Genomic DNA, 166329 nt, shown 5'->3' with positions numbered 1-166329 from the left:
CGGCTCTTCGCGCCCCTTCGACCGGCAGGTGCGAGGGGGGCCTGTCGCCTTACCGAACATCTCAAACGGCAGAATCGAGGTTGTTCGAGGTGCCCCTAAGTTGGTCGTGCGCTGATGCAACCGCAAAAGCGAGATGACTTAAGCGAGGTGCTTAACGCAACGGCTTTGTCGCCTGCACGCATATGTGCATGGCTACTTAGCGATAAGGGCAAACCCAATCCACTTGCGGCCCGTCTTCGACGGAAAGTTTTGGAAATCAGACCACGTCGGCCAGATCACACAAGGTCCACGGAACCACCGCTGCATCTAACCCGCCAACTGCCGTTCCTGCTCTTGCCATGCATACCGACCATCTCGACTGGTCCTTGCTCGCTCAGCGTCGCGGGACCTTACGCGGCATGGATGCCGCGTAAGAACCTACACGGATGTACTTGCGGCGTGTCCCGCGACGGTGGGCGGGCAAGGGCGCTGCACCGAAGCACCAGATCAGGTGCTTTGCCTTTGGCAGGTTGCTTCGACCTGTTGATGCGAGCGTAAAACGCCATCAGCGCAAGCCTGACGAGCACGACGGGGTGTCATGAGCCGCGCTAAGGCTGCGTGCCCAACCAGGCTTCCAGCGCCGCCGCCGGCAATGGCCGCGAAAACAGATAGCCCTGCAGCACTTCGCAGCCGAGGTCGGCGAGGAACAGGCGCTGTGCTTCGTTTTCCACGCCTTCGGCAACCACATGCTTGCGCAGATGCTCGCCGATACGCAGCACCGAGGTGGTGAGGGCGCGTGCGTCTTCGCTATGTTCGATGTCGCGGACGAAGCTCATGTCCAGCTTGAGTTCGTCGATCGGCAGACGATGCAGATGGCTCAGGCTGGAATAGCCGGTGCCGAAGTCGTCCAGCGACAACGAGATGCCGGCTTCGCGGATGGCGTGCAGATTTTCCAGTACGCCGGGCTGCCCGGAAAGCATCACGCTCTCGGTTATTTCCAGCGTGAGGTCGGAGGGCTGCGCGCCCACGTTGGCGATCAGGCGCAGCAGGTCGCTGAGCATGCGCGGGCTTTCGAAGCTGCTCGCCGACAGATTCACCGACACGCGCGCCACCGGCACGCCACGTTTGCGCCAATCGGCGATCTGCCGGCAGGCGCTGCGCAACACCCAATCGTTGAGCTGCGGCATCATGCCTTGCTCTTCGGCCACGGGCAGGAAACGCGCCGGCGAAATGGCGCCCAGTTGCGGATGATTCCAGCGCAATAGCGCTTCCACCCCGTACAGTGCGTGCGGCGCGGCGCTGTGCAGTTGCGGTTGATAATGCAGTTGCAGTTGATCGCGGCCGATGGCCTGACGCAGTTCCGCTTCCAGCGCAACGCGTTCCTGCGCCATGCGGTTCATGTCGGAACTGAAGAAGCGGAACCGTCCGCCGCCTTCCTGCTTGGCGCGATTCATGGCCAGATCGGCGTGCCGCAGCAGGATGTTGATGTCGCGCCCGTCCTCGGGAAACATCGCCACGCCGATGCTGGCAGACGGATGCACGGTCATGTTGCCGACCGGCAGCGGCCTGGCAATGGTGCCCAGCACACGTTCTGCGGCGGCACTGGCCTGCTCGGCGCTGCATTGCGGCAGGGCGAGTGCGAATTCGTCGCCGGCCAGGCGTGCCAGCATGGCGGTGGCGGTCAGTTGTTCGCCGATGCGCAAGGCGATGTCGCGCAGCAGACCGTCGCCGGCGGCATGGCCCTGGCTGTCGTTGATCAGTTTGAAGCGGTCGATGTTGATGAACATCAACGTGGCCGGTTCACCGGCATATTCGGCTTGCGTCAGCGCTTGCTCGGCGCGTGCACTGAACATGATGCGGTTGGGCAGGCCGGTCAGCGCATCGTAGAACGCGAGTTGATGCACGCGTTGGCGGATCTGTTCGCGTTCCAGTGCCAGCGTGCACAGTTGCTGGCACAACTCGGTCAGGCGTACGTGCCAGGCATCGGCACGCTGCGCCTTTCTGTAGTAGAGCGCGAAGGTACCGAGCACGCGTGCGCTGTTGGAGCGGATCGGTGTGCTCCAGCAAGCATGCAGGCCCATCGGCAGCAGCAGTTCGCGGAACTGTGCGAACAGTGGGTCGGTGGCAATGTCTTCCACCATCACCGCGCGGCCACGCCAGGCGGCAGTGCCGCAGGCGCCTGCGCCCGGCGCGATCTTCAGCCCGTTGACCGCATCGGCATACTCCGGCGGCAGGCTGGGCGCGGCCAGCGAATGCAGGCAGCCCTGATTGTCCGCGCTCATGACCGTGGCCAGCACGTCCGGTGCGATGCGTTCGACCTCGGTGCAGATCAGCGTCATCACCTCGATCAGCGGCCGCTCCTGCACCAAGGCCTCGAGCACGCGGTGCTGCAGCACTTCATGCATCTTGGTGTCGGTGATGTCGGTCAGCACCGCCACGTAATGCGACGGCAGATGCCTGGCGTCGTAGATCGGATTGAAGTTGAGCGAGATCCACAGCGGCGTGCCGTCCTTGCGATACACCAGCAGGTCGGCCTGGGTCTGCTGCAGCGCGTCGGCACGGTCGCGGACGCGCGCCACTTCGTCCTGGTCGCTTTGCGCGCGGGTGAGCACGTCCGAGGGGCGTTTGCCGACCAGTTCGGCCTCGGTATAGCCGAACATGCGCTGGAAGCCGTCGTTGGCGTAGAGCAGGCGCGATTGCAGATCGCAGATCAGGATTGCACTGCTGCTGCCGTCCAGCGCTTCGGCCAGCAGGCGTGAACGCGTGGCGTCGGGATGTTCGTCGGGCCTGCTCATGCCGGCAGTGATCGGGCCTGGCCTGATCGCCCCGGGCGGTGTCGCGTCATCTGATGGTGCATCCGCCGTCGCCAGCGAGGCGGTTCCCGTAATGCCGGGAGCCGCCGCCTGTTCGGTCGGATGCGGGGGACGGGCCATCATGCCGGATCAGCGTGCCTGTGCCGACAGCGCGATCAGGCGCTCGGCAACGCGGTTCAGCGGCACCACTTCCTGCGCGGCACCCAGTTTGTAGGCGGCGCCGGGCATGCCCCACACCACGCTGCTGGCTTCGTCCTGCACCAGCGTGGGCGCGCCGGCCTGCAACATTTCCAGCAGGCCGCGTGCACCGTCGTCACCCATGCCGGTGAGGATGGCGCCGACCGCATTCGGGCCGGCGTTGGCGGCGACGGAGCGGAACAGCACGTCCACCGCCGGCTTGTGGCGATTGACCGGCGGGCCGTCGTCGATGCGGCAGCGCCAGCGCGCACCGTCGCGGATGATGCGCAAATGCTGGCCGCCCGGCGGCAGGTAGGCGTGGCCTGGCAGAATCGCCTCGCCGTCGCTGGCCTCGCGCACCGACATTGCCGAGTGACGATTGAGGCGTTCGGCGAAGGCGGTGCTGAAGCTGGCCGGAAGATGCTGGGTCATCACCACCGCCGGTGCATCGGCGGGCATGTGCTCGAGCACCACGCGCAGGGCTTCGGTGCCGCCGGCCGAGGCGCCGATGGCGATCAGGCGGTCGGTAGTGCGGAAGCGCAGCGCACTGCCAGGCACCGGCGCGGACTGCATGTCCAGGGTGACCTTGGGTGCGCTGGGACGATTGAGCGCACTGACCCTGGCCTTGGAGGCCATCTTTACCTTGCTGACGATCTCCTCGGCATAGCCTTCCAGCCCGCGTGCGACGTCGATCTTGGGCTTGGAGATAAAATCCACTGCGCCCAACGACAAGGCCTGCAAGGTGGTGTCGGCGCCACGTTCGGTCAGCGATGAAATCATCACCACCGGGGTGGGGCGCAGGCGCATGAGGTTTTCCAGAAACACCAGGCCGTCCATGCGCGGCATTTCCACATCCAGCGTGATCACGTCCGGATTGAGGCGTTTGATCTTTTCGCGCGCCAGGATCGGGTCGGCGGCCGAGCCGATCACCTCGATACCGGCATCGCGGGAGAGGATTTCGGTCAGCATCTGGCGTACGACCGCCGAGTCGTCGACGATCAATACACGCACAGGAGTTTCCAGCGTCATTCGAACAACTCCACTCCACCGGTAACCGGTGCTTTGGAAAGACGGGCGCGCACGGCCGATTCGGCAGCGGCGACTTCGGCTTCGTGTGCATGCGGCAAACGCTGCACCACCACGCGTCCGGTCGTCGGGAAGAACCACACCTTGCGCGGATGGATGCCGCACATATCTTCGGCAATGATGGGAATGTGTTCGGCCTGCAGGTACTGGCGCACGAACTCGGCGTTGCGGGTGCCGACCGGATTGCTGGTGAAGCCCTTGAGCACGTTGGCGCCACCGAAAACCTTCGCTTCGATGCGTTTGCGATGCGCGCCGCGCTTGAGCATGTCGTTGATCAGCAACTCCATCGCATAACTGCCGTAACGCGCGGGTGCGCCATCGCCAACCTGGCCTTCCGGCAGCAGGAAGTGATTCATACCGCCGATCTTCAGGACCGGGTCGCGCAGACAGGCGGCAACGCACGATCCCAAGGTGGTCGTCAACGCGGTGTCGTCGTCCACGACCAGGTATTGGGTGGGCAGCAGCTTGGCGGTGATGGTCTGGAAACGCGAATCGCGGTAACGCATGACATCATCGACCTGTACGGCGGTACTCATGTAGACGCTCCCGCGCGCGGGCTGCGCCTGTACAGCGTGCGCCCACACGGCTGGATCAGATCGGCCGCGTGCAGGTAGTTCTCTGAGTGCCCGGTGTAAAGCAGGCCGTCGTCGCCCATATGGCTGACCAGCCGCGACAGGATGCCGCGCTGGGTGGGTTTGTCGAAATAGATCATCACGTTGCGGCAGAACAGCGCCGCGTACGGGCCGCCGACGTCGTAGCGCGGTGCCAGCAGATTCAGCTGGCGGTATTCGATGAGCTGACGCAACGCCGGGATGACCCGGCACTTGCCCTCGTTGGGGCCGCTGCCACGCTGGAAGTACTTGCGCTTGATCGATGCGTCGAGCGAGGCGACGCGGTCGATGGCATAGACGCCGCGCGAGGCGGTTTCCAGCACCTGGGTGTCGACGTCGGTGGCGACGATGCTGACCGGCGGGGTCAAGGTACCGAAGGCTTCGCAGGCGGTGATGGCGATGGAGTAGGGCTCCTCACCGGTGGAGGCCGCGCACGACCAGATCTTCAACGGTGCCTGCGAGGCGCGCTTTTGCAGCTCTTCGCGCAGTTTGTCGAAGTGGTGCGGCTCGCGGAAGAACGAGGTCAGGTTGGTGGTCAGCGCGTTGGTGAACGCCTGCCATTCTTCCTCGTCGTTGCCTGCTTCCAGCTGGTCCAGATAGTCGCGGAAGGAGCGCAGGCCGAGTACGCGAAGACGACGCGACAGCCGGCCATACACCATGTCGCGCTTGGCCGGAGCCAAGGCGATGCCGACACGCTGATAGATCAGGTCGCAGACGCGCTTGAAATCGCGGTCGCCAAAATCAAATTCGCGTGTGTCTGAAGCGGAAGTCGAGGTGGTCGTCATATCCATACGCGTCGTTAGCGATGACTAGATATCGGCCAGGTGGTCATGCAACTGAAGCACCAATCATGCATCGCAGACGGCTGGGGCCGCTGATTGTGCCCGGCGCTTGCAGAGCGGCGCGATCGGACCCGACGGCCGGGCAGTGCGCCGGCCGAGCGCAGACACACAAAGCCCCGGCAGTGCCGGGGCTTTGTGGGCACAGCGCCGGATCAGAACTCTTGCCAGTTTCCGTCCGCCAGCGCGGCCTGCGGCTTGGCCGGCCGCGACGGCGTGGCCGCTGCACGAGCACCCGGCTTGGCGGCGGACTTCACCGCGACTGGACGCGAGGCGACCGGGCGCGCGCGGGCGGCCGGGGCCGCCGGCTCGTCCAGCTTGAACACCGACACCGCTTCGGCCAGGTGGCCGGCCTGCTCTTCCATCGAGCGTGCGGCCGCAGTGGCTTCTTCCACCAGCGCGGCGTTCTGCTGGGTGGTTTCGTCCATCTGGGTGATGGTCTGGTTGACCTGCTCGATGCCGGCCGACTGTTCCTGCGAGGCGGCGGAGATCTCGCCCATGATGTCGGTGACGCGCTGCACGCTGGCCACGATCTCGGCCATGGTCGACCCGGCCTTGCGCACCAGTGCCGACCCCTCGGCAACTTTGTGCACGGAGTCGTCGATCAAGCCCTTGATCTCCTTGGCCGCACCGGCCGAGCGCTGTGCCAGCGTGCGCACTTCCGAGGCCACCACGGCGAAGCCGCGGCCCTGTTCGCCGGCACGGGCGGCTTCCACCGCTGCATTCAATGCCAGGATGTTGGTCTGGAACGCGATGCCGTCGATCACCGAGATGATGTCGGCGATCTTCTTGGACGAAGCTTCGATGCCCGACATGGTGGTGACCACCTGCGAAACCACGTCGCCGCCCTGCGAGGCCACGCCGGTAGCGCCGATGGCAAGCTGGTTGGCCTGACGGGCGCTTTCGGCGTTCTGCCTGACGGTGGAGGTGAGCTCCTCCATCGAGGCGGCGGTTTCTTCCAGATTGGCGGCCTGCTGCTCGGTACGATGAGACAGGTCGCTGTTGCCGGAGGCGATCTCGCCGGCCGCCGAGTTGATCGCGGTGGACGAGACCTTGATGCGCCCGACGATGTCGGCTAACTGTTCGGCGGTGGCATTGGCATCGTCACGCATCTGCGCGAACACGCCGCTGAACTCGCCATGCATGCGCACGGTCAGGTCGCCACGCGACAGGGCCGACAGCAACGCGGAGATCTGCTCCAGGCTGCCGGCGTTGGCGTCCAGCAGGCCGTTGAGCTGCTGGGCCAGCTGCAGGAAGAAGCCCTGCTTGCCGTCGGTTTGCACCCGGCCGCTCATGTCGCCGCTGGCAGCGGCACGCACGATGCGCGCGACTTCTTCTTCGACCTGGACTTCGATGGTGCGGTCGCGCCATTCGCAGACTTCGCCGGCGCTTTCACCGTGCTCGTTCTTGATCGCGGTGACGGTCTGCGTCACCACGAATTCGCCGTAGCGCTCTTCGAAGCTGGTGATGCCGTCGCGTTCCAACGCCGCGATCGCCTTGCGTACGGTTGGTTCGGGCAGACCGAGATAGCTGATGTGCTGGCCGATGATCTTGTTCGCCTCGAAGTCGGACGATGCCAGGCGGATGCTGTCTTCGTGATGCGTAACGATCTTCGTGAACGCCTCGTTGGCGTAGATGATGGTCTGACCGGCGTCGGTGATGAAGGTGCCGGTGGAGGACTCGTCCAACGCGGTACGGATACGCAGGTTCTCGTCGGCGATCTTCTGGTCGCGTTCGATACGTTCCTTCAGGTCGCGCTGCATACGGTGCATGGAACGCATCAGTTCGCCCACTTCGTCCTGGCCCTGCACATTGATCTGGCCATCGAGCTTGCCGCTGGCGATTTCCGTGGCAGTGGACACCGCGCCGCGCATGCTCTTGACGATGGAACGTGCGAACAGGAACGCCAGGCCCAGGCCACCGGCAATGCCGATCAACAGCACCATCACGGTCAGCGAGACCGAGGTGGCATGAACTTTTTCGGCCTTGCTCTTGGCAGCCTGCGCCAACCTATTGTCTTCGGTGATCAACGCGGCCAGCGAATCCTTGGCCTTGTTGTGCAGGGTGCGGGTCTCGCCGACGAAGGTGTCGACGGCATCGTCGGGCAGATTGAGCTCGAGCATTTCGTCGACGCTGGCGTAGGAGGCCGATGCCTTCTTCCAGTCCGCCACGAACACGTCGAACAATTTCTTCTGTTGCGGGCTCTCGATCAGCCGGGGATAGCCCTTGATCGTGGCTTCGATTTCGCCATGGAGCCGCTTGGCGCGGACCTTGGCTTCCTGCTTGACTGAGTCGCTGGCGCGCACCAGATTTTGATAGGACGCATTTCGATATTCGCCGAGCATGCCGCGCAGATCGCCTGCCTCGCGCACGCTGGACATGGTGTTGCCGGCCAGGTCGCGGGTGACGTTATTGAGCGATGCCAGACCCGCATAGGCGATGATGCCCTGCACCAGCATGATCAGCAGCACAATGCCAAACGCCAGCATCAGCTTGGGCATCAATTTCAGATTGTTGATCCATTGCATTGACACGATTCCCCGGTAGAAGTCAGTGCGCATAACCGCAAACAGCAGATCGCCACGTGCGAGGGCGTGGCGGTCTGCGAGGCGATTACTTGATGGTGGCAAGCTTCAGGCTGGCCGGCGAGCTGACTTCGATTTCGGCCCGCGAGCTGTCGCGCTGGATCTTGCCGAGCACACAGACGTCCTTGCCTTCCAGGGTCTCCGGGGCAAAGCTGAACTTGCCGCGGTTGGCGCCGTCGATGCGGGCCGAGAAGGTGTGACGCGGGAACATGCCGCCCATGTACAGGAAGGTGGGTTCACCTTCCGAGCTCTGGGCGTACTTGGCCTTTTCGACCTTGCCGCACACCATGCCGTCCTTGCCGACGAAACGGGTCGCCATTTCCGGCGGAATCATTTCCTGCGACTGAGCCGACAGCGTGGGAGCAACGATCACGAGAGCAGCAACGGGGAGGAGCGAGAGCAGGAACTTCATTGGGATTCTCCAGAATCAAAAAGTCGAACGGTGACCCGTTTGTGTACGCGGGCTTCTATTCAGCTATCGGCTAGCGGCCGTTCAACTTGAATCCGAAAAACGTGATTCTTATCTCACTTCAACTTCGCTGTGCGTCTCGTGTCGGGACGCTCCCGACACCGGATGGTCTGAATCAGGCCGCTTCTTCTGCCAGCTGCTGCTGACCGAGTTCGGCGCTGTCCAGCAGGGTCTCGATATCCAGCAGGATCAGCATGCGATCGTCCTGGGTGCCGATACCCGAAATGAAGCGGGTGTCGACCGAGGCGCCGAATTCGGGGGTCGGTCGGATCTGGTCGTCGTTGAGCGGAATCACGTCCGAGACGCTGTCCACCACGATGCCGACCACGCGGTCTTCGACGTTGAGCACGATCATCACGGTAAAGGCGTCGTAGCGCGCTTCCTTCAGGCGCAACTTCAGGCGCAGGTCGATCACCGGCACGATGGTGCCGCGCAGGTTGATCACGCCCTTGATGTAGTCCGGTGCGTCGGGCAGACGGGTGACCGAATCGTAGCCGCGAATTTCCTGCACTTTCAGGATGTCCACGCCGTAGTGTTCTTCGCCCAGGGCGAAGCTGAGGAATTCACCACCGGTGCCGGTGGCAGTGCTTTTGTCGTTCATGGAAACTCCGGGCGTTGCGGCTGAGTGTCGGATTGCAGCTATGGGAAAAGCATGCGGGTGAGGATTGCCCTAGCAACATCGGCGCAGCGCAGGGCAACTTTAGCTGCACGCCACCGCTGGTGCAGGTGGGTTCAGAACACGCCGCTCTTGCGCGCATTGCGCTGGCGGTCGACGCGGAAGATGTAGCGCTGGATGGTCTCGTCGGCACCGCGCGGAAGGTCGCTGAACTGCATGCCGACGCGGAAACCCTCGCTGCCGTTGGGCAAGGTCTGCTTGTACTGGCTGCAGACCGTCAGCGGCAGCGTGATCGGTGCGGTGTCGGGCAACTGCAGCGTGCAATTGCGATAGATGCGCTGCGGTTCGAGCAAGGGCATGCCATCGGTGAGCGAGACCGCCAGGCCGCCGCTGCTGATATCGATCACGCGCAGCTGCAGATTGAGATTGCCGCCCTGTGCTTCGTCCTGGCGGATGATGCAGATGGGCGAATCGGTAATCGGCGTTTCCAGCCGGTACGACTCGCGACGCTGCAGGTGATACATCGCCTCGGGCAGGTCGGCGCGGAAGGCGACGTGGACGTCGCGCTCGAGCCGGTCGGGCGTTTCCAGCCGGAACCGGATATTGACCCGTTCCAGTTGTGCGTAGCACAGCAGGTACTTGGCGTCCTGGATGGCGCGGTTGGAGGCTTCGTTGTGACTGCCGTCCAGAATGATGCAGTCGTCGTCTTCGTCCACTTCGAGGACGGCGGTGGGCACGGCCATGTCGCGCCCGGCCACATGCATGGTCACGGTGGCACGCTGGTCGAGCAACTGGCGCAGCAGGCCCCGGATCTGCCGTTTGTTGCGTAGCAGATAGCGCTCGTCACCCTCGGCAAGGTGATCGGCGTCGTGGTCCAGCTCTGAGGTATCGCCTTGGGACATGGGCACAAGCACAGTAGATGCGGGAAGACGCCGGAACGGTTGTCCCGGCGTCGCCTTGCTATCGGCGGCAAAGCGAAATCCTTAAGAGCGGCTGAAAGAACGATAGCGCGAAGGCTCGGTTGCTCGGGCGTCGTGTTACCAGGGACTGGACGGTGCGGACAGATCAGTCGCAGCCTTGGACTGGATGTCGTCGGCGAAGTGGCGCAAGTGATCAGGGCCAGCAGGCCGAGGCAGCGCCGATCATCAGAGTGAGCAGCGCGGGCAGCCGGGTCCCGACGGCTCTGCCGCAATGCTTGGCCCGACGCCCGTCGGCCCGGAACAAAAAAGGGCCGCCTCCCTCGCTGGGAAGCGACCCACAAGATTCGTTGACCGAATCAAACTCCGCTCGAATGATGTGTCTGGAGATTACGGTTGTTAGGTGTTACGTGCTGTAACGGGGCTCAGAATTCCTGCCAGTCGCTTGGGCCGGCCGTGGCTGCCGCTGTTGCCGTGCCGATGGTGCTGCGGCGTGGCGCTGCGTTGCTGCCGGCACGTGCGGCCGGGCGGGCGGCGAAGCGTGCGTTGACCGGCGCAGCGACGCTCGATGAGGGCTGAGGTGCGACTGGCCCCTGCTCGACGATCTTGAACACTGCGACCGCCTCGGTAAGCTGCTGGGCCTGTTCTTCCATCGCGCGTGCGGCGGCGGTGGCTTCTTCCACCAGCGCGGCGTTCTGCTGGGTGGCTTCGTCCATGTGCGTGACGGTCTGGTTGACCTGCTCGATGCCGGCCGACTGTTCCTGCGAGGCGGCGGAGATCTCGCCCATGATGTTGGTGACGCGCTGCACGCTGGCGACGATCTCGGCCATGGTCTTGCCGGCCTGATCCACCAGTTGCGACCCGTCGGCCACACGCTGCACGGAGTCGTCGATCAGGCTCTTGATCTCCTTGGCCGCTGCGGACGAACGCTGGGCCAGGGTGCGCACTTCGGAGGCGACCACCGCAAAGCCACGGCCCTGGTCGCCGGCACGCGCCGCTTCCACGGCGGCGTTCAAGGCCAGGATGTTGGTCTGGAACGAGATCCCGTCGATGACCGAGATGATGTCGGCGATCTTCTTGGACGAGGCTTCGATCCCGCTCATGGTCTCGACCACCTTGCTGGCGATCTCGCCGCCTTGCGAGGCCACCCCGGCGGCACCGATGGCGAGTTGATTGGCCTGGCGTGCGCTTTCGGCGTTCTGCCTGACGGTGGAGGTGAGTTCTTCCATGGAGGCAGCGGTTTCCTCCAGGTTGGCGGCCTGTTGCTCGGTGCGCTGCGACAGATCCTGATTGCCGGCGGCGATCTCGCTGGCAGCGGCACTGATCGAGGTGGCCGAATGCTGGATGTGTCCGACAATGCCGGCCAACTGGGTCGCCGTGGCGTTGGCATCGTCGCGCATCCGTGCGAACACCCCCTTGAAATCGCCGTCCATGCGCGCGGTCAGGTCGCCCGCCGCAATCGCCCGCAGGATGCCCGACAGCGACTGCAGGCTGCCATCGGCGGTGGCCATCAATTGATTGAGGCTCTCGACCATGATCCGGAAATCGAACTGGAACTGCGCCGCATCGCCGCGTGCGCCGAAGTCGCCGTCGGCGGCGGACTGGGCAAGCTGCCTGATCTGCTGATTCATCGAGGCCAGGTTGGTCTTCACCTGTGCCATGGTGTCGGTCAGCCTGGCCTTTTCGCCGGGCAGTGCGTCCATGTCCTCGCTGAGGTCGCCGATAGCGTAGCGGCCCATGATCTGCGCCAGACGCAGCGTGACCTGGACGTGGCTGTCGACCAGCGCATTGGTGTCGCCGGCCATGCGGCCGTAGTCGCCGGGGAACGCGCCGGCATCCATGCGGAAGCTGAGCTGGCCGCTGTCGTGGCGCTTGGCCATGTCCAGTTGCGCGGTGATCAGGTTGCGCACCTGCGACTGCATCTTGTCCATCGCCTGCAGCAAACGGCCGGTTTCGTCGCTGGCCTCGCTGTGCACGTCGTTATCGAGCTTGCCGTCGGCGATCGCCTCGGCGGCACGGGTGGCGCGGTTCAAGGGGCCGGTGAGGCTGCGGGTGATCATCCAGGCCAGCAGGGCGCTCAGCAGCACCACGGCAAGGCCGCCGCCGATCAGCATGCTGCGGCCACGCACCATCGAGGCACTGGCCTGGTCGTAGGCCAACTGGCTGCTCTTGCGCTGCGCTTGCGAGTAGGTGCGGATTGCGTCCTGCCAGCGCTGGGTGGCCGGCGCGGCGCGTTCGAGCAGGACCGGCATGGCCTGGTCGACCTTGCCGGCCATGCCCAGGTCGCGCACCTGCTGGTTGTGCGCCAGCGCCTGCTCGCGGGTCAGATCCAGCGCGTTGCGCAGTTGCTGGTCGTGGGCATCGGCGGGGAACGCGTAGAGCTTCTCGCGCAGCTCCTTGTAGCGGATGCGCTGGGCGTCGATCACTTCAGCGAATTGCCGATTCTGTTCGGCGGTGGTGGGCAGCACGATGTTGCGCAGATTCAATGAAATCGTGGCATTGGCATCCAGCATGTCGGTGGCGTACTGGATCATCGCCATGTTGCGGTTGACGATGGTATCCAGGCGTTCGCGTGCCTGACTGAGCGTGTACAGCCCGGCCGCCACCAGCGCACAGGACAGAAGGATCAAGACGCCGAAGGCCAGCGAGAGGCGCTTGCCGACGTTGAAGCGGTGCAGAAAGGAGTTCATGAAATGACCTGAGCGAATGTGCCGTTAGATGGACTGGCATGCGATGCGGTGCCGCGGCACTGCGTCGCACCCCATGCCTTGTGTGATGCGTCGGTCAGATAACGGCGTTAGAACTGCTGTATTGAGGCAAGCCGGGCTGGCCAGTAAAGCCGGGTCTCAGGCACGTGACTGCCATGTGTACAAGGGGTGGGGGATTGGCGGGGGTGTGTCGGGGATTTCCCTAGAAAACACGCGTCGAATGCGGTTTTGGAAGCAGCGCGGCAGGGGCCGGCGCGCACGATGTGAAGTGCCACTTCACGCTAACTGCGTTGCCCGCGGGCTTGCGGACAGTTGGCATGGCGCGCACAACGCAAAACGGCACCGCGGGTGCGGTGCCGTGGTCAACAGTGTGCAGCTGCGGACTGCAGGGCAGCGTGCTTGAGCGTGGCGTCGAACATGTATCCCGCTCGCTGTGCACGCCAGTTGCAAGAACTGGCATGCACTCCCCGTCGGTGGGCCAACAGCGATGACGGGCGGCCTAGAACTCCTGCCAGTCGCCCACCTCGCTTGCGGTTGCCGACGCAGCAGCGGCGCTGCGCCGCAACGGGGCGGCCGTGCTGGCGCGGGCGATCGGGCGCGGTGTGCTGCGGGCACGAGCGGGCGCATTGGCAATGGCCGACAACTGGCGGGCCACCGGTGCGTGTTCGGCAACCTTGAATACGGCGACCGCCTCGGTGAGCTGCTTGGCCTGCTCTTCCATCGTGCGCGCGGCGGCGGTGGCTTCTTCCACCAGCGCGGCGTTCTGCTGGGTGGTTTCGTCCATCTGGGTCACGGTCTGGTTGACCTGCTCGATGCCGGAGTACTGCTCCTGCGACGCGGAGGAAATCTCGCCCATGATGTTGGTGACGCGCTGCACACTGGCAACGATCTCGGCCATGGTGGTGCCGGCCTGGTCAACCAGGGTGGCGCCCTGGGTGACCTTGTCGACCGAATCGTCGATCAGGTGCTTGATCTCCTTCGCCGCACCGGCCGAACGCTGCGCCAGGGTACGCACCTCGGAGGCAACCACGGCAAACCCGCGCCCTTGTTCGCCGGCGCGCGCCGCTTCCACGGCGGCATTCAACGCCAGGATATTGGTCTGGAAGGCGATGCCGTCGATGACGGAGATGATTTCGGCGATCTTCTTCGACGAGCTCTGGATGTCGGACATGGTGGTGACCACCTGGGCCACCACATCGCCGCCTTGCGAGGCCACTGCCGCCGCGCCGATGGCGAGCTGGTTGGCCTGGCCGGCGTGTTCGGCATTCTGCTTGACGGTGGAGGTGAGTTCCTCCATCGAAGCGGCGGTTTCTTCCAGATTGGCGGCCTGCTGTTCGGTGCGCTGCGACAGGTCCTGGTTGCCGGAGGCGATCTCGCCCGATGCCAGGCCGATCGCGTCGGCAGCGGTCTGGATGCGGCCCACGATGCCGGCCAGCTGTTCGGCGGTGGCGTTGGCGTCGTCGCGCATCTGCGCAAATACGCCCTGGTACTGGCCGCTCATGCGTGCGGTGAGATCGCCGGCGGCGATCGACTGCAGCAGACCGGACAACGACTGCAGATTGCCGTCGGCGGTGGACATCAGGGTGTTGAGGCTTTCCACCATGATGCGGAAATCGAACTGGAACTGTTCGGCATTGCCGCGCGCGGTGAAGTCACCGTTGGCGGCGGCCTGGGCCAATTGCTTGATCTCCGTATTCATCGTCGACAGGTTCAACTTGACCTGGTTCATCGCAGTGGTGATGGCGGCTTTCTCGCCCGGCAGTTGCGGCATGTCCTCGGTGAGGTCGCCGATCGCATAGCGTTCCACCAGATGGATGGTCTGCGTCTCTAGCCTGATGTGCGCGGCGACCAGCTCGTTGGTGTCCTTGGCCATGCGACCGAAGTCGCCCGGGAATGCACCGGCATCCATGCGGAAGCTGATCTGGCCATCGTCATGGCGCTTGGCCATGTCCAATTGCGCACTGATCAGGTTGCGCACCTGGCTCTGCATGCGGTCCATTGCATGCAACAGGCGGCCAGTCTCGTCGTTGGCCTGCGTCCTTACATCGTTGTCGAGATTGCCGTCGGCGATCGCCTCGGCGGCGCGGGTAGCCTGGGCCAGCGGGCGCACCAGGCTGCGGGTGATCAAAAGCGCCAGCAAACCGCTGATCAACACGACCGCCAGGCCGCCGCCGATCAGCATGCTGCGCCCGTGGTCCATCGAGGTGTTGGCCGCAGCGTACGCTTCCAGACTGCGGCGTCGCTGCAATTTGGCGTAATCGGCGATGGCATCCTGCCAGCGCTGGGTGGCGGGACCCGAACTCTGCATCAACACCTCCAGCGCTGTGTCGCTCTTCCCGGCCCGCCCGAGATCGATGACCTGCTGGTTCGCGCTTCTTGACTTCTCACGGGCCTGGTCGATCCGGTTGCGAATCGCTGTGCCTTCAGCCGTTGCGGGAAAAGCGTAAAGCTTTTCGCGTTCCTGGTCATAGTGCAGGCGCTGCTGGCCGATGATGTTGGCAAAACGCAGATTATCTTCTTGCGACGTCGGTAACACGATGTTGCGCAACTGCACCGCGATGACCGAGCTGGCGTTGGTCATTTCCTGGGCATGTTGGATCATCGTGATATTGCGGTTGACGATGGTATTGAGAGACGTCCGCGCCTGCGCAAGGGTGTATACGCCGGCAACCACCAGTGCGCACGACAGCAGGATGAGTGTGCCGAAGGCGAAGGTTAGTCGCTTGCCGACGTTGTAGCGTTGAAGAAGGGCGATCATGTTGGGTCTCAAGGCAGCTGGCAAAAATGGGCGATGCGCGTCGGCTCGTCCGCGCGCTGGTCGATACGTGGAGCTAGCCAAGGCGGGCAACCGTCAGGCCGATCCATCGGTGCCTGTGATGCTTCGCCTATGGACTATCGATTGCACGACAGCCACGCGGGCTTGTGGTCTATAACGGTCAGAATCGTCATTGCTTGACTCGCCAATCCGGCTTCTGTATATCGCGGCGTCACCAAGGTGACGCTGGTGTGTACGAGCTATCGGAAAGCGCCGATACAGCGGCGTGCGCAAGGCGACGGCAGGCGACTGGATTCACCTCGTCCTCATGCGGTTGAAAGGCCGCGCCGATGCCTGGACGCGGATTGAGCGCGGCCAGGTGGACGGGTACTGTGCGGGAACGGTGCCGCGACGGGTAGGCTGACGCGCCGTCGGTTTGTTAGCGGCTCTTAGAACTCAGCCCAGTCCGACTCGTTGGATGGCGCCGCCGCCACTGCAGCGCGTGCGCCCGTCCTGGCGGCAGGCGAAGTGGGAACCTTGGCGCCAGCGGCGACAGGCCGCTTGGCAGCGATCTGGCGCACCACCGGTATTGCGCGCTTCACCGCTTCCAGTTCGGCCGACAGGCGGAACAGGGCCACCGCTTCGGTGAGCTGCTGCGCCTGTTCTTCCATCGAACGCGCGGCGGCGGTGGCTTCTTCCACCAGCGCGGCGTTCTGCTGGGTGGCTTCGTCCATGTGGGTGACGGTCTGGTTGACCTGCTCGATGCCGGCCGACTGTTCCTGCGAGGCGGCGGAGATCTCGCTCATGATGTCGGTGACGCGCTGCACCGAGGAGACGATCTCGCTCATGGTGGTGCCGGCCTGGTTCACCAGCGCCGAGCCTTCGGCCACCTTGCTGACCGAGTCGTCGATCAGGCTCTTGATTTCCTTCGCGGCGCCGGCCGAGCGCTGCGCCAGTGTGCGCACTTCGCTGGCGACCACTGCAAAGCCGCGGCCCTGTTCGCCGGCACGCGCCGCTTCCACTGCTGCGTTCAGGGCCAGGATGTTGGTCTGGAAGGCGATACCGTCGATCACCGAGATGATCTCGGCGATCTTCTTGGACGAGGTCTGGATACCGGACATGGTGGTGACCACCTGGCCGACCACGCTGCCGCCGTGCGAGGCGACATCGGCTGCGCCGATCGCCAGCTGGTTGGCCTGGCGTGCGTGCTCGGCGTTCTGCCTGACGGTGGAGGTGAGCTCTTCCATCGAGGCGGCGGTTTCTTCCAGGTTGGCGGCCTGCTGCTCGGTGCGCTGCGACAGGTCCTGGTTGCCGGCGGCGATTTCCCCTGCGGCGGTGTTGATGGCCAGGGTGGAGTGCTTGATGCGCCCGACGATGTCGGTCAGGCGCTGGGTGGTGGCATTGGCATCATCGCGCAGGCGCGCGAACACGCCGTGGAAGTCGCCGTCCAGACGTGCGGTCAGATCGCCTTCTGCCACCGCGCCGAGCAGCTGCGACAGCTTGCCCAGGTTGCGGTCGCTGACCTCCATCATCGAATTCAGATCCGCCACCATCACCGCGAAGTCGTACTTGAAGCGCGCCGCGTCGCCGCGTGCGCTGAAATCGCCTGCGGCTGCGGCCTGCGCCAGCAGCTTGATCTCGGTGTTGATCGACAACAGGCTGGCCTTGGCCGCATCCATCGCTTCATGCAGGATGGCGCGGCTGGCCGGCAGACGGCGTGCGTCCTGGGTCAGGTCGCCCTGTGCGTACTGGTTGAGGATACGGACCGCGTCGGTGATGGCATCCAGATGCTCGAAGATCATCGTGTTGATGCCGCCGGCCAGCGTGCCGTACACGCCGGGGAAATCCTCGGGCATGCGGTGGGTGATGTCTTCGGCCGCATGCAGGTGCGACATGCGCGCGGTTTCGTCGCTGAAGCGGCGCAGCATCTGCATCATGCTGCCGGTGGCGTCGAGTATCTGGCCGATTTCGTCGTTGCTGGTCTTGTTGACCTGCACGCTCAGATCGCCGCGCGAGACTGCCTTGATGGCGCCCAGCGCCTTGGACAGCGGATTGGTGATGCTGCGCGCGATCAGCCAGCCAAAGGTCACCGACAGCGCTGCCATCAGCAGCGTGCCGAGCAGCAACATCACGCTGGTCAGTTCGAACGACGCGGTGCTGGCCGCGACCATGTCGCTCAGGGCCTTGGACTGCTGCGCATAGAGCTTGTCGACCGAAGCGAACAGTTCCTTGCGGATCTCGCCGGACTGCTTGCTCGAAAATTCCATCGCCGCAGCGCGGTCCGGTTGTGCATAGAGCGTGCGCAGCTGCTGGTTGGCGGCGAAGTAGCGCGTACTGGCGTCGGTCAGCTTGGCGTATTCGGCCTTCAGCGGCGAGGCGGCACCGATCTTGGCGTCCAGCAGCTTTTGCGTTTCACGGTACTTGGCGTGGATCTCGTCCATGCGCTTGGAGAACACCGCATAGCGTTGCGGATCGTCCAGATTGACGAACTGGCCTACTTCATAGACGCGGAATTCGCCGGCAAACCCGCGCAGCTCGGACAGGCGGCTCAGCACCGGCACCACCTCCTGGTTGATCAGGGTGGTTTGTTGCTGCATCTGCCGCATGCGCGAAAGGCCGAGCCCGCCCAGCAGGGCGGTCAGCACGGCACTCAGGCAAAAGGCAAACATCAGTTTGCGGCGGATCGGCCAATCGTTGAACTTGTTCATCAGTTACTCCGGGGCATTGCGCAGGAGCGCTCTCCGACGCTAGCGGCTGCCGTATATGATTCTTTATCTTCGACGGATGAACGGTGCAGTGTCCGGCTTGCGTGTGCCGCGATCATGCCGCTGGCAACACAGCGGTGGCAGGCAGGTGGGCACGCGCCCATGTGCACCCATTGGGATGGTTCTGCAACTGGTCGTGCACGATCGCCGCCGCCGCATCGCGGCTTGCCCAGCCACCGCACGCTGCGCCAGCAGGGCGCTGGCGATCGACTCTGCGGCGGTGACTGCTTTCTTCAGCGCATTGCCGGTCTGCCCGGCCCGATGGCGCGCCACGCCCTTCCGAGGCGATGACGTGACGGAGGCGGTGCGGGGAGCGATCTTGCGGCCATCAGCTGGCGACGGGCAAGACCTCTGCGCGCGCAGCACTGCGACCGGTGCCACGCTGCACGGGCAAGGCCGCCGTCACCCGGAAGCTGGACACCGCCTCGTCGAGTTGCTGCGCCTGCTGCTGCATGGCGTTGGCGGCGGCGGTGGCCTCTTCCACCAGCGCTGCGTTCTGCTGGGTGCTCTCGTCCATCTGGGTGACAGTGAGATTGACCTGCTCGATGCCAGCCGACTGTTCCTGCGAGGCGGCGGAGATCTCGCTCATGATGTCGGTGACGCGCTGCACCGAAGACACGATGTCGGCCATGGTCTTGCCGGCCTGATCCACCAGTGCCGAGCCCTGCGCCACCTTGCCGACCGAGTCGTCGATCAGATGCTTGATCTCCTTGGCTGCGCCGGCCGAACGCTGTGCCAGGGTGCGTACCTCGGAGGCGACCACCGCAAAGCCGCGGCCCTGTTCGCCGGCACGTGCCGCTTCCACCGCTGCGTTCAAGGCCAGGATGTTGGTCTGGAAGGCGATGCCGTCGATGACGGAGATGATGTCGGCGATCTTCCTGGACGAGGTCTGGATGCCGGACATGGTGTCCACCACCTGGCTGACCACCTGACCGCCTTGCGAGGCCACCGAGGCGGCACCGATCGCCAGCTGGTTGGCCTGGCGTGCATGCTCGGCGTTCTGCTTGACGGTGGCGGTGAGCTCCTCCATCGAGGCGGCGGTTTCTTCCAGGTTGGCGGCCTGCTGCTCGGTACGCTGCGACAGGTCGTTGTTGCCAGCGGCGATCTCGCTGGCCGAACGGGTGATGGAGCCGGCGGCCTGCTGGATGCGCCCGACGATGCCGGCCAACTGCGTGGCAGTGGTATTGGCGTCATCGCGCATGCGTGCGAACACGCCGTGGAACTGACCATCCATGCGCGCGGTGAGGTCGCCCTCGGCCAGCGCCGCCAGCAGCTCGGACAGCTTGCCCAGGTTGCGGTCGCTGACTTCCATCATCGCGTTGAGGTCGTTGATCATGCGCGCCGAGTCGTGTTCGAAGCGCGTGGCATCGCCGCGCTGGCTGAAGTCGCCATTGGCTGCGGCCTGGGCCAGGCGCTTGATCTCGGTGTTGATGGCCAGCAGGCTGGCCTTGGCCGCATCCATCGCTTCGTGGAGCACCGCGCGGGTGCCGGGCAGCCGCGCGGCGTCGCGCGACAGATCGCCCTGCGCGTATTCGTTGAGGATGCCGATCGCATCGATGATGGCGTCCAGATGTTCGAAGATCATCGTATTGATGCCGCCGGCCAGTTCGCCGTAGACACCGGGGAAATCGGTAGGCATGCGGTGGCTGACGTCTTCGCCGGCGTGCATGTGCATCATCACCTTGGTCTGCGCGGAAAAGCGCTCCAGCGTGTGCACCATGTCGTCGGTGGCCTTGAGCATCTGGCCGATTTCATCGCTGCCATGCTGTGCGGTGCGCACGCTCAGATCGCCACGCGCCACGCCCTTGATGGCGGCGAGCGCGCGTGACACCGGCTCCAGGATCGAATTGCCGATCAGCCAGCCCACCAACAGGTTGAGCAGCACCAGTACGCCGCCGGCCAGGGTGACGATGCCGGTGAAGGCCAGCGCCTGCGACTGGGTATCGTCCAGATAGACGCCGGTGCCGATCACCCAGCCCCACGGCTTGTACAGCGATGCGTACGAGGTCTTCTGCACCGGCTCCTTTTCACCGGGCTTGGCCCAGGCGTAGTCGACGTAGCCGCCGCCGGACTGCGCCGCGCTGACGAAGGCCGGGAAAATGCGCTTGCCATCGGGGCTCAGCACATCGTTGAGCGGCTTGCCTTCGAGGTCCGGGCGGGTGGGGTGCATCAGCATCACCGGCGCCTGGTCGGTGACATAGATGTAATCCACGCCGCCACGTGCGCGCATGGTGGACAAGGTATGCAATGCGGCCTTCTTGGCGCTGTCCACATCCATCTCGCCCTTTTCGGCGCGCTCGGCGTAGCCATTGACCACCGCGATCGCCATCTCGATCTGGCTCTTGAGCCCATCGCGGCGCGTATCGGTGAGGTCCACGTATTGCATGCGTGCGGCGATCACCGCCAACGCGATGATGCCCAGCGCCACCAGCGCGGTCTGTGCCAGAAACTTGCGCTTCAGCGGAACGTTGGCCAGCGTGTTTGCAATCGTGGTCTTGAACGTCATGGCAGGTATCCAGCAAGGCAGGGTGACCGGGATAAGTCGAATAGCGACCTGATCCCCAAAATGTTGAGCACTACGCGGCCACCGATCGGATGGCGGTTTTCAGCGATTCTGGACGCGGTGGCGGCCGCATGCCGCGCGCGTCACACGGTTGCCATGAAGGCGCGGCGGCAGCGCACACGGGCGGGCAGGGTATGCGGCACCAGGATCAGCTGGGCCAGCCAGGGCATTTGAGGAACGCCACGGCAGGTCGCGTGGTTTGGCGCAGCGCAGGGCCGGTTGGGGAGGCAGCGACACCGCTGCGACCATCGGCGCCGTCACGCGGGCATGGCTCAATCGCGTTGCGTGTTGCGGACCCTTGCCACCGACTGCTGCAGGGTCTGCAGTTCGGTCCACAGCAGGTGCCGCGTATCGCCCGCATGGCCCAGCGACAGGGCTTGCGCAGACTGCAGGTCGCCGTCGTGCAGGGCGCGATCGGCCTGCCGATGCTGCGCCAGGTACCGACCCAACTGCTGCTGCACGAGTGCGAACTGGCGCGCCTGCTCGCCCTGCGGCGCGCTGGCCTGGAAGTAGCCTGCATGCCGTGCAATGCGTTGCCGCAGGTTGCCCAGACGTTCGTCGTAGGCTTCGATACGGGCGGGGTCGTGCGCTGCGGCAAGCTGCGCCCGCTGGTCGTCGCGCAACTGCACCAGGTCGGTGGCAAGCGACTGCAGCGCGCTCATCGGCACGTTGTCCAGCAGGACCGACACCGGCGCGGCCGGTGCTGCGAAGGACGGCGGCAACCAGACGCTGGCAGCCAGCAGCGCGACGGCGCATACCGAACCCAGCATGTGGCGGGCAGAGCGCGGTGAGTTGACGGTAGGCATGCGGACCTCCTTGGACGTAGCGGGGGCCAGGCAGCCCTCGTTGTTCCCTGTATCGGCCGCCGAAGCCTGCGCTTGATCACCTTTCGACAGACGGCGCGATTGCATGGGAATCGAGGAAATGGGCGCAGCGCCGGCGTTTGTTCGCAGTCTTTGAAAACGCCAGGCCCCGGCATCGCTGTCGGGGCCTGGCCGTGCCGGCCGCGCGGGCGGCGGCCTGGCAATCGGAGGTCGCGGTCAGAATTCGTGCCAGCTCGAATCGTTGCCGGCGGTTGCCGTTGCCGGCGTGCGCGCCGCCACCGCAGCGGTGTTGTTCGACCTGGCCGCAGGCGTCGCCGCTGCTGCGGCCGATCGCTTGGCGGCAGCTTGCCTGGTGCTTGCCTGGTGCTGCGTCGCGGTGCGGACCGGCGCTGCAGGCAACGCGGGCATCTGTTGAATCTTGAAGATCGCCACCGCATCGGACAATTGCCCGGCCTGATCTTCCATCGCGCGGGCGGCGGCGGTGGCTTCCTCCACCAGGGCGGCGTTCTGCTGGGTGGCCTCGTCCATCTGGGTCACGGTGTGGTTGACCTGCTCGATGCCGGCCGACTGCTCCTGCGAGGCCGCGGAGATCTCACCCATGATATCGGTCACGCGCTGCACGCTGGTGACGATCTCGCCCATGGTCTGCCCGGCGGTGTGCACCAGTGCCGAACCCTCGGCGACCTTGCCGACCGAATCGTCGATCAGGCCCTTGATTTCCTTGGCGGCGCCGGCCGAGCGCTGCGCCAGCGTGCGCACCTCGCTGGCCACCACCGCAAAGCCGCGGCCCTGTTCGCCGGCACGCGCCGCTTCCACCGCGGCGTTCAACGCCAGGATATTGGTCTGGAAGGCGATGCCGTCGATCACCGAGATGATCTCGGCGATCTTCTTCGAGGACGCCTCGATGCCGCTCATCGTGGTGACGACCTGGCCGACCACCTCGCCACCGCGCGAGGCGACGTCCGCGGCACCGATGGCGAACTGGTTGGCCTGGCGCGCATGCTCGGCGTTCTGCTTGACGGTGGAGGTCAGCTCCTCCATCGAGGCCGCGGTCTCCTGCAGGCTCGCGGCCTGCTGTTCTGTGCGGCGCGACAGGTCGTCGTTGCCGCTGGCGATCTCGCTGGCGGCGGTGTTGATCGAGCCGGAGGCATGCTGGATGCGGCCGACGATCTCGGTCAGGCGCTGCACGGTGGTGTTGGCGTCGTCGCGCATGGTGGCGAACACGCCATGGAACTCGCCGTCCATGCGCGCGGTGAGGTCGCCGTCGGCGATGGCCTGGAGCAGCTGCGAGAACGCGGCCAGGTTGGTGTCGGCGGTGGCCATCATGGTGTTGAGATTCTCGACCATGACCCGGAAGTCGTTGTCGAAGCGGCTGACGTCGCCGCGCAGCGAGAAGTCGCCGACGCTGGCGGCCTGCGCCAGCTGCTGGATCTGCGTGTTGATGGCGGTCAGGTTGCGCTTGGCCTCGCCCATGGTCTGGGTGAGCACCGCCTTCTCGCCGGGCAGCTCGTCCATGTCCACCGACAGGTCGCCCACGCCGTAGCGCTGGGTGATCCCCAGCAGCCGCATCTTGACCGCGATGTGGGCGGCGACCAGGTCGTTGGTGTTGCGGACCATTGCGCCGTACTCGCCGGGGAAGGCGTCCTGGTCGATGCGGTAGCTGATCCAGCCCAGCTCGTGCTGGCGTCCCATCTCGTTTTGCGCGTCGACGACCTCGCGGATGCGGGTGCGCATCGCCAGCATGTCGTCGATCAGCAGGCCCAGTTCGTCGCGGCCGCCACGCTCGACCTGGCTGTCGAGGTCGCCCTGGGCGACGGCGCGCGACAGTGCGGTCGCCGAGCGCAACTGGCGATTGATGCTGCGCGCCATCAGCCAGCCGGTGCCCAGCGCCACGCCGAGGGTGGCCAGCAGCATGCCCACGATCAACAGTTGGGTCCGTGCCAGCAGCGCGTGGGTGGCGGTCATCTCCTGGTCCAGCTGGCCGACGTTGCGCTCGTTGAGCGCGATCAGCTTCTCGAACAGGTCGCGGCGCAGCGGCCGCGACTCCTTGTCCGAGACGGTCTGCGCGGCCGCGGCGTCGTGCGCGCGCACGGCCTCGCCCATGCGCTGGCTGGCGGCCAGGTAGGCGGCCAGCGAGGTTGCGACGGCGTCGTACAGGCGGCGCTCGGCCGGCTCCTGGATGGTGGCCTCGAACCGGGCCTGCTGGCGGGCGACCTCGTCGCGGGCCTTCTGAATGCGCGCGAAGTAGTCGGCGACCGCGTCTGGCTCGTCGATGCGCGACAGCTGCGCGAGCTCGTAGGTGCGGATTTCGCCGAGCTGCGCGCGGATCTCCGCCAGCGACTGCGTGGCCGGGATCCACTTGCCCTCGACGCGCTGGAACTCGGCCATCGACTGCGAGGTGCGGTCGTAGACGAACAGGCCCAGCAGCAGCGTCAGCAGGCTGACCACGGCGAACACCAGGGCCAGTTTGTAGACGATCCTCAGATCCGAAAACCATTTCATCGAAGTGCTCCTGCAGTGCCGGCGGCGGCCGGCGTTGCGCCGTTGGGAAGAGGGCCGGGGCGTCAGCCGGCGTCGGGGCCGGCCCGCTGGTCGATCTGGGCGATCAGCGCGCTGAGTTCGGTGAACAGCTCGCGCCGCTGCTGCAGCGCCTGGCGCGTGGACAGCGCCTTGGCCTGCGCTTTGTCGCCGGCGTGCGCGGCCTCGGCGATGCGGGCGTGCAGGTCCAGGTAGCTGTCCAGCCGGCTCTTGAGCGAGTTGCGCAGCCGCGCCTCGTCGCCCTCCGGCGCGGTCGCGGCGTAGTGGCTCCAGGCGCGATCCAGGCGCTGGCGGGTGTCGGCCAGGCGCTGGTCGTAGTCGGCGACCTCGGCAGCATCGCCGACGTGCACGATCTGGCCGAGCTCCAACGCGCGGAACTCGGCCAGGCTGGCACGCAGCTCGTGCAGCGCCAGCGACGGGGCGATGCGGCGGTGCTCCAGGTAGTCGAGGCGGTCGCTGGTGCGGCCCAGCGGCCCCAGCACCAGCCAGCTCACCACCGCCAGCAGCGCGACCACGGTCAGCCCGGCCAGGGCCGTGGCCCGGTACGCACGAAAGGAGGTCGTCAGTTCCATTGCCTGCTCCTGCAGAGTCCGAAGAATCCGGGACGCGTCGGCGCCCGGTCGTCCAGTGGTATCGGCGTGGCGGCGCGCGGACTTGATGGCGGGGTGCGCGGCTTTTTTCTTAACCTGTTCTGCTTCGTCAGCGGGCGAGCCGGCGCCGGTTCCCGCGCATGGGCACGCAGCGCGGCGCGGGCCAGCGCCCGCGCCGCGCGGGACTCAGGCGGCCTGCGGCACGCGCAGCGAGCGCACCAGCCCGCCGATGTCCACGATCAGCGAGACCCGACCATCCCCCAGGATGGTGGCGCCGGACACGCCCGGGATACGGCGGTAGTTGTTTTCGATGTTCTTGACCACGACCTGTTGCTGGCCGAGCAGCTCGTCCACTTCCAGCGCGATCTTCTGGCCGTCGCCTTCGACCACCACCACCAGCGGTTCCTGCGAGGACTGCTGACCGCCGAAGCCGTAGTAGTCGGTGAGCGACAGGATCGGCAGATACTCGCCACGCACCCGCAGCACACGGCCGTCGCCGGCCATCGAACGGACGTCCTCCGGCGCCGGCTGCAGGGCTTCGAGCACGTAGGCCAGCGGCAGGATCAGGGTTTCGCCGGCCACCGAGACGGTCATGCCATCGAGGATGGCCAGGGTCAGCGGCAGACGGATCAGCACGCGGGTACCGCTGCCGGCGTTGCTTTCCAGCTGCACTTCGCCACCCAGGCCCTGGATGTTGCGGCGGACCACGTCCATGCCCACGCCACGGCCGGACAGGTCGGTCACTGCATCGGCGGTGGAGAAGCCCGGAGCGAAGATCAGATCCCACACCTGCGCATCGGTCGGGTTGTCCGGCACGGCAATGCCGCGTTCGGCCGCTTTTTCCAGGATCTTGGCGCGATTGAGGCCACGGCCGTCGTCGCTGACCTCGATCACGATATGACCGCCCTGATGCGATGCTGCCAGGGTGATGGTGCCGGTCTCGTCCTTGCCGGAGGCACGACGCGCATCGGGCATTTCCAGACCGTGGTCGATCGAGTTGCGCACCAGGTGCACCAACGGATCGGCAATCTTTTCGATCAGGCCCTTGTCCAGCTCGGTGCCTTCGCCGATGGTGCGCAGGCGCACCTGTTTGCCGAGCCGGCTGGAGAGGTCGCGGACCAGGCGCGGGAAGCGACGGAACACCGCATCCACCGGCAGCATACGCACGCCGATGACCGCTTCCTGCAGGTCGCGGGTGTTGCGTTCCAGCAGATCCAGGCCGGCGAACAGCTGTTCGGCATGCGCCGGATCCAGGCCGGTGGAGACCTGCTTGAGCATGGCCTGGGTGATGACCAGCTCGCCGACCAGATTGATCAGCGCATCGACCTTGTCGACGCTGACGCGGATCGAGGTCTCTGCTTCGGCAGCGGCGGCCTTGGCCGGCGTGGCGGCAGCAGCGGCGGCAGGTTCGGCAGCGGCGGCGGGTGCCGCCGCGACAGCGACAGGCGCCGCGACAGTGGCTTCGACGGCCAGGCTCGGCGGCGGGCCGGGCACCGCCATCGGGCGGATGTCCAGCTCGCAATCGTCCACTACCCAGGCAAAGGTGTCTTCGATCTTGCTGCGCGGAATCTTGCCGATCAGGCCCAGATCCCAGGCCAGGTAGGCTTCCAGCGGGTCCATGTTCTCGAAGCCCGGCATGCGCTCCAGGCGTGCGGCAATCTGCAGCGGGCCCAGGTGCTCGAGCTCGCGGATGATGCGCAGCGGGTCGTTGCCGCTCATGAACAGCGACGGCGCCGGGGTGAAACCGATATGCCAGGCTTCGGGTTCTTCTTCCTTCGGCTTGGCGACCACCGCGGCGGTCGGCGCTTCGCCGGCCAGCACGGCGTTCAAACGGGTATGCACGGCCTTGACCGCGGCCGGGTCGGCCGGGGTGCCGTGTTCGGCTTCGCGCAGCAGGGCGCGCAGCACGTCGACCGAGCCGAGCATGGCATCGACCGCATTGGGTTCGAGCTGGCGCTTGTTGGAACGCAATTCGTCGAGCAGCGTCTCCAGCACGTGGGTCAGGCCGGCGACGGCCTCGAAACCGAAGGTGGCAGCGCCGCCCTTGATCGAGTGTGCGGCGCGAAACACCGAGTTGATGATTTCCGGGTCGCGGTTGCCCTCTTCAAGGGACAACAGCCCGGACTCCATCGCATCCAGCCCTTCACGGCTTTCCTCGAAAAAGGTGGCGTGGAAACGTTGCAGGTCCATGCTCATGGGCGTGACATCCGATGGTGAGGCAAGTGGAATTAACCCAGGACTTTCTGGACGGTGGCGATCAGCTGTTCCGGATTGAACGGCTTGACCAGCCAGCCGGTGGCACCGGCCGCCTTGCCTTCGGACTTCTTGTCGGCCGCCGACTCGGTGGTGAGCATCAGCATCGGGGTGAACTTGTAGTCCGGCAGCTGGCGCAGCTCGCGGATCAGCGAGATGCCGTCCATGTTGGGCATGTTCACGTCGGTCACCACCGCATTGAAGCGTTGGCCCTTCGCGCGGCCCAGCGCAACGGCGCCGTCCTCGGCTTCTTCGACGGCAAAGCCGGCAGAGGTGAGGGCGAAAGAGACCATCTGGCGCATCGACGCCGAATCGTCCACCACCAAGATACGTGCGCTCATGCGGCGTTCTCCACAGATTTCAGGTTGTCATTGGATGCGGAAAGTCCGAGCGCGTCGGTGACGCCGAGCAGACGGACCGCATCTCTAAAAGTGTCGTTGCAGCCATCGAATTCGGTATGCAACCCCGCCTGGCGGCGGGTCTGCACAAAGGCGCAGAGCAACTGCACGCTGGCGGTATGGATACGCCGGACCTCGCCGGCATTGAGCACCAGGTCGCCGTCCTGGGCAAGGAACGCGGCAAGCTTCTGCTTGAGGTCGGCGCTGGTCTCGATGCCGAGATCCTCACCCAATGTCACTGTGCTCATTGTTGCTCCGAACGGATGGTTCTATGCGTACTAACGGCGGGGGGCGGGAAAGCTTTAACGGTGAATCGCTGCGCGTGCAGGTGCGCGTCAGCTGCGCGGTGGATCAGTGCAGCAAATGGCTGGCATCGAGCAGGATCATCGGTTGATGGCCCAGCCGCGCGACGCCGCGGAACAGGTTGTTGGAGATGCGGCACAGGCGTGCGTTGTCCGGTGGTTCGATCTGCTGATCGGTCAGGCTGGTGACGTCTTCCACCGCCGACACGCGCAGGCCCATGGTCTCGCCGTTTTCTTCCAGCACCACCACGCGCGTCTGCAGATCCATGTTGATCGGCGCCGAGCCCAGATGCATGCCCAGATCGATCACCGGCACCACCTGGCCACGCAGGTTCATGATGCCGAGCATCGCGCTGGCAGTGCCGCGCAGTGGCAGCAGCGGTACCGGCAGCACCACTTCCTGCACCTTGAGCAATTCGAGCGCATAGGTCTGCTCGCCGCAGCGCAGGCGCAGCCAGCGCGTGCTGCGCTCGCTGGCGCGCCGCTCGGCCTGGATGTGCTCGGCCTGGCCGGGAGCCAGCAGCGCCTGCAGGCCTTGCGGGTAGATCGGCGGCGGCGGTGCGCGGTGCGGTGCCGGTGCAGAGCGCGGCGGTGCCGGTGCGGGTGCCGGCGGGGCAGGTGCGGCATCGGCAAAGGCCGGGTCGGCGTCCATCTCCGAAAGCAGATCGGCCGCCAGCAGGTCGGCGCCGGAGGCAGCCGTGGCGAAGGCCGGGTCTGCGTCCATTTCGGCCATCAGATCGGCGGTGCTCATGAACGGGCTAGGGGCAGCGGTGGCAAACGCCGGGTCGGCATCCATCTCGGCGAGGAAATCGGCAGCGATGTCGGCGGCGCTGGGCGCGGCGATCACCGGCGGCCCGAAGGCCGGGTCGGCGTCCATCTCGGCGAGGAAATCGGCGGCGATGTCGGCGGCGCTGGGCGCGGCGGTCACCGGCGGCCCGAAGGCCGGGTCGGCATCCATTTCGGCGAGGAAATCGGCAGCGATGTCGGCGGCGCTGGGCGCGGCGGTCACCGGCGGCCCGAAGGCCGGGTCGGCATCCATTTCGGCGAGGAAATCGGCAGCGATCGCGTCGGCGCCCAGCACTGCGGCAATCGCATTGGAGGTCGCCGCTTCAGAGACAGCGGCGGTATCGGAAGCCGCATCGGTTTGCACCGGCGGCTCGGCCAGTGCGACATCCGCATCGGCGGCGTCCGCTGCGCCCGCGACGGCGGCAACGGCAGCCGGGGCCGGGATCTCGGCGCCGGCATCGTGCAACAGGCCTTCCAGATAATCGTCCAGTTCGCCGTTGGCGGTGTGGTTGCTCATGCGGCTTGCTCCATGCGCATCGCGTCATCGGCCAGCACCCATTCCAGCGCGCGGCGATAGGCGGACAGGCCGCGGCCCTGATAGTCGCCGCCGGTGGCGGGGACGGTCAGGGCGGCGGCATTGCAGATTCGGGTGTCCACCGGCACCGCGTCTTCCCAGACGATAGCGCCGTAGGTGTCCTGCATCTCCTTCAGCGTCTCGGTGCCGGCGCGGGTGCGACGGTCGAACAGGGTCGGCAGGATCGACACCGGCAGCGCGCGGCGACGCGAACGCTGCACCATGTCGGCGGTACGTACCATGCTGGCCAGGCCATGCAGCGCGAGCGGCTCGGCCTGGGTCGGCACCACCACCCGGTCGCAGGCAGCCAACGCGTTGATCATCAGCAGGCCGAGCGTGGGCGGGCAGTCCAGCAGGATGTAGTCGTGCTGGCCGGCATGCCGGGTCATCGCGTTCTGCAGGGCCAGGCCCAGGCCGGGCTGGTTGGCGCTGCGGCGTTCCAGCGTGGCCAGGGCGGCTTGCGCGCACACATAGGACAGGCCGGGGATGGCGCTTTCATGGGCCAGGCTGGCCAGGTCGCTCGGCGGGGTGCCGAACAGGTCCAGCACCCCGCGCGGCGGCGGGTCGATCGCCACACCGAACGCGCGGGTGAGTGAGGAGTGCGGATCGAGGTCGATTAGCAATACCCGGTGGCCGAGCGCGGCCAGGCCACGACCCAATGCCAGCGTCGTGGTGGTCTTGCCGACGCCACCCTTTTGGTTGGCGATTGCCCAGATACGCATCTCACTGCACTCCTTGAATTACGGCGGGGACGGAACTTGTGCCGCTTTCGGTGGTGACGGCCGTTTGGCCGCCGTCAGACTTGGGAAGCTTGGGCGCCCCGGCGGCGGTCGCATTCATCTGCGATGGCGGATCGGGTGCGAGTGAGCCAGCCGAGTCAGCGAGGATGATCAACACCACACGCCGGTTCGCATTCCGTCCCGCCTCAGTGCTGTTATCGGCACGTGCGCGGAATTCTCCATAGCCCACCATCGCCAATCGCTGCGGGGCGACGCCGTCGTCGGCAAACAGGTGCACCACGCTGGCGGCGCGCGCGGCCGACAGTTCCCAGTTGGAGGGGAACTGTGCGGTCGCAATCGGCTGGTTGTCGGTATAGCCCTCCACGCGCACGCCGTTGGGCGCATCGCGCAGCACCGCGGCCAGCGCCGACAAGGTGCCGCGGGCGTTGCCGGCCAGGGAGGCCGAGCCGGTGCCGAACAGGATGTCGCTGTTAATCTCCACCTCGATCCACAGATCGTTGCGGCGGATGGTGATGAGTTTCTGCTCGATCAACGGCGCCAGCGTCTTGCCCAGCTGCTGGGCCACCGCGTCCATCTGCCGCTGCGCGCGCGCCAGCTGCGCCTGGTTGCGTAGCGACACCGGCATGCGCATCTGCGCGGCCATCGACGGCAGCAGGGTGGGGTCGGTCGGTCCGCTGGACGCGGCCATCGGCGCGCCGGCCTTGATCACCGACGGGCGGTCGTAATCGGCGCCCAGGGCCTGGGTCTTGCCGATCTGCACCGGGCTGGCGGCAGTGGACGAGCCGCCGAAGGCGGTGGTCAGCGCCTGCGCCATGACCTTGTACTTGCCCTCGTTGAGCGAGGAAATGGCGTACATCACCACGAAGAACGCCAGCAGCAGCGTCATCAGATCGGCATACGGAATCGCCCACGCTTCGTGGTTGCCATGGTCTTCGTGATGTTTGCGACGGCGGGCCATGACGGGACTAATGCAAGTATCCGGCCAGTTTCGACTCGATGTTGCGCGGGTTCTCGCCCTGGGCGATCGCGATCAAGCCTTCGATCGCCATTTCGCGCTCGTTGGTGCTGCAATGGATGACGCTCTTGAGCTTGGCGGCGACCGGCAGGAACAGCAGATTGGCCGAGGCGATGCCGTAGATGGTGGCGGTGAACGCTGCGGCGATGCCGTGCCCGAGCATGGCCGGGTCGGCCAGGTTCTTCATCACTGCCATCAGTCCCAGCACCGCACCGATGATGCCCAGCGTGGGCGCATAGATGCCCATGCCTTCGAACACCTTGGCCGCGGCAAGATCCTGACGCTCCTGGTTGTCCATTTCGATCTCAAGCATATGCCGCATGGATTCGGGCTCCACGCCATCGACCAGCATCTGCAGGCCCTTGCGCAGGAACGCGTCGTCCTGGCGTGGGAGCTGGTCTTCCAGGCCCAGCAGGCCCTGGCGGCGGGCGATGTTGCTCCATTCCACGATCCGTGCCACCAGCTGCGGGCGATCGCTGGCCGGCGGCTGGATCACCCAGCGCAGGATCTTGAAGGCGCGCCGGAAAACCGCCGGCGAGGTATGCAGCAGGATCGCCGCCACGGTCCCGACGATCACGATCACGAAGGCCGCCGGCGACCACAGCGACGAAATGCCGGCACCTTTCAACACGCTGCCGCCCACGATCGCCACGAGCGCAAGCACCAGTCCGATAATGCTGAGTCTGTCCATGGAAGCGATATCGGCGCGAGCGCGGCGGACTTGATAGGCGCGCTTGGTTGAAGCGCCAAAAAGTTGTCGTTTTGCGGCATGGGCCGCTTCCACTCTGGCGTCGATGCATGGCTGGCAGGTCATCGGCGCATGCGCCTCCGACCAAGGCGTGTCATCAATGCCGTAGCAGGCCCCGCCGCCCTCGCGTGTACGCAGGCAACAAGCGCGCGCATGTTCGGTGTGGCGATCGCGTTGGCGATGGCCGCCAAGCGGCGTGTGGTAGGCGATGCCCTCACGTCGATCCAGTCTGTTGCTGAGCTCGGTTTCAAATAAGGTGTGTGCTGGCGCTTCGGTAAACCGCTTGCGTCCGGTTGCGGGCGAGGGTGTGTTGCTTGCAGCGATCACGCTGCTGCAGCCGGCGACGCGGTAGGCCGTGCCATGCCGCGTGCAGGCGTAGCGGTGCCGGCCGCCCATCGTGGATGCCTTGCAATGCCGCGGGTCTGTTGCGCGGCAGCATGCGCTGCCGCATGGGCTGTGCTACTTAGCTTTCCACGGTATTAGAACGATCTAATTGCATCTGCGTGGAAGCGGACGCAAGAGGAGGGGCAGGTTGCCGCAACGGCGCCGGATATTTTTGTGTCACTTCGCGCAGCGTTCTTGTCCGATCGTTGGATCGACAGGAATCGGCCGAAGCCACTCACTATTGGGAGAGCATGATCGAAATGAACTGCATGCCATTCGCACGCAACCGCAGCAGGCTGTCCGCCGGTATCGCCATCGTCTTGTTCGCGAGCGCCGCCTCTACCACCGCTGTCGCCCAGCAGGCCGACGCCACGCCGGCGCCCACGGGCCAGGCCGAGTTGCAGGCCACGGACCTGGATGCGGTGACGGTGACCGGCTACCGCTACGCGATCGAAAAAAGCCTGGAGCAGAAGCGCAACGCCAACGCCGTGGTCGATGTGATCACCGCCGAGGACGTGGGCAAGTTCCCCGACAAGAACGTGGCCGATGCGCTGCAGCGCGTGCCCGGCGTGGTCATCAGCCGCGACGGCGGCGAAGGCAAGAACGTCAGTGTGCGCGGCCTGTCCTCGGAGCTGGTGCTGACCGAATTGAACGGCAACTACATCGCCACCGCCGAGTCCAACGGCGACCCGACGCGCTCGTTCAACTACACGCTGCTGCCGTCGAACCTGCTGGGCAGTGCGGAGTTGTACAAGACCCCGGAAGCGCGCATCGACGAAGGCGGCATCGGCGGCACGGTGATCCTGCAGACGCGGCGCCCGCTGGAACTGGAGCCAAACTCCGGCTTCGTTTCCGCCGAGGGCACCTGGTCGGATACCAGCAAGAAGACCGACGGCCAGTTCTCCGGTTCGTACTCGTGGCACGACAAGGACAACCGTTTCGGTGTCTTCGTGGGCTACACGCAGCAGAAGCGCACCGCGCGCACGCTCAATGCCAGTACCGAGAGCTGGCAGTGGTACGGCCGCGACGAAGTCGGCCCGGCGGTCGACGTGAATGGAAATCCGTCGGACTTCAACGCCAACTGGTGGGGCGGTACCGGTTTCTGGGACCAGAACAGCAATTACTCCACCGGTTTCATGATGCCGACGGCGGTCAGCCTGGAGGCCAAACGCGAGGAGCGCGAGCGCAAGGGCGGGCAACTGACCTTGCAGTTCAAGCCGACCGACGACCTGACGCTGACCGCGAACTACTTCCGCTTCGACCTGTCGCAGGACTCGCAGACCAATACCATCAAGATTCCCGAGTGGAACATTGCCCGCTATAACGGCGACGGCAACTGGCGCGGCGGCCGTCTGCTCGACGGGCTGCAGTTCGATCCCAGCGGCACCATCGTTACTGGCGCCGCCTACAGCCTGCGTCCGGGCAAGACCTACTATTGCAGCGAGGCGCAGGCCGCCGCGGCCGGCCTGCCGCCGGGCGGCTGGGGCTCGGACGATTGCACCGTGCCGACCCCGCAGATCACCGGCAGCTACAACATCGAGAAATCGCAGTCGCAGACGGTGGACCTGGGCGGCGAATGGCGTGGAGAGCAGGTGGACGTAGCGTTCAAGGCTGGCCGCACCTGGGCCAAGGGCGGGCCGGAGCTGCAGTTCTCCCTGCCGATCAAGCCGCGCCTGCAGAACGCCGACGGCAGCTGGAGCAATGGCAACTTCGCCAGCGCCTGGGACCTGACTGGCACACCGAGCATGACGTTCTCGCCGCAGCTGATGCAGAACCTGCGCGACGGCATCCTGCAGGTCGACCTGGGCTCGACCGGCTCGTCCTGGACCCGCAACACCAATCAGCAGCAGTACGCGCAGATCGATACCACCTGGCATTTCGATGGCGAGGTCGTCGACTCGCTGCAGTTCGGCCTCAAGCGTCGCGACGGCGGCATCCACCGCAGTACCGGCAACAACTACTGGGTGTGCCCGGGCACCGACCCGGGCGACTACGACAACCGCTACTGGAACGGGCGCTGCAATGCCATCGCCACCCAGTTCTCGCCGGGCCTGCTGTTCGCGCAGGACAACCTGGCCGGTGGCGTCAACGCCAGCGCGTTCCCGGCGATCAACTTCCCGGGCTACATCGGCTACTTGAACCAGACCTACGGCGCGATGCAGACCCGCAGCGAAGACAACTTCGTCTACAACGTCGACGAGGAGATCTATTCCACCTACCTGCAACTCAACTTCCACACCGAGCGGCTGCGTGGCAACGTCGGCGTGCGGGTGGCGCGCACCGGCCAGCGTGCCGATTCCACCGACAAGGTGACCGCCTACAACGACTACTTCTTCGATGGCGCCGACGGCAATCCGCTGGCCTGCCAGCAGGGCGCCGCCATGCCCGGCGGTGCCCCGGCCGACACCTATTGCGGGACCGAAGGCTACTGGCGTTTGTCCGACAGCGTGCAACGCACCGAGTCGTTCGTGGTCAGCGGGCTGGACCGCAACTACACCGACGTGCTGCCGAGTTTCAACCTGGCCTACGACCTGACCGAGAACCTGCTGCTGCGCGCGGCAGCCGCGAAGGTGATCGCACGTCCCAGCTACAACGACATCGCCGCGCCTGGCAGCCTGGAGTTCTACAGTCCCGAGTACGTGGCCGACCGGCGCCTGACCGGCGGTGCCAGCGAGCAGGGCTGGTACGGCTCGGGCAGCAACAAGAACCTGGAGCCGTACAAGGCCAACCAGTTCGACCTGGGGCTGGAATGGTATTTCCACCCGGGTTCGGTGGCAGGTGTGGGACTGTTCCGCAAGAACGTGGAGAACTTTGCGGTCGACGTCATCAGCGACGTGAACATGATGGTCGACGGGCAACCGGTCACCGTGCAGAACTACAGCACCCAGGCCGGCGGCCAGGACGCGGTCTCGCAGGGTGTGGAGCTCTACGCGCAGCACACGTTGCCATTCGGTCTTGGTGTGCAGTTCAACTACACCTACAACGATGCCAGCAAGGCGGCGGTGCGGCTGGAGGATGGCACCGAGGTCGGCAAGACCTCCATGCCGGGCAGCGCCAGAAATCAGACCAACCTCACCGTGTTCTACGAGACCGACAGCCTGCTGCTGCGCGCCTCGTACAACCGTCGCGGTGAGCTGGTGCAAGGCCTGGTCAATGGGCTGAACGTCTTTGAAGAGCCGTATTACCAGATCGATGTGAATGCGGCCTACAACATCACCCCGGCACTCAGCCTCACCGCCTCGGTACTGAACCTGACCAAGCAGGAGTCGCGCTCGCACCTGGGCGAGGACACCCGCGCCCGCTTCTATACCGGCGGCTACGCAGGCCGGCTAGCGTACCTGGGGCTGACCTACAAGTTCTAGCTCCCAACGTGTCGCGCCCATGCCTGCCGCGTGGCGGACGGTATGGGCGCGATGGTTTGGAGGCAGCCGGGCTGCAGTGGAAGTGAACCTGGAATCGTTATTTGTTTTCCGCAAGTATGGTTAGTTGGTTCTGTCTTTTATTCGCAGCGCCAACTTAATATCGTCATCGCTATATACTGATTGGGTGGGTGTGCGCCTGATGAACAGCATCAATTATCCCTGGACGGAAGCTTCGTTTTCAGATGCAAGTGAGTTTGATTTTGATATTGGTGATTCTGGGCTGCTCGCCAGCGAAGCTTCTGCGCATCGTATAGGTGACCTACTTGTAGCGGAAGAGCAGCGTGCAGATGAGCAAGCCAATTCACAGCGAAGTAGGGTTCTTCGTATGGTGGCTTCAGCATTGCAGCTGCACCAAAGGCTTGATCTACCCAAGGCCCCGTACAGCGCAATGATGGAGTTCGGTGGCCATCGGACAGCTATTGGTTCGGATTGGAGTGGGTGTGGCGCAGTGTTGGAGGAGTTAGGGAGACGTTCGCCCAATCCTGTGATCTGCGCTCGGCTCTTGGATCTTGCCTGGCTGGTCGAGCGGAGTCGTGTTGATGCTGGTAGAGCGGCCGTGCTCGCCTACATTCGTGTAGCAGATGGGATGCTTACCCGCGAGCTTAGGCATCGGGATTATGATTCAGATTATCGTCCGATTAGCGAGGTCACGAGGTCGCTTCGCAGAGGGCTCCAGATCTGTGACCTGCTGCGCCTGCGCGAGGACGACTCCGATCTCATAGCGCTGAAGACTTTCTGCTTGGCGTCTGCCGATCAGTTTGAGACTGAAGGCGACAGCCAGGGACTGCTGGCCATGATGAATCTGGCCTTGGACTATGACTTGGATCTGCCGGAGCATTGTGCACCTCGTATGGAGGCAGCTGCACGCGGATTCACTCCTGGAACAGACCCTCATTTTGTTTGCGATGCGCTTGTTGGTGCGGGTCGCGCTTGGCGCCGTGCGAAGGACAGTGCCAACTACGAACGATGCATGATTGAAGCAAGCTGCCGTATGGCAGAGCACGGAAAGGCACTAGGCGGAAATTTAAGTGGGTCACATTTCGTACAGCAGGCCATTGACTTGCTGCGGGGGCTGTCTTCGCTTGATGCAAAAGCTTTCAAGCGCGAGCTGCGCATAGAGTTGATTCGGCTTCAGTCCGCTGCCGAGGATGAGTTCGGCACCTTCGAGTACTCGTATGATCTGAGTGAGTTGGTCAAAGCTGTGAAAGATCGGACTCAGGGTCTTTCGATTAAGGAGGCTCTGTTCTTGCTTGCTGCTATCCACCGACCCCGACCTACTTCGCTCATTGAGCAAGAGGCAATTGAAGGGATGCGCAAGCATCCGTTAGGTTCTTTGTTCGGTGTTCAGCAGCACGATTCCGATGGCCACGTTCGATTCCGTTCTCCGGGAACGGACACGCGGAACATTGATCCTGCTGCATTGGAGCATGCTATCGCTAGGCAAGAGGGGATCTACCGAGAGACTGTGGTGCGGGGCCGAATCGCTGTCGTTGTATATCAGTTGGCCAGCGAGCACTCAGTATCACTAGACGAGGTCTTCCCTCTCTGCCGAGAAAGCCCATTCGTTCCCCCTGATCTCACGGAGACCTTTTCTAAGGGAATTCTGGCATTTCTGCATGGTGATATGACGTCGGCCATTTTCATCCTAACTCCGCTGCTAGAGGCCTCGCTGATCTATGTCCTGAAAGGACATGACGTCGATGTTGTTCGTCACGATGAGGATTCTGGGACTCAGGAAGACATGAGCATTACGCAGTTGTACAAGAATCATCGCGGTGAGCTAGAGGCCATCTTCAGTGCGCCCGTGATTGACGACATCGAGCGAGTGTTCCTTACTAGGTCCGGTCCGGGGCTTCGCCACGCCATCGCGCACGGAACGACAAGCGATGGCCAATCCTACTCCGGCGATTCCATCTATGCTTGTTGGCTGATGTGGCATCTTTGTCTGGTCCCACTATTCAAGGACCACTTTGAAGCTCGCGGCAGCGGCTCTGAGCCGAAGGCTACAGATTGAGGCCTTCATGCCCAATGTCTCAGATCTAGAAGAGCTGACGCTGTGGAGACTTTTCCTGAAGAAATAACGGTTCGGAAATAACGGTTCCAGGTTCTTAAGTATCCCCACGTTTTTAAAGCACCAGCGTCATCTGCTCACGCACTGCGTCGGGCAGTGTGTGCAAGCATTCTAGCCAGCGTGAGACAGGTTCCATGGGTCAGCGCCTGACCAGCGCCTCGCGGCCGACGTGCAGTGTCGAGTAAAGCTTGCGTGTGCTGCTGCGTGGCGATAGCCACTGGACGATACCGGTGGCTTCGCAGCCCAGCCCCGCCAGCCAACTGGCGAAGGTGGCAAGCGTATTGAGCAACAACAGGATCTGCAGTCGCTCACCGCGACGGGTCAAGCTGTCTTCCATCGCCTGGCCGTAGCGACGCAGAAGTAACGGTTCCAGGTTCACTTCCACGCAGCATGGCCTTGACCGTGATGGGTCAGGTGCACTTGTCAGGCGACGGCGTTCGGCTTGTGTGGCCTTTATGGAACTGCGCCAGCGGCGCACGCAGCCGCGCGAGACCCGACAGCGTGTATTGACACGCCAGACCGTGTGCTTGCAATCTAGGCCCAAGGAGCGTCGAAACTCCTCTAGTAGCGGTACCCACCTCCGTCAAACCGGTGGGTTTTTTGTGCCTGCATCCCGCAGGTACAAGCCGACGCAATGCCTGTGTCGGGAGGGCGGCTAATACAACACCCGTAAGGGGAATACGCCCGCCGGCTACTAGCGGTTTCGAACCTCCCGACATCCCGTCGCCGTTGGCGGCGGTTCTTGGGTTGTTCCAGGAGGGCGTTGCCATGTCTACCGCACCATTCATGCCGGCTTCGGTGCCGGGTTATCTGTTGCCAGCTTCCGCCCACAGCTTGCTGAGCGAGGTAGGCGAAGTGCTGCGCCGGCTGGCCACACGCGCGGCCGTTGAGCAGGCCAGCGATGATCTTGCGCAGCAGTTGCTCAACCAGCCCGGCGTGTTGTCGCAGGCCTTGCATAGCCTTTCTGCAGGCATCGACGTGGCGTTGCAGCAGTGCGTCGCTGCAGCCAGCGCTACCCGCCGCCAATCGGAGGCGCCATGACCCGCCGCCGCCCACCCACGGCATCTGCCAGCGCACGGCCCACCCGCACGCGTACGCGCCCCGCGCCGCCCAAGCGGGTGCAGTGGGTTGTTGTGGAACCCGACCGCGGCAAGCTGCCACCGATGCTGCCGCCCGACCCTGACGCCTCCCCGCAAGGCCCCGGCACGCTACGCGCACCCCGCCGCGCCCGCCGCCCGCGCCAATGCACCGTCAGCTACACCCATTACCCCGGTGCCCACGACCACGCCGGCGACCAGCACGTACCCCACGTCCGCCTCAGCGGCCTATGGCTGGAACAACTGGGCTTTGCCATCGGCACCAAGCTGCGCATCACCGCCAGCGCAGGGCAGCTACTGATGGAGGTGTTGCCGCCAGTGGAGACGCCGGCCAGGGCGCGCAGCGTGCGGCGATGATGCTGCGGCTGCCAGACCCCTTGCGATTGACCTCGGTGCCGGATGCCACTAGCGTCCCGCCACACCAGCGCACAACGGACGCTTCATGATCGCGCGCCCCCTCTACGCCTTGCTCGCCACCTTCGCCCTGGGCGCATGCGCCCACGCGGCGGGCGGCGCAGCTCCGGCAACCGTCACGGAGACATCTGCCATGCGTTCCTCAGCCGAATCCGCAGTCACTCCCACTGGCAGCGAACCCAGCGGGCCGATACGAACGGCAGAGGATGCGCTCACCCGCATGCTTGCATTGATTCAAGCAATTCACGGACTGGACGATCTGACACCCGACTACCTGCAGTCCAAAATGGGGGTTCCGGTGACGCGTGCGGCAGCTGATTCCAAGCGTTATGGCGCCAGTGCTCCGCTTACCAGTGAGTGGGGTTACAGCTTTGGCATGGACCAGACGCCTACTGCGGGGCGTTGGTTCGAGTTCACTTTTATTCCAGCGCAAGCGGGTGCTTCTCCGCCCATGACGGAGATCTGCAGGATCGATTTCGATACGTTTACCAAGAAGCTGGAAAACATCGGGTTTGTACGTCAACGCAACATGGTGGAAGACGGCCGCTGGATGAGTGATCTTTACACGCGCCCAGGGATGCGTGTAGAGGTTTTCCCGAGAGGCGAAGCTGCGGAACCGCAAGAGTTGGTAGCGCACAAATGCGTCGAATGGGTCTACATCCGATAAGCTGAGGTAGCGGACATGTCACTCAGCCCTGGAGTTGTCAGGCCTCATAAAGCGATGAGTGCATAGGGCATTGGGGGTACTTGAGAGGCGTGCATGACACGATGACATTGAAAAACTGTCAAAATTCCTCCTGCAGCACCAACACTTATTGGAGAAAGGCCGTGCCCCTTGCAAACGATCCAATGCGCTTTGCACTCACGGCATTGATTACCTGCCTGATCGCTGGCTGCAGCCTGCAATCGCCGCCTGCAAACGTGCCTATCGCAAAGGAGCAGATAGAGATGAGAACGGTCGTCCCGTTGGTACGGAGTTTGACCCCACATGATCGTGGGCCTACAGAGCTGGAATTCGATGTGCCCGCACTGCCCGACGACGCGACTCCTCCCGTTTTCATCGGTGTGCGGATCACCGGTGTCGATCCAACTGCCGTCTCCCAAAGTGCTGACAGGCTGATTAGCGCTGGTGTTTCGGCCGAGCTCCACTTGGAGCGTATTGAACCATCCGGTCCGGTCTCCGTGGAATTCCAGCGTAGTCAGCGTGTGGGAGTAGGTCAGCAGGCGTCCATTCCCTTGTCAGCTGATGGTATGGCTCCTGGTCTGTTCGCTTTTGATGCGGACGGTACGACGCTGCAGGACGCCGGTTTGTCTACTGAACAGACCGCGTCCAGGGAGTTGGCGTTCGGCTATAGCAATGCTGTCCAGCCAGGCCGTTATCGGCTCAAACTGCGCTTTGATCAGAACGCCGAGGCGCTGGTTGCGGCTAATGCTCAACTTCTTGTCGCTTACACCTACAAAGGAAAGTGAGGGGAGTGAGCATGGATGATCATGAAAAGCGCTATGCAGTCACTGTCTACGTCGCTGCCGCAGGTACCCCGTTGATGGCCGGAGGCACATCCTTCGGTGGCCATATGTACTACTCGATTGACGACGGAACGACTGTCAAAAGTTATGGGTTCTCGCCCATCAAGCATGGCGAGGCTAGCGGGCCAGGAAAAGTTTCGTTCAATGACGTCGATACCTACCAAAAACCATATTACTCACGCACGATGGAGATCGATAAGGCGCAGTATGAAAAGCTGGAGGCCTTCGGCGCGGCCCCTGCCAAGCACGGGTTCAATATGGAATATCACGGCGCTAAAAACAGTTGTATCGACTTCACATGGGATGCGCTCAATCACGCTGGACTGCACCGGAAGACAAAAGATGGAGTTGATAAAGGCTTTGAGGGGGATATCAGACCCGTAGAAAACGTAGATGATATCAAGAGCATTCCTGCTCCTGTGCCTAAAAGTGAGTTGAATAAGGAGCACAACAATCCCAAGCCCAAGCAGGAACTTTGGCAGAAAGTGATTGGTGAGGCGCAGCCGCCCGGTGAGCAGGTATCTCCACTACAGGAAGTAACACAGCTCGCGAGAGTGCTGCCAACAGATCCGCTGCATCACCAAGCAGAAGAAGCCGTTCGCCGCCTTGAGCAAGGTCTCGGCCGCGAGTACGACGACAACAGCGCACGGCTGGCAGCAAGCAGCGCGTATTTAGCCAAAGAGAACGGGCTGTCGCGAATCGATCATGTCGTGCTGAGCGAGAACACCAAGTCCGTGCGGCAGGGCGAGAACGTCTTCGTTGTGGAAGGTGCGTTGAACGATCCCGCTCACAAGATGGCGCATATGACGACGAGTGATGCGATTGCGCAGCCCGTCGAGCCATCCTTGGCGCAATTACAGGCCTTGGGCGAAACTCAGCGCCAACAGCAATCCCAGCAGCAGGAGCAACAGCGAGAGCAGTCGATTGCGCCTCAACACCGGATGGTGAGGGCTAGTGAAGTAACGGTTCTGAAATAACGGTTCCAGGTTCACTTCCACGGCGGCCTGGCCGTCGCCAAACCATCGCGCCCATGCCTGCGCGCGTAGCGACATAGATCAACAGCGATGCTGGTAGTGACACGACAACGGCCGCAGTACGCGGCCGTTGTCGTTAGATCAGGCAACCAGGATCGTCTTGACGATTCCCGATTCCCGATTCCCGATTCCCGATTCCCGATTCTCCCAATCCCCAATCCCCAATCCCGAATCCCGAATCCCGAATCCCCAACCTCAATGATCGCTGGAGCGCAATCCATCCACATCCAGGATCAGCGCCATGCGGCCGTCGCCGATCAGGGTGGCGCCGGCGTAGCCGGGCAGGCCGCGCAGGGCGCGGGGCAGGGGCTTGATCACCACTTCCTCGCGGCCGCGAACCTGGTCCACCACCAGGCCGAAGCGGGTTTCGCCGGCCTGCAGCAGCACTACCGTCAATAGCGGCGGTTGTTCGGCAGGCACGCCCAGCCAGCGGCGCAGGTCGATCAGCGGCAGGGTGTGCGAGCGGCGGTCCAGCACGGCGCGGCCGTCGAACCAGCCCAGCGAGGTCTGCGGGGCGTGCAGCACTTCGACCACGCGCGCCAGCGGAAGGGCATACACCGCTTCGCCGGCCTGCACCAATAGCGTGGGCAGGATGGCCAGGGTCAGCGGCACGCGGATCATGAAGCGGCTGCCGCGGCCCAGTTCGGACTGGATCTGGATCTGCCCGCTGAGTTCGCGGATGCGCGATTGCACCACGTCCATGCCCACGCCGCGGCCGGAGATATCGGTGACCTCGGCCTTGGTCGAAAAGCCCGGCATGAAGATCAGATGCAGACACTCGTCGGTGCTCAGGCGGGCAGCGGCTTCGGCGTCGATCAGGCCCTTGTTGCGGGCGATCTCGCGCAGGCGTTCGGGGTCGATGCCGGCGCCGTCATCCTGGATCTCGATGCTGACGTAGTCGCCTTCCTGCTGCGCGGACAGGCGCACATGGCCGCTGCGCGGCTTGCCGGTGGCTTCGCGCAGGGCCGGCGATTCGATGCCGTGGTCGATCGCGTTGCGCACCAGGTGCACCAGCGGGTCGGCCAGGGCCTCGACCAGGTTGCGGTCCAGTTCCGTCTCGGCGCCGATCAGTTCCAGTTCCACTTCCTTCGACAAGGTGCGCGCAACGTCGCGGGCCACCTTGGGGAAGCGCGCGAACACCTTGCTGACCGGTTGCATGCGGGTACGCATCACCGCGGTCTGCAGGCGCGCGGTGGCGATGTCCAGCGTGCTGACCGCGCGGTCGAGTTCTTCGTCGCGCAGGCGGGTGCGCAGGGTCTTGAGACGGTTGCGCGACAGCACCAGTTCGCCGATCAGGTTGACGATGGCGTCCAGGCGCTTGGTGTCCACGCGCACGGTCTGCTCGGCGTCGGCGGCCTTGGCCGCCGCCTTGGGCGCGGCCTTGGCGCCCGGCGCAGCAGCGCCGTGTGCGTCATCGTGTGCGGGTGCTGCGACAGCGGCCTTGGGCGCGGCCTTGACCGCCGGCGGGCCGCTCTTGGCGTCGAACTGCGCAATCAGCGAGGCGGGTGCATGCGGCACGGTTTCGCCCGAGCCCATCGCATCCAGCATGGCCTGCAGATAATCCAGCGACTGCTGCGCGGCATCGAAGTGATGCGCCTGCAACACCGCCTGGCCGGAGCGCGCCATGCCCAGGGTTTCCTCGGCGGCGTGGCAGAGCTCCACCATCGGCTTGATCGCCAGGAAGCCGGCGCCGCCCTTGAGCGTGTGGAAGCCGCGGAACACCGCGTTGAGCTGGTCGGCTTCGTCCGGTGCCTGTTCCAGCGACACCAGCTGTTCGCCGAGGCGATCCAGGATCTCCTGGGCCTCGACAATGAAATCGGCAGCAATATCGTCTGGAACAGCACTCATGGTTACAGCCCCAATCCGGACAGCAGGTCGTCGGCGTCGTCCTGCGACACCGCGTGACGGTCCAGGCCCTTGACTGCAGGACCGGCAAGACCGCCGTCGTCTTTCTTCGGCTCGGGATTCTTCGGCGGCAGGCCGAGCGCACCGAAGCCTTCGTGCACGCGCCGCACGATCCCGGCCACGCGACGGATGATCTGGCCGCTCAGGTCCTGGTAGCTCTGCGCCAGCGACAGCTCGGTCAGGTTGTGGCGCATCTTGTCCATCAGCGCGCCCTGGTCCTGATTCAGGCCGCCGTCGCGCAGCTGGTTGGCCAGCTCGCGGCATTCCTCGACCAGATCCAGCGTGCGATGGCTGGCCTTCTCGGTCATTTCCACCACATGGTCCAGGCGCGAGCAGGCATCGTCCAGCTCGCCGGCTTCTTCGGGCACGGTGGGCAGCTCGCCCAGCGCCTGGCCGAGTTCGCGCGCGAGCCGGCTCAGGCTCTGCATCATCGGGCGCGTGCGCAGCGCGGCGAGCTGGTCCACCTCGCGCCGCCAGGCGGCCTGGTCACCGCTTTCCAGTGCATCGAGTGCGTGTTGCAGGCGCTCGATCAATGCGGCTCGTTCGGCATCGGCTTCCACGGTGGCGTTCATCAGGCGGTCGCCGCCAGACGTTCGAACACCTTGCCCAGCTTCTCTTCCAGGGTCTGTGCGGTGAACGGCTTGATGATGTAGCCGTTCACGCCGCACTGTGCCGCTTCGATGATCTGCTCGCGCTTGGCTTCGGCGGTCACCATCATCACCGGCAGGTGCTTGAGCTTGGCGTCGGCGCGGATGTTGCGCAGCAGGTCGATGCCGGTCATGCCGGGCATGTTCCAGTCGGTGACCACGAAGTCGAACGGGCCGGCCCGCAATGCAGCCAATGCGCTGTTGCCGTCCTCGGCCTCTGCGGTATTGGTGAAGCCAAGATCGCCCAACAGATTCTTGACGATGCGTCGCATCGTCGAGAAGTCGTCCACGATCAAAATCCGCATGTTCTTGTTCACATCAAGCTCCTAACACGAAAAATTATTCGTCAATTTCGACACCGGCATCGGCCAGTTCGAAGACCTTGAGGCGGCCGCGCAGACGTACCACCGCCTGGCCATGGATCTGGCAGACGCGCGATTCGCTGACACCGAGCACGGCGCCGATTTCTTTCAGGTTCAATTCCTGTTCGTAGTACAGCGACAGCACCAGCTGCTCGCGCTCGGGCAACTGGCCGATCGCCTTGCCCAGCTCGCGGCCGAATTCGCCACGCTCCATCATCTGCTGCGGATTGGGGCCACCCTTGGCGGTGGTGTCCAGCTCGCCATGATCCTCGATCCGCGACTCCAGGCTCAGCACCTGGCCGCGGGCGGCATCTTCCATCAGACGCAGGTAATCGGGCAGCGGTATTTCCATCGCGGCGGCCACTTCGGTGGCAGCAGCGGCGCGGCCGGTGTGCTGTTCGATCTTGCGGACGGCGGCGGCAGCGTCGCGTGCGCGACGGTGCACCGACCGCGGTACCCAGTCGCCCCGGCGGATCTCGTCGATCATCGAGCCACGGATGCGGATCGAGGCATAGGTCTCGAACGAGGCGCCCTGCTCTGAGTCGTAACTGCGCGAGGCTTCGATCAGGCCGATCATGCCGGCCTGGATCAGATCGTCCACTTCCACGCTCGCCGGCAGGCGCGCGGCCAGATGGTGGGCGATGCGGCGCACCAGGTCGGCGTGCTGGGTGACGATATCGTTGGCGTTGTTGCGCTGCACGGCGCGGTACTGCGCGCTGGCTGTTGCGGTGGCGGTGCTCATGCGGCCACTCCCCGTTGGATGATGCGTTCGACGAAGAACTCGACATTGCCGCGCGGCACCGTGGGGGCCTGCCAGCGCGAGGTACGGCGAGCGATTTCTGCGATGGCCTGCGCCGACGGACTGGCGGGGTAGGCCTTGATGACCGGTTGCTGGCGCTGCACCGACAGACGCAACCAATCGTCCTGCGGCACGTGGCCGAGGTAGTTCAGCGACACGTCGCCGAGGAACTTTTCGCACACCCGCGACAGCTTGTCGTACAGCAGGCGGCCTTCGTTGGGGTCGCGCACCATGTTGGCGATGATCTGCAGGCGGTCCACGCCACGCTCGCGCGAGAGCACCTTGATCAGCGCGTAGGCGTCGGTGATGGAGGCCGGTTCGTCGCAGACCACCACCACGGTGTCCTGCGCGGCCTGGCAGAAGGTCAGCACGCTGTCGGTGATGCCGGCGGCGGTGTCGATGACCATCACGTCCAGGTCGCGCTCCAGTTCGGAAAACACGTTGACCAGGCCGATGTGCTGGGCAGGGGCCAGTTCGGCCATATGGCGGCGACCGGAAGCGGCCGGGACCACCAGCACGCCGCCGGGGCCTTCGATGATCACTTCATCCAGCGTGCAGCGGCCGGCGATCAGGTCGGCCAGGGTGTACTTGGGCGACAGGCCCAGCACCACGTCCAGGTTGGCCAGGCCCAGGTCGGCATCCAGCAGCAGGGTGCGCTTGCCCATGTCGGCCAAGGCCACGGCCAGGTTGGCGGAGATGTTGGTTTTCCCCACGCCACCCTTGCCGCCGGTCACGGCGATGGTGCGCACCGGGCCCAGGGGCTCGGGACGGGTCGCCGACAGGGGGAAGGCGTTGGTCAGCTTGGCGTATTCACGCGACTGCATGGTTGTGCTCCGGAGTACAGGGCTTATCGGCAGCGCGCCGCAAATCTTCAAGGCGAAGAACGAGACTGGCGGCATTGGCGCGGTGCAGGTCGTCGGGGACCCGCTGTCCGTCAGTCACCCAGGTGATGGGCATTTGGTGATCGACGACGACCGACAGCGCACTACCGAAGCGGCCGGTCTCGTCAAGTTTGGTCAGCACCACGCCCTGGGGCTTGGCGTGGGCGAAGCGGCGCACGACCTCGTCGAGGTCGGAAAAATGCGCGTTGGCAGGCAGCACCAGCAGCGAGGTGACCTGGTGCGCGGCGCGCAGCCAGTTCAGCTGCGCGGCCAGGGCGCGGTCGCGCTGGCCCATGCCGGCAGTGTCGATCAGCACCAGCTTGTAGTCGCGCAGGCGCTCGAGCAGTTCCAGCAGGCTCTCGGCGCTGTCGGCCTCGTGCACGGCGATGCCGAGCTGACGGCCGTAGCTGTGCAGCTGCTCGCGGCCGCCGACGCGCTGGGTGTCGGTGGTGACCAGGGCCACGTCGCGGGGCGCGTGCTGGGCGGCGAAGCGCTGCGCCAGCTTGGCAATGGTGGTGGTCTTGCCGGCACCGGTCGGGCCGACCAGGGCGATCACGCCGCCGCGCTCCAGCGGGTCGACCGGGGCCACCGGCAGGCGCTTGGACAGCAGGCCCAGCATCAGCCCGCGGCCGCGGTGCAGTTCGGTATCGGCCGGAATCTGCAGCGCGACATCGCGGATCAGGCCGGCGTCGAAGCCATAGTCGTCCATCAGTTCCAGGGCCTGCGCACGCACCGGTGAGCCACGCAGGCGCTCGTCGGTGAGGCGGTTCATTTCGCGCTCGATCATCTGCCGCATCAGCGCCAGCTCGCCGCGCAACTGCTTGAGTTCTTCATCGTTCTGCGGCGCCGAGGCGGCGGCGACCGGCACCGCGGCCAGCGCCGGCGGTGCGACCACCAGCGGCGGCAACGCGGCCGGCGGCAGGATCTGCGGCAGCGCGTCCAGGTCGAAGTCGGCCTCGTCGGCAAGCGCGTCCTGGTCCTGGTCGTAGCCGGCCTGGGCGGGGGCAGCGGCGGCGGCCATGATCGGGGTCGGCGCCTGCACCGGGGCAGCCTGCATGGCGGCCCGCTGCACCGGGGCGGTGGTCAAAAAGTCGGCGAACAGCTGTTCCGGCACGGCCGACAGGGCGTGTTCCTGGCGCGGGGCGGCGGTCACTGCGACGGCATGGGCCAGGGCCTGGGCGGCGGGCGAGGGAACGGCGCCGCGCCGCACCGGGGTGGCGACCGGCGGCTGGCGCGGCACATTGACCGGCTGGCGCAGCGCCATCGCGGCGATCATGTCCTCGGCGGCACTGGCAACGCGCTGGCGCTGGCTCGTGCCGGCATCGGCGGCCGGCTGGAGCGGTGCATGGATGGGCGCGGCCGCAGTTTGCAGGGCGGGGGCCTGTTGGACAGGTGCCGACGGGATCGGCGCGGCGGCAACGGCCGGCGGCTCGGAGCGCGCGGTTTCCAGGGCGCGCTGCACGAGTTCTTCGTCGTAGTTGCTGGCAGCGACGATCTCGATGCCTTCGGCGGTGCGGCGATTGGACAGGATCACTGCGTCCGGGCCATGTTCTTCACGCACCATGCGGAATGCGGTGCGCATGTCCGGGGCAACGAAGCGTTTGATTTTCATGCGAGGTGCCTCCAGGAACGGGACCCGCCGGACGCCGGACGGGTGCGCGATGGATGTGGGTGTGTCGCCAGCGTCATGAGTTGCCTGTCCCGTTCGGTTGTTCCAAGTCCTGCTCTCGCCCTGCAGCGGTGGGGCTGGCTGCGGTCTCGCCAGAACTAATGCACGCGGCGTGCCAAAACGTGGCGCCGGGGTTCCGGCGCGAGCCACTGTGCGTCGGGACAGGGCGGGGGCTGTGCGTCGGGTCCGGCCGCAAGGTTTCAAGTCAATGGATTGATTGGCTTTTTTTCGGGGCGGCGATGCGGCGGCCTCCCTGTGCAGAAGGATGCGCTGGCGGGCCGCAGGTCCAGCCTGGGGCGCTAGGAACGCTTGGAAGCGGTCAGCGCCGTGCAATCGATTGGAGATCCGGACCAGTGGCGGCTTTCCGACGCCGGGTGTGCTGGTCGGTCGCCGGCCTGCAGCCATCGCTGGCCCGCATGACGGCCTGGCGAGGATAGGTGCGTAGGAGCGCACCCGGGCGCGACGGGTTGTGTCGGTAAAGCTTGTCGCGCCCGGGTGCGCTCCTACCGTGGTGTCGGCGTCTGCGGCGTGTCCTTGGATTGCGTGGCCTGTCGTAGGAGCGCACCCGGGCGCGACGGGTTGTGCCGGTAAAGCTTGTCGCGCCCAGGTGCGCTCCTACCGTGGTGTCGGCGTCCGCGGCGTGTTCTTGGATTGCCCGGCCTGTCGTAGGAGCGCACCCGGGCGCGACGGGTTGTGCCGGTGAAGCTTGTCGCGCCCTGGTGCGCTCCTACGAGGTGGGTTTGTTGGAGGGCCGGTCTCAGCTGATCGTGCCGACCAGTTTCAGGCGCTTGTCTTCGGGCACTTCGCTGTAGGCCAGCACCGACAGGGTCGGGACGCTGTGGCGGACCAGGCGGGCCAGCGCAGCGCGGACCTGGCCGGGCACCAGGACCACCGCCGGTTCGTTGCGGGCTTCCTGCTTGCCGACGCAGTCGGCCAGGCTCTGGTGCAGGCGCTCGGCCAGGCCCGGTTCCAGCGCCACGCCGTTGCCGTGGGTGGATTCCTGCAGCACGCGCTCCAGCTGCGGGGCCAGCGTGTAGACCGGCAGCTCGGCCGACATGCCGGCGATCTCCTGCACGATGAAGCGGCCCAGCGAGGTGCGTACCGCGGCGGTGAGGGTGGTCGGGTCCTGGCTGTGCGGGGCGTGTTCGACCAGCGCTTCGACGATCTTGCGCAGCTGGCGCACCGGGATGCGCTCGATCAACAGGTTCTGCAGCACGCGCACCACCACCGACAGCGGTAGCGCCTTCGGGGTGAGGTCTTCGACCATCTTCGGCGCGGTCTTGGCCAAGGTCGCCAGCAGCTGCTGCACCTCCTCGTGGCCGAGCAGTTCCGGGGCGTGTTCGCGGATGAGGTGCGACAGATGGGTGGCGACCACGGTGGCCGGGTCGACCACGGTGTAGCCCATCGACTCGGCATAGGCGCGTTGATGCGGCTGGATCCAGGTGGCATCCAGGCCGAACGCCGGGTCCTTGCCGGGGATACCGTCGAGCTGGCCGAGCGCACCGCCCGGGTCCAGCGCCAGCTCACGATCGGGATAGATTTCCGCGGTGGCCACCGGCACGCCGTGTACCAGTAGCCGGTAGGCGTTGGCCGACAGCTCCAGGTTGTCGCGGATATGCACCGGCGGCACCAGGAAGCCGATGTCCTGGGTGAGCTTGCGGCGCACGCCCTTGATGCGCGCCATCAGTTCGCCGCCCTGGTGCTTGTCCACCAGCGGAATCAGCCGGTAGCCCACCTCCAGGCCCAGCGGATCGATCGGGCGCAGCTCGTCCCAGCTGAGCTCGGAGCTGGCCTGGGCGGCGGTGGCCGCGGCGGCGGCTTTGGGATCGGTGGCCGGGTCGCCGGTCGGCGGAATGACCAGGCTGCGCTTGTACATTTTCCAGGCGATCACGCCCAGGATCAGGCCCAGCGTCAAAAACGCGACGTTGGGCATGCCCGGCACCAGGCCGACCAGTCCCAGGATGGCCGCGGCCACGGCGAGGGCGCGGTGCTGCCCGAACACCTGGCTGATCATGGCGCCGCGCATGTCCTGCGCGCGCGAGGCACGGGTCACCAGCAAGGCGACCGAGGACGACACCAGCAGGGCCGGCAGCTGCGCCACCAGACCGTCGCCGATCGACAGCAGGGTGTAGGTGGAGGCGGCATCCACAAAGCTCATGCCGTGCTGGAACATGCCCACCGCCATACCGCCGATGAGGTTGATGAACAGGATCAGGATGGCGGCGATGGCGTCGCCGCGGATGAACTTGTTGGCGCCGTCCATCGCGCCGTAGAAGTCGGCTTCCTCGCGGACTTCCTCGCGTCGGGCCTTGGCTTCCTCGCGCGTCAGCAAACCGGCGTTGAGGTCGGCGTCGATGGCCATCTGCTTGCCGGGCATGGCGTCCAGGATGAAACGCGCGGTCACTTCCGACACGCGCCCGGCACCCTTGGTGATGACCACGAAGTTGATGATGGTCAGGATCGCGAACACCACGATACCCACGGCGTAGTTGCCACCGATCACGAACTGGCCGAACGCCTCGATCACCTTGCCGGCGGCAGCATGGCCGTCCTGGCCGTTGATCAGGATCACGCGGCTGGAGGCGACGTTCAGCGCCAGGCGCAGCATCGTGGTCATCAACAGCACGATCGGGAAAATGGTGAATTCCAGCGGCCGCTGCACGTACACCACCGCCAGCAGCACCATCAGCGAGATGGCGATGTTGAAGGTGAACAGGGCATCCAGCACCGGCGCGGCCAGCGGCACCATCAGCATGGCCAGCATGGCCATCAGGGCCAGCGGCGCGCCCAGGCCATTGCGCAGCAACTCCATGACGCGCCGGGCATTCATCGGGGCGGGTTGGGCGCTCATGCGCTGGCTCCCTTGCCGAACTCATCCACGTCCAGCGACGGCAATTCCGGCATCGGGCCGCCGTTCCAGCCACGCAGCTGGTAGACGTAGGACAGCACCTGGGCCACGACCGAATAGAGTCTCACGGGAATTTCCTTGCCGATTTGCGCTTCTCTATACAAGGCGCGTGCCAAAGGCGGGGCGGTGACGATCGCCACGCGGTGCTGTTCGCAGGCTTCGCGGATGCGGAAGGCCATTTCGTCCACGCCCTTGGCCACCACGATCGGGGCGCGCATCTTGCCGCCCTCGTACTTGAGCGCCACCGCGTAGTGGGTCGGATTCATCAGCACCACGTCGGCCTTGGGCACCGCTTCCATCATCTGCCGCTGCGACATCTGCATCTGCATCTGGCGGATGCGGCCCTTGACCTCCGGGCTGCCCTCGCTTTCCTTCATCTCGCGCTTGATCTCTTCGCGGGTCATCTTCAGCTTCCGCAGCCAGTTCCACTTCTGGTACGGCGCATCGATGGCGGCCAGCAGCACCAGCGCGCCGGCGGTGTAGAACAGCAGGCTCTTGGTGAAGTCCAGGCCGTTGCCCACCGCCTGTTCCAGCGGCTGGTTCACCAGCGAGCGCAGGCCGTGCAGGCCCTTGGAGATGCACAGGCTGGCGGCCAGTCCGACGAACAGCAGCCGCAGCACCGACTTGACCAGCTCGGCCAGGCTGTTGCTGCCCCACATGCGCTTGATCCCGTTGGCCGGGTTGAGCTTGGTGAGGTCGGGCATGATCGCCTTGGCGGAAAAATGCAGTCCGCTCATCAACAGCGGGCCGGCCAGGCCGGCGGCCAGGCAGATGCCGATCAGCGGCACCATTACCCACAACAGTTGCAGCAACAGATCGCCGAAGTGGCCGAACAGCGCCATCGGGTTTTCGCGCATCTTCGGGTCCGGGCTGAGCGCGGTCTTCATCCAGACGCTGGCGCCGTCGCCGATGCCGCGGGCCAGGGCCATCAGCGCGAACACGCCGGCCCCGAACACCGCAGCGGTGGACAACTCGCGCGATTGCGGGATGTTGCCCTGCTCGCGGGCTTCGCGCAGGCGTTTTTCGGTGGGAAGCTCTGTGCGTTCGCCGCCGTCTTCGGACTCGGACATGGGGGTGCCGGTGACTGGTCAGCCCTGCATCATGCAAGCGGCGTTCCAGTTGGTGGGGCCGGGATTGGGGAGTCGTAATCGGGAGTCGCGAAGCGGGAGTGGGGAAAGCGGGAAGCCGCGGCAATGAGTGGAGCCGCTGGCGGGGTGTTGTGGTGGTGAGCGGGAGGGCAGCAGGGCGGGAGTGGCCAACCTGCTGCCCCTGATGTTCGGCCCGGTTGGCGGGTTACAGGTCGATCGCCGGTGCGGGGTCGGCGGTCGTTTTGCCGCCCTTTGCTCAACCGGTCGGGCGACGCGGGCCGTCGCGTTGGGCGACGACCCGTGCGATGAAGCGCTCGGCGTCCATCGGCCGGCCCAGCAGATAGCCCTGCAGCTGATCGCAGCCCAGGCGTTCGAGCGTGTTGCGCTGGGCCATGGTCTCCACGCCTTCGGCCACCACCTGCAGGCGCATGGTGTGGGCCAGCGCCACCACCGCGGCGACGATGGCGATGTCTTCCGGGCCGTTGTCCATGGCCTGCACGAAGCTGCGGTCGATCTTGAGTTCGTGCGCGGGCAGCCTGCGCAGGTACATCAGGTTGGAATAGCCGGTGCCGAAGTCGTCGATGGCGATGCGCACGCCCAGCGTATTGAGCTGGTCGAGCGTGCGCAGGCAGGCCTCGGCATCGCGCATGGCCATGCTTTCGGTGATTTCCAGGGTGAGCTGGGCCGGTGGGATCGCGCAGTCGGCCAGGATGGCGGTCACCTCGTCCAGCAGGCTGGGCGAGGCCAGTTGCATGGCCGACAGGTTGACCGCCACCCGCCAGTGCCCATGCCCGGCCTCGCGCCAGGCGCGCATCTGTCGGCAGGCCTGCTGCAGGACCCAGCTGCCGAGGGGGCCGATCATGCCGCTGCGTTCCGCCAGCGGGATGAAGCTGTCCGGCGGCACCAGGCCGTGCTCGGGGTGTTGCCAGCGGATCAGCGCCTCGGCGCCGATCGGGCGGCCATCGTCGGCGCAGTACTTTGGCTGGTAATGCAGGACGAATTGGCCCAGTTCCAGCGCACGCGGCAGGTCCTGCAGCAGCTGCAGGCGCTCGCGGGTGGTGCCGGTCATCGAGTGCTCGAAAAAGCTGTAACGGTTGCGCCCGGCCTGTTTGGCGTGACGCATCGCCGCGTCGGCATGGGTCATCAACTGATGCTCGCTGCCGGCACCCTCGGGATACAGCGCAATGCCGACGCTGCTGCTGAGGCGCAACTCCTGGTCGGCGACCAGGAACGGCACCGCCAGCGCCTGCAGCAGATGCGCGGCGATAGCGGCGGCATCCTCGGGGTCGGCGATGGCGGACACCAGCACGAATTCGTCGGCACCCAGCCGCGCCAGGCTGCCGTGGGCACGCTGATGCGCACGCATGCGCTCGGCCACCGCCACCAGCAACTGGTCGCCGAAATGGTGACCGTAGCCGTCGTTGATCGCCTTGAAGCCATCCAGGTTGATCAGTACCACCGCAAAGCGTTGCCCGTCGCGCTGGGCGCGGTCGATGCGTTGCAGCACATGCTCGTGCAGCAGCACCCGGTTGGGCAGGCGGGTGAGCGGGTCGTGCAGGGCCGCCAGCACCAGCTCGGCATTGGCCTGCGCCAACGATCGGGAGAGTACGTCGGTGCGCTGCTGGAACCGCCGCGACAGCACCGAGATCACCAACGCCAGCACCAACAGCGCCAGCGTGACCAGCACCACCGCTGCGGCCAGCCAGGGCAAGGGCAGTTGCGCACCGGCCGCCGCGCCGCAGCGGCTGCCGGGCGCGAACTGCGCCGCCGCCATGCCGGTGTAATGCATGCCCACGATCGCCAGGCCCATGATCACTGCGGCGATCAGGCGCAGGCCGTAACAGCGGCCATCGTGGCGTAGCCGGAAGGCGATCCACAACGCCGCTGCCGAGGCGCCGATGGCGATGGCCAGGGACAGCGCAAACAGCAGCGGGTCGTAGGTGATGGCCGGGGACATGCGCAGCGCGCTCATGCCCATGTAGTGCATCAGCGCAATGCCCAGGCCCATCAGCACTGCACCCAGGCCCAATCGCGGCCATGGCAGGTCCGCACGCGAGGTCAGCCATAGCGCGAAGGCCGACGCCAGAATCGCCGCCAGCATCGAATAGGTCGTCAACGCGGGGTCATAGCCCAGCGGGATGGGCAGGCGAAACGCCAGCATGCCGACGAAGTGCATCGACCAGATGCCGATTCCCATCGCCACCGCGCCGCCCATCAGCCAGGCCACGGCACCGCGGCCACGACTGGCAGTCACACGTGCGGCCAGATGCAGCGCGGTATAGGCAGCCAGCACGGCCACCACCAGCGACAGCATCACCATGCCAGGGTTATAGGTTTCGACCACCCATCCACTTCCAGCGCCGACGGACGCGTTTGCTCAAGCACGTAGCGACCCCGGGCGCCACTTCTTGAGCGCCTGCAGGCAACCGTTGGCGATCGGACGCGCGCATGCGCCGGTCGACCGGGCGCGGGCAACCGGCGATGTCGTGATGTCGTGGTCGGCCGTGGGGCTTTTCCGCACAGAGGGACGGTGCCGACGATGCTGCAGTGCTGTGATCGACGTGCTGGTGGCTGCCACTGCATGCGTCGATGCCGTGCATCGGAGCTAAGGTCGGTCTTTACGAGACGGCCTGCGCCGACCCATGCCGCTTGGGCTCATGCCATCGACGATTCGGGCTCTTCCGGTTCGATGCGATTGCGGCCATGCCGCTTGGCGCGGTAAAGCGCCTGGTCGGCACGCGCCAGCAGCGTGGCGGCGTTATCCCCGCTCCGGAACCAGGCCACGCCGACCGAACAGGTCACCTGCAGGGGCCGGGCGGTACCGACCTCGTACGGTGCCAGGCTGAGCTGCTCGTGGATGGCGCGCAGCCGGTGCTGGCTGTGCCGCGGCATGCCCGGCAGCAACAGCAGCAGTTCTTCGCCGCCGTAACGGCCCACCTTGTCCGAGTCGCGCAGGCAGGCGGTCAGGCGGGCGCCGACCTTGGCCAGCACCGCATCGCCGACCAGATGCCCATGCTCGTCGTTGACCAGCTTGAAATGGTCCAGATCGATCAGCACCACCGCCAGCGGATGCCCGCCGTGCGCGCAGGCCTGCAGTTCGTCGGCCATGGCTTCGAGCACGCCGGAGCGGTTGAGCAGGCCGGTCAAGGCGTCGTGGCTGGCCTTCAGGGCCAGCGCTGCGCGCGCGCTTTCCAGATCGCGTTTTTCGTGCTCCAGCTGACAGGTGCGCTCGGCCACCAGTTCGGCCAGCATGCGCTCGCGCGCGACCAGTTGGCCGTGCCGCCAGCGCCACAGGCCGGCCAGCAATGCACTGCCGATCAGCACATACGACGCGATCGCCGGCGGGCTGCGCCACCACAGCGGGGCCACCGCAAACGGCAGCTCGGCGATCGTCGAGGCGGTGCGGCGGTAGTGGTCCAGCACCTGCACCTGCAGACGGAAGTGCCCGGAGGGCAGCGGCGCCTGGTCGATCGACAGGTTGTTGCCCTGGATCCATTCGTTGTGCAGACCGAGCAGGCGGTAACGCACCGTCAGGCGACTCGGGTCGTCGTACACCTCCATCGTCGACAGCTCGATATGCAGCGGCTTGTCGCTCCAGCCCAGCAACTGGCCGCGTTGCACCGGCACGCCGCCACGGCTGACGCTGTCGATGCGTACGCTGGGCTGGCGCGCATCGAACAGCCGCGCCGGATCGAGCAGATGACTCACCCCGCGCGCGGTGCCGATCCATACCGAACCATCTGGATCCTCGGCGAAGGCGGCTTCGGAGATGTCGTCCCAGAGCAGGCCTTGCGACTGCGACAGATGCACCCACCTCCCACCGTCGTAGATCTCCACGCCACGCGCATGCCCCACCCAGACCCGGCCGAGGCTGTCGCCGCGCATCACGTAGACACCGACATCGCGCAGCGCTTGGTCGCTGGTCGCCTGCAGATCCAGCGTGTCGCCCAGCAGCATGCCGTGCCAGAGACCCGGCCGATAGAACGCCAGCCACACCTCGCCGCTATCGCTGATATGGAACTTGCTGATCCACGGGTCGGACGTGCCGCCATTGACCAGTACCTTGAGCTTGGACCAGCGCGCGCCCTGCAGGCGGAACAACCCGTTGGCGGTGGACACCCACAGCGTGCCGCTGGCGGTCTGCTGGATATCGGTATAGGCGATCGTGGGCATGTCGGTGACCGCTTCCACCGTGCCGCCCTCCAGCGGGCGCTGGATCACGAACAGCCCACCCACACTGAGCATCCACATCCGCCCCTGTCGATCGATCAGCAGGCGGCGCGCGGTGCGCGGCAGTTTGGCAATCTGGGTATTGCGGCCATCCGGCCAGGTGCGGCGCAGGAAACCGGCCGAATTGAGCGTCCACAGGCTGCCGTCGGCGCTGCGTTGCATGCCCACGATCTGGATCCCGGAGGCCTGCAGGGCCGGAACGAACCGGCCGCTCGGATCGACCTGGCGGCCGGTGCCGTGCTCGTTGCCGACCAGCAGCGCGCCCTGCGCGTCGCGCGCGATCGACCAGGTGGGTGCGGCCGGCATGCCTTGCGAGGCGTCCCAGTTTTCGATCCAGTCGTAGCCGGCCCAGCGCACCAGGCCTTCGCCATCGACGGTCATCCAGACATCGCCATCGCGGTCCACCACAATCGCATCGCTGCTGCCGGGCGGCAGCCCGTTGTCGGCACCGAAGCTGCGCCAGCGGCCGTTTTCCCAGCGCGCCAGCCCGTCGTTGCGACGCACCAGCACGCGCCCCTTGCGGTCCAGTACCAACGGCGCCTGTCGCCCGATGGTGCTGCCGTCGAGCAATGGCAGCGGCCGTACACGGAAGGTGCTTGCCCCTGGCGCGCGATAGAGCAGGTTGCCGGTGCCACGCACCCAGAGTGCGCCCTCGTGATCGCGCAACACGCTGTACCAGCGATCTTCCGGCACGCCTTGTTGCGGCCCGTAGACCTGCACCTTGCGCTGCGCATCGATGGCGCATAGCCGCTTGGCGCAGCCAGCCCACAAGGTGTCGCCTTCCACCGACAGGCTCAGCACCTTGGATAGTTCGGGCACGCGCACCCGGGTGGCGGTGTCCAGCAGCGGTTCGCTGTGCCAGTGACCATTGCCGCGCGCACTCAGCCGTTCTAGCGTGCCGCCGTTGGCCAGCACCGTGCCCCAGGAGGGACTGGCCAGCAGCATGCCTTCCTGCAGATGTTCGGCCTCATCGGGGGCCAGCTTGCGAAAGCCATGCTCGTCGCCGACAAACAGGGCCTGGAAGCCTGCCACCCACAGCCGACCGTCAGCGGCTTCGGTCATCGAGGTGATTGGTTCGTTGCGCATGCCATCCAGCACGACCTGCTGGAAGCTGCGCCCGTTGTAGCGATACAGGCCGCTTTCGGTACACACCCATAGCAGCGTGGCGCGGGTCTGCAGCAGACAGGTGCCGGCGAGCCCGAGCAAGCCCTGGTCGTGGGCGTAACGTCGGATGCTCGCGCTCTGCGCGCCCGCCAGATCGGCCAGCGACAGCAAGGCCAGCAGCACTGCAAGAAACGGTGCACGCCGGCCTGACGACCTGCATTGGCGGTACTGAAACCCCACGGGCGTTGCACTCTCCCACGCATCGGCAGGTGTGGTCCGCGATCATCGCGCGGGCATCTCACGCTTGCCATGGGCGGCCGACATACCAGGCCGCGGTACACCGACTAGCGGCTGTTCACGCGTGTTTCTTTAATGCTTAAGCCGACACGGCGGCGCGCTTGCGCAGCAGGCACGGCCATTGTCCGGCGCGTGATCGTTCCGGGCCGCGCAGTGTCGCTGTAAGCGGATCGCGCAGATTGCTTGATGCCGATTTCGAAACGGCTGCGTGCTGCTCGCGCACAAACACCTGCGTGGCCTCAGGCATGTGGTGTTGAGCGACGCGTCTGTCGGCGCTGTTTTTTGGCCCTGCGTCGAGACGCAGGTTCAGCCGCTGGCCGCGGCGGCATAGCTCACATGGTCGTACTCGATGCGGTTGCGTCCACTGCGTTTGGCGCGATAGAGCGCGGCGTCGGCGCGCGCCAGCAGCTGTTCCAGGGTTTCGCCCGCCTGGAACCATGCCACGCCGGCCGAGCAGGTCACCGGCAACACGCCGCCATCGATCAGGTAGTCGCCACAGATCCCACGGTGCAATGCCTGCAGTCGATGGGTGGCCTCGGCACTCAGGCCCGGCAGCAGCGCCAGCAATTCCTCGCCGCCGTAGCGACCGATGCGGTCGTCGCCGCGTACCAGCGCATCCAGGCGCCGGCCGACCTCGGCCAGTACCGCGTCCCCGGCCAGGTGGCCGTGCTGATCGTTGACCAGCTTGAAGTGGTCCAGGTCGATCAGCACCACCGCCAGCGGCCGCGTGCTGCTATCGGCACGCGCCAGCATGCCGCGCAGCGCGTGCAGGATGCCGGCGCGATTGAGCAGCCCGGTCAGTTCGTCGTGGGTGGCCTTGAGCGCGAGTTCGACGCGTGCCGCTTCCAGCTCGCGCTTGTCCTGTTCCAGCTCGGCAGTGCGCTCGGCCACCAGTTGCTCCAGCTCGCGTTTGCGCCGCAGCAGTTTGCGCGTACGCCAGCGCAGCAGCGCGATCACCGCCGCAATGCCCAGCAGCACGTAGCCGGCTACTGCCGGCGTGCCGCGCCACCACGGTGGGCGCAGTACGAAACGCAGCCGCGCAACCGGGCTGGCGCTGCGCTGGTAGGCATCCAGCGCCTGTACTTCCAGCGTGTAGGTGCCGGGGGGCAGCAGGGGATAGGTGAGGTGACTGAGCGAGGTCTGGGTCCAGCGCGCCTGGTGGCCCTCCACCCGGTAGCGGAAGCTGATGCGGTCCGGGCCGCCTTCGGCGCCGGGTGCGCTGATGTCCACATCCAGCGGCACCTGCGACCAATCGACCTGCGCCCCCGGCGTGATCGCCTGGTTGCCACGCCGCACGCGCAGGATGTCCACGCGCAATGGCGGTGCGGCAAACATGCGCAGCGGATCGATCAGATGGCTGGCACCGCGGCTGCTGCCGAGCCAGATGCTGCCATCCGCATCCTCGAAGAACGCGTTGGCCGACATGTCGTCCCACAACAGGCCCTCAGTGCGCGTGGCCCGCGACCAATGCCCGTTTTTCAGCAAGTCAAGCCCCTGGCTGCTGCCAAGCCACAGCCGTCCCCTGCGGTCGTGGTGCAGGATGAAGGGCATCACCCGCGCCACCAGCGGATCGTCCACCTCGCGCAGCGCCAGCACGCCATCGGCTTGCAGGCGGCCATGCCATAGCCCGGTATCGCGCAGCGAGACCCAGAACTCGCCATCTGGAGCAAAATCGATCAGGAAGAAGTCCTGGCTGGGCAGCGCGCCCCGGACCTGCACGCGTTGCCAGGCCCCGTCTGTCCGGCGGTTGTACAGCCCCTCGCGGGTGGTGGCCCAGAGCCGGCCCAGGGAATCGCGATCGACTTCGCCCACGAACGCTGCCGGCACGCCCGGGTCGCGGGTGGCCTGATACGGCGCATCGGGCGGCATGCGGTACAGGCCGCGCGGGGTAGCGATCCACAAGGTGCCGGCCGCGTCGAACAGCAGCTTGTTGATCGGCAGGCCCAGCTGCAACACATCGACGGTCTTGCCGCTGCGCGGATCGCGGCGCGCCAGTGCGCCGGACGAGCGCGCCAGCCAGGCCGCGCCATCTGCGGGCGAGAGCGCCATGGAGATCGACTGCAGCAGCGGCTGCCCGTCGTCCAGCGTCCATGGCTGCATGCGCCCGCTGCGCGGATCCAGCACGTTGGAGCCGGCATCGCTGCCGACCAGCAGTTCCCCGCTGGGCAGGCGCTGGATCAACCAGGTCGGCGCTTCCGCCAACCCCTGGCTCTCGTCCCAGTGCTCGATGTTGCCGTAGCCCAGCCAGCGCTGTACCCCCAGGCCACGGGTGCCGATCCACAGCTGACCGGTGCTCTGCATCATCAGCGGGCCGACCATCGGGCTGATCGGCAGCCCCTGGTCGCGGCCGAAGTAGCGCCAGTGATCGCCCTCCCAGCGCACCAGGCCACGATCGGAACGTGTCAGCAGGCGGCCCTGCGCATCTTCGGACAGCGTGGTGGCCGCCGAGAGCGTGTCGAAGCTGGTGCCCGCCGGCGCCGCATGGCGGCGGAACACACGTTCGCCAGGCGCGCGCGACAGCACCAGGCCATCGCCCCGCAGCCACAGGGTGTCCTGGTGATCGCGAAAGATCGCCCGCCACTGCCGCGCCGGCACACCGTCGGCGTCGCCCAACAGCTCGGCGCGTCCGCTCTCGTCGATCCGGCAGACCTGCTGTCCGCAGCTGGCCCACAGCGCTGTGCCATCGGCCAGTAACGCCTTGCCGGCCGGCAGGCGGGTGCCATCGGCCAGCCGCAACGGCAACGGGTGCACCGACCAGCCGCCCGCGCGGTCCGGGGACAGGCGCAGCAAGGCATTCTCGCTGACCAACACCATGCCGTCGGCGTAGGCGGCCAGCACATTGCCGCTGTCGGCGCGGATCGGTTTGCCGTCATGCAGGAGTTGCACGAACGCGCCGCCGTTGCGGACGAACACGCCATTGGCGCTGGCCACCCATAGCCGTCCTGCCGCATCCAGCGCCAGTGCGCGGATGTAGCGCGCATCCAGGCCGCTTTCCTGGCCAACCGGGGTGAAAGTCTCGCGCTCGAAGCGGTGCAGGGCCAGCTCGGTGCCCACCCAGACCACGCCCTGGCGATCTTCCAGCAGGCTGTTGACGGTCATGCCCTGCAGGCCCTCGGCCTGGGCATAGTCACGGACGCTGTAGGTCTGCGCCTGTACGTGGCCGCTCACGACCAGCCCGGCAATCCAAAGACAGGCCAAGGCCCACGCGTGGCCGCCTCGTGACGCAATCGCAGCGAACAGCGCAGACACGTTGGGCATCGATTCCCGCGGGCGTTGGCATGGGATGAGTGATGGCGATTTGCGGTATCAATCGTCCTGTGGCATTGACGGCCGGCGGGGGAAAAACTTGAGGCAATTCACGGTGATGGATGGGTCCGCTAGGCAGTCAATTCTCGGGCGGCGTCGAAGGCGGTATCGAACATGCGCTGTACGGGCGGTGCGAATTCGCTGGCGAAGCTGGACAGCAGAAACAGCCCCAGCAACACCGTCAACGGCAGGCCCAGCTGCATCGGATTCAAGGCCGGCGCCGCCTTGGCCAGCGCACCGAAGGCCAGGTTGACCGCCAGCATCGCCACCATCATCGGCAATGCCAGGGTCAGCCCGCCGCGCAGGATCTGCAGGAACAGGGTGGGCGCCACCTCGGCGAAGGCGGCGGCGTCGGGAAGCGCGGTGCCGATCGGCAAGGCCTTGTAGCTGTCCACCAGCAGCGCGATCACCGCCAGGTGTCCGTTGGCGGCGAAGAACAGCAAGCCAAACCCGAGATAGAACCACTGCGCGATCACCCCGGACGTCACCCCGCGCAGCGGGTCGGACATCTGCGCAAACGACAGGCCGGTGGACTGCGACACCAGCTCGCCGGCCATCGCGCCGGCTTCGAAGATCAGCTTGAGCATGAAGCCCATGCTGGCGCCTACCGCCAACTCGCGGGTGACGCTGAGCACGGCCTGTGCGGTGAAACCGTCCCAGTCCGGCACCGGCGGCAGCAGCGGCGCCAGCACCATCGACAAGGTCCCGGCCAGCATCACCCGCACCCGTCCCGGTACCGCGCGGGTGCCGATCAACGGCATCGCGGTCAGCAACGCACCGGTGCGCAGCATGGTCCACATGATCGCCCCGACCATCGCGAACGCGCGCTGGCCGTCGATCACCATCTGGGTAGCGGCATCCATCCGGTATGGTCCGCTAACCGATCAGATGCGGAATGCGCTGGAACAGCGCAATGGTGAACTCGACCAGATGCCCCAGCAGCATGCTGCCGGTGGCAAACAAGGTCGCCGTCAACGCGACCGCCTTGGCAACGAAGGCGATGGTCGGTTCGTTCAACTGGGTGGCGGCCTGCACCACACCGATCACGACACCGACGACCAACACCGCCAGCAACATCGGTCCGGCAATCCACAGGACGGTGACCAGGCCACCACGCAATTCGGTCAGGGCGATTTCAGGGCTCATGGGTGCGGTGATGCAAGTGGGGTGCCAAAGGATGGGATTGGGGATTGGGGATTGGGGAATCGGGAATCGGGAATCGGGAGTCGGGAGTCGGGAGTCGGGACTGGCCCCTCTCCAGCGGGAGAGGGGTTGGGGTGAGGGTACGAGGCGAAGCCTCTGCACCCGGACCGAAGCGGCAGGGCGTGTGGACACGCGGGCAGGCGGCGCGCATGCAAACCTTGCGGCTAGGACGCGTTGAAGCTCGCGGCCAATGTGCCCACCACCAGCACCCAGCCATCCACCAGGATGAACAGCAGGATCTTGAAGGGCGCCGAGATCAACATCGGCGACAGCATCATCATGCCCATCGACATCAGCACGCTGGCGACCACCAGATCGATGATCACGAACGGGATGAAGATCAGAAAGCCGATCTCGAATGCGGTCTTCAGCTCGCTGGTCACGAACGAGGCCACCAGCACCGGGAACGGCACCGCATCCGGGCCGGCGTACTTGCCGTCGCCGGCCATGCCGGCGAAGGTCATCAGGTCGGTCTCGCGGATCTGCGCCAGCATGAAGGCGCGCAGCGGTTGGGTGGTCAGCGTCCAGGCGGTCTGGAAATCGATCTGGTTGTTGAGGTACGGCGACAGCCCGGCGCCCCACATCTTCTGCCACACCGGCATCATCACCAGCGCAGTCAGGAACATCGACAGCCCCAGCAGCACCTGATTGGACGGGGTCTGGCCGGTGCCCAGCGCCTGGCGCAGCAGGCCCAGCACGATGGTGATGCGGGTGAAGGCGGTCAGCACCAGCAGCATCGACGGCAGCAGGGTGATCGCCGTCATCAGCAGCAAGGTCTGCAGCGGCAGGCTCACCGGCTGGTCGCCGATGCGGCCGACACTGACATTGGGCAAGGACGGCAGCTGATTGGCAGCGGCCGGAGCGGCCGCCGGCGCTGCGGCGGGTGCGGCGGCCTGGGCCATGGCCGGCAGTGCGGCAGGCGTGGCAGCGGCCAGCAGCGGGCAGCTCATCACCAGCAGGATCAGCACCAGGCGGAGGCTGCGCCCCCAGCGATTCCAACGACTCAACATGTCACGGGTCCTTGCGCAGCTTCTGTGCCAGCAGCTGGGCGAAATTGGGAAGTTGCTTGAAGTTGGGAAGGGTGGGCGCGGGCGCGGACGGCAGCGGTTCGGACAAGGTGTGCAAGGTGTTGATGCCGCCGGCGGTGACGCCGAGCAACAACTGCTGGCCGTTGACCTCCACCACCACCACGCGTTCCTTGGCACCCACCGCCAGGCTGGTCACCACCCGCAGGCCCTCGGTACTGCGGAAACCGCTGCCGGGCATGCGCTTGAGCAACCAGCCCAGGCCGACGATCAGCGCGAGCACCAGCAGCAATGCAAAGACCGCGCCAAACAGGCTGGGCGAGGACGGCGCCTGCGCGCCGACCTGGGTGGCCTTGGCCGCGACCGGCGCGGCAGCGGCCAGCAGGCCGATCACCGCAGCCTCCGGATCCGTTCGCTGGGGCTGACCACGTCGGTCAGGCGGATACCGAAGCGGTCGTTGATGACCACCACCTCGCCATGCGCGATCAAGGTGCCGTTGACGTAGACGTCCAGCGGTTCGCCGGCGCCGCGCTCCAGTTCCACCACCGAGCCCTGGTTGAGCTGCAGCAGGTTGCGGATCGGAATGCGCGCGCGGCCCACTTCCAGCGACAGCGTCACCGGCACGTCCAGGATGACGTCCAGGTTGAGGTCGGTGGCATTCTGGTCGTGCTCGGCCTGCAGGCTGTCGAAGGTGGCAGGCGCGGCGTCGAGGATGTCGGAGTTGATCATTTGCTGGAGTCCTGGGATGGAACGGCGCGTGGGGCTTGCACGCCGGGCGGGCGTACGGCGGTGATCTTGACGGCGTTGTTGCCATTGGAGACGCCGAATTCGCCGGTGAACAACGGGATCTCCTCCACGCACAGCGGCACCTGTGCGGGCAGGTCGATCGGCAGGATGTCGCCGATCTTCAGGCCGGTGAGCTGACGCAGGCTCATGCGCTTGCTGGCCAGCACGCTGGACAGGGTCACCTCGGCGGTATCCAGCTGCTCGCGCAGCATCACGTTCCAGGAGTCGTCGCGGTCGTTGCGGTCGCTCTGGATGCCGGCATCGAGCAGTTCGCGGATCGGCTCCAGCATCGAATACGGCAAGGTGATGTGGATCTCGCCGCCGCCGCCTTCCAGTTCGACATGGAAACGGCATACCACCACGTACTCGCGCGGGGTGACGATGTTGGCGAAGTGCGGGTTGATCTCCGAATTGATGTACTCGAAGTCCACTTCCATCACCGGCGCCCAGGCTTCCTTCAGATCGGCGAAGGTCTGCTTGAGCATCAGCTGCACCACGCGCATCTCGGTGGCGGTGAACTCGCGACCTTCGATACGGGTGTGGTAGCGGCCGTCGCCACCGAAGAAGTTGTCCACCACGGTGAATACCAGCGTGGGTTCGAACACGATCAGGCCGGTGCCGCGCAGCGGCTTGAAGCGGATCAGGTTGAGGTTGGTCGGCACATACAGCGAGTGCATGTATTCGTTGAACTTGACCAGGTCGATGCCGCGCACCGACAGGTCGGCCGAGCGCCGGATCAGGTTGAACAGGCCGATGCGCCACAGCCGCGCGAAGCGCTCGTTGACCATCTCCAGGGTCGGCATGCGGCCACGGATGATGCGGTCCTGGCTGGACAGGTCGTACTGGCGTGCCTCACCGGGCAGCGGCTCCGGCTCGGTGTTGACCGCACCCGAATCCACGCCATGCAGCAGGGCATCGATTTCGTCCTGGGAAAGCAGATCGCTGACGCTCATGGGGCAGGCCTTACTGGGTAACGAAACTGGTGAACAGCAGTTCTTCGACGCACTTCTTGCCGGTTTCGCCGGTCATGACCTTCTGCGCTTCGGCCAGTGCGGCCTTCTGCAGCTTCTGCTTGCCGACCAGGTCGGCCACATCGGTGGCCTTGACCTGCGACAGCAGCATCAGCAGATGGGCGCGGATGGCCGGGGCGTTTTCGGTGATCAGCTTGAGGTCTTCCGGGTCGCGGGTGACCAGCTGCACTTCGACCTGCAGGTACTGCGGGCCGTCGCCGGGGTCGGCCAGATTGACCACGATCGCCGGATCCATCGGAAAGTACTGCGCCGGCTTGGGCACCTCGGCCACCTTGGGCGCGGCGTGCTTGCCGTCCTTCTCCTCGCCCTTGTGGCCGAAGAAGAACCAGGCGCCGCCGCCGGCAGCGGCCAGCACCACGACCCCGACGGCGATCAGCAGAAGTTTCTTGCCGCCCTTCTTCTTGTCGCCCTTGTCGTCTTTGTCTTCGGTCTTCTTGGGTTTTTCCGCGGCTGCCACAGTCTGCTCCAGGGGGAATGCTCACCCAGTGGATGCAATTGGCGTGCCAATCCGGCGACGGTTTCCTGGCGCGCGTGCAGCTTCAACGACAAAACCCCCGCAGGCCTTGCGCTGCGAGGGTCGTGGGGCGGTGCCGGAGCGTGCCGGCACCCAAGGTTTCAGCCGCGCCGGGGCGTGCCCGGCACGCGCGCTCAGGCGTAGGCGTCCAGCAATCCACGCTGGCGTAACACCACCGACGGAATTCCGACGGGCGGGCTGTCGTCCAGGCTGAGGCCATTGCCGTCGTTGCCGCCACCGTTGCGGTTGCCGGACTGGCTCTGCTGTTGCTGGCCGACATCGGCCTGGCCGAGCTGGAAGCCGTTCTGTCCGAGCATTTCGCGCAGACGCGGCAGGCTCTGCTCCAGCGCCTGGCGCACGTCGGCATTGGCGGAGCTGAAGCTGGCATTGACCTTGTCGCCGTCCAGATGCAGCCGCACCTCGACCGGGCCCATCTCGTTCGGGGTCACCTTGATATGGGCATGGCCGATCTTCTGGTCGGCCAGCCAGCTCATGCGCGCGCCAATGGCGTCGTCGAAGCTGTCGCTGCCCATTTCCGGGGTCGGGGTGGGCGAGGCGCTGAACACCGGCGCCGGGTCCTGCAGGCGGCCGAGCGCGGCCGCCGTGGTGGTCGGCAGCACGAACGCCGGGGCGTCCGGCGCGGCCGGGCCGGCGCTGTCGTCTGTGCCCGGGTCCAGCGCCTTGGTCGCCATGCCCATCAATGCGGCCGCCTGGGCATCGCCGCTCAAGGCGGTGACGGAAGTAGGCTTGGCGCCTGCGGCGGCAGCCGGTGCCAGCGCGCCCAACGAGGGCAGGGCGGTGCCGGCGGTCGCGGTGACGGTGGGTGCGGCCGCATCGGTCGGCAGCGCGGCTGCGGTCGTCGTGGCGCCGGCAGCAGCGGTTACGCCGGCCGCCAGTGCCGCAGCCGCGGCCGCCAGCACATCGCCGCCGGGCAGCGCCTGCGCCAGCAGGCCCATGCCGAAGCCGCCCAGGCCCGGCGGTGGCCAGCCGGTGTCGGTTGCGGCCGCTGCATCGGCCGCTGCGTCTTCGCCATTGCTCGCGGTCTTGCTGCCCTTGCCGGTCTTGGCGGCGCCGGCAGCGCTGCTGGCGTCGGCGGCAGCCGGTTCCTTGGCGGCGCCGGACGTGGCGGCCTTGGCATCGCCGTCCTGCGCACGCGGGCGTGCGGTGGCGTCGCCCGGCGCATCGTCGCCGTGGTCGTCATCGCTGCGCTGCTTGTCGGGCTGGTTGGGCTTGGGCGCGGCCTGCTTGGCCGGCACGCGCTCGGGCGCCTGCGGCGGCGCCTGGTTCGGCGGGTTGGCCGGATTGAGCATGCGCGCAAACTGGTCCTGGCCGGCGTCCGGCTCGGACGAGGGGTCGTTGTAGCTGGATTTCTTGCCGGTGCCGGCGAGTGCGCCGAGGCCGGCGGCGAAAGCGGACAAGGGGTTCATGCGGATTCTCCGTGGGTGTCTTCGCTGCGGGCCAGGCGCGAACGACGCGCGCCGAGGTCGTCCATCTCACGCTGGTCGCGGCGTTCGATCACCTTGTTCTCCTGCGCGCGGTAGCTGGCGGCCAGTTGCTCCAGCACCTGTTTCTCGCGGCTGGCCAGCAGTAGCCGGGTGCGCTCGGCTTCCACCTTGTTGCGGTTGTTCTCCACGGTCTGCGCCTGCTGCAGCACCGCGCTGTCCAGGCGGTCCAGGAAGGCGCGGCGGTTGGTCAGTGCGGCGGCGCTGGTACCGGCCATGTGGCTGTTGGCGTATTCCTCGGCATAGCGGCGCAGCTCTTCCAGGCGCGACTGGTGGGTGTCCAGGGCGCGCTGACGCTCGGCCAGGTCGCGCGCGACCTTGTCTTCCTGTTCCTGGGCGCGGCGCAGCAGGGGGTCGATCCGTTTGGACTGCATCATGGATTAGTTCTCGGGTTCGACCAGCCGCTGCAACGCGGACAGGCTGTCGGGCAGGTCGGCGGCGCGGTGGACGTCCTGGCCGAGGAAGTCGACGATTTCCGGCCAGCGCGCCAATGCTTCGTCGGTGGCCGGGTCGCTGCCGCGCTGGTAAGCGCCGATGGCGATCAGGTCGCGGTTGGCGGTGTAGGCCGACAGCAGGCGCTTGAGCTTGCGGATGCGCAGGCGCCAGGTGTCGTCGGCGATGTCCTGCACCACACGGCTGACCGAGGATTCGACGTCGATGGCCGGGTACAGGCCGCTGTCGGCAACCCGGCGCGAGAGCAGGATGTGGCCGTCGAGAATGGCGCGCGCCGCGTCGGCGATCGGGTCCTGCGGGTCGTCGCCTTCGGTCAGCACGGTGTAGAAGGCGGTGATCGAGCCGCGCCCCTTGGCGCCATTGCCGGCGCGTTCGACCAGCGCCGGCAACTTGGCGAACACGCTCGGCGGATAGCCGCGGGTGGTCGGCGGCTCGCCGACCGACAGGCCGATCTCGCGCTGGGCCTGGGCAAACCGGGTCAGCGAATCCATCAGCAGCAGCACGTTCAGGCCCTGGTCGCGGAACCATTCGGCGATCGCGGTGGCGCGATAGGCGCCATGCAGACGCGCCAACGGCGGGCGGTCGGCCGGGGCGGCCACCACCACGGCGCGGCGCAGGCCTTCTTCACCCAGGGTGGTTTCGACGAAGTCGCGCACTTCGCGGCCACGTTCGCCGATCAACCCGACCACGATGACGTCGGCCGAGGTGAAGCGGGTCATCATGCCGAGCAGTGTCGATTTGCCGACGCCAGAGCCAGCGAACAGGCCGACGCGCTGGCCGCGGCCGATCGGCAGCAGCGCATTGATCGCGCGCACGCCGACGTCCAGCGAGGTGGTGATCGGTTCGCGCGCCAGCGGGTTGATCGACACGCCGGCCATGCTGACGCTGCCTTCGCCGCGGATCGGGCCCTTGCCGTCGAGCGGGGTGCCGTCGCTGTCGATGACGCGGCCGAGCAGGCCTTCGCCCACTTCGACGCCGCCACGGCGCCGCGAGGGCACCACGCGGGCGTTCGGCAGCAGCCCATGCAGCTCGGCGCTGGGCATCAGATAGGTGCGTTCGCCGGCAAAGCCGACCACTTCGGCATCCACCCAGCCGCCGTCGACTTCGACCTTGCAGGTGGCGCCCATCGGCGCTTCGCAGCCGGTGGCCTCCAGGGTCAGGCCGACCGCGCGACGCAGGATGCCTTCGCGGATCAGGGTGCGCCCGGCGGTCGGCTCCAGCCCGAGTCCGCTCAGCCGGGTGGCCAGGCGCAGGTTGCGCGCGTCCAGCCAGTCGGCAGGGGTGGCACCCAGCAGGGCGCTCACAGGCCTGCTCCGGATTTGCGCATGACTGTCTCCAGCGCAGCCCGCAGGCGCGCGTCCAAGGTTCCGTCCACGCGCACGCTTTCGGCGTGCACGCGCAGGTCGCCGCGGCTCAGGCTCAGGTCCGGCGCCACGCGGGTGGTGCTGCTGGGCGCCAGATGCGGCAGCAGCGCGGTGATGTCGTCCGGGTGCAGGCGCACTTCCACCTCGCGGCCGGCGCCGCCGACCGCATCGACGGCCTCCTGCACCAGCTCGGCCAGCAGCTGCGGGTCGGCCTGATAGGCACGCCCGACCAGCGAGCCGGCGATGCGCACGGCCAGTTCGCCGAGCGCGCCAACCACTTCGTTTTCCAGCCGCGCCAGCGGGCGGGTGAAGTTGTCCAGGATGCCGTCGATCTGCGCGGTCAGGCGGCGCACTTCGGACTGGCCCTGGGCAAAGCCTTCGGCATGGCCACGCGCGAAGCCTTCCTGCTGGGCGGCGTCCTCGATCGCCTGGATCTCTTCCAGGGTCGGCGGACGCAGCACCGGTTCGAGCATGGCCGGCTCGTCGTACTCCGGCGCCGGCGGGGCCGGCTCCAGGTGCAGGTCGGGGGCCAGCCAGCGGGTGACGATGTCGTTCATACCATCGCCTCCGCACCGGCGCCGCCCAGGCTGATGGCGCCTTCGTCAGCCAAGCGGCGGACGATGGTGAGGATTTCCTTCTGCGCCGCTTCCACGTCGGCCAGGCGCACCGGGCCGCGCGCTTCCATGTCCTCGAGCAGGATCTCGGCGGCGCGCTGGGACATGTTGCGGGTAATCTTCTCGCGTACCTTGACGTCGGCGCCGCGCAGGGCCAGGCCCAGGCGCTCGCCGGAGACTTCGCGCAGCAGCGTCTGCAGGCCGCGGTCGTCCAGGTCCACCAGGTTGTCGAACACGAACATCAGGTCCTGGATCTTGCCGGCCAGGTCGGCGTCGATCTTGCCGATCTCGCCCAGCACGCCCTGGTCGGCGCCAGTGTCAAGGAAGTTGAGGATGTTGGCGGCGACCTTGATGCCGCCCACGTTGGACGACTTCAGGTTCTGGTTGCCGGAAAACTGGCGCTCCATGATGTCGTTGAGCTCGCTCAGGGCGTTCGGCGGGATGCCGTCCAGGGTGGCGATGCGCAGCAGCACGTCGGCGCGGGTGCGCTCGGGCAGCAGCTTCAGGGCCTCTGCGGCCTGGTCGCTGTCCAGATGCGCCATGACGATGGCGATGATCTGCGGGTGCTCGTTGCGCACCAGGTCGGCGACCGCGCGCGGGTCCATCCACTTCAGGGTGTCCAGGCCGGTGGTATTGCGGCCGAGCAGGATGCGGTCGATCAGGCCGCCGGCCTTGTCGGCGCCCAGCGCCTGGATCAGCACGTTGCGGATGTAGTCGTCGGCGCCAACGCCCAGCGAAGTCTTGCCGGCCAGCTCGCCGTTGAACTCGTCCATCACCTTCTCGACCTGGTCGCGCGAGATACCGGTCATGGTGGCCATGGCGATGCCGATCTTCTGCACCTCCTTGGGGTCCATGTGCTTGAGCACCTCGGCAGCGTCGCTTTCCCCAAGCGACAGCAACAGTACGGCGGCGCGCTGTACGCCGGTCATCGGTGGTGTATCAGGCTTCACTGGCGACCCATCCCTTCACGACTTGTGCGACACGTTTTGAATCGGCTTTGACTGCTTCGCGTGCGACCCGCATGCGTTCTTCGTAGGCATCCGGCAGGGCGATCGGGGTCTTGCGGTCCTGACCGAGCTGGGCAGTGTCCTCTTCCAGACGGGGCACCAGGTCGTCATCGTCGACCATCCGCACGTCGGCGCTCTGCGGAGTGCCATCGTTGCCGCCCTTGGCCTGCTTTTCCTTGATCGCGGTCACGCCGGTGAGCTGGCGCAGGGTGGGGCGCACCACACCGAACAGCAGCGCCAGCACCACCACCGCACCGACCAGCAGGCGCAGACCGTTCTGCACGCGCGGGTCTTCCCACCACTTCGGACCTTCCTCGCCGGCAACCGCTTCGCGCACGAACGGGGCGTTCATCACCGACACCGTGTCGCCACGGGCCGCGTCGAAGCCCACTGCCTGCTTGACCAGGCCCTCGATGCGGGTGAGCTCGGCGGCCGTCAGCGGCTGCTCGACCAGCTTGCCCTTGGCACCGGGGCGCGGGACGTTGTCCAGCAGCACCGCCACCGACACCCGCTTGATGCGGCCGGCCGGCTGGCGGGTGTGCTGCAAGGTCCGGTCCAATTCGTAGTTGCGGGTGGCGCTCTTGGAACTTTCGGTCGGCGCGGCCGGTGCGGCGGCCTGGCCGTTGGCGGCGGCCGGGGTGCCCGGTGCACCGGCGGTGGCGTTTGCGGCCGGCGCCGGCGGCTGGCCGGGGCTGTTGCTGGTGGCGCCCGGGGGGCCCTGCGGGCCGGTGGCGCTGGTGCTGGTGTCGCTGACCTGTTCGCTGCGCAGCTTGGCCGGCTCGCCGTTGTAGAGCTCGCGGGCCTCCTCGACCACCGAGAAATCCATGTCCACGCTGACTTCCGGGTTGACCCGGCCCGGGCCGGTCATCGGCTCGAGCAGCTCGCGGATACGCTGGTTGTAGGAGCTTTCCTGGCGGCGCACCTGTTCGAACTGGGCGGCGTGCTGGGCGGCATCGCTGTTGGGATCGGCGATGGAGAGCAGGCGGCCGCTCTGGTCGACCACGGTGACGCGCTCGGGGGTCATGTCCGGGATGCTGGAGGCGACCAGGTTGACGATGGCATCGACCTGGTTGCGCTCCAGGCCCTGGCCGCCGCGCAGCTCCAGCACCACCGAGGCGCTGGCCACGTCACGCTGGCGGGTGAAGGCGCTGGGCTTGGGAATGGCCAGATGCACACGGGCCTCGCGTACCGGGCGCAGGGTGCCGATGGTGCGCGACAACTCGGTTTCCAGCGCGTGCTGGTAGCGGGCGTTTTCCACGAACTGGCTGACGCCGAAGCCGGGGTCCTTTTCCATCAGCTCGAAGCCGCCGCCGGTCTCCTTGCCGGTCAGGCCGGACCCGGCCAGCTTCAGGCGGGCGTCGTACAGACGGTCCTGCGGCACCGAGATGGCGCCGGTGTCCTGGTCGATCTTGAACGGGATCTGCGCGGTGCGCAGCAGGTCGGCGGCCTCGGCATTGCCCTTGTCGTCCAGGCCGGTGTACAGCGACTGGTAACCGGGCTTCTGCGACCAGAAGAACACTGCCAGACCGGCCGCCACCGCCACGGCGATCATCGCCATCATGGTCAGCTTGCGGGTGATCTGCAGGCTGCGGACACGGTCGAACCATTGCCCCGCCTTTTCGGCGTTCTGGTTCATGTTTTCTTTGGTGATCGCGAGAGCCATGTGTCGTCAACCCTTACAGCGGCATGTTCATGACGTCCTGATAAGCCTGGACGAGACGGTTGCGGACTTCCACGGTGGCGCGGAAGGCCACCTGGGACTGCTGGGAGGCGACCATGACCCGTGCCAGATCGGCACTGGGGTCGCCCATTTCGAAGGCCTTGGCCAATGCGCCTGACTTCTGCTGGGCCTCGTTGACGCCGCCGATGGCGCCGCGCAAGGTCTCGCTGAAGCTCGGTGCCTGGGTGGCCGGTGTTCCCTGCGTGCCGGCCAGCCCCTGGATCTGATTGCCGCGCGCCGCATCGCCCACCGCGCCCATCGAGCCTTGGCCCATCTGCGTCTGGTAGCTGCGGATCTGCGAGAGGATGGAGGTAACGGAGTCGCTCATGGGTACGGTCAGCCAGGGAGGCATCCACACCAATGCAAGCGGCGTGCCGAAACCGCGCCGGAATTCCGGCGCCGGGGGCGGGGAGGGGGCTTCAGGCAGCCGCGGATGGGTCCGGCGCTGGTGATGGCGCGGGGGGACTTCGGTGCAGGGCTTTGGGTCTGTGGCGTGGTTGCGGGAGCAGTGCCCGCTCTCCATCGCGCGATGTGCCGCCCCGTGCCATCAGGCTCTTATGCAGTATCCGTACCGCATGAAGTCCCGCGACGGTCTGGGGACAAGGAGTAGTCGAGATGATCGGTGTGCACGCTCATCAGAGCGGTGCGTGCTACACCTTGTCCGATACTGATGCGACGGCTTGACGTCCGACGTCCGACGTCCGACGCACGTCGCACGGCCAGCGGCTTTTCACATGACCATCGATCAACTTTCACGTTGGTTGCGAAGCAGCGGGTTTTGCGGCTTGGCTGCAGGGCCCTTGCCCGCCCACCATCGCAGGACACGCCGCAAGTACGTCCTTGTAGGCTCTTACGCGGCATCCATGCCGCGTAAGGTCCCGCGACGGTGGGCGGGCAAGGACCCAGCGAGATGGTCGGTGTGTGGTTGCAAGCAGGCCATGGCGTGCATCGTCCGGATCACCTTGTGTCCGACAATTTTCCCGTCACAAGCTGAGCAACGGGCGGGCGTCCAACAAGCAATCGATGGACCTCTCGGCATCTCAATACCTCGCAATAAGCGTGGTTTTTTTACCTGACCACCGACCAACCTCTTGGTGCGGTGTCCTCGCCGGTTGCGGGACCGTGTGGCGGCATGGATGCCGCCACCGAGCTCCACGGACGGATTCATGGCGTGTCCCGCGAGCGGTGAGGGCACCGCACCCTCGACCGACTCCGCGTTTGAAGGCGGGCAAACGACGCTACGACTCCACATCACTGTCGCTGCAAGCCGATTGAACCGGCCGGCTTTGCTTGGCCTGATGACACCATGCCCCGGAAGCGGCGCCCACACCGCGGCTTCGATCGACTAATCCGGCAACCACGCTTGGCGCCACTGATCAAGATTGCTTCCGGTCAGCATCCAGTCGCGGCGCACCACGTCGCGCAACGCCGCACCCTTTGCTGCCGAAGCGGCCGGGTCGACCAGATGCTCGCGGATCGCGCCGATCCAGTCGCGGTAGCGGTTCTTCACCAGAGTCACCGGCAGGTTGCCCTGGTAGCAACGCACATCGCTGGCGATCACCGGATAGCCGCAGGCGCCGTATTCCAGCAAGCGCAGATTGCTCTTGCACGCGTTGAACAGATTCTGTTCCACCGGCGCCAGGGCCAGATCCAGATCCAGCGCCGCCAGTGCGGCCGGGTAATGATCGATCGGCACGCCGGGCTGGAACTGATGGATGTGCTGGCGCAATGCGAACGGGTACATCCCCATGAACACCCATTCGACCTCGTCGGCCAGCTCGCGCACCACATCGGCGATCAGCTCCAGGTCGCCGGTGTGACTGGCGCCACCGGCCCAGCCGATGCGTGGCTTGCCGCCCTGGCGTTGCCTAGATCCGCTGCGCGCGGGCAGGTGTTCCCACCAATGCGGCGGCAGGCGGTTTTCGGCCACGCGGATGTCGCTATGCAGTCCGGCAAACGCCTCGGCCAGCGCCTGGGTGGACACCACGAAGCGGTCCACCATGCCCAGCCCGCGCCGCACTGTCTTGAGGATGTCCTTGGGCATGTGCTCGCGATGCGCGTTCTTCAGCGGCAGCTTGGGCAGGTAGTCGTCCAGCTCGTAAACCTTGAAGGCGCGCGACAGCGCCTGCATTCGCCGCATCGCTTCCAGTCGCGGTTCGCCGACCTGGCGTTGCAGGATCACCACGTCGGGATCCTGACGCGCCAGCTCGCTGATCTCCAGATAGCCGTTGAACAGTACACCTTCGACCACGCCGGCTTCGCGCAGGGCGCGCAGCGGCTGGATCACCCGGTAGTGCCCGCAGCCTTCGACATCGGCGGGCAGGGCGATCATCGTCGGCAACGGTCGCCACGACTGCAGCGGCCGCCAACTGGCGCGCGGGTCGGCCAGCTGGAAGCCGGCGCCGGGATCCAGCGAGAAGCCCGGGTTGTAGGCCGGGTCGTTGGCCATCACCGGCAGCCAACGCGCATACATCGCTTCTTCGTCGCGTGCAGTGGCGGGCGTCGCGTCGGGCGGGTCGATCAGCAGCTGCGCGCGCGCAGCGTAGACATTGAGATAGCCGGCCTGCTGCAGGCGCAGACACAGATCGACATCGCTCCATGGCGCCAATGCCGGTTCCTGCGCAAAGCCGCCGGCGTCCAGAAACAGCTGGCGCGGCAGCATCAGGCATTCGCCGCCGAGCGCGCTGTAGTCCTGATCCAGCTGCAGGCGCTGCAGATAGCCCGATTCGTCGAACGCCGCACCGTCGAAGGCGCGTGCTGCCGGTGCGCCCAGGCCCAGCAGCAGGCCGGCGTGATGCACGGTGCCGTCGCCGCGCAGCAGCTTGCCGGCCACCGCGCCGACCTCCGGGCGCAGCGCGTGGTTGAGCAGCTGCGCCAGCCAATCGGCCTTGATCGCTGCCGCGCCGGCCGCCAGCCACAGCAGCATGTCGCCGCGTGCTTGCTCGGCCGCCGCATTGCAGGCCGCCTCGCGCGTGGGCTCACCTTCGAAGCGCAGCACGCGGATCTGTTGCAGCCCGAGGTTGTCGATGCCTGTCAGCCAGTCGCGCAGCGCCGGCTCGGTGCTGTCGCTGCGATCCAGCAACAGCAATTCGTAGTGCGGGTAGCCGGTGTTGGCGAGCACGCTTTCCAGGCAGCGCTGTACCTGCGCCAGGCGGCCATCCACCAATACCAGAATGCTGACCATCGGTTGCTGCGCATGGCGGTAGTCCACCGCATGCCGGCCGGGACCACTGCTGCTCACCACTGCGTCCACGTAACCGCGCGCGGCAAGATGGCGGCTGATGGCGCGCTGTTCGTCTTCGTCGTCATGCCGCGTGGTGGCCGATGCCACCAGCAAGGGCTCGGCGATGTGCCGGATGCAGGCCAGGCCGTAGCGCTCGACCAACCCAAGCTGGTAATCCAGTTCGAAGGCGTCGCTCGTTCCGGTTGGAAAGCCGCCAGCGGCCCGCAACGTGCGGTGCCGGAACAGCCAATGCCGCGACATCGTCGACGGCGCACTCAACAGCATGTCCAGATACAGCGCCGGCCGCATCGCCAGCCCCAGCTGACCGTCGTCCAGCGCGACCACTTCATCGGCGTAGACGGCCTGACACTCCTCCGGCAGCACCAGCATCTCCAGCGCCAGCATCAGCAGGCCGCTGGCGGTGAACAGGCTGCCGGCTTGGACCAGCAGCACCCAGTCGATGGACTGTTGCGTGGCGATGGTCCGATTGAGTGTGGGCACCAACCCGTCCGGACCGATCAGCACACCGCGCTCGCCGTGCTCGTCGGCCTGCTGCGGCAAGCTGCTGATCACCCAGGTCTGCTGGTTCCGATAACACGCCACCGCCGCCAGACTGGCCTGGGTTGCGGCCACCGCTGCCGCATCGCCGTCGCTGTCGACCACCAGCACTGCGATCTGCGGGCCGCCCGCATGCATTTGCAGGCGCGCATCGATCAAGGCGCGCTGCACGTTGCTCGGATGACGCACCCCCAACCAGGTGGACGGCGACACGCGCTCGGCCATTCCTGCGCTCTGCATCAGCGCGTTGACCAGATCCACCGACTTGAACACGCGCGCCTTGTGCGGGCTAAGCGGGGCGACGCGCACCTGGCGGTTGTCGCCGCTTTCGCGTCGCCAGCCGAGTTGGCGGATGCCCTGGCGCAGGTCTTCGTGGCCTTGATCGCCGATGCCCGGCTGATCGCGGCCGGCCTGACTGAACTGCGCGCCGGACACGCGGAAATGCGTGAGCGGGCCGGACAGCAAGGCCAGGTTGCCGTGACGCAGTAGCTTGACGTAGATCGCCAGGTCACCGACCCAGTGGATGGCCTTGCCGTTCAACATCATCAGCTCGCCACCCAGCGCCACCAGGTCGGCGCGCCGTGCAAGCACGCAACTCGGCTCGCCGATGAAGTTGATGGCATGGTCGGCCAGGAACGACACCAGCTCCGGCCCGTCGATCAGCACGTCGTCGGCGAACGGGAAGCTGGTCGCCAGGATGTCCGGCAACGGCGCACCGTTCTCGTCCACACGCAGCCGGCGCGAGGATGCCAGCACGGTGCCGGGGTTGCGCTCCATTGCGCCCACCAGCTGGGCGACGCAGTCGGGCTGCAACACGTCGTCGTCGTGCAGGAACTTGATGTAAGTGCCCTGCGCAAGGCCGATCCCTTTGAGTTTGCTGCCGAGCTCGCCCAGGCGATCTGGATTGCGGAAATAGCGGATCGGGAAAGAGCATTCCAGTGCATACCTGGCGACACATTGCTCGATCAGCGCATCGACACTGTCGTCGCAGACGATCAGCTCTAGCCTGGGGTAGGACTGCAGAACTGCGCTCCTAAGCGCTTCATCGAGATAGCGCAGCTTGTAGGCGGGCATCACGATGCTGACAAGCGCACAGGTGGCGGAGCGATCTTCTGGGTGGGGCATCATGGGACAATGGGCAGGTGGTGAGTTTCCCCAGGCTTACTCTGCCCAGGGTGGCGGTGCGGCACCGGCGACGGGCGATGCATACAGAACGAGGTCGTAGTAGTGCCCGGGAGAGTGTTGGCGTAGGCGGAAGTGATAGCCATCGACCAATTTGTCCAGTTGTTCCACGATATCCAGTAGATCCTGGGCGTAGTGATACACGCAGATAGCCATGCGCGGGCGCTGGGTACGGATGAGGTTGGATGCGCCTTCTAGTGCCCTGGCTTCGAACCCTTCGATGTCCAACTTCAGCAGCGTCAGCTTTTCCAACTCGTCGTCCAGGCGCGTCGTAGCCACGGAGATTCCGCCATCCGGCGTTACATGGCTTGAAACGGTGCCGGTCTCCTCGAAGCGTAGCGTCGTATGTTCGTTGGAAATGGCTTTTTCGATGGCCTTGAAGTTATGCGGGGGTAGGGGGAGCGCGCTCGCGATACCCTCCAATTTCTGGAAGTTGATGCTGTCGGGTTCAAAGGCGGTGATGCTTTCGTAGTGATAGCGGGATGCTTCTAGAAACTTGTGCACGATGGGGCCCTGGAAGGCACCGCCATCGCAGAAATGTTCACGCTGGCCCAGCTGGAACGTGCTGCTATCGGCGTATGTTGAAAAGTACTCGTTGATCGGCGTAGCCCAGCAGTCCAACAGGAGGCTGGAATCGTAGGTCAGGCGGAACAACAGGTTGCTGTAGAGCGTAAAGACGCTGAAATCGTCGTCCAGCCGATCCGCAAAACGCAGAAAATCGTCCAGGCGCGCAAGCGTGCGCTGACGGTATACCCGGGCAGGCTCGTATACGGCGGGCAACCCACAGTGAGCAACGGCCAGGCAGGCATCTACCCGTTCAATGCCTGCTTGCTCGCACAGCTTGCGGGCCAGGCCCGATTCTCCCGGGCCGTAAGAAAAATCGATGGCCAATGCCTGGGAATGCTGGGCCGCTTGTTCGATGAACTGGCGCGAGCTCCAACGCGGTACCCCATGAATGGTATCGCTGTCACTTGGCTGGTCATCGACGGCGGCAATTACATGGCTGGAGCGCTGGACGATCTTTGGGCCATAAATGTCGCCAATGCCCGAGCGCGGTTGGAGCAGAAAGAGGGGGCGCTGCTCGAAATGCGGGATCAGCGGATCCAAGCAAGGCGCAACGCTCAGTTGCTCGATGCCCGCGCTGGTGCACAGGTCATTTGCAAACGCCCGTCCGCGCGGACTGCAAGAGAAATCGATAGCGATCGCATCGGCATACTGCCCCGCCTTGGCAAGAAACTCCTGACTGCTCCAGCGCGGCGCGCCATGAATGCGGTCCAGGTGGATGCTCTGGTCATCAATTGCGGCAACAACATGATGCAGGTCGGCAACCACCCTGGGACCGTGCACCATGCCGGCATAGGACTCGGGAGCGACGAGGAATACAGGGCGGTTGGCAATCGCGGGTAGGCGCGCAATGACATCCTCCAGTACAGGGCGCTCCTGCTCCGCAATACGGAGAATCCGTTGGCGAAGCTGCTCATTTCTTGAGTTCATGAACGTCATCTCTCGTAGGTATGAATAGGGGCGTCGTAGCGGGCGTCGAAATACGTCTTGGCAGGCACGTCCTCGCAGTAGACGCGCGGCCAGCCAAGTTCGCAGCTTCGTCCCACCTTGACGCCCCCACTCACGATGGCGCCGGTCCGCAGGATGCTATTGCTGCCGATCTCCACGCCCGCGCCAATTTGCACACCATTCTCTATCCAGCATGACGATTTGACGCGGCACGCCGGTCCGAGGTGCGCGCCGGCATGGATGACGGTGTTGTAGTCGATCCTGCACCCGTGCCCGACGACAGCATTGGCACCCACGAATGCGTTGAGCCCGACGATCGAGTCAGAGCCGATGGCTGCGCTGGGGTGGATGAAGGGCTCCAGCTTGAAGCCACGTTCCATCGCTGCCTGCATCAGTTCCATGCGCTTGAAGTTGCCGAGGCGTTCGTCGAAAGCCACGAACATGGCCCCGTCGGTCGGATTCAGTCCATCCAGCACGCCCAGATCGAATTCGTGTCCCGAATCTTGTGGCACGTCGATCCTGATGACCGTCTCGTCCTGACGCGCCTGTTTCCAGGCGTGAAAGGCCAGGTCGAGGTAGTCGCTGCGGCCGACGATCCACCTAGATTTCATGTTCGGTCTCCATCAGCATCGTGTACCAGCGTTCGACCAGGCGATTCATGGATTCATAGGCTCCCTGGGTGGGCAGCGGAGCGTCTGCGTGCAATGCCGCCTGCACCCGCTCCATGATGTCGACGTCTTCGCCGACCACCACCTTGCTGCCGTGCATCTGTGCCAGCAGCACTTGGCTGGAAGAACCGTAAGGCTGTTTCCTGCGTGCGCTGAACCAGTAGATCTCCAGGTCGGTCCGGTCCGGTGCGACGGGGATGTGGTGTTCCAGCGTGAAGGAATAGCCGCCGTTGGCACTGGCGATATGCAAGTTCGGGAAGGCCAGCCAGTTGAAGTAGGCGTCCTGCTCGCCCCAGCGTTCCACCTTGTCGTGCCAGCCGAAATGCTTAAGTTCGGGGATGGGCGCGTCAGCCCCACCGAAGCTGAAGCGACGCATTTCGCACCGCAACGCCGCGGGCGATGTGCCCTGCAAGGCTTCCATGGACTCCCTGGCTTGTTCCGCGTTTACCTGGGGAACGAAGCTGACGCTCTTGGCCAGGGTCTTGGGGTGGACGAAGCGCGGGTGGTTGGCGTCCCGCAGATTCTCGTAGGCCAGCTTCCAGTTGTACCGGCCATGCCATGTGGTCACCATGACCTCAGTGTCATAGGCGTTGGAACTACTCTCCAGCAAGGCGATGAAGTCAGGCGAAAACTGCTCCTCAAGCGGCATCGGGTCGGGATCGAGGTTGACGAACAGCAGGTTTCCCACCTCACGCAAGGCGAACTCCCGCAACTTCAGGCCGCGTCTTTGCTCCTCGTCGAAGCCGTAGACAGCCGCGCACTCGGGGATGTTCTCAACCCGGCCCTCGGCGTCGTATTTCCATGCATGGTAGGGGCAGACCAGCGGGCGCTTTCCCACCGCCGCGGTCTGCAGCATCGCGCTGCGGTGCAGGCAGACGTTCTCGAACGCGCGCAGCCGGCCCTGAAAGTTCTGGATCAGCACCGGAATGCCGGCAAGCCTGCGGGTGATGAAGCAGTTGTTATCGGGCAGCAGCGTTTTCAGGCCGGCGAACAGCCAGACCTTGCGGAAGATCTTGCGCTGTTCGCGGGCGAAGATGTCCGTCGACAGGTAGTAGTTGGGGTGCATTCGCGAACGCATTGGCGCGGCTTCCTCAGGAATCCTTGTGGTAGATGACCCGGGCCGGGTTGCCGAACACGCTGGCGCCGGCCGGCACGTCCTTGACGACGACCGCACCGGCACCGACCACTGCACCATCACCGATGTGGATGCCGGGCAGGATGGTGGCGTGCGGGTGCACGATGGCACGCACACCGATCCGCGCGCCGCCGCCGACGAAGGTCATCGCCCCTATCTGCGCGTAGTCACCGACATGGACGTCGTGCCCAAGCATGGTGTTGGCATGCACGTTGGCGAAGTCGCCCAGCCACACGTCGGGGCTGAGCTGTACGCGATTGCACAGGAAGCAGCCCTGGCCGATGTGCACGCGCGGGCTCAGGAACGCACCGGTGAGAATGGCGATGAACTGCGCGCCCCGCGCCAGCAATGGCTGCGCATAGCGCTGGCGCGAATGCGGATCGCCGATCGCGCAGACGAAGCGTTCTTCGTCCTGCGGCTGGTACGCGAGCGGGCTGCCGACGATGGTCAGGTCGCAGCCCAGACCGTCCAGTATCTGCGGGCGCGTGTCCAGAAAGCCCACCGGACGCCACTGCACTCCGCATGCCGGATCGCTCTGCATCTGCGCCAGGACCTCGCGACCCCATCCGCCTGCGCCGACGATCAATGCGGGATGGGTCATAGGATCGAGCCGCCGTCCATGACCAGACTGGTTCCGGTGACCCAGCGGCTGGCGTCGGCCAGCAGATAGATCGCGGCGTTGGCTACGTCCTGCGGCTCACCCAGGCCCAGCGGATGCCGCGCCTTCTGCGCATCGAGTTGCTCTGCGCCCCACATCGGTGTGGCCACGGCAGACGGAGAAATGCCGTTGACCCGGATCCTGCGCCTGGCCTGTTCGAGCGCAAGGCACTTGATGATGCCGATGAGGCCGGCCTTCATCGCCGAATACGGCCCTACGCCGCGCGTGCCGAGGTGCGCGGCAGTGGATAGCATGAACACGATCGAGCCCTGCGGGGCGATGGCATTTGCCTGCAGCAGGCGCTGCGTCAGCATCACCGGAGCGAGAAAGTTGACCGTGTACATCTCGGTCATCGCCGCCTCGCTCAGCTGGCGGATCGGGCAGTGCTTCTGCATGCCCGCGCAGTGCACCAAGCCATGTACCGTCGTGCCCGCCGCAGTCGCCAGTGCCTGGCGATCGGCGGCGCTGGTCAGGTCGCCGAGCACGCCAACGTGGCCCGTGCCCTGCAGCTGTGCCTGGGTTTGCGCGAGGCGGTCCCTGTCGCGGCCGGCGAGAACCAGGCGGGCACCTCGCTGCGCGCAGGCGATAGCGATCTGCCGGCCTAGCCCCGACGACGCTCCCGTCACCAGGATTGTCTTGCCGTCGAGCGAAAACGCCGTGCGTGCCGGCGTGTTCATGCGTAGATGTCCATCGGCACGGTGAGCCCGCCGTCCACGACAAAATAGTTACGGGTGATCCAGCGGCTGGCATCAGCCAGCAGGAACGTGGCGGCGTAGGCGACGTCCTCCGGCTCGCCCATGCCAAGTGGCGTCAGTTCAAACAGCCCTTCCATATTGCCGCCGCTGCCCTGCAGGCCATCTAGCAGCGGCGTGCGTACGTAACCGGGGGCGATACAGTTGGCGCGGATGCCGTTCTTGGCAACTTCCTGCGCCAGCGATCTCACCATGCCGAGCAGGGCGCTCTTGCTGGCCGCGTACGCGCTGCTCGCCATCGGCCCGATGTGCGAGGCAACCGAAGCGACGAACACCAGCGAGCCGTTCGCAGCGATGCGCTTCTTCGCCAGCAGGCCCCGGGTCAGCAGCATCGGGGCGAATGTGTTGCTGGAAAAGATGTCGTCCAAATGCGCCCGATTGACCAGGCGCAGCGGAACCAGCCGGGAGATCCCGGCCGCGTGCGCCATTCCGTCCAACACGCCGACGTCGGCGACCAGGCGATCGATGTCCTCCTGTCGGTCAAGGTCTGCCGCTATCGCCACGTGCCCATCGCCCGGCAACGCCTGCAAGGTCGAGGCCAGTCGCGCGCGGTCGCGTCCGCTGATCGCCAGCTGGGCACCAAGCTCGGCGCAGGAAATGGCGATCTGGCGGCCGATGCCCGAGGAGGCGCCGGTGACGAGGATGCGTTTGCCGGCAAGCGAGAAAGGGTCGGGGGCACTACTCACGATTCGATCAGATCCGGAAACACCGCACCCTCGATGTCCACCAGGCAGGTGCCCCACGACAGCCCGATGCCGAAGCCGCACAGCAGCACGCGCTTGCGGCCGGTTTCCAGTTCCTTGTTGATGCGTGCGGTCATGGTCACCGGCAGCGAGGCGCCGCTGGAGTTGCCGAAGTCGCGCAGCGTCGAGGGCACCTTTTCCACCGGCAGGCCGAGCTTCTTGCGGATGGTTTCGTTGATCATGCGGTTGGCCTGGTGGAACACGAAGTAATCGATGTCCTCCTTGCCCACGCCGGTGTAGTCGAGCAGTTTCTGCACTGCCGGCGGGATGCGCTGGGTGGAGAAGCTCAGCACCGCCACGCCATCCAGGATCAGGTCCACGCCACGCCGCCACGGGCCGTCGGGTTCTTCGCGGAACGGAATCAGGTGCTGCATGGCGACCGGTTCGCGGTGGCCACCCACCGGCAGCATGATTGCCCTGTAGCCGCTGCCATCGCTGTTGAGATCGAAATGCATCGGCGGCGCGTCGGCGCTGAATTCCAGTGCGGTGGCGGTGCCGGAGTCGGAGAAGATCGGGTCTTCCAGATTGGCGCTGCGGTCGCCGACCAGCAGCAGGCCTTTCTTGACGCCGCCGGCGGCGATCATCGAGCCGAGCAGGTTGATGCCGAACGGGTAGGCCGAGCAGCCCAGGTTGACGTCGAAGGCGACCGTGGCATGCGACAGCCCCAGCCGGTCCTGCAGGATGATCGCGGTGGCCGGGATCGGATAATCCGGCGATTGCGTCACCACGATCAATGCATCGATCTCCTCCCGCTTCCACTGCAGTTTTTCCAGCAGCACCTGCGTCGCATCGAAGGCCAGGTCGGAAAAGCACTGCCACTCCGAGGCCATGCGGCGTGTCTCGATGCCGATGTTGCGCACCAGCCGCTCGCGCTCGGAGCGGATCTGCGGCCGGCAATCGGTGAGATTGGACACCACCCGCTTCGGCACGCATGTCGCCATGCCGGCAAAGCGAACGTTGTGCAGCGTGGAGGTCGGCATGGTGCTTACGCCTCGGTCAGTCTGTAGAGGTCGCCCACGGTGACGGCGGCGGTCAGGTCCTCGCCGGTGATGGTCTTGCCGTACTCCATGTCGAACATCACGATCACGCCCAGCGCGGCCAGCGAATCCCATTCCGGGAGTTCGAGCAGCACGGTGTCGGCAGTGACCTCGACCGGCTCCTGGAAGTCGGTGGCGGCGATGAAGTTCTCGATAAACGTTGCCTGGGTCATGCGTTCTCGCCTGGTTGCCTGTTGAAGATGCGGAAGTCTGAAAAGAACATGGAGCCGGTTGCCGTCATGTCGCCCGTTGCCCGGCGATCAGATCGGCAATGGTATCGACCTGGTCGCGGGTCAGGCCAGGAAAGATCGGCAGGCACAATACCTGTGCCGCCACCGCACGCGCGACCGGCAGCCATGCCGGCGCCGAGGAGGGCAGGGCCCGATACATCGGGAAATCGCTGATCAACGGATAGAAGTACCGCCGCACCAGGATGCCGTGCTCGCGCATCGCTTGGTATAGCGCATCGCGCGACAGCGGGTAGTCGTCCTGTACCAGGATCGGGAAGTAGGCGTAGTTGGCACTGGCATGATCGGGCCGCGCCACGCAGCGCACGCCGCGAACATCGCTCAGGCGCTGCCGATACTGCGCGTCGATGGCGCTGCGCTGGGCGATGGCATGATCGATGTGCTTGAGCTGCAGCAGGCCGAAGGCCGCGCTGATCTCGTTCATCTTGCCGTTGATGCCTGGCGCCACCACCGTGGTCTCATCGACAAAGCCGAAATTCTTCAGGTGCCCGATGCGCTGATAGGTCCTTTCGTCGGGGCAGACGATGGCGCCACCTTCGAAGGTGTTGAACACCTTGGTGGCATGGAAGCTCAATACGCTCAGGTCGCCATGGCGCAGGATCGAGCCGCCATCGTCGCGCACGCCGAAGGCATGTGCCGCGTCGTAGATCACCTTGAGGTTGTAGATGTCGGCGATGCGCGTGATGGCAGCGGTATCGCAGGCGGTCCCGTAGCAATGCACCGGCATGATCGCGGTGGTCTGCGGGGTGATGGCCGCCTCGATCTTGGACGGATCCATGTTGAGCGTCACCGGATCGATATCCACGAACACCGGCGTGATGCCTTTCCACAGCAGCGAATGCGCAGTGGCCACGAACGAGTAGGGCGTGGTGATCACTTCCCCGGTGATGCGCAGCGCCTGCAGGGCGGTGATCAACGCGGTGGTGCCATTGGTGAGCAAGGCCAGGTGCGGCACGCCCAGGTACTCGCACAGCGCGCGTTCGAGCGCGCGATGCATGTCACCACCATTGCTGAGAATGCGGCTGGTCCAGATCTGCTCCAGGTAGGGCAGAAATTCTTCCAGCGGCGGCAGCAGCGGGCTGGTGACAGGGATGGGCATCAATGTCTCGGCAGGTGCTGGTGAATGTCGGGGTTCCATCGCAGCCGACGGCTGTGGAAGGGGTGATCGTGCTGAAGCAAGCGCTATGCCAGCAAGCGGGGGGCCAGGAGACCGGCCCGCTCAGTTCGCCAGCTCGGTCTGCTCGCGGTCGATACCGTACTTGCGCAGCTTTTCCACCAGCGTGGTGCGGCGCAGGCCGAGCAGCTGCGCCGCATGCGCCACTACGCCTTGAGTGCGTTCCAGCGCCTCGTTGATCAGCGCCAGTTCGATGTTGGCCATGTGCCCACGCAGGTCGATGCCGTCGTCAGGCAGACTGGAGCTGGTCACCGGTTCGGCATCGCCCGTGCTGGGTTGCAGGGTCACCACATTGCCCGGCAGCGCGATGTCCTCGACGGGGGCGGCAACCAGCGCCGGTTCGGGCGCAGGCTCGACCGGCACGGCCGCGGCAAAATCACCTCGGTAGCGCGCCGGCAGGTCCTGCACGCGCACCAGCCCGCCCGGATGCAGCACCGCCAGGCGCTCCACCAGGTTGGTCAGCTCGCGCACGTTGCCTGGCCAGTCGTAGCTGCGCAGCGCCTGCAGGGCTTCGTCGGCAAAGCGGACTTCGCCGCGTCCTGTGCGCGCCAGCTGCCCGGCGATGGTCTGCACCAGCATGGCCAGATCGTCGACGCGTTCGCGCAGCGCCGGCATCTCGATCGGGAACACGTTGAGGCGATAGAACAGATCCTCGCGGAACTGGCCGTCGCTGATGCGGGCTTCCAGGTTGCGGTGGGTCGCAGCGATCACGCGCACGTTGCAACGGATGGTCTGGCCACCGCCGACGCGCTCGAAGCTGCGCTCCTGCAGCACGCGCAGCAGCTTGACCTGCATCGGCAGGCTCATGTCGCCGATCTCGTCCAGCAGCAGGGTGCCGCCCTCGGCCATTTCGAAGCGGCCCTTGCGGGTGCTCAATGCGCCCGTGAAAGCGCCTTTTTCGTGGCCGAACAGCTCGCTTTCCAGCAGGTCCGGCGGGATCGCGCCGCAATTGATCGCCACGAACGGCCCGTCGCGCCGCGGCGAATGCTGGTGGATGGCGCGCGCGACAACCTCCTTGCCCGTCCCCGATTCGCCCAGCACCAGCACCGTGGTGTCGAATGCAGCCACCTGGTCGATCAGGCGGCGCAAGCGGGTCACGGCCTCGCTGTTGCCGGTCGGACCGGTGTCCTGCTGCGCACCGGCCTGATGTTCGGCATCCAGGCGTTTGAGGCTGGCACGGCGCAGCAAGGCCTCCAGCTGTGTGTGCCGCAGCGGCGTGTCCAGCGTCCAGACATTGGCTTCGTGCAGGCCGTGGGCCTGCGCAAACGCGCTCGGGCTGCCTTCCATCAACAAGACCGGTGGCGGCAGCTTGGCGTCGGCCAGCCAGTCGAAGAACTTGTCGGCCTGTGCAGCATCCTGCGCCGAGCCCACCATCACCGCCATCCATTCGTCGTGGCGATGGCGGCCAGGATTGATGTCGGCGCCGTCGGTGACCCAGCGTGGATTGAAGTCCATGAACTCGAGCAACGAGACCGTGCGCTCGGCGCGCACGGCATCGCTGTCGATCAGCAGAATGCGGGACTCACTCATTCCTGGCTCCTTCCGTCAGGCCCTCCAGGATTGGCATGACTTCCTGGATATAGGACAGCTTGCTAACAAAATTGTCAGCACCCGCGCGAAGAGCATGTTCACGATGCTCTGCATCGTCGAAGTGGCTCGCGATGACAATATACGGCGGATCGTCCTGCGTCTTGATCAGACGCGTCGCCTGCAGCCCGCCCATCTCCGGCATGGCCAGGTCCATCAGCACGACATCGGGGCGCAGCGACTCGGAGCGCTCGATCGCTTCCAGTCCATTGGCGGCACTGCCCACGATATCGAGCCATTCCACTTTGCGAAAATGACGCATCGCAGCGTTGATGAAGCCCTCGTGGTCGTCGACCAGCAGCACGGTGAGTTTGCTCATAGTAGTCCTTATCCTGCCCGGGCAAGCAGCGGTTTGTTGGTGCGGCGGCGCTCGCGTGCCGGGGCGATGTCGAGTTGTTCGCGGTACTTGGCCACAGTGCGACGGGCAATATTAACGCCCTGGCGCGACAACAGCCCGGCAATGGCTTCGTCGGCAAGCGGCCGACCGGCCGGCTCGCTTTCGATCAGTCGTCGCACCATCGCCTTGACCGCCTGGCCGGAGACGCTGGCGCCTTCCAGACGCACGGCAAAGAAGTGCTTGAGCTCGAAGGTACCGCGTGGGGTCTGGATGTATTTGCCGGTGGTAATGCGCGAAATCGTCGATTCGTGCATGCCGATCTCATCGGCAATTTCCTTCAGCGTCAGCGGTGCCATCGCTTCTTCGCCGCGCACCAGGAAGGTGGCCTGGCGTTCGACGATGGCGCGCGTGGCGCGCAGCAGGGTCTCGTAGCGCATCGACAGACCACGGGTCAGCCAGCGCGCTTCCTGCAGCATGTCGCGCAGCGGCTGGGCGGCTTCGCCGGCCTCGGCCAGTGCGCGCTCATGCATGGGGTTGATGCTCACCCGATGGGTGGTGGCCGGGTTCAACGCCACCCGCCAGCTGCCGTCGGCATGCCAGGCGAGCACGTCCGGAATCACACTCGCGTTGCTTTCCTGCAACAGGTCACCGCCGGGGCGCGGCTGCAGCGACAGGATCAGCCGGACCGCTTCGCGTGCATCGTCCACTTCGGCATCGTGTGCGCGTGCCAGCACCGGATAGTCGTGGCTGGCCAGCAGGTCCAGGTCGCCGGCAAGGATGCGCGCAGCCAGATGACGCGCCGGCACGCGGCCGGGCAGGGCGCTCAGCTGGGCCTGCAGGCACTCGCGCAGGTCGCAGGCGGCCAGGCCGGCCGGGTCGCCGTGCAGCAGGCGCTGACGGACCGCTTCCACTGCCTGCACGGTCATACCAAGACGGGTTGCGCCGAGCTGCTGCAGCGTCGCTAGGGCCTCGGTCAGATAGCCGGCGTCGTCGGTCTGCTCCAACCAGAACGCGGCGGCCCCCAGTGCGGCCTCGTCCAGGTCCAGTGCCAGATCGCGCAGGATGCGCACGTGCGGGTCGGTGGATTCGCCGGCTACCACGCGCTGCATGCGATCGTCGTCGCCGTCGTTCCAGCTGCTGCTCTGCACGTCCCACATCGTACTTTCCGGCAGTTCGTCGAAGGCGGCGACGTCGGAGGCGCCATCGTCGCTGGTCGCGGCGGCATCGCCATCGGCCAGCTCTTCCAGTTCCAGCAGCGGATTGGTTTCCAGCGCGCGACGGATTTCCAGTTCCAACTGCATGCCGTCCAACTGCAACAGACGGATCGACTGCAGCAGCTGCGGGGTCAGGTGCAGTTGCTGGCCAAGCTGGGCGGAAATGGTCGTCTTCATCGAAGCGCTTCCGGAAGGCGCCGCACGTGGCAGCGATGGAACGCATCTTGCAGGACAAGACGACGGGTTTCTAATCAGGGAATCGCGTGAGGCAATTCATGATTTTCCTGACAGTCCGTGGGGAATTCCCTGACGCCAAATACGAACTCAAGCGTGCCCGCCGGAATCTCGTCACTGTTTGGTCGCTAGCGGCCGCTTCCGGTCGCCGCACGGCGGTCTGCTCAGACCAGCTCGTTATGATGCTTGGCGGCCAGCAGTACCAGATCGTTGGCACGCCGGCAGCCGAGCGACTCCATCATGCGTGCGCGATGGGTCTCCACCGTCTTGACGCTGATGCCGAGGTCGGCGGCGATTTCCTTATTGCTCTGGCCCCGGCCGATCTCGCGCAGGATCTCGCGCTGGCGCGGCGACAAGGCGGCGATACCAACCGGTTTTTCGCGGCCCAGCATCGGCGCAATCATCTTGGACGAGATCTGCGGGCTCAGGAACACCTGGCCGGCTGCCGCTGCACGCAATGCCAACTCCAGCTCGAGCGGCGCGGCATCCTTGACCACAAAGCCCACCGCGCCACGATCGAGCGCGTCGCGCACGTGCACCGGGTCGTCGTGCATCGACATCATCACCACATGCGTGCGCGGCGCAGCGCGCAACACATCGGTCATGGCATCCAGGCCGCTGCGGCCGGGCAGCGACAGATCCATCAACACCAGGTCGGGCCGGTGCAGGGATGTCATGTCCAGGGCTTGTTGCGCATTGCTGGCCTCACCCACGACATCGATGCCGGCGAAGGTTTGCAGCAGCCTGGACAGGCCGGCACGCACAAGGGTGTGATCGTCGACGATGATGACTCGCACGGCGCAGAAGAGACCTTTTTCAGTAAACGGCACCTTAGCCGACCCGGCGCTCCGCGCCAACAGGTGGGATCAACGCTGGCGGCGGGCGTCGGCGATCTGGCGGCGATGCAGACGGAACAGATGACGTTCCAGTGCCTCCCGCAAGCCCGGCGAAAGCGGCGCAAACCGCAGCCATAGCCAGTGATCGTGGCCGTCGCTTGCGCTTGCCAGGACCTCGGCAGGAAGCTGTACCAGTTCAGGAAGCCAGTCGGAGGGTTGCAGGCAAACGCTACCCAGCGTGCCCGGCGGATGGCTGCTTGCGCAGCTCAGACGGATTCCGCGTACCGACCAGTACACGTTCGCCTGGATCAGTCCGGTGTCGCCCTGCTGCACCAGACGGCCGATCAGGGCCAGGATCAGGTCGAGCTTGGCGTCCATGCGTTGCACCAGCAGCGGCAGCTCGCCACGGTCTTCGCTGGTGTCTTCGCTGCGCAGGTCTTCCACCTGGCCCAGGCTGCGCAGCATGGTTTCCGCGGCGCTGTGCGAGCCGGCGTCGCTGCCGGCACGGAAGCCGGCCGGTAGACGCACTTCGCAGCTGAGCGTGTCGGCGAACAGCGCGGCATCGGCGGATGGCGCGAGTGTGCCGAGCGCGGGCATCAGATTCGTCCGACCCGTGCGTAGGCGCGGCTGGCCGACGAGGACGTGCGCTGCGCGCGGATCAGATCCAGCAGCTTGCGTCGACGTTCGAGCATCATCCGCATCAGATCCTGCTGCATGGCCTGCAGCGTCTGCAACGCTTCGCGGTCCTGACTCAGGTCCACCTGCTGCGCGTACTCGCGCAGGTGCAGATCGTGGGTGTCCAGCATGAACGGCATCACCTCGAATTCCTCCTGCGCCATGGCGAGGCGGATGTCGGCGATTTCGGCTTGAAGGCTCTGCGCGCTATGCATGGTATGACTCACGAAACGGCAGAAAGGCCGCGTTGATTGAGGGGGATGGAATTCCACGCCGAGTCGATTTCGCTGAGCAATTCCAGCGCCTCGGTCAACGCAGTTTCGTCGTTGTGCAGGTTGGCGGCAGTCAGCCGCTGCATCACGTAGTCGTAGAGCGCCGACAGGTTACCAGCGATCTCGCCACCGGCTTCATGATCGAGCGAGCCGTTCAAGTGACCGACGATCGCGCAGGCTTCGCCGATGGCCTTGCCCTTGCGCGCCTGGTCGCCCTGCGCCAGGCAGGCCTGGGCCAGACGGATGCGTTGGCAGGCGCCGGCGAACAGCAGCGATACCAGCTTGTGCGGGTCTGCTTCGGTCACGCTGGTGGACACGCCGACCTTGCGGTATTGCTCGGCATACTGACGATTGGAACCGTACATGGATGACTCCTCAATGGGCTGACCTTCGCGGATCCCGGAGCGCTGCGCTCGGGCGACGACGCTCCTGCCGGAAGGCAAGGCCGAAATCACGATAGGCCCTTCTTGTATCGGCAAGACCATTGCGGGACTTGAGGATCGTCTTCACGGAAATCAGCTCGTCAGCAGGCTGCTGAGCGAACTGGTGCTGCTCTGCAGCTTGCTGATCATGGTTTCCATCGCGGTGAACTGCGCGGTGTAGCGATCGCTGAGCTTGGTCATGCGTGCGTCGAGGTCGTCCAGGTCATCCTCGTAGCCCTTGATCTGCTTGTTCAGGCTGTCCGAGCGCATGGTCAGGGTGCCGTCGTTGACGTTGACGTTGCTGTCGAGCAGCTTGGTCATGCCGGAGCCGAACTTGCTGTCCTTGCCGAACACCTCGGCGGCGGCACCACCATCCTCGGCGATGGCGGTATCGAACTTGCCGCCATCGAAGCTCATCACGCCGTCCTTGTCGATGGTCAGGCCGAGCCCCTTGAGTTCGATGAGGTTGCCGCTGACCTGGCCGCGCAGCTGCTGCTGCAGGCCGCGCACCAGCGAGTCGCCGGTCAACGCTGCGGCCGTCTTGGTGGTGGCGTCGTAGGCGCTGCTCTTGGCCAGCAAGGTGTTGGCGGTGTTGTAGGCGGCGGCGTAAGCGGTCAGGTTGGCCTTGATGCCGCTGGTATCGGCAGCCACGCCAAGCGTGACCTTGGTGCCTTCGGCGGCCTTGGTGAGGTTGAGCACCACGCCCGGCACGATATCGCTGATGGTGTTGGAGCTGGAGGTGCGTTCGAAGCCGTCCACGCGCACCACCGCATCGGTCGCGGCCACGGACTGGGTCAGGCCGCCGGTGACGCCGGAGCCATAGGTGAGGCTGCTCAGGCTCGGGTCGCTGGCGCTGACGGTCAATGCGCCCTTGGTACCGGAGTCGACCGCGTTGAACACCAGGTGCTGGCCGTCGTTGGCCGTCACCACGCTGGCGGTGACGCCCTTGCCACCGGCCGCCTTGTTGATGGCGGCGGCGATGTCGGTGAGCTTGTCGGTGCCGCTGATGTCCACGGTGATGCTTTTTTCGCCATATCCGATCGTCAACGTGCCGCTGCCGACGGTGGCATCTGCGACGAACGCGCCTGAGGCGAGCTTTTGCGCACTGGCCAGCGAGACCACTTCCACCGAGTAGTTACCCGGCGCGGCCGAACTGGTTGTGGTGGCGGTGAAGCCGGCATCGGTCGGCACCGTCGCCTTGTAAGCATTGGTGTCGGCGCTGCTGACGACCTTGTCCAGCGCGGACTTGAGCGTGGTCATGCTGCTCTTGATCTGGCTGATCGCCGACAGTTGCGTCGTCGCGGCGGCTCCGGCCTTGTTGATACGCGCCTGCTCCGGGTCTTTCTGCCGGGAGACTAGGGTGGACACCACAGTTGGGATGTCCAGACCGGAGCCGGAAGTGCTGATCACCGATGCCATGTTGCGTTCCTCGTCTGGGCGTCCAAGCAAGGATGGACGCATGGGATTACGAGACGGGTATCGGCCGCATCCGCGAGGACTTTAGCGGCGGCGATCCGTAGCGCTCACGAGATTGGGTGATGCAATTTCCATGCCGGCAGGGTGCGTCAAAAAAACCCGCGCCAGGAAACAGTGCTGTGCGATCGCGCCAAAATCTGCGGGCAGAAAAATCTGCGGCCACAAAAAAGCCCCTCCGAAGAGGGGCTCTGGACTTGCTGCGACGCGCTGCCGATTACTGCAGCAGGCTCAGCACGTTCTGCGGAACCGACTTGGCCTGGGCCAGCATCGCGGTACCGGCCTGCTGCAGGATCTGCGTGCGGGTCAGCTCGGCGGTTTCCTTGGCGTAGTCGGTGTCGCGGATACGGCTACGCGAGGCCGACAGGTTTTCCGAGGTTGCGCTCAGGTTGGCGATGGTGGAGGTGAAGCGGTTCTGCACCGCACCCATGTCGGCGCGCGAGGAGTTGACCGCGGTCAGCGCCTTGTCGACGATTTCCAGGGCCTGCTGCGAGCCGGAGAACGTGGAGATGTCCAGGGTGCTCAGGGTCGAGGCGGCGGAGCCGGACGCGGCCGAGGCGGTGGTGATGCCGGCGCCGACGGTGATGCCGGTGGCACTGGAGGTACCCGCCGTCAGCGAGGTGAAGTCCTGGCCAGCCTTCAGCGATTCGATCTGCATGGTGCCGTCGGTCTTGATCGAGGCGTACATGCCGGTCTGGTCGAGCTTGTCGTTGATCGCCGCAGCCACCTTCTTGTTGACGTCGGCCGCAGTGTCGCCTGAAGCGACCTTGATGTCGGCGATGGTGATGCTCTTGGCTGCGCCGCTGGCGTCGTTGAACGACAGGCTCATGCCGCTGATCGAGCCGGACGCAGTGGCGGTGCCGGTCACGCCAGCGCCGGAGACGGCGGCAGCGAAGTTGGCCTTGCCCAGCGAATCGACATTGGCGTCGACGATGCTGTTGATGCCGATGGTCTGGCCAGCGTCGGCGCCGACCTGGAACAGCGCACCGGAGAAGTCGCCGTTCAACAGCTTGGTGCCGTTGAAGTTGGTCTGGTTGGCGACGCGGTCGATTTCAGCGGTGAGCTGCTTGACTTCGGAGTTCAGCGCGTCACGGTCGGTCGGCGAGTTGGTGGCGTTGGACGACTGCACCGACAGCTCGCGGATACGCTGCAGGTTGCTGCCGATTTCCACCATCGCGCCTTCGGCGGTCTGGGCCAGCGAGATGCCGTCGTTGGCGTTGCGCGAGGCAACGTCCAGGCCGCGGATCTGCGTGGTGAAGCGCTCGGAGATCGCCAGACCTGCGGCGTCGTCCTTGGCGCTGTTGATGCGCAGACCCGAGGACAGACGCTGGATGCTCGTCGACATGCTCGCGCTGCTGGTGTTGAGGTTACGCTGAGCGTTCAGCGACATTACGTTGGTGTTGATTACCTGTGCCATTTTGATTTCTCCTAAGCGATTTTTCCGGCAAGGGGGACTTGCCCGGAGCCTCCGCAGGGGGGCCATCAAGTTGGCCGTTGCCGCTGCTGAGATGAATAACGGCGTTGCGTCGGGAACCTTTAGCGAAATCCAGTATTTTTTTACTGTTTTCTGCTACAGGACGAAATACGGAAGCGTTGTGTATCAAGGGGTTTGGTTTATTCGGCAGCACCCCGCAGATCTTTAGCGTTGGTATAACTTTCGACGAATAAACTCCGTCGGCCTGCGCAAGTTTTGGCGCGCAGGAGTGCAGAAAACGCAGGTTTTCTGCTGCAAATCAGCGGATCAGGTTGAACAACGACGACGACTGCATCTGCTGAAAAATCGTTTGAGCGGCCTGCAACGAGGCCTTCTCCAGTTCGTACTGGCCCAGCGCCGAGGCGTAGTCCAGATCGCGGATCGACGACAGGGTGGTCTTGAGGGTGACCTCGTTGGACTCCAGCAACGCGTTGGCGTTGTCGATCGCCGACAGCTGCGCACCGCCGGAGGCGCGCGCGTCGATCATCTTCGACGAGGCCTGTGCGATGTCGCGCATCGACGACTGCAGCGTGTTGATCATCGCCGCCTTCTGCGGCGGGGTCAGCGTGTCGGAGTTGAGTGCGCCGACCAGGTCGTCGATGGTGGAGAACACGTCCTTGGTGGTGGAGGCGCCAATCTGGAAACTGTCGCCCACCGCCGGTGCGCCGCTGATGCGCATGCGCACGCCGGCCGCATTGATGTCCTCCCCATCCTTGTAGGTGCCGGTACCGACCACCGTATTGGTGCTGTCGCGCACCTCGTAGGTGTCGGCGGCGGTGAACTGCACGCTGTAGCTGCCGCCGTTCCAGCTGCCGGTGCTGGCATCGCGGCTGAAGTCCAGCAGCAATCCGGTGCCGGTATTTGCGCTGTCGGCGTGCGCATCCACCGTGCCGTCGCCGGTGCGGATACGCATGAAGATCTCGCTGCCGGGCAGGGTGTCGCTGACAAAGGTGTCCGGCGCCACTTCGACCTGTTTCTGGGTCTGATCGCCGTTGTAGGTGACGCTGCCATTGCTCTTGATGAACGGTGCGCTGCCATCGGCGCTACCGCCGAACAGGTAGCGTCCGGTGCCGTCGGTGCTGTTGGCCAGGCTGACCATGCTGTCGCGCAGCGCGGTCAGTTCCGAGGCAATCGCCTTGCGGTCGTCGGGGCTGAGCGAGGAGTTGTTGGCCTGCACCGCCAATTCGGTGACGCGCGCCATTTTGTCGCCGGCCTGCGAAAGGGCGTTTTCCTGCAGGCCGAGCCGGTTCTGCACGTTGTTGGCGTTTTCGCCAAAGCGTGTGATCGCGGCCAACGCGCGATCCAGTCCGACGGCGGTGCCGGCGGCGACCGGGTCGTCCTTGGCGGTGACCAGGCGCTGCCCGCTGGCGAGCTGGGCCTGGATCTGGTTCAGCCGGGACTGCTTGGCCGTCATCGACGACACCGACTGGCTGTACATCATGCTGGTGGAGATACGGTCGGTCATCAGCGTACGGCGCCCAGGATGGCTTGGAAAATGGTGTCGGCAGTGGAAATCATCTGTGCGGCGGCCTGGTAGGCCTGCTGCAGCTTCAGCATGTTGGCGGCTTCTTCATCCAGGTTGACGCCGGAAATCGAGTCGCGGCTGGCCTGTGCCTGGTCGTTGATGACCTTCTGCGCGTCAGAGGCGTAAGTGGCCGCACGCGCGGCCGAGCCGACCGAGGTGGTCAGGCCCGACAGCGCGCCGTTGAGCGTGACCGTACCGCTGTTGAGCGCCTTGGCATCGTCGAGATTGGCCAGCAACTTGGCGTTGCCGTTGTCGCTGGAGCCGGCGCCCGTGGGGCCGACGCCGAAGGTGTCGCCGGCCTTGGGCGCGCCGTCCAGCGCAAAGCTCCAGCCGTTGGCGCTGATGGTCTGGCCGGCGGTGTAGGCGAATGGGCCGGTGCCGTCGATGGTGTACTGGTTGGCATCGATGAACTCCACCGACGCCGGCGTCAGCAGCGCCGGATTCTGCGCATTGGTGACCTTGACGTCGCTGATCTTGCCGGTGCCCAGGTTGGCGACCGTGGCGGTGGCCTTGACCGGGGTGGCCGCGGCAATCCGTGAGGGGTCGGTGATGGCCACCGACAAGGTGCCGGCCAGCCCGGCAGTGGGCTGCAGCAAGAACTTGTCGCCGTTGGCCGGCGTGCCGCCGACCACCAGGCTGACGCCGTTGAGCACAAGCGGATTGGCGGGGGTGCCGGTGCCGCTGATCGGCACCGCCGACCCGGTGCTGGCATTGGTGGCCTTCCACGCAGTGCCGTCGAAGCTGAGCGTGACGTTCTGCCCATCCACCGCCGACATGTTGCTGAAGCTGGCGCTCAGCGACGCGCTGCCGGTGTTGGCGGGGTTGGCGGAGGTGGTGGGCGAGCCGATATTGAAGAAATTGCCACCCATCGCGCCGTACAGGTCCATGCCTTGCGCGTGACCGGCGTTGAAGGCGCTGGCCATGCCCACGGCCAGGCGGCCGAGTTCGGCCTGGGTCGGTTCCAGCACGCTGGTGCGAAATTCCAGCAGGCCGCCGATCTGTCCGCCCAGCGAGTTGGCGCTGAGGCTGACATTCTGGCCTTGGGTCTGCATCGCCACCTGCAGCTTGGCCGGCTGATACGGGTCGGCCACGGTGGTCAGCTTGGACGAGGTGGTCCCCACCACCAACGCCTGGCCGCCTGCGGTGAAAACATTCATGAAGCCGCCGTCCTGCATCACCGCGGTGCCGCCGGTGAAGCCGACCAGCTTGGATACCAGCGCATCGCGTTGGTCGAGCAAATCCGGCGAGGCATTGTCGATGCTGTTGCCGATGGTGCCGTTGATCTTGGCGATCTGCTGCGTCAGGCGATTGACCTCGTCCACCGAGGAGGTCAGACCGCTGTTGACCTCGTTGCTCAGGCTGTCCATCTGCCCGTTGAGCTGCTTGAAACGCGTCGCAAGCGAGTTGCCGCTGTCGAGCATGCTCTGCCGTTCGGCGGTGGACGAGGCATTGGACGATACCGCGCTGGTGGAGTCGAAGAAGTTCGACCACAGCCCGGCCACATTGGTGGCGGTGTTGGAGTACAGGCTGTCGACGCGGTTGGACAGCGAGGATAGCTGCTGCAGGCGCGAGAGCTCGCCGCCGCTGTCGAGCAGGCGCGAGGTGGCCAGCTGGTCGGCCACCCGGCTCACGTCGGTGATCTTGGCGCCATTGCCCACGAACGCGTAGCCCATGTCGGTGGGCGTGCGCGTTGCAAATTCCACACGTTGGCGGCTGTAGCCTTCGGTATTGATGTTGGCGACGTTATGGCTAACGGTCGACAACGCCCGTTGGAAGGCGATCAGCGCACTGGTCCCGGTGGACATGATGGACATGGGCGTTTACCTCAACGACGAATGGTGCCGAGCCCAGCAGGCTCGGCGGTGCTGGCGTAGCGGTTGGACAGGTCGGCCGCCGCGTTGCCGATCGCGGCTACCGCACGGTCGATGGTCGGACCGTTGGCGATCGCCGCGATCTTGGCTGCATAGCCCGGATCGGTGGCGTATCCGGCCTGTTGCAAGCCGCGTGCAAAACCCTTGATGTCGGTACCGGCCTGCAGGGCGGGCTGGTAACGGCTGTTGTTCTTCAGCAGCCGCACGTAGTCGGCAAAGCTCTCCTCGGCGGAACCGTAGGCGCGGAAATCGGCGGTTTCGGTGGTTTTGACGCCGTTGACGTATTCGTGGGTGCCGGTGGTGACCTTGTCGCCGCTCCAGCCGGTGGCCTTGATGCCGAACAGGTTGTTGGAGTCGCCGCCATTGCCGATACCGCGACGGCCCCAGCCGGTTTCCAGCGCCGCCTGTGCGACCAGCGCACGCGGATCCACGCCCAGTTCGCGCGCGGCCTTCTGCGCGTGCGTCCAGATCTTGGCGACGAAGCCTTCCGGGGTGCGCTCGCCCAGGCTGGCGGCAGCACTGCTCGCCGCGCTTGCAGTGACCGCGGCGCTGGCATCGGCGGCATCGCTGGCCGCCACGTCGCTCCAGCGATCGTTGGCCGAGGGCCAGCTCAGTGCGGCCGCATCGTCGCTGCCGGCATCGCTGCTGCCGGTGCGGCCGGCGATCAGATCCAGCACCTGGCTCATGCCGATGCCGCTCAGGCCGCCTGCGCCGATGCCTGCGGCGGTGCCGCTGGTTGCGCCGACGCTGCCTGTCGCGCCATCGCGGGTCGGCAGCGGCAACGAGGCGTCGCGCTTGCCGGCCACCAGCGCATAGGCCTTGGCGGCATCGGCCGTGCTGAGCGAGGTATTCAATGCCGGGCCGCCGGTGTCGCCGCTCAGCTGCTTGGAGATCATCGCCGATAGGCCCAGCCCCTTGCCGTCGGTCAGCGCCTTGGCCATCTGCTGGTCGTACATCTCGCGGAACATCTGGTTTTCGCCAGGAAACATCGGGTCGCCGGAGCTCGCATCGCGCATGCTCTTGACCAGCATCTGCGCGAACTGTCCTTCGAGCTGACGGGAGACCTTGTCGATCTTGGCGGGATCGGCCTTGGTGCTCGGGTTGAGATCAATGGGCGAGGCTGCGATACGCATGTCAGATCACCTCCAGCTCCGCCGTGAGCGCACCGGCCTGCTTGAGCGCTTCCAGGATGGCCACCAGGTCGCCGGGAGCGGCGCCCACCTCGTTGACCGCGCGCACGATCTGGTCGAGCGTGGTGCCGCCTTCGAACTTGAACATGCGGCTGCCTTCGGAGGTGGCCGTGATCGTCGACTGCGGGGTGACCGCGGTGCGTCCGCCACTGAAGGCGCCAGGCTGGCTGACGTTGGTGTTTTCGCTGATGGTCACGGTGAGCGAGCCATGCGCGATCGCCGCCGGCATCACCCGCACCAGCTGGCCGATCACCACCGTACCGGTGCGTGCGTTGACCACCACCTTGGCCGGCGCATCGCCCGGCGAGAGTTCGACATTCTCAAGCCGCGACAGCAGGCCGATACGCGCGCCAGGATCGGTGGGCGAGCGCACTGCCACGGTCACGCCATCCACCGCACGCGCGGTACCGGCGCCGAAGCTGCTGTCGATCGCCGCGACCATGCGCGAGACGGTGGTGAAGTCGTTCTGGTGCAGGTTGAGGGTGATCTCGCCGGTGCCTGCGAACACGTCCGGCAATGCGCGTTCGACGGTGGCACCGTTGGGAATGCGTCCGACACTGGGAATGTTGACCGACACCCGCGAGCCGTCCTTGCCCTGCGCGCCGAAGCCGCCGACCACCAAGTTGCCCTGCGCCATCGCATAGACCTGGCCATCGGCGCCTTTCAGCGGTGCCATCAGCAGCGAGCCGCCGCGCAGCGACACCGCGTTGGCGATCGAGGACACGGTGATGTCGATCGGCTGGCCAGGCTTGGCGAACGGCGGCAGTTCGGCATGGATGGCCACGGCCGCGACGTTTTTCAGCTGCGGATTGACGTTCGCCGGTACATTGACACCCAGCTCGCCGAGCAGGTTCTTCAGGCTCTGCACGGTGAAGGGCGCCTGGCTGGTGCGGTCGCCGCTGCCGTCCAGGCCGACCACCAGGCCGTAGCCGACCAGCGCGTTGCCGCGCACGCCGCCGACCTGGGCAAGATCCTTGATGCGCTCGGCCGAAGCCGGCGCGGCGATCGCGCAGACCGCCACAGCGGCGGCCAGCAGACGGAAAGGCAGGGAAAACAGATTCATGGTCGCAGGCTCAGTAGGGCGACAGACGGGAATTGAAGAAGCGGCTCAACCAGCCCATCGCGTTGGACTGCGCGATCGCGCCGCGGCCGCCGTAGGCGATGCGGGCGTCGGCCACCTTGCTCGAGGGCACGGTGTTGTCCGGGGCGATGTCGGCGGCGCGCACGATGCCTTGCACCTGCACCAGCTCGTCGCCCTGGGTCAGGCGCAGGTTCTTCTGCCCCTGGATCACCAGATTGCCGTTGGGCAGGCGCTGCATCACGGTGACCGTCACGCTGCCTTGCATGCGGTTGCTCTGCGCGGTGTTGCCCTTGCCGGCAAAGCTGCGGTCGCCGCTGGTGCTGTTCTCCAGCACGTTCAGGCCGCCGACGGTGAGCGGAGCGCCCAGCAGCGTCGGGGCGGCCATGGTGGTCGCGTCCTTCTTGCTGATGCTGGTGTTGGCGGTGGACGAGGCGGTGGTGCTTTCGACCAGGTTCACCGTCAGCAGATCGCCGACATCGCGGGCGCGGCGGTCGCCGTACAGATTCAGGCCCGGGCCGGCGGCGTAGATCGCCCCGGCGGTGGGCTGCGCCACCGGCGCCACCACCGGCACGATCGGCGCCAGTTCGGCGAACGGCCGCACATCGCCGGCCGCCACGCAGCCGCCCAGCAGCGCGCTGCAGGCGATGGCGAGGCACAGGGAGGAGAGAGAAGGCAGGCGGGACATGGCGTGGATTCCTGAGAGGGCAGCGACCGGCGGGCCGATCAGACGTTGTTGTTCAAGTAACCGAGCATCGAGTCGGTAGTGGAGATCGCCTTGGCATTCATTTCGTAGGCGCGCTGGGTCTCGATCATGCTCACCAGTTCTTCCACCGTGTTGACGTTGCTGCCTTCCAGCGCGCCCTGCACGGTATTGCCCAGGCCGTTGAGGCCGGGGGTGCCGTTCTGCGCGGGGCCGGAGGCGGTGGTTTCGACGAACAGGTTCTCGCCCTTGGACTGCAGGCCCGAGGGGTTGATGAAGTCGGTCAGCGTCAACGCACCGATTTCCTGCGCGGCGGCCTGGCCGGCCAGCGTCACGCTGATGGTGCCGTCGTTGCCGATGGTCAGCGACTGCGCGCCTTCGGGGATCTGGATGCCGGGCTGCAGCGGGTAGCCGCTGTTGGTGACCAGCTCGCCCTGCGCATTGATCTGGAAGGTGCCGTCGCGGGTATAGGCCGAGGTGCCGTCAGGCATCTGCACTTCGAAGAAGCCGCGGCCGTTGACCATCACATCGAGCGCGCGGCCGGTCTGCTGCTGGCTGCCCTGGTCGAAGCCCTTGAAGGTGGAGACCACCCGCACGCCGGTGCCCAGCTGCAGGCCGGTCGGCAGCTGCGTCTGCGCGGAGGTGGAGCCGCCCGGCGCACGCACCTGTTGGTACAACAGGTCTTCGAACGCCGCACGATCGCGCTTGAAGCCGGTGGTATTGGTATTGGCCAGGTTGTTGGAAATGACCGACATGCGCGTCTGCTGCGCATCCAGTCCGGTTTTGGCGACCCACAAAGCCTGATTCATGACCCGATTCCTCGTTAGACCCGGGGATGTGTTCCGGGTACGGGTGGGTATATGCACGTGCCGTGCCAAACCCGCGCCGGATTTTTGCCGGCTGTGCGCTGGATCACGCGAGGCGGGCGCGGCGGCCTTCGCGGGGCAGGGCTGGCGGCGGGTAGGCAGCGGCGAAGCGGAAGCGGTGGAAACCTGCGCGGCAGATAGGCGCGTTAGATCGGTCGCCGTTCCGCGGTGTGTTCGACGACGCGTGAACCCCTGGCGCTGCGTGCGCAAGGGTTCCGGCATTGCGACGCAGTCAACAGGCTGGTTGGTCGAGCGCGCGGCGGCCTTACCGCTTGCGGGACACGCTGCGAATACGTCCATGTAGGCTCGGTGGCGGCATCCATACCGCCACCCGGTCCCGTAATCGGCGAGGACACCGCACCTGGGAGTGAATCGGTGGTCGTGTGAAAAGCTGCTTGTTGCTCGGGTTGAATCGGGAAGCGGATCGGAAGCGATGCGATCCGAGCAACACACCGCATGCTCTGCTCGCAACCCTGCGTAACGATTATCTCGACGGGTCCTTGCCCGCCCACCGTCGCGGGACCTTACGCGGCATGGAGCCGTACTTGCGGCGTGTCCCGCGAGGGTGGGCGGGCAGGGGCCCTGCAGCCAGGTCACGCACCAGCCACTCTGTAGCGAAGGCCCAGCTCAACAGCGTTGCCAACCGCACACACCTTGCCGTCAAACCATCGCTAGTCGGCATCAACCGCGTACGAACCAGCTGCGGGACCGCAGGGTTGAACGACATGCCACTTCGCTCGCGAGCCACGTCCCCCGGGCGGCCGACACCCAGGTGCTGGGCAGAGCGGCAAGCCAAGCGGCGGTGGGCAGTGGGTGTCAATGGCGCTTAGCCGCTGACCCGCAGCAGCGAGTTGGCCGACTGCGCGTTGTCGTCGCCGTTCTTGATGATCTTGACCTGCATTTCGAACTGACGCTGCAGCTGGATCATCTCCACCAGCGCGCCGGCGGCATCCACGTTGCTGCCTTCCAGCATGCCGCTGTTGATGGTCTTGCCGGTGGCCACCGCAAACGCCTGCGCCGGGTCGGTGCTGGTGTTGCGCATCAGCCCGTCCGCGCGCCGCGTCAAACGGTCGGCGGGGGCATCGACCACCTTCATCTTGCCGACGATGGCCATGGTCTGCGGGCCTTCGCCCTGCGGAATGATCGAGATGCTGCCGTCGCTGCCGATCTCCATCGCCTGGTGCGGCGGGATCGTCATCGGGTTGCCGCCCTCATCCAGCACCGCATGGCCATTGGCGGTGACCAGCTGGCCATTGGCGGTGAGTGCCAGCTCGCCGTTGCGGGTGTAGGCCTCGCTGCCATCGGGCGACTGCACCGCCAGCCAGCGGTCCTGCTGCAGCGACACGTCCAGCGGATTGCCGGTAACCTTCTGGTGGCCCTGGCTGCGGTCGAAGCCCTGGTCCACATGCAGTGCATCGATCCGCGACGGATAGCCCTTGCCCTGGATCTTGAACGCCTCGGTATTGGCCAACGCAGCCTTGAACCCCACCGTATCGACGTTGGCGAGATTGTGCGACACGGTGCCCTGCGCCTGCAGGGAGGCACGGGCGCCAGTCATCGCAACGTAGAGAGCTTTGTCCATGAGGCACCGGGATTGGGGAGTCGGGAATGGAGAATCGGGAATCGGGAATCGGGAATCGCAAGAGCGGGATTGCTGGAGACTGGAAGAGGGGACAAGGCCGGCATCCGATGCACGCAATGCCAGCTCTTACGATTCCCGATTCCCCACTCCCGATTCCCAGCCGTTAACGAATATTGATGATCGTCTGGGTGACCTGATCCTGGGTCGAGATCATCTGCGAGTTGGCCTGGAAGTTGCGCTGGGCCACGATCATGTTCACCAGCTGCTCGGTCAGGTCCACCGTGGAGGATTCCAGCGAGCCGGATTCGATCTGGCCCAGGTCCGAGGTGTCCGGTGCGCCGGTGCGGGCGGAGCCGGAGGTGTAGCTTTCGGCCCACATGTTGTTGCCCTGCGACTGCAGGCCCTGCGGGTTGACGAAGCTGCTCAGCGCGACCTGGCCCAGCGGCTTGTCGGCGCCGTTGGAGTAGCGCGCGAACACCACGCCGCTGGTGTCGATGCTGATCTCGTTGAGCTTGCCGCTGGCATAGCCGTCCTGGCGCGTGTCACGCAGCGCGAAGGCTTCGCCGTACTGGGTCGAGCCGCTGACGTTGAGCTGCATGCTCAGCACGCCGGCGCCGGTGCTCGGGGTGAACGGGTCCATCGTGATGATGCCGTTGGCCGGGGTGGTCAGTGCGCCGGTATCGGAGAACTGCAGTGTGGTCGGCGCGCCGACCGCGGTGCCGTCCACGTAGTTGTGCACCTGCCATTCGTTCGGGTTGGCGGTCTTGACGAAGTAGGAGGTCTGCACATGGCTGACGCCCAGCGAATCGTAGACATTGATGCCGCCGGTGGAGTGGCTGTAGGTCTTGTCGTCTGCCGGGCTGAACGGGGTCACCGTCGGGGCGGTGGCATTGCCGGGCAGGGTGAAGGCCAGGTTGACCGTGGAGGTCGACTTGGGCGGGCTGTCGGTGGTCAGCAACTGCAGGTCCGACAGCCGGCCGACGTCGAAGCCGTTGCCGCTCGGGTTGGGAGCGAAGACCTGCAGGCGCGCGCCCTGCGGATTGACCACGTAGCCGTTGGCATCAGTCTGGAAGTTGCCGGCGCGGGTGTACATCTTGGCGCCGTTGGAGGTCACGGTGAAGAAGCCTTCGCCGGAGACCGCCAGGTCCAGGCTGCGCCCGGTCGGATCGATATTGCCCTGCGAGAACTGCTGCGCCACATTGCTGACGCGCACGCCCGAACCCACCGCATTGCGCGACAGGCCGTAGCTGGTGCTCTGGAACATGTCGGCAAACTCGGCACGCGATTCCTTGAACCCGGTCGTGTTGACGTTGGCGATGTTGTTGGAAGTCACGTTCAGATCGGCATTGGCTGCGTTGATGCCGGACAACGAGGTATTGAAAGCCATGGATGAGGTCCTTTGAGTGTCGGTTGCCGGCTCAGCTGACGCGGAGCACGTTGGCGAGCGGGGAAGTGCCTAGCCCGGTCAGGTTGAGATACAGGCCGTCCGAGCCGATCGTGACGCTGTCCACCGGTGCGTCGACATAGGTGGACAACTTGCTTTTGGAACCGGCGGTGTCGGTCTGGGTGGCGGTCACGCCGTACTTGCCGGCGGCCATGCGGTTGCCGTTGGCATCGGTACCGTCCCAGGCAAACGCCACTTCACCGGCGGCGCTGGCCGGCACGCTGAGCTGTTTGACGAAGGCGCCGTTGGCATCGGTGATTTCGAAATTGACGGTGCCGGCCGAGGTCGCTGCGACCACGCCCTTGGCCGAGTTGGTGGCATCGATGGCGAGCTGTGCGGAGGGCACCAGCACGTTGTGCCCGACCAGCGAGGCGCCCTTCAGCACCTGATCGCTGCTCTGTGCTGCAGAAAGGCTGCTGACCTTGGTGTTGAGGTCGCCGATGCCCTGCACGGTGGAGAACTGCGCCAACTGGCCCAGAAACGCACTGTTCTCCATCGGCTTGAGCGGGTCCTGGTGCTGCAGCTGCTCGGTCATCAACTTGAGGAAGTCGGCCTGGCCGAGCGATTCCTCCTTCTTCTTGGTCGTTGTGGCGCTGCTGGAGGTCAGCCCGAGGCTGGTGTAGAGGTCACTACCGATCGTGCTCATTTGAAAGGGTCCGTAAGGGAAGGGTCAGCTAGGAGGGTCAGCGACCCATGGTCAGGGTGGCGAGCGCCAGTTCCTTGGCGGTGTTGAGCATTTCCACGCCGGCCTGGTAATTGCGCGAGGCCGAGATCATGTTGACCATCTGCGAGACCGGGTCCACGTCCGGCGAGAACACATAGCCATCGGCATCGGCCAGCGGATGGCCGGGCTCGTAGCGACGGATCGGCGGCGCGTTGGTGGTGGTGATCTCCTTGACGTTCACCGAGGTCAGGCTGGGGTCCTGGCGACTTTGCTGGGCCTGGAAGATCGGCTCGATCGGCTTGTAGGTCGCCTCGGCCGAGCCAGCGACAGAGTCGGCATTGGCTAGGTTGGAGGCGATGGTGCTGAGGCGGACCGACTGCGCGTGCAGCGCCGAGCCGGCCACATCGAAGATGGGGAGATTGCTCATGATTTATTGGCCGGTGATCGCGGTGAGCATCGAGCGCACCTTGGATTCGAGGAAGCTCAGCGAGGCGCGGTATTCCAGCGCGGCGCGGCCGTAGGCAGCACGTTCGGCATCGGGATCGACGGTATTGCCGTCCAGGCTGGGCTGGTCGGACTCGCGGGTGATCTGGAACGGGTTGAGTCCGCCGCTGCTGCCGATCTCGTAATGCTTGGCGTCGGTGGTCTGCAGCAGGGTGCCGTCGCGCACGCCTTCGGCCGATTTGAGCGCGGCCTCGAAATTCAGATCCTTTGCCTTGTAGCCAGGGGTGTCCACGTTGCTCAGATTGCTGGCGATAAGCTTCATGCGCTGCTCGCGCAACGGCAGAGCATCGCCGTGGATGCCTAGAAAGGACGAGATGGAGTTGGACACGGTGCTCTCCCGCGAAGTGTTACCAGGGAGAAAGCAATGTTTGTGCCAATCGAGGTGGTACGGGTTACGGAACGCGGCGAATGATCGGCGCTGCCGACGAACGGCAGCTTGGCCGTCCCGGGAACGCGATGGACTTCGTATCCGTCGCGGCGTTGCTTCACTCAGGCGCGCCAGGCCGGAAGGTTCGGCATTAACCGAGGCGCGGTCCGGCGACGCCCGGCGTCAGCGGATGTCACTTTAAAAGCGGGTTGACGCACACCGAACCAACTTCGATGTTACTTGGCTCTTGGAAGCCCCGGCGCGGCGCCTTGATCGCTGCCATCGGCTCCGACCCGGTAGCCGCCCGGCCTGCTCAGGCCGCTTCGGCGACCACTTTCAGGCGCGCCAGCACGTAGTCGGCCAGCTCGTGGGCGCTGTACTTGGCCACGAAGGCATTGGCGCCGACCTGTTCGACCATGGCGTTGTTGAACACGCCCGACAGGGAGGTGTGCAACAGCACGTACAGGCCTTGCAGGCCCGGCGTGCGCCGGATTTCCGTCGTCAGCGTGTAGCCGTCCATGGCCGGCATTTCGATGTCGGAGATGACCATCGCATAGCGGTCGGCCGGATTCTCGCCTGATGCAGCCACCTGCAAGAGGTGGTCCAGCGCCTGGCGGCCGTCGGACAACAAGGTCGCCGAGACGCCGAGCTGGTCGAGCACGCTGCGGATCTGCTGACGCGCCACGCGTGAGTCGTCCACCACCAGCACCTGAAACTGCCGGTCGTAGGCGACCAGCTGCAGCGATGGATCCAGCTGTACATCCTTGCTGACCTTGGCGATGTCGGCGAGCACGCTTTCCACGTCGATGACCTGGATCAATTCGCCCTGGAAGCGCGTCACCGCCGTCAAATAAGTGGCTTCGGCGCCCAGTTCCGGCGGCGGATGGATATCTTCCACCGCAATATTGACGATGCGCTCCACGCCGCTGACCAGAAAGCCCTGGACCGAGCGGTTGAATTCGGCCACCACCAGATAGCCGGGGCCGTTTTCCGAGTGCGCATCGCGTTCCGGGTGGCCGATCGCCAGGCCCAGGTCCAGCACCGGCACCGAGCGCCCGCGCACGTCGGCCACGCCGGCGAACTCGGTCGGCAGGCCGGGCACCTGGAACAGCTCCGGGCGGCGCAGCACTTCCTGCACCTTGAAGACGTTGACGCCAAAAAGCTGGCGGCCGCCCAGCCGGAACAGCAGCAGGGCCAGTCGATTGTGGCCAGCCAGGCGCGTGCGCTGGTCGATGCGGTTGAGCAGATCGTGGGTCATGGGGCAGATATCGACAGCGCCCTCGGAAAACTTGAGCAGTTTTAGCCTGGCGTGGGGCGCTGCCGGGAATCGGGAGTCGGGAATGGGGAATCGCAAAGGCAGGTGGGTTTCCGCAGCGCGGCCGAGGCGAAGGGCAGGGTTCTGACCTGCATATTGCTTTCACTAAGCGAATCGCACAGCAACAACGGAGGCCGACCGCCGCTCAGCCCCCGACCGATTCCCGATTCCCGATTCAAAAACAGGCACGCCTCTTGCAGTGAACGTTCCGTCTTCCTCCGGATCTGGTCCCATGCGCCTGCTCCTGCTTGTCATCCTGTTGGCTGCCGCTCCGGCCTGGGCCCAGAGCTATCAGTCTGTCGATTCCATCCGCGCCGCGGCGCTGGCCACCGTGGGTCCGGATGCCGAGGCCGAGGCCACGCTCGATCCCGGCTTGCGCATGCCGGCCTGTCCGATCGCGCTGCAGGCGCAGCCGACCGGCACCAATACGGTGGAAGTGGCCTGCCCCCAGCCGGCTGGCTGGCGCCTGTTCGTGCCGCTGAAGGTACGTCGCAATCAGGACGTGCTGGTATTGCGCCGCGGCATCAGCGCTGGAGAAGTCATTTCGCTGGCCGATATCAGTATCGAGAAGCGTGACGCCGCGCGTATCGTCGGTGCGGTGCTGGCCGACCCGGTGGCGGCGGTGGGCAAGACCGCCCGGCGCATCCTGCCGGCCGGCTCGCTGCTGTCGTCCAACGATCTGGTCACGCAGCGGCTGGTCCGGCGCGGCGACACCGTGCCGCTGGTGTCGCGCAATGGCGGTCTGGAGGTGCGTATGAGCGGTCGCGCGCTGTCCGATGCCGGCGAGAACGAGCGGGTTTCGGTGGAAAACTCCTCCTCGCGCCGGGTGGTGCAAGGGGTCGTCGAAGCGAGCGGGACCGTTGTGGTATCCAGATAGAAATTCGCTATAAAGTTTTTTTGGCGCATGCCGTTATCCCCTACGACCTGTAGAGGAGTTCCTGACATGAGCCAGAAAATCGAAGGCAATCTACCGACCGCTGCAACCCTTCGCACTGCGGCCACGAGCAGCAAGATCGCTTCGGCCGGTGAAGATCGCGCGTCCCCGATCGCCGCATTGCCGCCGACCGACAGCGTCAAGCTGACCGGTGAGGCGACCAACCTGCAGAACCTGCAGCGCACGCTGTCGCAGTCCTCGGCGATCGACACCGGTCGCGTCCAGGCAGTGAAGGATGCGTTGCAGAACGGCAGCTACTCCATCAACCCGGATGCCATCGCCAGCCGCATGATGGATCTGAATCAGCAACTGGCGGGTTGATCCCCGACCCAAAGGATGAACGTGAACGAGTCCCTGCAACGTCTCAGCGATGCGCTGGCCGGCGAACGCCAGGCATTACTCGAGAACGACATCGATGGGCTGATGCGCCACACGCAGGACAAGCTGTCGGCACTGCGCGCGCTGGAAGCGGCAATGCCCCAGGGCGAAGAAGAGCGGCTGCGCGAACTGGCCGAAGCCAATCGCGCCAACGGCGCGCTGCTGGCACGCCGGCGTCGCGAAGTGAACTGGGCACTGCGTCATCTGGGCCGCACCGAAAGTGCGCCGTCCTACGACGCCAAGGGTCAATCCAGCGTGCTGCGCGGCGGTCGTTCGCTGGCAGTGGCCTGAAGCACCGCAGCGTGCCCGAGCGCACGCGCAGGCTGGACCAAGTGCTAAGCAGTGCAGCGTTGAGCTACCAGGCGTACAGGAACGTGGCCCCGCGCAATACGAAGCCTGGGCGGTTCGGCGTATATTGAAGCGTCCTCTACGCCGCCCTTGTCCCGTGACTGCCAAGTTTTTTCTCAATCAAACCTTACTACCGTCCTCGACCATGCTGCGCGCGTTCGGCGACCAGATGCTCGAGGGTGTGCTGCTGTTCCGCGCAGACGGGCAGCTGATCCTGGCCAACGCCGTCGCACGCCAGAGCCTGTGCAAGGAAGATCCTGCCGACGACCGCAATCTTGGCGAGCGCATCTCGCAGGTGCTGCCGTCGGATGCGCTGAACCAGGCGCGCAGCAAAGGCAGCTGGACCGGCAGCCTGCCGGTGGCCGATCGGGTGGTCATCGCGCATCTGTACTACAACGAGGAGCAGGGCGTCGGGCATTTCCTGGTGCTGTTCCACAACATCGAAGGCCAGCAGGATTACGAGCGCGAGCTGCAACAGCGCCATGCCGAACTGCGCCAGGCCTATCTGCGTTTGAACGGTGCGCAGGACAAACTGCTGCAATCGGAGAAGATGGCCTCCATCGGCCAGCTGGCCGCCGGCGTGGCGCACGAAATCAACAATCCGATCGGTTACGTGCACTCCAATCTCGGCAGCCTGCAGGAATACCTGCGCAGCCTGTTCACGCTGATCGAAGCCTACGAGCGCGCGCTGCAGGCGCCGGATCCGAAGGCGCTGATTCCGGAGATCGACGAGATCCGCAACCGCGCCGACATCGACTTCATCAGCCGCGACCTGCCGCAGTTGATGGCCGAGTCGCGCGAAGGCATCGAGCGGGTCACCCGCATCGTGCGCGACCTCAAGGATTTCTCGTATTCGGACCGTTCCGAGTCGTGGAAGATGGTCGACCTACATGCCGGTCTGGAATCCACGATCAACATCATCTGGAACGAGCTGAAGTACAAGGTCACGCTGGAGCGCAATTACGCCGAGCTGCCGCTGGTGGAATGCCTGCCGTCCGAGCTCAACCAGGTCTACATGAACATGCTGCTCAACGCCGGCCAGGCGATTGTCGAGCGCGGCACGATCACCGTCACCACCGGCCGCGACGAGGCCGACAACGTCTGGATCCAGTTCCAGGACAGCGGCGCCGGCATCGCCCCGGACCTGCTGCAACGCATCTTCGACCCGTTCTTCACCACCAAGCCGGTCGGCAGCGGCACCGGCCTGGGCCTGTCGATCTCCTACGGCATCATCAACAAGCACCACGGCCGCATCGATGTCGAAAGTATCCCGGGGCAGGGCGCCAGTTTCCGGATCGTGCTGCCGGTGCGGCAGCCGCGGTAGCGCTTCGTGCTGGGAATCGGGAGTGGGGAATCGGTAGAGCGGGTTTGCTTGTGATTTGCGCTTGACGCGTAAATTGGAGATCTTGGGAGCATGCAGCGCCAGTGCACTGCCTTACCGATTCCCCAATCCCGAATCCCTATTCCCTGCCGTTACGCAGCTCATCATGCGTGCGAAATGCCTGACGAATGTGCTCGCGCAGTTCGTCGTCGTTCCAGGGCTTGGTCAGGAAGCGGTAGATCGCGCCGCGGTTGATCGCTTCGGTGACCGTGGCAAGGTCGGTATAGCCGGACAGCACCAGGCGCACGGTGTCGGGGTAGAGCATCTTGACCCGGCCCAGGAACTCGGTGCCGCTCATGTCGCTCATACGCTGGTCCGACAGGATCACCTGCACGTCGTTGGTGGCGAGCAGGTCGAAGGCGTCGCGCACGTTGCCGGCAGCCAGGATGCGGTAGCCGTCGCGGCGGAACAGGCGCACCAGCGAGCGCAGCACGTTTTCCTCGTCGTCCAGCAGCAGCAGCGTGCGGTCGGGGCGGCTTTCGGCGAACGATTCCGGGCGCAGGTAGCGGCGGCGTAACGCCATGCCGGCCGACTCGGCCGACATCGGTTCGCCGAACAGATAGCCCTGGAAGATGTCGCAGTCGTTGCGCCGCAAAAAGCCCAGTTGCGCCTGCGATTCCACGCCGTTGGCGATCACCGTCATGCCGAGCTGGTGGCCCATGGCGATGATCGCGCGTGCAATCGCCGCCTCGCGGCTGCCGGCCGGCGCGCTCTTGATGAAGCTGCGGTCGATCTTCAGCCGGTCGACCGGATAGCGCACCAGCGCGCTTAGGCTGGAATCGCCGGTGCCGAAGTTGTCCAGGCTCAGGCTGATGCCTTCGTTGCGCAGGTTGGCCATCGTCTCGTGGACGAAGTTGACGTTGTTGGTCAACGCGCTTTCGTTGATCTCCAGCGTGACGAACTGCGCCGGCACGCCGGCGGTCTGCAGCATCGCCATCACTTCGTTGAAGAAGCCCGGGCGCAACAGCTGCAGCGTGGAGACGTTGACCGCAATGCTGAAATCGTCAAAGCCCTGGTCGCGCCATAGCCGCGCCTGACGCACCGCATTCTGCAGCACCCATTCGCCGATCTGCACGATCACGCCCAGGCGCTCGGCGGTGCGCATGAAGCGCTCCGGCACCAGCATGCCCAATGTGGGCGATTGCCAGCGCAGCAGCGCTTCCATACCGACGATACGGCCGTCGCGCGCGCTCACCAGCGGTTGGTAGCGCAGCCGCAGTTCGCCATGCGGGATCGCATCGACGATCTGTCGCGCAATGATGCTTTCGCTATGCGCATTGGTGGTCGAGTTGCGCGTATACAGGCGCACCGTATTGCCGCCTTCGCGTGCGGCCTGGTAGCTGGCTTCTTCGGCGTAGTCGAGCAGGATCGACAGCGAGCTCGAGTGTTCCGGACATAGGCTGATGCCGACCTTGCCGGTCATGAACAAGGTGTACGGCAGCACCGACAGCGGCAGTTCCAGCTGCTGACGGATCTCTTCGGCAAAATCCTCCGGCAGCGGGGTGTCCTCGCGACGCACCGCCACCACCACCATTTCATCGCTGCCGTGGCGCCACAACTTGCCGCGCGCGCCGAGAAAGTCCTGCAGCCGGCGCGCCACAAGCGTCAGCGCCTGATCGCCGACTTCGCCGCTCATGTTCTCGTTGATCGAGGCGAAGTGATCGATATCGATGTGGAACACCATCAACGGCGGGCCGCCGGATGCGGCAGCGTCCACCAGATGCAGCAGTTCGGGATTGCCCGCGCCCAGGCGGGTGGGTTTGACGATTTCCAGTCCGGGCGGGATTACGGGACTCCACATGACTTAACGTCCACCATCGTCGTGGACGGACTCGCCGACCGGGTGATAGGGCAGGCGCAACGTCACGCGCGTGCCTGCTCCGGGTGCTGATTCTATCGCGAGCGCACCGCCCACGGTTTGCGCACGCTCACGCATCACGATCAGTCCGAGTCCGCGCGGGCCCTCCGGTTCGAAACCATCGCCGTCATCGCTGACCTGCAGGCGAAAGCTCTCGCTGTCGATCGAGTGCAGACTCATGCGCACTTCGCCCGCGCAGGCGTGGCGCAGGGCATTGGTCAGGCTCTCCTGTGCAATTCGAAAACACGCTTGCTCGATCTCGTTGCCCGGACGCACGTCCAGTGCCTGGATATCCAGCTCCAGCCTCACCGGCGATGCGCGAAACAGCATCGCGGCCTGCCAGCGCAAGGCCGCTTCCAGACCCAGGGCATCCAGCTGCGGAGGACGCAGCAGCATCGATAGGTTGCGCAGCTTGGTCACGGTGCTGTCGGCCAGCGACACCACTTCCAGCAGGTCATCGCGGCGCGCGTCCGGATCCGGCTCGTCCAGTGCGGCATGCGCGGACAGCTTCATCGCCGTGATGGCCTGGCCGATGTCGTCGTGCAGATCGCGCGAGATCGCGCGGCGTTCGTCTTCCTGCAGCGAGAACAGGCGCTTGGCCATCGCCTGCAACTCGGCATTGCTTTCGGCCAGCGCATCGCGCATGCGCTCGGGTTCGCTCAGGTCGCGCACCACCAGCAGCTTGCAGCTGCGTCCGCCATAGCGGATATCGCCGGCCGACAGACCGGCATAAAAGGCGCTGCCGTCGCGACGACGCATCGCCCGTGCGCTGGACACCGGCTCGTTGCGATCGCTGCCTGCGCGCAGATACTCGCGCACCACCGGCAGATCGCTTTCGCTCACCAGGGTCTGCAGCGGTTCGCCCAGGATGGTTTCGCCCTGGAAGCCGAACTGCACCGACCCGGCTGCATTGGCATACATCACGTGCTCGTCGGCCAGGATCAGCACGCCATCCGGCAGCACCCTGACCAGCTCGCGAAACTGCTCCTCGCGCTCGCGCAGCAACCTGCGCGATTGTTCGCGCTCGCTCACGTCCTGCAGCGTGCCATGGATATGCCGGGCGCCGTTCTGGCTGGTTACGCTTTCGGCGCGCAGATGGACGGTACGCGGCTGCGAATCGCCGCCGGTCAGCGGCAGCAGCACGTCGATCTGCACCTCGCCACCGGTGCACATGTCCTCGATGATGCGTTCGATCCGCGTCTGGGTGGCGGTGTCCGAGGCGGTCAGCAGTTCTTCCAGCCGATGTTCGCGCCGATGCACCGGCACGCTCCGGCCGAGCAGGCGGTACACCGCCGGCGAGTAGCGCCCCAATCCGGTCGCGCGATCCAGCTGCCAGGAACCCAGTCGCGCGATCCCTTGCGCTTCTTCCAGCCGCTGCAGAGCCTCGTCGCGCAGATGCTGTGCCTGGCGTTCCTCGCTGCGGTCCACGATGACCACCAGGCGGGCGGGGCCGCTGACCAGATGCAGCTGGTTGCTGCGGATCTCGACATGGCGCAGGCCGCTGCGGGTCAGCAGATCCTCGTGCCGGGTGCAGGTGTCGGCGCCCTTGGCGCGAATCTGGGTGATGATTTCCTCCAGGCGCGCGCCGTCGGCGCTGGGCCAGATCGCCTGCAGCGTCTGCTGCAGAAATGCGTCGCGCTCCCAGCCGAAGAATTCCAGCGCTGCCGGGTTGGCATCCAGAATGCGCAGCGTGGCCAGATCGTAGATCAGGGCAGCGCTGGGCAGGGCCAGGAACTTGGCCTGCAGTACTGCCTCCGATTGTGCCAGTTGCGCGTGCTCTTCGACGATCAGCGCCACGAAACGGCGCAGCACCAGATGGATCACGACGCTCGATACCAGCAGAAAGCTCGCGTCCGACCAGCGCCCCGGCATGGGGGCGCCTGCCAGGTGCAGCAGCCGGTTGCCCAGCAGCAGCCAGATCACGCCGACCAACAGGTACAGCCCGGTCAGGGTCCACAGACCCTGTTGCAGGCGCTCGGCCAGGCGGAGACGGGACACGGGAGCGGACGAAAATGCGGGCGCGGCGACAGGATGAGGCATGGGTCCGCGGACGACCTTTGGTGCTGGCGATGCAACCATCTTAGCCGCAACTCGGCCCGGTTCGGTCGAGCCCGAAACACGCGCCTCAACTAATCGCGGAAACGGCCGTTATCCATTGCGACTCCGAAGGCCGGGGTCGATTCTTCGGAGTGTTCCAGAGTGGACTCAGGCGTCATCGCAAGCATGCTGCAACACCCGCTGACCTCGGCGGTGGTGTTGTTGGATGCCCATGGTCAGCCGCTGGCGGCCAACCGTGTTGCGCAATCGCTGGGATTGCCGGCCACCCTCGGTGCCTATGCCGAAGTCCTGGAAAGCAGTCGCGCCCAGGTGGCCAATAGCGGCGGCATGACCGCTTGCGTGCTGCCGGGCATCGGTGGCGGGCGTCTGGAAGGCTGGCTCCGCGCCGTCTGCGACGAACACGGCCAGGTCATGGCCTTCACCCTGAGCATTCCCGAGCCAATGGGCGCCGACGGCACCAGCCGCTGGGAAATGGGTCTGGATAGCGCCGATCACGGGTTGTGGGACTGGGATATTCCGGCCGATGTGGTCTATCGTTCCGAGCGCTGGACCCGCATGCTCGGTTACTCCGAGCAGCCGCTGCCGAATAATCTCACCGCGCTGTCCGGACTGATCCATCCCGACGACCACGCGCTGGTCAGTGCCGCCGTGCAGGCGCACCTTGAGGGGCGCACCGATACCTATACGGCCGAATTCCGTCTGCGTCAGCACGACGGCCAGTGGCGCTGGATCCTGGATCGCGGCCGCGTGGTGTCGCGGACCGCCGACGGCCGCCCATTGCGCATGGTCGGTACGCATACCGATGTGCATCACCACAAACTGCTCGAGCAGCAGCTGCGCGAGCAGCAGGCCCAGCTCGAAGAGGCCCAGCGCATCGCCAGCATGGGCAGCTGGAGCTGGGACACGCTCAAGGACGCGTTGTGGGTGTCACCGGATTTCCTGCAACAGCTCGGCATGACCCAGCTGCGCCTGCAGGGGATTCGCGACATCCTGCGCCTGCTGGGCCGGCCATCGGTTCCGCATCTGCGCAGTGCCTGGCGCAAGATCAAGCACGACGGCCTGCCGGTGCATTTCGAGCTGGAAATCAACGTGCACGCCGGCATCAATCCGCATCACTTGCGGATCTGGGCGCAGCCGGTTTTCGACGGCAATGGCAGCATGGTGCGTCTGCTCGGCCAGTTGCAGAACGTCACCGAGCAGCGCCAGACCGATGCGTTGATCCGCTGGCGCACCGAGCTGCTCAACCGCGTGTCTGCGCTGGGCAAGATCGGCGGCTGCGAGATCGAGGTCGACACCCGGCGCATGCAGTGGACCGAGGAGTGTTACCGCATCCACGGCCTGCGCAAGGAAAACATCACCCTGGAGCAGGCGCTGTCGCTGTACACGCAGGATTCGCGCGATGCCTTCGAGGCGGCGCTGCTGCGTATCTCCGATGGCGGCCTGCCCGAACAGCTGGAGCTGTGTTTCTACCGCAACTCGGGCCAGCGGATCTGGGTCCAGGTGCTGATCGAGCTGGACCGCCGCGAAGGCCTGCCGCCGCGTTTCGTCGCCTTGTTCCGCGACGTCACCCGCGAACGCGAGGCCAACGAGCGCATCGAACTGCTGGCCCACTACGATCGCCTGACCGGTTTGCCGAACCGCTTTCTGCTGCGCGAGCAGGCAGAGAACGCGATTCGCGAAGCGCACGAGCGGGGCCAGGTGCTGGCGATGCTGCTGATCGATCTGGATGGCTTCAAGAGCATCAACGATTCGTTCGGTCACGCCACCGGCGACAACCTGCTCAAACTTGCCTCGGCACGCCTGCATCAGCAGCTGCGCAACAGCGACCTGTTCGGCCGTTTCAGCGACGACGAATTCGTCGTCCTGCTGCGCGACCTGTCCGAGCCCGAAGACGCCGGCCATGTTGCCCGCAAGCTGATCAGCGCGCTTGGCGAGCCGCTGCGCAAGGACCACGTCACCCTCAAGCTCGGCGCCAGCATTGGTATCGCGCTGCAGGGCGAAGGCCTGTCGGATTTCGACAGCCTGTTGCGCGCCGCCGATGCGGCGATGTATGCCGCCAAGGAGGCGGGCCGCAACACCTTCCATTACTACAGCCAGGACGTGCTGATGCGTGCGCAGCGCCGCCTGGAACTGGAGCACGCGCTGCAAGGTGCGCTGGAACGCGAAGAGTTCACCCTGGTCTATCAGCCGCTGGTCAATACGGTAGGCGAATCGTCGCCTGCGATCGAAGCGCTGATGCGCTGGAATCGCCCCGGCCATGGCCAGTGCAGTCCGGTCGAATTCATTCCGATTGCCGAAGAGTGCGGCGAAATTGTGCGCCTGGGCGAATGGGTGATTGGCGAGGCCTGCCGCCAGGCCGTGGTCTGGGACCGCGCCGGGCTCAATTTCAGCCGCATTGCGGTCAATGTGTCTGCAGTGCAGCTGCGCGAGCGCGGCTTTGCCGAGCGCGTACTGGAAATCTGCCGCGACAACGGCTGGTCGCCATCGCGTCTGGAACTGGAATTGACCGAATCGGCACTGATCCGCGATTCCGATTCGCTACGCCGTTGCTTCGAGCTGTTCGAGCAGAACGGTGTGCTGCTGGCGGTGGACGACTTCGGCACCGGCTTCTCCAATCTGCATTACCTCAACCGCTTCCCGGTGCAGCGTCTGAAGATCGACCGCAGCTTCGTACAGGGCATGCTCGACGACGCCAACACCGCCGAAGTGACCCAGGCCATCGTGCATCTGGGCCACGCGCTCGGCATGCAGGTGGTTGCCGAAGGGGTAGAGACGGTGCAGGAAGACGCATTGCTGCGCCAGCAGGGCTGTGACGAAATCCAGGGTTATTTCTACTCGCGGCCGCTGTCGCCGCGCGACATGGCGCAGTGGCTGCGCGAAGCCGAAGCCGGCATGCGCCTCGGTGCGCGCCTGGTCATCGCCAGCTGACGCACTCTGTAGCAGCGCCTGGCGTCGTGCGGCCGGCTGTTGAAATGCGCAGCTCAAAAGTTCGGTGAGTCCAGGGCGCGATGCCCTCGCCACTTGCGGGACACGCCGCGGATCCGTCCCTTCAGGTTCCTTGGCGGCATCCATGCCGCCAAGGGTCCGGCAACCGGCAATGGCACCGCACCAGAGAGTTGGTCGGTGGCCAGATAAAAACATACGTGTTGCAAGGCCTTGAGACTTTGAGAAGTCCATCGCCTGCTTATTGAAAGCCTGCCTGTTACTCGGCGTGCGTGGGCAAGATGCTCGGACGCAAGGTGATCCGAACGATGCACCTCATGCTTTGCTTGCGACCACACACACCGACTATCTCGACTGGTCCTTGTCCGCCTACCGTCACGGGACCTTACGCGGCATGGATGCCGCGTGAGCCTACACGGACGTACTTGCGGCGTAGCCCGCGATGGTGGGCGGACAAGGCCCTGCAGCCAGGCCGCAGATCAGCCGATCGATGCATTGCGTGGTGTCATAGACGTCGTCGAGCAGGCGGGCAGGGCAGACCTCACCCTGGTGCTGCAGTCGCACGGTACTGCGTGTTCAGGGCCATGCCTGGCGGCACGGCCTGATGCACAAACGTCAGCGGTCGTGCAGTGGACACAACCGGCGGGGCGCCTGCCGAGGCGCGCCCCGTCGCCGCACAAAAGCGTCAGCGTCCAGACACGTCGACGGCGGCGCCATCCAGCCCCATATCCCAGGCCACGGTCGCAAACAGCAGTTCTTCTTCGCTGCAGCTGCGGCGGGGGTTCTGCATTGCCTGCACTTCCGCACGGGCGGCACGCTCCAGCCGTTCCAGCGCGGCCGGCATGCGCACGCTGCGCAGCGCGGGCCGGGCCGCGTCGCTCTGCGCGATGCGCCGGGCGTGTGCAGCCGCCAGCGCGGCTGATTCCAGCACGGCGGTGGAGGCATCGGTGGGCGGGGCAAGGAGCGTCATCAGCGGAACACCAGTGTTAGTGCGCAACGGTTATTGCGGAACGACAAATCCCCGGAAGGCCGGGGAATGTCGGAAATCAGACGGTGCGTGACATTGGTCTTAAAACAGTTCGACCGTACCCGCACCCATGCCTTGCTGCGCCACCGGCTTGTGCGGCGGGCGCTCCCATTCCACACGCATGTCGCGCAGGCGGGTGGACACCTTCTGCAGTGCGGCGACCAGATCGCTGTCGTACACGCCGCCATTGCGATGCAACAGTTCCTGCAGCGCTACGGCTTCACGGTTGATCGCGGTAAGGCGATCCAGGTGCGTGTGGATACCGCTCAGCGTCTGCGTGGCGATGTCCTCGAACTGCAGGGCACGCACCGCTTCGGCCACGCTACCGTCGATGGAACGCGCGCACTCGGAGATCTCCCGCATACCGTCGCCCAGCGAGGCGTTGATCTGCGCGACGTTCTCCAGCATCGCCGCCGATTCGTGGCGGGCTTCGCGGGAGCGATCCATGTGACGCGAGGCCAGCTGCGAGACCGTTTCACGGACCTTGGCGATCGATTCCTTGGAGCTGTGCGCCAGCTTGCGGATCTGTTCGTTGAAGGTGGTGGAACGCTCGGACAGATTGCGCACCTCGTCGGCGACCACTGCGAAGCCGCGACCGGCCTCACCGGCACGGGCTGCTTCGATGGCGGCGTTCAAGGCCAGCAGGTTGGTCTGGTCGGCAATCGACTTGACGTCTTCCAGCAGCGCGAAGATGCCATCCAGGTGCTGGGCCATCTCATCGATGTGGTGCACCGTGTTGGTACTCTGGCCGCTCACCTGTTCCAGCGCTTCCACCAACTGCTCCATGCGGGAGCTGGCGTGCTGGGCGAAGCGGGCGACGTCGACGCCGGCGCTGCCGTCGTCACCGGCACGGTCGACGATGCGGGCCAATGCCTGGCTTTGCTGGCGCGACTTGCGGTTCATCGCTTCGAAGCTGCCACCAAGACCGGACACGGCCTGGCGGATCAGTTCACGGGCACGCTCGACTTCCGAGCGCGAACCGTCGACTTCGTTGCTGACGAACGTACGCAGTTCGTTGAGCAGCTGGTCCTGCTCGCGCAGGATGCGGGTCTGGTCCGGATTACGCCGGAACTGGGAGTAGGTCACCCAGGCGGCGAAACCGAGCCAGCTGAGCGTCATGGTCGCCAGGATCGCCCAGCGCACCGAAGCGGGCCAGTCGAATCCGACAGCGAAGGGAAACAGCAAGGTCAGAGCCAAAGGGGCGGCCAGACGGATAAGTGGACGTGAATACATGGGCGTTCTCGGCAGAGTCACGGTTGCTGTATCGGCCGTACCCCCTTTGTCTTTAGCGACGATCGCCACATCCCCTTGCCCATTCAACCGACGTTGACACGCGCCAGCAACCGCGAGCGCGTATGGCAAACCGGGTTCGTCAGTGGTTTAGCGCAGCGCGCGGTCCACGGCCTCGATCATTGCGCGCTTGGCGAACAGGAAATCCCACAGGCTGCCACCCATCTGCCGCCACAACACGGCCGAGCGGACGGCAGCCAGCAGCAACGCGCGGATTTCCGCGACCACGCCAGCCTGGCCCAGATAATGCGGATTGCCCTGCACCATGACCTTGGGACGCAGGTGGCTGATGGACTGCGCATACAGCCCGCCCAGCGAACTCAATACGTCCGGGTGGCCGCTGTCGCCGAGGCTGCGTGCCTGATGCGCCGCCGCTTCGATGCCGTTGGAGACCGTGGCGACGGTGCCAGTGTCGCGCACGAAGCGGCGCTCCAGCTGTAGCACCGCCAGTGCCAGCCGCGGCAGGACCTCGTCCTGGGCTTGATTGTGGAAATAGTTGTGCAGCAACCGCAGACCCGGCGCCAGGTCCGCTGGCGAGCCGTATACCGCCTCCGGCGAGGACGCGTCCACCCGGAACACGCTGTCCATGGCGGTACGCACCGTCGCAGCCTCCGAGTGCCCGGTTTCGGCGATCCGCCGCACCTGTTGCAGGGCCTGGGCAACGCCGGCAAGCGCCAGCACGCGGTGATCCATGGAAGAACTCATCAAGCCACTACCTCGGGTGAAGAAGAAGATCCCGCCAATCGGCGTTCCAGCGGCGCATCGGTGGCGGCTATGACCGCGCCGCCCAGGCACTCCTCGCCGTCATACAACACCAGCGACTGCCCAGGCGTCACCGCCCGCTGCGGCCGTTCGAAACGCACCTGCACGCTGCCGTCGTCCTGCACCTGCACCGTGCACGGCTCGTCGGGCTGCCGGTAACGCGTCTGTGCGGTGCAGCCAAAGCTGCGCGCCGGCGGTGCCCCGGTGACCCAATGCGCCTGCTCGGACTGCAGCCAGCGCGATTGCAGCAGCGGGCTGTCGCGGTCCTGGTCCACATACAGCACGTTGCTCGCCACATCCTTGCCGACCACGTACCACGGCGCGGCGGCACGTCCACGCACGCCACCGATGTTCAGGCCTTCGCGCTGACCCAGGGTGAAATAGAACACCCCCGGATGCTCTGCGATGCGCTGCCCCTGCGGGTCGCGGATATCGCCGGTGCGTGCGGGGAGGTAACGGCCCAGAAACTCGCGGAAATCGCGCTCGCCGATGAAGCAGATGCCGGTGGAATCCTTCTTGGCGTGGGTCGGCAGACCGGCATCCTCGGCGATCCGACGCAGCGTGCTTTTTTCCAGGTCCCCGATCGGAAACAGCGTTGCGGCCAGCTGGGTCTGCCCCAGCTGATGCAGGAAGTAGCTCTGGTCCTTGCCGCGGTCGGCGCCCCGCAACAGGCGCCAGCGCCCGCCGCTGTGCGCCACCCGTGCATAGTGGCCGGTGGCGATGCGCTCGGCGCCCAGCGCCTGGGCCGCTTCAAGAAAATGCTTGAACTTGACCTCGCGGTTGCACAGCACATCCGGGTTTGGCGTGCGCCCGGACGCGTATTCGGCCAGGAAATGCTCGAACACGCCGCTCCAGTATTCGCCGGAAAAATCGCGGAAGTGGAACGGGATGCCCAGCACCCCGCACACTGCCACCGCATCGCGGCGGTCGTCGTCGGCGCGGCAGTCGCCGCTGCCGTCGTCGGCCCAGTTCTGCATGAACAGGCCGGCGATCGATTCGCCCTGCTTGGCCAGCCGCCAGGCCGCCACCGACGAATCCACACCGCCGGAGACGCCGACAACGATATGCGGCGTACTCATGCGACGTGCCGCACCAACGACAACGGATGGCGCTGGCCGGCCAGGTAGTCGGCAATCACTTCCCACACCAGTGGGCTACGCAGCCGCTCGGGCGAGCCGCGCACTTCTTCCGGCGTCATCCACAACGCGCGCACCACGCCGGTGTCCAGGCTGCGCTCGGGATGGTGGGTCACCGCCTCGGCGACAAACGCAAACCGCAGGAAGCACTGGCCGCTCTGGGCGACCCACTGGTAGGTGCCGATGAAGTGGGTCAGGCGCACGTCCCAGCCGGTCTCTTCCAAGGTCTCGCGTACCGCCGCGTCGAGCAGGCTTTCGTCCGGTTCCAGATGCCCGGCAGGCTGATTCAACAGCAGCCGGCCGCCGATGGTCTCTTCCACCTGCAGAAAGCGCCCGTCGTGCACCACCACCGTCGCCACGGTGACATCCGGGTGCCAGCGTGGTTCGGAAGCGCTCATCGCTGCAGGTCCTGGCTCATCGGGGCTGCGCTGGCACCACCGGCGAACCGCTCGGCTTGACGCCGGGTCAGGCGGCGCTGCAGCCCTGCAAGGTGCTCGCACCCGGGTGGGTCGGCGGTGAACGACGGCGTCAGTAACGGCGCGGTGAGGGAATCGGTCATCAAGGGGGGCAGCCGTGGAGTCGAAGACAAATTGTGCGGGGCGCGGCGTAAATCGTCCAATGCACGCGGCGATGAACCGTATAATGACCGGATGCCTCGTAAGACCTCACACGAACACGATCACGGCCTCGCGGTCGAAGCCAGCAAGCCTGAAGTGGCGCCACCGCCACGGTATCAGGTACTTCTGCTGAACGACGACTACACCCCGATGGACTTCGTGGTGACGGTGTTGCAGCAGTTTTTCAACCTCGATCTGGAGCGCGCCACGCAGGTCATGCTGCATGTCCATACCCGTGGACGCGGCGTATGCGGGGTCTACAGCCGCGAAGTCGCCGAGTCCAAGGTGGCTCAGGTCAACGAATTCTCGCGTATGCATCAACATCCGCTGTTGTGCACGATGGAACAGACCTGACCGGCCAATCTGATCATTCCAGCAACGCAACACTGTGGCTGCAATCACATGCTAACGCCGTCTGAACATGCCTATCCGATAGGGTTGTGGTAAATCCCAACAAAAGCCGCATATTGTTGGCAACAGCCGTTCGGAGTGACCAATGTTCAGCAAAGACCTAGAGCAAACCATCGGCCAGTGCTACAAGCGAGCACGCGAGGCTCGTCATGAGTTCATGACCGTCGAGCATCTGCTGCTCTCGCTGCTGGACAACCCGTCCGCCCAGGCAGTCCTCAAGGCCTGCGGCGCAGACCAGGTGCGTTTGCACAACGATCTGGAGCAGGCGATCGAGGCCTCGGTCTCGCGCCTGGCCGAAGACGATGGCCGCGACACCCAGCCCACCCTGGGCTTTCAGCGTGTGCTGCAGCGTGCGGTCTATCACGTGCAGTCCTCGGGCAAGAAGGAAGTCACCGGCGCCAATGTGCTGGTCGCGATCTTCGGCGAGAAGGATTCGCACGCGGTGTACTTCCTGAACCAGCAGGACATCACCCGCCTGGATATCGTCAATTACCTTTCGCACGGCATCGCCAAGCTGGGTGAGGACGGCGAGCAGCCATCCGCGTCCGATGGCGAACCCAAGAGCGAGGGCGGGGAGGGCGAGGCCAAGGGCGACGCGCTGGCCGAGTTCGCCACCAATCTCAACGAGCAGGCCCGCAACGGCAAGATCGACCCATTGGTCGGCCGCGGCGACGAAATAGAGCGCACCATCCAGGTGCTGTGCCGCCGCCGCAAGAACAACCCGCTGTACGTCGGCGAGGCCGGCGTGGGCAAGACCGCGATCGCCGAGGGTCTGGCCAAGCGCATCGTCGACAACGACGTGCCCGAAGTGCTGGCCGATGCGGTGATCTTTTCGCTGGATCTGGGAGCGCTGGTGGCCGGCACCAAATACCGTGGCGACTTCGAAAAGCGTCTCAAGGGCGTGCTGGCGGCGCTGAAGAAGGTGCCCAACGCGGTGCTGTTCATCGACGAGATCCACACCATCATCGGTGCGGGCTCTGCGTCGGGGGGCACCATGGATGCGTCCAATCTGATCAAGCCGGCGCTGTCGTCGGGCGAGCTGCGCTGCATCGGCTCGACCACGTTCCAGGAATACCGCGGCATCTTCGAAAAGGACCGTGCACTGGCACGTCGCTTCCAGAAGATCGACATCGTCGAGCCGACCGTGGGCGAGACCTTCGAAATTCTGCAGGGCCTCAAACCCAAGTACGAGGCGCACCATGGCGTGACCTATGCCGACGACGCGTTGCAGGCAGCGGTGGACCTGTCGGTCAAGCACATCGGCGACCGACTGCTGCCGGACAAGGCGATCGATGTGATCGACGAGGCCGGCGCGCGTCAGCGTCTGCTGCCGGAAGGCAAGCGCAAGGAGCTGATCGATATCGAGGAAATCGAAACCATCGTCGCCAAGATGGCGCGGATTCCGGCCAAGCAGGTCAGCGCCACCGATAAGGACGTGCTGCAGCATCTGGAGCGCAATCTGAAGATGGTGATCTTCGGCCAGAACCCGGCCATCGAGACCCTGGCCGGCTCGATCAAGCTGGCGCGCTCGGGCTTGGCCAATCCGGAAAAGCCGATCGGCAACTTCCTGTTCGCCGGCCCCACCGGTGTCGGCAAGACCGAGGTCACCAAGCAGCTTGCGCTGCAACTGGGGATCGAACTGGTGCGCTTCGACATGTCCGAGTATATGGAAGCGCATTCGATCAGCCGTCTGATCGGTGCACCTCCGGGCTATGTCGGGTTCGACCAGGGCGGCCTGCTGACCGAGAAGGTCGTCAAGACGCCGCACTGCGTGCTGCTGCTGGACGAGGTGGAGAAGGCGCATCCGGACATCTTCAACATCCTGTTGCAGGTCATGGACCGCGGCATCCTCACCGACACCAACGGGCGCGAGGCGAACTTCAAGAACGTGATTCTGGTGATGACGACCAATGCCGGTGCCACCCAGGCGTCGCGGCGCTCGATCGGTTTCACCAAGCAGGATCACTCCACCGATGCGATGGAATCGATCCGTCGCGGGTTTACGCCGGAGTTCCGCAACCGCCTGGATGCAATCGTGCAGTTCCAGCCGCTGGGCTTCGACCACATCCTGCGGGTGGTGGACAAGTTCATCATCGAGCTGGAGATGCTGTTGCAGGAAAAGCACGTCTCGCTGTCGGCCACCCCGACTGCGCGCGACTGGCTGGCCCAGCACGGCTTCGATCCGCTGATGGGCGCGCGCCCGATGTCGCGGGTGATCCAGGAGAAGATCAAGCGTCCGCTCGCCGACGAGCTGTTGTTCGGCAAGCTGGTGGAAGGCGGCCGGGTCAACATCGACGTCAAGGATGGCGAGCTGGTGGTGGAAGCGCACCCGGAACCGGAGCGTCTGCTGCCGGCCACGGTCGACTGATCGTCTTGCGGTCCTGAAAAAAAAACCGCTCGAAAGAGCGGTTTTTTTTGTCCTCGGAACACGTGGTCCGGGCGATCGTGGAGGCTGAGCGGCGGTTGTAGCTCGCGAGGAGCCACGACAGGGCGCTGCCGAACCTGAGCGATATAGAGACCGGGGCGCAAGCGCTAAAGGCAAGGGCACAAGCCAGAGCAGAAGCAAGCCGGCACCGCCCGATCATCGCTGCCGTCCAGATAGGCAAATCTCGGCCACGACAAAAAGCGGCCACCGGCCGCCTCGCGTCTTACACCAGAACCACTTACTTCATGCGGTAGGTAATACGACCCTTGGTCAGGTCGTAGGGAGTCATCTCGACTTTGACACGGTCGCCGGTCAGGATGCGGATGTAGTTCTTGCGCATGCGGCCGGAGATGTGGGCGATGATCTCATGCCCGTTTTCCAGCTTGACCCGGAACGTGGTGTTGGGGAGCGTCTCGCTGACGCTGCCTTCGAATTCAATGGAGTCGTCTTTCGACATGTAATCCTGTGCAATCACGGCTGGCCCGGGAGGGCCGTAAGGGACAGCATTTTACGCTCCATCTCCCCGCGGTGCAAATTTTATGTTAAGCGGACTTCAGCGAGCGCGCTGGCAGGCCGCTCGTCATAGCGCTCGGACCAGCTGCCAGGCAGCGCTGCCAGGCCGACCTGCAGCCGCATCCGCTGCAGGAACTCTGCGCGTGGCAAGCGTTGCGCGCCCAGGCGCATCAGGTGCGGATTCTCCACCTGCGCGTCGAGCAACGGCCAACCGCAGGAATGCAGATGGGCGGCAAGCGCCGCCAGCGCCACCTTGGAGCCGCCGCTGGCGGCACTGAACATGCTCTCGCCGAAAAACATCTGGCCGATCGCCACACCGTAGATGCCGCCGACCAGGCGCATGCCATCGAACACTTCCAGCGAATGTGCGTGGCCCAACCGATGTAGTTCGATATAGGCCTGCTGCATCGGCGTGGTGATCCAGGTGCCGTCCTGACCTGCACGCGGAATCGAGGCACAGGCATCGATCACCTGCGCAAAGGCGGTATCGGCGCGCACGATCCAGTGGCTGCTGCGCAGCTGGCGCCGGAAACGCGAGGACAGGCGCACGCCGTCGGTGCGAAACACCGTGCGCGGGTCTGGGCTCCACCACAGAATCGGCTGACCTTCCGAGAACCACGGGAACACGCCACCGGTATAGGCGGTGAGCAGGCGTTGCGGCGACAGGTCGCCGCCGATGGCGAGCAGGCCGTCCGGCTCGCGCAACGCGTACTCGGCAGGCGGAAACGGCGCGGCTGGGTCGGCCGCCAGCAGGTAGGGAAGGGCGCGGGACATGCGCGCAGTGTAGAGCGTGTCGTACATGGCGCACCCAGGGCGACGACCATTGCCGGCACGCGACGGTCTGCGGGTGTTGTCGGCGCGCTTTGCGGCATGCGTCCACAAGCATCCCGGTGCTGGGCGCGCAGTTCGTACTCGCCAGACGATTGCTCTTTGGGTGGATTCGGCCGCCTTGCTCCGACGTCCCCAATACGCCCGGCCGGCGATCAGCTGCGACTGCGCCCTACGGCGCCGCCGCGCAGGCTCAGTCGCGAAACGGGCTGTGCTCAGCCAGTTCGCGTGCGTGCCGGGCTACCGCCTGGCGCTCGTCGGCGCACCATTGCGCCAGTGGCTCGCGGAAGCCGGGGTCGGCGATCCAGTGACGGCTGCGGACCAGCGTCGGCAGAAAGCCGCGCGCGATCTTGTGCTCGCCCTGTGCGCCGGGCTCGAAGCGGGCCAGGCCCTCACGCAGGCAGTATTCGATGCCCTGGTAGTAGCAGGTTTCGAAATGCAGGCCTGGAAGGGCTTGGCCGCCCCAGTAACGCCCGTACAGCGTGTCGCGCCCGCGCAGGCAGAGCGCGCCGGCGATCGGCTGCCCGTCCAGCTCGGCCAGAAACATCACCAGCTGACGCGGCAGGTGTCGGGCCAGGTGATGCAGGAATTCCGGCGTCAGCGCAGGCGAGTTGCCGTATTCGTTGAAGGTCTTGAGATAGAAGCCATACATCGCGTCCAGGTCGGCGTCGCTGGCTTCATCGCCATGCACCACGCGCAACTGCACGCCGGCCCGCTGCACCTTGGCGCGCTCCTGGCGGATGTTCTTGCGCCGTTTGTGGTCCATCGCCGCCAAGTAGCCTTCAAAATCGCTCCAGCCACTGGCGTTATGCCAGTGGTATTGCAGATCGTTGCGCTCCAGCCAGTCGGCATCGAAGGCGGTGTCTTGGTCGGCCGGGTGGAAGTTGACGTGCGCCGACGACAGCCCACTGCGCTCCACCAGCGCGCGCATCGCCGCGAGCAAGTGCGGGCGCCAGCGCGGTGCCCCCAGCAGGCGCGGGCCGGTCACCGGCGAGTAAGGCACCCCGCACAGCCACTTGGGGAAGTATTCCTGCCCGTAGCGCGCGTAGGCATGCGCCCAGGCGTGGTCGAACACGAACTCGCCATGCGAGTTGTTCTTCAGGTATCCCGGTGCGGCGGCGACCAGCGTGTCGCCGTGCCACAGCGTCAGGTGCAGCGGGTTCCAGCCCCAGTCCGGGCGCAGGCAGCCCTCCCGCTCCAGGCCTTGCAGGAACGCATAAGAAATGAACGGGTGCGCGCCGTCGTGCAGCGCGTCCCAGGCACCGGCCGGAAGCTCGTCCAGCCGGTGGCACCAGCGGGCAGTGACGCTCATGCACACGGCCCGCTGGTATCGGCGCTGCCCGCGCGGCGCGGCCGGCGGTCAGCAGCCACCTCAGGCGCTCTTGTCGAGGTAGCGCTCGGCATCCAGCGCGGCCATGCAGCCGAAGCCGGCCGAGGTGATCGCCTGGCGGTAGTGCTGGTCGGCGACGTCGCCGGCGGCGAACACGCCGGCCACCGAGGTCTCGGTCGCCGCCCCGTTGAGGCCGGAGCGGATTTCCAGGTAGCCATTGTTCATTGCCAGCTGGCCGTCGAACAGTTGGGTGTTGGGGTGATGTCCGATGGCAACGAAGAAACCGTGCGCGACGATCTCGCGGGTGCTGCCGTCGAGGGTGGACTTGACCCGCACGCCGGTGACGCCGGCATCGTTGCCCAGCACTTCATCGATGGCGTGGTGCCAGACGGTTTCGATCTTGCCGGCGGCGACCTTGTCGAACAGCTTGTCCTGCATGATCTTTTCGGCGCGCAGCGTGTCGCGGCGATGTACCAGGTAGACCTTGCGGGCGATGTTGGACAGGTACAGCGCTTCTTCGACTGCGGTATTGCCGCCGCCGACCACCACCACGTCCTGGTCCTTGTAGAAGAACCCGTCGCAGGTGGCGCAGGCGGACACGCCGCGGCCCTTGAAGGCTTCCTCGCTGGGGATGCCCAGGTACTTGGCGGTGGCGCCGGTGGAGATGATCAGTGCGTCGCAGGTGTATTCGGCGCCGTCGCCGGTCAGCCGGAACGGGCGCTGCGACAGGTCGGCGGTGTGGATGTGGTCGAAGATCACCTCGGTCTCGAAGCGCTCGGCATGCGCCTGCATGCGGCTCATCAGGTCCGGGCCCATCAGGCCGTGGGGGTCGCCCGGCCAGTTGTCGACTTCGGTAGTGGTCATCAGCTGGCCGCCTTGCTGCAGACCGGTGATCACCACCGGCTTGAGGTTGGCGCGGGCGGCATAGACCGCGGCGGTCCAGCCGGAAGGGCCGGAGCCCAGGATCAACAGGCGGGAATGCTTGGCGGGACTGGCAGAAGAGGCGCTCATGTATACTCGCGATCTAGGAATTGGCAGGGCAGGCGAGTGAATTCGCACCCCTGTGGCGGCATAGAGTGGCGGTCCCCACCCGGTGAATCAAGGCGGCGCGATGGAACTGCTTGAACCGCAGATGGGTTGGTCCACCCAGTCCGCGTAATCGACGCCGCCCCGTGCGGCGTTTTTTGTTGGCCATCGCATGCCCACGCAAGCGATGCTCATGCAACAGCTGAAACCGTGGCTTCAGTCGTTTATTATCAACCACTAACAGCATTTTTCTAAGGTCTGGCTACAGGTGGCAAAGCAGGTTCCCGAACGCAGCAAGCCCGCTGAGGGCAAGACGTCCTCGCGCAAGACAGCGGTGGCGGACAATCCGCGTCGGCAAAAGCTCTGGCGCGATCTGGCATTGATCGCGGTGGCGCCGCTGCTGCTGTATCTGCTGGCCAGCCTATTTACCTATTCCAGCGCCGATCCGGGCTGGTCGCAGACCGGCAGTGTGGTCGCGCCGGTGCACAACATGGGCGGCCGCGTCGGTGCCTGGATGGCCGATGTGCTGCTGCAATTGTTCGGTTATGTGGCCTTCCTGCTGCCGGTGGTGCTGGGAGCGGTGGCCTGGATCGCCTTGTTCGGCATGGACAAGGAAGGGCAGGCCGAAGCCGATCTGGGCCCGGCATTGCGGCTGGTCGGCATGGTGGGCTTTCTGATCGCCTCGACCGGCTTCCTGCATCTGCGGCTGTTCACCGGCGACGTGGCCGGCGCTGGTGGGATCCTGGGGCGGTTGGTCAGCAATTCGCTGAGCGCCGGCTTCGGCGCCTTGGGCGCCAACCTGTTCGTGCTGGTGCTGCTGCTGGTGTCGATCACCCTGGCGACCGGCCTGTCGTGGTTTGCGGTGATGGAACGCATCGGCACCTGGGTGCTGGCGCTGGGGCCGCTGATGCAGCGCAAGACCCATCAAGCCACCGAGTGGCAGCAGACCCGCGTGATGCGCGAAGAGCGTGAGGAAGTGCGCAAGGTCGATGCGGTCAAGCAGGCCAAGCGCGAGCCGGTCAAGATCGAGCCGCCGCCGGCACCGGTGGTGGAGAAGAGTGAGCGCGCCAAGCGCGATACCCAGATCCCGATGTTCCAGGGCGTCAGCACCGACGGCTCCGACCTGCCGCCGCTGGCGCTGCTGGACGATCCCAAACCGCAAACCAAGGGGTATTCGGAAGAAACGCTGGAGACCTTGTCACGGCAGATCGAGTTCAAGCTCAAGGACTTCCGCATCGAGGCGCAGGTGGTCGGGGCCTATCCGGGTCCGGTGATCACCCGCTTCGAAATCGAGCCGGCGCCGGGCATCAAGGTCAGCCAGATCAGCTCGCTGGACAAGGACATCGCGCGCGGGCTGTCGGTCAAATCGGTGCGCGTGGTCGACGTGATTCCGGGCAAGTCGGTGATTGGCCTGGAGATCCCCAACGTCAGCCGCGAAATGATTTTCCTGTCCGAGCTGCTGCGCTCCAAGGAATACGACAAGTCGGCCAGCCCGTTGACGTTGGCCCTGGGCAAGGACATCGCCGGCCGCCCGACCGTGGCCGATCTGGCGCGCATGCCGCATTTGCTGGTGGCCGGTACCACCGGCTCGGGCAAGTCGGTGGCGGTCAATGCGATGGTGCTGAGCCTGCTGTTCAAGGCCTCGCACAAGGAACTGCGGATGCTGATGATCGACCCGAAGATGCTGGAGCTGAGCGTCTACCAGGGCATCCCGCATCTTTTGGCGCCGGTGGTCACCGACATGAAGGAGGCCGCCAACGGCCTGCGTTGGTGCGTGGCCGAGATGGAGCGCCGCTACAAGCTGATGAGCGCCGTGGGCGTGCGCAACCTGGCCGGCTTCAACAAGAAGATCAAGGACGCCATCGACGCCGGCCAGCCGATGATGGACCCGCTGTTCAAGCCCAATCCCGAACTGGGCGAGGCGCCGCGGCCGCTGGAAACGCTGCCGTTCATCGTGATCTTCATCGACGAATTCGCCGACATGATGATGATCGTCGGCAAGAAGGTCGAAGAGTTGATCGCGCGCCTGGCACAGAAGGCGCGCGCGGCCGGTATCCATCTGATCCTGGCCACGCAACGGCCATCGGTGGATGTGATCACCGGCCTGATCAAGGCCAACATCCCGACCCGCGTGGCGTTCCAGGTCAGCTCCAAGATTGACTCGCGCACCATCCTGGATCAGTCCGGCGCCGAGGCGCTGCTGGGCAATGGCGACATGCTGTATCTGCCACCGGGCACGGCGCTGCCGGATCGCGTGCATGGTGCCTTCGTCAGCGACGAGGAAGTGCATCGGGTGGTCGAGCATCTCAAGGCCAGTGGGCCGGTGTCCTACGTCGAAGGCGTGCTGGACGAAGTGCAGACCATGGGCGATGGCACCGTGGTCGGTGCGACCGGCTTGCCCGAGAGTAGCGGCGGTGGCGGCGACGAGTCCGACCCGTTGTATGACGAAGCCTTGCGCATCGTCACCGAAACCCGGCGTGCCTCGATCTCCGGCGTGCAGCGGCGCCTGAAGATCGGCTACAACCGCGCCGCACGCCTGATCGAAGCGATGGAGGCGGCCGGCGTGGTCAGCCCGCCCGAGCACAATGGCGACCGCACCGTGCTGGCGCCGCCGCCGCCCAAGTAATCGGCGGCCGGCAACGCGTCGCGTGTCGGCTTGGTCGTGGCGCCGCGTTCCGGGTTTGTCCGGTGCGTGTGCGCGTCTTTGCATGCGCACAGATGCGGCAATTGGGGCCGGTGCCTGACGCTGCGGCGCACACCGGCTACCCTGTCGCACAAGGGTCGCTCCGGCCCGCCGCGATCAAGACCCATGCTGCGTCGTTCCGTGCTGTCGTTCCTGCTGCTGATCTCATTGCCATTGCCATTGCTGGCCCAGGCCCAGCAACAGGCCGCACCTGCTGCCGCCGCGGCCCGTACGCAGGCCGACACCAACTACAGCTTCGTGCGCTATCGCGCCGATTACGAAGTGCGTGCCGACGCCAGCAGCGTGGAAACCGACGAGTACGAGATCCTGCTCAAGACCAAGTCGGCAGTGGAGCAGTTCAGCCAGGTGCGACTGAGCTACAGCGAGAAGATGGAAACCCTGGAGGTGCTGCAGGCCTACACCGTCACCGCCGAAGGACTGCGCCAGGACGTGGCGTCCGACAAGATCTACACCCAGGAAAGCTATTCCAGCGCGGCAGCGGCGATGTATGCCGACCGCAAGGTCAAGGTGGTGGTGTTCCCGAATCTGGCGCCGGGCGCGCGCATCGTCTATCGCGTGCGGCGTGCGCAGAATACCCCGTACTTCCCGGGTTACTTCAGCCTGTGGGAGACCTTCAGCGTGTTTGCGCAATACGACGATGCGGTGGTCACGCTGGTGGCGCCGAAGACATTGCCGATGCATCTGTCGGTGCGCGGGCTGCAGGGCGGGACCAAGCCTGTGGTACGCGGCGATCAGGCGCGTTGGGAATGGCGCTATCAGCGCATCACGCCGATGAAGAACCAGAACTGGAGCGCGGCGACCTGGGAGTTCAGCCCCACCTTGATGGCAAGCACCTTCGACAGCTGGTCGCAGATGGGTCTGGCCTATCACGTCAAGGGCGGCCGCGCTGCCACGGTGACGCCGGCGATCCAGTCGCTGGCCGACGAGGTGACCCGCGGCATCGACGCGCCGCGGGCACAGGCCGCTGCGTTGTACGCGTGGGTGGCACGCAATATCCGCTACGTGGCGGTGTACCTGGGCAATGGCGGGCTGGAGCCCAACAGCGCCGACAGCATCCTGGCCAACCACTATGGCGACTGCAAGGACCACACCGTGATCCTGGAGGCCTTGCTGGCGGCCAAGGGCATCGCCAGCACACCGGTGCTGATCGGTGCCGAGGGCGGGCCGACGCTGCCGCCGATCCCGGTGCTCGGCCGCTTCAATCACGCCATCACCTACATCCCGGCGTTCGATCTGTATGTGGATTCGACCAACCCGTACGCGCGCTTCGGCCAGTTGCCGGCCGGCGACCTCGGGGCGCCGGTGGTGCATACGCTGGACGGCAAGGTCACGCATACCCCGCCCAACGACCGCAAGGTCAATCGCTACGTGGCGCGTACCGAGTATCGCTTTACCCCCAAGGGTGGGCTGCAAGGTCTGACCACGCTCGATAGCGGGCAGACCGGCGAAGTGGGCTTGCGGGCGATGTTCGTGCAGCTCAATGCGCAGAACCGCAATCGCATCGAGGAGTCGATCATTGCGCAATCCGGCTTCGATGGCACCGGCGATCTATCGATCCAGGGCGACCCGCTGGATCTGGACGCCCCATTCAACTATCGCTACACCTTCCAGGCCGACGATGCGGTGGACTTTTCGGTGGTCGGCGGCATGACCCTGCCCGATATGCCCGGTGCCGAATCCACCCGTGGCATCTATACGACCACCTCGGCCGAAGACAATCTGACCCCGTTCTACTGCAACGACAGCGTGCGCGAAGAGACCTATGTGGTGAGTTTCCCGGCGACGGTGCCGATCATCGCGATCCCGCGCAGCCGCCGCTTCCGCAATGCCGCTGGCGAGTACGCGGTCGAGTGGACGCGCCAGGGGCAGACGGTGACGGCGGTGCATCGCTTGCAACGCGCGGCGGTGCGTGGGCCGCAGGCGCTGTGTCAGCCGCAGGATTACCGCGCGTTCCGCGAGCTCTACCAGCAGGTGCGGCGCGGCTTTCGCGGACAGATCGTCTACGGCAATCTGTCCGAGGTGCAGACGGCGCAGTGACATGGACCTGGCGGCGGCTGCGATCTGAATGCGCCGTTCAATAGCGCTCGCCCATTCATCTATGAAGTATCAGAATTCCCGCATTCCCTTTCTGGAACACCGCGATGCATCGCCAGCTCCGTTATGCCGTCCTCGCCACCGCCCTGTTCGCCGGCACCGCGTTTGCCGGTGCGCGTCAGGAGCTGGACACGTTCACGCGTGGCCTGAAAGGCCTGGACGGGCAATTCAGCCAGCAGGTCTCCGATGCCAACGGCCGGGTCAAGGAGCGCGCGAGCGGACGGGTGGCATTGTCGGCGCCGCGCCAGTTCCGTTGGGAATACGCCAAGCCCTACAAGCAGCTGATCGTGGCCGACGGCAAGAAGGTGTGGGTGTTCGATCCGGACCTGGAGCAGGTGACCGTGCGTGCGCAGGGCAGCGAAGAACAGAACAGTCCATTGGTTGCATTGATCGACCCGGCGCGCCTGGACAAGCAATACGACGTCAGCGAAGAAGCGGCGCCGCGTGACGGCCTGCAGTGGCTGTCGCTGACGCCCAAGGTCGACACCGAAGCCAGTTTCCAGATGGCCTCGCTGGGGTTCGGCAAGGATGGCCTGGCCAAGATGGAAGTGGTGGATGCGGTCGGCCAACGCACCGCGATCAGCTTTAGCGGCTGGAAGCGCAATCCGGCCTTCGCTGCCGACACCTTCCGCTACGCGCCGGGCAAAGGCGTGGATGTGGTCGGCGATGCGCAGTAAGCAGTTGCCGGCAGCATCCGCGCAACCAACCGCCTTGTTCGCAGAAGGTCGTTGGCGGACGCGATACAATGCCGCGTGGCACGAACCAAGCTCCCCATCGCTCCCGAAGCCGATCTGCTCAGCGTAGACGGCGAGCACCTGCGCCCGCTGGCCGAGCGTATGCGTCCGCGCACCCTGGACGAGATGGTCGGGCAGAAGCGACTGCTCGCACCCGACAGCGCATTGCGACGCGCGGTGGAATCCGGCCGGGTGCATTCGATGATCCTGTGGGGTCCGCCCGGCTGCGGCAAGACCACCCTGGCGCTGCTGCTGGCGCATTACGCCGATGCCGAATTCAAGGCAATCTCGGCGGTGCTGTCGGGTTTGCCCGAGGTGCGCCAGGTACTGGCCGAGGCTGCGCAGCGCTTCGCCGGCGGGCGCCGCACGGTGTTGTTCGTCGATGAGGTGCATCGCTTCAACAAGGCGCAGCAGGACGCGTTCCTGCCGCATATCGAGCGCGGCACGATCCTGTTCGTCGGTGCGACGACGGAAAATCCTTCGTTCGAACTGAATTCGGCATTGTTGTCGCGCTGCCGCGTGCACGTGCTGGAGGGCGTTTCGCCGCAGGATATCGTCGAGGCCTTGCAACGTGCGCTGCATGATCCAGAGCGCGGGCTGGGGCAGGAGAGCATCCAGGTCAGCGATGCCTCGCTGCTGGAAATTGCCGGCGCGGCCGACGGCGACGTGCGCCGCGCATTGACGCTGCTGGAGATCGCCGCGGAACTGGCAGGCGGCGAGGGTGGCCAGATCACCCCGCAGACGCTGCTGCAGGTGCTGGCCGACCGCACGCGTCGGTTCGACAAGAACGGCGAGCAGTTCTACGACCAGATTTCGGCGTTGCACAAATCGGTGCGCAGCTCCAACCCCGATGCCGCGCTGTACTGGCTCACGCGCATGCTCGACGGTGGTTGCGACCCGGCCTATCTGGCGCGGCGGCTGACCCGCATGGCGATCGAGGACATCGGTCTGGCCGATCCGCGCGCGCAGAGCATGGCGCTGGAAGCCTGGGACATCTACGAGCGCCTGGGCAGTCCGGAAGGCGAGCTGGCGTTCGCGCAACTGGTGCTGTATCTGGCCAGCACCGCCAAGTCCAATGCCGGCTATGCCGCCTTCAATCAGGCCAAGGCCGAGGTGCGCGCCACCGGCACGCAGGAGGTGCCGCTGCATCTGCGCAACGCGCCGACCAAGCTGATGAAGACGCTGGGCTACGGGCAGGACTATCAATACGACCACGATGCCGAAGGCGGGATCGCGCTGGACCAGACCGGCTTTCCGGATGCGATGGGCGAGCGGGTCTACTACAACCCGGTGCCGCGCGGGCTGGAGATCAAGCTCAAGGAAAAGCTCGACCGCCTGCGCGCCGCGCGCGAACAGGCGCGGGCTGACAAGGGCGGCAAGCCCACGGCATGATCGGCCGCACAGGAGATGGCATTGCTCCTTGAACCGCACGCACTCTGCGCGCTGATGATGCCTGCCCACCCCCGCCGGGGCGGCAGGCCTGTGCCCCGGCATCTATTCTCGCTCAGGAACCCGATGATGCCGACCATGCACGACACTTCGTTGAAAACCCCTTCGGCCGCCTGCCGAGTGCGCGCATGAGCGCGCCGGTGTGGTGGCAGCAGTTGCTGCTGGCGATGACCGGCGGTGCGCTGGGTTCCGGCCTGCGCTTTGCCATCGGTGCCTCGTTGCTGCAGCGCTTCGGTAACGGCTTTCCGTGGGGCACGCTGACGGTGAATCTGCTCGGCTCGTTCGTCGCCGGCGTGCTGCTGGTCTGGCTGGATGCGCGCGGGCCGGCGAGCTGGGCGCTGCGGGCCTTGCTGATCATCGGCGTGATCGGCGGGCTGACCACGTTCTCGTCGCTGATGATGGAATGCCTGGTGTTCGCGCGCAGCGAGCGCTCAGCGATGATCGGCGTGTATCTGGCCATCACGCTGGTAGCCGGGCTGGCGCTGGTGTTCGCCGGTGCGCGTACCGGTCAGTGGCTGGTGACGCGTTAGGCGCAGCTCTGCCGTGTAACCGCGGGAGTGAAGCCAAGGCCGGGATGCGGCGGCGTAGCGTGCGTAGCGCCATACCAGCTCTCGACCTGCTGGCATGTTCGGGGTGTGATTGCCGGGGGCACCGCCATGCGGCGGTCAATCTGCACGTCAGGAGTCATGCTCAAACGCGACGTTGGGCCGGCGCGCCTACCGGGCGCGTAGATGGAGACACGGCATCGCTCGCAGTCGCTGACCGCCGACACTGGCGGATAACGAAGAAGGCGTGCCCGCGCACGCCGTCGTTGACTGGCAGCCTGATCAGCGTTGCGAGATCGGCCTGGCGGCCGATCTCGCAATCGGTGACTTACAACGCTTCGATGATGCCTGCCGCGCCCATGCCGGTGCCGATGCACATGGTGACCATGCCGTACTTCTGCTGACGGCGGCGCAGGCCGTGCACCAGGGTGGCGGCACGGATCGCACCGGTGGCGCCCAGCGGGTGGCCCAGGGCGATGGCGCCGCCAAGCGGGTTGACCTTGGACGGATCCAGTTCGCTGTCGCGGATCACCGCCAATGCCTGCGCGGCGAAGGCTTCGTTGAGCTCGATCCAGTCGAGCTGGTCCTTGGTCAGACCAGCCTGCTTGAGCGCCTTGGGAATCGCCGCGATCGGGCCGATACCCATCACTTCCGGGCGCACGCCGGCCACCGAGAAGCTGACAAAGCGCGCGAGCGGGGTGAGGCCGTAATCCTTGATCGCCTGCTCGGAGGCCAGCAGCACCGCACCGGCGCCGTCGCTCATCTGCGAGGAGTTGCCGGCGGTGACGCTGCCGCCGAACTGGCCGTTACGGAACACCGGGCGCAGTTTGGCAAGACCCTCGAGCGAGCTGTCCGGACGCGGGCCTTCGTCGGTGTCGACCAGCCGCTTGCGCAGCGCGATGACATTGCCGGCCAGGTCGGGCTGGTGCGACAGGATCTCGTACGGCGTGATCTCGTCGCGGAACTCGCCGGCGGCAATGGCGGCAATCGCCTTCTGATGCGAGGCCAGCGCGAACGCATCCTGATCCTCGCGCGAGACCTTCCATTCCTCGGCCACTTTCTCGGCGGTGATGCCCATGCCGTAGGCGATCGCCACATGGTCGTCGGCAAAGACATTCGGCGACATGGCGACCTTGTTGCCCATCATCGGCACCATCGACATCGACTCGGTACCGCCGGCAAGCATCAGGTCGGCATTGCCCAGGCGGATCTGGTCGGCGGCCATCGCCACGGCCTGGATGCCGGACGAACAGAAACGATTGATGGTCTGGCCGGCCACGGTGTTGGGCAGGCCGGCGAGCAGCACGCCGATGCGCGCCACGTTCATGCCTTGCTCGCCCTCGGGCATCGCGCAGCCGATGATGGCATCGTCGATCCGCGACAGATCGATGCCCGGCGCCTGCGCCACCACCGCACGCAGCACGTGCGCCAGCATGTCGTCGGGACGGGTATTGCGGAACACGCCCTTGGGCGCCTTGCCGACCGGCGTACGGGTGGCGGCGACGATGTAGGCTTCTTGAATCTGCTTGCTCATTTGGCTATCTCCGATGGCCGGGGATCGAGAATGGGGAATCGGGAATCGCAAGTGCGGATTCGCCTGAGTCCACCATCTTCATCACCCGGCAAAATAATGGGGAGAAGCGGGGAGTCGGTTGGGCTTTTACCCATTCCCGATTCCCCACTCCCGATTCTCAGTTCCTCAACGGCTTACCCGTCTTGAGCATGTGCCCAATCCGCGCCTGGGTCTTTTCTTGCTGGGCCAGTTCGACGAAGTGCTTGCGCTCCAGCTTGAGCAGCCATTCTTCGTCGACCAGCGCGCCGCGATCGACTTCGCCGCCGCACATGACCGTGGCGATGCGGGTGGCGATCTCATAGTCGTATTCGCTGACGAAGCGGCCTTCCAGCATGTTGACCAGCAGCATCTTGAAGGTGGCGATGCCGACGTCGCCGGCGACCTGGATGCGGCGTGCCGGCAGCGGGGCGCGGTAGCCGCCTTCGGCCAGTGCGCGCGCTTCGGCCTTGGCGATGTGCAGCGCCTCGAAGCTGTTGAACACGACCTTGTCGGTGGCACGCAGCAGGCCCAGCTCCTGGGCATTGACCGCAGAGTTGGAGACCTTGGCCATCGCGATGGTTTCGAAGGTCTTCTTCAGCTCGGCGAACACATCGCCGCCCGGACCCGCGGCCTGCGAAGCGCGCACGGCGATTTCCTTCAGACCGCCACCGGCCGGCAGCAGGCCGACGCCGGCTTCGACCAGGCCGATGTAGCTTTCCAGCGAGGCCACGGTCTTGGCGCTGTGCATCTGGAACTCGCAACCGCCGCCCAGCGCGAGCCCGCGCACGGCCGAAATCACTGGCACCTGCGCGTACTTGATGCGCTGGCTGGTGGCCTGGAAGTTGGCGACCAGCGCTTCGAACGCATCGACCTTGCCGGCCTGCAGCAGACCCAACGCGCCGGCCAGATCCGCACCAGCGGAGAAGGGCTCCTTCTGCTGCCAGATCACCAGCCCGGCGAAGTCCTTCTCGGCGCGACCGACGACTTCCTGCAGACCGTTGAGCACGTGATCGGAGACGGTGTTCATCTTGGTCTTGAAACTGACCACCGCGATGTCGTCGCCGTCGTGCCACATGCGCACGCCGTCGTTTTCGAACACTGTCTCGCCCGGCGAGAACTGCTCGCCCAGCAGCGGATCGGGGAAGCGCTGGCGCTTGTACACCGGCAATGCCGAGCGCGGCAGCTTGGCATCGCGCGCCGGGCTGTACGAGCCCTCGGCCGCATGTACGCCATCGCGGCCGTCGAACACCCAGTTCGGCAACGGCGCGCTGCTCATGCTCTTGCCGTTGGAGATATCTTCGGCAATCCACTGCGCCACCTGCTTCCAGCCGGCGGCCTGCCAGGTCTCGAACGGGCCCAGCGACCAGCCGTAGCCCCAGCGGATCGCCAGATCCACGTCGCGCGCGGTCTCGGCGATATCGGCCAGGTGGTAGGCGCTGTAGTGGAACAGGTCGCGGAACGTGGCCCACAGGAACTGCGCCTGCGGATGCTGGCTTTCGCGCAGCCGGGCGAACTTTTCGGCCGGATTCTTGATCTTGAGGATCTCGACCACCTCTGGCGCAGCGCTGCGATCGGCCTGACGGTAATCCTGTTTCTCCAGGTCCAGCACCACGATGTCCTTGCCGACCTTGCGGAAGATGCCGGCACCCACCTTCTGGCCGAGCGCGCCCTTGCCGATCAGCGCATCCAGCCACTTGGGCGACTTGAAGTACTGGTGCCACGGATCGTCAGGCAGGGTGTCGCCCATGGTCTTGATCACGTGCGCCATGGTGTCCAGGCCGACCACGTCCGAGGTGCGGTAGGTCGCCGACTTCGGGCGCCCGACCAGCGGGCCGGTCAGCGCATCGACTTCGTCGAAGCCCAGCCCGAACTCGGCGGTGTGGTGGATGGTGGACAGGATCGAGAACACGCCGATGCGGTTGCCGATGAAGTTCGGGGTGTCCTTCGCATACACCACGCCCTTGCCCAGCGTGGTGACCAGGAAACTTTCCAGTCCTTCCAGCACGGCCTTGTCGGTGCCCTTGGCGGGAATCAGTTCGGCCAGGTGCATGTAGCGCGGCGGATTGAAGAAATGCACGCCGCAGAAGCGGTGACGCAACTGCTCGGGCAGTACGTCGGAGAGCTTGTTGATGCCCAGGCCCGAGGTATTAGAGGCCAGCACGGCGTGATCGGCCACGAACGGGGCGATCTTCTTGTACAGGTCCTGCTTCCAGTCCATGCGCTCGGCGATCGCTTCGATGATCAGGTCGCAATCGCGCAGCTGCTCCAGACCGCTTTCATAGTTGGCCGGCGTGATCGCCTCGGCCAGGGCCTTGCTGGTGAGCGGGGCAGGGCTGAGCTTGCCGAGGTTTGCGATGGCCTTGAGCACGATGCCGTCGGCAGGACCTTCCTTGGCAGGCAGGTCGAACAGCACGGTGTCGACACCGGCGTTGGTGAGGTGCGCGGCGATCTGCGCGCCCATGACGCCGGCACCGAGCACGGCAGCACGACGGACTAGCAACGGATTGGACATAGCGATGAGCCTTTGGTGTGAGCGACTACGGTGTGGGATGGGTACGGAAACCGGGTTCCGCAAAACGAATCAGTTCGCGCGCGGCGCGCGCGCGGTGGTCGGCCTCGCTGACCCCGGCCGGGCGCTTGATCAATCCGAAATCGGCCATCGCATAGGTGAGCGCGCCGGCGAGGAAATCCAGGCGCCAGTACAGCTCCTCCTTGCTCAGGCCCGGCACGCAGGCGGCGATGGCCTTGCCGAACTCGCGCAGCACATGCCCGTAGTGGTCGGACAGGAACTTGCGCAGGTTGTCGTTCTTTTCGGCGTAGGCGCGTGCAATCACCCGCACGAACGCGCCGCCGCTCTGGCGGTCCTGCGCCATTGCCAGCGCCGGCTCGACGAAGGCCGCCAGCACCGCGGTGAGTTCGCCGGGCTGCGACCGCCTGGCGGCTTCCAGTTGCTGCAGGCGCGCGGCGGTCATCTCGTCCATGCGGCGACGGAATACCTCGTTGACCAGGTTTTCCTTGGAGCCGAAGTGGTAGTTGACGGCCGCGATATTGACGTCGGCCTGGGTGGTCAGCTGGCGCAGCGAGGTCCCGGCGAAGCCATGCTGGGCGAACAGCTCCTCGGCCGCGCCGAGGATGCGGTCTTTGGTGGAGAAGTGGGCAGGCTTGGGCATGCGCGGGGTGGAACTCAATCAAACGATTGTTTGAGTCTACGGGCTGGACGGCGCACCGGTCATGCGGCAATGCAGCACGATTCAGGAGGCGGTGTGCAATTGCAACGACGAAGAGATAGAATTGACCATCGCAAAGAAGCCTAAGCCCGCGTTTTGACGCGGGTTTTTTTCATGATAATCTCGGGCCTTCAGTGGCCCGCCCAACGGAGATCTTCCCATGGCGCTGGAGCGCACCCTGTCCATCATCAAGCCCGACGCCGTTGCCAAGAACGTCATCGGCGAAATCTACAGCCGCTTCGAAAAGGCCGGCCTGAAGATCGTGGCATCCAAGTACAAGCAGCTGTCGCGTCGCGAAGCCGAAGGCTTCTATGCCGTGCACCGCGAGCGTCCGTTCTTCAACGCGCTGGTCGAGTTCATGATCTCCGGCCCGGTGGTGATCCAGGCGCTGGAAGGCGAGAACGCCGTTGCCGCACACCGTGACCTGCTGGGCGCGACCAATCCCAAGGACGCTGCGCCGGGCACCATCCGCGCCGACTTCGCCGACTCGATCGATGCCAACGCCGCCCACGGTTCGGACTCGGTCGAGAACGCCGCCAACGAAGTCGCGTATTTCTTTGCCGCCACCGAAGTGGTCTCGCGCTGAGGCCGAGAGAGTCGAATCGTGAATGAGGTCGTGATCCCCTCCGTGCTGCAGGACGTCCCTGTCCGCGCCCCGGAACTGCGCAAGCAGAACCTGCTCGACCTCGACCGCGAGGGACTGGAGCGTTTCTTCGCCGACACGCTCGGCGAGGCACGCTACCGTGCCCATCAGGTGATGAAGTGGATCCACCATCGCTACGTCACCGATTTCGACCAGATGACGGACCTCGGCAAGGCGCTGCGTGCGAAATTGCACCAGCACGCCGAGGTCCTCGTCCCCAATGTCGTGTTCGACAAGCCGTCCACCGACGGGACCCATAAATGGCTGCTGGCCATGGGTACCGACGGCAAGAACGCGATCGAAACCGTCTATATCCCCGACAAGGGCCGCGGCACGCTGTGCGTGTCGTCCCAGGTCGGCTGCGGCCTGAACTGCACGTTCTGTTCGACTGCCACCCAGGGCTTCAACCGCAACCTCACCACTGCCGAGATCGTCGGGCAGGTATGGGTGGCGGCGCGCCATCTGGGCAACGTGCCGCACCAGCAGCGCCGCCTCACCAATGTGGTGATGATGGGCATGGGCGAGCCGCTGATGAATTTCGACAACGTCGTGCGCGCGATGAGCGTGATGCGCGACGACCTTGGCTACGGCCTGGCCAGCAAGCGGGTGACGCTGTCGACCTCGGGCCTGGTGCCGATGATCGACCGGCTTTCGACCGAAAGCGATGTCTCGCTGGCGGTCTCGCTGCATGCCGCCAACGACGCGCTGCGCGAAAGCCTGGTGCCGTTGAACAAGAAGTACCCGATCGCCGAGCTGATGGAGTCCTGCGCGCGCTATCTGCGCGGCAGCAAGAAGCGCGATTCGGTCACCTTCGAATACACCTTGATGAAGGGCATCAACGACCAGCCCGAGCATGCGCGTCAACTGGCCAGGTTGATGCGTCAGTTCGATAACGCAGTGCAGTCCAAGGACGCCGGCAAGGTCAACCTGATCCCGTTCAATCCGTTCCCGGGCACGCGTTACGAGCGCTCCGGAGAGACCGAGATCCGTGCCTTCCAGAAAATCCTGCTCGACGCGCAAGTGCTGACGATGGTCCGCCGTACCCGCGGCGACGACATCGACGCCGCCTGCGGACAGCTCAAGGGACAGGTCATGGACCGCACCCGTCGTCAGGCGGATTTCCTGCGCACCCTGGAAGGGCAGGCCGGTCGAGATGCGGCAGCGTGATCTTCTAGTCATGGCGGCCGTGGCGATCGCGCTGGGCGCGGTCGGCTGCGGTGGCCGCAATGCCAAGGCGGGCTCGGTCCAGACGGTCGAGGAGGTGGCGCAGGTGCATGCGTTCCGCGACAGCACTGCGACAAAGAATCGTCTGGCGGTGCAGGAGAAGCTCGGCCTGGCCAATAACCGGCTGCAAACAGGCGACTACGCCGCTGCCGAAGAGCAGGTCCGTGCAGCCTTGAAGAAAGACCCCCAGTCGGTGGATGCCATTGGTCTGCTGGCGCTGATTCAAGGCGCCAAGGGCGATATTGCCGGTTCCGGCGCGTCATACCGCCGGGCTGCAGAACTTGCACCGCAGCGCGGTGATGTCTTGAACAATTACGGCGCATGGTTGTGCGCGAACGGCTCGCCGGCCGAATCGCTGACCTTGTTCGATCGCGCCCTGACCGACAGAACCTACGCATCGCCAGCCTCCGCGCTGGGCAATGCAGGTGGCTGCGCACTCAAGGCGGGGCAGCCGCAGCGGGCTGCCGGTGACTTGCGCAAGGCGCTGGAACTGGATCCGCAGAATCCATACGCACTTGAATCGATGGCGCGCTCCGAAGCGACGCATCGCAATTATTTCGAAGCGCGCGCGTTTATCGAACGGCGGCTTGCGGCTGCACCTGCAACCGCTTCCGTGTTACAACTCGCCATTCAGATTGAGCAAGGGCTAGGCGACAAGGTAGCTGCCAGCCGTTATCAACAGCGGTTGGTCAAGGAATTCCCTGACGCAGCGACCGCTAACCCCGGGGCCAATGCATTGTGATCAGTGATTCCAATCCGAACCCTTTCGAGCAGGAAAAGGGCTGCGGACAGCATTTGCGCGACGCGCGCGAAGCAGCAGGTCTGAGCGTGGACGAGGTCGCCGGCAAGCTGCGTATGCCGGCGCATGTGGTGCGCTCGCTGGAACAGGAGCAGTGGCAACGCTTGGGTGCGCCGGTCTTCGTGCGCGGTCAGTTGCGCAGCTATGCGCGCTTGCTGCACGTGGACCTGGAGCCGCTGCTGCAGCAGGCGGCGATTGCGCCGGTCGAGCCGGTCAAGCTGGTCAGCCACACGCATACGCCGCGGGCGCGGCGCATCCTGGAAAGCACGGCGCGCAAGGCGATGTATGTAGTGATCACCGGCGTGTTCGCGGTGCCGGTGTGGTACGCGACCCGTTCGCATCTGGATGGCAAGGCGCCCAGCACGGTATCGCTGGACAGCATGCCGGAAGCGCCCAGGACCGGCTCCCCGGTCAACGCTGCAACGCAGCCGGCCAGTGCGCCGCGCGAGCAGCCGGCGCCGTACATCGCGTCGATGACGCCGGTGCCGCGGGCCACGCCCGAGCTCGAGACGCCTGCAGCGTCTGCCGCCGGTGGCGGCAGTTTGTCGTTGAGTTTCAGCGGCGACAGCTGGGTGCAGATTCTGGCACCGGATGGCAGCGCGGTCGAAAAGGCGCTGGTGCGTGCCGGCGAGCGTCGCAGTTATTCGCCAGGGCAGGTGGGCCGCATCGTGCTGGGCAATGCGTCGGCGGTAGAGGTTCAGCAAGGCGGCAGTATCGTCGACGTGAAACCGTTCCAGCGCGCTAACGTGGCCCGTTTTGCGGTATCCTCCGACGGCTCCGTGGTACCTGCTTCCGAGTGAAGCGGACTGCGGTTTTTCATTTTTCCCTATTGATGTTCCGCGCCTCCGGGATGACGGAGCGAGAGTACGCATGGCGATCGACGATCTGCTGGACGAACACGAACAAGGCGAACGCGTTCGTTCCTGGTTGAGAAAGAATGGCGCAGGGCTGGTGGGCGGCGTCGTGGTGGGCCTGGCCCTGATCCTAGGCTGGCAGTGGTGGCAGAAGCACACCGCCACTCAATCGGTGGAAGCCAACACCCGTTACGAGGCGGTGGTCAAGTCCATCCAGGGCAAGGACCTGGACAAGGCGGCCAAGGACATCGTGGCGCTCGATGACGGCAAGGGCGGTGTCTACGCCGAACTGGCTGCATTGCGTCTGGCTAAGGCCCAGGTGGATGCCGGCAAGCATGCCGAAGCGATCAAGACCCTGCGCGACGTGCCGGCAGAAGGCGAGCTCAAGCAGATCGTGCAGCAGCGCCTGGCGCGTGTACTGACCGAAAGCGGCAAGCCGGACGAAGCGATCAAGCTGCTGGCCGATGCGCAGGACCACACCAGCCTAGAGATCCGCGCCGATGCGCTGGTCGTGCAGGGCAAGCCGGATGAAGCGCGTGCGCTCTACGCCAAGGCCCTGACCACGGTGGATGTGGCCTCGCCGCAGCGCCGTTTGCTGGAAACCAAGCTGATGGATGTGGGCGGCAAGGTGCCCGATCCGGCGGAGCAGATTTGATGAAGCAGGTTGATATGTACAAGCGCATTGCATTGATCGCCCTGATGGGCGTGTCGCTGGCAGGTTGCAGCACCGTCAAGGGCTGGTTTGCCGGGAAGGACGCCGCTGCCAAGAAGGCGCAGGAACCTGCCGAGCTGGTCAAGTTCGAGCCGTCGGTCAAGGTCGACAAGATCTGGTCCACCGGCGTGGGCAAGGGCGAAGGCCATATCGGCGTGCGCCAGCGTCCGGCGGTGGCCGATGGCAAGGTATACGCCGCGGCGATCACCGGCGGCGTGCAGGCGCTGGATCTGCAGACCGGCAAGCGCGTGTGGGAATACAAGCCCAAGAAGGAAGAGCGTAACGACCGCAAGTTCAAGCAGCGCCTGTCCGGTGGCCCCGGCGTCGGCGAAGGCCTGGTGGTGATCGGCACGCTGTCTGGCGACGTGATTGCGCTGAACCAGGCCGATGGCACCGAGAAGTGGCGTGCCAAGGTGCCGAACGAAGTCATCGCCGCACCGGCCATTGCACAGAACCTGGTGCTGGTGCGCAGCAACGACGGTCGCGTCAGCGCCTTCGATGCGGCCACCGGCGAGCGCCGCTGGTTCCATGCCGAGGAAGGCCCGACCTTGTCGGTGCGCGGCAATGCGCCGATCGTGACCGGCCCGGGCGTGCTGTTCGTCGGCAACGACAGCGGCACCTTGAGCGCCCTGGCGCTGCAGGATGGCCGCCCGTTGTGGGAACAGGCCATCGGCGTGCCGGAAGGCCGCACCGAGCTGGAGCGCATGTCCGATGTGGACGGTGCCCCGGTGCTTGACGGCACCACGCTGTATGCGACCAGCTTCAAGAACGAAACCCTCGCACTGGAAGGCCCGAGCGGTCGTCCGCTGTGGACGCGCGATCACGGCGGCGCCGGTGGCGTTGGCGTGTCGTCGGCGGTGGTGGTGGTCTCCGACAACGCCGGCTCGGTGTGGGGCCTGGACAAGAGCAGCGGTGCGGCGATGTGGTCGCAGGCCGCGCTGGCGCGTCGCTCCCTGACCGGTGTGGCCATCCAGGGCGATTACGCCGTGGTCGGCGACTACAAGGGCTATCTGCACTGGCTGAAACTCAGCGACGGTGCACTGGCCGCGCGCGCTCGCGCTGGACGCGACACGCTGCTGGCGCAGCCGATCGTCGTAGACGGCATTCTGTTGGTACAAAACACCGATGGCGATCTCACCGCCTTCCGGTTGGCACAATAAGGACTTTGCGATGCTGCCCCTGGTCGCCCTGGTCGGACGGCCCAATGTCGGCAAGTCCACCATCTTCAATGCGCTGACGCGCACCCGTGACGCGCTGGTCCACGACCAGCCCGGCGTCACCCGCGACCGTAACTACGGGGTCTGTCGTCTTGACGAGGAACGCCCGTTCATCGTCGTCGATACCGGCGGTATCGCTGGCGACGAGGAAGGCCTGGCCGGCGCCACCGCGCGGCAGGCCCGCGCCGCTGCCGGTGAGGCCGATCTGGTGCTGTTCGTGGTCGATGGGCGCGAAGGCGCCTCCTCGCTAGACGACGAGATCCTGGCCTGGCTGCGCAAGCTGGCGCGGCCGACCGTGCTGGTCATCAACAAGATCGACGGCACCGACGAGGAGACCGTACGCTCGGAATTCGCGCGCTATGGGTTCTCCGATGTGGTGGCGTTGTCTGCAGCGCATCGGCAAGGCATCGACGAACTGCTCGAGGAAGTCGGCGTACGCCTGCCCGAGGAAGGTGCCGGCGAGTTGCTGGATACCGACCCGGCGCGTGTGCGCATCGCCTTCGTCGGCCGCCCGAACGTGGGCAAGTCGACGCTGGTCAATCGCCTGCTCGGCGAAGAACGCATGATCGCCTCGGAAGTGCCGGGCACCACGCGCGATTCGATCGCCGTGGACATGGACCGCGACGGGCGCCAGTACCGCTTGATCGATACGGCCGGCCTGCGTCGCCGCGGCAAGGTCGAGGAAGCGGTAGAGAAGTTCAGCGCGTTCAAGACGCTGCAGGCGATCGAACAATGCCAGGTCGCGGTGCTGATGCTCGATGCCGGCGAAGGCGTCACCGACCAGGATGCGACCATCCTGGGCGCCATCCTGGACGCTGGCCGTGCCCTGGTGGTGGCGATCAACAAATGGGACGGGCAGAGCGACTACCAGCGAGCGCAGGCCGAAGACCTGCTGTCGCGCAAGCTGGGCTTCGTCAGCTGGGCGGAGGCGGTGCGGATTTCCGCGCTGCACGGCTCGGGCATGCGCGAGCTGTTCCAGGCGATTCATCGTGCCCACGCGTCGGCCACGCACGAATTCAGCACCAGCGAAGTCAACCAGGCGCTGGAAATCGCCTACGAGACCAATCCGCCGCCGAGCATCCGTGGTCACGTCTCCAAGCTGCGTTACGTGCACCCGGGTGGCGCAAATCCGCCCACCTTTATCGTGCACGGCACGCGCCTGAAGGTGCTGCCGGAGTCGTACAAGCGCTATCTGGAAAACTTCTTCCGCAAGCGCTTCAAGCTGGTCGGCACGCCGGTGCGTTTCATCTTCCGCGAAGGCGCCAATCCGTACGAGGGCAAGAAGAACACGCTCACCGAACGGCAGGTGGCGCGCAAAAGGCGGTTGATGAAGCACGTCAAGGGCAAGTAAGCAGGGAACGATCCGTGCCTGGCGAATGATCGTCAGGTGGAGTGGCCGCAGCGCCTCAAGCTGCCGTGGTCCAGTGCTACGAGCCATGCCAGAAAGCTGCAGTGACATTCTTCTGGCGCCTGCACTGGCATCGCCAGACGTTCTGGGCCGTCGTGGCGCACTGGTATCCTGCGTGCCATGACTGACTATCCCTCCCGCATTCCCTATGCACAGGCGCTGCAGATCCTGCAGGCCGTCGCCGCCAACAGCCGTCCACCCGACGAGAACATCGCCACCTCGCGTGCCGATGGGCGCATCTGCGCTGCCGATCTGATCGCACCGATCGCGTTGCCGCCGTTCGCCAATAGCGCAATGGACGGCTTTGCGTTGCGGCATGCCGATGTCGCTGGCGGCGATGCGTCATTGCAACTGGTCGGCGAGCAATTTGCTGGCGAGCGCTGGACCGGCACGCTGAGCGCGGGCCAATGCCTGCGCATCACCACCGGTGCGCCGCTGCCCGGTGGTGCCGATACCGTGATCCCGAAAGAGGATGCGCAGGAACGCGATGGCGTGGTGCATTTCCGTACCATGCCCGCGCCGGGTGCGGCGGTGCGCCTTGCCGGCAGCGACGTGCGCGCGGGCGATCTGGTGGTACAGAGCGGGCAGGTGTTGACGCCTGCCCGGATCGGACTGGCGGCTGCGCTCGGCCTGTCGCGGCTTGCGGTGGCGCCGCGGCCGACCATTGCGGTGCTGGCCACCGGCGATGAGCTGGTGGAGCCCGGCATGCCGTTGGGGCCGGGACAGATCTACAACAGCAACCGCGACATGCTGATGGCGCAGCTGCGGGCACTGGGCTACGCGCCGACCGCATGGCCGACCCTGCCGGACGATCCGCAACGCATCCGTACCATGCTGGAAGACGCGGCTGCGGCCTTCGATGTGGTGATCACCTGCGGCGGCGTCTCGGCGGGGGAAAAGGATTTTCTGCCGCAGCTGATCGGCGAACTGGGCCGCATCCACTTCTGGCGCGTGCGCATGCGCCCGGGCATGCCGGCGGTGCTGGGCCAGATCGGCCGCTGCCTGGTGCTGGGTTTGCCGGGCAATCCGGTCTCGGTGCTGGCGACGTTGATCGCCTACGGCGTGCCGTTGCTGGATGGCCTGCAGGGAGGTAGCGAGCCGCGCCCGTTGTGGCATGCGGCCCTGGCGAGTCCCTGGGAAAAACGCCACGAGCGGCTGGAGTTTCTGCGCGGGCGCCTGGAGTGCGGCGAAGACGGGCGTCTGACGGCGTTGCCGCATCGCGGCGATGCATCGCATCTGTTGCGCGGTGCGGCCGACAGCAATGCCTTGATCGTGTTGCCGGAACAGGCGCGGCGTTTTGAGGCAGGCGAAATCGTACAGGTGATTCCTTACGCGCTTTGAGCGTCTGGTACAGCACGCGCGACAAACAGCAGGGGCCGCGCTCGCCGTCAGGCGGGCGCTATCGGATGCAGGCCGGTCCTTTCGCGCCTTCGGCACTGAACGCCGACGGTGCGTGACGTGATGGCAGCCACGGAGGGCGCACGCAGTGGCAGACTGCCCCGTCCACGTCACGCGCAGGAACGTGGCGGCCTGATGCGAAGCGACAACCAGCGCCGATCGGTCGCGCTCAGCCGACGGCGCTGCCGCAGAAGGCGGCGTAATCGGCATATCCGGTGAATGCGACACCGGGAGCACACACCGGGCAATGCGGATCGGGGGGCAGGCGAATCTCGCGAAAGCGCATCGCCAGTGCATCGAAGCTGAGCAGGCGCCCGGTGAGGGTGTCGCCGATGCCCAGCAGCAATTTGATCGCCTCGGTCGCCTGCAGCAATCCGATCACCCCGGGCAGCACGCCCAGTACGCCGGCTTCGGCGCAGCTGGGTGCGAATTCGGGCGGCGGTGGTTCGGGAAACAGGCAGCGATAGCACGGTGCTTGGCCGCGCCTGCGGCCGGCATCGAACACGCTCAACTGCCCTTCGAACTGCTGTACCGCGCCGTAGACCAGCGGTTTGCCGAGTTTGACGCAGGCATCGTTGAGCAGATAGCGCGCAGGAAAATTGTCGGCGCCGTCGACCACGACATCCACGTCCTCCAGCAAGGCTTCGACATTGCTGGCAGTCACACGTGCCTGCAGCGCTTGGACCTGCACGCGTGGATTGAGCGCGGCAATGCGCTGCGCGGCGGAGGTGACCTTGGCAACGCCGACGCTGTCCTCCACATGCAGGATCTGACGCTGCAGATTGCTGCGGTCCACCACATCGTCATCGGCGATCCGCAGGTGGCCGACGCCAGCGGCAGCCAGATAGAACGCCGCCGGCGAGCCGAGCCCGCCTGCACCGACGAGCAACACGCGCGAACGCTCCAGACGCTGCTGGCCTTCCAGACCGACCTGCGGCAGGCGGAGATGGCGCGAATAGCGCTCGAGAAAATCCTGCTCGTCGGGCGGCAAGGTAGGGCGCACCAATGGAAGGCCGGCGCTGGTCCACGCGGAGGTGCCACCGAGCACCGAAGACACCTGCGTATAGCCGTGCGCGCGCAAGATCTCCGCCGTGTGTGCCGAGCGCTTGCCGCTCTGGCAGATCAACACGATTTCACGCGCCTGCGCCGGCAGATGCCGTGCGGGTGCCGTTTCCAGATCGTGTTGCGCAATCGCCAACGCGCCTTCGGCCTGGCCGCCGGCACGTTCGTGCAGCTGCCGGATATCGATCAGCAAGGCGCCTTGCAGGGCGCGCAGGCGGGCATTTGCAGGAGGGATGTCGTGGCTGCTCATGGCACCATTGTCGCGCAAAGGCAGGCCGTGCGATGCACGGGTTTGCCATGTTGGCGTCAGGCTCACCAGCACGGCGGTAGCGTGGGCATACAAGGAGATCCTCAATGACACCTGATATCGATGCGCAACTGAAACAACTCGCCGATGCATTGCCTGATATTCGTCGTCAGCATCCAGACGATTTCTGGGATGTATTCCATGCACGTGCAGAGAAGATCACTGCCGCCGCCGACTCGCAGGAACAGGCTGCGCAAATCGTCAAACGGATCGACGAAATCCTGTCGGCCAATCAATTGGGACCTGCGGATCCCGGCGCCTGATCCGGCAACCTCGATGCGCGGGCGCTACGGCAGGTAACACCGGCCGGCGCTCGGTTGGGCATGGTCCGTAGCAACTGGCAGCAAGCCGGCGCGGCAATGCTGCTGTCGGTCGGTTGGCGCGATCGGCATTGCCGCTGTAGAGCGCGCATTTCGCCAGGTCTTAGTCGACCGGATCGCAGTAGTGACGCGTTTCCAGTGAGGTAACCGCGCGAACAGCGGGTGCATACCTGGGCAGTCCAGAACGCGGGCTATCGCGTGCGATCGCCGGCGACGGGTGGTGTGCAAGCCGTGAGTTCGTACGCCAGTAGGCAGCGGAGCTTCACCCTGCTTGAGCATCTGCTTAATGCCATGGCGGCGATGCTATCGCCTTATGCCTCGCCAGGTCGCTCGCCCATGTCCACCACCACCCGCAAGATCGCGACATTCAACGTCAATGGCATCAATAGTCGGCTGCCGCATCTGCTGGACTGGTTGCAGCGCGAGCGACCGGACATCGTCGGCTTGCAGGAACTGAAGGCCACGCAGGACGCCTTTCCGGAACAGGCGATCCGCGATGCCGGGTACGGCGTGATCTGGCAGGGCGAGAAGTCGTGGAATGGCGTGGCATTGCTGGCGCGCGGCGCCGATCCGGTGGAAATCCGTCGTGGGCTGCCGTGGGACCGCGGCGATACGCAGAGCCGCTACCTGGAAGCTGCAATTCACGGGGTGGTGGTGGCCTGCCTGTATCTACCCAACGGCAATCCGCAGCCGGGGCCGAAGTTCGACTACAAGTTGGCGTGGTTTCAACGCCTGATCCGGCACGCCAGGACGCTGGTGGACCTGCCGCACCCGGTAGCATTGATCGGCGATTTCAACGTGGTGCCCACCGATGCCGACATCTACGATCCCAAGGGCTGGCGCAGGGATGCGTTGCTGCAGCCTGAGAGTCGCCAGGCGTACCAGACCCTGCTCGAACAGGGCTGGACAGACAGCCTGTTTGCAGTGCATGGCGACCCGCCGATCTATACATTTTGGGATTATTTTCGCCAGCATTTTGCGCGCGATCGCGGTTTGCGCATCGACCACCTGCTGCTCAATCGCACCCTGGCGCCCGGGCTGCAGGATGCCGGTGTGGACAAGTGGGTACGCGCACTGGAAAAGGCCAGCGATCATGCGCCGACCTGGATCCGCGTGCGTGTGCCGGAGGCGGTAGCGGAACCAGCAACGCAGGCCAAGGCCGTGCCCAGGCCGCGAAAGCAGCCCGTGGCAAAGGCAGCCCCGGTGCGCAAGTCCACGACCAAGAAAACGACCAGGACCGCGGCGAAGAAGGCCGCAACGCGCCCTGACGCCAGCAAGTCAATCGGAACCGCCAAGCCGCGCAAGCTGGCGAAGAAAAGCGCCGAATGACGCGGCAGGGCTAGCCGATACTGCCCGCCTGAGCTCCATCCGACGCTGCTTGATCCGGTGCAGCACATGCCCGGTGAGGGCGGTCAGCAGGATCAATACATTGCTGACGATAAACACCGCATTGCCGACCAAATAGCTGTAGAGGATAAACAACACCGAAGCGCTGATCTGGCCGATGAACAGCCAGCGCGAAACGCCCTGTGCCGCATCCGAGCGCCATTGCTTGTAGATCTGGCGGATCAAGGTGGCAATAAAGACGGCACTGGCGAGCCAGCCCACAAGGTCGACGAGTTGCACGCGGCACAGAGACCGTGGAGAACTGCGTCCACTGTGCGAGATGCCGTGTGGGCAAGGCGTTCTAGCGGCTTCAAGCGATGTGCGCGGTGCGTGAGACGAGGCCATGCACGGGATTGGACGCCCTGATGTCGCAATCGCCACGCCTGTACCAGCCGCGCCGGGCGCCGGTATCCTAGCCAGGTCATCCATCGGTCGACCGTGCCTTGTTCATGATCAGCTACGCCGACGCACTTGCGATTGTCCGTCAGCAGGTCGCCGCGCTTGCCGGCGAGTGGGTGGACAGTACCGATGCCGAAGGACGTGTGCTTTCGCAGACGTTGTCGAGTCCGGCGGAGCTGCCGGCTTTCGACAACAGCGCGATGGATGGTTTTGCGCTGGCCACTGCCGGCTGTGGTGCGATTGCCGGTAGCGAACATGTGGTCGCTGGCAGCGTTGCCGCAGGCGAAGATGTGAGTGGCATCCCGGCAGGTAACGCTTGGGAAGTCATGACCGGTGCCGGTTTGCCTCCGGGCGCCGATGCAGTGGTGCCTATCGAGCAGGTGGACGTGCTGGCGCATGATGGACCGCGACCCAGCCGCATCCGTCTGCGTGCCAGTATTCGTTGCGGTCAGCATATCCGTCGACGCGGAGAAGATGTGGCCTTGCACGATCGCGTGATCGAGGCCAGTACCGTGCTGCGCGCCGCGCACCTGATGCTGTTGGCAGGGCTGGGCTGTGCGCGTGTGCAGGTGGTGCGGCGTCCGCGTGTGGCCCTGATTGCGACCGGCCGCGAATTGATCGGCGATCCGGCGCAGCCTTTGCGGCCTGGACAGATTCGCGATGGCACCAGCGGCTATCTGCTCAGCCAGTTGCGTGCAGCCGGGGCCGAAGTGGTCTGGCAGGGACAGGTGGGCGATGCCGATGCCGACTTCGACCGGGCGCTTGCGCAGGCGCGAGGCGCGGACGCCGAGGTGATTCTGAGCACCGGTGCGGTGTCGCTTGGTCGTTACGATTTCATACCGGATGCCTTGGCACGGCACGGCGCGGCGGTGTTGTTCCACAAGGTCGCGGTGCGGCCGGGCAAGCCGGTGTTGCTGGCGCGCTTTGCAGACGGCGCGCTGTACATCGGTTTACCGGGCAATCCGATGGCCAGCGCTGCCGGGCTGCGTTTTTTCGTGGAGCCGGCGCTACGCCGGTTGCTTGGCATGCCGGCCGAGCGCGGCTTGCAGGTTGCGTTGCAAACGCCGATGCCTGCGCGACCGCTGTGGCGGCAGCACCTGCGCGCGCGGTTGACCTGTAGCGCTGCTGGAGTGCTTTGCGTGCAGATTCTGCCGCAGCAGGAGTCGTTCCGCGTGGCGCCATTGTTGCAGGCCAATGTATGGGCGGTACTGGAACCGCAGGACGATGGCGCCGCGCCCGATACGACTGCGCAGGTGTTCGGGCTGGGCCATCTGCAGCCGGCCGCACCGGCGATCGCGCCATGAGCCTGCACTCGCACGTAGTGCGATGCCGTGCCGGCGAGCAGGCGGCATGAGCGCGAGGCCTGTATGGACGGGCGTGGTGCTAGCCGGTGGCCGTTCCTCGCGGATGGGGCAGGACAAGGCGCTGCTGCCGTGGCGCGGACGTTCATTGCTGGAGCACATGCAGGCGCTATTGCGCGATGCCGGCGCGCACAAGGTGGTGATCAGCGGCGATCGCCCGGACTACGCCGGGATTGCCGACGCGCAGCCGGATCTGGGGCCGCTCGGAGGGCTGGCCAGCGCGATCGATCGGGTGGCCGATGCAACGACACTGGTGGTGGTGCCGGTCGACATGCCGTTGCTGTCCGGGCCATTGCTGGATCGGCTGCTGGCGCCACCACATCGGCGCTGCGTTACCTTTGAAGACCAGATGCTGCCGATGCGTCTGTACGTGGATGGCGTTGTGCGCGAGGCTCTCACTGCGCTGATGGCCGGCCCCGGTTCGTCACGCTCGCTGCGCGCCCTGCAGGCTGCGCTGCAATGCCATCGCGTGGCTGTCACCGCCAGCGAACGCACCGCGTTCGTCAATTGCAATACACCCGAGCAGTGGAGTCAGCTCATTCATGAAAATCCAGATTGAAAGCCAGCAGCTGCGTTTGCGCATCGACGAAGCCGAATTGGCCGAGTTGCTTGCCGGGCGCACCGTCGAGAATCTGAGCCGCTTGCCGAGCGGGGAAGGCGCGCGACTGCTGCGCCACAGCGTCAGCCTGAGCGACGGTGATGCGGCCTGCAATTGCGCTGCCGAGCATTGGCAGTTGTCGGTGCCGCGCGATGCGCTGGAAGAACATGCACGGCAATTGCCCAGCCGCGAGGGATTGCGCTTCAGCTTCGGTACCGGTGCTGGCCATGCCGAACAGACGACGTTGCAGGTGACCTTCGATGTTGATGTGCGCGATAGCGCACGCAAGCGTTTTCCGAAAAGCTGAGTTCGCTGCGGATGCACACGCGCACCACTCATGCGTCGATTTCAAGACGCGCAGCAATGCCGGGCACGCGATCGCAGGCCAGGCCACGGGCCTGCAGCGCCGCTTCGATTGCCGCAGCATCGGCATCGTTGTAGCCGGCGCCGCTGTGCAACGCGACCACGTGCAGGCCTGCTGCGGCCAGTTCCAGCAACAGATGCTGTTGTGCGTCGGCCTCCTGCGGCAAGGCGCGGCGGGATGCATCGCGCCTTGCCAGTTCCAGCACTGCACCGGGGATGTGGTCGCCGATCAGCAGGACATCGGCCAGATTCATCGCACGCAGCGCCTTGATGGTGAGCAGGCCGGGATCGCCCGGGCCGGTGCCGACCAGTTGCACGCTGCCGCGCGCCGGCACCGCCCCGGTATCGTCCAGTGCAGCGATGAATGCGCTTTCGGCTGCGTCGTCGTTGCCGGCCTGCAGCAGCAGCGGCACGTCGCCGTCGATGACGCGATCGAACCAGCGCCGGCGCCGGTTCATGTCGGGAAACTGGCTACGGATACGCTCGCGGTGACGCGCGAACATGCCGGCGAAGCGGCCGACCGAGACATCCAGTTCGCGTTCCAGCCGTTCGCGCAGCCGGCGTGCCAGCATCGGTGCCGCGCCCGCAGAGGAAATGGCGATGACCAGCGGGTCGCGATCCACGATCGCCGGCACCTGATAGGTCGACAACTCCGCATCGTCCACCACGTTGACCAGGCGCTGGCGCGCACCGGCGGCAGCGGCGACGCGTTGATTCAACTCGCCATCGTCGGTGGCCGCGACCACCAGCCACACGTCGTCGATCCAGGCAGGATCGAACTCGCCGCCCAGTTGTTCGAAACGGCCGGCCTGCATCAGTTCCGCCAGTTCGGGCGAGAGCGCGTGCGCGTACAGCCGGATATGCGCACCGGCCTTGAGCAGCGCCAGCACCTTGCGCGTGGCGACCTCGCCACCGCCGATGACCAGCACGGCGCGCCCTTGCAGGTTTGCGAACAGCGGAAACAACGGCATCAAATGTCCTCCGAAAAGATGGCTCGCACCGACAGCATGTTGCATGGCACCCGCTAACCACGTCCATACCTCTGTCGCCCATCCGTGTGGTGCTGGTCAACGCTGCCGAAACGCCGAGCGGCGCACTGTGTCAGGCATCGCTGCGCACAGGTCATACGGTGCCAGGCGATGTGGCATCGGTCGGTACACTGCTCGCCCTCGCGGGCGCTCGCGCAGGCTGGTGGCCGAGGTCAGGCCTTGCCGCAGGCGCTGGCCAGCTTAGCCCGCCGCATGCGTCGATCCATGAACGGCTTCGCTGTCAGAACATCACCGGGTAGTGCGGCGTGCCAGCGCCCGGCGCGCCTGCCGCAACGCGATGCGCTCGTAGCACAGGTGATAGACCACGCCTAGCGATAGCGCAGCGCCCACGCTGAGCAACAGGTTCACCGGCCAGGTGGCCAGCGGCCCCATCCGGCGCGTGGTGCGCGCCACCAGCGACATCAGCGGCATATGCACCAGGTAGATCGCATACGATGCATCGCCGAGCAACAGCAGCGTCGGGCCGATACGCAACCAGCCGCGCCATTCCGCGCGCACCAAGCAGGTCAACGCGCCGGCGATCGCCAGCCCGAACAACGGTGAATGCACGCGCTGCATCCCGTCGAGCACGAAGCTCGCGGACGCGATGAGCGCGACCACACCACCGACCCACGCCGACCATGGCGCAGCGCTCAACACCGCGCGTGCCGCCAGCATGCCGAAGACGAATTCCAGCGTGATGGGATGCAGCAGCAACGCGCGCCAGGAAACTTCCACCGGCTGCGCGAACGGCGCGCCAAGTGCCGCGTGCAGCAGCGTCACGCTTGCCCACAGCAGTGCGCAGCGCAGCGGATGCCCGCTACGAAAGAACAGCCACGCCAGCGCGTAGAACATCAACTCGTAACTCAGCGTCCAGGCCACGCCCAACGCGGATTGCCCTTCGACCGGCAGCAGGCTCAGCGTGGCAAACCATGACCAGCCCATGTCGCCATCGTCCAGGGCGGGCCGCAGCGTATAGGCCAGCGCCAACGCACCACCAACCGGCCAGTACGGCAGATAGATGCGGCTGATACGGCTGCTGGCGTAGTCGCGGCTCCAGCCCGGCGTGCCCGCACTGGCATGGTTGACGTAGTAGATGATGAAGCCCGACAGCACGAAGAAGAAATCCACGCCCAGATAGCCGTGCGCCAGCGCCGCAGCCAGCCATGCCGGTAACCGCTGCACCAGGTGGTTGGTAGGCAGCACGCTGTGGCTGAGCACCACCATCGTGGCGGCCAGCGCACGCCCGGCCTGCAGGACGCGGATGGTTGGGCGGGCAGGCAGGGCGGCCATCGGCTGTGACATCGGCACGCGGACGCAGGCCGATGTCTGCGCTCAGGCGGCCAGTTCCGCAGCGTCGGCGAAGACACTGGCCTGCTCGGTACGCAGACGATCGATCAGGCGGTTGGCCGGCAATTGCACATCGTCGTAGGTCAGCACTTGGTCCTTGGGCACCGCATGGCGGAGCACGCAGCCTTCCGCCACGCCCATCGGCAACAGCCCCGTGTTTGCAGTGACATCGGCGCGCTCGCACTGGCCGTAGCTCATGTAGCCACCGAGTCCGTCGATGGTTTCGCCGGTGGTCAGGTCGCGCTTGGCGGTGGCGATCACTTCCACCAGCGGCGCACCCAGCGGTTGCAGCACCGCATCGCCCAGCAGCACCACCCGCGCCACCGACAGCGGTACTTCGAAGTGGCAGAGATGATACGGCGTGTAGAAGCTGTACAGCGGGCCTTCGCCGAGCTTGTAGAGATTGAGGTAGTGCTGCTGCCTGGCATCGTCGTGGCTGGCCAGTACGAACACGCCGGGCGAGGGCAGGGCGCCGACCACGTAATCCACCGCGCCGCCCACCGCACGCAAAGCCTCGATGTCGTAGCGCCGGGTCAGCTCGTCGACATGTGCGCGATGCTCGTAGCCGGTCATGCCGCGTTGCAGGATCGACATGCCGGTGCCATTGGCCACGATCGCCTGCTCGAAGCTGATCTTGGTTCCGTCGGCAAAGCTGGTGACCATGTGCGGGTCCTGGCCCCAACGCGCCGCGAAACCGGCCTGTGTCGCCGGTGTGCGATACGGGTCCTGCAGGCCCTTGATGTTGCCGCACAGCAGCGGCGTCAAACCGATCGAGCGCACGAACCGGTACAGGTTCATCTGCACACCGGGCTGGTCGCCATCGCAGGCGCTAAAGATCACCCCGGCGGCATCGGCCCTGCGCTTGAGCAGCGGGCCGACAGTACCGTCGAGTTCGGCATTCATCGTGACCATATGGCGGCCATGGGCGATGGCGCCCAGGCTGATGCGTGCGCCATAGTCGATGGCGCCGGTGGCATCGATCAGGCAATCCAGCGCATCGCATTCGTACAGCAGTGCGGGATCGTCCGTCACAGCCGGAATGCCGGCGGCGATCTGGCGCTTCAACTCGCTGGCCCCATCCACCACGCGTGCGTGCTGGCCGGCCTGGCGGTAGGCTTCCAGCGCCTTGTCCACGCTGCGATTGCAGATCACCGATACCAGCATGCCCGGCACCGAGTGCGCGATCTGGTTGACGATGCCGCGCGCCATGAAGCCGGCGCCGTACAGGCCAACACGCAATGGGCGGCCTTCGGCGGCACGCGCCTGCAACAGACGATCGATATTCATGGGCGCTCCCGCTGAGTGAGTCCGGCATGGGTGGGAATGCCGTGCTGTTGTTCGTCGAAATCCGGCCAAGCCGCATCCTTGTCGGACACCAGCTGGGGTTCGAGTGGCCACTGCACGCCCAGGTGTGGATCGTTCCAGCGCAAGCCACGCTCGGCCTGCGGCGTGTACATCGCACTGGCGAAATAGAGCGCCTCGGTTTGCGGCTGCAAGGTAATGAAGCCATGCGCAAAGCCGCGCGGCACGTACAGCGCCAGCCGATTGTCCGCGTTCAATTCGGTGCCGTACCACTGCAGATAGGTGGGCGAATCCGGGCGCAGGTCCACGATCGCATCCCAGAGCGCACCGCGAATGCAGCGCACGATCTTGACCTCTGCGGCAGGCGGCAACTGATAATGCATGCCGCGCAAGGTGCCGGCGTGCGCATTGAACGAGTTGTTGACCTGCACGAACTGATCGACCAGGCCCGCCTGCGCCATCTCCTGGGTGCAGAACACGCGTGCGAACCAGCCGCGCGCATCGCCGCGTTGTTCGGGCTCGATCACGAACGCACCGGCCAGTGGGGTGGGGTGGAAGATCATGCAGCCACCCTCAGATCCGGTGCCAGGGTTCCTGTATCGACCAAGTGCTGCAGGATGCGCAGACGAATGAAGTCCGAACCCTGACGGAAGTCGCCATCACGGAATCCGGCGCGCTGCAGGTCGTCGCGCAGCTCGGTGATGGTGGAGCGCAGGGTTTCCTGCGGTTGGTGTTCCGGCGCCAGGCGTTCGAACAAGGAGAAGTCCACGCGGTAGGAACGGTTGTCGCTGGGTGCGCTGGTGGAAATCGCGACATGCGCAGTGGGAATCGCCACACCGACCGCATGGGCGAGATCGCGGATCTGCACGTTCCAGCGCTCCGAGCCGGCATTGACAAACAGGAACTGCCCGCCTGCCGCTGGCGCGCGGCTCAGTGCCCAGTCGATGGCGCGGGCCATGTCGCGCACATGGATCAACGGCCGCCATGGCGAGCCATCCGACAGGACTTCCACGGTGCCGTTGGCCACCGCGCCTGCAACGAAATCGTTGAGCACCAGATCCAGCCGCAGGCGCGGCGAGGCACCGCAGGCGGTGGCGAACCGCAGGCAGGTGATCACCATGTCGGTGTCCAGCTGCGCCAGCGCACGTTCGGTATCGATCTTGGAATGCGCATACGCTGTCAGCGGTGCGATGGCGCTGGTTTCCGAACGTGGCGTGCCATCGGCGGCGGCGCCGTACACACTGCAGCTGGAAGCGAACACGAAATGGCCCACGCCGGCCTGCGCGGCCGCCTGCGCCACCGCCACGCTGGCGCGGCAGTTGATCGCATCGGTGACCAGTTCGAAACGCTTGCCCATCGCATCGTTGGAAATCGCCGCCAGGTGCACCACTGCGTCGAAGCCCTGCAATTGTTGCGCGGTGAGATCGCGCACGTCGCCGAACCATTGCTGGTCCAGCACCACTTCCGGCAGGCGACGCGGGTCGGACAGACAATGCGCGAACCAGCCGCGATCCAGCCCCACCAACCAGGCCTGCGGATAGCGTTGTCGCAGATGCGCGGCCACGACCGGGCCGATGTAGCCCATGTTGCCGGTGATCAGAATGCGCATGTCTTTACTCCCACACGCGCCAGGGCGCGCGATTGGATGACCAGAGGGTTTCGAGATGATTGCGGTCGCGCAGCGTGTCCATCGGCTGCCAGAAGCCGTCGTGGCGATACACGCTCAGTTCGTCGCGGTCGACCAGCGTTTCCAGTGGGCTGTTCTCCCACACGGTGGCATCGCCGTCGATCACATCGATCACGCGCGGGTCGAGCACGAAGAAACCGCCGTTGATCAGGCCATCGCCATCCAGCGGCTTCTCACGAAATCCGGTGACCTGCTCGCCTTCCACGCGCAAGGCACCAAAGCGGCCCGGCGGTTGTACTGCGGTGACCGTGGCCATGCGGCCTTCGCGCTGGTGCAGTGCGATGGCGGCCGTGATGTCCACGTCGGCCACGCCATCGCCATAGGTCATGCAGAACGCCGCCTCGTCTCGCAGATGCTCGCGCACGCGGCGCAACCGGCCCCCGGTCATGGTCTGAGCGCCGGTATCGACCAGTGTCACGCGCCAAGGCTCGGCTCGGGTGTTGTGCAAGGTGATGGTGTTGCTGGCGAGATCGCAGGTGACGTCGGATTCGCGCATGTGGTAATTCATGAAGAAATCCTTGATCACCTCACCGCGGTAGCCAAGACAGACGATGAAATCCTGGATGCCGTGGTGTGCGTAGATCTTCATGATGTGCCAGAGGATCGGCTTGCCGCCGATCTCCACCATGGGTTTGGGGCGGATGGTGGTTTCTTCGGAAATGCGCGTTCCCAGGCCGCCGGCCAGGATGACTGCTTTCATTGCTGATCCTTGAACTGATGCGCCGGTGATCTCGGTGCAGTGCGATGCAGCGCTAGGCGGTCATACTCAGCGCGATCGCCGGTGGGCAGGCAGTCTGTTCGGCCATCGTGGCCAGGTTGTCGAGCATGGCAAAGCGCTCGGCCATCAGTGGCGGGCGCGGCAACTGCAGCGTCTGCAGAATTTGCGCCCATCGGTGTGCCCAGTCGTGCCGTCGCAGGCACTGCACGGTGTTGTGCAGTCTGGCACGCTCCAGTCGGTCGGGCTGCTGCTCCAGATCGCGCAGGAAGAGGCCGACTTCCTCGCCATCGGCCGGCAGCTCGATCACCGCGTCTTCCCAATCGAAGTGCTGGGCAAATTCCGGGCATGCCTGTGCGGAGCCGAGTATCACCGCGCCCCCGGCGGCCCCTTCGAAGTAGCGCGTTGCCAGCGCCTGTTTTTTCACGCCCTTGAAGAATCCCTGTGTGTCGACCACGAAGTCGTGCGCCATGAAGAACTTGGCGCGCTTGATCATGGCTGCCGATTGCAGCCGATGCGCAGCCCAGTCCTGCACCGCGCCACCGCGCAGCACATCGTGCAGATAGAAAAAATCGGGGTTGGCCTGTGCATGCGCAAGCCATTGCGCGTGTACCTGCGGCATACGCCGGCCGATGCTGACCACGTCGATGCAGCGCTGCGGTGGCCGCGGCCACGGCGTTGCCAGCAGGGTGTCGCAGGCGCTGGCCAGAAACGACACCGGTGTGCTGGTGTAGCGGCGCAGCGCATCGACGCAACCGGCATTGAGCACGAACACATGGTCGAACTGATCCAGCAGTTTCAACTCCGCCTTCTGCGATTCCAGCAATTCCGGCCAGGTTTCCAGCAGATACACCACGCGGCTGCGGCAGCGCTCGCGCCATCCCTTGATGCGTCTAAGTGTGCTCAATTCCCTGGGAAACTGGCACACGTAGAAGAACAGGTCGTAGTCCTGTTCGACAACCCGGGGCTGTGCGTTGGAGAGCGCAGGCCGCCCGTTCAGCCGCTGCAGCGCAGAGATGCCGCGATGTTTGAGCTCGTTGAGCAGATACGACACGCCAGGATTGACGCCGCGTCCGCGGGTGTAATCGGCTGCGGGAGGGCACAGCAGCTGCGCGTGTTCCAGGCTGCGGACCACGTTGAGCAATGCATATGCCTGCCCGTTGAAGGCCTCTGGCCATGCCTCGTAATTAGAGGCGAGCAGGACCGAACGCGTTGCGTCCATTCAAACTCCTTCGGTGATTGCAGCTTCGAACCGGACGCAACAGGTCGCGCTCGGGCGGGGGAAGAATGCGCACCGCAACATTCGGAAAAACGTCTGTCGGCGTCGAATAACGTGATTCACGTCATGTGGTGGGCCGAATATAGAGCCGGATAGTGAGAAAATAGTGATAACGGTCCCGACAATCCTGCGCGTTCCAGTGTGCGGATGGTTCTAGTGTGCAGATAGACTGATCGACCATCGTGTGAGAGCGGGCATGCAAGACGTCGAATGCATCGTGATAGGCGCTGGAGTAGTGGGGCTGGCAGTTGCGCGCGAGCTGGCGATGCGAGGGCACGAGGTGCTGGTGCTGGAATCCGAAGACGCCGTTGGCACCGGCACCAGCGCACGCAACAGCGAGGTGATTCATGCCGGGCTCTACTATCCGGCCGGTTCGTTGAAAGCGCAGCTGTGCCTAAGCGGCAATCCGCTGCTGTATGCCTATTGCGAACAACGCCACGTGCCGCATCGGCGCTGTGGCAAATTGATCATCGCCTGCGACCAGGCGCAGCGCGGCCAGCTTGAGCAGTTGTACCGCAGTGCCATCGCCAGCGGCGCGCACGGCTTGCTGCCGCTCGACACGGCACATGTGCACGCACGCGAACCGGCCTTGCGCTGCGTCGCGGCGCTGGAGTCCACCACCACCGGCATCATCGACAGCCACGCGTTGATGCTGGCGTTGCAAGGCGATGCCGAGGCGCATGGCGCTACCGTGGCGCTGCGTGCCACAGTCGCGCAGATCGAGCCGCTTGTGCATGGTCTGCGCGTGACCGTCGCGGGTCAGCCACCTGAGAGGCTGACCTGCGCCTGGCTGGTGAACGCCGCCGGTCACGGCGCGCCGCCACTGGCCGCGCGGATCGATGGCCTGCCAGCGCATGCACAGGTTCGCGGCTATTTCGCCAAGGGCAGCTACTTCACCCTGGCGGGACGTTCGCCGTTCCAGCAGTTGATCTACCCCATGCCCGAACCTGGCGGCCTGGGTGTGCATCTCACGCTGGATCTGGATGGGCGTGCGCGCTTCGGCCCCGACGTGGAGTGGGTCGCGCAGCCCGACTATCACTGCGAGCCAGCGCATGCCGCGCGTTTTGCCGCAGCGATCCGGCGCTACTGGCCTGGCTTGCCGGACGGTGCGTTGCGGCCCGGCTACTGCGGTGTGCGCCCGAAGATCAACGGGCCGGGCGAGGTGGCGGCCGATTTCCGTATTGACGGTCCGTCCATGCACGGCATCGCCGGTCTGGTGAATCTGTTCGGGATCGAGTCGCCAGGCTTGACCTGCTGCCTGAGCATCGGGCGGCATGTGGCCGCATTGCTTGCTGCGGGGCGCGTCGCTACGGCGGTGCCGGTCTGACGTCTCCCAGCCTTGCTCCTGGTTCCAGTTCGCTGGCGCACCGGGCGAGCTGGGACATCGATCGATCCGACGATGCTGCGCCTGGTTGTCGCCGCCGCGTCCGCACCAAGCAGGCCATTCGTGCGGACGCGTTGGTAGCGCTATCCATGTGTCGCTAGCGCAACATCAGCCAGCGCATGGCCGGAGTGCAAGATTTGCACAGCGAGCGCAGCTGTTTTTTCCTGCATTGTGCGGCTTGGCACCGGCTTGCATGGCTCTCGGGTTGGCACGATAGTTGCTTTGCCCCCACTACCAGTGGCGTGATCGACGCATCGAGAGGAGGCACAGTGGAAGACGGACAAAGCAGTACTCGTAGCCGGCGCGGTTTTGCCGCATTGGATCCCGAAAAGCGACGTGTGTTGGCGAGCAGCGGCGGCAAGGCAGCGCATGCCAGCGGCAACGCGCACGAATTTACCAGCGACGAAGCACGTGAAGCCGGCCGCAAAGGTGGCCAGGCCGTGAGTCGCGATCGCGATCACATGTCGCGGATCGGCAGCAAGGGTGGGCGTTCCAAGCAGGCCAAGCCTCAGGAAGAAGCCGTCTGAGCAAGAGTGCGGCGCGCATCCTGCACGCCGTTCTTGCTGCAGCGGGCTGCAGGCCCTGCACGCTATGTGCAGGGCCTGCTTCGTTTCTGCGGAACTGTCCGCGGCGCTGACAGTACCGCTGGAACAATCGATTGCAGCTCCCCGCTGTTTTCGATGCAATCACGTTTTGCTTAGGTTGTTTGAGACCTGACGAAGACATTTGATATGTATTGCATCACGAAGGCGCAGGAAGTTTTTTCACTTGTTGTCGCGTACCCGCCATCGATTGCAGTGAGATCTTTCGCGATTGCTTGATGCGCCTGCGCAAAACGAGTGCAGTATTTGCATCCATTGCAGGACGTCCAGAGCCGTCGGCCTGGTCTGCATCCATGAATGTTCAGTGAGCTGTTTCCGGGGACCGGTGCATGGCAGCTCGCTCGCTTCGACCCCTTCGACCGCGCAGCGCTAAAACCGCAGCGGCGAACATCGCAGCCCCGACAGAGGCAGCAGTCGTGGCAAGTTATCTGCAGGGCGGTAGCGGACTCGTGGTCGACAGAGGCTTTGGGACACTGAAGTCTGATCGCAAGCCGTCACCGAACTCGACCTTGCAGGCGGTTGCTGTCATTGCGTCTGCCGCCGAATGGACCTCCCAGCGCCTAGCGCTTACCCTGGCCATCTTTCAACGGACGGCACCCGTAATGACAGAACGCATGGCGTATCCGATCGGCACCCCACGACAACCCTGGGGCGAGGCAGCGCGCGCCGTATGGCGAGCGCGCCAGGTGGGTCAGCGCAGTCATGCCATCGATGTGGTGCAGGTGATCGATGCGCTGGATGCCAGCTACCAGCGCGTGTATTACGGAACGATCCAGGCGACGTCCGAGCAGTATCCGTTGATCGCACTGCGCAGTGCCGAGTGGGACGCCGCATTGCCCTGCGCGCTGGTGACCGGTGGCGTGCATGGCTATGAAACCAGCGGCGTGCAGGGTGCGCTGCAGTTCCTGCAGCAATGCGCCGCGGCCTACGCAGGCAAGCTCAATCTGCTGGTGGCGCCGTGCATCAATCCCTGGGGCTACGAGCGAGTCCAACGCTGGAATGCCGATGCCATCGACCCCAATCGTGCGTTTCGGCCGGACAGCCCGGCCGCCGAGTCGGCGGCCTTGATGCAACTGGTTGCCACAGTGGCCGGCCAGATGCTGGTGCACATCGATCTGCATGAAACCACCGACAGCGACGAGACCGAATTTCGTCCGGCCCTGGCCGCACGCGACGGCGTCGATTTCGTGCCGGGCAGCATTCCAGACGGTTTCTACCTGGTGGGCGATAGCGAAGATCCGCAACCGCAATTTCAGCAGGCAATCATCGCCGCCGTCGCCGAGGTCACCCATATCGCACCTGCCGACGCGAACGGCCAGATCATCGGCGCAGCGGTGGTCGCTCATGGGGTCATCAATTACCCGGTGCGGCGTCTGGGTCTGTGCGCGGGCGTCACCGACGCCCGCTATCGCACCACCACCGAGGTGTATCCGGACAGCCCGCGCGCCACGCCGGCCCAGTGCAATGCCGCGCAGGTGGCGGCCATCTGCGCGGCGCTGGACTACGCGCTCGCACACCGCTGACAGCATGGGCTGACGCGAGCATCGAAGCTGGCGCCACAGCGCCGCCAGCCACCTGCAGCACCTCCCAAACCAGCGTGTATTGACCCAGTGCGCGGCTAGACTATGCAGTTCTTCAAATGCATGGACGACACTGAATGACCCACGATGCGATAGACGGTGCACGCAGACGCCTGCTGGGCGGCGCAATGGGAATGGCTGTCAGCGGCGGTGTACTTGCCAGACAATCCAACACGGAGAACACGATGGCACAGGACACCCAGTGGCAGGATGGCAGCTGGCTCAATCGGCCGCGGACCGTCGCAATCAACGGTGGCATGCTGGACGTGGTCACTGACAAGGCCACCGATTTCTGGCGCAAGACGCATTACGGATTTACGCGCGATAGCGGGCATTTTCTCGGTGTTGCCGCCGCAGCGCGGTTCACCGCGCAGTTGCGGGTGCGTGCGCAATACGAGTCGCTCTACGATCAGGCCGGCATCATGGTGCGCGTGGACGAGCAGCATTGGGTCAAGGCGGGCATCGAGCTAAGCGATGGCCGTGCCATGCTCAGCAGCGTATTGACCAACCCGGTCTCGGATTGGGCGACAGGCCCCTATGAGGCCGACCCCAAGGACTTTTGGATACGCGCCACCGTTGCCGACGGCGTTCTGCGTCTGCAGGTGTCGGCCGATGGCCATACCTGGCCACTGGTGAGGCTTTGCCCGTTTCCTGTCGCCGACGCATATCAGGTGGGGCCGATGTGTTGCACGCCGGAGCGTGCCGGGCTCAAGGTGCGTTTCTCCGACTGGACGTTAGGTCCGCCACTGGGCAAGGACTTGCACGATCTGAGCTAGCCGCCGCATGGCAACACAGCGTGGGCGCTGCGTTGCCATGTGTATCACTGCAGCAGGCGAGGGCGGTGCCGCGCGAATCGGTCAAGAGCAATGCACACGCGTATCGTGCTTCAGACAGATCGCATCATGGCAAGCGTCGCTCGGCTGCGGCGTGTGCCACATATGCCGCGACCAGTTCCGCCTCCATCGGCCGTGCCAGCAGATAGCCCTGCGCTTCATCGCATCCCCAACTGCGCAGCAGCGCGATTTCGTCGGCGTGTTCGATGCCCTCTGCCACGGTGCGATAGCCCAGCGCACTGGCCAGGCGTACCACGGCCTCGGCGCGCATTTGCATACCGGCCTTGGTGGCGATGCCGGTCACCAGCGAGCGATCGAGCTTGAGGACGTTGACCGGCAACTCGGTGAGGTAACCGAAGTTGCTGTAGCCAGTCCCGAAGTCGTCGATGGCCACACTGATTCCGGCCTCG

General features: G+C 65.4%; 137 protein-coding genes, 2 pseudogenes and 1 riboswitch (1 of these 140 cut by a window edge). Of the genes and pseudogenes, 36 read left to right on the top strand and 103 right to left on the bottom strand.

Annotation, left to right across the window (positions count from 1 at the left end; genetic code table 11):
* Nucleotides 1-587: 587 nt before the first annotated feature.
* The 22 genes from FHT08_RS19410 to FHT08_RS19305 form a co-directional block, all read right to left on the bottom strand.
* Nucleotides 588-2915 (bottom strand): EAL domain-containing protein, encoded by a 2328-nt coding sequence (locus tag FHT08_RS19410; RefSeq protein ID WP_166776446.1) that lies wholly within the window; start codon nt 2913-2915, stop codon nt 588-590.
* A gap of 6 nt (nt 2916-2921) precedes the next feature.
* Complete coding sequence (locus FHT08_RS19405; RefSeq protein WP_166776444.1) at nt 2922-3998, bottom strand: chemotaxis response regulator protein-glutamate methylesterase; 1077 nt, start codon at nt 3996-3998, stop codon at nt 2922-2924.
* Nucleotides 3995-4591, bottom strand: coding sequence for a chemoreceptor glutamine deamidase CheD (cheD, locus tag FHT08_RS19400; protein WP_047125437.1), 597 nt, complete (start codon nt 4589-4591; stop codon nt 3995-3997). The genes FHT08_RS19405 and cheD overlap by 4 nt, the downstream gene beginning before the upstream one ends.
* Complete coding sequence (locus FHT08_RS19395) at nt 4588-5457, bottom strand: CheR family methyltransferase (protein ID WP_166776442.1); 870 nt, start codon at nt 5455-5457, stop codon at nt 4588-4590. Before FHT08_RS19395 ends, cheD begins: the two co-directional genes overlap by 4 nt.
* Nucleotides 5458-5660: 203 nt before the next feature.
* Nucleotides 5661-8033 carry a methyl-accepting chemotaxis protein gene (locus FHT08_RS19390; RefSeq protein ID WP_166776440.1) on the bottom strand — a complete coding sequence of 791 codons (2373 nt, stop codon included), beginning with the start codon at nt 8031-8033 and terminating at the stop codon, nt 5661-5663.
* Between the two features lie 85 nt (nt 8034-8118).
* Nucleotides 8119-8502, bottom strand: coding sequence for a hypothetical protein (locus tag FHT08_RS19385; RefSeq protein WP_003486337.1), 384 nt, complete (start codon nt 8500-8502; stop codon nt 8119-8121).
* Nucleotides 8503-8674: 172 nt separating this feature from the next.
* A complete protein-coding gene (locus tag FHT08_RS19380) occupies nt 8675-9160 on the bottom strand; it encodes a chemotaxis protein CheW (RefSeq protein WP_104606387.1) in 486 nt (161 codons plus the stop codon).
* Between the two features lie 131 nt (nt 9161-9291).
* Entirely contained in the window at nt 9292-10077 is a 786-nt protein-coding gene (locus FHT08_RS19375) for a flagellar brake protein (RefSeq protein ID WP_166776438.1), read from the bottom strand.
* A 440-nt stretch (nt 10078-10517) separates the two neighbouring features.
* Entirely contained in the window at nt 10518-12782 is a 2265-nt protein-coding gene (locus tag FHT08_RS19370) for a methyl-accepting chemotaxis protein (RefSeq protein WP_166776436.1), read from the bottom strand.
* Between the two features lie 517 nt (nt 12783-13299).
* Nucleotides 13300-15558 (bottom strand): methyl-accepting chemotaxis protein, encoded by a 2259-nt coding sequence (locus tag FHT08_RS19365; protein ID WP_166776434.1) that lies wholly within the window; start codon nt 15556-15558, stop codon nt 13300-13302.
* Between the two features lie 446 nt (nt 15559-16004).
* Nucleotides 16005-18263, bottom strand: a complete 2259-nt coding sequence (locus tag FHT08_RS19360; RefSeq protein ID WP_166776432.1) for a methyl-accepting chemotaxis protein — start codon at nt 18261-18263, stop codon at nt 16005-16007.
* A 385-nt stretch (nt 18264-18648) separates the two neighbouring features.
* The gene (locus FHT08_RS19355) at nt 18649-20826 is read right to left on the bottom strand and encodes a methyl-accepting chemotaxis protein (protein WP_166776430.1); all 2178 of its coding nucleotides are present in this window, start codon (nt 20824-20826) and stop codon (nt 18649-18651) included.
* A gap of 329 nt (nt 20827-21155) precedes the next feature.
* Entirely contained in the window at nt 21156-21689 is a 534-nt protein-coding gene (locus tag FHT08_RS19350) for a hypothetical protein (protein WP_104537485.1), read from the bottom strand.
* A gap of 234 nt (nt 21690-21923) precedes the next feature.
* Nucleotides 21924-24209 carry a methyl-accepting chemotaxis protein gene (locus FHT08_RS19345; protein WP_104537484.1) on the bottom strand — a complete coding sequence of 762 codons (2286 nt, stop codon included), beginning with the start codon at nt 24207-24209 and terminating at the stop codon, nt 21924-21926.
* A 62-nt stretch (nt 24210-24271) separates the two neighbouring features.
* Nucleotides 24272-24817 (bottom strand): MCP four helix bundle domain-containing protein, encoded by a 546-nt coding sequence (locus FHT08_RS19340; protein ID WP_166776427.1) that lies wholly within the window; start codon nt 24815-24817, stop codon nt 24272-24274.
* A gap of 204 nt (nt 24818-25021) precedes the next feature.
* A complete protein-coding gene (locus FHT08_RS19335; RefSeq protein ID WP_166776425.1) occupies nt 25022-27031 on the bottom strand; it encodes a chemotaxis protein CheA in 2010 nt (669 codons plus the stop codon).
* A gap of 32 nt (nt 27032-27063) precedes the next feature.
* On the bottom strand, nt 27064-27429 hold the full coding sequence (locus tag FHT08_RS19330) for a response regulator (RefSeq protein ID WP_002806565.1): 366 nt from the start codon (nt 27427-27429) through the stop codon (nt 27064-27066).
* Nucleotides 27426-27734 carry an STAS domain-containing protein gene (locus tag FHT08_RS19325; RefSeq protein WP_104537481.1) on the bottom strand — a complete coding sequence of 103 codons (309 nt, stop codon included), beginning with the start codon at nt 27732-27734 and terminating at the stop codon, nt 27426-27428. Before FHT08_RS19325 ends, FHT08_RS19330 begins: the two co-directional genes overlap by 4 nt.
* Nucleotides 27735-27837: 103 nt before the next feature.
* Complete coding sequence (locus tag FHT08_RS19320) at nt 27838-29091, bottom strand: chemotaxis protein CheW (protein ID WP_166776423.1); 1254 nt, start codon at nt 29089-29091, stop codon at nt 27838-27840.
* Entirely contained in the window at nt 29088-29870 is a 783-nt protein-coding gene (locus FHT08_RS19315; protein WP_104537479.1) for a ParA family protein, read from the bottom strand. The genes FHT08_RS19320 and FHT08_RS19315 overlap by 4 nt, the downstream gene beginning before the upstream one ends.
* Nucleotide 29871: 1 nt before the next feature.
* Complete coding sequence (gene motD / locus FHT08_RS19310; RefSeq protein ID WP_104537478.1) at nt 29872-30846, bottom strand: flagellar motor protein MotD; 975 nt, start codon at nt 30844-30846, stop codon at nt 29872-29874.
* A 7-nt stretch (nt 30847-30853) separates the two neighbouring features.
* Nucleotides 30854-31594, bottom strand: a complete 741-nt coding sequence (locus tag FHT08_RS19305) for a flagellar motor protein (protein WP_104537477.1) — start codon at nt 31592-31594, stop codon at nt 30854-30856.
* Nucleotides 31595-32241: 647 nt separating this feature from the next.
* Here FHT08_RS19305 and FHT08_RS19300 point away from each other — a divergent pair.
* Both FHT08_RS19300 and FHT08_RS19295 read left to right on the top strand, forming a co-directional pair.
* The gene (locus FHT08_RS19300) at nt 32242-35397 is read left to right on the top strand and encodes a TonB-dependent receptor (RefSeq protein ID WP_208409146.1); all 3156 of its coding nucleotides are present in this window, start codon (nt 32242-32244) and stop codon (nt 35395-35397) included.
* 199 nt (nt 35398-35596) lie between these two features.
* The gene (locus FHT08_RS19295) at nt 35597-37471 is read left to right on the top strand and encodes a hypothetical protein (RefSeq protein ID WP_166776419.1); all 1875 of its coding nucleotides are present in this window, start codon (nt 35597-35599) and stop codon (nt 37469-37471) included.
* 112 nt (nt 37472-37583) lie between these two features.
* Here the strand turns inward: FHT08_RS19295 and FHT08_RS19290 are convergent.
* Nucleotides 37584-37880: pseudogene (locus FHT08_RS19290) on the bottom strand (IS4 family transposase); the annotation flags it as partial.
* A 416-nt stretch (nt 37881-38296) separates the two neighbouring features.
* On the opposite strand from FHT08_RS19290, the gene FHT08_RS19285 reads away from it, so the two are divergent.
* From FHT08_RS19285 to FHT08_RS19265, 5 genes are all read left to right on the top strand, one after another.
* Nucleotides 38297-38569 (top strand): hypothetical protein, encoded by a 273-nt coding sequence (locus FHT08_RS19285; protein WP_166776417.1) that lies wholly within the window; start codon nt 38297-38299, stop codon nt 38567-38569.
* Nucleotides 38566-38982 carry a SymE family type I addiction module toxin gene (locus FHT08_RS19280; RefSeq protein ID WP_166776415.1) on the top strand — a complete coding sequence of 139 codons (417 nt, stop codon included), beginning with the start codon at nt 38566-38568 and terminating at the stop codon, nt 38980-38982. Before FHT08_RS19285 ends, FHT08_RS19280 begins: the two co-directional genes overlap by 4 nt.
* An 85-nt stretch (nt 38983-39067) precedes the next feature.
* On the top strand, nt 39068-39706 hold the full coding sequence (locus FHT08_RS19275; protein WP_166776413.1) for a hypothetical protein: 639 nt from the start codon (nt 39068-39070) through the stop codon (nt 39704-39706).
* A gap of 101 nt (nt 39707-39807) precedes the next feature.
* Nucleotides 39808-40509 (top strand): hypothetical protein, encoded by a 702-nt coding sequence (locus FHT08_RS19270; protein ID WP_243849095.1) that lies wholly within the window; start codon nt 39808-39810, stop codon nt 40507-40509.
* 104 nt (nt 40510-40613) lie between these two features.
* Nucleotides 40614-41543 (top strand): XVIPCD domain-containing protein, encoded by a 930-nt coding sequence (locus FHT08_RS19265; protein WP_166776460.1) that lies wholly within the window; start codon nt 40614-40616, stop codon nt 41541-41543.
* 252 nt (nt 41544-41795) lie between these two features.
* Here FHT08_RS19265 and FHT08_RS19260 read toward each other — a convergent pair whose 3' ends face one another.
* From FHT08_RS19260 to FHT08_RS18985, 56 genes are all read right to left on the bottom strand, one after another.
* Nucleotides 41796-43448, bottom strand: a complete 1653-nt coding sequence (locus FHT08_RS19260) for a chemotaxis protein CheA (RefSeq protein WP_166776411.1) — start codon at nt 43446-43448, stop codon at nt 41796-41798.
* Nucleotides 43449-43450: 2 nt separating this feature from the next.
* Nucleotides 43451-44077, bottom strand: coding sequence for a protein phosphatase CheZ (locus FHT08_RS19255; protein WP_053045468.1), 627 nt, complete (start codon nt 44075-44077; stop codon nt 43451-43453).
* Complete coding sequence (gene cheY, locus FHT08_RS19250; RefSeq protein WP_002813536.1) at nt 44077-44469, bottom strand: chemotaxis response regulator CheY; 393 nt, start codon at nt 44467-44469, stop codon at nt 44077-44079. Before cheY ends, FHT08_RS19255 begins: the two co-directional genes overlap by 1 nt.
* Before the next feature lie 22 nt (nt 44470-44491).
* Entirely contained in the window at nt 44492-45256 is a 765-nt protein-coding gene (locus FHT08_RS19245) for an RNA polymerase sigma factor FliA (RefSeq protein ID WP_104537466.1), read from the bottom strand.
* Nucleotides 45253-46137 (bottom strand): MinD/ParA family protein, encoded by an 885-nt coding sequence (locus FHT08_RS19240; protein WP_010374294.1) that lies wholly within the window; start codon nt 46135-46137, stop codon nt 45253-45255. The genes FHT08_RS19245 and FHT08_RS19240 overlap by 4 nt, the downstream gene beginning before the upstream one ends.
* Nucleotides 46124-47806 (bottom strand): flagellar biosynthesis protein FlhF, encoded by a 1683-nt coding sequence (gene flhF / locus FHT08_RS19235; RefSeq protein WP_166776409.1) that lies wholly within the window; start codon nt 47804-47806, stop codon nt 46124-46126. The genes FHT08_RS19240 and flhF overlap by 14 nt, the downstream gene beginning before the upstream one ends.
* A gap of 814 nt (nt 47807-48620) precedes the next feature.
* Nucleotides 48621-50693 carry a flagellar biosynthesis protein FlhA gene (gene flhA / locus FHT08_RS19230; protein WP_181126330.1) on the bottom strand — a complete coding sequence of 691 codons (2073 nt, stop codon included), beginning with the start codon at nt 50691-50693 and terminating at the stop codon, nt 48621-48623.
* A gap of 17 nt (nt 50694-50710) precedes the next feature.
* Complete coding sequence (gene flhB / locus FHT08_RS19225) at nt 50711-51841, bottom strand: flagellar biosynthesis protein FlhB (RefSeq protein ID WP_104644541.1); 1131 nt, start codon at nt 51839-51841, stop codon at nt 50711-50713.
* 274 nt (nt 51842-52115) lie between these two features.
* Entirely contained in the window at nt 52116-54203 is a 2088-nt protein-coding gene (locus FHT08_RS19220; RefSeq protein WP_166776407.1) for a bifunctional diguanylate cyclase/phosphodiesterase, read from the bottom strand.
* 311 nt (nt 54204-54514) lie between these two features.
* On the bottom strand, nt 54515-57433 hold the full coding sequence (locus tag FHT08_RS19215; protein WP_104606969.1) for a ligand-binding sensor domain-containing diguanylate cyclase: 2919 nt from the start codon (nt 57431-57433) through the stop codon (nt 54515-54517).
* Nucleotides 57434-57796: 363 nt separating this feature from the next.
* Complete coding sequence (locus FHT08_RS19210) at nt 57797-60748, bottom strand: ligand-binding sensor domain-containing diguanylate cyclase (protein WP_166776405.1); 2952 nt, start codon at nt 60746-60748, stop codon at nt 57797-57799.
* A gap of 119 nt (nt 60749-60867) precedes the next feature.
* The gene (fliR, locus tag FHT08_RS19205; protein WP_166776403.1) at nt 60868-61659 is read right to left on the bottom strand and encodes a flagellar biosynthetic protein FliR; all 792 of its coding nucleotides are present in this window, start codon (nt 61657-61659) and stop codon (nt 60868-60870) included.
* A 13-nt stretch (nt 61660-61672) separates the two neighbouring features.
* Nucleotides 61673-61942 (bottom strand): flagellar biosynthetic protein FliQ, encoded by a 270-nt coding sequence (locus FHT08_RS19200; protein WP_005917968.1) that lies wholly within the window; start codon nt 61940-61942, stop codon nt 61673-61675.
* 221 nt (nt 61943-62163) lie between these two features.
* Nucleotides 62164-63009 (bottom strand): flagellar type III secretion system pore protein FliP, encoded by an 846-nt coding sequence (gene fliP / locus FHT08_RS19195; protein ID WP_104606971.1) that lies wholly within the window; start codon nt 63007-63009, stop codon nt 62164-62166.
* Nucleotide 63010: 1 nt separating this feature from the next.
* On the bottom strand, nt 63011-63418 hold the full coding sequence (gene fliO / locus FHT08_RS19190; RefSeq protein ID WP_024937666.1) for a flagellar biosynthetic protein FliO: 408 nt from the start codon (nt 63416-63418) through the stop codon (nt 63011-63013).
* Nucleotides 63415-63753 (bottom strand): flagellar motor switch protein FliN, encoded by a 339-nt coding sequence (gene fliN, locus FHT08_RS19185; RefSeq protein WP_016904992.1) that lies wholly within the window; start codon nt 63751-63753, stop codon nt 63415-63417. Before fliN ends, fliO begins: the two co-directional genes overlap by 4 nt.
* A complete protein-coding gene (gene fliM, locus FHT08_RS19180) occupies nt 63750-64763 on the bottom strand; it encodes a flagellar motor switch protein FliM (protein WP_104537457.1) in 1014 nt (337 codons plus the stop codon). Before fliM ends, fliN begins: the two co-directional genes overlap by 4 nt.
* A 10-nt stretch (nt 64764-64773) precedes the next feature.
* Entirely contained in the window at nt 64774-65298 is a 525-nt protein-coding gene (locus tag FHT08_RS19175) for a flagellar basal body-associated FliL family protein (protein WP_104537456.1), read from the bottom strand.
* 191 nt (nt 65299-65489) lie between these two features.
* Nucleotides 65490-66782 carry a flagellar hook-length control protein FliK gene (locus tag FHT08_RS19170; RefSeq protein WP_166776401.1) on the bottom strand — a complete coding sequence of 431 codons (1293 nt, stop codon included), beginning with the start codon at nt 66780-66782 and terminating at the stop codon, nt 65490-65492.
* Nucleotides 66779-67234, bottom strand: a complete 456-nt coding sequence (gene fliJ / locus FHT08_RS19165) for a flagellar export protein FliJ (RefSeq protein ID WP_016904675.1) — start codon at nt 67232-67234, stop codon at nt 66779-66781. The genes FHT08_RS19170 and fliJ overlap by 4 nt, the downstream gene beginning before the upstream one ends.
* 3 nt (nt 67235-67237) lie before the next feature.
* On the bottom strand, nt 67238-68614 hold the full coding sequence (gene fliI / locus FHT08_RS19160; RefSeq protein WP_055826855.1) for a flagellar protein export ATPase FliI: 1377 nt from the start codon (nt 68612-68614) through the stop codon (nt 67238-67240).
* Nucleotides 68611-69231 (bottom strand): FliH/SctL family protein, encoded by a 621-nt coding sequence (locus FHT08_RS19155; protein ID WP_166776399.1) that lies wholly within the window; start codon nt 69229-69231, stop codon nt 68611-68613. Before FHT08_RS19155 ends, fliI begins: the two co-directional genes overlap by 4 nt.
* Nucleotides 69228-70217, bottom strand: a complete 990-nt coding sequence (fliG, locus tag FHT08_RS19150) for a flagellar motor switch protein FliG (protein WP_016904678.1) — start codon at nt 70215-70217, stop codon at nt 69228-69230. The genes FHT08_RS19155 and fliG overlap by 4 nt, the downstream gene beginning before the upstream one ends.
* 10 nt (nt 70218-70227) lie before the next feature.
* A complete protein-coding gene (fliF, locus tag FHT08_RS19145) occupies nt 70228-71958 on the bottom strand; it encodes a flagellar basal-body MS-ring/collar protein FliF (RefSeq protein ID WP_166776397.1) in 1731 nt (576 codons plus the stop codon).
* Nucleotides 71959-71971: 13 nt separating this feature from the next.
* On the bottom strand, nt 71972-72343 hold the full coding sequence (fliE, locus tag FHT08_RS19140; RefSeq protein WP_166776395.1) for a flagellar hook-basal body complex protein FliE: 372 nt from the start codon (nt 72341-72343) through the stop codon (nt 71972-71974).
* A 1017-nt stretch (nt 72344-73360) separates the two neighbouring features.
* A complete protein-coding gene (locus FHT08_RS19135) occupies nt 73361-76870 on the bottom strand; it encodes a glycosyltransferase (RefSeq protein ID WP_208409145.1) in 3510 nt (1169 codons plus the stop codon).
* 87 nt (nt 76871-76957) lie between these two features.
* Complete coding sequence (locus FHT08_RS19130; RefSeq protein ID WP_166776391.1) at nt 76958-78481, bottom strand: FkbM family methyltransferase; 1524 nt, start codon at nt 78479-78481, stop codon at nt 76958-76960.
* Nucleotides 78478-79101: a UDP-3-O-(3-hydroxymyristoyl)glucosamine N-acyltransferase gene (locus FHT08_RS19125; RefSeq protein ID WP_166776390.1), complete on the bottom strand. Its 624-nt coding sequence runs from the start codon at nt 79099-79101 to the stop codon at nt 78478-78480. Before FHT08_RS19125 ends, FHT08_RS19130 begins: the two co-directional genes overlap by 4 nt.
* Nucleotides 79091-80236, bottom strand: coding sequence for an aromatic ring-hydroxylating dioxygenase subunit alpha (locus tag FHT08_RS19120; protein ID WP_166776388.1), 1146 nt, complete (start codon nt 80234-80236; stop codon nt 79091-79093). Before FHT08_RS19120 ends, FHT08_RS19125 begins: the two co-directional genes overlap by 11 nt.
* A 13-nt stretch (nt 80237-80249) precedes the next feature.
* Complete coding sequence (locus FHT08_RS19115) at nt 80250-80894, bottom strand: NeuD/PglB/VioB family sugar acetyltransferase (RefSeq protein WP_104537448.1); 645 nt, start codon at nt 80892-80894, stop codon at nt 80250-80252.
* Nucleotides 80891-81628, bottom strand: coding sequence for an SDR family oxidoreductase (locus tag FHT08_RS19110; protein ID WP_166776386.1), 738 nt, complete (start codon nt 81626-81628; stop codon nt 80891-80893). The genes FHT08_RS19115 and FHT08_RS19110 overlap by 4 nt, the downstream gene beginning before the upstream one ends.
* Nucleotides 81625-82389: an SDR family oxidoreductase gene (locus FHT08_RS19105; protein ID WP_104537446.1), complete on the bottom strand. Its 765-nt coding sequence runs from the start codon at nt 82387-82389 to the stop codon at nt 81625-81627. Before FHT08_RS19105 ends, FHT08_RS19110 begins: the two co-directional genes overlap by 4 nt.
* Nucleotides 82386-83426, bottom strand: coding sequence for a ketoacyl-ACP synthase III (locus FHT08_RS19100; protein WP_166776384.1), 1041 nt, complete (start codon nt 83424-83426; stop codon nt 82386-82388). The genes FHT08_RS19105 and FHT08_RS19100 overlap by 4 nt, the downstream gene beginning before the upstream one ends.
* Before the next feature lie 5 nt (nt 83427-83431).
* On the bottom strand, nt 83432-83656 hold the full coding sequence (locus FHT08_RS19095; RefSeq protein WP_104537444.1) for an acyl carrier protein: 225 nt from the start codon (nt 83654-83656) through the stop codon (nt 83432-83434).
* Nucleotides 83657-83720: 64 nt separating this feature from the next.
* Nucleotides 83721-84830 (bottom strand): DegT/DnrJ/EryC1/StrS family aminotransferase, encoded by a 1110-nt coding sequence (locus FHT08_RS19090; RefSeq protein WP_104537443.1) that lies wholly within the window; start codon nt 84828-84830, stop codon nt 83721-83723.
* A 120-nt stretch (nt 84831-84950) separates the two neighbouring features.
* Nucleotides 84951-86435 (bottom strand): sigma-54 dependent transcriptional regulator, encoded by a 1485-nt coding sequence (locus FHT08_RS19085; RefSeq protein WP_166776382.1) that lies wholly within the window; start codon nt 86433-86435, stop codon nt 84951-84953.
* Nucleotides 86428-86811: a response regulator transcription factor gene (locus FHT08_RS19080; protein ID WP_104537441.1), complete on the bottom strand. Its 384-nt coding sequence runs from the start codon at nt 86809-86811 to the stop codon at nt 86428-86430. The genes FHT08_RS19085 and FHT08_RS19080 overlap by 8 nt, the downstream gene beginning before the upstream one ends.
* Nucleotides 86812-86819: 8 nt before the next feature.
* Nucleotides 86820-88220: an RNA polymerase factor sigma-54 gene (gene rpoN, locus FHT08_RS19075; protein WP_166776380.1), complete on the bottom strand. Its 1401-nt coding sequence runs from the start codon at nt 88218-88220 to the stop codon at nt 86820-86822.
* A gap of 221 nt (nt 88221-88441) precedes the next feature.
* Nucleotides 88442-89074, bottom strand: a complete 633-nt coding sequence (locus FHT08_RS19070; RefSeq protein WP_003482986.1) for a response regulator transcription factor — start codon at nt 89072-89074, stop codon at nt 88442-88444.
* A 69-nt stretch (nt 89075-89143) separates the two neighbouring features.
* Nucleotides 89144-89710 (bottom strand): PilZ domain-containing protein, encoded by a 567-nt coding sequence (locus tag FHT08_RS19065; RefSeq protein WP_166776378.1) that lies wholly within the window; start codon nt 89708-89710, stop codon nt 89144-89146.
* Nucleotides 89710-90003, bottom strand: coding sequence for a hypothetical protein (locus FHT08_RS19060; RefSeq protein ID WP_104533373.1), 294 nt, complete (start codon nt 90001-90003; stop codon nt 89710-89712). Before FHT08_RS19060 ends, FHT08_RS19065 begins: the two co-directional genes overlap by 1 nt.
* Before the next feature lie 8 nt (nt 90004-90011).
* Nucleotides 90012-90425, bottom strand: coding sequence for a flagellar export chaperone FliS (gene fliS / locus FHT08_RS19055; protein ID WP_104533374.1), 414 nt, complete (start codon nt 90423-90425; stop codon nt 90012-90014).
* Between the two features lie 150 nt (nt 90426-90575).
* Nucleotides 90576-91901 (bottom strand): flagellar filament capping protein FliD, encoded by a 1326-nt coding sequence (gene fliD / locus FHT08_RS19050; protein WP_166776376.1) that lies wholly within the window; start codon nt 91899-91901, stop codon nt 90576-90578.
* A gap of 271 nt (nt 91902-92172) precedes the next feature.
* Nucleotides 92173-93372: a flagellin gene (locus FHT08_RS19045; protein ID WP_104533376.1), complete on the bottom strand. Its 1200-nt coding sequence runs from the start codon at nt 93370-93372 to the stop codon at nt 92173-92175.
* Nucleotides 93373-93688: 316 nt separating this feature from the next.
* Nucleotides 93689-94894: a flagellar hook-associated protein FlgL gene (flgL, locus tag FHT08_RS19040; RefSeq protein WP_104537435.1), complete on the bottom strand. Its 1206-nt coding sequence runs from the start codon at nt 94892-94894 to the stop codon at nt 93689-93691.
* A complete protein-coding gene (gene flgK / locus FHT08_RS19035) occupies nt 94894-96768 on the bottom strand; it encodes a flagellar hook-associated protein FlgK (RefSeq protein ID WP_104537434.1) in 1875 nt (624 codons plus the stop codon). Before flgK ends, flgL begins: the two co-directional genes overlap by 1 nt.
* An 11-nt stretch (nt 96769-96779) precedes the next feature.
* A complete protein-coding gene (gene flgJ / locus FHT08_RS19030; RefSeq protein WP_166776374.1) occupies nt 96780-97958 on the bottom strand; it encodes a flagellar assembly peptidoglycan hydrolase FlgJ in 1179 nt (392 codons plus the stop codon).
* Nucleotide 97959: 1 nt separating this feature from the next.
* Nucleotides 97960-99078 (bottom strand): flagellar basal body P-ring protein FlgI, encoded by a 1119-nt coding sequence (locus FHT08_RS19025; protein WP_104537432.1) that lies wholly within the window; start codon nt 99076-99078, stop codon nt 97960-97962.
* 10 nt (nt 99079-99088) lie between these two features.
* Nucleotides 99089-99781 carry a flagellar basal body L-ring protein FlgH gene (flgH, locus tag FHT08_RS19020; RefSeq protein WP_104537431.1) on the bottom strand — a complete coding sequence of 231 codons (693 nt, stop codon included), beginning with the start codon at nt 99779-99781 and terminating at the stop codon, nt 99089-99091.
* A 38-nt stretch (nt 99782-99819) separates the two neighbouring features.
* Nucleotides 99820-100605: a flagellar basal-body rod protein FlgG gene (gene flgG / locus FHT08_RS19015; RefSeq protein WP_016901723.1), complete on the bottom strand. Its 786-nt coding sequence runs from the start codon at nt 100603-100605 to the stop codon at nt 99820-99822.
* Nucleotides 100606-101488: 883 nt separating this feature from the next.
* On the bottom strand, nt 101489-102244 hold the full coding sequence (gene flgF / locus FHT08_RS19010; protein WP_104606633.1) for a flagellar basal-body rod protein FlgF: 756 nt from the start codon (nt 102242-102244) through the stop codon (nt 101489-101491).
* Between the two features lie 163 nt (nt 102245-102407).
* Entirely contained in the window at nt 102408-103631 is a 1224-nt protein-coding gene (gene flgE, locus FHT08_RS19005; protein WP_166776372.1) for a flagellar hook protein FlgE, read from the bottom strand.
* Between the two features lie 31 nt (nt 103632-103662).
* On the bottom strand, nt 103663-104334 hold the full coding sequence (locus FHT08_RS19000) for a flagellar hook capping FlgD N-terminal domain-containing protein (RefSeq protein WP_104537427.1): 672 nt from the start codon (nt 104332-104334) through the stop codon (nt 103663-103665).
* Nucleotides 104335-104371: 37 nt separating this feature from the next.
* Complete coding sequence (flgC, locus tag FHT08_RS18995) at nt 104372-104779, bottom strand: flagellar basal body rod protein FlgC (RefSeq protein WP_005914451.1); 408 nt, start codon at nt 104777-104779, stop codon at nt 104372-104374.
* Between the two features lie 3 nt (nt 104780-104782).
* Nucleotides 104783-105184 carry a flagellar basal body rod protein FlgB gene (flgB, locus tag FHT08_RS20105; RefSeq protein WP_104606630.1) on the bottom strand — a complete coding sequence of 134 codons (402 nt, stop codon included), beginning with the start codon at nt 105182-105184 and terminating at the stop codon, nt 104783-104785.
* Nucleotides 105185-105536: 352 nt separating this feature from the next.
* Nucleotides 105537-106481 (bottom strand): chemotaxis protein CheV, encoded by a 945-nt coding sequence (locus tag FHT08_RS18985; protein ID WP_016901727.1) that lies wholly within the window; start codon nt 106479-106481, stop codon nt 105537-105539.
* A gap of 289 nt (nt 106482-106770) precedes the next feature.
* Between FHT08_RS18985 and flgA the strand changes: the two genes are divergently transcribed.
* The 4 genes from flgA to FHT08_RS18965 all read left to right on the top strand — a co-directional run bounded on the left by flgA (nt 106771) and on the right by FHT08_RS18965 (nt 109522).
* Nucleotides 106771-107415, top strand: a complete 645-nt coding sequence (flgA, locus tag FHT08_RS18980) for a flagellar basal body P-ring formation chaperone FlgA (protein ID WP_104537425.1) — start codon at nt 106771-106773, stop codon at nt 107413-107415.
* 66 nt (nt 107416-107481) lie between these two features.
* The gene (gene flgM, locus FHT08_RS18975; protein WP_016901729.1) at nt 107482-107793 is read left to right on the top strand and encodes a flagellar biosynthesis anti-sigma factor FlgM; all 312 of its coding nucleotides are present in this window, start codon (nt 107482-107484) and stop codon (nt 107791-107793) included.
* Nucleotides 107794-107808: 15 nt separating this feature from the next.
* The gene (locus FHT08_RS18970; protein WP_104537424.1) at nt 107809-108141 is read left to right on the top strand and encodes a flagellar protein FlgN; all 333 of its coding nucleotides are present in this window, start codon (nt 107809-107811) and stop codon (nt 108139-108141) included.
* Nucleotides 108142-108295: 154 nt separating this feature from the next.
* Nucleotides 108296-109522: an ATP-binding protein gene (locus FHT08_RS18965; RefSeq protein WP_104537423.1), complete on the top strand. Its 1227-nt coding sequence runs from the start codon at nt 108296-108298 to the stop codon at nt 109520-109522.
* Nucleotides 109523-109658: 136 nt separating this feature from the next.
* On the opposite strand, the gene FHT08_RS18960 is transcribed toward FHT08_RS18965, so the two are convergent.
* Both FHT08_RS18960 and FHT08_RS18955 read right to left on the bottom strand, forming a co-directional pair.
* Nucleotides 109659-111380, bottom strand: a complete 1722-nt coding sequence (locus tag FHT08_RS18960) for an EAL domain-containing protein (protein ID WP_104537422.1) — start codon at nt 111378-111380, stop codon at nt 109659-109661.
* A gap of 3 nt (nt 111381-111383) precedes the next feature.
* Entirely contained in the window at nt 111384-113516 is a 2133-nt protein-coding gene (locus tag FHT08_RS18955) for a PAS domain S-box protein (protein ID WP_166776370.1), read from the bottom strand.
* Between the two features lie 120 nt (nt 113517-113636).
* Between FHT08_RS18955 and FHT08_RS18950 the strand changes: the two genes are divergently transcribed.
* A complete protein-coding gene (locus tag FHT08_RS18950) occupies nt 113637-116423 on the top strand; it encodes an EAL domain-containing protein (protein ID WP_343204167.1) in 2787 nt (928 codons plus the stop codon).
* A 700-nt stretch (nt 116424-117123) separates the two neighbouring features.
* Here the strand turns inward: FHT08_RS18950 and FHT08_RS18945 are convergent.
* From FHT08_RS18945 to FHT08_RS18925, 5 genes are all read right to left on the bottom strand, one after another.
* Nucleotides 117124-117408: a hypothetical protein gene (locus FHT08_RS18945; protein ID WP_104537420.1), complete on the bottom strand. Its 285-nt coding sequence runs from the start codon at nt 117406-117408 to the stop codon at nt 117124-117126.
* A gap of 99 nt (nt 117409-117507) precedes the next feature.
* Complete coding sequence (locus FHT08_RS18940) at nt 117508-118785, bottom strand: methyl-accepting chemotaxis protein (RefSeq protein WP_181126282.1); 1278 nt, start codon at nt 118783-118785, stop codon at nt 117508-117510.
* 60 nt (nt 118786-118845) lie between these two features.
* Nucleotides 118846-119460, bottom strand: coding sequence for a high frequency lysogenization protein HflD (hflD, locus tag FHT08_RS18935; RefSeq protein ID WP_104537419.1), 615 nt, complete (start codon nt 119458-119460; stop codon nt 118846-118848).
* Nucleotides 119460-120596 (bottom strand): tRNA 2-thiouridine(34) synthase MnmA, encoded by a 1137-nt coding sequence (mnmA, locus tag FHT08_RS18930; RefSeq protein WP_104537418.1) that lies wholly within the window; start codon nt 120594-120596, stop codon nt 119460-119462. The genes hflD and mnmA overlap by 1 nt, the downstream gene beginning before the upstream one ends.
* Complete coding sequence (locus FHT08_RS18925) at nt 120593-121051, bottom strand: NUDIX hydrolase (RefSeq protein ID WP_104537417.1); 459 nt, start codon at nt 121049-121051, stop codon at nt 120593-120595. The genes mnmA and FHT08_RS18925 overlap by 4 nt, the downstream gene beginning before the upstream one ends.
* 252 nt (nt 121052-121303) lie before the next feature.
* Here FHT08_RS18925 and clpS point away from each other — a divergent pair, with 252 nt between their 5' ends.
* Entirely contained in the window at nt 121304-121624 is a 321-nt protein-coding gene (gene clpS, locus FHT08_RS18920) for an ATP-dependent Clp protease adapter ClpS (protein ID WP_104537416.1), read from the top strand.
* Nucleotides 121625-121766: 142 nt separating this feature from the next.
* Nucleotides 121767-124049 carry an ATP-dependent Clp protease ATP-binding subunit ClpA gene (clpA, locus tag FHT08_RS18915; protein ID WP_039814482.1) on the top strand — a complete coding sequence of 761 codons (2283 nt, stop codon included), beginning with the start codon at nt 121767-121769 and terminating at the stop codon, nt 124047-124049.
* A gap of 295 nt (nt 124050-124344) precedes the next feature.
* On the opposite strand, the gene infA is transcribed toward clpA, so the two are convergent.
* From infA to trxB, 4 genes are all read right to left on the bottom strand, one after another.
* Nucleotides 124345-124563, bottom strand: a complete 219-nt coding sequence (gene infA / locus FHT08_RS18910; RefSeq protein WP_002813418.1) for a translation initiation factor IF-1 — start codon at nt 124561-124563, stop codon at nt 124345-124347.
* Nucleotides 124564-124643: 80 nt separating this feature from the next.
* Nucleotides 124644-125393 (bottom strand): leucyl/phenylalanyl-tRNA--protein transferase, encoded by a 750-nt coding sequence (gene aat, locus FHT08_RS18905; protein WP_166776366.1) that lies wholly within the window; start codon nt 125391-125393, stop codon nt 124644-124646.
* 247 nt (nt 125394-125640) lie between these two features.
* Nucleotides 125641-126759 (bottom strand): GNAT family N-acetyltransferase, encoded by a 1119-nt coding sequence (locus FHT08_RS18900; protein WP_166776365.1) that lies wholly within the window; start codon nt 126757-126759, stop codon nt 125641-125643.
* A gap of 60 nt (nt 126760-126819) precedes the next feature.
* Complete coding sequence (trxB, locus tag FHT08_RS18895; RefSeq protein ID WP_166776364.1) at nt 126820-127788, bottom strand: thioredoxin-disulfide reductase; 969 nt, start codon at nt 127786-127788, stop codon at nt 126820-126822.
* 283 nt (nt 127789-128071) lie between these two features.
* Here trxB and FHT08_RS18890 point away from each other — a divergent pair, with 283 nt between their 5' ends.
* From FHT08_RS18890 to crcB, 5 genes are all read left to right on the top strand, one after another.
* Nucleotides 128072-130429, top strand: coding sequence for a DNA translocase FtsK (locus FHT08_RS18890; RefSeq protein ID WP_166776362.1), 2358 nt, complete (start codon nt 128072-128074; stop codon nt 130427-130429).
* 183 nt (nt 130430-130612) lie between these two features.
* Entirely contained in the window at nt 130613-132544 is a 1932-nt protein-coding gene (locus FHT08_RS18885) for a DUF3857 and transglutaminase domain-containing protein (protein WP_166776360.1), read from the top strand.
* A 104-nt stretch (nt 132545-132648) separates the two neighbouring features.
* Nucleotides 132649-133278, top strand: coding sequence for an outer membrane lipoprotein chaperone LolA (gene lolA, locus FHT08_RS18880; protein ID WP_166776357.1), 630 nt, complete (start codon nt 132649-132651; stop codon nt 133276-133278).
* A 159-nt stretch (nt 133279-133437) separates the two neighbouring features.
* Nucleotides 133438-134727 carry a replication-associated recombination protein A gene (locus FHT08_RS18875; protein WP_243849096.1) on the top strand — a complete coding sequence of 430 codons (1290 nt, stop codon included), beginning with the start codon at nt 133438-133440 and terminating at the stop codon, nt 134725-134727.
* Between the two features lie 2 nt (nt 134728-134729).
* Nucleotides 134730-134798: riboswitch (Fluoride riboswitch) on the top strand.
* A gap of 114 nt (nt 134799-134912) precedes the next feature.
* A complete protein-coding gene (crcB, locus tag FHT08_RS18870) occupies nt 134913-135314 on the top strand; it encodes a fluoride efflux transporter CrcB (RefSeq protein WP_016901770.1) in 402 nt (133 codons plus the stop codon).
* A gap of 343 nt (nt 135315-135657) precedes the next feature.
* Here the strand turns inward: crcB and FHT08_RS18865 are convergent, their stop codons facing one another.
* The 3 genes from FHT08_RS18865 to FHT08_RS18855 all read right to left on the bottom strand — a co-directional run bounded on the left by FHT08_RS18865 (nt 135658) and on the right by FHT08_RS18855 (nt 140051).
* Nucleotides 135658-136863 carry an acetyl-CoA C-acyltransferase gene (locus FHT08_RS18865; RefSeq protein WP_016901771.1) on the bottom strand — a complete coding sequence of 402 codons (1206 nt, stop codon included), beginning with the start codon at nt 136861-136863 and terminating at the stop codon, nt 135658-135660.
* Nucleotides 136864-137020: 157 nt separating this feature from the next.
* On the bottom strand, nt 137021-139393 hold the full coding sequence (locus tag FHT08_RS18860; RefSeq protein ID WP_166776355.1) for a 3-hydroxyacyl-CoA dehydrogenase/enoyl-CoA hydratase family protein: 2373 nt from the start codon (nt 139391-139393) through the stop codon (nt 137021-137023).
* 25 nt (nt 139394-139418) lie between these two features.
* Nucleotides 139419-140051, bottom strand: a complete 633-nt coding sequence (locus tag FHT08_RS18855; RefSeq protein WP_016904428.1) for a TetR/AcrR family transcriptional regulator — start codon at nt 140049-140051, stop codon at nt 139419-139421.
* A gap of 217 nt (nt 140052-140268) precedes the next feature.
* Between FHT08_RS18855 and ndk the strand changes: the two genes are divergently transcribed.
* From ndk to glp, 8 genes are all read left to right on the top strand, one after another.
* Complete coding sequence (ndk, locus tag FHT08_RS18850; RefSeq protein WP_016904427.1) at nt 140269-140694, top strand: nucleoside-diphosphate kinase; 426 nt, start codon at nt 140269-140271, stop codon at nt 140692-140694.
* Nucleotides 140695-140712: 18 nt separating this feature from the next.
* A complete protein-coding gene (gene rlmN, locus FHT08_RS18845; protein WP_104537407.1) occupies nt 140713-141918 on the top strand; it encodes a 23S rRNA (adenine(2503)-C(2))-methyltransferase RlmN in 1206 nt (401 codons plus the stop codon).
* 10 nt (nt 141919-141928) lie between these two features.
* The gene (pilW, locus tag FHT08_RS18840) at nt 141929-142717 is read left to right on the top strand and encodes a type IV pilus biogenesis/stability protein PilW (protein ID WP_016904425.1); all 789 of its coding nucleotides are present in this window, start codon (nt 141929-141931) and stop codon (nt 142715-142717) included.
* Entirely contained in the window at nt 142714-143574 is an 861-nt protein-coding gene (locus tag FHT08_RS18835; protein WP_016904424.1) for a helix-turn-helix domain-containing protein, read from the top strand. Before pilW ends, FHT08_RS18835 begins: the two co-directional genes overlap by 4 nt.
* Nucleotides 143575-143644: 70 nt before the next feature.
* Complete coding sequence (locus FHT08_RS18830) at nt 143645-144283, top strand: tetratricopeptide repeat protein (protein ID WP_016904423.1); 639 nt, start codon at nt 143645-143647, stop codon at nt 144281-144283.
* On the top strand, nt 144283-145500 hold the full coding sequence (gene bamB / locus FHT08_RS18825) for an outer membrane protein assembly factor BamB (protein WP_166776353.1): 1218 nt from the start codon (nt 144283-144285) through the stop codon (nt 145498-145500). Before FHT08_RS18830 ends, bamB begins: the two co-directional genes overlap by 1 nt.
* Before the next feature lie 10 nt (nt 145501-145510).
* Nucleotides 145511-146908, top strand: a complete 1398-nt coding sequence (gene der, locus FHT08_RS18820) for a ribosome biogenesis GTPase Der (RefSeq protein ID WP_104537403.1) — start codon at nt 145511-145513, stop codon at nt 146906-146908.
* Nucleotides 146909-147085: 177 nt separating this feature from the next.
* The gene (gene glp, locus FHT08_RS18815) at nt 147086-148306 is read left to right on the top strand and encodes a gephyrin-like molybdotransferase Glp (RefSeq protein WP_166776351.1); all 1221 of its coding nucleotides are present in this window, start codon (nt 147086-147088) and stop codon (nt 148304-148306) included.
* A 226-nt stretch (nt 148307-148532) separates the two neighbouring features.
* Here glp and moeB read toward each other — a convergent pair whose 3' ends face one another.
* A complete protein-coding gene (gene moeB, locus FHT08_RS18810) occupies nt 148533-149675 on the bottom strand; it encodes a molybdopterin-synthase adenylyltransferase MoeB (RefSeq protein ID WP_166776349.1) in 1143 nt (380 codons plus the stop codon).
* Nucleotides 149676-149779: 104 nt separating this feature from the next.
* Between moeB and FHT08_RS18805 the strand changes: the two genes are divergently transcribed.
* Nucleotides 149780-149995, top strand: a complete 216-nt coding sequence (locus FHT08_RS18805) for a hypothetical protein (RefSeq protein ID WP_104533412.1) — start codon at nt 149780-149782, stop codon at nt 149993-149995.
* A 393-nt stretch (nt 149996-150388) separates the two neighbouring features.
* A complete protein-coding gene (gene xth, locus FHT08_RS18800; RefSeq protein ID WP_166776347.1) occupies nt 150389-151381 on the top strand; it encodes an exodeoxyribonuclease III in 993 nt (330 codons plus the stop codon).
* A gap of 33 nt (nt 151382-151414) precedes the next feature.
* Here the strand turns inward: xth and FHT08_RS18795 are convergent.
* Nucleotides 151415-151678 (bottom strand): annotated as a pseudogene (locus tag FHT08_RS18795) (hypothetical protein); the annotation flags it as partial.
* Between the two features lie 209 nt (nt 151679-151887).
* On the opposite strand from FHT08_RS18795, the gene FHT08_RS18790 reads away from it, so the two are divergent.
* The 3 genes from FHT08_RS18790 to FHT08_RS18780 are packed head-to-tail and all read left to right on the top strand — an operon-like array spanning nt 151888 to nt 154103.
* On the top strand, nt 151888-153141 hold the full coding sequence (locus tag FHT08_RS18790) for a molybdopterin molybdotransferase MoeA (RefSeq protein ID WP_166776344.1): 1254 nt from the start codon (nt 151888-151890) through the stop codon (nt 153139-153141).
* 46 nt (nt 153142-153187) lie between these two features.
* On the top strand, nt 153188-153757 hold the full coding sequence (locus FHT08_RS18785; protein ID WP_166776342.1) for a molybdenum cofactor guanylyltransferase: 570 nt from the start codon (nt 153188-153190) through the stop codon (nt 153755-153757).
* Entirely contained in the window at nt 153741-154103 is a 363-nt protein-coding gene (locus FHT08_RS18780) for a hypothetical protein (protein WP_166776341.1), read from the top strand. Before FHT08_RS18785 ends, FHT08_RS18780 begins: the two co-directional genes overlap by 17 nt.
* A gap of 28 nt (nt 154104-154131) precedes the next feature.
* On the opposite strand, the gene FHT08_RS18775 is transcribed toward FHT08_RS18780, so the two are convergent.
* The 7 genes from FHT08_RS18775 to FHT08_RS18745 form a co-directional block, all read right to left on the bottom strand.
* Entirely contained in the window at nt 154132-155130 is a 999-nt protein-coding gene (locus FHT08_RS18775) for an NAD(P)-dependent oxidoreductase (RefSeq protein WP_166776339.1), read from the bottom strand.
* Between the two features lie 306 nt (nt 155131-155436).
* On the bottom strand, nt 155437-156480 hold the full coding sequence (locus FHT08_RS18770; protein WP_104606612.1) for an acyltransferase: 1044 nt from the start codon (nt 156478-156480) through the stop codon (nt 155437-155439).
* A gap of 42 nt (nt 156481-156522) precedes the next feature.
* Nucleotides 156523-157824: an NAD(P)-dependent oxidoreductase gene (locus FHT08_RS18765; RefSeq protein WP_104606611.1), complete on the bottom strand. Its 1302-nt coding sequence runs from the start codon at nt 157822-157824 to the stop codon at nt 156523-156525.
* Entirely contained in the window at nt 157821-158402 is a 582-nt protein-coding gene (gene rfbC, locus FHT08_RS18760) for a dTDP-4-dehydrorhamnose 3,5-epimerase (RefSeq protein ID WP_166776337.1), read from the bottom strand. The genes FHT08_RS18765 and rfbC overlap by 4 nt, the downstream gene beginning before the upstream one ends.
* Nucleotides 158399-159448, bottom strand: a complete 1050-nt coding sequence (locus FHT08_RS18755) for an SDR family oxidoreductase (RefSeq protein WP_166776335.1) — start codon at nt 159446-159448, stop codon at nt 158399-158401. The genes rfbC and FHT08_RS18755 overlap by 4 nt, the downstream gene beginning before the upstream one ends.
* 4 nt (nt 159449-159452) lie before the next feature.
* Nucleotides 159453-160226, bottom strand: a complete 774-nt coding sequence (rfbF, locus tag FHT08_RS18750; protein WP_104537391.1) for a glucose-1-phosphate cytidylyltransferase — start codon at nt 160224-160226, stop codon at nt 159453-159455.
* A 52-nt stretch (nt 160227-160278) separates the two neighbouring features.
* On the bottom strand, nt 160279-161463 hold the full coding sequence (locus tag FHT08_RS18745) for a glycosyltransferase (protein ID WP_166776333.1): 1185 nt from the start codon (nt 161461-161463) through the stop codon (nt 160279-160281).
* Nucleotides 161464-161716: 253 nt separating this feature from the next.
* Here FHT08_RS18745 and FHT08_RS18740 point away from each other — a divergent pair, with 253 nt between their 5' ends.
* From FHT08_RS18740 to FHT08_RS18725, 4 genes are all read left to right on the top strand, one after another.
* Nucleotides 161717-162847, top strand: a complete 1131-nt coding sequence (locus tag FHT08_RS18740; protein WP_166776331.1) for an NAD(P)/FAD-dependent oxidoreductase — start codon at nt 161717-161719, stop codon at nt 162845-162847.
* Nucleotides 162848-163173: 326 nt separating this feature from the next.
* Nucleotides 163174-163431, top strand: coding sequence for a KGG domain-containing protein (locus FHT08_RS18735; RefSeq protein ID WP_024940389.1), 258 nt, complete (start codon nt 163174-163176; stop codon nt 163429-163431).
* A gap of 677 nt (nt 163432-164108) precedes the next feature.
* Nucleotides 164109-165029, top strand: a complete 921-nt coding sequence (locus FHT08_RS18730) for a M14 family metallocarboxypeptidase (RefSeq protein ID WP_166776329.1) — start codon at nt 164109-164111, stop codon at nt 165027-165029.
* Between the two features lie 134 nt (nt 165030-165163).
* Complete coding sequence (locus tag FHT08_RS18725) at nt 165164-165862, top strand: DUF1349 domain-containing protein (RefSeq protein ID WP_166776327.1); 699 nt, start codon at nt 165164-165166, stop codon at nt 165860-165862.
* 124 nt (nt 165863-165986) lie between these two features.
* Here the strand turns inward: FHT08_RS18725 and FHT08_RS18720 are convergent, their stop codons facing one another.
* A protein-coding gene (locus FHT08_RS18720; protein WP_166776325.1) for an EAL domain-containing protein crosses the window boundary here: on the bottom strand, nt 165987-166329 show its final stretch. The gene runs 1469 nt beyond the window's last position; 343 of the gene's 1812 nt are visible here — the last part of the coding sequence; its start codon lies off the right edge, out of view; the stop codon is at nt 165987-165989.

Origin of the sequence: Xanthomonas sp. CFBP 8151, from assembly GCF_011761885.1 — a bacterium.
Lineage (GTDB): Bacteria > Pseudomonadota > Gammaproteobacteria > Xanthomonadales > Xanthomonadaceae > Xanthomonas > Xanthomonas arboricola_B.
This window is presented reverse-complemented; position numbering and strand designations above follow the sequence as displayed.

What these genes read in the sequence shown, in the direction of transcription:
- clpA (WP_039814482.1), top strand. Translation starts at nt 121,767, where the DNA reads ATGTTCAGCAAAGACCTAGAGCAAACCATCGGCCAGTGCTACAAGCGA.
- flhA (WP_181126330.1), bottom strand. Translation starts at nt 50,693, where the DNA reads ATGAATGCCCGGCGCGTCATGGAGTTGCTGCGCAATGGCCTGGGCGCG.
- clpS (WP_104537416.1), top strand. Translation starts at nt 121,304, where the DNA reads ATGCCTCGTAAGACCTCACACGAACACGATCACGGCCTCGCGGTCGAA.
- rfbF (WP_104537391.1), bottom strand. Translation starts at nt 160,226, where the DNA reads ATGAAAGCAGTCATCCTGGCCGGCGGCCTGGGAACGCGCATTTCCGAA.
- FHT08_RS19385 (WP_003486337.1), bottom strand. Translation starts at nt 8,502, where the DNA reads ATGAAGTTCCTGCTCTCGCTCCTCCCCGTTGCTGCTCTCGTGATCGTT.
- infA (WP_002813418.1), bottom strand. Translation starts at nt 124,563, where the DNA reads ATGTCGAAAGACGACTCCATTGAATTCGAAGGCAGCGTCAGCGAGACG.
- FHT08_RS19110 (WP_166776386.1), bottom strand. Translation starts at nt 81,628, where the DNA reads ATGAACACGCCGGCACGCACGGCGTTTTCGCTCGACGGCAAGACAATC.
- FHT08_RS18970 (WP_104537424.1), top strand. Translation starts at nt 107,809, where the DNA reads ATGAACGTGAACGAGTCCCTGCAACGTCTCAGCGATGCGCTGGCCGGC.
- flhF (WP_166776409.1), bottom strand. Translation starts at nt 47,806, where the DNA reads ATGAAAATCAAACGCTTCGTTGCCCCGGACATGCGCACCGCATTCCGC.
- FHT08_RS19120 (WP_166776388.1), bottom strand. Translation starts at nt 80,236, where the DNA reads ATGCGTTCGCGAATGCACCCCAACTACTACCTGTCGACGGACATCTTC.
- FHT08_RS18775 (WP_166776339.1), bottom strand. Translation starts at nt 155,130, where the DNA reads ATGCCGTTGTTTCCGCTGTTCGCAAACCTGCAAGGGCGCGCCGTGCTG.
- fliF (WP_166776397.1), bottom strand. Translation starts at nt 71,958, where the DNA reads ATGGCTCTCGCGATCACCAAAGAAAACATGAACCAGAACGCCGAAAAG.
- flgA (WP_104537425.1), top strand. Translation starts at nt 106,771, where the DNA reads ATGCGCCTGCTCCTGCTTGTCATCCTGTTGGCTGCCGCTCCGGCCTGG.
- lolA (WP_166776357.1), top strand. Translation starts at nt 132,649, where the DNA reads ATGCATCGCCAGCTCCGTTATGCCGTCCTCGCCACCGCCCTGTTCGCC.
- FHT08_RS19390 (WP_166776440.1), bottom strand. Translation starts at nt 8,033, where the DNA reads ATGCAATGGATCAACAATCTGAAATTGATGCCCAAGCTGATGCTGGCG.
- fliG (WP_016904678.1), bottom strand. Translation starts at nt 70,217, where the DNA reads ATGACCGGCGTACAGCGCGCCGCCGTACTGTTGCTGTCGCTTGGGGAA.
- pilW (WP_016904425.1), top strand. Translation starts at nt 141,929, where the DNA reads ATGGCGGCCGTGGCGATCGCGCTGGGCGCGGTCGGCTGCGGTGGCCGC.
- FHT08_RS19410 (WP_166776446.1), bottom strand. Translation starts at nt 2,915, where the DNA reads ATGATGGCCCGTCCCCCGCATCCGACCGAACAGGCGGCGGCTCCCGGC.
- FHT08_RS18780 (WP_166776341.1), top strand. Translation starts at nt 153,741, where the DNA reads ATGAAAATCCAGATTGAAAGCCAGCAGCTGCGTTTGCGCATCGACGAA.
- aat (WP_166776366.1), bottom strand. Translation starts at nt 125,393, where the DNA reads ATGTCCCGCGCCCTTCCCTACCTGCTGGCGGCCGACCCAGCCGCGCCG.
- FHT08_RS18755 (WP_166776335.1), bottom strand. Translation starts at nt 159,448, where the DNA reads ATGCGCATTCTGATCACCGGCAACATGGGCTACATCGGCCCGGTCGTG.
- FHT08_RS19135 (WP_208409145.1), bottom strand. Translation starts at nt 76,870, where the DNA reads ATGCCCGCCTACAAGCTGCGCTATCTCGATGAAGCGCTTAGGAGCGCA.
- flgH (WP_104537431.1), bottom strand. Translation starts at nt 99,781, where the DNA reads ATGTCCCGCCTGCCTTCTCTCTCCTCCCTGTGCCTCGCCATCGCCTGC.
- FHT08_RS19370 (WP_166776436.1), bottom strand. Translation starts at nt 12,782, where the DNA reads ATGAACTCCTTTCTGCACCGCTTCAACGTCGGCAAGCGCCTCTCGCTG.
- mnmA (WP_104537418.1), bottom strand. Translation starts at nt 120,596, where the DNA reads ATGAGTACGCCGCATATCGTTGTCGGCGTCTCCGGCGGTGTGGATTCG.
- trxB (WP_166776364.1), bottom strand. Translation starts at nt 127,788, where the DNA reads ATGAGCGCCTCTTCTGCCAGTCCCGCCAAGCATTCCCGCCTGTTGATC.
- FHT08_RS19350 (WP_104537485.1), bottom strand. Translation starts at nt 21,689, where the DNA reads ATGCCTACCGTCAACTCACCGCGCTCTGCCCGCCACATGCTGGGTTCG.
- FHT08_RS19025 (WP_104537432.1), bottom strand. Translation starts at nt 99,078, where the DNA reads ATGAATCTGTTTTCCCTGCCTTTCCGTCTGCTGGCCGCCGCTGTGGCG.
- FHT08_RS18770 (WP_104606612.1), bottom strand. Translation starts at nt 156,480, where the DNA reads ATGGCCGCCCTGCCTGCCCGCCCAACCATCCGCGTCCTGCAGGCCGGG.
- fliM (WP_104537457.1), bottom strand. Translation starts at nt 64,763, where the DNA reads ATGAGCGTCAGCGATCTGCTTTCCCAGGACGAAATCGATGCCCTGCTG.
- flgJ (WP_166776374.1), bottom strand. Translation starts at nt 97,958, where the DNA reads ATGCGTATCGCAGCCTCGCCCATTGATCTCAACCCGAGCACCAAGGCC.
- FHT08_RS19240 (WP_010374294.1), bottom strand. Translation starts at nt 46,137, where the DNA reads ATGCAGTCGCGTGAATACGCCAAGCTGACCAACGCCTTCCCCCTGTCG.
- fliE (WP_166776395.1), bottom strand. Translation starts at nt 72,343, where the DNA reads ATGAGCGACTCCGTTACCTCCATCCTCTCGCAGATCCGCAGCTACCAG.
- FHT08_RS19200 (WP_005917968.1), bottom strand. Translation starts at nt 61,942, where the DNA reads ATGAGCCCTGAAATCGCCCTGACCGAATTGCGTGGTGGCCTGGTCACC.
- FHT08_RS18985 (WP_016901727.1), bottom strand. Translation starts at nt 106,481, where the DNA reads ATGACCCACGATCTGCTCAACCGCATCGACCAGCGCACGCGCCTGGCT.
- FHT08_RS19355 (WP_166776430.1), bottom strand. Translation starts at nt 20,826, where the DNA reads ATGACGTTCAAGACCACGATTGCAAACACGCTGGCCAACGTTCCGCTG.
- FHT08_RS19340 (WP_166776427.1), bottom strand. Translation starts at nt 24,817, where the DNA reads ATGGAACTGACGACCTCCTTTCGTGCGTACCGGGCCACGGCCCTGGCC.
- FHT08_RS19325 (WP_104537481.1), bottom strand. Translation starts at nt 27,734, where the DNA reads ATGAGCACAGTGACATTGGGTGAGGATCTCGGCATCGAGACCAGCGCC.
- fliD (WP_166776376.1), bottom strand. Translation starts at nt 91,901, where the DNA reads ATGGCATCGGTGATCAGCACTTCCGGCTCCGGTCTGGACATCCCAACT.
- FHT08_RS19270 (WP_243849095.1), top strand. Translation starts at nt 39,808, where the DNA reads ATGACATTGAAAAACTGTCAAAATTCCTCCTGCAGCACCAACACTTAT.
- bamB (WP_166776353.1), top strand. Translation starts at nt 144,283, where the DNA reads ATGAAGCAGGTTGATATGTACAAGCGCATTGCATTGATCGCCCTGATG.
- flgE (WP_166776372.1), bottom strand. Translation starts at nt 103,631, where the DNA reads ATGGCTTTCAATACCTCGTTGTCCGGCATCAACGCAGCCAATGCCGAT.
- FHT08_RS19090 (WP_104537443.1), bottom strand. Translation starts at nt 84,830, where the DNA reads ATGCCCATCCCTGTCACCAGCCCGCTGCTGCCGCCGCTGGAAGAATTT.
- FHT08_RS19260 (WP_166776411.1), bottom strand. Translation starts at nt 43,448, where the DNA reads ATGAGTGCTGTTCCAGACGATATTGCTGCCGATTTCATTGTCGAGGCC.
- crcB (WP_016901770.1), top strand. Translation starts at nt 134,913, where the DNA reads ATGAGCGCGCCGGTGTGGTGGCAGCAGTTGCTGCTGGCGATGACCGGC.
- FHT08_RS19280 (WP_166776415.1), top strand. Translation starts at nt 38,566, where the DNA reads ATGACCCGCCGCCGCCCACCCACGGCATCTGCCAGCGCACGGCCCACC.
- FHT08_RS19305 (WP_104537477.1), bottom strand. Translation starts at nt 31,594, where the DNA reads ATGGACAGACTCAGCATTATCGGACTGGTGCTTGCGCTCGTGGCGATC.
- FHT08_RS19100 (WP_166776384.1), bottom strand. Translation starts at nt 83,426, where the DNA reads ATGCCGACCTCCACGCTGCACAACGTTCGCTTTGCCGGCATGGCGACA.
- FHT08_RS18855 (WP_016904428.1), bottom strand. Translation starts at nt 140,051, where the DNA reads ATGCCCAAGCCTGCCCACTTCTCCACCAAAGACCGCATCCTCGGCGCG.
- fliN (WP_016904992.1), bottom strand. Translation starts at nt 63,753, where the DNA reads ATGATCAACTCCGACATCCTCGACGCCGCGCCTGCCACCTTCGACAGC.
- FHT08_RS19255 (WP_053045468.1), bottom strand. Translation starts at nt 44,077, where the DNA reads ATGAACGCCACCGTGGAAGCCGATGCCGAACGAGCCGCATTGATCGAG.
- motD (WP_104537478.1), bottom strand. Translation starts at nt 30,846, where the DNA reads ATGGCCCGCCGTCGCAAACATCACGAAGACCATGGCAACCACGAAGCG.
- FHT08_RS19345 (WP_104537484.1), bottom strand. Translation starts at nt 24,209, where the DNA reads ATGAAATGGTTTTCGGATCTGAGGATCGTCTACAAACTGGCCCTGGTG.
- flgF (WP_104606633.1), bottom strand. Translation starts at nt 102,244, where the DNA reads ATGGACAAAGCTCTCTACGTTGCGATGACTGGCGCCCGTGCCTCCCTG.
- rfbC (WP_166776337.1), bottom strand. Translation starts at nt 158,402, where the DNA reads ATGATCTTCCACCCCACCCCACTGGCCGGTGCGTTCGTGATCGAGCCC.
- flgL (WP_104537435.1), bottom strand. Translation starts at nt 94,894, where the DNA reads ATGACCGACCGTATCTCCACCAGCATGATGTACAGCCAGTCGGTGTCG.
- FHT08_RS18785 (WP_166776342.1), top strand. Translation starts at nt 153,188, where the DNA reads ATGAGCGCGAGGCCTGTATGGACGGGCGTGGTGCTAGCCGGTGGCCGT.
- der (WP_104537403.1), top strand. Translation starts at nt 145,511, where the DNA reads ATGCTGCCCCTGGTCGCCCTGGTCGGACGGCCCAATGTCGGCAAGTCC.
- FHT08_RS19210 (WP_166776405.1), bottom strand. Translation starts at nt 60,748, where the DNA reads ATGCCCAACGTGTCTGCGCTGTTCGCTGCGATTGCGTCACGAGGCGGC.
- flhB (WP_104644541.1), bottom strand. Translation starts at nt 51,841, where the DNA reads ATGTCCGAGTCCGAAGACGGCGGCGAACGCACAGAGCTTCCCACCGAA.
- FHT08_RS19320 (WP_166776423.1), bottom strand. Translation starts at nt 29,091, where the DNA reads ATGAGCAACCACACCGCCAACGGCGAACTGGACGATTATCTGGAAGGC.
- fliR (WP_166776403.1), bottom strand. Translation starts at nt 61,659, where the DNA reads ATGGATGCCGCTACCCAGATGGTGATCGACGGCCAGCGCGCGTTCGCG.
- FHT08_RS19335 (WP_166776425.1), bottom strand. Translation starts at nt 27,031, where the DNA reads ATGAGCATGGACCTGCAACGTTTCCACGCCACCTTTTTCGAGGAAAGC.
- ndk (WP_016904427.1), top strand. Translation starts at nt 140,269, where the DNA reads ATGGCGCTGGAGCGCACCCTGTCCATCATCAAGCCCGACGCCGTTGCC.
- FHT08_RS18765 (WP_104606611.1), bottom strand. Translation starts at nt 157,824, where the DNA reads ATGAATATCGATCGTCTGTTGCAGGCGCGTGCCGCCGAAGGCCGCCCA.
- FHT08_RS18945 (WP_104537420.1), bottom strand. Translation starts at nt 117,408, where the DNA reads ATGACGCTCCTTGCCCCGCCCACCGATGCCTCCACCGCCGTGCTGGAA.
- FHT08_RS19405 (WP_166776444.1), bottom strand. Translation starts at nt 3,998, where the DNA reads ATGACGCTGGAAACTCCTGTGCGTGTATTGATCGTCGACGACTCGGCG.
- fliJ (WP_016904675.1), bottom strand. Translation starts at nt 67,234, where the DNA reads ATGATGCAGTCCAAACGGATCGACCCCCTGCTGCGCCGCGCCCAGGAA.
- FHT08_RS19085 (WP_166776382.1), bottom strand. Translation starts at nt 86,435, where the DNA reads ATGAGTGAGTCCCGCATTCTGCTGATCGACAGCGATGCCGTGCGCGCC.
- FHT08_RS18960 (WP_104537422.1), bottom strand. Translation starts at nt 111,380, where the DNA reads ATGTGGAGTCCCGTAATCCCGCCCGGACTGGAAATCGTCAAACCCACC.
- fliP (WP_104606971.1), bottom strand. Translation starts at nt 63,009, where the DNA reads ATGTTGAGTCGTTGGAATCGCTGGGGGCGCAGCCTCCGCCTGGTGCTG.
- FHT08_RS19360 (WP_166776432.1), bottom strand. Translation starts at nt 18,263, where the DNA reads ATGAACAAGTTCAACGATTGGCCGATCCGCCGCAAACTGATGTTTGCC.
- FHT08_RS19065 (WP_166776378.1), bottom strand. Translation starts at nt 89,710, where the DNA reads ATGCCCGCGCTCGGCACACTCGCGCCATCCGCCGATGCCGCGCTGTTC.
- FHT08_RS19380 (WP_104606387.1), bottom strand. Translation starts at nt 9,160, where the DNA reads ATGAACGACAAAAGCACTGCCACCGGCACCGGTGGTGAATTCCTCAGC.
- FHT08_RS18725 (WP_166776327.1), top strand. Translation starts at nt 165,164, where the DNA reads ATGACCCACGATGCGATAGACGGTGCACGCAGACGCCTGCTGGGCGGC.
- moeB (WP_166776349.1), bottom strand. Translation starts at nt 149,675, where the DNA reads ATGAGCAGCCACGACATCCCTCCTGCAAATGCCCGCCTGCGCGCCCTG.
- FHT08_RS19125 (WP_166776390.1), bottom strand. Translation starts at nt 79,101, where the DNA reads ATGAAATCTAGGTGGATCGTCGGCCGCAGCGACTACCTCGACCTGGCC.
- FHT08_RS18805 (WP_104533412.1), top strand. Translation starts at nt 149,780, where the DNA reads ATGACACCTGATATCGATGCGCAACTGAAACAACTCGCCGATGCATTG.
- flgC (WP_005914451.1), bottom strand. Translation starts at nt 104,779, where the DNA reads ATGAGCAATCTCCCCATCTTCGATGTGGCCGGCTCGGCGCTGCACGCG.
- FHT08_RS18860 (WP_166776355.1), bottom strand. Translation starts at nt 139,393, where the DNA reads ATGTCCAATCCGTTGCTAGTCCGTCGTGCTGCCGTGCTCGGTGCCGGC.
- fliS (WP_104533374.1), bottom strand. Translation starts at nt 90,425, where the DNA reads ATGTACGGTTCCAATCGTCAGTATGCCGAGCAATACCGCAAGGTCGGC.
- FHT08_RS19395 (WP_166776442.1), bottom strand. Translation starts at nt 5,457, where the DNA reads ATGGATATGACGACCACCTCGACTTCCGCTTCAGACACACGCGAATTT.
- FHT08_RS18730 (WP_166776329.1), top strand. Translation starts at nt 164,109, where the DNA reads ATGACAGAACGCATGGCGTATCCGATCGGCACCCCACGACAACCCTGG.
- FHT08_RS19375 (WP_166776438.1), bottom strand. Translation starts at nt 10,077, where the DNA reads ATGTCCCAAGGCGATACCTCAGAGCTGGACCACGACGCCGATCACCTT.
- hflD (WP_104537419.1), bottom strand. Translation starts at nt 119,460, where the DNA reads ATGAGTTCTTCCATGGATCACCGCGTGCTGGCGCTTGCCGGCGTTGCC.
- flgK (WP_104537434.1), bottom strand. Translation starts at nt 96,768, where the DNA reads ATGTCCATCATGTCCACCGGGACCAGTGCGCTGATCGCCTTCCAACGG.
- FHT08_RS18955 (WP_166776370.1), bottom strand. Translation starts at nt 113,516, where the DNA reads ATGGTTGCATCGCCAGCACCAAAGGTCGTCCGCGGACCCATGCCTCAT.
- FHT08_RS19155 (WP_166776399.1), bottom strand. Translation starts at nt 69,231, where the DNA reads ATGAACGACATCGTCACCCGCTGGCTGGCCCCCGACCTGCACCTGGAG.
- FHT08_RS19265 (WP_166776460.1), top strand. Translation starts at nt 40,614, where the DNA reads ATGTACTACTCGATTGACGACGGAACGACTGTCAAAAGTTATGGGTTC.
- FHT08_RS19315 (WP_104537479.1), bottom strand. Translation starts at nt 29,870, where the DNA reads ATGCGTATCTGGGCAATCGCCAACCAAAAGGGTGGCGTCGGCAAGACC.
- FHT08_RS19365 (WP_166776434.1), bottom strand. Translation starts at nt 15,558, where the DNA reads ATGATCGCCCTTCTTCAACGCTACAACGTCGGCAAGCGACTAACCTTC.
- FHT08_RS19295 (WP_166776419.1), top strand. Translation starts at nt 35,597, where the DNA reads ATGAACAGCATCAATTATCCCTGGACGGAAGCTTCGTTTTCAGATGCA.
- rpoN (WP_166776380.1), bottom strand. Translation starts at nt 88,220, where the DNA reads ATGAAGACGACCATTTCCGCCCAGCTTGGCCAGCAACTGCACCTGACC.
- xth (WP_166776347.1), top strand. Translation starts at nt 150,389, where the DNA reads ATGTCCACCACCACCCGCAAGATCGCGACATTCAACGTCAATGGCATC.
- FHT08_RS18900 (WP_166776365.1), bottom strand. Translation starts at nt 126,759, where the DNA reads ATGAGCGTCACTGCCCGCTGGTGCCACCGGCTGGACGAGCTTCCGGCC.
- FHT08_RS18885 (WP_166776360.1), top strand. Translation starts at nt 130,613, where the DNA reads ATGCTGCGTCGTTCCGTGCTGTCGTTCCTGCTGCTGATCTCATTGCCA.
- FHT08_RS18925 (WP_104537417.1), bottom strand. Translation starts at nt 121,051, where the DNA reads ATGAGCGCTTCCGAACCACGCTGGCACCCGGATGTCACCGTGGCGACG.
- FHT08_RS18790 (WP_166776344.1), top strand. Translation starts at nt 151,888, where the DNA reads ATGATCAGCTACGCCGACGCACTTGCGATTGTCCGTCAGCAGGTCGCC.
- FHT08_RS19245 (WP_104537466.1), bottom strand. Translation starts at nt 45,256, where the DNA reads ATGAGCACCGCCACCGCAACAGCCAGCGCGCAGTACCGCGCCGTGCAG.
- FHT08_RS18745 (WP_166776333.1), bottom strand. Translation starts at nt 161,463, where the DNA reads ATGGACGCAACGCGTTCGGTCCTGCTCGCCTCTAATTACGAGGCATGG.
- FHT08_RS18830 (WP_016904423.1), top strand. Translation starts at nt 143,645, where the DNA reads ATGGCGATCGACGATCTGCTGGACGAACACGAACAAGGCGAACGCGTT.
- FHT08_RS18865 (WP_016901771.1), bottom strand. Translation starts at nt 136,863, where the DNA reads ATGAGCAAGCAGATTCAAGAAGCCTACATCGTCGCCGCCACCCGTACG.
- flgM (WP_016901729.1), top strand. Translation starts at nt 107,482, where the DNA reads ATGAGCCAGAAAATCGAAGGCAATCTACCGACCGCTGCAACCCTTCGC.
- FHT08_RS19000 (WP_104537427.1), bottom strand. Translation starts at nt 104,334, where the DNA reads ATGAGCACGATCGGTAGTGACCTCTACACCAGCCTCGGGCTGACCTCC.
- FHT08_RS19170 (WP_166776401.1), bottom strand. Translation starts at nt 66,782, where the DNA reads ATGAACCCCTTGTCCGCTTTCGCCGCCGGCCTCGGCGCACTCGCCGGC.
- FHT08_RS19275 (WP_166776413.1), top strand. Translation starts at nt 39,068, where the DNA reads ATGATCGCGCGCCCCCTCTACGCCTTGCTCGCCACCTTCGCCCTGGGC.
- flgG (WP_016901723.1), bottom strand. Translation starts at nt 100,605, where the DNA reads ATGAATCAGGCTTTGTGGGTCGCCAAAACCGGACTGGATGCGCAGCAG.
- FHT08_RS19045 (WP_104533376.1), bottom strand. Translation starts at nt 93,372, where the DNA reads ATGGCACAGGTAATCAACACCAACGTAATGTCGCTGAACGCTCAGCGT.
- cheD (WP_047125437.1), bottom strand. Translation starts at nt 4,591, where the DNA reads ATGAGTACCGCCGTACAGGTCGATGATGTCATGCGTTACCGCGATTCG.
- FHT08_RS19095 (WP_104537444.1), bottom strand. Translation starts at nt 83,656, where the DNA reads ATGACCCAGGCAACGTTTATCGAGAACTTCATCGCCGCCACCGACTTC.
- FHT08_RS19080 (WP_104537441.1), bottom strand. Translation starts at nt 86,811, where the DNA reads ATGAGCAAACTCACCGTGCTGCTGGTCGACGACCACGAGGGCTTCATC.
- FHT08_RS18740 (WP_166776331.1), top strand. Translation starts at nt 161,717, where the DNA reads ATGCAAGACGTCGAATGCATCGTGATAGGCGCTGGAGTAGTGGGGCTG.
- glp (WP_166776351.1), top strand. Translation starts at nt 147,086, where the DNA reads ATGACTGACTATCCCTCCCGCATTCCCTATGCACAGGCGCTGCAGATC.
- FHT08_RS19130 (WP_166776391.1), bottom strand. Translation starts at nt 78,481, where the DNA reads ATGACGTTCATGAACTCAAGAAATGAGCAGCTTCGCCAACGGATTCTC.
- FHT08_RS18875 (WP_243849096.1), top strand. Translation starts at nt 133,438, where the DNA reads ATGCGTCCGCGCACCCTGGACGAGATGGTCGGGCAGAAGCGACTGCTC.
- FHT08_RS19285 (WP_166776417.1), top strand. Translation starts at nt 38,297, where the DNA reads ATGTCTACCGCACCATTCATGCCGGCTTCGGTGCCGGGTTATCTGTTG.
- FHT08_RS19060 (WP_104533373.1), bottom strand. Translation starts at nt 90,003, where the DNA reads ATGCATAGCGCGCAGAGCCTTCAAGCCGAAATCGCCGACATCCGCCTC.
- FHT08_RS19115 (WP_104537448.1), bottom strand. Translation starts at nt 80,894, where the DNA reads ATGACCCATCCCGCATTGATCGTCGGCGCAGGCGGATGGGGTCGCGAG.
- FHT08_RS19330 (WP_002806565.1), bottom strand. Translation starts at nt 27,429, where the DNA reads ATGAGCGCACGTATCTTGGTGGTGGACGATTCGGCGTCGATGCGCCAG.